We start from the raw sequence: 228377 nt of genomic DNA on the forward strand, positions 1-228377 counted from the left end.
CGCGATGTCGGGGTGGTCGAAGAGGTCCGGCATCGCGGCCAGGTCTGCTTCCGTCCAGTCGCGCAGGACGAGCCCTTCTCCCGCGAGTTCGATCCGTTCGGGAAACGACGACGTGGTGCTGCCCATGGTGAGACCCTCCCTGGCCGGTGAACGGGCAGCGTAGCCAGTCCACCGCGGGCTCGCTCCGGCACATCCGGGGTAGCCGCCCACCGTGCCCGAAAGCCCTCGCTCGCGTGGGAAGTGTGTCCGTACTGGGCGACTTGTGTCCGAGTCGTGCCCGTGCGTCTCATGATCACGTCGACTGTGTCATCACCTCGTAACCGCGCTTCCCCCGTGATCGTCTCGTGGGTCAGGATGTTGATCGACCGAGCACACAGCACAGTCCGTTCGTTGAATCGGCCGGGCTTGCGCACGACCGGGGGGAACGACTCCATGCTTCGCAGCCACCGCCGTAAGACCGTCCTGACCGCCGCCGCCCTGATGGCGACGACCGCGCTGCTCACGTCCTGTCAGGGAGGCGACTCCGGCAGCAAGAAGTCGAGCGGCTCCGGATCGTCGGCCTCCGACTCGGACGCCAAGGGGAAGTCCGACGACGACAAGGGCGGCGCCGACGGCACCGAGGCGCAGTCCGGGAACGGCTCGGGGGGCGGGTCCGGCGGCAAGGCGGGCGGCAAGGCCGTGACGGGTACGTGGTTCGGGAACGTCGCCTACCTGGCGCCGGGCAAGTACACCGTCACGGACATGAAGGACACCAAGCAGGCGTTCTTCACCTCGACGGACACCGACATCCAGGGCGCGGGCAAGATCTGCGGTGACGCGGAGGGCCAGGCGGCGACGCCGTGCACGGAGGACCAGCTCGAGGCAGCGTCCAAGAAGGGCGTGAGCGCGACCGTCAAGATCAAGAACGGCACCGCGGTCAGCATCGTCGAGGACCACTCCAGCAGCGGTGGTGGCGACGGCGGCGGCGAGAACGGGTCCGGCACCTGGTCCGGAGACCTCGGCTACATGGCCCCGGGCAAGTACAGCATCGCGGACGAGAAGGGCGCCAAGCGCGCCTTCTTCACCTCCACCAGCACGGACATCAACGGTGCCGGCTGGATCTGCGGCGACGCGAGCGACATCACGCCCTGCACCGAGGACCAGCTCGAAGCGGCCGCCAAGAAGGGCGTCGCCGTGGTCGTCAAGATCGCCAAGGGCGTCGCCGTCACCATCGACGAGGAGCACAACTGAGCCGTCGGGCCACAACCGAGTCTCGGCGGGCGACCACCGTCGACGAGCGGTGAACTGAGTTCCGCGGGCGGGCTCGGCCGACAGGGCCGAGCCCGATCTCGCACCCTCTCCCCGTGAATCAGCGCGCGGACCGTCTTCGCAGACGGTCCGCGCGCTGTTGTGCTGCGGCGGGGCCGGGCCCGCTCGCGGCGACCCGGGACGCTCAGGCCGGACGCGCTTGCAGGATGCCTTCGACGCCGTCCAGGAAGGTCCCGGAGACGAGCTCCGGATCGAAGAGGCAGCCGGCCGCCATGGCGCCGTCCCGCAGCATCACGAGATGCCGGCCGGCCGCGTCGGCGGGCTCATGGCCGGCCTGTCCGAGCAGCTCCGTGACGGTGTCGAGGAACCATTCGCGGTGGGCCAGGACCGTGCGGTGGATCGGGTGGGCGGGGTCGGGGTATTCGGCGACGGCGTTGAGGAACGCGCATCCGCGGAAGCCGGGAGACTTGATGCCGTCGACGATGGACCGGGCGACGGCCCGGACGCGGTCGGAGCCCGATTCGCCGCTCGACTCCGCGGCCGCGACCTGTGCGCGGATTCCTCGGTCGGCCTGGTCGAGATAGGCGAGGACGAGCTCCTCCTTGCCCGCAAAGTGCCGGTACAGCGTCGCCCGGGTGACCTGCGCCTCCGCGATGATCCGGTCGACGCCGACGGAGTGGATCCCCTCCGCGTAGAAGATTCTCGTCGCCGTGCTCAGCAGCCTGGCTCGCGCTTCGGACGTGCTGCCGTTTTCTGTGCCCCGACTCATGGACCCGAGCGTACCAAACCCGCGAGGGAGAACGTTCGGTCTTGACATCCGTCGAGCAGAACCTTTAGATGATGACGAGACCGAACGTTCTCCCTCGGCGAGACGACCCTCACGTCACGGTCCGCCGTCACCGGAAGGCATCCCCATGGACACCCTCATCAGCACCACCGCTCCCACCAGCGTCCCCGTGGCACTGCGCAAGCTGTACTTCTACCGCTTCGCCTTCGCCGCCGTATGGGCCGCGCTGCTGTTCGCGACCGCCGACACCCTGGGTCCGCTGACCGCCACCCTGCTGGTGATCTACCCGTTGTTCGACGTGGCGTGCGCCGTCGTCGACGTCCGCTCCGCGAACGCGAGCGGCGGACCGGCCCGCGGCCTGTACGTGAACATCGCACTCAGCACCCTGGCCGGCATCGGCCTGGCCGTCGCCGCCACGTCCGGCATCCCGGCGGTGCTGCGTGTCTGGGGGATCTGGGCCGTCACCGCCGGCATCGTGCAGCTCGTCGTCGGGGCGAGCCGGCGCCGGCTCGGTGGCCAGTGGGCGATGATCGCGAGCGGCGGCATCTCCACGCTCGCCGGAGCATCGTTCGTCGCGCAGGCCGGCGCGGAGTCCCCCACGCTGGGCAGCCTGGCCGGCTACGCCTTCCTCGGCGGCGTCTTCTTCCTCGTCTCCGCCCTGCGCATCAAGCCCTCAGGTCAGCACGCGTGACCACGCCCTTTCGCACCCCACACGGACCCGACCGGTGTTTCCCCTGCACCGGTCGGGCCCGTGGCTTTCGACAGGTCAGGGGCGGAGGCCGCTCGAATGGCGGCGCCCGTCCGACAGTCTCCCGAGGCGCGAGGACCCACTCCGGATTCTCACCCCGGCGGCCCAGCAGCCTTCCTCACCGACGGGGTACTCGACCGCCATGCACACCTACAGCTCAGCCACCGTCCTGGCCGCCTCGGGCGCCGCCTCGTTGATCATCGTCCTCGTCGGCGTCGTCGTGGTCCTCGGTCTCATCGCCATGTTCGCCGCCGGGCGACGACGTGACGCACGCCGTGCCGAGCGGAGCACCAACGCCGACGGCACCGACCCGGTCAGCGGCGAGGCCCAGCGCGGCACCACCTGGCAGACCCCCGACGACGACCCCGACCAGGGCAATCCCCATCCCTGACCTCGTTGCCCTCACCCCCGGGTCTTCGCGGCGCAGTCCGTGACCAGACTGCGCAGGCTGCCCGTGCGCTGCAGCAGGTCGCGTTGCACGCGCGCTCCGGTCCCCCGCCGCCGCAGTTCCGTCAGCGCGGCTCGGGCCGACGCGAGGTCGCCGTGGTCCCCCAACGCGTCGCGTACGTGCGCGAGCAGGGCCTGCACCACGTCCTCGGCCGGCTCGGGCCGCATCGTGTGCGGGTGCAGGAGCCGGTCCTCGAGGCCCGTTCTGCCGGCCTGCCACGCCGCCATGCGCAGGACCGCCGATCCGAAGGGTGCGGGTTCGCCTCCCGAGCGCCACTCGCGTGCCGCGGTCTCGACGAGGCCGCGTACGAGGGTGGCGAGGAGGACCGTGTCGGACGGGTCCAGGCATACGTCGGCGACTCTGATCTCGACGGTGGGATACCGGTGGGAGAGCCGGGCGTCGAAGTAGATCATCCCTCTGTCCCGCAGGACTTCGGTGTCGAGCAGGGCCTGGACCCGCTCGTGGTAGCGGTCGGCCGAGCCGTAGAGATCGGCCGGTCCCGAGGACGGCCAGCGGCCCCAGACCATGCTCCGATAGCTGCTGTAGGAGGAGTCGCGGCCCTGCCAGAACGGCGAGTTGCTGCTCAGGGCGAGGAGTACGGAGAGCCAGGGCCGCAGCCGGTCGAGTACGGCGACTCCTTCCTCGTCCGACTCCACCGATACGTGGACGTGGCAGCCGCAGGTGAGCTGCTCCTCCGTGGTCAGACCGAAGCGTTCCGCGAGCCACCGGTGCCGTTCGCCGGTCCCGATCGAGGGACTGACCGGGAGCGGGGACGTTCCGAGGGCTGCGACGGCTGCCCCGAGATCACCGGCGCTTCTGGCGGCCTCCGCTCGCCACCGGCGGATCTCGCGCGCGAGTTCTGTCATGTCGCTCTGTGGGGCGGTGGCGAACTCGAGCTGTTCACGGTGGAGTTCGGGATCGAAGGGCGAGTCGCCCGCACCCCGGCGCTCCGTCAGGGCCAGGACCGCCGTGGACAATGCCTGCGGCTCACCGCTCTCCGCGTCGACGAGCAGCAGCTCCTCCTCCACACCGACGGTGCGCATGCCCTCTCCCCCGTCGGCGCGGTCTTCGGCGGACAACGGCATCTCAGGCCTCCACCGGAGCGAACGGCAGGAACTCGTCCGCTCCCGGCTGGACCACGCCGTAACTGCTCTCCGGGACCTCGTGCCACACGCCGGGCAGATCCCCCAGCGGCTCGGACACGACCAGCCTGGTGTCCGGCGACACTCCGCGGAGGAAGTTCAGGTCGGGGTGCAGGGCGCGGATCGTGTCGGCGCGGCTGCTGTAGAAGAGCGACCGGGAGGCACGCAGGCTCGAATAGCGAAAGGTCCACAGGCGTTCGCCGTCCGAAACGGCGACCGTCATCTGGAGTGGATCCCGGACCCCTTCGCGGCGCCCGATCCGTTCCACTGTTCCGGCCATGCGCGCCACCGCTCCGGGGGCGTCCTGGTCGAGGCCGAGGGTGACCGCGAGATAGAACATCACCTCCGAGTCCGTGGACCCTTCCAACTGCGAGTACAGCGACGGGTCGATGGCCAGGGACAGGTCCCTGCGCAGGCGGTGGAAATCGGCGATCGCACCGTTGTGCATCCACATCCAGCGGCCGTGCCGGAAGGGGTGGCAGTTGGTCTGCTGCACCGCGGTGCCCGTCGAGGCGCGCACGTGGGCGAAGAACAGCGGGGAACGCACGTGTGCGGCGATCTCACGGAGGTTGCGGTTGTTCCAGGCCGGGCCGGTGTCCCTGATCACCGCGGGCTCTTGCGCCTCGGGCCCGTACCAGCCCACGCCGAACCCGTCGCCGTTCGTCGTCTCCACGCCCATGCGGGAATGCAGGCTCTGATCGATCAGTGAGTGCTCCGGCTTGTACAGCAGGTCGGCGAGCAGCACGGACGTTCCGGAGTAGGCGAGCCACCTGCACATCAGCGGGTCCTTCCCCGTACGTCACAGTGCGGGGCAGTTCGGTGGTCGGTCGGTGCGACCGCACGGGTTCGCGGCCCTTCGCTTCCACCGTACCGACTCCCTGCGGGGGCCGCTTCCTCCCGACGCCGCCTCCGCCGTCGCTGCGTTTAGACGGCAGTGCGCAGGGCAACCGGGGTGTCCTGGGACGGGGGTGGACGAGCGAGCGCTCCGAGGAGGACCGCATGACCGACTCCCGCCCTTCCTACGAAGAGTCCTACTGGATGGCGACGGCGGACACGACCGGCTACCCGACGCTCGGTGACGACACCGAGGCGGACGTCGTCGTGGTGGGCGGCGGCATCGCCGGCCTCAGCGCCGCGTGGGAACTGGTCAAGGCCGGTCATTCCGTCGCCCTGCTGGAGGCCGACCGTGTCGCCGCCGGGGTCTCCGGATACACCACCGCCAAGGTGTCCTCGCTGCACACCCTGGTCTACGACCGAATCCGCCGGATCAGGAACGAGGCCGACGCCGAGCTGTACGCGTGCTCTCAGCAAGGCGCCGTGGAACACGTCGCGGAGATTGTCGACGAACTGGACATCGCCTGCGATCTCGAACGCGTCCCGGCCTACACCTACACGACCGATCCGGCGGCTGTTCCGTCGTTGCAGGCCGAGGCGCGGGCCGCGGCCTCGGCCGGACTGCCCGCGACCTACGTGACGGACAGCGAGCTGCCGTTCGAGATCAGCGGCGCCGTCCGGGTGGAGGAACAGGCGCAGTTCCACCCTCGCGAATATCTCCTCGCCCTGGCCGAGGACATCGGGCGATCGGGCGGGCGGATCTTCGAGGGCACCCGCGTCACCGGGCTGGCGGAAGGCTCGCCGTGCCGGGTGACGACCGAGTCCGGACACTCCGTCGCAGCCCGGGACGTGGTCGTGGCCACCCACTATCCGGTGTTCGACCGGGCGTTGCTCTTCGCCCGTCTGGCGCCGCGCAGGGAACTGGTGGTGGCCGCGCCCCTCGATGCGGACCGGGCGCCGGCCGGGATGTACATCACTCAGGGGGAGGGCAAGCGATCGATCCGGTCGGCTCCGCTCGACGACGGACGACGGCTGCTCATCGTGACGGGTGAGAGCTTCACTCCCGGCGCGGGTGAGGACGTGGGCGAGAGGTTCCGGCGCCTCGATGCCTGGATGCACGAGCGCTTCCCCGTCGGCGCCACGGCCTACCGGTGGGCGGCCCAGGACGCCGACTCGGCCGACGGTGTTCCGTTCGTGGGTCTCCTCCATCCCGGCGCCCGCCACAGTTACGTGGCCACCGGTTTCGGCGGCTGGGGCATGAGTGGGGGTGTGATGGCAGGGAGCCTTCTCGCCCGGCTGATCGGCGACGAGACGCCGCCGTGGGCCGATCTCTACGACCCGCGGCGGCTGTGGAGCACTGTGCGCGAGGCGGCGACCGTACTGCGGCAACAGGGCGATGTGGCCCAGCATTTCATCGGCGGCAGGCTGCGCACCCGGCACGTGGCCTCGGTGGCCGACATCGAGCCGGGGACCGGTGCGGTGGTGCGCGTCGACGGCCGGCGTTGTGCCGTTCACCGGAGCGCGGACGGCTCCGTACAGGCCGTGTCGGCGCGGTGTACGCACCTGGGCTGCTTGGTCGCGTTCAACGAAGCCGAGACGACATGGGAGTGCCCGTGCCACGGATCCCGTTTCGACGTCGACGGGTCGGTGCTCCAGGGCCCGGCGGTGCACCCGCTGGCGCCGGTGGACCGGGCCGACGACTGAGGCGCGCAGCTGCCGCCGACGCGTACGCCTCCGTCGGCGGAGCATCACGGACCACCAGAAAGGGGTGACGCGCAGTGGTTGCACTGGATGGCTTCACCGACCGGCTGGACTATCCGATGTGCGTCGTCACCGCAGCCGCGGGCGACGAGCGGGCCGGATGTCTGGTCGGTTTCGCCTCGCAGTGTTCGCTGGACCCGCCCACCTTCGTGGTGTGGCTGTCCCGGGCGAACCACACCTATGGCGTCGCGCGCCGCGCCTCGCACCTCGGCGTCCACCTGATCGGGCGTGAACAGGTCGGTGTGGCGCGGCTGTTCGGCAGCCGATGCGGCGCTGTCGTCGACAAGTTCGCCACCCTGAGCTGGGAGCCCGGCGCGGGCCGGACACCCGTACTCACGGATGCGTGTGCCTGGTGGGTCGGCAGAGTCGACGGGCATGCCGACTGGGGTGACCATGTCGGGTTTCATCTCAGTCCGCTGGAAGCCGGGTCGGACCCGCTGCCGCGCCAGGCACCGCTGCGACTCAGCGATGTCCGCGATCTCACGCCCGGCCACTCGGGATGACGCCGCCGGTGTCCGCCAAGAGGAGACCCGGGATCGGAGGCAGGGGTGTGCGTTCCGCCGGCAACGTACTGCGAGGCCGTACGGTCGTAGTGACGGGCGCCGCCCGCGGCGTCGGGTGGGCGCTCGCCAGGGAGTTCGCGGCGCGCGGAGCCCAACTGGCCCTGATCGGGCTCGAGAAGGAGCAACTCGCGCGCGCGGCCCACGCGCTGGGGGCGCCCTCGCTCCACTGGCATGTCGACGTGACGGACCCCGAGGCGATGGCGCAGGTCGCCGGTGAGATCCGCGACCGGCAGGGCCCCGCGTCCGTGGTCGTCGCCAATGCGGGCGTCGCCGAGTGCGGCCCGTTCGCCGGCTCCGAACCGGCCAGTTGGCGACGCGTCCTCGAGGTCAACGTAGTCGGCAGCGCGAACACGGCGCGCGCCTTTCTACCCCAACTCCTGGACACCCGCGGCTACTTCATGCAGGTGGCATCTCTTGCCTCCCTCGGCGCGGCCCCGATGATGAGCGCCTACTGCGCTTCGAAGGCGGGCGCGGAGTCCCTGGCCCACTCGCTGCGCGCGGAGCTGCTGCCGCGGGGCGTAGGGGTGGGTGTCGCCTATCTGAACTGGGTCGACACGGACATGATCCGCGGATCCGATGACGGTCGCAGCGGCGGGCTGAGTGAACTGCGCGCGCAGCTGCCCCTTCCTGCGCGCAAGCTCCTCGACCCCTTCGACGTGGCATCGCGGCTGGCCGACGCGACCGAGCGCCGGGCGGCCTCGGTGTACGTACCGGGCTGGCTCCGTGGACTTCAGGCGGTGCGGGCCGCCATGCCGGGGATGGTCACCGCGTGGTCGACTCGTCGGTTGACGCACTCGGAGTTCGAGCCGACCGGGCTGCTCGGGCCCGGCGGTCGGGCCGCGGACGATTCCGGCGCTGCGAAGTGAGCCTGACCGCCGTTGTTCACCTGGTCGGGCCCTTCCAGCGCGCGACCGTCCGCCGGGCCAGTCCGCCCGGCGCCCGCAGCGCTGCCCGGGCGGCGTTGGCGCCCGGCGCTCCGTGGACGCCGCCGCCGGGATGGGCGGCCGCCGATGCCAGATACAGGCCCTTAACGGGCGTCCCTGGGCGCCCGTTACCGGGCGTCGGCCGGAACACCAACTGCTGATGGGCGGCTGCCGTACCACCGTTGATGGCTCCGCCATGCAGATTGCCGTCCATGGCCTGCAGCGTCGGAGGGGCGAGGAGTCGACGTGCCCTGATGCGGGAGCGGAAGCCGGGAGCCCAGCGTTCCACCTCCTGCTCCATGCGGTCCGCCATGGCCTCCTGCTCCCTGCGGTCCCAGCGCCCGGTCAGTCGGTCGCTCCCGGCGTCGCCCTTGATCCGGTGCGGCACGTGCGTATACGCCCAGGCGGACTCGGTCCCGGCCGGTGAACGCGAGGCGTCGGCTGTGGTCATCTGCCCGAGGACCAGGAAGGGCCGGTCGGGCACCTGTCCGGTGGCGATCTGTGCGACCCAGCGGGTGAGGCCGTCCACGCCGTCGGCCAGGTGGACGGTTCCGGCCGTCGCGGCGGGTTCTGCCGTCCAGGGCACGGGGCCGCTCAGGGCCCAGTCGACCTTGAACGTGGCGAAGTCCCACTGGAACCGACGCAGGTCTCCGAGTACCCGGTCGGGCACATGACTCTCGTCCAGCAGCTCGCCGTACAAGGCGGGAGCCGAGACATCAGCGAGTACGGCACGGTCCGCCGGCACGCCCTCGCCCCCGGCCGTACGCACCCCGACGGCTCGTCCGCCCCGCACGACAATCTCGGCCGCGCGCACACCGCACCGCACCACGCCGCCGTGCCGCTCGAGTCGCCGTACGAGCGAGCCCGTCAGTTCGCCGGCGCCCCCTTCCGGCACCGGAAAGCCGTAGGTCTGGCCGAGCATCGACATCAGCCAGCCGAACCCACCGCTGCCGGTCGCCTCCGGCCCGAGATCCGCGTGCAGGGCGTTGCCCGCCAGCAACAGGCGTCCCGGCTCCGCACGAAACTCCTCCTCACCGAAGCGTCGTACGGGCAGCAGCAGGGCCCGGGCCGACCGCAGGCCTCCCGCGTTCCGCAGTGCGGCGGCGAGCCGCAGCCCCGAGCGCACCGGCGGGAAGGGCGTGAAGAGCGCCCCGACGACGGCGGGCTCGAGCCGCGCCCAGGTGGCGCAGAGGTCCAGCCAGGCAGCCCCGTCGCCCTCGGCGAAGGCGTCGAAGCCTGCCGCGGTGTCCGCCGCGCTGCTGTGCAGCACCGCGCATCTGCCGTCCGGCAGGGGGTGCGCCAACGGGTTCGGCGCCCGGCTCCAGCGAAGTCCGTCTCGGTGCAGGTCCAGACCGGCCAGTACCGGGGACGCTGCTGCCAACGGGTAGAAGGCGCTGAACAGGTCGCTCACATAGTCGGGGTGCACGCCCCGGTCGCTGCGCACCGCGCCGCCCGGTCGGTCCTGCTCCTCGAGCACCTCGACGCTCCATCCGGCGTCGGCGAGCACATTGGCGGCGACGAGCCCGTTCGGGCCGGCCCCGATGACCACGGCATCCGGCATGGCTGCCTCCTTGCTCCGGGCCCCACGCTCGGGCCGCCCTGCTGGTCGGCGATCGGCTTCAGCCTGGTCAGGACGATCCGATGGACTGCGGCGTGGACGATTCGACGACGTCGGCCAGGCGGGCGAGCATCGTCCGGTGCCTGAGCTGGATCAGCGCATCGACCGCCTTGTTGTGCAGCTTCCTGCCGGGGCCGGTGAGCGGGTGCTCATCGACGATGACCAGAGCATCCTCACCCCAGCTGCGCACCTCGATGGCGATCCGCGCCGAGCCGAGCGGCCCGCTGTTCGCCTCCAGCTCCAAAACCTCGGGTTCCTCGCGACGCCGCACGGCGGTCCAGCCCTGCACCGACCAGCGGGCCAGGCGGATCGTGTACGTGACGCTGGAGCCCACGTCGGGCCAGCTGCCTTCACGGGGCTTCGAGTGCGCCGTCCCCACGACCCAGTCCGCAAAGCGAAAGGGGTCCGAGAGCACGGACCACACGTCGGCCACGGGCCGTTTGATCAGACGGTGTCGTACGGCCATGGGCTCGCTCCCACCTGTACCTCGTCGGCCTCGTGCGAAGGGGACTGCCTCCCAGTACCCATACGTGACGGACCCATGCCGCCGAACCAGGTCGGTGGCGGCGAGCAGCGGTCAGTGCCGGCCGTGGGCGCTGTCCGATGCGCCTGAGAAGAGTCGGGCCACGGCGCGGAAGGGCAGGGTGACGACGGTGGCGATGGCGCCACCGATGGCGCGTACGACGTCGGCGACGGCTTTCAGCATGGGTGGTTCCTCCAGGAGCCGTTAGGACGGTGCTCGTTCGGCTGGTACGTCCGGCCGATCGGCCGAGGTCGGCGGAACCTTGCTCCGCCAAGCCTTCGCCCCGTCGGCCGTCGACGTCCGGGCCCGGCGGGTACCCGCGTGGCGCGGCGCCATCCGGAAGCCCCGGCCGTTCTGACAGACGCCCGGCCGGGCCGGAGAATGTCGGTGACTGAGCAGGCCGTGTCGGTCACCTCGCGGCGTCCTCGGTCAAGTCCGCGTACCGCCTCCCGCTACCGAGGCCCCTGCAAGGAGACGTCAGATGCTGGACATCGCCGCAGAACTCCACCGATGGGTCGAGCAGGGGCGTGACTTCGCAGTCGCCACGGTCGTATCGGTGAGCGGCAGCGCTCCACGCCGGTCCGGTGCCTCGCTGGCGGTCGACTCCCGGGGCGCGGTGATCGGTTCGGTGTCGGGTGGCTGCGTGGAAGGGGCCGTGTACGAGCTGTGCGTCCAGGCGCTGGCGGAGGGCGAAGTCGTCCTGCAGTGCTTCGGGTACGGCGACGACGATGCTTTCGCGGTAGGTCTGACCTGTGGCGGAACGATCGACGTTCACGTCGCGCCGGTGCGGATGGGCGACGCGGCCCGCCCCGTCCTCGCCACCGCGCTCGCCGCCGCCTCGCAGAGGGAGGCCGTGGCGGTGGCACGGGTCGCGAGCGGGCCGGCCGAACTGCTGGACCGAGCGCTCGTGGTCCGCCCGGACGGCTCGCCCGCGGGCGGCTTCGGCGCACACCCCGACCTGGACCTGACGACCGCGGTGGAGGCCGGTTCCTTCCTGGCCATGGGCCGTACCGGCACGTGGAACGTCGGCGCGGACAGCTCGCGCTGCGGGGAGCCGCTCACTGTGCTGATCGAGTCGTCGACCCCGCCCCCGCGTCTGATCGTGTTCGGCGCGATCGACTTCGCGGCGGCTCTGGTACGCGTCGGCAAGTTCCTCGGATACCACGTGACGGTGTGCGACGCCCGCCCCGTGTTCACCACGGAGGACCGCTTCCCGGACGCGGACGAGATCGTCGTCGAATGGCCGCAGGAGTACTTGGCTCGCACCACCGTGGACGCCCGCACGGCGCTGTGCGTCCTGACGCACGACGCGAAGTTCGACGTGCCCCTGCTTGAACTGGCACTGCGCCTTCCGGTGGCGTACGTCGGCGCCATGGGGTCACGGCGCACCCACGCGGAGCGCGCCACGTGCCTGCGGGAGGCCGGCGTGACCGCCGCGGAGCTGGCGCGGCTGAGGTCCCCCATCGGCCTGGACCTGGGCGCGCGTACGCCCGAGGAGACGGCGGTGTCCATCGTCGCGGAGATGGTCGCCGCGCGTGAGGGCGGCACCGGTACCTCTCTCACGGACGTACCCACGCCGATCCACCGTGACGGGGCGAGCCGACGGACGTCCGCGACCGCATGAGGTCCGCGCGGTGACGGCGGGGACTTCACGCGGCACTCCCCCACCCGGGCTCAGTCGAGGACGAACGTGCCGCCGGCGGCGACGGCCAGGTCGGGGCCGAGCGCGGCCGCGGGGCAGGAGGCGCCGGGCTTGCCCTCGCCGCGGGCGAGACCGAGGGCCGTTTCGGCGGCGACGCGAGCGGTGTAGTCCATGCCGTCGTCGGCGCGCAGCCAGCCCTCGCGCCGGGTTCCGTCGGGCCAGGTGATCACGGCGTGCCCCCAGGAGTGCCGACGGGGGCGGGGGGCCGCCTTGACCTTGAGCCCGGCGATCCGACGGACGGCGAAGTTGCGCAGCGCGGGGAGAGACAGCAGCTTCCGGGCCAGCGGAAGGAGTGCTCGGACGACCCTGCCGGTGGGAGCCAGTCCCGAAGTGACCGTGACGTCGGGGGCGTTGCTGGCGCGCTGCGCGGCGATGAGTTCGCCCTGCGGGGCGCCGGCCGTCTTCGTCTTGTCTCCGTCGGGGAGTGTGAGGTGCTGGATGTCGCTGCCGAGTCGGGTCTCGACCAGTCGGCCGCTCGCGTAGCGCCGTCCGCCTCCGGCCAGCCCGTCCACCATGCTGGCGGCGAAGGCGGTGCCGACAGGGCCTGCCTCCATCGCCACCGATGCCACGGCGTCGACTCGGACCTGGCGGGGAGCGTCGCGGTCCTCGCAGAGTTTGACGACGAGGGCCTCTGTGGCGAGGACGCCGAATCCGGCGCCGGTCACCAGCGTGCTGCCCGCGGCTTCGGCCTCTTGGTCCAGGTCGAGCAGTCGGCTGATCGCGGCGAGGTCGGCGGCCAGGTCGACATAGTGTCCGCCCGGCATGGCGGCGCGGGCGAGGGCCCGGGCTGTCGCGGCGTACTCGCCGATGGTGTTGATCACGACGGCCGGGCGTTGCCTGCGGATCTCTTCGGCCATCGCTTCGGTGGTGGCGGCGACCACGATCTTCACGGTGCCGCTCGGGCCGAGGCGCGCCCGGACCTCGTCCAGGCGCTCGCGGTGGCGGCCGACCAGCGCGAGCGGGACCCCGCGGGCGGCCAGGTCGGCAGCGACGGTGGAGCCGATGCGGCCGGTGGCGCCCAGGATCCACACCTCACCGCTGCGCCCGCCGCCGGGCATGTTGCTCGCCATGGTTTCTCCTCCCGGAGACCGTCCGGTGAAGGCCGATCCCGCGTGATGTCTCACTGTGTCATCACTCAGGCTAGCACCGACGACACAGTGAGACATCATTTGTTAGGGTCGCCCCCATGGCGAGATGGGACCCGGGCACGCAGGATCGCCTCTTCAAGGCAGCGCTGGAGCTGTACTCCGAGCTCGGCTACGACAGCGTGACCGTGACGCAGATCGCCGAGCGCGCCGGCATCACCCGGCGCTCGTACTTCCGCTACTTCCCCGACAAACGTGAAGTGCTCTTCGTCGGCTCCGAGCGCCTTCCCGTCGCCCTACGTCAGGCCGTCCTCGACGCCACGGACACCTCGACGCCGTTGGCCACCGCTCTGCAGGCCTTCGCCGACGTCGGATCCCAGCTCACCGCCCGCCTGGATCACGCCGCCGATCGCCGCGCCGTGATCCGTACCAGCGCGGAACTCCAGGAGCGCGAGCGCACCAAACACGCCGCCGTCACCGCCGCGATCCGCGATGCACTGCGGGAACGCGGCACCGAACCCCAGCGCGCTCACCTCACGGCGCAGATCGCCGCACTCATCTTCCAGAACGCCTTCGACCAGTGGCTCGACGGGGACCGGCAGTCGGACTTCGTCACGTGCCTCGACGCGGCCACCGCATCGTTTCGAGACGCGGCGGGGGGCGAGGGACAGGCGCAAGGCTGACGTCCGCTGCGCCCCTGAGTCCCGCGCCACAGACCCGAGTTCACGGTCCGCGTTCTGACCGCAAGGCTGACGCCCGGAGGTCGGGCGCTCCGCCCCACGGGCCGGAGTGTCAGCGCCGGCGCACCTTCACCCGGTCCAGTGCGTAGACGCCCAAGCCCGCCAGAGCTATCTGAATGAGCCATTCGCCCCAGTCGAGCCCGTCGGTGTTCGCCACCCCCAGGCCGGCCGCGACGGCCGTCCCGATCAGGGCCGCCACGATGCCGACCACGATGGTCCACAGGATGCCGATGCGCTGCCGTCCCGGGATCACCAGGCGGCCCAGTACACCGATGACGATGCCGATGAGAATGGCACTGATCAAACCCGAAATCTCCATTGCTGCCCCTCGGTCGACGTGGTCCGGCAACCGAGTACCCGTACGGTCCCGCGATAGCCGGGACGGTGCCGTCAATGGCCGGATCGGTCCAGGCGTCGCAGTACGGGCGCCGCCGCGGCCCCGTGCAGGACGACCGACAGAAGCACGACGAACGTCACCACCGCCCACAACTCCTCGCCGAACGAACCGAGTTGTCTGTCGTGGCCCAGCGCATACGCCAGGTAGAAGAAGGACCCGATGCCGCGGATGCCGAACACGGCGGTCACAGCCCGCTCCTTGCGTGCAGTCTTCCCGCGCAACTGGGCGATCCAGCCCGTCGCCGGACGGATCACGAGAAGAACCAGCACTGCGGTCAGCGCGCTGCCCCAGGAGAGGCCGGAAAGCCCACCGGAGGCGATGAACCCTCCGACGAGGAAGAGCACACCGGCCGTGAGCAGCCTCTCCACCTGTTCCATGAAGGTGTGCATCACCACTTGGTACCCGTGGGCATGCTCCGCCGAGCGGATCGCGCAGGCTGTCGTGAAGACGGCGAGGAACCCGTACCCCTGCAGCACTTCGGCGAGACCGTACGAGACGAAGGTCGCGGCCAGCGCTACGAACCCTTCCCGGTGTTCGGACAACCGGAGTGCCTCCCAGCCCGCGCGGAAGAACATCCATCCGAGCAGCCGGCCCACCAGCAGGCCCACGACCACCCCGGCCGTGACGCGTAGGGCCACGTCGCTCCACAGCCAGTGGCCCACCCACGCGGCGGACCAGCCCGTCTGCGACGCGGCGAACATCGCCAGGGCCGCCAGGACCAACGGGAAGGCGAGACCGTCGTTGAGACCGGCTTCGCTGGTGAGGGCGAAGCGCACTTCGTCCTCGTCGTTCTCGGCGTCGGTCGGTTCTCCGACACGTACCTCCGCCGCGAGAACGGGGTCGGTCGGTGCCAGGACCGCGCCGAGCAGCAGAGCGACGGCCGGCGGCCAGTCGAGGAGACCCCAGGCGACGAGTCCGGCGGCCAGGACGGACAGCGGCATCGTGATGCCGAGCAGGCGCCAGGTGGTGGACCAGGTGCGCCTGCCGAAGGGTCTGTTGATGGCCAGACCGGCACCCATCAGGGCGACGATCACGCACACCTCGGTGAGGTGCTCCACCCACACCCGATCGCCGACGGGATCCAGCTCGGGCAGGCCGGTGGGGAGCACGTACACGAGGAATCCCACCGCCAGGAAGACCATCGGCATGGACATCGGCTGCCGCGCCACCAGCCTGGGCAGTACGGCGGCGAGCAGAGCGCCGACCCCCAAGCAGGCGTATCCCACGTCTGCAGCGGTCAATTCCATCGGCGGCACCACTCCTCGCGGTCGTCGTTACGCCGACGAGTTCCCCGTCCCGCCCCGCCGACTCCCCCGCAGGCGCCGAGGATCACGCCGGGGCGCGGCAGGCGGCGGTACGGTCCCGGCTGTCCGGGTCCCGGTGGGACAGCGCGGCAGAACGGCAGAACGGCAGAACGGTTCAGGAGACCGGCGGGAAGGTGCGGTGTTAGCGTCCCGGCATGGATGAGGACCGTGTGGAATTCCGGGCCGGACGTGACACCTACGGACTGGCGCGCTGGGTCGTCGGCCAGGTCCAGGAGCGTGAACAGCGCGCCGACGGGCCCTGGATCAAGGTATTGCCCGCGTACTCCGCTTCGGACGAGGACGCTCAGTGGGTGCGGCAGGACGATGTGCGCGGCGCGGCCGGTCCCGCGTGACCGAGTCACCTGAAGTGGCCGTCGGCTGCCGAGCTGTGTGGTCCGCTGGACCGGACTGACACTCTCGCCAAGTCCCGGGCGATTCGGGTGCGTTCGCGGGGGACGACCTTGCGGCCCACGTCCCGGCGCAGGGCGTCGACCGGGGCGCCGCGCATACGTGTGAGCAACAACTCGGCCGCCGACTCGCCGATCGGGGCAGCCGAGCAGGCGCCCGCCGTGTACGCGGGACGTTCCTGGCGCCCGACGAGGAACGCAAGTCCACGACCGTGTCCCGTGTCGGACGCACCGCGGAAGGAACAGCCGCGGCCTTGTCGGGGAGAGGACTCCTGCCAGGACCGTCCCCGTCCGCGGCGCCCGTTCGGCTAGCGGGCCGTGGCGAGGTCCGCAGCCGTCCAAGCCATCGCGATGGCGCCGTCGATGACGGCCCGGTCGGCGGTCGGAGTGATGCACGCCGCGGTGAACTCGGGCTGGTGGTTGGCCGCCGGTGCGCAGTCCAGTCCGAGCATGGGGTGGATGGCGGGTACGGCATGAGAGACGTTGCCCATGTCGGTGGCGGCTCCGACCGCGGGCCCGCCGTTCAGATCGGGGAAGGTCCGGCCGAGGGCTTCGGCGTTGGCCCGGTACAACGCCAACAGCCGTGCGTCGGGGCGCATATCGGCGTAGTCGGGTCCGGCCGGGACCGTGGTCAGTTCACATCCGGTCGCCAGTGCCCCCGCCTCGAAGCAGCGCAGTACCCGTGCTTTGAGCGGTTCGAGTGCCTCGACGGTGTCCGAGCGGACGATCCATCGGCCTCGGCCGGCATCCGGGATGACGTTCGCCGCGCTGCCCGCATCGGTGACGATGCCCTGGATACGGTCGGCGCTCGTGGTCTGCTGGCGCAGCAGTCCGATGGCGACCTGGGCGACGGTCAGGGCGTCCGCGGCGTTGACACCGCGTTCCGGATAGGCGCCCGCGTGCGCGGGGGTCCCCTGGTAGTGGACGTCGAACATGGCGATGGCCGATCCCGGCATCGCCGCCATCTCGACGGCTGCGGGATGCACCATCATCGCCGCGTCGACTCCCGCGAATGCTCCGCGTTCGAGCATCAGGACCTTGCCGCCGCCGCCCTCCTCCGCCGGTGTCCCGAGCACGGTGACCGTGAGGCCGAGGTCGTCGGCCAGGTCGGCGAGGCCGAGTCCGGCACCGACTGCGGCGGCGGCGATGACGTTGTGTCCGCAGGCGTGGCCGATGTCCGGCAGTGCGTCGTACTCGGCGCAGATCGCGATGTGCCGCGGCCCGGAGCCGACGGTGGCGCGGACGGCGGTGGGCAGGCCGTAGCAGCCGTGCTGGACGGCGAATCCGGCCTCGCTCAGTCGGTCGGCGACCCAGGCGCTGGCTCGTACTTCCTCGAATGCGAGCTCGGGATAGGTGTGGATGCGGTGGGAGAGGTCCACCAGAGCGCGTTCGGCCCGACGGATCCGGCGTTCGATCTGATTCTTGGGTGACATGGCGGTGGCGCTCTCAGGACGCGGGGCGGGCGGCGATGTGGACGGAGACCGGGCGGGTGGCGGCGTCGTAGGCCGCGCTCGCGCCCGTGGCGCCCATGCCGCTGTCACCGGCCGGTTCGTAGAGGCGCTCGGGACCGCCTCCCTGCCACTGGTTGACCCAGACGACGCCTGCGGGGATCCGGGCGGACGCGTCCATGTGGCCGGGGTCGTCGGTGTAGACCGTCGCGCCGAGGCCGAAGCGGGATCCTGCGGCTCGCTCGAGCCCTTCTTCGAAGGAGGCGACGACCACGACGGGGGCGAGCGGCCCGAATGTCTCCTCGGTCATGACGAGCATCGACTCGTCGACGCCGGTCAGCACGGTGGCCGGGTAGAAGTAGCCCTTTCCGTCCGGCTCGACCCCGCCCGCCCGGATCGTCGCACCGCGTGCGACCGCGTCCGCGACGTGCCGCCGGACGGTCTCGCGCTGCCCTTCGTCGACGAGCGGGCCCATCATGACGCCCTCGTCGTGACCGTCACCCAGGGCATACGTTCCCGCCGCCTCGACCAGAGCCTCGACGAACGCGTCGGCGATGTCCTGGTGGACGTAGATCCGTTCCATGGAGGTGCAGATCTGCCCGGTGTTGATGAAGGCGCCGAAGGCGACGGCCGCCGCTGTCGCCTTCGGGTCGACGTCCGCGTCGACGACCACGGGGTCCTTGCCGCCGAGCTCGAGCACCGACCGGTGCAGCAGCCGCCCGGTGGCGGCGCCGACCTTGCGGCCGGAGTCGACGGATCCGGTGAAGTGCACGAGCTGGATCTGCTCGTGCTCGGCCAGCGGCGCTCCGGCGCGCGCGTCGCCGAGTACCAGATTCGCCGCGCCGGGCGGCAGGTTCAGCAGCTCGAAGAGCCGCACGGTCGACAGCGGAGAGCGTTCCGAGGGCTTGACGACCACCGTGTTGCCGGCCGCGAGCAGCGGGCCGAGCGCGCCGAGCACCATGGGGACGGGGAAGTTCCAGGGCGTGATCACCGCGGTCGCGCCCAGCGGCCGGCGAAGGATCCTGGTCGTACCGCCGTCTCCCTGGGCGACGGTCTCCTCGAAGCCGTACGCCTGTGCCTCGGCAGCGGACGCCTTGAGTCCGGCGACTGCTCCCTCGATGAACGTGCGGCCGAGACCGACCGGCTTGCCCATCTCCCGGCACTCGAGTTCCGCCAACTCGTCGGCGTGCTCGGCGATGACGTCCGCCCAGGCGGAGATCCGCGCCACCCGCTCGGCCACGGACAGTGCAGCCCAGGCGGGCTGTGCCCGCACCGCGGCCGCGACGGCGCGGTCGACATCGTCCTCGGAGCCGGCGGGAGTCCGGGCGACGACCTCCTCGGTCGCGGGGTTGACGACGTCGAGCAGCGCGTCGCTCCGGGAGTCCTCCCAGACACCGCCGATCAGGATCTGCAAGGTCTTCATCGGGAGGCTCTCCTTCATACACGGGTGCGGGTTCCGCATCGCCCACGGCCCGTGGGGGTCGATGGACGGGTCAGCCGAGACGGTCGGCCATGAGCTCACCGGCCATGATCGTGGCCAGGTTGGTGTTCGCCCTCGGCACCGAGGGGAAGACCGAGGCGTCGACCACGCGCAGGCCGTCCACGCCGAGGACACGGCACTCGCTGTCGACGACCGTGTCAGGAGCGTCGGCCGCGCCCATGCGGCACGTACTGGTGCCGTGCTGCGCGTCCCCGACGGTGGCCAGCAGGTGGTCGTCCAGTGCGCTGTCGTTGTCCAGCGCGGAGAACAGGGCCGCGTTCTCGCGTTCCAGGGATCCCTGGGTGATATCAGCGGTTTCCGGCCGCCGCGCGAGGTCGGCCAGTGCGCGTATCCCGGTGCGCATACGGGCCAGGTCGCGGTCGTCGGAGAGCATCCGCTGGCGTACCAGCGGCTGGTCCGACGGGTCGGCGGAGGCCAGAGTCAGCACGCCCCGCGCGTAGTTGTGGTTCAGCCAGACACCGAACGCCCCGGCGCTGGTGCTGGTCGACGCGCTCGCCATGGCCAGCACGTTCTGGTTGAGCGAGACGAACATCAGGTCGTGTTCCGGGGCACCGGCTCCGCTGGTCCAGCGGACGCAGACGTTCGTGTGGCGGTCGTGCGGCGAGGTGACGGCCGCTGCTTCGGTCAACGGGATGGACACCAGCGCCATCGGATGGTCCTGCATGCCCCGGCCCACCGGAAGGTCGTGCCGTACGTCGACACCGAGCCGGCGCAGGTGTTCCGCAGGGCCGATGCCCGACCGCATGAGGATCGCCGGAGAGTGGATGACACCGGCGCTGAGCACGACGGTTTCGGCATGCTCGGTCATCGCCCGCCCGTCGACGAGGAGTTGCACTCCTACCGCCCGGTTCCCGTCGAAGAGCACGCGGTCGACCAGTGCATCGCCCTGAACGGTGAGGGTGTCGAGGCCACGGGCCTGTTCCAGGTACGCGTCGTTGACCGATACCCGGCGGCCGTCACGGGAGTTGATCGGGTAGGGCGAAACTCCGGTCGCGGTAGGGGCGTTGACGTCCTCGGCCCAGCCGAAACCGGCGGCGAGGGCCGACTTGGACAGGGCGGTGTCGACGCCACCCCAATCCGCCTGCCGCATCCGGTGGATGGGCGTGGGGCCGCCACGGCCGTGGTACGGCTCGTCGCCGAAGCGTTCGTCGTCCTCCAGCTTCGCGAAGTACGGCAGCACGTCCTTCGGCGACCATCCCGTGCAGCCGAGGGCCGCCCAGTCCTCGAAGTCCGCCATCGGTGGCCGGATCGCGATCTGTCCGTTGACCGACGAGCTGCCGCCGGCTCCGCGGCCGCGCCAGTACGGCGCCTGCTGCTGCCTGTCCGTACGGGAGGAGTTCAGTCCCGTCCAGACCATCCCCTGGGCCGCGGTCGGGTCCGTCAGGGCGACCGCCGGATTGGGTGAGCGCCACGCTTCGTGCATCTGCGCCGACCGGTAGTCGGGGCCGGCCTCGAGGAGCAGAACCCGCTTGCCCTGCTCCGCGGAGCGCACGGCGAGCGCGGCCCCCGCGGACCCTGCCCCGACGACGATGACATCCCAGCTGCTGCTCGTCATACTCGCGTCTCCCGCCATAGGGTGATCAGCCGTGGCTCGCGCTACCGACCAAAGGGCCCCCGACCGGTGCTACTGGTACTCTCAGGCCCGCCGTACGTTCAGTCAAGACTGAATATTCATTTTTCACTGACCTTCGGGAGGTTCCGTGTCCGAGGCGGAGGCGGGCGGTGACATCGGCGCGCGCGACTCGCTCGTCGAGGAGTTCGGCATTCACATCGGCCGCGCCATGGGCTGGCCTCCCCTGGCGGGCCGGGCCGCGGGCCTGCTGATGATGAGCGACGAGCCGCTCACGCTGACCCAGCTCCAGAGCGCTCTCGAGGCGAGCAAGGGATCCGCCTCGGAGACCACGCGCCTGCTCATCGCCAACGGCACGGTCGAGCGGTACAAGGCGCCGGGACAACGGCACTTCGTCTACCGCTGGCGCGACGACGCCTGGGTCGGCTGCCTCCAGCACGTCGTCGACTCGATGACCCAACTTCGCGATCTCGCCGAACGCGCGCAGGGACAGGCGGCCGCAGTGCCGCAGGTCCAGCGCGAGCGCCTCGGCGATATGCGCGAGTACTACGGCTTCATGGTCCACAGCCTCGAGTCACTCCTGGCGGAGTACGTCCGCACCCAGGAGGCGCGCCCCCGAGGACCGGTCGCGTAGAGCGCACGGCCTGAGGACCCGTCAACTCTCGTACAGCGAGCTGGAATCAGCCGATGCGCGGGGGTGGCGTGCCGAGCTCACAACCCGAGCTCGTCCAAGGTGTACCGGTGCACGCCGCGAGTACTCAGGCCGTCCTTGCTTCCGGACAGGAACCAGATTCCGCCGTAGCGGCCCTTGGCGGTGTACGGCTCGAAGACCAGGACGTCGTCGTTGCCGTCATGGTCGGCGTCCAGTACCCGCAGGTCGTCGGCGAAGCGGTCGCGCTTGCCGATGTCGGACTCGAAGACGTCACCGGGGATGCCGTCCGTGTTCATGTCGACGGTCTGCAGCGCGGTCATCGTGACGGCGGATCCCTTGCCGGTCAGGCGCACCAGTTGGAGGTGGCCCTGCTGGTCGGTCGAGCCCTGTTCGACGTCGACGACGAGGTTGCGCGCGTACGCCGAGGTGACGTTCCCCTGGATCACGTGGGTGCCGATGGTCGAGGAGTCTAGGTCGAGTGCCAGCCGCGACGTGCCGGAGCGGAAGCCGTCCGGTCCGCCGCGCAGGTACTTGCCCCCGCCCTCGTCGCTCGGGCGGGGCGGAATCAGGTCGGGAAATCCGTCGCCGTCGACGTCAACACCCGCATGGGCTGCACTGCCCTTGCCGCCGACCGCCTCACTCAACCGCCGGCTCAACTCGCCGACTTCCTCCAGGCCGTGCCCCGGCGTGCCGCGGAGATAGCGCACCGACCGCCGGTCTTCCTCGACGACGTCGGCCTCCTCGGCGTAGTCGCTGTGGACAAGGACGTCCATGCGGCCGTCCCCGTCGAAGTCGGCGACTGTGGACCTCGTGGACGCGGACAGCTCCCGATCGGACAGGCGGTGGGATGCTTTCGGCTTGCCGTGGGAGTCGAACGGCCCCCTGAGGACCGTTCCGTCCCCGTACAGGTCCGCATGACCGTCACCGTCGAAGTCCCCGGCTCCCGCGGCCACAAAGGGGTGCTCAGGATCATCGCCGGGGGCGCGCAGCCTGACGGATTTCCTGGACAGGCCGTCCTTGCCGCCGTGGAAGACGACCGTACGGGCACCCTGTTCCTGGTTGTCCTCGGTGCCGGGGACAGGCACCCGCTGGTGCAGGACCAGGTCGGTGAAGCCGTCGCCGTTCAGGTCCGCGGTCAGGTCGGACATGAACCCCTCTTCGAGGAAGCCGTTCTCCCGGTGGCCGCTGCCCGCGATCAGCGGCTTGCCCGTGGGACGCGGGCCCTGCGGGCCACCGCGGAAGACGACGACCGGCCCATAGTCCGGGTCCAGGCCGGCACCCTTGCTGCCGGTCACCACCACGGCGGCGTCCTCGTATCCGTCCCCGTCGAAATCCGGGGCACCGGCGAGACGCGCCTGACCCTTTCCCGCCGGGCGCCGGTCGTCCTCCGTGGAGTCGTCGCAGCCGACAGCCGTCGCGCACAGAACCAGCACGGCAGTCAGGATCACGGCCCCGCGTATTCGTCCATCTCGCATCGCCGCAGCCTAGCCCAGCCCCGGGACGACACCCCCGTAGCTTGTACAGTTGCGCAATCACGCAATCATTGGCGGTCACGGCGAGCTCGACGAGAGCCGCCACGCCGGCGAAGGAAAGGGGCCAACGGAATGCTCCGCAACATGGTGACGCCCTGGCATCTACTGATCCTGGCCCTGGTGGTCATCGTGGTGTTCGGATCGAAGAGGCTGCCGGACACCGCCCGTTCCCTTGGGAAGTCGCTGCGCATCCTCAAGAGCGAGACGCGCGCGATGCGCAAGGAGAGCGACGCGGACTCCGACAGCGCACGCTGACCGTGCGCGGCCCACCGCCGCCGCGACGGACGGCCCACGCACCGGCCGATGCGCTGCGACCGGACGGAACACCCGCAGGGATCCCATGACTTCAACGTTTGCGCAACTGTTAAAGTCGCCGCATGGAATCTCCTGGTTCGACCAGTTGGGAGGCCGCCGTACTGGCCGGCGGTCCGGCCGATGGATTGCAGGTACGGGTGTCCGACCGGCCGCGGACACTGCAGGTGAGCTATCCGTGCCAGGTCGCGAGCCCCGGCAGCGATGCGCAGGTGGTGGCGCTTCACGTGTACCGCCTCGACTGGACGGTGAAGCGCGAGCCACTGCGGTACGGCTTCGACGGCGTCAGCCCCTGACGCAGCAGCGAACGGACTGCCCTCCCTGCGCCCCTCAGCGTCCGCCACCGCGCTCGGCGTCCCGCTGCTCGTAACGGTCCCTGGCCACCGCAAGGCCCACCGCGTACAGGCAGAGGACGGCGGCCAGCAGCAGGTAGTACAGCGAGGGCAGGGCGACCATGCCGAGAGCCGTGCCCAGCGGCGTGAGCGGCAGCAGCACGCCGATGAGGGCCAGCACAGCGGCAGCGGCCCCGACCGGCCCCAAGCGGCGGCGGCCGAAGCCGCGGAGCCCGGTGCGCAGCAACACCATCACCAGCGCCTGCGTGAGCAGGTTCTCGGTGAACCATCCCGAGTGGAAGGTGTCCGCGCCCTGCATCCCGAGGGTGTCGGGGACGGTCAGGACGAGGACGGCGAAGGTCGCGAGGTCCGCGACGGCGTTGAGCAGTCCGAAGCCGGTGACGAAGCGCAGCAGACGACGCGGCCGCAGCACCGTCGGCCGGTGCAGTACCGATGCGTCCGGTCGGTCGTAGGCGAAGGCCAGTTGGGCCGAGTCGAAACACAGGTTCTGGATGAGGACCTGCGCCGGAAGCATCGGCAGGAACGGCAGGAGCAGGCCCGCGACGAGCATCGCGATGACGTTGCCGAGGTTGGAGGAGAGGGTGGCGCGCAGATAGCTGGCGACGTTGCCGCTCGAGTGCCTGCCCGCGCCGATCGCGTGGTCGATGGCGGTCAGGTCCTTCTCCGCGAGCACGACATCGGCGCGTTCCCGCGCCACGTCGACGGCGTCGCGGGGGCAGATCCCGACGTCAGCGGCGTGCAGGGCGGGCAGGTCGTTGACCCCGTCGCCGAGGAAGCCGGTGGTGTGCCCCACGCCGCGCAGCGCACCGACGACCCGGGCCTTGTGCTCGGGTGTGCACCGGGCGAACACGCGGGTCCGGTCGGCCAGGGCGGCGAGTTCGTCGTCGAGGAGCGTGTCGATGCGGTCGGCGGTCAGTACGTCGCCGGGCTCCAGACCCAGCTCACGGCAGACGCGCGCCGCGGTGCCCGGGTGGTCGCCGGTGAGCACCTTCACCTCGACTCCCCGACCGGCCAGCACCGCGAGAGCTTCGGCGGCGGACGGGGTCAGCGCATCACGGAAGGTGAGCAGCCCGAGGAAGGTCAGACCGCGCGGATCGGCCGGCGTGCGGTCCCGGCGGGCGACGGGGCGTTCGGCACGGGCCACGGCGAGCAGCCGCAGACCGCGGCCGGCCTCGCGGGCGGCGAGTCCGAGCAGCCGCTCGCGTTCCTCGCCGTCCAGCACACACCGTTCCAGTACGTGCTCCACGGAGCCCTTGACGATCACGGTGCGGGTGCCGAGGCGGCCCGGCTCGGCCACCACCGCGGTGGCGACCCGGCGTACGGGGTCGAAGGGGTCGGCGGACACGCCGTCGTACCGCAGCGGTGCGTCGTCGTCGGCCGCGTCCAGGACCGCCTCGTCCAGAGCGTCGGGCGCCGGGAGTTCGGCGAGTTGGAGTGTCCACCAGGCGTTGACCGCGGCCCAGTGCAGCACCTCGGGATCGTCACGGCCTGACGCGTCGAGAGCGCGGTCGAACACGGGACGGTCCTGGGTGAGCGTTCCGGTCTTGTCGAGGCACAGCACATCCACCGCGCCGATGTCGTGCAGTGCGGGCAGCCTCCGGACGATCACCCCATGGGTGCGGGCCAGGAATGCGGCCCCGCGCGCCAGACTGGTCGTGACGATGACCGGCAACGTCTCCGGAGTCAGCGCGACCGCCACGGCCACCGCGAACGGCAGCGTCTCCAGGCCGCGACCGCGCAGCGCGGCACCCGCCATCAGCACCAGCGGCGGGGTGATCAGCATGAACCGGATCAGCGCCCAGGCCACACCGTGCACCGTCCGGTCGAACGCACTGCGCTCGCGCCGTCCGGGCTCCCGGCGTACGGAGGCGAACCGGGTGCGCGCGCCCGTGGCGAGTACCACGGCCGTGCCACTGCCGGACGCCACGCTGCTGCCCTGGAAACACACCTGGGCCTGCGCGAACAGCTCGGGTCCCACCGCACGGGGCACGTCGACCGGATGCTTGGCGAGCGGAGCCGACTCGCCCGTGAAGAACGCCTGTTGCACCCTGAGCCCGCCGGCACGCAGCAGTCGCACATCGGCCGGTACGACGTCGCCGGGACCGATGCGGATCACATCGCCCGGCACCAGTTGACCGACCGGCACCTCCCGGGCCGCGGGCGGCCCCTCGGCATCGGCTCGGCGCAGCACGGTCGTGGTGGTGGCGACCAGTTCACGCAGGGCCACCATCGACCGGTCGGCGCGGTACTCGCCGGCGGCCCGCAGCGCACAGCTGACCAGCACCAGGAGTACGGTCACACAGGCCGTTCCCCAGTACGCCACCGACGCCGACGCCACACCGAGGCACAGGAGCACCGCGGTGAACGGATCACGCAGGCCGCGCACGAACAGCCGGGACCTGGACGTGCCGCGCCAGGCCGGCGCCACGTTCTCACCCCAGCGCGCGAGCCGCTCCTCGGCCTCGCTCTCCACCAGCCCCCGCGGGCCGCTATCCATCGCGCGCAGTGTCTGCAGTGTGGTGAGCCCCGCGACACCTTGATCCAGGAACGCCTCGTCCCGCATGCCGTTGTCCGCCCCTGCCCGCCGCCGGGTGTCACGACCGGGGGCACCGCGGGCAGTGTCAGGCGCCGACGTCACGGAGGCGGCCCGGCGCTGCGGGTGCAGCGCGGTCGGAGAGCTGGCCGACCATCAGGCGCACCACGGTGACCACATCGGGATCGTCGACGAAGTAGACCTGCCGTCGCCCCTCGCGCCGCGACCCGACCAGGCCTGCCAACTTCAGCTTCGTCAGGTGCTGGCTGACTGCCGGCAGTGCACCGCCGACGCGCTCCGCGAGATGCGACACGTCGCTCTCTCCCTGCGCGAGTGCCCAGAGGATGTGCAGCCGCGCGGGCGCCGCGAGCAGTCCGAACGCCGCAGCCGCCTCGGCCAGCACGTCGGCGGACGGGTCGTCGAAGCCGTCGGCGTCCGTCACCACCGCTGCCCTCCCGTTCCGCCACACCTGCGAACCCTGTCGTCGAACCGCGCCAGTCTAGGGCGCGGGCTGTGCGCCATCGAACGGGAGAGCGCGGTCGAGAGCCCGCCCGCGCAGTCCGGTGAGGTCTCGGCGCGCATATCGGCCGGCATCCGGGCGTGCGTGAGGTCGAGGGAACGCGCGGGCCGCCGTGGACGAGCGAAGAAGCGCGCGGTCGACGACCGAGCCGCACAGGGCCCGGTCCCCCACTCCGGCCACCCGGATCGCGGGGGCGTCGCCGCAGCTCCGAGCAGGGTGCCGCGGGGCCGGACGGGGCACCGACCGTAAAGTGTCAGCGAAACGACCGCACGGTGCAGCACACCGAACCATGGAGGGGGCGCTCGAGGATCATGCCTGCACCCGCGAAGGAATCCGTCATACGCACGCCCGGCATCCCGCACCTGCTGGTGACGGTGCTGTTCTGCTTCTCCGGGTTCGCCCTGCTGCTGCCCGTCACACCGGCGTGGGCGGTGAGCGGCGGCGCCGACGAGTTCGGCGCCGGTCTCGTCACCGCCGTCCTGATGTCCGCCACCGTCCTGGCGCAACTCTGCGTCAGAACGGCACTGCGCAAGCTCGGATGGACCCGCACCCTCGTCCTCGGCGCGCTCCTGCTCGGCCTGCCCGCCGTCCTGCAAGCCCTCAGTGACCACTTGTTGCCCATCCTGCTGACGACCGCGCTGCGCGGAGCGGGCTTCGGCATCATCACCGTCTGCGGTTCGATCGCCGCGGCCGCGCTGGCACCGCGCGGACGGCAGGGAGCCGCCATCGGCCTCTACGGCCTCGGCATCGCCCTGCCCCAGGTCGTCCTCACCCCGGCCGCTCCCTGGCTGATGGATTCCTTCGCGCTGCCCGCGGTCATCGCCTGCGGCGTCCTCCCCGTCCTCGCGCTGCCCTGGACACGAACCCTCGGCCGCGCCGTCGAAGCCCGCACCCTGCGACCGTCGCCCCAGGACGGCCCCGCCCAGGCGGCGGAACCGGCCACGACGGTGCTCCGACGCATCCTGCTCCCGCTGGCCGTGCTGCTCGTGGTCACGGCAGCGGGCGGAGCCGTACTCACCTTCGCCCCGCAGTTCACCGCCGGCCCCGCGCTCGCCGCCGCGGGACTGCTCACCCTCACAGCCACGGCCGCGCTGGCCCGCTGGGGCTGCGGAGAGCTGGCCGACCGCATCGCCCCGCGGCCGATCAGCGTCATCCTCGCCACGTCCGCGTGCGCCGGTCTGGCACTGATCGCGGTGGCCGTCGCCTCGCAGCGTGACACCGTTCTCGTTCTGCTGGCCGGACTGCTTCTCCTGGGAGCGGCGTACGGAGGGCTGCAGAGCCTGACTCTGGTGCAGGCGTTCACCCGTGCCGGCCCGGCGAACCAGCACATCACCTCGGTCGCGTGGAACATCGGCTACGACGCCGGCACCGGCGTCGGCTCTCTCGCGCTCGGCCTGGCGGCCCAGATCGCCACGTTCTCCGCCGGCTTCACGGCCATGTCCGCGGTGACGGCAGTCGCAGCGCTCGCCGTGCTCCTCGCCGGTGCACGGCCGGCCGGCGGCCGTACGGGCGCCGGCCGCCCGCATGTACGGAGCAGTCGCGACGACGAGTCACGCACCCGGTGCTAGACGCGTCGCCTTCCTGGGCCGGTGCGGGAGCATCACCGTCGTCACGTCGAGCACGGCCCGTCGGTCGGCCCGTCAGGTTGCGTGTTCGTGAACGCGCCTGGTTCATGGGCGGGTTGTGGGAGCACGATCGCCGTGCGGAGGAGTCCGTCGCGTATCAGCCAGCGCCCCGCGAACTCCGCCGGTGCTCCCGCGATCCCGGGGCCGAGCCAGGGTGATCCTGCTCCGTCGAAGACCCGTCCGGACGGTACGAAGCGGGCCCGGAAGCTCCCCGTGTCGCGGCACCCCCGCGCGACGCGGAACGCGACGTCGACGTCCGCGAAGCGGAGGGGCCGGCCGGTGAGCGGGAACCACGTCTTGTAGACGCTTTCCTTGGCGCTGAACAAGAGCTTGCCCCAGTGCACTTGGGGCAGTACCGCGGATGCGGACCGGATCCGCCGCCGCTCGGCCGGGAGCGCGATCCGCTCGACAGTGCGCCAGGACATCGGCACGTGCAGCTCCGCGTCGATACCGATACCCCGAACGTCGGCGGCACGACCGAGCACCGCGGCCCGGTAACCGGTGCAGTGGGTCATGCTGCCCACCAGACCTGCCGGCCAGCACGGTTCACCTCGGGGGCCGGGCAGTACGGGCGCACGCTGGGTGATCCGGCGTACGGCCTGCGCGGGTGTCGCCCGCGCCGCAGCCTCACCGCCCTGGTCGCGATCCGGCCCTGCGACAACCTCTCGGGGCACTGCGGCTCCCCCTCCTCGTCGGCGGCACTCAGCACCCATGGTCCGCGCCGCACTCACGCGGCTCAAGACGCTCCGGTACAGATCTCCGTCAGGACTCCCCCGCAGTTCACGGCAGTGTGCGCGTAGCTCCAGGGGAACGACAGCTCACGGAAAATCCCGCCCTGACAGGGAGAAGTGACGGCGTCCGAGGGGGCGTCGGCACGGCCCGTCGTCGGGCCGGTGATCCGGCCGGCGCGCCGCGGCAGTTCAGCTGCTCAGCCCGCGCCGCCGTCGAACCGGAACCCGTTGCGCACCTTGGCGAACACCGGCTTGTGGGTGTCCCAGTCCGCGCTCGGTGCAGAGAGGTAGATCGCGTACTCCGTCTTGCCCGGCTCTCCGAATCCGAGGTCCTGGGCGCGGAACTCGCGGGCTCGGCCCTGCCAGGTGAACTCCCAGATCGCGGCCGGCATGCCCCGGTAAGCCGTGCCCTGCATGCGGATCTGGCGGTAGCCGGGCAGTTTCCCCTCCTCGACCGACCTCTCCTCGTCGTCCTTCCAGCGCTGCAGCGGGTCGGTGCTCGCGAAGTCGACGGTCGCGACGCGCAGGCTGACCAGGCCGGCCGGGTCGATGTAGGCCACGCCCTCGTTGTCCTCCGGGAGGTCCTTGCGGGTCCATCCTTCGGGCACCGGGAAGGAGACGCCGAGCTGCTTCTCGTGCACGAGGCGGTAACCCGGCGGCACGGGGGACGGCTTGGGCGTGGGTGTGGGCGACTGCTTGTCGCTCGCGGACGGCTCGGCGCCGCTCTGCGGTGGTGAGCCGTCCTTGTCCCGGCTCTGCAGCGCGAACAACGTGCCGCCGAGTGCCAGGGCCGCGAGGACAGTTGCGACGGTCGCCCACAGGGCCACCCGCCGCCGTCCGCGACCACGCCCGCCCGCGGGCGCGCCGGTGGGAGGCGCACCCGTCACCGGAGCGCCTGTTGCGTTCACCAGCGGTGCTGTCGGGCCCGTACGACCGGAGGCCGGCGCCGCGCCCAGGGTGTCGGGAGGGAAGTGGAGTCCGTTCTGGACCGCGGTGGCGTCGCTCAACTCCCTCAGCCGCAGCTCGACTTCGCCCGCCGAGGGCCGATCGGCCGGGTCCTTCGCGAGCAGCTCCTCGATCAGCGGGGCCAGCGCCTGCGCCCCGGCCGGAGGCTCGAGCGCGTCGAAGACGATCGCGTACGCGGTCTCGAAGGGGGTGTTGCGGCGGAACGGCGGGTACCCCTGCACGGCTTGGTAGAGGGTCGCGCCCAGGGCCCACAGGTCCGAGGCGGGTGCGGGGTCGCGGCCCCTGAGGCGTTCCGGGGCGAGGAAGTCCATGGACCCGACCAGTTCGCCCGTGCGCGTGAGGGTGGAGGTGTCGGCGACGACGGCGATCCCGAAGTCCGTCAGGACCACGCGCCCGTCGTCGCCGAGGAGTACGTTGCCGGGCTTCACGTCGCGATGGAGGACTTCGGCGCCGTGCGCCGCTCGCAGCGCCGCGACCATCCCGAGGCCGACTCGGGCTGCCTCGTGGGCAGTCAGGGGGCCGTTCTTCTTCAGGATGTCGTCGAGCGCGGGTGCCCGGACGTGCTCCATGACGATGCAGGGCAGTCCCTGATCGTCCGCGACATCGTGCACCACCACGACATTGGGGTGCGTGATACGCGCCGCGCTCCGTGCCTCGCGCCTGGTGCGCTCGAAGAGCCGGTCACGCTCGGCGTCCTCCAGGCGGGCCGGCACGTGCAGTTTCTTGATCGCGACGTGCCGGCCGAGAACCTCGTCCTCCGCCCGCCACACGGTCCCCATGCCCCCGCGCCCGATTCTCTCCACCAGGCGATACCGCCCGGCTATCAGGCGTCCTGGCTCGTCGGGCCCCGTGCCGTCCCACACTTCGCGCTCCTCGTCGTGCACCCGTGCCGGTCATCCCGCTTTCCTTGCCCGCGAGTGACTCCTGTCGTGGTCGTGACACGATATCGGCCAGGGTGTGACGCCCTTCACCCCGTCGTACATTGGAGGGACGGACCTCGTACCCGTACTGATCGCAGGTGCTCCTGATGGCTGGTGAGATCTCGTTCTTCGAGCTCGGGGTGGGAGATGTCGGGCAGGCCCAGGCCTTCTACGGCGGGCTGTTCGGCTGGACTTTCGGCACGGCGTCGGGCGGCGGCGGGGACGGTGCAGGCGCCACGATCGAGACGCCCACGCTCCCCGGCGGCCTGCACGGCAGCGACCCGGGGGCGAGCCCCTATGTGTTCTTCCGGGTCGACGACATGGCGGCGGCCCTGGAGCAGGTGCGCGCTCTCGGTGGGTCGGTCGACCCGGTCGACCTGGGCTCGGACGAGGCCTCCGCCGCGCGCTTCGGCCGATTCCAGCTCTGCCGCGACGACCAAGGGTCACCGTTCGGACTCCACCAGCCGCCGGCGCGCTCGGGACCCTGACCCCTCACTGACGCCGCCGGCGTGGCAGGTGTTGCACCGCACGGCGGCGGCCCGCACGTACGGTGCCGGCGCTGCTGTGCATCAGTCGCCGCGTCGCCTTCGCGCACCGACCGAGAAGCGTTCCACCGCGCTCTCGCCTCCGTCGATGCGGACTCCGAAGCCGTAGTGGAACTGCCGGCGGACGTCCGGATCGTCGAGCCGTGCATAACGGCCCACATCGATGGTGAACAGGTACTGCCACCTGTCGTCGGCTGCCACCGCGTACGCCGTGAGCTCGTCGCGGTGCAGTACGCAGGCCACTCGGGAGCCCGGCCCCGGATAGTCGATCTTCTCGTCGAGCTGTGCGATGCGTTCGCCGGAGGCCTCGCCGTCGATCCTGACGTCCCAACCGGTGCGCTTGCGGCGGTGGTTGTACCAGACCATCAGGTAGTTGCCTGCGTCCTTGACCAGGCCGACGAACACGGTGTCCTGGCTCGATGCCTCGTCCCCGGCGTACGCACGCTGGCCGACGACCATCGCGGCCGACGGCTCGTCGGCCGCGCGGGGCGAGCGGAGCAGTGCGAAGGCCGGCGCCCCGTCGGCCGCCACGGTGAGCGCACCGTCGGTGGCCAGCACCGACCCGGTCCGGCCCTCCGGCTCCGGAGCCAGCACCGTGAATCCGGCCATGCCCCTGCGGAACTCCTGATCGAGGACCCGCTCCGGGAAAGCGCGCCGATCGGGCTCCGGCGGAATCACGTCGACGTCGCGCAGGTGCGCGTCGAGGGCCGCCTGCAATCGCCGTCGCCTGGCGGGCAGTCGGCCGGCGAGGTCATCGCTCTCGCTGGGGTCGGCGAGGAGGTCGTACACCTCGTCCCGCCCGTCGTGCAGATTCCGCAGCAGCTTGTAGCGGCCGCGGCGGACCGACGCGGTCGGCGTGCCCGGGTCGTGCCAGTGCGGGTACACCCAGAAAAGGTCGGAACGCCGCGGCGCCCCGCCCCCGGCCAGCAGTCCGGCGAAGCTGACGCCGTCGAGGTGCTGCTCCGGCGGCCTGGCGACGTGGGCCGTGTCGAGCAGGGTCGGCATGAAGTCGACGGTGCTGAAAGGGGTGTCGACGACACGTCCGCCGGGTGCTGCCGGGTGGTAGGAGATCATCGGCACCCGGACACCACCCTCGTACAGGGTCGCCTTGCTGCCGCGCAGTGGGCTGCTGGTGGCCACTCCGCCGTCCCCGCCGTTGTCCGAGAGCAGCAGGATGACGGTGTTGTCGGCGATCCCCAGGTCCTCGAGCGTGTCCCGGATCGAGCCGACGCCGTCGTCGATGACCTCCAGCATCGCGGCGAGCTCCGGGTTCTTGCCGGGTTCGCCGGCGCCCGGCTTGGCTGCGTACTTGTCGACCAACGGCTGCGGTGCGGCGAGCTTCGTGTGGGTGGCGTAGTGCGAGAGGTAGAGGAAGAACGGCTCCGCGTCGCCGTGGGCGCGGGTGATGAAGTCCACGGCCTCCAGGTTGAGCCGGTCGGTGAGGTACTCGTCCTCCTTGCGGGCGGGCAGGTCCGGCAGCATGAAGTACGGGTGGAAGTAGTCACCGTCGGCGATGTACTTCTGCTCCGAGGCGATGACCTCGGTGAAGCCGTGCGACCAAGGGTTTCCCGGCCGCTCGCGGACCGGCCCGGTGTAGGTCTCGCTCTGGTGCCACTTGCCGATCAGGCCCGTCCGGTAGCCGGCTCCGCGCAGTGTCTTCGGCAGGGTGTGGTGGCTGGTCGGCAGGAAGTCGTCGCCGGCGCCGCCGAGGAACTCGGTGATGCCCACGCGTGCCGGGTACTGCCCCGTCATGATGCTGGCCCGGGTCGGGGAGCAGACCGGTGCCGCTGCGTAGCCGGCGTCGAACCTGGTCCCGTCGGCGGCCAGTTGATCCATGTGCGGGGTCTCGTTGAAGGTATTGCCGTAACAGCCCAACTCCCGCCGGGCCAGGTCGTCGATGAGCACCACGATGATGTTGGGGCGCGTCGTCGCCGCCTCGGCGCCGTGGGCGCCTGCGGCCCAACTGGCCGCGCCGCCGATTCCGGCGGCGCTCAACCCTCGTAGCACTGTGCGTCGGTCCGGCCTTGCTGCAGTCATGCGGAGAGCCTCCGGGGTTTGAGCACTGGTGGTGGCGCCGGTGAACCCGAACTCACGGCCTGGCGTGATCGTTTCAACGCCTCATGCTGCCAGACGGCCCTCGCACATGTGCGCGACTCCCGTACTTCACCGTGTCAACGGCCGCCGCTCCGCGCCCTGATCAGGAGAGGACCTTGCCGGGATTGAGCACCCCGTGCGGGTCGAGGGCCTGCTTCACCGCGTGCTGCATCGCCATCACCTCCGGCGACAACTCCGCCGCGAGCCCCGGACGTTTGAGCAGGCCCACTCCGTGCTCCCCCGTGACCGTCCCGCCGAGCGCGATCGCGTCCGCGATGATCTCCTCGAACGCCTTCTGCGCACGGGACTTGGCCGCCTCGTCGCCAGGAGGAGTGATCAGCAGCGGGTGCAGATTGCCGTCGCCGGCGTGCGCGATGTTCGCGATCACGATGTCGTGCCGGACGGCGGTCTCCTCGATCCTGCTCAGCATCTGAGGGACGTGCTCCCTGGGGACGCAGACGTCCTCCGTCAGTACGGGGCCGAGCCGCTCGAGGGCCGGGTAGGCCAGGCGGCGAGCGGCGAACAGCGCGTCGGCCTCCTGCTCGTCGGTGGACCGCTCGGCCCAACCGGCACCCGCGTCACGGAAGCACGCGACCAGGCGCTCGGCCTGTGCGGTCCCGGCCTCTCCGGGCTCGTCGACCCGGGCGAGGAGGACGACCTCCGCGGCCTCGGACAGTCCCATGTTCTTCCAGTCGTCGACGGCGCGCAGACAGTGCCGGTCGATGAGTTCGAGCGCCGACGGGGTCAGACCCGCGGCGGCGACCGCGCGGACGGCTTCCCCGGCGTCGGTCAGGGACGCGAAGAATCCGGCGACCGTGATCGCCGGGCTCGGCAGGGGACGCAGCCGCACGGTCACCTCGGTGACGATGCCGAGCGTGCCCTCGGACCCCACCGCGAGGCCGACCAGGTCGTAGCCCGCGACGCCCTTCGCGGTACGCCGGCCGAGGCGCACCACCTCGCCGAGACCGTTGACCATCTCCAGGGCGAGGACGTAGTCGCGAGTGACGCCGTACTTGACGCAGCACACGCCGCCCGCGTTCGTGGCGACGTTGCCGCCGATGGTCGACCAGGGCGAGCTGGCCGGGTCCGGCGGGTACCAGAGGCCGTGCCCGGCGACCTCGGCCCGCAGGTCGTCGTTGACGACTCCCGGCTGCACGACCGCGAGCTGCTCCAGCCGGTTCACTTCCACGATCTTGTCCATGGTCTCGAGGGACACGACGACACATCCCTCGACGGCGTTGGCGCCGCCGGACAGGCCCGTGCCCGCGCCGCGTGCGACGACCGGAGTGCGATGTGCGACGCAGGCCCGGACCACCGCGGCCACGTCCTCGGTGGACCTCGCGCGCACCACGGCCGCAGGACGCCCGTACGGAGCCCACGCGGCCTGGTCGTGGCTCAGGCCCTCGACGCTCTCCGGGGCCGTGATCACCCGGTCCGCCGGTATGTGCTGCCGGATCGCTCGTACGACGGGGGCACTCATGGTCGGTCCTCTCATGCGGTTCTACGGGCCCGTCCCGGGGGCCGACGGGCAAGCGCGGCACATGTACCTGCATGGACCACGTACCTGCATGGAAACACGGCGCCGAGCCGGAGCCGAAAGGCAGGAACCTCCATGCGCTCCTGGACTTTACGGACTCGCTCCGGCTTCCCGCCCTCGAGGTACTTGACCGGACCGGCACCTCGCCGAGCGCACCGCCGCAGTGCCCCGCGGACATGGGTCATCTGTACCGCACGGGGAGCTCTTCGCACGACGTCTGTAGGGGGCCGCGGACGGTCGTGCGGTCGTATCGTCTTGGCCTCCCGACCGAGGAGCGCCATGTCAAAGCCTGATTTCATGTCGCCCGAGCACGTCCGGCAGATGAACCGGCTGCTCGGGGCGTCCGCCGATGTCGCGGCCGCCTGTGCGGCGCTCGACCGCGACTACGTGCTGACTTACGAACTGAGCGACGGGCCGCACGGCACGGAGCACTGGGTGATGCGGTTCGACCGGCGCCTGGGCGTCTCGTTCTCGCTCGAATCACCGCCGGCGTCGGACGTGACGTACGTCGGCGACTGGTCGGCGGTGGTCCGCGCCGCCGGGGCCGCCCGCGAAGGCGTCGCGCTCGACCCTGCGATACGAGTGCGCGGCGACTCCTCCGTACTGGCACACGTCGCCGACGCCTTCACCGCGGCGCAGACGGTGGCCACCGTGCCAGTCGAATTCCCCTGCTCGAGCGGCGATCCCGCGCAATAGCACACGAACCGAAAGGGAACTGCCGATGGTTACTACCGGTAATCGAATGTTCGACCTCTTCTACGACGACTTCGCCTCACTGACCACGGGCGGCGAGGTCACGCCCGCGTGGTCGCCGGACGGGAAGACGCTGGCGTTCGTCGACGGCCCGGCGGACGAGCGGCGCGGTTGGCTCGTCGATGTCGCGACGGGCGACAAGTCGCGCCTGGTGGACGTCGGGCGGGTCCGCGCGGCGATCACGGAGGCGACGGGTGAGACGCCGCCGGGGCGCGGACTTCCGTTCGCCCAAGTGGTGTTCACCGGCCCGCGGAGTGTGGAGGCACAGGTCGGCCCGCACACGGTCACCGTCGACCTGGATACGGCGGGAGTCTCCAGGAAGCCGGACGAGAGCTTGATCGACACCGTCTTCGGACTGTCGGACTCGGCGCGGCGCAGCCCGCGCGAGTACTGGCGTACCCAGCCGCTCGTCGATCCGGCGAAGGCACTCGAGTCCGGGTCTCCCGACGGCCGGTTCCTGGCGTCCACGCGGGACGGGAACATCATGCTGCGCTCGGCCTACGACGGCCGCGAGTTCGCGCTGACCACCGACGGCACGCCCGAACACGAGTGGCGCTTCGACATGAGCAACCCGGCGCTCGCCCTGATCGGCCTGCTGGCTCCGGTGACGGACTGGTCTCCGGACAGCACCAAGCTGGCCGCGTACAAGGTCGACAACGCCGGCGTCTCCCGCAAGGCGCAGGTGCACCAGCTCAAGCGCGACGACGAGGTCGTGCACCGCTACCACGCCACGGCCGGCGGCGTACTGGAGCGGTACACGCTGCACATCCTCGATGTGCACGGGCGTCCGGCCGTGGACATCGACCTGGGCGACACCACGGATACGTACCCGATGTTCGCGGGCTGGCTGCCCGGCGGCTCGGAGGTCCTGGTGGTACGGATCAGCCGGGACTGCCGGCGGGCGGACGTGCTGGCCGCCGACGCCACGACGGGGGCGGTGCGGGAGCTGTTCTCCGAGACCGGGGACACCTTCGTGCGCATCCACCACGACTTCTACTTCGGCCGCAAGGTGGGGCTGCTCCTGACGCCGGACGGTGAGCAGATTCTCTGGCTGTCCGAACGGGACGGGTTCAAGCACCTTTACGCCTACGACCTGCAGGGCACGCTGCTGCGGCAGTTGACGTCGGGTGAGTGGCCCGTGGACGCGGTGCAGCGGGTGGCCGACGGGCAGGTCTACTTCACGGCGCGGCACGACCAGGACCGGCCCTACGACCTGCATCTGTGCCAGGTCCCGCTCGACGGAGGCGAGGTGCGGCGACTCACCGAGGGCGAGGGTGTCCACAGCGCGGCCTTCTCCCCTGCCGGGGACGTGTTCGTCGACACGTACTCGACGCCGGACGAGCCGCCGGCCGCCGTGCTGCGCCGCATGGACGGCAGTGCACTGGTCGAGCTGTCCTGGGCGGACACGTCGAAGCTCGACGAGGCCGGCTGGACGGCGCCTCAGGAGTTCACCGTCACGGCCGCGGACGGGGAAACCGAGCTGTGGGGCACGATGTTCTTCCCGCACGACTTCGACCCCGATCGGCGGTACCCGCTGATCGACTACGTCTACGGCGGCCCGCAGCTCGCGGTCGGCCCGCACTCCTGGAGCGGCACCTTCGCCCGTTACGCGCGCGCGATCGCCCAACTCGGGTACATCACCGTGGTACTCGACAGTCGCGGCACTCCGGAGCGGTCCAAGGCCTTCCACGACGTGGTCCACCGGAACTTCGCGGGCGGCCATGTCGACGACCATGCCGCTGCCATGCGGCAGTTGGCCGACCGGCATCCCTTCGTCGACGGCGAGCGGGTGGGGGTGACCGGGCATTCCTGGGGCGGCTACGCGGCGTTCCGGCTGCTCGCCGACCGTCCGGACGTCTACCGGGCGGCGGTGTCGTCGGCCCCCGGCTTCGATCCGTTCTCCAGCGTGCTCTACGAGTGCTACCTCGGCCTGCCGCAGGACCACCCCGAGGCCTACGCGGCGGCCGACACGCTGCCGCTGGCGGCGAACCTGGACGGCGCCTTCATGCTGGTCTGCGGCACCTGCGACCACGCCACCTGGACCGACGCCGTGAAGTTGTCCGAAGCGCTGATCCGGGCCGACAAGGACCACGAGTTCGTCGTCCTGCCCGAGCAGGGGCACGGCTACGCCAGTAGCCACGACAGCTACTTCTGGCGCAAGGTCGCCGGCTTCTTCGAGGCGCAGCTCGGGACGCCGGAGGGCTGAGTCGCGCCGGGGACGCGCACCGCGGTGAGCGTGCGCGGCGGCCGGTTCCTCGCCGGGCGCCCCTGCGGCTTGTCGTCCGGATCGGCGTGGGGCCGCGCCGATCCGGACGGCGAGCCCTGGTTCAGCCCGTCCCCGCAGGCCGCAACCGGGCCATCTTGAGGCCGAGATGGGCGACCAGCCGGTCGTCGCCGTTGCCCAGGTCCAGGCCGGCCAACTCCTCCACTCGGCGCAGCCGGTGGTACAGGGTGGAGCGGTGGACGTGCAGTTCCGCGGCGGCGCGTTGGGCGTCTCCGGCCCGGTCGAGATACACCCGGAGCGTCTCGACGAGGTCCTGGTGCCCGGCGTCCGGACTCAGCAGGCCGCGCAGCCCCGGGTGCATGCCCTCGGCCAGCTCCTCGGGGCTGAGCTTCGCCAGGAGCGCGTAGACACCGAGGCGGGGGTACGAAGCGACCTGGCCGATCACCCCGGTGATGCGGGCGACCTCGGCGGCACGCCGGGCCTCCCGGTAGGACGCATGGGCCTCGCTCAGGCGCCGCCGCACGCTGCCCACCCCCACCCAGCACGGCGTGTGCTTGCCGACGCCGAGTTCCGCGGCCAGCTTCTCGCGCAGTACGCCGGCCAGGTCGCCGGCGTCGCGGTCGATGCTGTCGGAGCGTGCGCCCGGCCAGACGGTGAGGAGCAGTGCGTGGTCCGGCCGGGTCAGCGCGAGGCCGCGGGAGGGCGGCAGCCGTCGCCGGGTGTGGTCGACGGCCAGATCCAGGGCCAGCCGCTGCCGTTCGGTGGGCGGCTCGCCGGCAGCGTGCGCCACGGTGGCGACCAGGGCGACCACCGGGCCGGCCACGGCGTGACCGTCCTCGACGAGCGAGGCCGTCGCCTGCGTCCGGAGCGCGTCGTCGGGCGCGACCAGGTCGCGGAGCAACTCCCGTGCGTGGCTTCGGGAGACCTCGTCGGCCAGGTAGTCGCGATGCATGATCAGCGCAGCCTGCCCGGCGGCCTCTCTCAGCGCCTCGGACTCCCTGGCGCCCGCCGGGCCGTCGGAGCCGAGCAGCCACACATAGCCGAGTAGCGCACCGTCGTAGCGGATCGGTGTGCCGATCCGTTCCACCGCCATGCCGATCTCCGTACGTGGCGGGACGGTGAAGACGTCCGCGGCCTGAGCGGCGCCGTGCGCGGTGACGTGTTCGACGAGCGCGGTGGACACCTCGCGCCGCATGATCGACTCGATCCGGGCGGCGTCGACGTCGCCGGTGTGCGCGCTGTGCACGAGCAGCCGGATACGCGCGTCGTCGATGGCGATCGACCGGCCCAGCCTGGCGCCGAACGCGTCGACCAATTGCTGCAACTCCGAGACCATTCCCGCACTCTAGAGCCGTGCCTGCCGTCCGGGAACCGATCCGACATCTGACGCGCGGGTACGGCTCGATGCGCAACGGACGTCCCGGGCCGACGCAGTCCGTGCGCTCCTAGAGTGCTGCCCGGATCGCAGCAGCGAAGGAGCCCTCCATGACAGCGATTTCGGACCTTGCGGACGCCTGCTGGGCACGGCTGACCCGGAACGAACCCGTGTACGCGGTGCTGGCCGGCCTGCCGCCCGAGTCGATGGCGAGGCTCGACGCCGGCACCGTGCAGGAACGCGCGGCGGAGGCGGACAAGCTGCTGGCCGACCTCGACGCGCTGCCGGTGCCCGCCGCCGAGGCCGATCTCGCCGCGGTGCTGCGTCACGTGCTCACCACGGAGGCCGATCAGCCCCGCGTGATGTGGCACCTGCACCCGGCGGCTCCGTACCGCGCCAACTTCCAGTTCGATCAGACGGCCAGGCTGGTGCTGGCCCCGCTTTCGGGGTCGGAACGAGTGCGGCTGACGGCCGAGTTCGCCGAGCTCGTCCGCTCGTCCGCCTGGCTGCTGCGCGAGCAGCGTCAGCGCGGCATCACCGTGCCGGGGCCCGCCGTGGAAGGCGTACGGACGAGCTGGGCGGCTCTGGGAGAGGAGCTCCGTGCGCTGCTCGCGGACCGCGCGGTGGACGCGGCGGTGGCCGAGGTGGCCGGCGAGATCGAGAAGTCGGCGGCGGTCGCGGGCGATGCGGTGGGCCTGGCCCACCTGCCCGGAGGGGAGGCGGCGTATCGCGCTCTGGTGCAGCAGGAGACCACCTTGGGCCTCGAGCCGGAGGAACTGCACCGGCTCGGGCTCGACCAGTGCGCGGAGTTGAGCGAGCGCATGGCGGAGATCCGCGCCCGGCTGGGCGGGCCCGCGGACGAGGAGGAGGCCCTCGCCTGGGTGAAGGCACAGGGGCACCTGTACGCGGACGACCCGGCGGCCGTGGCGGACGTCTACCGCAGGCACATCGCCCGCGTCGAGCCCCGCATCGGCCGCCTGTTCCACACCCGGCCGCGCGCGCCTTACGACGTCCAGCGCCTGGACCCGGCGGCCGAGGCCGGGATGACCTTCGGCTACTACGCGCCGCCCTCCTCCTCGCGCCCGGTCGGCCGATACCACTTCAACGGATCGGAGCTGCAGGACCGTTCGCTGCTCACCTCGGCGGCGCTGATCCTGCACGAGCTGGTCCCGGGCCACCACTTCCACCTCGCCCTGCAGGCCGAGAACGCGAGCCTGCACCCCTTGCAGCAGCACGGCGCGCAGATCACCGCGTTCAACGAGGGCTGGGGCGAGTACGCCTCGCACCTCGGCTGGGAGCTCGGCGCGTACGCCGAGGACTGGGACGCCTACGGACGCCTCGCGCACGAGCGGTTCACCGCGCAGCGCCTCGTCGTCGACACCGCACTCAACCTCGGCTTCTGGGACCTGGACAAGGCCCGGACCTTCATGCGGGCCAACACCCTCGAGAGCGACCGCCAGATCGCCTCCGAGACGTTGCGCTACGCGACCGACCTGCCGGCGCAGGCGCTGGCCTACCGGTCGGGTTTCCTCGCGTTCCGGCACGCCCGCGAGGCGGCCGGTGCCGCCGACCCGCGGACCGTGCACGAGGCCATGCTGACCGGCGGGGCCGTGCCGATGCCGCGGATGCGGGAGCGGGTGGCGCAGTCCGTGGGCCGGTAGTCCGGCCACCTGACGCGGACGAAGACCGGGTTCGAGGAACACGACAGGTCGTCCCACGGGCTTTCGAGTCCGTCGGCGAGCGGTTCCGCCTCACCGGTGCTCGTGCCGCGGTCGCGTGCGCCCGTCGCCCCCGACGGTGCGCAGGGTGTGCCTGGTGACGTACGCGCGGCCCTGCCTGCGCCAGTCGCGCGGGCCCAACCGTGCGACTGCCTGCGTGCCGGGATTCGGTGTCGGAGTCCAGGTCGGCGCATGGACCGGTGACCTCATCGACGATCAGGTCGACGCGCCGCACCTCGGGACGGTCGCCACCAGAGGTGCGACCACCGAAAGAGCGGTGCCGATTCGCTCGGCTGTGGGGCATTCATGGTCGCCGTTCTTTCAACTGCCCAAGAAACCCTGGGTATTTACCTCGAACGGGGTTGTCGCGTACATGGCTCACTGCTTCCCTGGCCAGGCGTGAACAGCAGTGCCCCTCCCCCACACCCCACTCAGGGAGCACCGATGACCCCACAGCCCGGCTTCAACCGACGCGCGCTGATCCGCGGCGGCATGGCCGCCACCGCCGCCGGTGCCATCGGCCTCGGCGCCGCCGAGTCCGCCTCCGCGCGCCCCTTCTCCGCCCGCTCCTCGAAGGCCCGCCCCGCCGCGGCCGAGCCGCGCGTCTACACCACCGCGGAGTGGGGCGCCCAGGCGCCGACCGAGGACATCGTCGTACTCGACCGGGTGCCGACCTACATCGTCGTCCATCACACCGCGGACCCGGGCAACAGCGAGGACTACTCGCTGGAGCATGCCAAGGAGATCGCCCGCAGCATCCAGAGTGCCCACATCGCGCGAGGGTTCGGCGACAGCGGCCAGCAGTTCACCAACAGCCGCGGCGGATACGTGCTCGAGGGCAGGCACCAGAGCCTCGGCGTGGTGCAGGGCGGCACGCAGCACGTGCAGGGCGCCCACGTCGGCGATCACAACAGCGAGACGATCGGCATCGAGAACGAGGGGATCTATGTCGACGTCGACGTCCCCCAGGCCCTCTGGGACTCCCTCGTCGACCTGGTCGCCTGGATCGCCACCCAGTACAACCGCCCGGTCGCCGACATCATGGGCCACCGCGACTTCAACTCCACCGAGTGCCCGGGGACCGTCCTGTACGGCCGCCTCCAGGAACTGCGGGACGCGGTGGCGGGCGCCATGGGCGTGGCGAAGGTGTCCGCACCCGCGGTGTGGCCGCTGCTGCGGCCGAACGCCGTCGGCCCCCAGGTCCGCGCGGCCCAACACCTGCTGCGCGCCAAGGGGTTCAGCGACGTCGGCACCTCGGGCGTCCTGGACGCGGCCACCCAGCGCGCCGTCGTGAAGCTCACCGAGACGCACCGGATCGAGCAGCACACGTGCTCGGCGACCTACCACTCGACCGTCGACGAGACCGGCTACCTCGGCTCCGACATCTGGCCCCTGATCACCCCCGAGGTCCGCCCGGGTGAGAACGAGGACGTCGCGGCGGCCGTGGAGACGATGCGCCGCGCGGGCGCCCGTACGTCCGCGGGCGCGTTCACGCGCAGCGACTGGAAGCGTCTGCTCGCCTGACCGCACTCGACGGACGCCACGCCCTCCGTGGTCCGCGTCCGCCGTCCCGCCTCGCCGGTGGGACGGCGGACGCGGCGGGCCCGGCAGTGCGTAGAAGGCAGTTGAGCACTTGGCCCTCTCAGCCACCGACCGAGCGGGCACGCCGGTATTGCTGGCTTCCGTTTCGGGTGATCAGCCCCAGGTCCGCCAGGAGTCGCCTGACGGCCGCGTAGTCATCGTGAACCTGCCCGAGCAGATGGTTCACCTCGGCTTCGGTGAGTTCCCGGTCCTCCGGCAGCAGACACACCAGAATGTCGGCGACCCGCTTCTTCGCGTCGAAGTTCTCGGGAATCCTGACCAGGCGTCCGTGGCGAAAGAACCGAACAAGTTCGGGATCCTTCTCCAGGATGACGGTCACCGGAAACTCGCTGTCCATGGCCCGAGCAGTGTCCCGCAAGGGGGACAGATTCGCCGTGACCCGACCGTCGTCGAGCGAGATCAGTCCCTGCACCGAGAGCCGCATCAGTTCTTTCATGAGTGACATGCGATCCAGCCCGGTCATCTCAGAGATCGCCGTCAACGACCGCCCGTTCTCCTCGTCGGACGATTCGAGAACGGTGGCCAGCAACTTCAGGCGCCCTGGCGCCCCGACCAGGTCCAACAGCGTCGCAGCACGACTCGGAGTGACGACGTCGTTCATGCACTCGGCTCCCTCGGCCCGCGGCGTACCCGATCGGCAGAGCTGGAGCCTACGTCGGGGCCCTGGCGTGCAGCACGCCGTTTTCGCCGGCGCGTGCGACGGTCAGCGTCGCAGCGAGAGTTCGCCCTGCGGCTTGTAGCTGGAGCCGCTGAGCAGCGGCACGTTCCCGTATCCGCTGTCGGGCGCCTGTACGTACTCCAGGAACTCCCGGTCCTGGTTCTCGTTGTAGACCAACGCGCCGGATCTCAGCTTCGGTTCGATGAGTTTCAGGACGTCCAGGGAGACGATCGGCTCCCAGCCGTCGATGAGCGCGAAGTCGATGCCGTCCGGAACAGCGGCGAGCGTCTTCCGGGCATCCCCTTCGAGCACGGTGACGTAGTCGCCGAGGCCGGCCCGTGCGAGGTTCTCCCGCGCCTGCTGCACCTTCTCGGGCACCAGTTCGGCGGTGTACACCCTCCCCTTGCCGCAGTCGCGCACAGCGGCGGCGAGGAAGATCGTCGAGAAGCCGAGGGACGTCGCGAACTCGACGACATGACTCGCCCGCCCGTGACGGACCAGCAGGTACAGCTGATCGCCCTGTTCCGGACTGAGCGAGAACCCGGTCCCTGCATGCCGGAACGGGTCCGGATCGTGGGGGTACGCCTCCCAGTTGACGCGCCGCTCGCGCTCGTAGAGTTCGTCGAGCACTCCGAGCACGCGTGGATCCGTGATCAGCCGGCTGTGGAACGGCGGCCGTTCCACCATCACGGACCGTGATTCCTGACCCGTCCGGCCGTCCGGCCGAGCTTCCTCCGACACCACGTGGCCTCTCCTTCAGTCGTACGGCGCCCCATCCCGACACGGCGCAGTCAGCCTAACCGGAGCCGGCCGCCTGTCCCTCGGGGCCGACGGGGAACCGGCGCGCGGGGGCACGGGCGGCACCGGGAATAGCCCACGGGTCTGCCCGGTTCTCCGAGCCACGGACGTCACGGCCCGGTCGGGGAGGATGCGTGGCAGTACACGGCACGGTCGCCGAGGGCTTCGACGGCGTAGGCGAGGAGTTCGCCGCGTTCGTGGCGGGCGCGGAGCATCCGCCGGGCGCGCAGTTGGTGGTTCGCCGGGGAGACGAGCGGGTGGTCGACCTCTGTTCGGACGGCGTGGAAGCCGATTCGCTGCTCGGCGTCTTCTCGTCCACGAAAGGCGCCGCGTACCTGGTCACCGCGCTCCTGGTGCAGGACGGCGCCCTGGACCTGGACCGCACCGTGGCCTCGTACTGGCCGGACTTCGCCGCCGAGGGCAAGAGCGCCGTCACGCTCCGCGAACTGCTCGCGCACCGCGCCGGGTTGATCGGCCCGGATACCGGGTTCAGCCAGGAGGAACTGGCCGACGACCGTGCGATCGCGTCCCGGCTGGCCGGGCAGCGGCCGTTCTGGCAGCCGGGGCAGTACTTCGGCTACCACGCGTTCGTGATCGGGGCACTGGTCGGCGAGGTGATCGTCCGGGCCACCGGGCGGACCCTGCAGGAGTGGTTCGACGAGCGGATCCGCGTCCCGCACGGCCTCGACCTGTGGCTGGGGCTCCCCGAGACGGAGGAGCCGCGCTTCCTCAGCACACTGCCGATGCTGCCGACGCCGGACGAGGCAGCCCTCCTCGAAGCCGTCTGGACGAGCCCGCACAGCCTCGGCGGCATCGCGTTCAACAACCACTCACCCGACAGCCGCGAGCTGTACGAGTTCCCGAACTCCCGCACCGTACGCGCGGGCGGGCAGGCGTCGGCGGGCGGCGTCGGAACGGCGCGCGGCCTGGCCGACATGTACGCGGCCGCCGCCTTCGGCCTGGACGGACACGATCCGCTCCTGCGGCCGGACACCGCCGCCGACTTCGCCCGGATCCACTCCGCGGGGACCGACCTGGTGTCCGGAATGCCCCAGGCGTTCGGCCTCGGCTTCCAGAGCTTCGGCCCTCGGTTCCCCGCACTCGGCGCGGGCGCGTTCGGCCACAGCGGCGCCGCCGGCTCCCTCGCCCTGGCCGACCCCCGGCAAGGCTTCGCGTACGCCTACACCCGCCGCCGTTTCGCCTTCCCGGGCGGTGCGGCACCCGAGAACGAACGCCTTCTGCGGTCGGTGGTAAGGGCGTTGGGGTGACGAGAGCCGACAGCACCTGAGGCGAGGGCCTTCGCTCATCGACCCGCTCGAGCCGGGAAGCCGTGCTGCCGGCGGCCGGCTCGGCTGGGCCGCCGGCCTCAGGCGTCGCCCATGACCAGGCCCTCGATGGTGTGCTTCTGCGTCAGCGGGGGCAGCTCGTCCACGACCGGGCAGTCGAGGTGGCGGCGCACCCGCTCGGGCAGCGCTTCCCAGTAGGCGCGTGTGACGGCGGTGTCGTGGTGGTCGCCGTTGTCCGCCTCCGGGCCGTCGAGGCCGAGGACCAGGACGGGCCGGGACTTCGCCGACTCGTTCTTGGTTCCCCGGTGGATGGTCAGTGCCGTACGCGCCGAAATGTCGCCCCGCTGCGGGTACTTGCGCACGGCGCGCTCCGCGTAGCGCCCGTAGCGCTCCCGGGGCGGGAACATGCCGTGGTCGAAATCCGGCTCGTCGTCCCACTGCGTGCCCGGCGCTATCTCGAACGGGCCCATGTCCGGCTCCGTGTCGACGGCGGTGACGTTGAACGCCAGCGAGGTCAACCGGCCCGCACCGCGCGTCTCCTCGGGGCTGGGGAAGTCGCGGTGCCAGGGCTGGTTGACGGCACCCTCGAGAGGGACGTCGAAACCCAGCTCCACGATGCGGTAGTCCGGGCCGAGCACGGCGGTGGCCACCGAACGCACCCACGGATGGTCGGCCAGCTCGACGAAGCCGCGCAGTTGTTCGGGGTGGATCTCTACGTAGAAGCGGTTCGGGCCCCGGCCCACGGCACCGCCCGGCCGGGAACGCGCCTCGGTGAACGCCTGGTCGATGTCCTCACGGAGACGATCCGTCCACTCCGTGGTGAACGCCCCCTTCCGTGCGGTGATGCCGTCGGTGTAGAGGTTCTCGACATCATGGCCCACCGGGACATCGAGGCTCTCGAGGGCGACACCGGGATAGGCGTGCGGGGTCTGCGTTGCCATTCCTGCCTCCTTGCAAGCGTGGTCGTACCCCTAGATTGCAACGTTGCATGCAACGCGGCAAGAGATATCAACTCTTCTTTGCGTGCGGCGACATGGCGTGGTGAAAGGATGGCGACGTGAGCAGTCGTCTGAAGGATGTGGCCGCGCGGGCCGGAGTGTCCGTGCGCACGGTGTCGAACGTGGTGAGCGGTACGGCCTCGGTGGCCGCGGGCACCCGGCGACGGGTCGAGGAGGCGATCGAGGAACTCGGCTACCGGCCCAACCTCGCCGCCCGCAGTCTGCGCGCCGGCCGCACCGGCATCATCGGTCTCGCCATCCCCGAACTGCACTCGCCCTACTTCGCCGAACTGGCCGGGCGGCTGGTCCGCGAGGCGCAGCGCCGCTCCTGGACGGTGATCATCGACCAGACCGGCGGCGAGGCGGAGGCGGAAAGGCGCCTGCTGGCACAAGGCGGCGAGCGGGCCATGGACGGGCTGATCATCAGCCCGTGGGCGCTCGACTCCGCCGAACTGGCCGCTGCGGCCCCCGGGACTCCGCTGGTTCTGCTGGGCGAGCGCTCCCCGCACGGCGTCGCCGACCGCGTCGCCGTGGACAACGTGATGGCGGCGCGGGAGGCCACCGAGTTCCTCCTGGCACAGGGACGGCGTCGTATCGCAGCCATCGGCCTGCAGCCTCACCTGCGCAACGGCACTGCGGTGTTGCGCGCGGAAGGCTATCGGGGGGCACTGCGACAGGCCGGCCTGGAACCCGTCGTGGAGGCCGAGCGCGCGGTCGAGGCGCTGCACCGGGCGGACGGCGCGCGCGCCATGGCGGAGCTCCTGGACAGCGGGTCAGTACCGGACGCGGTCTTCGCCTTCAGTGACGAACTCGCCCTGGGCGCCCTGCACACGGCCCACACGCGGGGTCTACGCGTCCCTGACGACATGGCGGTCGTCGGCTTCGACGACATCGAGGACGGTCACTACAGCAACCCTGCCCTGACCACCGTATCCCCGGACAAGCAGCAGATCGCCGAGCGTTCGCTGCAGTGCCTCGCCGACCGGATATACAGCCCCGGAACTGCTGTACCGCCGCAGGACCTTGTCGTTCCGCATCGTCTGGTGCGTCGGGCCTCGGCCTGACGCACCAGACGGGTCGCCGACCCGTGCCCGTGCACCCCATCTGACGCCGACAGGCCGCTCCCACTCCCCCTGCACGCTGCCGTCCGCGCTCGCCACCGACCACCACGGCGAGAACCTCCGCGCCTGCACCAGCCCACCGGGACCTGCCGCCTGCCGCCCTCAGTATCGTGACTCGGCATGACGGACACCGACATCGAGATCACCGCAGATCTGATCCGCGACCTGCTGCGGGATCAACATCCAGACCTCGCAGACCTGGCCATCCGCGAGGTGCCGGGAGGCTGGGGCAACCAAATGTGGCGCCTCGGGGACGAGTTGGCCGTACGCGTGCAGCGCATGGACCCCACCCCCGAGCTCCAGCTCAAGGAGCGGCGGTGGCTGCCCGAGCTGGCTCCGAGCCTGCCGCTCCCGGTGCCGACCCCGGTGCGGTACGGCGAACCGTCCGAGCGCTTCCCCAAGCACTGGACCGTGATGACCTGGGTCCCCGGCACACCGCTGGACCACGGTTCGATCAGCCACGGCGACCACGCGGCCGACACCTTGGCGCGCTTCCTCCGGGCGCTCCATGTGAAGGCGCCCGACGACGCCCCGGTCAGTACGGACCGCGGCTCCCACCCCAGACACTGCACGGACGCCTTCGAGGGCTTCGCCCAGGCCGTCGCCCTCGACGGCATCGCCGCCGACGTGCGGGCCGTCTGGGGCGAAGCCGTTGCGGCCGACGCGTGGGAGGGCCCGCCGGTGTGGGTGCACGGCGACCTCCATCCCGCGAACGTCGTCGTCTCGGACGGAACGCTCGCAGGCATCGTCGACTTCGGCGACCTCTTCGCCGGCGATCCGGCGTGGGACCTCGCCGCCGCGTGGGTACTGCTTCCCGCAGGCACGGCCTCGCGCTTCTTCGACACGTACGCGCAGGCAGACGAGGCGGCGATCCGGCGCGCCCGCGGATTGGCCGCCATGAAGAGCCTCTTCCTGACGCTCATGGGGCAAAACGGAGACCGAGGCCTCCCCGGCGGCAAGCCGCATTGGGGACCAGCGGGCCGGTCAGCACTTGATCGCGTACTCAAAGGCATCTGACACCCGGCATTCGACAACCGCCTCAGAAACCGGAGGAGTTGGGTGGTTTAGGGGGGCGACGCTGCGGCAACCGGCAACCCGATCGCCGCGACGCCGAGGTGGCGCGCAGTCGGACCCTCTGCCGCAAGGGCCCGACCCCGACCTTTCGCGCCGGTCGACGCTGCCCAGGACCGGCGTCCGACATCCGGCGGCCACCGCTCCCGGGCCCACAGCCCCTCACATCAAGTGCGGCCCGCGAGCGTCGCGTCGAGGGACGCTTCGAGGATGTCGAGGCCCTCGTGCAGTTCGTCCTCGGTGGCGGTGAGCGGCGGGGCGATGCGGAAGATGCCGCCCATTCCGGGGAGTTGGACGATGTTCAGGTGCAAGCCACGCTCCAGGCAGGCGGCCGTGACGTCCTGCCCGAGCTGGTCGGCGGGTGTCTTGCTCGCCTTGTCCTGCACCAGCTCGATACCTTGCAGCAGCCCGCGCCCCCGAACATCGCCCACTACGTCGTGTGCCTCCCGTAGCGCGTGCAGGCGTTCGGTGAGCTGCTTGCCCAGGGTCGCGGCGCGGGCGACCAGATCGTCTCTGTCGATCACATCGAGGACGGTCAGTGCGACCGTCGCCGCCAGTGGGTCGGAGACATGGGTGGTGAAGAACAGGAAGCCGCGTTCGTGGCAGGCCTGTTCGATCCGGTCGCTCGTCACCACCGCGGCGACCGGCAGGCCGGCCCCGAGCGTCTTGGAGAGAGTGAGAATGTCCGGCGCGACCCCGTCACGCTCGAAGGCGTACATGTGACCGGTACGCCCGAGGCCGGTCTGGGCCTCGTCGAGGATGAGCAGCATGCCGCGTTCGGCGCACATCGCCTTGAGGCGCCCGAGGTAGCCGACCGGCAGCTCGATGATCCCGCCGGAGGACAGGATCGGCTCGATCAGGCAGGCGGCCAGTGTTCCGGTCGACTGCTGGTCCACGAGCGCGAATCCGTAGTCCAGCTCGGCCTCCCAGTCGTACGAGCCGTCGGGGCGACGGAACGGCGAGCGGTAGCTGTTGGGTGTGGGCAGGGTGAAGTTGCCCGGCTGGGCGGGTCCGTAGCCGCGCCGGCCGGCGGAGAACGTGGCTGCCGCGGCCCCGGACGTCATGCCGTGCCAGGACCGGTCGAAGGAGACGATCTCGTGCTTTCCGGTGGACAGTTTCGCCATCTTCAGCGCGGCCTCGTTGGCCTCCGCCCCGGTCGTCAGGAGCAGGGACTTGCTCAGGTCCTCCGGCAATGTCGCGGCCAGGCGTTTGGCGACGTCGACGACGGGGCGGCTGAGCATCCCGCTGAACAGGTGGTCCAGTTCGGCCACCGACCGCGAAACCGCGCGGACGATGTCCGGATGAGCGTGCCCGAGTACCGCACTCATCTGACCAGAGGTGAAGTCCAGGATGGCTGCGCCGCTGCTGTCGTAGAGGTAGCTGCCGGTGGCCTTCTCGATGATCCGAGGCGTGAAGGCGGCACCGTAGCGCACCACATGGCGGTCGGCGTCCTGCCAGAACGCGTCCGTCCCGGTGCGGGCGGTCGTGCGAGTGCTCTCTGCGGTCATGGAACTCTCCTTGGCGAGTCTCCGGGAAGCCCTGTCCGATCGGTCAGTCGGGCTGTTCGTCCATGTGCGCGAGGACGCGGTCCGAGATCCGGGCGAGGGCATCGAGCTCTTCCGGGGTGAGGGCGTCGATGAACAGTCGGCGGACGTGCTCGACGTGCGTGGGCGCGGCATCCTCGATCGCCTGGTAGCCGGCCGGGGTGGCGACGATGAAGGATCCGCGCCCGTCGTCGGGACATTCCTCCTTGGCCACCAGGCCGCGCTTGACCATCCGGCCGACCTGGTGCGACATACGGCTCTTCTCCCACTCCACCAGCTTCACCAGATCCATGAAGCGGATCCGCCCGCCGGTGGTTTCGGTGAGTTTCGCCAATACGACGTAGTCGGAGGCGGACATCCCGGAGTCGGCTTGGACACGGCGGGAAAGTCGGCCGATGAGCTTCTCCTGCATGTGGATGAAGCTGTCCCAGGCGGTCTTCTCCTCCGATGTCAGCCAGCGAGGCGTTGGGTTCATGAAGGGAGCGTATCGGCGCCGCCCGGACCGCACGCCAGGCAGAAAGTTGATGCATCAACTAGATTGGGTTAGCGTGGAGAACGTCCATGCGGAAGGCATCTGGAGGGCACATGTCGGTGGAAGTGACGGACGCTGCCGAAGCGAAGCGTTACGAAGCCCGGATCGACGGAGCGTCCGAGGTCGCGGGCATCGCGGATTACATCCGCACGCCGGAACTGATCGCCTTCGTGCACACCGAGGTCTCTCCGGAACACGAGGGCCGGGGCGTGGGGGCAGCGCTGGTCCGCACCGCTCTCGACGAGGCGCGCGCCGCGAACCTGCGGGTGCTGGCCACCTGCCCGTTCTTCGCGGGGTGGATCGCCCGGCACCCCGAGTACGAAGACCTGCTGTATCAGTCCCGCAGCAACGTCAAGGACTGAACACACCGCGGCGTACCGCGACGCACCTGCCTCCGCCGCCTGCCCCGGCCGGACACCGCCGCGCCGCGCACACAGGAACACCTTCTTCGCCCGCCACGCCCTCTCGCGATCGCCCCGACGACAGGAAAGTCCGATGGCTGAAGGATTGACCGACAAGACCGGCGCCTCCGTGACGGTCGAGCTGGATCTCACCGGCCCGATCAACGCCTACACCGTGAACCTCGCCGACGGATCCCCCGCAGGCAGGGCCGAATTCATCGACCCGCCCCGAGCGGGTGACGAGCGGATCTTTTTCCACACCGAGGTGGACGAGGAGTTCGGTGGCCGTGGTCTGGCCGGGCTGCTGGTGCGTGAGGCGCTCGATGACAGCATGCGCAGGAATCTGACCGTCGTGCCGGTGTGCCCGCTGTTCGCTCGCCATCTGGCGAAGCACGGCGACGCGTTCGTCGCGAACGGAGGCGTGTTCCGTCGGCCGACGTCGTCCGACATCGCCCTGGTCACGCGCACCGTGGAGGGCTGATATCCGCGGTCCCGCACATCCGGTGGCGATTCGGTGACGCTCCGACGGTCAACGGGAGCGTAGACGTACTACGGCGGCGGAAGCACTGGCACCGCAGCCCGAAGCTTGCCCGTCCGGTGAGAGGAACACCCATGCGGTCCGTCATTCCCGACTATCTGGCCGAGGCGCTCGAAGATGCGGAGCCCGATACGTCCGGCGAGCCGGCCGGATACATCCCCGAGCTCGCAGCAGCGGATCCCGAGCGCCTGGGCGCGGCCTTCGCCACGGTCCAGGGCGAGGTCTACGGAGTCGGTGACGTCGATGTCGAGTTCACGATCCAGTCGATCTCCAAGCCGTTCGCGTATGCCCTGGCTCTCTCCGATCGCGGATTCGACGCCGTGCTCGCCAAGGTCGGAGTCGAGCCGTCGGGAGAGGCGTTCAACCAGATCTCCCTGGAGAGCGACACCGGTCGCCCGCTCAACCCGATGATCAACGCGGGCGCGATCACCACTCACTCGCTGGCGGGCTCGCAGGATCTGAAACCGGCGGAGCGTGTGGAGCGCGTGGTGCAGGGCCTTTCGGCCTTCGCCGGACGCCGGCTGAGGACGGACGAGGCGGTGTGCGCGTCGGAGATGGAGCACGCACACCGCAATCTCGCCATTGCGCACATGCTCCGCAGCCACGACGTCCTCACCGAGGACCCGAGGTCCGTCGTCGACGGCTACGTCCGTCAATGCTCCGTCCTCGTCACCGCGCGCGATCTGGCCATGATGGCCGCGACGTTGGCCAACCGTGGGGTGCATCCGCTCTCGGGTGAGCGGGTGATCTCCGAGCGGGTGGTGCGTCAGGTGCTGAGCGTCATGTTCACCTGCGGGATGTACGACGCGGCGGGTGACTGGGCGACCCAGGTCGGCATCCCCGCGAAGAGCGGTGTGGCCGGCGGCCTGATCGGTGCGCTGCCCGGCCAGATCGGTATCGCCACGTTCTCGCCGCGCCTGGATCCTCACGGAAACAGCGTGCGCGGGGTGTCCCTGTTCGAACGGTTCTCCTCCGACATGGGGCTGCATGTGATGGGGGTACCGGCCGCCGCGCGCGCGTCCGTGCGCTCCAACCACGTGGTCGGCAGCGGCCCGGACGCACTACGGGTCCTCCAACTGCAAGGCGGGATCGGCTTCGCCGGTGCCGAGCGGGTGGTGCGCGAGGCCGTGGAATCCGCGCCCCGGGAGGTCAAGGTCGCTGTGGACCTCACGATGGTCCACTCGATCGACGACGTGGCCCGGCGCATGATCCTGGAGGTCACACGCCGACTCACACTCGACGGCCACGAGGTGTACGTCGTCGATCCGGAGTCGATCCTGCCCGATCCCGATCCCGGCGACGGAGGCCGGATCACCGTCGTCCGCACCGTGGAACAAGCCGGACGCTCGCCGCATGCCGGTGACTCAGGGTGACAACCGGCAGCGCACGAACGGGACTTGACGGATAGGCAGCGACGGCGACGGCGCCGCATCGATGGCGAATCCATGGCAGTCGAGAGCGGAGGGCGAGCAGGCGCTGTCTCCGCGGAAGAGGAAAACGATGCGTCCGTACTTGGACAAGGTCATGCCCGAGGCGTGGAAGGCCGCGAGAGCGTTCTCGGCGGCGATCCGCGAGGCGGCGTTGCAGCGCGGACTCTCGCTGCAGGAAGTCGAGTTCATCAAACTCCGTACGTCGCAGATCAACGCCTGCGCCTTCTGTATGGACCTGCATGCGCGCGAGGCGAGGAAGGCCGGGGCAGCGCAGCAGAAGCTGGACCTGCTGCCGGCATGGCGGGAGACCCAGGTGTTCGACGAGCGGCAGCGGGCTGTGCTCGCGGTCGCCGAAGCCGTCACCTCACTTCCCACCACCGAGGAGTCGGAGGCCGATCTCGCCGGGGCGCAGTCGGTGCTCGGCGAGGAGGCCTTCGTCGCGGCCGAGTGGGTGGCGGTCACCATCAACGCCTTCAACCGCATATCGATTCTCAGTCACCACCCGGTGCGTCTCCGTGACGCGGAGGGGAAGATCGCGCGATGAGCAACCTCGAGACGCATCCTCGTCCGGAAGTCCTGGAGCAGGGGGAGCCCTGCACCGCGGTGGAGGTCCTCACGCCGCGTCCGGTTCCGCTCGGCGGTGTGCGGGCGACGACCGTGCACCGGACACTGCCGCAGCGGCGGAGGTCGTTGGTGGGGTCGTGGTGTTTCCTCGATCACTTCGGTCCCGACGCGGTGTCGGAGACCGGCGGCATGCGGATGCCGCGGCATCCGCACACCGGGCTCGCGACGGTGTCCTGGCTGTTCGCCGGCCATGTCGACCATCTCGACTCCGGCGGCAACTCGGCGCCGGTCGTGCCGGGCGAGCTCAACCTGATGATCGCGGGCCGTGGCATCACGCATCAGGAGATCAGCGGCCCCGACGTGAGCACTCTGCACGGCGTACAGCTCTGGTACGCGCTGCCGGACGAGGCGCGTTTCGGTGAGAACGCGTTCGTGCATCACGTTCCGGAGCCGGTGGCGCTTCCCGGTGTCACGGCTCGTGTGTTCATCGGCGAACTCCTCGGCTCGGTCTCCCCGGTCGATACGCGGACACCCGACCTGCTCGGTGCCGAACTCGTACTGGAGCCCGGCTCCGAGGCCCGGCTCACCGTGCGGGCCGACTTCGAGCACGCCGTCCTCGCCGAGAACGCCGCCGTCACGGTGAACTCGGCCGCCGTCGACCATCGGTCACTCGCCTACGTCCCACCCGGATCCGAGACGCTGGTCATCACGGCCGGTGACACCGGAGCCCGCGTCATCCTGCTGGGCGGTGTGCCGTTGGGAGAGCAGATCGTGATGTGGTGGAACTTCATCGGGCGCAGTCACGACGAGATCGTCGAGTTCCGCCGCCGGTATCAGGCCGAGCTCGGTTTCGAGCCCGCCGATCCTGTCGACACCGGCAAGCCCGCCCTGTTCGGCGAGTTCCCGCCCGGGCAACTGCCGCCGCTGCCCGCGCCGGTGCTGCCGAACTCGAGGATGCGGCCACGTGCCTAGTGCGGCGGCGCTCGGAGCGGCATGACGGCAGTCTGTCGTGGCGCAGGTCGATGGCCGGCGGCAGGCTTGTACCGATCCGGGTGATCGGTACAAACTTGCCTCTGGTCGTTCTTCCGTATGTCAGGACGGGTTGTCGGCGTGGGTCAGTGTTTCCCAGGCGACGAAGAGGTTGTTGGAGCCGGACGGGCGCTGCTGTTCGGTGAGACGTCCGGTGCTGTCCATGGGGTGTCCGAGACGGTTGTGCAGGGCGTTGTAGGCGACCTCGGTGATGGGTCCGAGCTTGTCCTTGAGGCTGCCGCCGCAGAGGTTTCCGGGAACGGGCTCGCCCAGTTGGTACTTGGCGTGCAGGCCGAAGGCGTGCCGCAGTCGGTCGGCGATCTCCGGGTAGAGGTCCTCACCTTGGATGCGGCTGGTCTCGGCGATGTGCGAGATGGCCGAGAATCCGTAGCCGGCATGTGTGAGGTCGCGGCAGGTCTCCTGGGACAGGCCGTTCATGAACGTGGACTGCCCGTGCCAGTATTCGATGATCTCGTCGGGGGTGTCCAGTCCGCTGCCCGGGGCGGTCTTCGGCAGGGATCCGTCGGATTCGAGGTAGAGGTAGGCGGGCACGCGTCCGTGGAACTTCTCGACCGCCTTGTCGTAGACGCTCCGGTCCTCGAGGAAGACGGCGATGCCGATGGTGGCCTCGACCATCGTCAGCTCCCAATTGCCGTTGCTCTGCGAACCGTTGACCACCTCCGGGAGGTAGACGTCACGCAGCATGGTGCCGAAGCGGTCGGCGTTCGGCCAGCTGTCGTAGGTGTACTTGATGATCTCGGCGGCGCGCGGCCACGAGGAGGCGGCCCAGCCGGTCTGCAGCGGGGCGTTGGTGTTGGTGTGGTCCTTGATCACGTCGGACCAGGCGTCCATGATCTCGATCGCCTTCTCGGCGTACTGCGGATCCTCGGTGATGTACCAGGCCAGGGCGAGCGTGTACGCGGCGATCGCGTCCTCGCGCTCGTCGGTGCAGCCGATGTTCGGGTCCGAGTACGAGCCGCACTCGACGACCTCGCGAGGCTTCGCGGTGCGCGAGAGTGAGGCGTACCTGCTGTCGAGCATCTCGTCGTAGGCGCCCTTCCAGGGCTGTTCGCCGGCGTTCACCCGCTTGCGTACGAAGTCGAGTTGGGGACGGCTGACCAGTACGCCGGGGTGGGTGAACTCGGCCGGGGCGGCGGCCGCCGACGCGGGGGACGGCGCGGGCTCTTCGGGTGCGGCGGAGGCCGGCGCGAGGAGCATCGCGCCGAGCACGGCGGCCAGTGCCGCGGCGACGGCGAGGAGTAAGGCTCGGGGGCGGCGCAGGGCGCGGGACCGGAGGGCCGGAGTACCGGATCTGGTGCGGGTCGGGGGTGTGGGGTCGTTGCGCATGGGGGGTGCCTTCCAGTGGGGGGACGGCCGAAGTCACAGCAGTCGTACGGCAGTTCAGCCACATGAACGATGGCCGAGAGCGTGAACGGCTGGTGCGTCAGGAAGTTAGAGGCAACGCCAGGCCGCGTCAAGAGGTGAGTTCACGACGTGAAGGAAGCCCGGGCAGCGGCATGAAGGCGCGCCTCCACCCCTCGGCGCGTGCCGGACCGCGGGCGGGCGCCGAGGGTGCGCCGCCTGCACTCAGGACCGGACGGCGCGCGAGAATGTGAGGGTCAGTTCCAGAGCGTGAGCTTGTCGGGGTTCATCACCATCCGCACGTCGGTCACGAGATCGGCCGCGACTTCCAGGGTGACGACGCCGATGATCCGCCCCTCGTCCCAGAGCGCGAATCCGAGTCCGTCGGGAGTCTCCTGTTCCAGCACGGTGGCCCGGGGATTCTTCCTGAGCGCGCCGAAGAGGAACCGGACGATCTTGTCCGCACCCGAGACCGGGTTCAGCGCCGCCGACACCACGCCGCCCCCGTCGGAGCGCAGTACCGCTTCCGGGTCGAGGACGGCGACGAGGCCCGCGACATCGCCCGTTCTCGCCGCGGAGGCGAATGCCCTGACGATCTTGTCGTGCTCGGCGCGTGACGCGCGCCGAGCACGGCTGTGCTGCACCCGGCGGCGCGCGGATGTCGCGAGCTGCCTGCACGCGGCCGGCGTGCGTCCGACCACTTCTGCGATCTCGGCGAAGGGCATGGCGAACACGTCGTGCAGGACGAACGCGACGCGCTCGGCGGGTGTCATGGACTCGAGGACCACCAGCAGGGCGGTGCTCACCGAGTCGTCGAGGGTGACGTGCTCGAGCGGGTCCTCGGGGGCGGACGAGGGGAAGGCATAGGCGGGAACCGGCTCCGGGAGCCAGGGACCCACGTACCGCTCCCGGCGCCGCCGGGCCGACGACAGAACGCTGAGGCAGACACGGCCGGCCGCACGCGTCAGCCAGGCTCGCGGCACTTCGATCGCATCGCGCTCCTCCTGGGACAGCCGGTACCAGCGGATGTAGGTCTCCTGCACGGCGTCTTCCGCCTCGGCCACGGTCCCGAGCATCCGGAATGCGAGCGATACGAGGTGGCGTCGCTCCCCCAGTACCTCGGCCTGCAGTGCGTCGGGTTCGTCAAGTGTCATCGCGTTCTCCTCCACGTATCAGACCGCGTGGCGGGCTGAAGTGTGAGGTGGCGCCTCACATTCCGGTGGCCTGCGACGTCCTGAAAGGTATGCACACAAGATTTCGCCCCAGTTCGCCCCTGTCCACACGGGTGCACATGGAGGCCGGGGCGGTGACCCGATGAGGATCGTCGTTGCCGGCGCGACCGGGATGCTCGGACGTCACGTCGTGGACGCCGTGCACGCCGCGGGACACGAGCCCGTGTCGGTCAGCCGAGGCTCCGGAGCCGACCTGGTGACCGGCGCGGGACTCACGGAGGCGCTGCGCGGAGCATCGGCGGTGATCGATGCCTCCGCGACGAGCAGCACCTCCACCAAGGAGTCCGTCACGTTCTTCACCACCGTCACGCAGAATCTGCTTTCCGCAGAGCGTGCGGCGGGCGTGGCCCACCATGTCGCGATCTCGATCATCGGGGCCGCCGAGGTCGACGCGAACTATTACGCGGGCAAGGCTGCCCAGGAGAAGACGCTGACCGCGGTGCACCGAGGTGGCTGGTCGCTGCTGCGGACGACGCAGTTCCACGAGTTCGCGAAGCAGCTCGTCGGACACGGCAAGGCGGGTCCGCTCCAGGTGGTTCCGAAGATGCGGGCGCAGCCGATCGCGGTGACGGAGGTCGCCACAGAGCTCGTCGCGGTCGCCGCCGGCGAGCCCCGCGGGGTCGTGCCCGAGCTTGCCGGGCCGCGTGAGGAGCGGATGGCCGATCTCGTCCGGCGCTACCTCGCGGCGACCGGTCGGCGCCGGCCGGTCATCGAGGTCTCGCTCCCGGGAGCCTGGGGGCGCGGCATGCGAGACGGCACGCTGCTCCCGCGGGCCGGCACACGTCTCGGTCGACAGACCTTTGACGAATGGCTCGCGGCCCAGGCCGGCTGAACGGCCCGGTCCGTCAGGGCCTCGCGGAGTCGAGTCGTCGAGAGTTCACTGAACACATGGAAGAAGGGAATCGTTGGGCATGCGCATCTTCCTCGCCGGTGGCTCCGGCGTCATCGGAAGCAGACTCGTCCCGCAGCTCGCCGAGGCGGGACACCACGTCACCGCCACGACCCGTCGCGCGGAGAACGTCGCACACCTTCGCGAGCGAGGCGCCGCCGAAGGTGTCGTCGTCGACGTCTTCGACGCCCCGCGTCTGGCGGCTGTCGTGCACGAGGCCGCGCCCGACCTCGTACTGCACGAGCTGACCGACCTGGGTGACTTCGACACCGACGCCAACGCACGCATCCGGCGTGCGGGGACGGCGAACCTCGTCGCCGCCGCCGAGGCCGCGGGCGTGGGACGCATGATGGTCCAGAGCATCGCCTGGGCATACGTCCCCGGTGAAGCACCTGCCGTCGAGGACGACCCGATCGAGCCGGGTTCGGCCATCGAGGCGATGGAGGACCTGGTCCGCCGCATGCCTCGGGCCACTGTCCTCCGGTACGGCATGCTGTACGGCCCGGGTACCTGGTACGCACCCGGGGCTCGGATGGCCGAGGCGGTGACTGCCGGTCTGGTGCCGGCAACTCCGGCGATCACGTCCTTCGTCCATCTCGACGATGTGATCACCGCGACCGTGCAGGCGATCGACTGGCCCGCGGGCGCGTACAACATCGTGGACGACGAGCCCGCTCCGGCGACCGAGTGGCTGCCCCGCTACGCCGCCGGTCTCGCCGCACCCGCGCCGAAGGTCACCGCACTCCCGGAGGAGACGCCGAGAGGCCGTGGCGCTGCCAACGCGAAAGCCCGCGCAGCGGGCTGGAATCCGAAGTACGCGTCCTGGCGGCAGGGATTCCCACACCCGTAACCGGCCTGCCCAGTCATGGCCGAGGGGCGGCACAGCATGAATGCTGTGCCGCCCCTCGGCCACTTCATGCCGGGCGTGGATGACGCAGGTGCGCGCGCTCCGCGAGTTCGTCCGCACTCACGAACGTCAGCATTTCCTCGCCCGGCGCACAGACCATCACGGCGATGAAAACGCTCCGGGCGTCGGAGAGGTTGTTCGCAGCCTGATAGTGGATGACATCGCCACCAGGCTCCCAGAACGCCTCCCCCGCGCGGATCACGCGTTCAGGCTCCCCTTCGAGCTCGAAGACGAGCTCCCCCTCGACGAGGTAGGCGAAGACCGGTCCGGAATGACGGTGCGGCGGCGACCCCTGCGATCCGGGCTCGAGTTCGATGCGGACGGTCATGACATGCGACGGGCCGATGCCCTTTTCGAGATGGGCCTGGTCCAGCAATCGATAGTCGGCGTTATCAGCCATGTCTGATGCTCCTCTCGGGACGACGGGTTCGTCCGTTTCCCTTGATGACCGCCGCCGGACCCGGAATGTGAGGTGCGTCCACCGCGTCAATCAGTGCGCCGGGGGCGGGAACGCCGGCCGTACACGGTGACCAGGCCATAGGCCGTATAGCCGACGAACGCACCGACGACCGCGAACGCCACCATCTGGATCCAGAAAGCATCCCGGGCGGTCAGCACAGCATGGAGGGGGTTGGAGTCCGCCTTCGCGTTCCCGAGCGCGAATCTCACGACGCCGGACATCGGCGCCCCGTCGCCGGAGACGCTGCGCCAGCGCACCTCGTAGCGACCGTCGGGGATATCCGACCGCACCCCGGACGAGACGACCGCGGCGTCCACGACCGCCGATCCCGCCGCCCAGTTCTTCCCCTGTTCGTCGGCCAGGGTGACCTTCGCGCCGATGTCCTTCACCGGTTCCGCGAACCTCAGCTCGATCTGCGGAGGCATCGACGCAAGGTGCTCGCCGAGCTGCGGCGTGCTCGACTGCAGCGCGCTGTGCGCCGAAACGCCGTGGGCCGGCATCAGGACCGACAACACGACCGACAAAGCGGTCGCGACGAACAACCCTCGCCGAAGGCGCCCGTGGACCTGACTCGCTGCTGCACACATATGGCCTCGCCAGCTTCGATTCGACAGCGGTCTCACCGGTTACGACCGAACAGCGCACCCGAATGTGAGCCGAACCGCCGATCAGGAGTGCAACCTCACGAAACGACGTCCTACGTAGTCATATCCAATGGAACCGCGCGAACGGTGCCGAGCACGCGCCTGCGAAGCGAGCCGCGCACAGTGGAGGAGAAACCCCATGACCGTCTTCATCCGGATCGGGCTCGCCATCCTGTTCCTCGACGAAATCGTGGTCGGGGGGTGGAACGCGATCTCACCGGACACCTTCTACCGCAATTTCCCGACCGTCGACCTGACCCCGCCTTTCAGCGAGCACTACGCCCGCGACTTCGGCGGCGCAACCCTCGGCATCGCGCTACTGCTCGGCATCGCGTTCGTCAAACCGAAGGCGCACTTCGTCGTCCCCGCCTCGCTGGCCTATTCGCTCTTCTCCGTGCCGCACTTCTTCTACCACCTCGCCCACCTCGAAGGCGCAACGATCGGCGAGGCCATCACCCTCACCGCCGCAAACGCGATCGTGGCGCTCCTGGGAATCGCGATCATCGTCGTCACCACCTCCCGCGACCGCCGCGAACAGCGACGGGAAAACACCTCCACCCCGGCACTCGGGTGACGCCGGGGTGGATGCGGTCGCGCGGATCCTCACCCGCATTCCCCTCAGCCATCGCGAACCATCAGGCGATCCAGACGATGGGGCGCTCAACGACATCGGAGGCACCACATGCCGAGATCCATCGACTCCACCGTCCTGGAACGCGGCGGCGTACGCCTCGACGTGGACGGGCCGCGTGCGAGCATCACCCTCGACCGTCCGGCCTCTTCCAACGCACAGACACCGTCCACCTGGCAGGCGCTCAAGGCGATCGGCGAAGGCCTCGACCCCGAAGTTCTCGTGGTCGTCGTGCGTGGCTCGGGCAGCGACTTCTCCACGGGCCTGGACCGGCGCATGCTCGCCGGCGGCATCCCGGGAGAGACGGACATCGCCGGGATCGCCGGGCTCGGACCGCAGGACGGTGCGGACGTGATCGCCGAATTCCAGGCAGGCTTCCGGTGGTTGCGGGATCCGGACCGGGTGACGATCGCGGCCGTGTCCGGTTCGGCGGTCGGTGCCGGCTTCCACCTGGCCCTCGCCTGCGACATCCGTGTCGTGGCGGAGGACGCGGCGTTCGTGATGCCGGAGGCCTCGTTCGGACTGGTACCCGACTTGGGCGGCACCTTGCCGCTGGTACGAACCGTCGGCTACGCGCGGGCCGCGGAGATCTGTGTGACCGGCCGACCGGTCGCGGCCCCGGAGGCCCTGCGCATCGGATTGGCCAACTCCGTCGTACCGGTGGACGAACTGGGCTCCCATGCCGATGAACTGGCCCGATCGATCACGCAGTCCATGCCGGGCGCCGTACGCGAGACACTCGCCTTGCTCGACGCCGCGGCGGCCGGCAACGCGGCCGACGAGCAGGTGGAGTCGGAACGCTCCGCCCAGCTGCGCCGCCTCACGGAACTCGCCGCACTGGCCCGGCAGTCGAACTGACGGGTAGACGGGCTGACGGGCTGACGGGCTGACGGGCTGACGGGCTGACGGGCTGACGGGCTGACGGGCTCGATGCTCCACGTGCCGTGCCCGTCAGGGCCAGGAAGCCAGCTTCTCCGGGTTCAAGGTGAGCCACACATCAGTGATGCGGCCCCGCACGACGTGCAGTGAGACGACACCGCGCACCACGCCGTCCGCGCGGCAGACGAGCGCCGGACGGCGCCCCGCGTTCTCCAGGGTGACGGCCAGGTGGGATTCCCGCCGGAACACGCCGACCAGATATCGCGCCGTCCGGTCCGCTCCGTGGATGGGCCTGAGCGCAGCCCTGGCACGGCCGCCGCCGTCCGCACGGGAGACGACCCGCGGGTCCAACAGCTCGGCCAGACAGTCGAGTCGGCCGGTCCGGCACGCCCTCTTGAACTCCTTGACCACCCTCGCGTACTCCAGCGGATGTGCCTCGCTCCTTCGCGTCGAGCCGATGCCGCGGCGAGCCGCCACGGCCAGCGCGCGGCAGCTCTCCGTGCTCCTGCCGACGATGGTGGCGATCTCGGCGAAGGGCACCTTGAACACGTCGTGGAGGACGAACGTCACTCGCTGCGCAGGAGTGAGGGACTCCAGCATGACCAACATTCCCATGGAGATCGAGTCGTCGAGAGCGACTCGATCGGCGGGGTCCTCCGCCAGACGTGAGGGCAGAACGCTGGTCCACACCGCGCTGTCCGGCAGCGGTTCGGGCAGCCACTCACCCGGATACCGCTCCCGGCGGACCCGCGCGGAGCTGAGGTGGTCGAGTCCGATCCGCCCAGCGACCTTCACCAGCCAGGCAGTTGGGGATGTGATCTCCGTGCGGGCGGACTCGGGCATCGCGTACCACCGTGCGTACGTCTCCTGCACGACGTCCTCGGCATCGTGCGTCGAGCCGAGCAGCCGGAAGGCCAACGACATCAGCAGGTTCCGGTCTGGGAGGGCAGTGTCCGTGGCGGGGTCCGGCTGCCCCGCGTCCATTCCCAGCATGAGCGTGCACCCCTACCTGAACGATTGGTGAGTGCACCGTACTGTCTCGTCAGGCCGCATCCCCGGATCCCACTCCCGTTGCTCCTTCCCCTGGGCGATGCCGAGGGTGGCTTCCCCCGTCGGAGGTCGGGCCACGACCGCGGAGACGGCTCACGACACGTGACCGGTGGGCTCGAGCGGTACGGGGGTGAACATCTCCGGTTCGTCGTCCGGGTCCACTGCCGTCGGGCCGTAGAGCCAGTCGACGAACGTGTAGTCGTGGACATCGCGGTTCCGCAGGAGGTTGTTGCGCCGTTGTCGGTCCTGGCCGTCGAGATGCCACAGCCGACCCCATGATCGCGATGTCGTGACCACGCGTCGGCAGTGTTCCGGTCTCACTGCCTCGTACGCGGCCAGGACGGCGTCCCAGTCGACGGCGTCGCTTTTGCGCCGTTGCCTCGCGACGTGTTCGCCACGATCCGCCGCAACGGGTTCGCCCTGAACCAGGAACGTTCCGAAGGCGGCGTCGTCGCCATCGGTGTGCCCGTTCGCACCGCCGACGGCATCGCGGTCGCGGGCCTGTCCGTATCGATGCCCGGCGTCCGCTACGACCCGCACCACCTGCGTTTCACGGTGCGTACGCTCCGGGCCGCTGCCGACGACCTCGAGCATGCCCTCACTCTGGACGAGTGAGGGGCTCGGTCGGCCGACAGCCCGGAACCGGTGGGCAGTTGACCGGCTGAGGGGCAACCTCCCCCCGTCTCGGCTCGCGGCCGCGATCAGCGTCAGCGGAACGCGGGAATGCCGGTGAGGGCCCGCCCGATGCTGAGGGTGTGCATCTCTTCGGTGCCTTCGTACGTCGATACCGTCTCGAGGTTGTTCATGTGGCGCATCACGGTGTGATCCAGCGTGATGCCGGCCGCGCCGAGCATGCCTCGCGCGGTGCGCGCGACGTCGAGCGCCACCCGGACGTTGGCCAGCTTTCCGTGGCTGACCTGTTCAGGGGTGATGCGGTCGGCGTCCTTGAGCCGGCCCAGTTGCACGGCGGTGAGGCCGGCGTTGGTCACCGCGATCGACATGTCGGCCAGCTTGCGCTGGGTGAGCTGGAACGAGGCCAGTGGTTTCCCGAACTGGGAGCGGGCGAGGGTGTATTCGAGCGCCTCCTCGAAGCACGCGCGAGCGGCGCCCGCAGCACCCCAGAGGATCCCGTACCTCGCCTCGTTCAGGCAGGACAGCGGCCCCTTCAGGCCGCGGACCTCGGGAAGGGCCGCGGAAGCGGGAAGCCTGACCTCGTCGAGGGACAGCTCTGCGGTGACCGATGCGCGCAAGGAGAGCTTGCGCGGGATCTCGTGCGCGGCGAAACCCGGTGTGTCGGTGGGGACCACGAATCCGCGGACCCCGTCGTCGGTCTGCGCCCAGACGACGGCCACCTGGGCGAGAGTGCCGTTCGTGATCCACATCTTGGATCCGTTGAGCACCCAGTCCTCGCCGTCGCGCTGCGCGGACGTACGCATCGAGCCGGGGTCGCTGCCGGCGTCGGACTCGGTCAGGCCGAAGCAGCCGATCGCGTCGCCGGCGGCCATCCGGGGCAGCCACTCCTGGCGGTGTTCCTCGGTACCCCACCGGTGGAGGGCGAACATGGCCAGCGATCCCTGCACGGAGACCAGGCTCCGCAGTCCGGAGTCGACCGCTTCGAGTTCGCGGCAGGCGACGCCGTACGCCGTGGCCGAGGTGCCGGCGCAGCCGTAGCCGTCGAGATGCATCCCGAGGACGCCGAGCTCACCGAGGCCCTTGGCGACCTCGGTCGGGATGGTGCCGCGTTCGTACCAATCGGCTACGTGCGGGGCCAGTTCGGCGCGGGCGTAGTCGCGCACGGTCCGGCCGATCTCGCGTTCCTCCTCGCCGAGAAGACTCTCGGTCTCGAGGAAGTCCGCGCGGTTCGTCGGGTTCATCACTGCCCCTTCCAGACGGGTGGGCGTCCGGAGTTGAACGCCGCGTGGAACTCGGCGTGATCGTCGGTGGTCATCAGCAGTGCCTGCGTCATGGCGTCGAGTTCCATCGCCGACGACATCGACATGTCGAGCTCGCGCGTGAGCAGTGATTTGGTCTGGGACAGCGCCAGGGTCGGGCCGTCGGCCAGCCGGCCCGCGAGGGTGTCCACGGCCTCGTCCAGCGCGTCGTCGTCGACGAGTCGGGAGACGAGTCCGTACCGGTCGGCCTCCTCGGCGCCGATCGTGTCGCCCAGCATGAGCAGCGATGTGGCGCGGCTGAGCCCGACGATGCGCGGGAGCAGGTAGGCGGCGCCCATGTCGCCGCCCGAGAGCCCCACCTTCGTGAAGAGGAAGGCGAAGCGGCCGGACCGGCCGACGACGCGGAAGTCGGCGGCGAGAGCCACGACCGCGCCGGCACCGGCGGCCATTCCGTGGACCTTGACGATGATCGGGATCGGGCACTCGCGCATGGCGCGGATGACGTCCCCGGTCATCTTGGTGAACTTCATGAGGTCGTCGGCCTTCATGGCGATCAGTTCGCCGATGATCTCGTTGACGTCGCCGCCGCCGCAGAAGCCGCGTCCCTCGCCCTGGATGACCAGGACCTTGACCCCGGGGTGATGGGGCAGCTCGGCCAGCAGGTCGCGCAGGTCGGCGTAGGCCTCGAAGGTCAGCGCGTTGAGCTTGTCCGGACGGTTGAGTGTCACTGTCGCCACGGCGCCCTGCACGGCAAAGTCGAAGTGCTCCCAGTTCGTGGTCAGCGGAGCGGATGCGCGGAAGCGCGTCATTCGGGTTTCCTTTCCTTGAGCAGTTCACGGGCGATGATGGATCGCTGCACCTCGGAGGCGCCTTCGTAGATCCGTGGCGCCCGGACGTCTCGATAGAGGTGCTCGAGTACGTGCCCGCGCTGGAGCGCCCGGGCACCGTGCAGCTGCACGCACTGGTCGACGATGGTCTGGGCCGCCTCGGTGGCGAACAGCTTGGCCATCGCTGCGGATTTGGTCACCTCACCACGCGGCGCCCCGTCGTCGTAGGCGCGGGCGGCGCGGTGCACGAGAAGCCGGGACGCTTCCAGTTGAGTGGCCAGGTCGGCCAGCGTGTGGCGGATTGCCTGCTGGTCGGCGAGCGTCGCCCCGTAGGCGCGGCGCGTGGCGACGTGGTCGAGGGTGACGTCGAGTGCGCACTGGGCCATCCCCACCGCGAACGCTCCGACACTGGGCCGGAAGAGGTCGAGGGTGCGCATGGCGACCCGGAATCCCGCGTCGACCTCGCCGAGTACGTCCTGTGGTCCGACACGGACCCCGTCGAAGACGAGTCGACCGATGGGATGAGGTGAGAGCAGGTCGAGGTGCTCGCCGGTGAGGCCCTCGGCGGCTCCGTCGACCGCGAACGCGGTGACACCCCGGGCCCCGGCGCCCTGCGTGGTCCTGGCGAACACGGAGTAGACGTCTGCCTCGGGTGCGTTGGAGATCCACAGCTTCTCGCCGGTCAACCGCCAGCCGTCGCCGTCCCGTTCGGCACGCAGATCCAGACCGGCGGCGTCCGAGCCGGCCTGCGGCTCCGACAGGGCGAACGCGGCGACCGTGTCTCCCGTGACCACTCCGGGAATCCAGCGCTCGATGGTTCCGGGGCCGCCCGACTGGAGGATCGGATAGCTGCCGAGACCCTGCAGAGCCAGCGCCGTCTCGGCCTCCGACGACACACCCGCGAGGGTCTCCCGCAGCAGGCACAGCTGAAGTGCGGCGGCGTCCTTGGGAGGTTCCGGCGGCGAGCCTCCGAACAGGTCACGCAGCAGTCCGTGCCGGCCCATCGCCGCGAGCAGCGGCCGGTTCACCCTGCCTTCCGCCGCCTTGCCGACGAGCGGAAGCAGCTGATGCACCGCCAACTCGCGTACGTGATCCGTGTAAGCCCGCTGGTCGGCATCCAGTTCCTTCATCGCGATCCCTCCTCGGCCGGGCGCCACCTGGCATGTCGAGTCTCGTGCTCGCCCTCCCGGACGAGCTGCAGCCGCGGCCGGGGGCCGTCGGTGCGGCCGGTCTGCGGCTTGCGCCGGCCCGCCCGCCACGGATCCGGCCAGACGGCGCCCTGCCCTGCGTAGTCCTGTTCCAGGGCGGCGTGCAACGTCCAGTTCGGGTCGTACAGGTGGACACGGCCCAGCGCGCAGAGGTCCGCCCGGCCGGCCAGGAGGAGCGAATTCACGTCGTCGTAGGAGGAGATCACGCCGACGGCGATGGTGGGCAGACCGACCTGATTGCGGATCCTGTCGGCGAACGGTGTCTGGTACGAGCGTCCGAACGCGGGCGTCTCCTCGGGGCTGACCTGTCCGGAGGACACGTCGATCGCCGCGGCACCGGCGGCCTTGAACGCCGCGGCGACGGTGACGGCGTCCTCAGCGGTGATGCCGCCGTCGACCCAGTCGGTGGCGGAGATGCGTACCGTCATCGGCTTGTGCGCCGGCCACACCTCGCGCATCGCGGTGAACACCTCGAGCGGGTAGCGCAGCCGCCCCTGCAGATCGCCGCCGTAGCCGTCGTTGCGGCGGTTGGTCAGGGGCGAGATGAACGACGAGAGCAAGTAGCCGTGCGCGCAGTGCAGTTCGAGGAGGTCGAACCCGGCCGCGTCCGCGCGCCGCGCCGCATCGACGAAGTCCTGCTCGATCGCGCGCAGGTCGGCGGTGGTCAGCTCACGCGGCACCTGGTTGACTCCCGGCCGGTATGCCAGCGGCGAGGGGGCGACGACCTCCCAGTTCCCGTCGTCGAGGGGCTGGTCGATGCCCTCCCACATCACTCGGGTCGAGCCCTTCCGGCCGGAGTGGCCCACCTGGATGCCGACCTTGGCGGCGCTCTCGCGGTGCACGAAGTCGGTCAACCGCCGCCAGACACCGGCCTGTTCGTCCGTCCAGATTCCGGTGCAGCCGGGGGTGATCCGGCCGGTCGCACTCACGCAGACCATCTCCGTCATCACCAGGCCGGCGCCGCCCAGGGCCTTGCCGCCGAGGTGCACCAGGTGGAAGTCGTCCGGCACCCCCTCGTCGGCGCGGTACATGTCCATCGGGGACACCATGACGCGGTTGACCAGATCCAGCTCACCGAGCCGGAACGGCTGGAACATCGGCGGAGCGTCGCAGACGGGCCGGTCCAGTGCCGCGGCGTTGTCCTCGGCGAACCAGGTGGTGACGTCCTCGACGAACTCGGGATCGCGCAGCCGAAGGTTGTCGTACGTGACGCGCCGGCTGCGCGTCATGATGTTGAAGGCGAACTGCAGCGGATCCTGGTCGACGTACTGGCCGAGGTTCTCGAACCATTCCAGGCTGGCCTGTGCCGCACGCTGGGTGGACAGGACGACGGCCTTCCGCTCGGCCTCGTACTCGGTGAGCGCCGTGTCGACGGTGTCGTGTTCGTGCAGGCAGGCGGCGAGTGCCAGCGCGTCCTCCATCGCCAGCTTGGTGCCGGAACCGATGGAGAAGTGGGCCGTGTGCGCGGCGTCGCCGAGCAGGATGACGTTGCCGCGGCGCCAGTGCTCGTTGCGGACCGTGGTGAAGTCGATCCATTTGGAGTTGTTCGCCTTCACCTCGTGGCCGTCGAGTACGTCCCCGAACAGCTCTCGCACGTACGCGATCGACTTCTCGTCGGACTCACCGGGGGCGAGGTCACGCGTGGCGAGAGCGTCGAATCCGGCGGCGTGCCAGACCTTCTCGTTCATCTCCACGATGAACGTGCTGCCGCGGGCGTCGAACGGATAGCCGTGCACCTGCATCACGCCGTGCGGAGTCTCGCGGATGTAGAACTTGAAGGCGTCGAAGACCTTGTCGGTGCCGAGCCACATGTACTTGCAGGCCCTGCGCTCGAGGCTGGGCCCGAAATCGTCGGCATACGTCGAGCGAACCGTCGAGTTCAGCCCGTCCGCCGCGACAACCAGGTCATGCGTGTCCGCGAGTGTCTCGACGCTCGGCGCCTCGGTGAGGAAGTGCACGCTCACACCGAGTTCGGCGCAGCGTTGCTGGAGGATCTGCAGCAGTCGCTTGCGGCTGATCGCGGCGAACCCGTGGCCACCGCTGGTGACGGTCCGGTCCCGGAAGTGCACGTCGATGTCGTCCCAGCGCGCGAACTCCCGCTCCATGAGCCGGTATATCTCCGGGTCGGCGTGCTCGATTCCGCCCAGCGTCTCGTCGGAGAAGACCACCCCGAAGCCGAAGGTGTCGTCGGCCGCGTTGCGCTCCCAGACCGTGATGTCGTGGTGCGGCCCGAGCTGTTTGGCGAGTGCCGCGAAGTACAGCCCTCCGGGGCCGCCTCCCATGATCGCGATGCGCAAGGTTCCTCCCGATCGGATTGTCGTGAACAGTTGACGGCGGCCTGTCAGGGCGCCGGAGCCTCGTCACACCGCTGAGGGCGAAGTCCCGGATCTGTCAGGTGCGGTGGGGGAAGGAACGTCGGGGGAAGGGCCGTCCGGCGATCGGCCCTCGCGCAGCCGGAAGCGCTGGATCTTGCCGGTCGCACTCTTGGGCAGGCTGGTTCGGAAGTCGATCCTGCGCGGGTACTTGTAGGGCGCTATCCGCTGCTTCACGAACTGCTGCAGCTCGCCGGCCTTGGCGGCGTCGCCGACCACATCGTCGTGCAGGACGATCACTGCGCTGACGAGCTGTCCTCTCGCCTCGTCCGGCAGACCGACGACGGCGCACTCGCGGACGTCCGCGTGGGCGAGCAGCGCTTCCTCCACTTCGGGCCCGGCGATGTTGTAGCCGGAGGAGACGATCATGTCGTCGTTGCGGGCCTGGTAGTGGAAGTAGCCGTCGGTGTCCTCGACAAATGTGTCGCCGGTGATGTTCCACCCGTTCTGTACGTACACCTCTTGCCGGGGGTCGGTCAGGTAACGGCAGCCGGTAGGGCCTTTGACGGCCAGTCTGCCCGGTGTGCCCGGCGGTTGCGGGGCGCCGTTCTCGTCGAGGACCGCGGCGAGGTATCCCGGCACCGGGCGGCCGGTCGCGCCGGCTCTGATGTCGTCGTCGGCGGCGGAGATGAAGATGTGGAGCATCTCCGTCGCGCCGATCCCGTCGATGAGCTTGATGCCCGTGGCCTCGTGCACCGCATGCCAGGTCGCGGCGGGCAGATGCTCGCCCGCCGACACCGCCCGGCGCAGCGTGGCGAGCTGACCGGCTCGGCCCGCCGCGAGCATCGCCCGGTAGGCCGTGGGGGCGGTGAAGCAGACGGAGATCCCGTGCTCGGCGATCAGATCGGCCAGTTCCTCCGGAGTCGCCTTCTCGACCAGCAGGGTGGAGGCGCCGGCCCGGAGCGGGAAGACCACCAGACCGCCCAGGCCGAAGGTGAATGCCAGGGGTGGCGTGCCGGTGAAGACGTCCTGCGGCTCCGGGCGCAGGACGTGCGCCGAAAAGGTGTCGGCGATCGCGAGCACGTCGCGGTGGAAATGCATGGTCGCCTTGGGCCGGCCGGTGGTTCCCGAGGTGAACCCGAGCAGCACCACGTCGTCGGCCGCGGTGTCGACGGGCGTGAAGGACTCGGGCTTGCGCGCGGCGGCGGCGAGTCCGGCTTCGTCTCCGTACTCCACGACGCGGAGCCCGGGGATGTCGGCGCCGCGAAGCTCGTCGACGTAACGGAAGTCGCACAGGGCCAGATCGACGGACGCGATGTCGGCGATGACCCTGAGTTCCCCGCCCCGCAACAGCGGCATCGTGGAGACGGCCACCGCGCCGGCTTTGATCACGCCGAACCAGCAGACCACGGCCCAGGGGGTGTTCGGGCCGCGCAGCAGCACCCGGTTGCCCGGCACGATCCCGTAGTCGTCGATGAGCAGTTGGGCGACCTGGTTGGAGACTCGGCGCACGTCCCCGTACGTCCAGGGCGCTTCGCCCGGCGCGAGCAGGCACGGCCGGTCGGGGCCGAGGCGTTCGGCCATGACGTCGACCAGCTCTGCCGCGCAGTTGAGGCGCTCGGGATAGCGGAGCCCGGGGACTTCGAGGAATTCCGGCCACTCGGATTCGGGCGGGAGATTGTCGCGACAGAATGTGTCTGCGTGCGCGGACGTTGACAGCACCATCAATGTCTCCTCGCGGTATCAGTCGGGCAGAATCGCGTGCCCCTGCACTTCGACCAGGGCCTCTTGGTCCCACAGCCGTGCCACGCCGATTCCCGCCATGGCCGGATAGCCGTTGCCCATCAGCCGTTTCCACACCGCACCGATCTCACGGGAGTGTGCGCGGTAGTCGTCCATGTCGACGATGTAGACCGTCAGACTGGCCAAGTCCGCCGGCGCCCCTCCTGCCGCGGCGAGCGCGACCAGGAGATTTCCCAGCGCCTTCTCGAACTGGCCCACCACACCGTCTCCGACGATGCGGCCGGTGTCGTCGAGCGCGGTCTGCCCGGCGAGAAAGACGACCTTTCCCGACCCCACCGCGGCGTGCGAGAAACCGCTGGGACGCCCGAGCTCGGGCGGATTGACGAATTCGAGGCTCATGACTGCACTCCCCCGCCATCGATATTGATTCCTTGGCCGTTGACAGCCGCGTTGGTCACACACAACCAGACGGTTTCCGCGACCTCTTCGACGCTGACCAGCCGGGCGTTGGGCTGCTTGGCGGCCAGAGTCGCGTGGACGTCCTCGGCATTCCGTCCCGTATTCGAGACGATTTCGGCGACGGTGCGCTCCGTCATGGGTGTTTCGACGTATCCGGGGCAGACCGCGTTGACGGTTATCCCGCTCCTGGCGAGTTCGGCGGCGGCGGAGCGCACCACACCCAGCACACCGTGCTTGCTCGCCGTATAGGCGCTGATGTAGGGCTCGCCGTGTTTCGCGGCCACCGAGGCGACCACGACGACGCGTCCCCACCGCCGCTCGGACATTCCCGGAACCGCCCGGCGCAGGCATCTGAACGGCGCCGTGAGATTCAGGTCGAGCATGGCCGCCCACATCTCGTCGGTCGTCTTCGCGATCGGCGCGGAAGCACCGGCTCCGGCGTTCAGGACCAGCACACCGGCTCCGCCCCAGGCCCGTTCCACGGACTCGAACGTTCGGTCGATGCCCTCGGGGGAAGTGATGTCGGCGGGCAGCACCAGCGTCTCCCCGGGGCACAGCTCGGCGGTCTCCCGCAGTTCGTCCTCGCTCCGCGCGGTCAGGGCGACGCGGCACCCCTCGGCGCTGAGCTTCCTGGCCACAGCGCGACCGATCCCGCGCCCGGCGCCGGTCACTATCGCTACGTCCTTCAACAGATCCACACTCAAAACGTGGCACGCTTCTGTGACGGTCGTCAAGAGCGCGACATACACCGGGGTGGTCACGCGGCCCTGGCGGAGGGGAGCTGGACTCCGGATCGCTGCAACAGCGCAGGGTGATCTCGTCCACGGAGTTGTTCGGCGAGGAGGCCGCGGGAGGGTTCTACCTCCGCTCGGTCCCCGGCTTCGGCCCCGCCGAGGACGTCGAGGCGCATCGGTGGGTCGTGCTCACCGAACCCCGCGACGGGGAGGGTGACGCGACCGTGACGACGGTGCCGCGGGACAGGAAGCTGCAGAGGATCCGCAGGAAGCTCCACCCCAAGGCGGCGCGAAGAGGCGCGCGATGAGCCGGCCGAGGATCACCCCGCGACGCGCGGAGGGCCGATCATGACCGGACCGCGGAGCCAGGGTGGCGGCGGGATCGACCTCCGATGGCGCCGGCGGCTCCGCCGTCACCGACGATCCCACTCGGGCGAGCACAGTGGGCTTCAGCCACGACGGAGGAAGCAGTGTCCCTGGCCTGCACCGGATCAGCCCCGACCTCGCGTTCGTGCGCGAGGTGTTGCACATTCTCATAGCGCCGGACGGCCACACGACGTACAACGAGAAGTTCTCCCGTCGCGAGCAGGAGCGGAGCGGCAATGACCGATCAACAGGCAGCGAAGCCGAACCCCCGCATCGGTGGACGACCGTCCCTCCCCCGACGGGTCTGGAGCGCCATCGTTCGCGAGTCCGCCCCACCGCCGATACCGCGCCCCGCTCCGGGCGAGGAACAGCTCGCCGGAGGGCATCTCGCCGTCGGCGTGATCGACGACGCGATCGAGGACGGGCCGGGCAGTGACGTGCAGGGGTCCGACACGCTCGTCATCAGCGCCGAGGTACCGGGACAGGTGACCCTCCACCGCAGGGTCACCTGTCCACTGCCGATGCCCGGCAGTGGACGCCGACTTGTCGACCGAACCATCACCTTCCGTCACGCGACTCTTGATCCCTGCTTCGTGAACGACGTGCTCGTCGTCCGGTGGCCCGACGAGGTCACCAGAGCCCTGGAACCGTTCCGCCCGACAGGGCCCGGAGCACTGCGCGCACGGGCATGGAGATTCCTTTCCGGGTGCGGTGCGGTGATCGCAGTGGGCGGGATCCTGCTTACGGTGGTGACGCTCATCGGCGTGATCTTCACCGGCGGGGCGCTGTTCGCCGACCTCCCTGCATGGTTCCGGCCCGGCGTCGCGCTGACGGCGAGCATGAGTGCGGCGGTGCTGGGGCCCATCGCGTACGTCATCTGCGAGTCACGCGTCCACCGTGTGCCGTCGGAAGGTCGGCAGTGAAGAGGGTGGGACACACGGTGCCCCCATTCCCCGGGGCCGGCCGCACCTGCCGCGCTCGGCGATCGGGGCCGCGATGCTCCGGGCACCAGGGGAATTCGCCATAGCGGCCCTCCTACCGCAACAGCTGAGGCGACACCGCAACTCGATCGCCTCCCGACGGCGTTCGCCGGTGTCGAGAGCCGACCACCCGTGGAACTGGGCAAACGACTGGAGACGGGCCGACTCCGGCGTGCTGTGCCGGCCGAAGCGAACGGTCGGGGCTTTACGAACCCGGCGTTCCATGGGGCCGATCGAGCAAGCAGGGCGCGAGCCTCTGGCCGAGACGGGCCATGCGGCCCCCGAGCCATTCACCCGGACAAAGGCCGCCGACGGCACGTTGGCCACACATCGCCCAGGGAATGGCGAATCGGCGCTTCGGCCCTGGGCGCACCCCAAAAGGGCGAATGCGCACGACCGGCCATTTAGCACCTTTTGCCACCCGGGGATGCCTATGGCTTTGCCGAATGTCCACCAAGGCATGGGAAACACTTCGGAAAGAAATCTCCGATATGCGGTGTCGACTTAACCGGATCGCGACCTGACCAGCCTTGACGTGCGCATGGGCACTTGAAAGCGTCAGCAGCGGCGCTGCCGAATCAAGCGGTCGCCTTGAACTGGCTTACCCCCACGCGAGGTTGACGCTCCATGAACGGCACCCCCCACCCGCACTTCGCCCGCCCGTGCGGCTCCACCGGCCCACCTCAGGCTTGCACACGAAAACGGCTCCGCGCCAACCGTTTTCCGACCCGCACAGGGTCCCCATGTTCTGCCTGAGCGCCAGAGCCCCGGCGTCCCGTCACCACGGGCGAGCGTCCGGTCACCACCGGATGAACGGGCCGAAACGACCCTAATCACGAAAGGCCGGCTACCAGTGCTGCGTTACCTCGCCCGCAAAATAGTCGGCTGGTTTTTGATGATCGCCATCGCGACCAACCTGACGTATTTCCTCGCCAACGCATTCCTCAAGCCCGCGTCGAACTACACCGCGCTGCGACCGCCTCGAACTCCAGCCCAGATCAACCACGCCCTGGCGCTTTACAACCTCAATCCGGACAAACCCATCATGGAACGATGGTGGCACTGGATGACCCAGCTCGTCACACACTTCGACTGGGGGCAGTCGCCGACCGGCGGCAGCGTCAACGAGCAGGTCGCCTATCGGATCCTCGTCAGTGGCCAACTGGTCCTGGGTTCAACGATCCTGTCCATCATCATCGGAGTCGGACTCGGCGTCTACACCGCCTCACGCCAGTACAAGGCCGCCGACCGGGTGTGGCAGGGATTCTCCGTCCTCTCCTTCAACACACCCTCCGCGGTGGCCGCACTCGGGGTGGTCTTCGCCGCGATCGCGCTGAACCAGGCCATGGGCAGCACGCTGCTGCCGGTCGCCGGAGCACAGAGCCCGGACGCCTCCGGGTTCTGGGAAGTCCTGGGGTCCAGAGCAACCCACGCGATCCTGCCGACGATCTCCCTCACGTTCATCTCCTACGCCGCGTACCACTTGTTGCAGCGCTCTCTGCTCCTGGACAACATCAACTCCGACTACGTCCGCACCGCACGGGCCAAGGGGCTGACGCGGAAGCAGGCCATCTACCGGCACGGGCTGCGGACTTCGGTCATCCCCGTCGCCACTCAGGTCGCGTTCGCGATGCCGGCCCTCTTCACCGGCGCGGTGATCGCGGAGACCGTCTTCGCCTGGCACGGCATGGGCGAGTACTTCACCAAGACCATCGGCACGAACGACGTACACGGTGTCGTCGCCGTCGCAGCCTTCGGTGCCCTCATGACAGCCGTCGGCGCGATTCTGGCCGACCTCGTCATCGTGGCCCTCGACCCCAGGATCAGGGTGAGCTGACGTGGCCATCAACACACACGGTGCAGGCTCCAACGCCGACCCCGAGACGCCTGCCGACCTGACCGAGACGCTGGAGCCGGGAAAGGCCGTCGTCCAGGGCAAGCGCCTCTCGCCGGTCAAGCTCTACACGCGTCGATTCGCGCGCAACAAGGCGGCGCTGGGCGGCCTCATCCTCTTCACCCTCCTCCTGCTGCTCTCGGTGTTCGGTCAGTACCTGACCCGCTGGGACCACGTGGAGGCCGACTTCACCGCGCTGTCCGTCGCCCCCGGAGCCGGCGATCACCTGCTGGGCACGAACGGCGCGGGCAACGACGTCTACGCCCAGCTCATCCACGGTCTCGGCCGCTCGCTGACCATCGCCGTGACGGTGTCACTGCTGACCACAGTGATCGCCGGCCTTTTCGGCACCACTGCCGCCTACTTCGGCGGCAAGGTCGAGCGGGTGATGCTCGGCATGGTCCACTTCCTGCTGATTCTCCCCTCGTTCCTCATCATCGCCCTGGTCGGTACGCACTACCGCGGCGAGTGGCAGGTCCTGGTCGTGGTCCTCACCCTGTTCGGCTGGATGCTCACAGCCCGGGTGATCTGGTCCCTCGCCACGTCCCTGCGCGAGCGCGAGTACGTCACGGCGGCCCGCTTCATGGGGGTCAGCTCGATGCGCATCATCGTCCGCCACCTGGTGCCCAACATCGGGTCCCTGCTCATCGTGACGTTCACCCTCGGTGTCGCCTCGACCGTGCAGGCCGAAACGGCGCTCTCCTTCATCGGCTTCGGCGTCAAGCAGCCCGACGTGTCACTGGGCTCCATGCTCGCCGAAGGCCAGAGCACCCTGTCCACCGCTCCGTGGCTGTTCTACCTGCCCGCAGCCATGGTCGTGCTGCTCACCGTGGCGATGGCGTTGATCGGTGACGGTCTGCGCGACGCACTCGACCCCACCTCTCAGTCTGGAGGCCGCGCATGATCGAGCAGCGCGCTGTCACGACCAAGTCCGATGTCGCCCAACCTCTGCTGTCCGTACGCGATTTGAAGGTGGCATTCCCCTCGGAAGCGGGCCGGGTGGAGGCCGTCCGCGGCGTCTCCTTCGACCTGCACCGCGGGAAGACCCTGGGCATCGTGGGCGAGTCCGGTTCGGGCAAGTCCGTGACGTCCATGGCGATCATGGGTCTGCTGCCCGAGTACGCCTCGGTCACCGGTGAGATCACGCTCCGCGACAGGAACATCCTCGACCTCGACGACCGAGCGATGTCCAAGGTCCGCGGCCGGCACATCGGCATGATCTTCCAGGACCCGCTGTCGTCGCTCACACCGATCTTCAGCATCGGGTCCCAGATCGTCGAAGCGCTCCAGATCCACCAGGACATTTCGTCCGCGGCCGCCTGGAAACGGGCCGTCGAACTCCTCGACCTGGTCGGCATCCCCAACCCCGACCGCCGTGCCAAGGGATTCCCGCACGAGTTCTCGGGTGGCATGCGCCAGCGGGCCGTCATCGCCATGGCGATCGCCAACGACCCCGACCTGATCATCGCGGACGAACCCACCACCGCGCTCGACGTCACCGTGCAGGCCCAGATCCTCGACGTCCTCAAGACCGCCCAGCGCGAGACCGGGGCCGCGGTCATCATGATCACCCATGACCTCGGGGTGGTGGCCGGCTCGGCCGACGACGTCATGGTGATGTACGCCGGCCGCCCGGTCGAGCGCGCCGGAGTGGACACGCTGTTCTCGCGACCGCGTATGCCGTACACCATCGGTCTGATGGGTGCCATCCCCCGCCTGGACGACAGCGACAGGAACGCCCTGACCCCGGTCCCCGGCACCCCGCCGCTCCTGGTGGATCTGCCCGACGCCTGCCCGTTCGCGGCGCGTTGCCCCGTGGCGGAGGACTCGTGCCGGGCTGCCGAACCGACCCTGTTGACGGTCGACACGGACGACAGCGGCGGCGCACACACCGTCGCTTGCAGGCGTGCGCCGGAGATCGACGACGGCGCCATCGACGGTCGGCCGATCTACCCCCTCCCGCCCATCCCGGAGAACCGGGCCATCGCCGTGCCGCGCGAGGAACGATCGAAGGTACTGGAACTCTCCGGTGTCACCAAGACGTTCCCGCTCACCAAGGGCGGCCTGCTCAAGCGCAAGGTGGGCACCGTCTTCGCCGTCAACGGCATCGACTTGGACATCCGTGAGGGAGAGACGCTCGGACTCGTCGGCGAATCGGGGTGCGGAAAGACCACCACGCTCCTCGAGATCATGGGGCTGAAGCCGCCGGAGCAGGGCAGCATCGCCGTCTGCGGCCACGACACAGCGGAACTGAAGCGCAAGCAGGACATCAGCTCGGTCCGCCGGAACATCCAGATGATGTTCCAGGACCCCATGGGGGCACTGGACCCCCGCATGACGGTCTTCGACATCCTCGCGGAGCCCCTCCGCGCGGTCGGTGAACGCGACAAGCAGGTGCTCAGCACCCACGTCGCGGAGCTCATGGAACTGGTGGGGCTCGACCCCGAGCACCGCGATCGCTTCCCCGGTGCCTTCTCCGGCGGGCAGCGGCAACGCATCGGCATCGCCCGGGCCCTCGCCACCAAGCCGCAGTTGCTCGTCCTCGACGAGCCGGTCTCGGCCCTCGACGTATCGGTGCAGGCCGGTGTCATCAACCTGCTCAACGAGCTCAAGGCCGAACTGGGCCTGTCCTACCTCCTCGTCGCCCACGACCTGTCGGTGGTGCGCCACATCTCCGATCGTGTGGCGGTGATGTATCTGGGACGGATCGTCGAGATCGGTACCACCGACTCCCTCTTCGACGACCCCAGACACCCCTACACGAAGGCGCTCCTCTCCGCGATCCCGCTGCCCGATCCGGTCGCGGAACGCAGCCGGGAACGCGTCCTGCTGAAGGGCGACCTTCCCAGCCCGACCGACGATCAGCCGGGCTGCCGGTTCGTCACCAGGTGCCCGCTCCACCTGACTCTGTCGGAGCCGCAGAAGGAGCAGTGCCGCGGGGCCACTCCGGAACTCACGGCGAGGGGAGACACCGACCACCGCGACGCATGCCACTTCGCGGACACGACCGCGTCTGTAGACAAGTGAACTGAAAGGCTGTCATGAGAAAGATCAAACTGAGTGCAGTGGCTTTCGCCGCCGCGGCCTCCCTCATCCTCTCCGGGTGCGGCGGCGGTGACTCCGACGACTCCGGGCAGAAGAACTCCAAGGGTGCCACCTCGGAGAAGGACGTACTGACGTCGTACAACCCCCAGTCGGCGAGCAACCTCAAGCAGGGGGGCAAGCTGACGCTCCCCATCGTGGAGATTCCCGACCAGCTCAACCACCTGCACGGCAACGCCGTGCTGTACAGCTCCAAGCTCGCCTGGTTCTACCAGCCGCAGCTGTCCTTCAACGACCCGAAGGGCAAAGTCACTTACAACAAGGACTACCTCAGTGACGTCAAGCAGGAGGAGGTGGACGGCAACACCCAGGTCACCTACGACATCAACCCGAAGGCCAAGTGGAACGACGGCCAGGACATGGACTGGACGATGTTCCGGGACTCCTGGAAGGCGCAGAACGGCAAGGACAAGGAGTTCAGCGTCGGCTCCACCGACGGGTACTCCAACATCGCGTCGGTGAAGAAGGGCAAGAACGCCAAGCAGGCGATCATCACCTACGACGGCACGTTCGTGTACTGGAAGTCCCTGTTCGCCTGGGTCGTCAACCCGCACATCGCGAAGTCCGGCCCCTTCAACGAGGCGTACGTGAACAAGCCCCACCCGGAGTGGGGCGCCGGTCCGTACACCATCTCCAAGTTCGACTCCAAGGGCGGCACCGTCACCTTCAAGCCCAACCCCAAGTGGTGGGGCGCCAAACCGCATCTGGACGAACTCACCTTCATGCAGATGGAGGAGAGCGCCGCCGTCAACGCATTCAAGAACGGCCAGATCGACGCGGTCGAGGTGAAGAGCGGGGAGCAGGTCAACCAGGTGAAGTCGGTGAAGGGCACCGAGCTGCGCCGCGGCACGACCACCTCCAACAACCTCCTGGTCTTCAACAGCACTTCGCCGCAGTTGAAGGACCCCGCGGTGCGCAAGGCCGTGATGCAGGGCATCGACCGTTCCCAGCTCGCCAAGATCACCTTCCAGGGACTCGGCTACACCGAGCCCCTGCCCGGGTCCTTCAACCTCTACCCCTTCCAGAAGGGGTACCAGGACAACTTCGGCAAGCTGGTGAAGTTCGACGCCGAGGCCGCGAAGAAGGGCTTGGATGCCGCGGGTTGGAAGACCGGCTCGGACGGCGTGCGCGAGAAGGGCGGCAAGAAGCTGAAGCTGACCTTCCCCACCATCGGTGACAGGTCCACCACCAAGGCACGTGCCACGGCCATGGCCCAGATGCTGAAGGGAATCGGCGTCAAGCTGGACATCGATGCGCGCCCCTCCGCCGACTTCAACAAGGTGTTCAGCAAGCGTGCCTTCGACATCTTCGGCATGGGCTTCATCTCGAGCGACCCGAACGGAATGATGTACATCTGCCAGATGTACTGCTCCGACTCCACCCTCAACGTCTCCCGCTCGACCCCGAAGAGCATGGACAAGGACGTCAAGGCCGTCTCCAAGCTCCCGACCCTGGACGAGCAGCTCAAGGCGGGCAACGAGGTCGAGTTGAAGGCCATGAAGACGTACGGCATCATGCCGACGCATAACGGCCCCACCGTCTGGGCCGTCAAGAAGGGTCTGGCCAACTACGGCTCGGCCCAGTTCTACGGCCACTACGGTGTCCAGGGCCCGCCCACCACGATCGGCTGGCAGAAGAAGTAGTCCACGGCACCGGGGGCTCCGCCGCAGCAGGTACGCGGCGGAGCCCCTGCTGTCTGTCACGGGCGCGTGTGCGGCGGATCGGAACCGCGCGGCGCCGGGACGCCCTCACCGGCTCCTGACACGTCGCGTTGTGCCTGCTGCCGGCCTCAAAGTCGGCAACCCCATGGACAGTTGCACCGGACAGTTCGACGGGCCCGCTGACTCCCGCGGCCGCCGACACACATGGCCGCGGCGAACCACCCAGGTGCCGTTCCAGCGGTGCCCGCCCGCCACAGTGGGTCGCCGAGGCCCGGCTCCTTCGCGGACCCGGCAGCACCGATCGTTCGACGTTCAGCGCAGTTCGAGCGGTTGGAACCGCGGGCGACTGCACGCGCTCATCTGCTCGGACAACTGCCGTCAGCCGTCAGCCGTCAGAGCTGGATACGGCCACTCCCCTGCCCAACTGCCGTACGACATAGGCGCTGTGCCGATGACGGCCGCCGGACAGATCCCGCGCAGCGCCCATTTGTCGCGCCGCCATGAAGGTCCTCTGCTCAAGGGGCGATAGATCCCCGTCCTCACGTTCGCCCGCCCCACATAGCGATCACGCCGGACGCGTCACACAGAGCCTTGATCATCCGCCGCCACCCGTGATGCCGGTCGACCGGGCTGGTCGAGGCTGTCGGCGCGGCGGTTGTTGAGCTCGATGGCGTGCATGTGTTCTTCGGCCCATGCGCGCAGGCTCCCGAGCGGCACCTCGAGAGAGAGCCCCAGGTCCGTGAGTGCGTAATACACGCCGGGCGGCACGCTGGGTTCGACGCGGCGCGCCACCAGTCCGTCCCGGGTGAGGTTCTGCAGCGTCACGGAGAGCATCTTCTGGGAGATCCCAGGCATGCGACGCCGCAGTGCCGAGAAGCGGAGCTCATCCGGGGCGGCTTCGGACAGCGCTTTGATCGCCATCGAGGTCCACTTCGTGCCGATGCGGTCGAGCAGCATCCGGGTCGGGCACTTCGGGTCGAAGAGATCTCCCTGCCTCACCACGGTCACCTGAACCTCACCACCTGAATCGAAAGTGCCGTCTTGGGGAGCATGCACTGGTTCCCTACAGTATCCACGTCACCTTTGGTTACTGCCTGCCTGGAGCTACCCATGCCCGAATTGCGCCGCATTCCCGTCAATGGCATCGAGTTGAACGTGGCACTGACCGGCTCGGGTCCGGCCGTACTCCTCCTACACGGCTTCCCCCACACCTGGCAGCTCTGGAGCGAAGTCATCGCGGGCCTCGGTGGCGGGTACCGGATCATCGCGCCGGACCTCCGCGGGTTCGGCGCCAGTACACGGGCCGCGACGGGTTGCGACGCGAAGTCGCTGTCCGAGGACGCCGCGGCTCTCCTCGAAGCGCTCGACGTACCCTCGGCAACCGTGGTCGGTATCGACGCCGGCACCCCGCCGGCCTTCCTTCTCGCCCTGGAACGACCCGAGTTGGTGCACCGCCTCGTCGTCATGGAAGGCCTGGTCGGCCGCCTGCCCGGAGCCGAGGAGTTCCTCCGCCAGGGCGCTCCGTGGTGGTTCGGTTTCCACGCGGTACCCGGGCTGGCGGAGGAGGTACTCGTGGGGAACGAAGCCCGATACATCGACTTCTTCCTCGACGCCGGAACCCTCGGCCAGGGCCTACCCGCGCACCTGCGTGACGCCTTCGTCGAGGCCTACACCGGACGGGACGCGCTGCGCTGCGCGTTCGCCTACTACCGCGCCCTGCCCGACAGCGCGGCGCAGATCGAGCGAGCGGTCGCCGCCAAGCGGCTGACCGTGCCGACGATGAGCGTGGGAGCTCACCCGGTGGGAAGAGCGCTCGAACAGCAACTCCGGCCGATCGCCGACGATTTGGCAGGGCACCTGATCGAGGACTGCGGCCACATCATTCCCCTGCACCGCCCCGATGCCCTGCTCCAGCTACTCCACCCGTTCCTGGCGTGACCCGCACGGCAATCGGGCCCACGCTCTCGGTCGAGGCAGTGACTTCGCCACCGATGACGCCCGAGAATCACCAGTGGCGCGCCAGCCCTGAGCGCGGCGGAGAACGGAGCCGCGAGACGGGATCGCCATGCGCCCCAGGACATGGTGACGTTGTCCGCCAATAGTCCGGGCACTCACGGCGGCGTGGAGCATCCGCACACCGCTCGGCGAAGGGCCTACTACCGGCCCCCGCAGCGCACACACCCACCGACAAGCGGCGTTCCCCGACTGAATCGGCTGGATCGCCTGGTGCAGCTACCGCTGGCCCACATCGACATCACGGCCCACACCCGCCCTGGCCACCGCATCACCAGCCTCTTCGGACAACACCCCCTGGGACGCCGTGCGTTCAGGCGTCGGCATCTGTGGCCCCGAGGGCTGTCGTGCAGAAGCCGGCCTCGGCCAGGACGTCGACTGCGACTCCGCGGCCGACCTGGGTGATTCCGATCAGCAAGTCGTCGCAGTCGATGCGCTCGGAGCCGCCTTGTTCGGATCGCGCCTCGGCGAAGGCGATGGCTTTGCGGGAGTACGGCGTCCAGGCGATCCGCTCGGCGGCTCGGGAGGCGCCCATAGTCAACCGACTTCCCACGGACTTGTGGACCTCTTCGGGCGAGACCCCGGATGCCTGGAGGAGGCGCGTGGCGCTGTTTTCTTCTGCGGTGAGGCCGCGCAACAGGTGCTCGGTTCCGATGTAGTTGTTGCGGTGCTGCACCGCTGCTTGTTTGACGTGGACCATCGCTTGGCGCAGGTCCTCGGTCATCGCCTCGGGGCCGTAACGCTTGTGCGGCACACGGAATCGCTGCTGGACGGCTTGCCGGGTGACGCCAAGGGCGGTGCCGATCTCGGTCCATGACGAGCCGTGCATCCGACTGTGTTCGACATAGTCCTCGACCAAGTCGTCGGCCAAGGTCTGTAGTTGGCCTGCGAGTTGGGCGGCGACCCGCAGCAGGGAAAGCCAGTCGGGCTGCTCCTGACCGTCGGGGCGGTGCGCGGTGTCGCATCTCCGGTCGACTTCCGCGATGAGGTCATCCAGGTCCGGAAGGGTCATAAAGCAAGTACGCATTGACAGTTACGGATTGTCAATGCGTAGTTGCCTAAATATCTGATGGCGGTTGCCGACAGCGACGTGGGGGTGCGATCCGCCTCGGTCGTGGGCGCCACGTCGTCGAGCGCCCGTCGGCTGCCGCAAGCAGTGCCGCGAAGAAGCACACCCCGGGCACGAAAGGTCAGCGGCCGGTCTCCCGGAGTGTCGGGAACTCCCGTACGAGTTCTCCACCCCGGGGCCCGTAGCAGGACAAGCCGACGTTCCAGCCGAACCCGGTGAGCAGGGAGTGGAGTTCGTCCCACCGCTCCGGGTCGGCCTGTCCGGCGAAGCGGATGAGGTCGGGCCTGGAGAGCGTGCCGAGCCGGGCCCAGTCGGTGGAGAAGGCGAGCTCGCCGCGGAACTGATCGGACGCGCCCGTCTCCCAGCCCGCCCGGGACAGGGCGGCGGCGAACTCCTCCAGCGAGGGCTTGCGGACGCCGTCCCGCGCGTCGGCCTCCGGGTACACGGCCCCGTAGACATTGGGGAGCCCGTCCAGCTTCTTTCGAAGCCAATCCGGGACGTTCTCCTCCGCGCGGGGGAAGTAGGCCAGGTCACGGGCATAGTTCTCGGGCGTGAAGGACGGCGCGTCCGGCTCGTTGTCGTAGTCGTAGCGGACCGAGTACCGCTCCGGGACCAGCGTGTAGATCAGCGTGAACCAGGTGCCGCCGGTCTCCGTGTACATCCCCACCCGCAACTGCCGGCACAACTTCGTGATGCTCTGCGGGATTCCCGCCGCGGCGAGGCTGCTACCGTCCTCCGCCACGGCGGCCAGCGAGGCCGACGAACCGCCGACGGCAAGTTCCGACCACCGTAGGGTCGCCTGCGCCCAGCCGTCGGGGAGACTCTCGCCGAGTACTTGCCCGATCTCGGCGCAGATCTCGGCCTGTTCAGTGGCGTCCAGGGCGCGTCGCGACACTTCGTCACCTTTCTGGTGAGGGATGGGGTGTTTCCTGGTCGGACGCTTCGAAGGAACCGTCCGGTTGCGGCTGTGACCGCGGGCGCGTGCAGGGCGCAGACCGAGAGGGACAGCCTGAGGGACACGTGGGTCGAGGCTCTCCTGCCGGCCGGCCTCGGTCAGCCCTGCGCTCTCCCCCGCTGCCGCTCACAGATCGTTCCCGAGCGCAGATCGTTCCCGAGCGCAGATCGTTTCCGAGCGCCGGTGCCGAGCGCGCGTACCTGTCGGCACGGTGCGCTCGGCGCCGAGGCGGCCACTTCCAGGACGGCGGCCACGTGCGTCTTCAGGCGTCAGGCGCCCGATGGACACTGACGGCATACCCGCCGCCTTCGTAACGGTGGGCATCCCACGTCGCAAAGCGGTCGACGAGGGTGAGTCCGGCCTCGGCGCAGTACGCGTCGTAGTCCGACAGGGTGATCGTGGGCGGCACAGGCAGGTGGTCTGCATCCAGACCGAATCCCGCGACCAGGAGGCCGCCGGGCCGCAGGGCCGCGGCAAGACGGGCGACCGTCGCGGCCTCCGTACCTGCGGCGAGAAGCGGGAAGATGTTGCCGGCGGCCACGGCGAGGTCGAAGTCCGCGCCACCATCGAGTCCGGCCGGGTCGAACGTGGCCAGATCGGCCTGGATCCAAGGCAGTTCCGGCGCTTGCCTACGGGCCACCGCGAGCATGGACGCGTCGAGGTCGACCCCCACACAGTCGTACCCGAGCTCCGCCAACCGGATCATGACTCTGCCGGTCCCGCATCCGGCGTCCAGCACCCGTGCCCCGGGGGGTGCCAGCGCGGCACACAGGCGTGCTTCACCGTGCACGTCCTTTCCGCTGTCCGCCAGCGCCGCGAACCGGGCGGCATATCCCTCTCCGGACGTTCCGCCGGTCAGCTCTTCCCAACGACTCATGCCGGACAGGCTAGGTGAACAGTGCGGACGCTTGCCCCCACCCCCGACCGACCGAGCGCGCCCTCGCCGAACGCGCGCCGTAAGCTCACGTCGTCGGCTGCAATGCGCCGGAGCAGCGAAGCGCTGTGCGGCGGGCCGTGTGGGGTTGCTCTCCTCGAACGGGTCTCCCGATGGCCCCACCTCCGACCGCCGGATGGACCGATGGCCGCCCGCCGTCGGCGTTCCGGGGTGAGGTTTCGGTCCGCTCACGGGCACTCAGCGCTGAAGGGCTTCGGTGCGGGCCACGTAAACCGTGTTGGTCGAAGTGCCGCCCTGCAGCGGGTTGTCGAAATCGACGACGTGGGCCGACGCTGTGTCGAAGACCTGCGTGAGTACGGCGGTGAAGTGCTCGTCCGGCGGGTCGTTCGACCAGAGGGCGAAGACGCCTCCCGGGGTCAGCTGCCGGGCGAGGACGCGCAACCCTTCGGGACGGTAGAGGGCTGTGTGGCTGGGATGCAGGACGTGGCGGGGTGAGTGGTCCACGTCGAGGAGGATGGCGTCGAAGCGACGGGCTGGATCGTGCGGATCCAGCCCGATCCCTTCCCGGCCGGCCAGGGCGAAGAAGTCGCCCTGGACCAAGCGGCACCGGGGGTCGGACGTCAGAGTCGGGCCCAGCGGCACGTATCCCTGCTCATGCCATTCGATCACCTCTCCCAGCGCCTCGATCACGGTCAGCGAACGTACCCGCGGGTCCTCCAGCGCGGCCCGCGCGGTGTAGCCGAGACCGAGGCCGCCCACGACGACATCGAACTCGCCGTCACCCAGCGGTGCGAGGCCGAGTCGGGTGAGTGCGATCTCGCCCTCGGTGAAGAGGCTGGACATCAAGAACTCGTCGCCGAGTTTCACCTCATGGATATCGGCGCCCGTCGCCGGATCACGTCGCCGGCGCAGGCTGATGTCTCCCATCGGGGTGGGGCGCCAGTCGATCTCCTCGAAACGCGCGCTCAAGCCGGTTCCCTTTTCCTGTGAGGTGAGTGAACGGTCATGCGTCGATGACGACCTGGATGATCGGCGGACGACGACGGTACGTACCGTACGCCCGGTTCGCCACTGCCCGCCGGTCAGATCCGAGAGACTCCCTCGGCCCTGGCCTCGCCCGGTCGGGCAACTCCTGTCCGCGGAAGGGTGCGAGGGCCCACGAGAAGCACGCACCGCTTAGGGACATACGTGCCAAAGAGTCCGTCGCCGCGAATGGCGCCGCCTTCCGACACTTCGGCCCCGCGCGTTTCCCGCTTGTCCGAACTGCTCGGCTTCCGCGCGGGCCGAAGCCGAGTGGGGGATGTGTGGGGCGGAGCCGCGCCGAGCGGCGGTGCTCTCCGCAGGGCAGCGGCGGGCGCTGCGGGTGAGGGCCACACCGGGCGTGGCCTCGGCGACGTCATCGACGCGGAAATGGGCGCGCCTGTCGCTGCTCGGCTCCGCCGCGTCCCTGGCCCCGTACCGCAGTCACCGCGTACCGCTGCCGCCGCCGCTGCCGCTGAGGTTGCGCAGCCGGAGGGCCCCGTCCGTCACCTCGCGAGACGGCCCCGGCTCCGGCCGGCCCCAGGGGCCCTTACTGCGCCGCTGGGAAGTGCAGCGTCGCGAACTTGGGGAAATCCGCGACAGTCTTGCCCACGAGCCGATCAGGGGCATAGCCGCGGAGCAACGGTGAGCGCGTGCCCTCCAGCAGTTCGGTGCTGACGAGCCTCCCCAGCAGCGGGGCCAGCGTGATGCCGCTGTGGGTGGCCACCAGGTAGACCCGCGCGGCATCAGTGACGAATCCGACCGCGGGTAGCCCGTCAGCAGGCCGCGCGCGCTGACCGACCGCGATCCGCTCGATACGAGCCCCCGCGGTGTTGTCGAAGAGGCGGTGGAGCCGCGCCAGCATCTCCTGGCCGATCAGCGCTGTGGTGTCGGCCTGGTACGCGGGGTCTGCACGGTGGTCCAGGTCCGGGGTCTGGAGCAGCAGTCGGCCGCCTCCGTCGGGCCGGACGTTCAGCTCGGGTGTGATGAGGTTGGAACTCAACTGCACGTACTGAGGGTCGGTGTAACCGAGGAACCCGCAGGCGAACTTGTTGGGCTGGTCCGGATCGATCATGGCGAACTGCTTGCCGAGCGTCTTCATCATCGATTCGCTCCACCGGCCGACGGCGCTGACCACGCAGTCGCCCCGCCAAGTTTCTTCGGTGCTCAGTTGCAGGGTGACACCACTACCGTCTTCGATGACGTCCAGGACGTCGACGGGCGCATGCAACTCAGTCCCGTTGGCTTTGGCCTCGGACCACAACCGCGCGAGCAGAACACTCGGGGCGACGTATCCCTCACTCGGGAAATGCACGATCTCCGAGGAGCGTGGATGAATGCGCAGTTCGGGGATCCGAGCCCTCAACTCGTCGGTTGTGGCCTTCCGGACGGGATAGCCGGCGTCGGTCAGTCGCTGGACGCGCGCCTGTAGCCGCTCGGCGACCTCCGGCTTGGTCGTCCATTCATAAGTGCCGGTCTGCATGTACCACTGTGCCTCGGAGGACGACGTGTGCTGCAGCTCCTCGTGCTCCCGCATGCCGGCCAGGTTCAAGTCGTGGTAGGACTCAGGGGACTTGCCGTTCGAGTTCACCCAGGCGAACGTGCCCGAGCTGGTGCCTGATCCGATCCGGTCACGCTCGAAGATCGTTACCTGAGCGCCGGCCAGCGACAGGGATCGAGCGATGGACAGTCCGATGACACCCGCCCCGATGACGGCGATCGACGGTCGTTTCACAGTGAGCTCGCTTTCTAGGTGTGCGCGTGCACGAAGTGCCGGTGACGCGTGACGGTCGGTCAGGGAGCAGCGAGAGACGTGCCCATCGCGGTGAGCATCTGCTCCAGAATGTGGGCCGGGGTTGCGAAGTTGAGTCGCACGAAGCCTTCCCCGGCGACTCCGCAGAGCTGGCCGTCGGCGACCGAGACCCCGGCCCGCTCAAGGAAGTGAGCACCCGGGCTCGAGTCCAGGTCGAGCGCACGGCAGTCGAACCAAGCCAGGTACGTACCGGACGGTGCAGACCAGCGCACGCCGGGGAGGTACCTGTCGACCAGATCGCCGAGCAGCTCACGGTTGCTCTCGAGGTAGCACATGACCTCCGCCAACCACGGCGCCCCGCCCCGGTACGCGGCGATGGTCGCCTCTGCGCCCAGGTTCGACGCCCCGCGCGAGGCGCTGTGACGGACTTGCTGCCACGCGGCCCGGTCCTCGCTGCCGAGGATCAGCTGTGCGCACTTGAGGCCCGGGATGTTCCATGCCTTGGACGCTGAGGTGGCCGTGATCGTATGCCGATCGGTGTGTTCACCGAGCGGGGCGTAACACTGGTGGCCGGCGCCCGGGTAGATCAGGGGTGCGTGGATCTCGTCGGCGAAGACGCGCGCCCCGTAGCGGTCCACGACCTCGGCGAGTGAGCGTAGTTCGGCCTCTTCGTACACCTTGCCGATCGGGTTCTGCGGGTTGCACAGCACCACCAGTCCGGCGCCGGCAGCGAGCGCTTCGGCGATGGCCTCCAGGTCGAGTTTCCACGTGCCCTCGTCCTCCCGGAGAGCCACCTGGATCACGGGACGGTGCAGCCGGGCCGGAACCGTCAGGAAGGGCATGTAGGCCGGAGTCAGCACCACGACGGGTGATCCCGGCGGCGTGAACCGTTCGATGACGGTTTCCAGTCCCACGATGACGTCGCCCACGGCGCGCACCCGTCCGGGGTCGACGTCCCAGCCGTACGAGGTCTGCTGGTACTGCGCGGTCGCCCGATTCAGCTGATCGGCCAGCTCCGGTGGGAAGTAGCCGAAGTCGCCTCGCCGGCCGGCCTCCACCAGCGCGGTGGTGATCGGTTCGGCCAGACCGAAGTCCATCTCCGCAACAGAAGCACCGAGTGCGCCGGGGACGCGGCACCACTTGGCGCTGCCGCGGCGTGCGAGTTCCCGGGGCGTGAGCATGGCCAGCCGGTCCCGGTCCAACAGGCCGGTTGTCCCCGCCATCAGCGGCTCACACTCGTGAAGAAGCTCCGTGCCCGCTCGGTGGTGGGGTTGAGGAGAATGTCCTCCGGCGGTCCGGACTCGATGATCTTCCCGTCGTCCATCATCACGATCTCGTCCGCGATGTCGCGGGCGAAAGCGAGTTCATGGGTCACGATCAGCATCGTGAAGCCCTCCATGGCCAGTTCCTTGATGACTGCGAGCACCTCGGCCACGAGTTCGGCGTCGAGAGCACTCGTGGGTTCGTCGAACAGCAGCACACTCGGTTTCATCGCCAACGCCCGGGCGATGGCGACCCTCTGCTGCTGGCCTCCGGAGAGTTCGGCGGGATAGTGGTCGGCTCTGTCGGCCAGCCCCACTCGAGCGAGCAGCTCGCGTGCCTGCTGCTGTGCCTCGGCGCGGTCGAGGTTCAGGACTTCGACCGGCCCCAGCGCGATGTTCTGCGTGGCGGTCATCTGGGGGATGAGGTTGAAACTCTGGAACACCATGCCGAAGTTGACCGCCTGACGACGTGCCTCCTTCTTCGGCACAGGGCGACGGTGATCCCCGCTGCGAGTGAAGCCGAGCATCTCGCCACGAAGGTAGACCGCTCCGCCGTCCGGCCTCTCGAGCAGATTGACGGTACGTAGCAGCGTGCTCTTTCCCGACCCCGAGGGGCCGACGAGACAGGTCACGGTCCCGGTCCGCAGGGTGAGACTCACGCCGTCGAGCGCGACGAAATCACCGAACTTCTTCTCCACCTTGTGCAATCGCAGCAGCGGTTGCTCAGTCATGCCGCTCCTCCTGTCCAACGGCGTCCACGGTCCTGGTGGTCTTGACCACCCGCCGGTTGAAGCCACGGCCGAACCGCTTCTCCAAGCGCGACTGGCCGAGCATCGCCAGACTGGTGAGGACGAGGTACCAGATGACCGCCACCGTGAGCATCGGGATGGTCTTGAAGTTCTGCGAGTACACGAGCTGCACGGTGGTGAGCAGTTCCACGTACCCGATCACCGACACGAGCGAGGTGTTCTTGAACATCGTCACCACCTCGTTGGCCAGCGACGGTGTGATCACACGGATGATTTGCGGCCCCACGACTTTGGTGTAGGTCTGCCACGCGGAGAGTCCCAGCGAGTGCGAGGCCTCGAACTGGCCCTGGTGAACGGAGAGAACACCACCGCGGAAGATCTCGGCGGAGTAGGCACCGAGATAGGCGGAGAGCCCGATGACAGCAGCCGAGAACTGCGAGATCACCTGATTCGTCGGTACCTCGAAGAACGGGTCCGCGAACGGCAGGCCCAGGCTGAGCGTCGGCATCAGGGCGGCGAGGAAGTAGACGAACAGGATGAGCACGAGGCCTGGTGTCGCCCGGATGATCCATACGTACGCGGCGGCCATCGCACGGAACACGGCGAACTGCGACAGACGGAGCGCGGCAACGATCAGGCCGACAATCAGTCCGACGGCCGTGGACACGAGGGTGATGAGGATGGTGTTCAGCAGCCCGGACACCACGCGTCGGCTGAACAGCCAGGAACCGATCGTCGGCCAGTCCCAGTGCGGATTGAGGACGATGAACCGGAAGGCAAGGACGAGCACGGTGATGCCCAACGCGTAACTCAGCCAGTGCGCGAGCCGCTTCGGGTCGCGGATCGGCATGCTGTGCGGGGCAGGCTCCTCGCCGGCGACGGTGCCGGTTTCGAGAGTCTCATGCGTGGTCATCGGCAGGCCCCTTGTTCAGCGACATGTCCGTCAGCGCATAATCCGTCAGCCCGTAATCCTCGAGGAGCTTCTGGTAGATGCCGTTCTCCACGCATTTGCGCAGGGCGGCGCGCAGCGCGTCCCGCAGTTCGGTGTCCTGTTTGTTGACTCCGACCCCGTAGGGACCGGAGATCTCCCGGTACAGCTCCTTGTACCGGCTCGGATTCTTCTCCGCGTTGTAGGAGATCGACGGTGCGTCGCCCCAGGCCGTATCGATCTGGCCGCTCTGTACGGCGAGAATGGCCGCGTTGATGTCCTGGAAGGCAGTCCCGGTCACCGGCTTCGCGCCGGCGTCGGCGCAGCGCTTGTCCGCCGCCGCAACGAGGTCCTGCTGCACGTTGCCTCGCACGTATCCGACCGAGAGCCCGCAGAGCTTTTTCGGGGTGACCTCGTCCTGCGGCAGGGAAGCAGCACCGAGGATGGCGGTTCCGGTCTTCAGGTAGTCGATGAAGTCGGTCTTCTCCCGGCGGTCGGCCAGGTCGTTGATGGTGAGGATGACGTCGAACCGACGAGCTTCGAGACCGGGTATCAGGGCATCGAACGAAGTCTGTTTCATCACGACGTCCAGGCCCATCATCTTCCCGGCAGCCGTGACCAGTTCCGGAGTGAACCCCGTGATCTTCCCGGCGCCGTCCACGAATTTGATCGGCGGCGACGACGGGTTGACCGCGGCGGCGAACGAGCCCTGCTGCGCGATGTTCTGCGGCACCATGGCTGCGATCTTCGCGTCGCGTTTCACGCTGTCGACAAGATCCTCAGTGCCTTTCCCCGCGCCTCCCTCGGCGCCGTCGTCCGGATTCGCGCACCCTGCCAGTGCACTCACGCACGCCACGGTGAGCGCAAGACCCGTGACCGATCGCTGTCGCAGTGGTGTTCTCATAACGTGCCTCCTGCTTGGCCAGTCGTGCTGTTCGGGCTCCTGTCTTCCGCTCGCATCGAGCGGTGGTTCGTACGTGCGGGGTCATCAAAGCTTCGAGGAGGGCCGAGTATTTCGGTAGGTCGAATCCTCCTAGGTCTGGCATTAGCCTGGGGCTATGCCTTCTTCGTCGATGGAAATCATGGACCTCGAGGTGTTCTCGGCGATCGCACGCCTCGGCAGCTTCAATGCCGCGGCCGCGGAGCTGCGGCTCGCCGCCCCTTCGGTGAGCAACCGAATCGCCGGATTGGAACGCCGACTTGGCACGACCCTGTTCATACGCGGGGCACGCGGCAGCACCCTCACACCTGCAGGCCAACGGCTGATGGGGTACGCGCGGCGGTGCCTGGACCTTCTGGACGAGGCCGTACACAGCCTGGACACGGGGACGCCCGAGCGACTCGTCCTGGCCGCCCCGAACAGTTTCGCCGCGACCGTGTTCCCGCTCGCCTTCGGCGCGCTGGACGGGTTGGACATCGCAGCGCACGGACGCGTGGCTCACAGCAGGGAGGTGGTGGAGCAGGTACGCGACGGCAGCGCCCATGGCGGTTTCCTGCTCACCCAGGTGGCTACCGGATCTCTCAGGTCCGAGCGGCTGGGGACCTCGCCGATGGTCGCCGTCTGCAAGCCCGGACATGCGCTGTGCGACGCACCCGTACTCACCCCCGACGACTTGGTCGGCAGCGTCCTTGTGGTCTACCGCTGGGACGCCGAAGGTGAGCCGCTGGCGGCCACCTTCGACCACCCGGAACGACGCCGCAACACCCCCGTGCACACCACTGGTTCGCCCGAAGCCGCGATCAGATACGCCATCGACTCCGGCCACGTCGCGGTGGTCCCCCAGTTCGCCACCCGAAGTTTCCAACGCTCCGGGCTCATCCACGTACTGCCGATAAGGCTTCCCCCGTGGCGCGTAGAACTCCGTTTTGTCTACCTGGCCGCGAATGCAGAGAATCCCGGGGTGGCGACGCTCCTGGACTCACTCCCCCGGCTACGCGATGAGTTGTGCAGCTGACCGCCGCCACCGGCCACCTGCTCCGGCCACGCGGCACCAGGAGGCGTCGGCCACGGCCGCCTCGACAAGTCGCGCAGGGCAGCTACCACTTGACCTGATGGAAGTCCATCGTGCCGAAGGTCGTGATGTCCATCGCGTAGCTCCACAGCGCATACCGCCGCTGATCGGTGCGGCGATAGGTCTTGCCGAAGCCGTTGTCGAGGATCTCGGTCCAGCCGTCGCCCTGTCCGTAGTACGCGAACAGTCGGTCGTTGCGCCGTGCCGCAGCCTCTCCGGACTCGGCCGGGGTCTGGTAGGTCACCTCATGCAGTCGATCGCGCCAGAGAGTGAGAAGCAGACGGCCGCCGTCGACAACGTAGGTGTTCACGACCGCGCCGGGAGTGTTCTCGTGCGGGCCTGACGACGTGAGTTCGCCGCGGATCTGCACTTCACCGGCGGCGCACAGCAATTCCAGCAAGGGCAGATCATCGGTGAGGCAGTCCATGAGACGTCACACTAGGCGCTGTCCGGGGGTTCTGCGGCATGGCCGAGTCGACCGCCGGTCGTTCATGCTCCGCTGAATCCGGGAACTACCTGGCGTGCCTGCCTGATTGTGGCCTCGTCGCGATTTGGCCCGATGGCAGCCGCATACGTTACGAGCTCGCCTGGACGACTGCGGCGGCTGGGCAATTCAGTTCGGTGAGCCAGTCGCCGTGGGTTGCGTCCGGTCCGTGTCGTGGACGAGTACCGCCTTGGCCGGGCGGTCGCACGCTCCCCCCGGGACGGCGACGGGAACTCCCGCCCGAGCAAGGCCCTCGAGCAGGTGGGATCACTCCAAGGCGCCGAGGAGTGCCTCTTCGACAGGCAGGTGGAACCCGCCACCCACCACCTGGCCGGGGCGGTCGTGGAGCGTGCCATCCGCGCTGCGCGCACGCGATGAACGCGACGGACGGGACGGACGGGACGGACGGGACGGACGCCTGCCGCGTACGGGAACTCGGGGCACGGGGCACGGGGCACGGGGCACGCAACGACGAGAATCCGCCGGTGCGCCGCGGGCGGTGGCACCGGTCTGTGCGGGCGCACGTGATCGCGAACGAACGGGGTGCGCGCCGGGCCCACGAGTGGCCGCCGGCCACCAGGGCGGCAAGGCGCTCGGGGGCGAGGGAACTTCTGCGGCCTCGGACACCGACGACGGACGCGCGGGTCCAATGAGACCAGGGCTCCGATCTGCGGCCGAAGCACCGCCGACAGCGGGGCCATCAGGTCGGGTGATTCGCAGACCACCCTGGTCAGTTGGCCGTTTCCGGAGCGCCCGCTACGCAACGGCACACCCCGGAAGCTCACGCCTTGGCAGAGGCGTCGGCGGCCACGCGGATCCCCCGACAGTTCAGCGGCTCAGGCGTGCGCGGTGCGGCGGTCAGGCGTGAGGAGATAGGCGATCGCCATGTCACTCAGTTCGTCCGCGTACTTGCGCCTGGCCGCCTCACCTGTGGCGGGGTCGGGGCGCACGGAGTTGTGGAAGCAGGCGCCCAGGATGGCGCGGGCCGCTGTGTCCAGCGCCGTCTCCGGGTGCGAGCGCCGGATCTCGTCCGCGTAGGGGGCTGCCGCTTCGAGCAGCATGCGATGGATCTCGGTGATCGTGCGGGCCCCTCGGTCCAGGGACTTGGTTCCCCTCACACGCAGCAGCTCAGGGAAGAGACTGCTGCTGTCGGCGAAGGACTCGAGGAGTGCGTGCGCGTAGGCATCCATGACGCCCGAGAGTGAGGCGTCGGCCGTGCGCAGCTGCTCGGCCAGGAACTCCTCGCGCCGCTCCAGCATCCGCTCGGTCAGGGCGGTGATCAGCTGCTCCTTGTCCTCGAAGCGACGGTAGATGGTGCCGACCGAGACGCCGGCACGGTCCGCGACACCGGCGATCGTCATCTCTTCCAGGCCGGAGGAGGCAGCGATTTCCTCGGCAGCCCGCAGTACGCGAGCCAAGGTAGCGGCGCTGCGTGCCTGCCGGGGTTCCCGGTAATGCGCTGGACGGCTCGGCTCCTCGATCATGCCCGGCATCGTATCGGCGACGGCCCCGGCGGATCCCGTTGACAAGTGGTGCACCCTTCTGGTTAACCTCATGATGCGAATGTGAATTCACATTCGCAGTCTAGTGGAGGATCAACCATGTCCGAGAACCTGCCGTCGACGCCTGTCACCGTGACGCTGGAGTCAGGCCCCACCGGAGGCGGGAGCATCGACGACTTCGAGCTGTTCTATGCCCGCCGCGCCCTGGACCGCTTCCGGACGCTGCTGGGGCGCCAGGGCCTCCTCGACCTCCTGGCCGCGGACATGGAGGAGGGCAACGCCTTCCTTCGAGAGTGCGCGCTCACCTCCGACGGCGAGTTCCAGGCGGGCACGACCGTGCTCACGGCACGCGGTCTGACCTCCGGCGAGTTCCTGGACTGGATGGACGGCGCCTTCGCGGGTGACGACGAGCGCCCACTCCTCGCGGCACACCCCGAGCACTACGTGATGGGCCCCGATGACATCGGAGCACGTGTGGTGGAGAACATCGGCCCCCACGTCTGCTCGTTCTACATGGGCGGTTGGGGCACAGCCGCGATGGCCTGGGCGGATGACGCGGACGAGCTCCTCCCGGAGTCGGAGTATCCACGCAAGAAGTCGTCGAACCTCTTCCTGGAGGACGGCACCGTCGTCGGGCGGGCTTTGATCCAGTTCGGCGACACCGCCGGCGGGTTCACCGCGAACCTGACGGTCTACCTCCCCACGACCTGCCCGAAGAACGTCCTCGACCACCATCTCCGGCACTACGCCGTCGAGTTCAGGAACTGGATCGTCGCAGCGTCGGAGACTCAGGCCTGAGGGACTCCGGGCCATGCCCGCCCTTTCGTCGATGTCTTCAACCAGACATCCGGCCGCGCCACCCCTCCCCCGCGCACCGTATGCGGCACAGAGAACCTCACCATGTCGAGTCACCCCACTGCGCGTTCACCCGGCCGTCGATCCACAGCGGACCGCACAACATCCCCGTCGGACTGACCGGGTCCCAGCAGGTCACCGCGGCCGGGTCGTACAGGAAGGTGCCGACGCAGACGCGTGGGACGTTCACCTGTACCGGTCCCCCGCCGCACTCCGAGCCGCCGCGGTCGAGAGCCTGGAGATCGCCGGCGGTCTGGAGCTCAGCGCTGACGACATCGCCGTCTGTACCCGGCACCACCCGGCGGACCCTCCGCCACCAGTGCCCTCACCGAGCTGGGCAACGTCGTCGCCGGGCAGAACGAGATCCGGGAACCGGGAGCCTGGAATCTGGAACTGGGAGCCGGGAACCTGGAGGCGTCACGGCCCTCGCCGACTCCTCCGTGATGGACCTGCTCCAGGCCGCCGGGTTGCCGGGCTGTTGGGCTGCCGGGCTGTTGGGTTGCTGGTCTGCCGGGTGCACCCAGCCAGGGCTGACCGGGCGCAGATCGAGGCCGCGGACGCCGAGGGTTCACGGCAGCTGCTACCCGCACGCCGCGGCGAGGGCTCTACGGATCCGCACGGGTTAACAAGTGGGCGACGCCATCGACAACACGACGAGCGCGGTACGCCCCAGGCGGATTGCCGGCACGGGCGGCACCGCTCGCGTCGCGTGACTCGACCGCCTCGGCGATCGTGCGGCGCTACCCACTCGTGTCTGCCTGCCACTCCAGCCGATTCCACGAGACGAAGGACCTGCGACCGCCGGCCTGACCGGCCCCGACGACCTCGACAGCTACAACTTCTTCACCGAGCCGGGCTTGCGGCCCGACTTGCTCCTCCTCGACATGAGAGATGAGGCAGTCGGTCGCCGGCACATCCGCACTTACCGCTTCGGCACCCCGAGACGGAGGCGTGACGATGCCTCACGGGCCGCGCCACCGAAGACGCGGCAGGCAGGCATCCCGACACCCGCATCACGCAGTCTTGACGGGGAGTTGTACGTACGACGCCCGCTCCCCTCCCGTATGGACGATGTGCTGCCCCGCGTTGGCGGGGACGTACTCGCGGTTCCCGGGCATCATCGTTCCCAGGAGCGACCGGCCGCTGATGACGAGGCGGAGCTGTTCGCCCGGGTGGAAGGTGAGCCCGATCGGGAGCAGGTCGATCTCGACGTCCACGACCCCGCCGGCCGACAGCTTCTCGATCCGGTCGAAGCTGTGGGCGGGCACCTCCTCGGTCGACACGGTGGGATCCAGGTGACGCATCGAAACACGCAGGCGTCCGTCAGAGCCCTTGTACCTCAGGATCGAGGCACCACGCTCGGTGACGTCCTGGATCAGTGCCCCCTGGTTGGGCACGGTGAACTGCTGCAGCGGCGTACCGTACGCGTCGAGCTTTTGGACGAGGAGGAACAGGTCCATGTCGTCGTGACCCTTCGCTTCCACCCACAGTCGGGCCTTCGGGTACCCGACCAGCACGGTCTCCTGGTCGAAGCGCGTCACGAACGACGCCAAGTCGGGGTTGGAGTCAACGGTGTAGGCGACTGTCGCCTCGGTGGTGGGTGCTGCCGCCGCCAAGGTCCGTGAGCGGCCGTCGAGGTAGTACTTCGTCAACGTGACGTCTCCCGGCGGGAATTGCTCCGCCGGAATGTTCACGCGGTCGCCGCCTTCGAGGTCGAGGAGGGAGTAGCGCACGCGCGCCGTCCGCTCCCAGCCGTTGTCCTCGCCCTTGAGGAAGTGGTCGAAGAACCGGCGCAGGTCCTCCGTGTTCGTCTCGTCGTAGTAGTCGGGCCATTCCTGACTGTTGTGGATGCGCAGCCACTTGTCCTCGGACGCCATGCGGCGCCAGGCACGGAAGGTACCCGCGGTGTGCAGCGTGTTGGAGTAGCTGGCGACGACGTAGGCGGGCACGTCGATCTTCTCGAACTGCGGGATCTTGTTCTGCACAGGTCGTTCACCAGCGGGAACCGTTCGGCCTCCGTGACGATGTCTTCCTTCTGGCTCTTGCCGTAGAAACTGTTGTCCTGGAGCTGCGTGGCGAAGCCGGTGTCGGGCATGCCGCCGCGCATCACCAGGTCGCGGTAGACGTCACTGACGCCTTCCCACGGGTTGATCGCAGCGAGATGGGGCGGCTGTTCGGCTGCGGTGAACCACTGGGAGACCGCGAGATACGACGTTCCGCTCATGGCGACCTTCCCGGTGCACCAGTCCTGGACGCCGAGCCACTCGATCAGGTCGTAGCAGTCCCGGCCTTCCTGCCGGTCCCACACGACACTGTCGCCCTCGGAGTGGGCCACGCCCCGGATGTCCGGGTTGCAGATCGCGTACCCCCGCGCACACCAGTACGCGGGATCCGGGCCCTCGAACTTCGCCAGGCCCGAGACGATGCCGTTGTCGAGACCGACCATGCCGAAGATGCCGATCACGCTGGCGGACGTGCCCTGACCCTTGCCGTACGGGCTCCACGCCACGATGACCGGTACCTTCTCCGACCCGACGGGGCGAAAGACGTCGACATGAATGGTGACCCCGTCACGGAGGGCCACAGGCACGTCCTTCTCGAGCACGATGTCGACGGGCAGCGGCTTGAACGGCGGCGCAATCCGAAAGCCCGCCTCCAACGTCCGGGTCCCCGGCTCGAACCCACTCAGAATTCCGTACCGGTCACCGGGCTCCAGCGGGTGGGACGGCACGAAGACCTTCTGGACATCACTCATGGTGGACCCCTCGCATATCTCCGTCAGCGGACAGGCTCTGCCGACTCCTCGATCGTAGGTCTGCCGACGACAGAACTCAACAGGCGTTGATATATGTCTCAGGAGGTATTTTCAGAGCATGACCGCGCACACCAACGCCGCTGCCACCACACGCCGCGGACGCCGGCCGGGGACGAACACGACCCGCCAGGCGATCCTCGATGCGGCCCGCACCCGGTTCGCATCCGACGGCTTCGCCGCTACGACCATCCGACGGGTCGCGGCAGACGCCGGGGTCGACGCGTCACTGGTCATGCAGTTCTTCCGGTCGAAGGGCGAACTGTTCGCCGCCGTCAGATCCGTCCCGCCGGAGGCCCTGACGAGTTTCAGCGCCTCCTTCGAAGGGACCGACGACGGCCTCGGTGAACGCGTGGTCAGAGCTTTCCTTGACGCATGGGAGGGGGATGCCCCGAGCTCGGAGCCGCTCATGGCCATGCTCCGAGGCGCGATCGTCAACGACCAGGCGAACGATCAGCTGCGCGAATTCCTTCAGGAGCGGCTGCTGGTCGACAACATCGCGTCACGCGCAGTCGACGACGCGTCGCTCCGGGCCGGAATAGTGTCGTCGATGCTCGTCGGGCTGGTGGTGGGACGAGGCATCGTCGGCGTTCCGACACTCACCGGAACGGATCGTGACACGCTGATCGCCCTCGTCGGACCCGCAGTACAGAGCGTGCTGGTTCCGGCAGCGACGGCCACGGAGAGTGACGGGGGCAACGCAGCGGCGGACCACTGACGGTGTGCGACGGACGCATCGCCACCGCCGGGCGCCGCACCGAGTGCCCGCCAGACCTCCAGGACGCTGCAGTCGGCATGGACATCCGGAGGCGTCGCCTGGATCAGGCTGAGGTATCCCGGCCCAGAGCGGCTCGCGCCCGCCGACTGCTTCGGACTGCACCCGCCGACCGTTGAGGACGCACGCGAGGGGCATCAGCGAGCGAGGTCGAGCGGTACAGCGACGCGGCGTTGGTCGTATTGCGTCCGGCCACTGCGACGACCGAACCGAGCACATCGACATCGGTGAGGTGCGCCAGGTCCCCGGCCCGCACTTCGTCGTCACGCGCGCCGACAGAACGAAGTAGCCCGCGGTCATCCTGCTGAACACGTCCTTCGCGCCGGCGAGCAGGTCAAGGTCGACATCGCCTACAACGATCTGCCCGTACGCATCGCCGCCAGTCATTCCGGACTCCACCGACGGTGCGTCGTCGCACGTCGTCCGACTCGGGCGGACATCGTGGTACCGGGGGGCCCGAGGACCTGTATGTCGCCCAACTCGGCTTCCAGCGCGGGCCGTTCGTGCCGGAACTGCTTTTTCACCTCGATCTCATGGGCACACGGTCGCCAGTCGACTGACGGGGCGTCGGAGGTCGCTACGATCGTCACCCCTCAGACGTTCCATAGGAGTGTGGTGGACGAGATCGCAGTGCGGCCGGCGGCCGCCGACGACTGGTGCTCCGTCGAGAAGCTTCTCGATGCCCGAGGATCGGTCAACGGCTGCTGGTGCATGTTCTTCCGGCAGACCCCGCAAGAGCGCCGCACCGAGTGGGGGGACGGCAACCGGCGTGCTCTCGCCGCCCTCGTCCGGTCCGGCGCAAGACCGGGTCTGGTCGCCTATCGTTCGGACACTCCGGTCGGCTGGGTGTCCGTCGCCCCGCGCGAGGAGTACTCCCGCCTGGACCGTTCCCCGCTGAGCAAGCGCGTCGACGAGCGGCCGGTCTGGTCACTGGTGTGCATCTACGTGGCGCGGGAGCACCGCGGCACCGGTGTCTCCCGTGAACTGGTGCGTGCCGCCCTCGAGTTCGCCGTGCAGCAGGGCGCGGACACGGTCGAGGCCTACCCGGTGGACGACACGATGGGGCAGGTGCCGGCCGATGCCGCCTACCACGGCTTGGTGACACTGCTGCGCTCCGAGGGATTCGACGAGGTGGCACGGCGCAGCCCCAAACGCCCGGTGATGCGATGGCACAGGCCCGGGGGCCGTCCGGTGCCCGCACGGCGCCGCACAGCGACGCCAGCAGAGGAGAAGTGAGCACACGGCATGACTGGAGCCCTCGCGGACAACAGCGGCGAGCCGCACATCCACCGAGCCCGGCAACCCCTGGGCGCAGTGGTGCTGCTGCATTCCTGGTTCGGTCTGACCCACCACTTCCGCGGACTGTGCGACCGGCTCGCGGAGGTTTCCCTCAGCACGGTCGCTCCCGACCTGTACGGCGGCCCGCAGACCGACGATCTGGCGCGCGGCTGAGGAGCTGCGCAGGGCGCTGCATGACGACGAGGTGCTCGAGCGGGCCTCCACGGCCGTCGACCAGGCCCAACTCCTCGCAGGTGGCGGGCCGGTGGGCATGGTCGGTTTCAGCGTCGGGGGTGAGTTCGCCCTGCGCACCGCTGCCGCGCGCGGCAAGGACGTCGCGGCGGTCACCACGTACTACGGCCTGTACGTGCCCGCGGACCTGGCCGGCCTCGAGGCGCACGTGCAGGCGCATCTTGCGGGCGAGGACGAGTTCGTCGAGCCGGCCGAGGCGGGGGAGTTCGTCGAGCGGTCCATGGCACTCGGCAAGTCCCTGGAGCTGTACACCTACCCGGGCACCCGGCACGCCTTCAGCAACGCGACTCGGCCCGAGTCCTTCGACGCCGCGGCCGCCGGCCTCGCCTGGCGGCGGACGCGCGAGTTCCTCACCCGACACCTGGCCGGGTGAGCGCACGCGTCCGCCGGCGACTCAGGCGGCGAGGGCACTGACCCGGCCGTCGACAAGACGGCCGATCAGCGTTCCGTCCGGGTCGCGGTCCGGATTGATCTCCGTGACCACCACGGCGGACGGGCCGGGTGGCGCACGGAAGCGGCCGAGTGCCGCCATCGCGGACTGCTCGGACAGGCATTCGTTGAAGTGCGGGAAGTCGGCGAGGGGCAGTTCCGTCGAATGGCCCGCCGAAGACGGGCTCATCGCGCGATCGTCGACGGGCGCGTGACTGTCGTGCGCGACGACCACAGCGGGCGTATCGAAGAGGTCACCACGCATGCGCTCACCGCCCTGCTCGACCGGGGCATCACTCCTGTGGTGTCACCGCCGGCGCGTGCCGAGGACGGCTGCCCGGTCAACGTCGACGCGGACCGGGCGGCGGCCGCGACCGCGGGCGCGCGGGGGCGCCGATGCGCTGGTCCTGCTGACCGGCGCCCCCGAAGTTCTCACGGACGGGGCGGACGAGGAGACGCTCCTCTCCGTGTGCGCGGTGCCGGTGCGCGGAGCTCCGCCGATCACCCAGGGCGGTATGGGCACCAAGCTCATCGCAGCCCGCGACGCCCTCCTCGTCGGTGTGGAGCGTGTAACCGTCGCCGACGGAAGAATTTCCCGACCGGTGCACGCGGCCCTTGCCGGCCACGGCACCCGGATCACCATGCAGGCCCAACCTCAGGAGGCGACGGGATGAGCAGGCCTACGAACAGCGGCACGGTGTCCCGGGGACCGGTGGACGAGACCACGGCCCGCGGTCTGCTGAGGGCGCTCCTTGAGACTCCGTCACCGTCGTACCAGGAGGCGGCGATTGCGCACTACCTCGCAGTCACCCTGCCGCACCTGGGATTCGGCGCGCACATCGACCCGGTGGGCAATCTCGTCGCGGAGCTCGACTGCGGGCCGGGGCCGACGGTCATTGCTCCTCGGCCACATGGACACGGTGCCGGGCGACCTCCCGGTGCGCTCCGCCGAAGACAGGCTGTACGGTCGCGGCGCCGTGGACGCCAAGGGACCGCTGGCCACCATGATCTGCGCGGCGGCGGGCGCCCGGAAGTTCCGCGGCCGGATCGTCGTGGTGGGCGCCGTCGAGGAAGAGACGCCGGGTTCACGCGGTGCCATGGAGATCCGGGGCAGCCATGCGCAACCCGGCGCCGTCGTGATCGGGGAGCCCTGCGCTCGAGGCGCCTGAAGGTACTGCGGGATTGATGCGGGCGTCGAGGCCGCCCGCCTGGATTGCCGAGAGAGGTTCGGCAATTCCTGCTGTGATTCTGTCGGGACGGCGGGATTTGAACCCACGACCCCTTGACCCCCAGTCAAGTGCGCTACCAAGCTGCGCCACGTCCCGTCACCGTGCGCGGAGCGTCCCGCGCAGGTGCTTCGGCAACCCTACATCACGCTGCATGGGGTGATTTCCCCCCTGCGAGGGGCGCTCAGGCGGGGGCGGGCCAGGTGATGGGGCGGACCTGCGGAGTCAAGCGGGTGATCCGTTGTGCCCAACGATGTGCCGGAGGGCCTGAGTTCCGTGGCGGCGGGTGGTCTTCGTGGAGGGCCGCCCGGTCGCGCCGTAGGTGGTGCGTGTGCGGCGCGATCGTGGTGCTGGGCGGGCCCTACCGAGCTGGACCGGGCGGAGCGGTGGACAATGGGCGGGTGAACGATTCCGCTCCGCATTCCTCGTCCCAGCCGTCGCAGGAGTCCAGCCAGGAGACCACACCAGGCAGCGAAACAGAGTCCACCGGGCAGGCGTCCGGTACCGCTCGCGGTGCCGGTGGTCGGGACCGGGACGAGGAGGGCCGGGCCCGCAATGCGCGGCCCCGGGACGGGCTCGGGCGGCCGCTGCCGTACGGGGCGCCCGGCGTGGAGCGGCAGCCTGAGGGTGTGGTGCGCAGTCCGGGCGAGAGCGTCGCGGAGGCGCAGGAGTTGCTGGACCAGGGCAGGCCGTTCCATGCGCACGAGGTCTTCGAGGATGCGTGGAAGTCGGGGCCCGAGGAGGAGCGTGCGCTGTGGCGCGGGCTGGCCCAGCTCGCGGTCGGGCTCACGCACGCGGCGCGCGGCAATCGGACGGGCGGGGCGCGACTGCTGCGGCGTGGGGCCGCGGCGATCGACGAGGCAGGGGCGCGGCACGGTATCGACGTGCCGGGGCTTGTCGTGTGGGCGACGGGTCTGGCGGAGCGGGTGGAACGGGATCCGGAGCCGGTCGATGCGGCCGCCTCCGCGCCGGTTCTGGCCGGGGGGCCTTTGGGTGGATGACTCCTGGCCTGGCCGTGCGTGCGGTGCCCGGGGCGGTCCTGTCGCGTGGTGAGGGACGTTTCCTGTGCCGGCGCCGGATGCCTTGTCCTCAATCGCCGGACGGCTCGAACGAGGTCCGGGCCACCTCTCCCACGGTTGCCCGAAGGTGGCGGCGCGGGGTCCGAATCGGGTCCGAGGTTCCCAGGTGGGGCCGGGATGCGGCGGGATCTGAGAGCGTACGGGTGGGGGCACGGCCCCCGGAATGCACGCGACCCCGAGAGGACCCCAAGTGATCGTCGTAGCCGGTGAGGCGCTGATCGATCTGGTGCCCGAGACGGCCGGCCCCGCCACGGCCCCCCTGCTTCCGGCCCGTGGTGGCGGGCCGTACAACACGGCCGTCGCGCTCGCGCGTCTCGGTTCGCCCGCGGGCTTCTGCTCGCGGATCTCCGAGGATGCGTTCGGAGCGTCGCTGTACGAACGGCTCCGCGAGGAGAAGGTGGACGTGGCCCTGGTGCAGCGGGGTTCCGAGCCGACCACGCTCGCGGTCGCCTCGGTCGGCGCCGACGGCTCGGCCGCGTACAGCTTCTACTGCGAGGGCACCGCGGACCGACTGTTCGGCGTTCCGGATGAACTCCCCGCGGGTACCAGGGCGTTGTCGTTCGGAACCTGCTCGCTGGTGCTGGAGCCGGGGGCGAGTGCGTACGAGGAGTTGATGCATCGGGAGGCAGCGAACGGACGTTTCGTCGCCCTGGATCCGAACATTCGGGCCGGTCTCATCGCGGACCAGGAGGCCTACCGGGAGCGATTCCGCAGCTGGTTGCCGTCCGTGTCGTTGCTCAAGTTGAGCGAGGAGGACGCCGAATGGCTCGGGAACGACGTGGAGTCCTGGCTGGCCGCCGGGCCCGCGGCCGTGGTGGTCACCCGGGGCGGCGCGGGACTCGCCGCGTACACGAAGGACGGCGGCGAGCACCGGGTGCCCGGTGAGCGGGTCGATGTCGCGGACACCATCGGCGCCGGGGACACGGTCAACGCCGCTCTGCTGCACACCCTTTGGCAGCGGGATTTGCTCTCCGCGCAGGCGCTCGCCGGGCTTCCCGGTGACACGTGGCGCGAGGTGCTCGGTTTTGCCGCCCGGGCAGCGGCGGTCACCTGTTCACGCCCGGGCGCGGAGCCGCCGTACGCCGATGAGGTGCCGGCCGCGGCGTGATGTGACGGACGGTCGGCGCCGGCACCCGCGCGGGGTGACCGTCCACGTACTCCCCCGCCGGTGAAATGCCCCGACGTACACTCGAACCTTCCTCGCGGCCAAGGGAGTTGACACATGTCCGATACGTCCGGGAGTACTCACCGGATCGACACCAGCAAGCCCCACCCCGCCCGTGTGTACGACTGGTATCTCGGCGGAAAGGACAACTACCCGGCGGACGAGGAGCTCGGCCGGCAGATCGCGACGTTCGAGCCGACCGCCAAGTACGGGGCCCAGCACAATCGTTGGTTCATGCACCGTGCGACCCGGCACCTGGCGGGGCGGGCCGGCATAAAGCAGTTCCTGGACATCGGCACCGGGATCCCCACGGAGCCCAATCTGCATCAGGTCGCCCAGTCCATCACCCCCGACGCCCGGGTGGTCTACGGCGACAACGACCCGATCGTGCTCGCGCATGCCGCCGCCCTGCTGCGCGGCACACCCGAGGGTGCGACGGAGTATCTGCAGGTGGATGTCCGGGATCCGGACCGGATACTCGAACTGGCCGCAAAGGTACTGGACTTCGACCAGCCGATGGCCGTGTCACTCATCGCGGTTCTGCACTTCGTCACGGACGAGGACGGCGCCTACGACACGGTGCGGCGCCTGATGGACGCGGTGGCCCCGGGCAGCCATCTCGCGCTGACCCTCGTGGCCTCCGACTACGACCCGGAGCGCACGCGGGAAGCGGTGGAGATGTACAAGGCGGGTGGGGTGACTCTGGTACCGCGTTCCCGTGAGGAGTTCGGCCGGTTCTTCACGGGGCTCGAGCTGGTGGATCCCGGAATCGTGTGGCTGCCGGACTGGCGCCCCGATCTTGCCGAGGACGAGATCAGGGACGGTGCGGCGGTACCTCTGTACGCGGGAGTGGCCCGCAAGAACTGATCCCCTTCCAAGGCCCCACCGCCCTGGGGAAATCTCCCTGGGGCTATCCCCCGTGCCGCCGTCCGGCCCGCCGGATGGCCCCCGGCCCGCCCGGTCGGGGATCGTCGTCCCCCTGGGACGGATCGGGCACGACCGGGAGACGGGGACGCCTTGCAGCAGCACAGCGACGACATGACCGGGGGCGAGGCGGCCGACGGCAGCGGAGCCGGGGGCGCCGGGAGGGTGCGGGGCAAGCGCAGCTCCCGGCGCACCGCGGTCCGGGCAGCCGCCACCGCCGCCGTGGCTCTGACGCTGGCATCCGGTACGCCCGCGGCTCCGGCCGCCCGTACCGCAGCGGACACGCCCGTCGACGGGGTCTGGCGGGTGACCGGCTACGGCACGGTCCTGTCGATCGCCGACGGTCGCCTGCGGGAATTCCGGACGACTGCCGCCGGCTGTCTGCCCGGCGACTCGGCGAAGGAGACCGCTCCGGGCAAGTACCTGACCGCGGACGGCACGGTCGTGACCGTCCGCGCCGAGGGGTCGCTGCAGGTGGCCGGGGCCGCCGGCGATCGTGCACTGCGGCGCCTCCCCGGTCTCCCGTCCGACTGCGAACGCCCTTTGCCCAAGGACCCGTTGACGGCGTTCGACGTCTTCTGGCAGTCATTCGAGGCGCACTACCCCTTCTTCGCCGCGAAGGGTGTCGACTGGGATGCCGTGCGCGACGAGTACCGGCCGCGCGTCACGGCTGACATGAGCCGCACAGAACTCTTCGACGTCCTGGCCGACATGGTCCGTCCGCTGTACGACGCACATGTCACCGTCACGGACGGCGACCGGCACTTCGGTCAGGTGCGCCCCGGCGCGGTCGTTCCGAGCCCCGATCTCGACACCAAGATCAGGAACCACATCGTGCGGCGCGATCTGCACGGAGAAAAGCCCCGGGAGTTCGCGAACGGCCGGATCGGCTATGCCGATCTGCCGAACGGCCAGGGCTATCTGCGCATCACCGGCTTCACCGGCTACGACACCGAGGACCGCACGTATGCCGCTCAACTTGCAGAGCTGGACCGGGCGTTGGACGCCGTGTTCACCGCTCGGCGCACCGCGTCCCTCAAGGGCCTCGTGATCGATCTGCGGATCAACGGCGGCGGATTCGACGCCCTCGGTCTACGACTGGCGGCGCGCCTCACCGACTCTCCGTACCTCGCCTACCGGACGCGCACCCGGTACACCCACCCGCAGTCGGTCCAGGTGCGGCCGGTCCACGGAGTCCCCCGGTACACAGGTCCGGTCGCCGTCCTCGCCGGCGGGACGACGGTCAGCGCAGGTGAGACCTTCGTCCAGGCACTCATGGACCGGCCCGGCGGCGCGGTGCGGATCGGCGAGAACACGCAGGGCGTGTTCTCGGACGTCCTCGAGTTCAGGCTGCCCAACGGGATGGAGATGGGGTTGCCGAATGAGGAGTTCCTGACGCGCTCGGGACGGACCTTCGACGGTGCCGGCATCCCGCCGCACGTGCGTACTCCGGTCTTCACCGAGGACGAGTTCACCGAGAACCGCGACTCCGCGTTCGATGCGGCGGTACGGATACTCGGGCAGGCCGGGACTCCTTGACATGCTCGTCACAATGGTATGGACCTATCCGATCCAGGAGTGAGGTGTCCGTGCCCGCAACACCGCAGCGCCGACGTCGCGTCGGCCGGTTCGCCGCCCAACTGGCCGCCCTGGCAGTCACATTGGGGCTCACCTTCGCCGTGCTGCCCGCCGGCGCGAGTGCCGCGGCCGAGCATCCCGATCACCGATTCCCGGTCAGTGAGAGGCAGTTCGAGCGGATGTTCCCGGAGCGGGACGCGTTCTTCACGTACGACGGACTCGTCGAGGCGGCCGCGGAGTTCCCGGACTTCGCCCGGACGGGCAGCAAGGTGACTCGGCGTCAGGAGGCTGCGGCCTTCCTCGCCCAGGTCAGCCACGAGACCGGCGGCCTGTACTACGTCGTCGCCCAGGACGAGTCCACGTACCCGATCTTCTGCGACACCACTCAGCCCTACGGGTGCCCGGCCGGCAACGACGCGTACTACGGACGCGGCGCGATCATGCTGAGCTGGAACTTCAACTACAAGGCGGCGGGTGACGCGTTGGGCCTCGACCTGCTCAACAACCCCTGGCTGGTGGAGCAGGACCCGGAGGTGGCCTGGCTGACCGCGCTCTGGTACTGGAACACCCAGACGGGCCAGTCGACCATGACCGGCCACGAGGCGATGGTCCGCAAGGCCGGATTCGGCGAGACGATCCGCAGCCTGAACGGTCCGGAGTGCGACGGCGGAAGTCCCGAACAGGTCGCCCACCGGGTGGACTTGTACCGCCAGCACACCCGCCTGCTGCACACCCCGCCCGGACGCGGCCTGAGCTGCTGACGCCGGCGCCCGGCCGCGAGCGAAGCCCAGTCACGCGGGTGCCCGGACCTCGCCGGGCACCCGCGCCACTCACCTACACCTTCTGGAACGGATCGTGCTCCGCGAGAAGCTTGTCGATCCTCGCCTGGTCGACACGGCTGACGATCTGGCCGGCCTCCTGCCGGTCCCTGATGACCTTGGCCAGAGTGAACGCCGAGGTCGTCAGGTAGAGCACGGCGATCCCGAGGAAGCCACGGACCCAGGCGTCGGCGTCCAGTTGGACGATGCCGACCGTGACAGCCGCGAGCGCGACGCCGAAGGATGCGACGGCCTGCCCGTAGTACGCCGCGGTGTTCTGCTGCTTGACCTGTGTCTCACTCATGGCCACAGGGTGTCGTCCGGGCAGGGCCTGTCACATGGGTGCTGCTACTCAGGCGCGTACTCAAGTCGTGCCTGGGCGCGGGTGCGCCTGAGAGCCGCGCGCAGCTCGGCCGTCGGCAGCTTGGGCTTGCGCTCGGCGGTGAGCAGGCCGTTGATCTCCTGTTCCGTGTCGGTGAACTGGGTGTAGCAGAAACCGGCGAGTCCGGAGTCGACGGCGGCGTCCACCAGGGAGCGGAGCCGTTCGGCGAACTCGGCCTCGGTGGCCACGGTGTCGTAGCCGAACCAGTCGGCTCCGTCCGCGGGTTCGAAGGTCGCGCCGCCGAACTCGCTCAGTACGACGGGCTGTCCCGTGTGGCGTACGCCGTCGAGGAGGAGCCGCTTGACGCCGGGCCACTTCTCGTTGAACTCGCCGCGACGCAGGGCGTGATGGCCGTAGCGCTCGCGCAGGACCCGCGCGTCCTGGGTGTAGTCGTGCACGCCCCAGATGTCGGCGGCCGACACCTCCCAGCCGTCGTTGGAGACGGACGGCCTGGAGGGGTCGAGGGACTTGGTCAGGTGGTAGAGCGCGTCCATGAAATGCCGCTGCGCCGGGACGGTCGCCGGGTTCGGGACGGACCAGGACTCGTTGACGGGAATCCAGGCCACGATCGAGGGGTGGCTGAGGTCGCGGGAGATCGCCTCCGTCCACTCGGCGACCACGCGCTCCACCGTCTGCGTGCCGAAGGTGTAGGCGGACGGCATCTCCTCCCACAGCAGCAGGCCGATCCGGTCGGCCCAGTAGAGGAAGCGCGGATCCTCGATCTTCTGGTGGATGCGCAGGCCGTTGAGGCCGATCTCCTTGGCGAGTTCGGCCTCGCGGCGCAGTTCGTCCGCGGATGCCGACAGGTGGGATGCGGGCCAGTAGCCCTGCTGGAGTGCGAAGCGCAGGAAGTACGGCTTGTGGTTGAGCAGGAAGACGCCGTCGTCCCAGCCGATGTCGCGCAGGCCCAGGTAGGAGCTGATGCTGTCGATCGGCTCGTCCTCGGCCGGGTCACTCACCACGACCGTCGCGTCGACGAGCGTGGGGTGCTCGGGACTCCAGACCAGGTCCTCGAGGTCCTGGCCCTGGCGCATGGCCGGCACGGACACGTCGAAGGTGGTCTCCTGGCCCTCGGTGAGCGTGCGCTGCTCGGCGAGGACCCGGTCGCCGAGGGTGAGGCGGACGGTCAGGTGGAGGGGCTGCTGCGGCCACCGGTCGAGGACGACCCGGCAGCGTACGCGGGCGGCCTGGACCTCGGGCGTCCAGTGCAGTTGGGTCACGTGGTGGTCGGGGACGTCCTCGAGCCAGACCGGCTGCCAGATGCCTGAGGTCCGGTGGTACCAGATGACGTGCGGGTCGCGCCGCCAGTCCTGCTTGCCGCGCGGTTGTGTGGCGTCGAGCGGCTGGTCCTCGGTCCTGACCACGACGACCTGGTCGCCGTCCCGGTCGACGACGCCGGTGAGGTCGCAAGTGAACCCGGTGTGGCCGCCCTCGTGCCGGCCGACGAACTGCCCGTTCACCCACACCTCGGCACGGTGGTCGACCGCTCCGAAGTGCAGCAGGAGACGGCGGCCCCGGGCGGGGGCGGTCATGGAGACGGTGCGCCGGTACCAGAGCACCGGGTGGAAGTCGGTGTCACCGACGCCCGATGCCTTGCTCTCGGGCGGGTAAGGCACGGTGATGGCGCGGGTGAACGGTGCGGTGACGTCCGGGTCCATCCAGCGTCCGGCGCGCCCGCGGTCGGAGTCGTCGTGCGCGAACTGCCACGTACCGCTCAGGTCGAGCCAGTCGGGGTCGCGTACGAGCTGCGGCCGCGGGTGGCCCGCGACGTCCAGGTGGGTGGTGGTCATACAGGGAACTCCGTTTGTTTCGGGGGACGTTCAGCGAGGGGCCGGGGAGGCGTTCAGCTCTCCCGCGGGTGAGGCTGCCGGGGTCGGCTCTGCTGCGCGTCGGGCTGCCTGCGGAGGTCCACGACGGTGGCGGCGAAGGCGAGCGGCCCCGGCAGCAGCGGGATCATCAGCGGCGTCGACCAGGCGATGAGTACGGCGAGCAGTGCTGCGGCGCCCAGTAGCAGGGCACCGCGCAGGTCCCCTGCCGAGCGCACCAGCGCCTCACGTACGGAGAGTTGATGCGGCGCTTCCAGAGCCGTGGCGCGCAGGCCGACGACCGCGGCGCCGAACGTGAGCAGGGCCAGGGCGGGCGCCATGATCTGCGCTCCGGGCATCCCGCCGCGTACCAGCGCCACGTCGACGAGCAGGACGACGAACAGCACGGGCGGGAGCAGGCCCGCTGCGAGCGCGCGGGGCGTCAGCAGCTGCCTCAAGTGCCCCATGTACGTGCCGACCTTGATCTGCAGGCCGTCACCCGCGGTCTGCCGCAGAGTCGCCGATGCAGCGGCGAACGCGGCCGGCGCGGTGACGACCGGCAGACAGGCGAGGGCGGTGAGCAGGCCGATGAGGAGCATGTCGGCGAACAGGGTGAAGCCCGGCCCGAAGACCTCACCGGGTTCCCGGCGGTCCCGGGGCTGGGTTGCGGGTGCGTGCGCCATCGCTGCGTCAGCCCTTCAGTCCGGAGGCGGCCATGCCCTGCACCAGGTAGCGCTGGAACACGAAGAAGAACAGCACGATCGGCAGTACGGAGATCACGGACATCGCGAACATCGGCCCGTACGCGGAGGTGCTCGACTGGTCGACGAAGCTGCTCAGGGCGAGCGTGATGGTGAACTTGTCCGGAGAGAACAGATAGATCATCTGGGTGAAGAAGTCGTTCCAGGTCCAGATGAACGTGAAGATCGCCGTGGTGATCAGCGCGGGCCTGGCCAACGGCAGCGTGATCGACCAGTAGGTCCGGAAGGGACCGCAGCCGTCGATCCGGGCCGACTCCTCGAGTTCGCGGGGCAGTCCGCGCATGAACTGGACGATGAGGAAGACGAAGAACGCCTCGGTGGCCAGGAACTTGGGCAGGATCAGCGGCCAGTACGTGTCCACCATGCCGAGCTGGTTGAACACGATGTACTGCGGGATGAGGACGACATGGTGCGGCAGCATCAGCGTCGCCACCATGAAACCGAACATCGGCCCCCGCATACGGAAGCGGAGCCGGGCGAAGGCGTAGGCGGCCAGCGAACAGGAGATGACGTTGCCGATGACCGCGCCGATGGCGATGAACAGGGTGTTGCCGAGCAGCTTGGTGACGGAGACGCCGGAGACGCCTTCGAGTGCGGTCGTGTAGTTCGACCAGTCGATGCGGCTGGGCCACAGCTCCAGGCTGGTCAGTACCTCGTCGGCCGGCTTGAGCGAGGTGCTCAGGAGCCAGACCAGGGGGTACAGCAGGACGAGCAGTCCGAGGAGGGCCACCGCGTGCGGCACCCACCGCTTCGTGGCGATGTTCATCGTCCGCCCTCCTCGTCCGCGTAGAAGACCCAGGACCGGGACGTCCGGAACAGGATCAGGGTGACCACTCCGATGGCGATCAGGAGCATCCAGGCCATGGCCGATGCGTAGCCCATGTGAGAGGCGGTGAAGCCGCGCTCGTAGAGGTAGAGCGTGTAGAAGTTGGTCCCGTCGGCGGGCCCGCCGTCACCGCCACTGATGGCGAACGCCGGGGTGAACACCTGGAACGACTGGATGGTCTCGAGCACCAGGTTGAAGAACACGACGGGGGACAGCATGGGCACGGTGATGGAGATGAACCGGCGCCAACGACCCGCTCCGTCCAGGGCCGCGGCCTCGTAGAGGTCGGGCGAGATCTGCTGCAGACCGGCCAGGAAGATGACCATCGGGGCACCGAACTGCCACACCGTGAGCAGAACGACCGCGTAGACCGCGAGGTCCGGGTTTCCCACCCAGCCGCCGATGTCGAGGCCGAAGAAGCTCAGGGTGTTGTCGACCGAACCGCCGTCGTTGAACAGGGCCTTCCACACCAGGGCGATGGACATGCTCGCCCCGAGCAGGGACGGTGCGTAGAACGCCGAGCGGTAGAAGGCCTTACCCCGGCCGAGGTTCTTCAGGAGCATGGCGACGCCGAGCGCGAAGGCCAGCTTCAGGGGCACGGCCACCACCACGTACAGCAAGGTGGTGCCGACCGAGCGCCAGTAGCGCGGGTCCTCTGTGAGCATCTCGGTGTAGTTGCGCAGGCCGACCCACTTCGGCGGATCGAAGAGGTTGTAGTCGGTGAACGACAGGTAGAGGGACACGGCCATCGGCACCAGGGTCAGGATGCCCGCGCCGATCATCCACGGGGAGAGGAACACATAGGCGGGCCACTGCCGTTCGCGGACCGGGCGACGGCGCTTGGCCGGTGGCTTCGCCTGCTCGTTCCGGTCGGTGGGCGCCGGCGCCCTGGTGGACACGGTGCTCATGACGTCAGCTCCCGGTTGGCCTCTTCGATGAGTTCGCGTGCTGCCTGTCGCGGGCTCGCCAGCTCGTAGGCCACACGCTCGTACTGGCGGGTGAACGCGGTCTGGACGGCGACGTCTCCGCGTGGTGGTGCGGTGGGCGGTGCGTCCAGGCCGTACTTGTCCATGGATTCGCCGTACTCGTAGATCTCCCGCTCCGCGCCCTTGAGCGTCTTCGAGACGCGGCGGGCGATCGGCTGGTTGGGCGGTGTGGAGCGGGTGAAGCCGAGCGCATCGCCCGCGCGTCGGTCGTTGATCAGGAAGTCGACCAACGCACAGGCTTCCTTGGGGTGTTGGCTCTGCGAGCCGACCCCGAAGAGCATCGACGGTTTGAAGTACGTGCCCTGCCGTCCGTCCACACTGGGAACCGGCGCGAAGTGGACGTGATCACCGACGAGATCGGCCACTCCCGGGAACGTCGCGTCCCAGTTGTAATCGGCGGCCGCCAGACCACGGCCCATCGGGCTGGTCTCGGTGCTGGTGGCCTGCGAGGTGTCCCTGGCCGCCGCGATGGCGCCGTCCTTGCGCAGGTCGTTGCAGAACGTCCAGAACTCGGTGAGGTCGTCCTCGGTGAATCCGAGCTTCTGCTGGCCGGCGTAGAGGCTCTTGCCGTGGCCGCGCAGCCAGTTCTCGAAGACGTCCTCGTTGACCCCGCCGTCGTTGGATCCCGTGGTGGCGCGCCCGTCGGGCGACTTCAGACCGAGTGCCGCGATCTTCCGGTTCGCCGCCGCCCAGTCGGCCCAGGTCCAGTCGGGGCGCGGGGTGGGGATCCCGGCCTTCTTGTAGATCCGTGTGTCGTAGGCGAATCCGGTGATGCCCCGGCCGGCGGGGATGGCGTACTGCTTGCCCTCGTAGGTGCCTGTGCGCAGGAACTCGGGGTCGATGTCCCTGGTGCGCATCGACCGGTCGCGGATGACGTCGCTCAGCGGCAGCAGCGCGCCACCGCCCGCGTACTGCGAGATCTGGCGGTAGTCGAGCTGCGCGACGTCCGGGATGCCGCCGCCGGCGGCCTGGGTCGCCAGCTTCTGCATGTACGAGTTGAAGTCGGCGTTCGACGTCTGGACGGTGACGCCGGGGTTCTCCTTCTCGAAGAGCCGTACCGCCTGCTTGGTGCGCTCCGCGCGGTCGTCGTTGCCCCACCACGTCATGGTGAGGGTGATTCCTTTGGACGTACCGCCGCTCGCACTGGAACACGAGGTGAGCGACGCCGTCAGCGCCGTGCCGAGGCCGGCGCCTGCGGCGGCCAGTACGGCACGCCGGCTCGGCTGCCGGGGCCGGCCACTTCGAGGCTCGGGCATGGGGGCCTTCCGGGGATGAGAGAGGGGACAGAGACGGGAAAGATGAGGGATGGCGGGGAGCACGCTCGTGGCAAGTGACTGTGCGCGCGTGCGCGTGACGGACTGCCTGTGATCCCCGCGCACGCGCGCGTGACCGGCTCCGGAATGGACCCGCCGGGTCTCAGATGCCCTGGTACACGTCGAGGCGACCGCACATGCCGAAGCGTCCACTGGCCGTGGGCCCGGTCGCGGCGACGCCGGCCTCGGCGAGGTGGCGCACGTCCTGGTCGCGCAGTGCGCCGACCTGGGACTCGGTCGCCGTGGTGGCGGTGTGCGCGCCGTCCTTCCAGCGCCGTTCCCAGTCGTCCAGGTGAGGGCGTACGAGCTCGGCGGCCGCGCGCTGGAACTCCGCGAGCGGTTCCGGGTCGCCCGCCTCGGTCGCCGCGCGCAGCTCGAGGAAGCGACGCGTCGCCACATCGCGGCGTGCGCGGGCCACTTCGACCTGACGCTCCTCGGGGACCCCGGCCGGGATCCGCAGGGCGTCGCCGTAGGTGGCCTGGTCGACGAGGAGCGACGGCGGGAAGGTGAGTACGGCGTCGCCCGCCTCGGGCAGTCCGCTGTTCTGCATCACGACGACGATCTCCAGACCGCCTTCGTTGATCAGCCGGTGGATCGTGCCGGGCGTGAACCATGCCACGGTGCCCGGCTCCAGCGGCGTCTCGCGGAACCCGGCGGTGGTGAGCGTCTGCACCGCGCCGCGGCCGCCGGTCACCACGTACCCCTCGCTGCAGGTGAGGTGGAGGTGCGGGGTGCCGCCCCCGGGGCGGTCGTCGACCGTGGGCCAGTCGTAGACGCTCAGCCGTGATACACCGACCGCCCCGGGGAATCCGTCGTAGGTGGCGGTCACCATGTGCGGGCCTTGAGGTGTGCGGTGATCCGCTCGCGGTCCCACTGCCCGTCGGCGATGTGCACCCGGTAGCTGCGGGTGAGGGTCTCGTCGGGCTCGAGGACCAGCTCGTCGTGGAACGCCCAGGAGGGGGCGACGGCGGCGAAGGGGTCGTTGCGGACGAACCAGTGGGCCGGGTGGGTACCGCGCTCCCCCGCGTGGTCGTTGTCGGGCGCGTGCTCGAAGACGACGGTGGCGTGGCCGTCGCGTCCGTCGTGCTCGGCGGTGTACGCGAGCCAGGGCGACTGGCTGCCCATCAGGTCGCCGCCCTCGCCGTCGGCGGTGAGTACCCGGCCGCCACGGAAGGCGCGCGGGCCGCGCCAGAAGAGGCCGGTGTAGCCGGCTGCCGGGCGGCCGTGGGTGGTGGGGCTGCCGAAGCGCAGCGGCTCGGAGCGCCGGTTGGTGATCGACGACGACCAGCCGAGGGTCCAGCTGCCGGCCTCGGTGTCGACGTCGCAGACCTCGACGGCGCGCTGCTCGTCCGCCCACAGGTCGCCGTTGTGCGGATGCCAGGTCAGCCGCTCGGCGATCACCGCACGGTCACCCTCGGCGGACACCTCGTCGAACGTCACGTGGGCCATCGATCCGACCCGCTCGGGCAGTTCGAGGTAACCGTCGCCGTGTACGTAGGTGTTGCCGCCCCACAGGTTCTGGCCCGACAGGTGGGAGGCCGTGAGCTGCAGGCCCTTGTGCCAACGGTGGTCGTTGGGGCGGTAGTCGGTGACCTCGGCGCCGGACAGCGTACGCAGCGGGTGCAGGTAGGGCTTGGGCGCTTCCCAGGCCGCCTCGGGGCGGTAGACATAGGCGAAGAGTTCGGCGCCGGTCGCCTCGTGGGCCACGGTGATCCGGTCGCCGTGGGCGTGCGTCAGCGAGAGCGTCATGCGTTGTCCTCTTCCTTGCCGGTGGTGGCGGGCGCCCAGCCGGGGGCTCCGCCGTGCAGTTCGGTGTAGTAGGGGTCGCCGGGGCCGATCTCGCCCGCGCGGACGAGGGTGTCGGTGAAGGCGGACTTGTAGAGGGCGGAGATGAACTCGAGCGTGCGACGGCCGCCGGGTCCGCTGGTGGCGTGCCGGCGTCCTGCCTTGATGTCGGCGACGAGGGACCGCAGTTGGGCCAGGTGGGAGCTGGGCTCGTCGGTGCCGAAGTCGTTCCACTCGGCCACGGTCTCCTCGGGGACTCCGGAGGCCGGGGTGATGCGCCAGTCCGCGTTGCGGTAGCCGTAGAGGTGGGTCAGCTCGATCGTGGCGCGTTCGCAGTCGATGCGGATGCGGCTGACCTCGTCGGGGCTGAGCACGCTGTTGACGACCGTGGCGACGGCACCGCCCGCGAAGCGGACCTGTGCGGTGGACACGTCCTCGGTCTCCACGTCGTGCACCAGGCGGGCGGCCATGCCGCGTACCTCGGTCCACTCCCCCATCAGGTCGAGGAGCAGGTCGGTCTGGTGGATGCCGTGCCCCATGGCGGGGCCGCCGCCCTCGGTGGCCCAGCGGCCGCGCCACGGCACTGCGTAGTAGGCGCTGTCGCGGTACCAGGTGGTCTGGCAGTGCGCGACGAGCGGCCGGCCGAAGGCACCCTCGCTCAGCAGCTTGCGTACGTGGTGGGCGCCGGAGCCGAAGCGGTGCTGGAAGACGATGGAGGCGTACGGGCTCGCGTCGTCGCCCTTCTCCTCGGCAGTGACGGCGTCGTGGTCGGCGAGGGACGGGCTCGGCGGCTTCTCGCACCACACCCAGGCGCCGGCCCGCAGCGCGGCGACCGACTGTTCCCGGTGGACGGCGGGCGGGGTGCACAACACCACGAGGTCGGGGCGGACTTCCTCGAGCATGGCGTCGAGGTCGGTGCCGGAGAACGGGATGGCGGCCGACTCGGCGAACGCCCTGACCGCATCCTCGTTCACGTCGACCGCGGCAACGACTTCCACCTCGCCCTCGGTGGCCAACTCCTGGAGTGCGGGCAGGTGACTCCCGCGGGCAATACCTCCCGTGCCGACCACGGCGGTGCGCAGCGGGGCGCTCGAAGGTTGCGGAGACATGCGGACCCTCTCGTGAGACGTGCAGCCGGAGAGCAGGGAAAGCGCTCTCTATGCGACTGGTTCCAACGTTGTAACCGCCATGAGTCCGCAGGGTCAACCCTTCGTGACGAACGAGATCTTTTGGATTTCTGAGCCTCGGGATCGGATCCGGGATCGACCCTGGCTTCGAAGGCGGAACCGTGCATAATCAGGGGAAACGCAGGGATGGGAGCAAGTCAGTGGCGGCAGTGACGCTCAAGGACGTGGCCGATCGCGCGGGGGTGTCGATCAAGACCGTGTCCAACGTTGTACGCGACGCCCCGCGAGTCTCCGATGCCACCCGGAAACATGTCATGCGTGCCGTACGCGAACTCGGCTACCGGCCGAACGCCTCGGCACGCCGGCTCCGTACCGGCCGCAGCGGACTGATAGCCCTCGCGGTCCCGGATCTGTCCACGCCGTACTTCGCCGAACTGGCCCAGCACGTACGGGCCGAGGCGGCGGAGCTCGGCCTGACGGTGCTCATCGAGGAGACCCTCGGCGACGCGAAGGAGGAACTGCGTCTGGCCACCGGCGTCGGCGCGGCACTCCTGGACGGCGTGATCCTGTCGCCGCTGCACGTCTCGCTGGATGAACTCGCCCCCGTTGCCGATGAGTTCCCCCTGGTCCTGCTCGGTGAACGCAGTTACGGGCGGGAGCGGCTCACCGCCGACCACGTCCTGATCGACAATGTCGCGGCGGCCCGCGAGGCGACCGAGCACCTGGCGAGCCTCGGCCGTACCCGGATCGCCGCGATCGGCGTGGACCACAAGGCGTCCGCGACCAGCCGGCAGCGCCTGGAGGGGTTCCAACTGGCGCTGCACGAAGCCGGGTTGACCTACGATCCCCGACTGGCGCCGTCGGTGAAGGAGTTCGACCGCCGCAACGGCCTGCTCGCGATGCGCTCCCTCACCGAACTCCCCGCGGACGTACGCCCGGACGCGGCCTTCTGCTTCAGCGACATGCTGGCGGTCGGCGCGCTGCGCGCCCTGCACGAGGCGGGCCTGACTGTCCCCGGCGACGTCTCGGTGGCGGGCATCGACGGCTCCCAGGAGGCGCTGTACAGCACGCCGTCGCTGACCTCGGTGGTTCCCGACCGCTCCGCGATCGCCACTCTTGCGGTGAAGTGCCTTGCCTCCCGCATCCGTTCGGACGACCCGGTGCCCTTCGAGGTGCACACGGCCCCGCACTGGCTGGAGAAGCGGGAGTCGACACAGGGCGGCCGGCTGGCCCTGCCGTAGGCCTTCCGCACAGCGCAACTCGCCGTCCAGCAGCGTCAGTTGCCGCGAGGCGCATACATGATCACGGCCATCCCGGCGAGACAGACGAGCGCACCGATGACGTCGTAACGGTCCGGCCGGTACCCGTCGGCGACCATGCCCCAGGCGATGGACCCGGCGACGAAGACGCCACCGTACGCGGCGAGGATCCGTCCGAAGTTGTCGTCGCTCTGCAGCGTGGCGACCACGCCGTACAACCCCAGGGCGAGCACGCCCGCGCCGATCCAGATCCACCCCTTGTGCTCGCGGATGCCCTGCCAGACCAGCCAGGCACCCCCGATCTCGAACAGGGCGGCGACGACGAACAGGGAGATGGAGCGGGTGACGAGCACGGGGAGGTCTCTCTGGCGCAGGTGTGGGGTGTCGGCAGCCGGGCGCGTCCCGGCCGGGCGGTCCTGACCACCTTCGCACTACTTGTTGTTCGGCCCCCGGAAGCGGCCGAATGCCTTCGTCAGGGCGCTGCGCGGTGCGCCGTCCGCCGCACCCGGCGTGCCGGAGGCGGGAGGCTCCGGCACCACGCCGTTGCCTCGGGTCGCCTCGGCGAGTGCGGCGTGTGCCGTCTCGGCCGCCTCGCGGTAGCGGTCGCGGGACCGCGTCATGTCCTCCAGCGCCTCGGCGTACCGGGTGACCATGCCCTGGGCGTGCGCCAGTTCCTCTGCGTCGGTGAGCAGGTGCCAGCCCCGGCGGAGCCGGTTCAGCGCCTGCTCGGCCTCGGCCGGGAGCGGTCGCGGCAGGGTGTCGAACTCCCTGATCCTGTCCAGGAGTTCGGTCGGCTGCGTACCGTCGAGGAACACGCTCTGGACCGTGTACCGGGCGGCGTCGTAGCCGCTGCCCTGCTGCGACGTGGGCAGGATGACCGCACCGCCGCGCGGCATCCGTACATCCAGTTCCCGCTTCATCGCGAAGTCCGCGATACGGGCCTGGTCGGGCGTGGCACGGTGCTCGATCACCCGGTGGCGCAGGCTCGGCGGCAGGAAGGCGGCGAGGGGCCGCTGCCCCACGGCGTCCGGCGTCATGGCCTCGTGCACGACGAGGTGGATGTACCAGCTCTGGCGGGTGCAGTCCCGCAGCAGGCGGCGCACCGCGTCGTCGTCCTTCGGCAGATGGTTCGTCGTCCGCACGCGCAGTCCGGCCAGGGTGTCCTGGTCCCAGGCCACCCGGTCGCTGTCGGGCCAGAACATGGTCGCGGGTGAGGCCCACCGCGCGTCCCAGGCGTGCTCCGCCTCCGCGGCGAGCACCCACAGGACGCCGTCGCTCTCCTTACGGCGCGCGGGCGGCGGATCGAAGGTGGTCAGCTGAGCACGCACCGTGATGCCCTCGACGGGACGCCAGCGCGCCTCGAAGAGCCGGCGGGCGGACGGTCCGGGGTCCACGGACGCGTCCCGCGGGTGCAGGACCGTGGAGCGGGCCGCCTCGGACGGCTCGAGCTCGACGAAATCGTCGAGCACACCGGCCGCCTTGAGGGCGATCAGGTTGCGCCTGATGTCCAGCTCGGGCTCGGGCCCGGGGTGGCGCCCGCGCCCCAGCCACACGGTGTCGGGGACGGTGGTCGAGGGGGTGCTGTTCTTGGCCATGGAGTCTTCTGTGGACGATCGGGGGACTCGACCAGTATCGCGGACAGGCCCTTCCTCGCGAAACGCCTTCGAGAAGGACGGTGGCCATGCCTAGGGTCGTGGCATGAACGCCACACCTCTGCGGGGCGCGACCGTCCACTACGACGACCTCGGCCCTTCGTCCGGAACGCCGGTTCTGCTCATCCACGGGCACCCCTTCAACAGCACCCTGTGGTCGCCCCAGGCCGAGGCTCTGACAGCTGCCGGCTACCGGGTCGTCACCCCCGACCTGCGCGGGTACGGACGCAGCAGCGTCACGCCCGGGAAGGTGTTCCTCGCCGACTTCGCCGACGACCTCGCCGCGCTCCTCGATCACCTGGGCATCGAGCGGGCCGTGGTCGGCGGCGTGTCCATGGGCGGTCAGATCGCCATGGAGGTCCAGCTCCGGCACCCGGACCGCGTACTCGGGCTCGTCCTGTCCGACACTTCCGCGCCATCCGAGACGGAGGAGGGCAAGCAGTTCCGCAACCGGCTGGCCGACAGGCTCCTCGCCGAGGGCATGAGCGGCTATACGGACGAGGTCATCGACAAGATGCTCGCGCCGTACAACGTGACCGGGATGCCGGCCGTCGCGACCCGCGTGCAGGACATGATGCGGGCGACCGACCCGCGCGGCGCGGCGGCGGCACTGCGTGGTCGCACGGAGCGTCCCGACTACCGGGAGATCCTGGCGGGCGTACGGAAGCCCGTGCTGATCGTGGTCGGCGAGGACGATGTCTACACACCTGTCGCGAACGCCGAGGCCATCCGTGACCTGGTCCCGGATGCGGTCCTGGCCGTGGTGGAGAAGGCCGGGCACCTGCCCGGTGTCGAGCAGCCGGAGCGGTTCAATGCCGTCCTGCTGGACTTCCTCTCGGCGCGGGGCTTCGCCGCGAACTCGAGCTGAGCGGTATGCGCCCCCTCACCGGGTCGCGGTGCCGGAGCCGTCGGGTCGGCGGACTCATGGGCCGCGGGCCCCGCGCCGTCACGCGGCGGGCGGCAGCTCCATCCAGTCCGCCCAAGTGATGTCCCGTCCGAGGTAGCGGGGCTGCCCGAAGGGCCAGTCGGCGGCGATCCACCGCGGGACCAGCGCGTCCAGCGCGCGCTCCGCATCGCTGCCGACGAGCTCGTCCACCACCCACCAGGCGACCTCACCGTCGGCACCCGCACGCTCGGGCGGGTCGACGTAGACGCAGCCGAGGAGCACGGTCTCGTCCTCGTCGAGCAGTGCGTAGTTGAACGACTGGTGCGCGGCGATCTCCTTCTCGTGCCGCAGCAGGTCGACACGGTCCCCCTCGTACGTCATCGTCTCGCTCGGCCACGACCAGGCCGGGCCGAAGATCTCCCAGAGGCGTTCGCGGGAGTTCATCACGGCCGGGTAGTCGATCGCGGCGTCGGCCTCCCGGATCGGACGCAGGTGGAGCGCTGTGCCGGGCACGGGCACGTGGACCGGGTGGACGAAATCCTGCGGCAGCCAAGTCATGGCCTCACGCTACAGCGGCGCCTCACCAGGTGATCCACCGGCAGGAGCGCCCCCGCTCGACTCTCCGGCCCCCCAACCGGCCGGGCGGCCGCGGCGGTTCGTGACGGCGCCTTCGGACATCGGTGAAACTGCGTTGCCGCCGCGGACGCCCGCTGGGTAGCGTCACCGGTCATGACCCCCTCGCTGCGCACCGAGCGGCTGCTCCTGGAGCCGTACGCACCGGAGGACGAAGACGGCTTCGTCGCTCTGTTCCAGGACACCAGAGTGTCGCGGTGGATGGGTGACGGCCCGGACACCGAGGCCGCGGACCGGGCCATGTTCGGGCGGATCTTCACCAAGGTGTACGCCCAGGACCTCTTCGACGTCTGGGCCGTCCGCCTCGACGGTCGGCTGATCGGCCACGCCGAGATCAAGCGGACCGACGCCGTCGCCGGCCACGAGATCATCTACGCCCTCACCCCGGCCGCATGGGGATCGGGGCTGGGCACGGAGTTGGCCCGGGCACTCGTCTCGTACGGCTTCGGCACGCTCGGCCTCACCGAGGTGCACGCAACCGTGGCCGCGCCGAACGAAGCCTCCCTGGCCCTGCTGTCCCGCATCGGCTTCGAGCACGTCCGGGACATCCAGGAGGAGGACGGCAGCACCACACGCGTGCTGACTCGCACCGGCGCTTGAAGTCCTCTCCGCAGCGGCACACGCTGCGGCACCTCCCCGCAGATCCCCGTGCGCCCGGCCGCGCGCACATCTCGTACAACTCATTGACGCGCAGAAACCGATCACATTACGGTTTTCATCATGAGGGACCGCCCCCAGGCGCTCCCGTGCACTGCTGTGTCCTCCAACGTCCGCCGGCGACGCGCGTCCCGGCCCTCCAGACGGAGAGATCATGAAGTGGTACGCAAGGTCCGGGGCTTTCACCGCCACCGTCACGGCGGCCGCGCTCGTACTGGCGGGCTGCGCGGGCGAGGGAGCTCCGTCCGCGGGAGGGAAGGCGGAGCTGAACATCGCCACCCTGACCAGCGCCCAGAGCCTCGACCCCGCCGACGCTCTCGGAGGCAACCTGCCGTACTTCCAGGCGGTGTACGACACCCTCATCAAGCGCGCACCGGACGGCAGCCTCCGCCCGATGCTCGCCACCCGGTGGTCGTACGACAAGGCCCGGACCAGCCTGTCCCTGACCCTGCGCAAGGGTGTGAAGTTCAGTGACGGAGCCGCGTTCGACGCCGAGGCGGTGAAGGCCAATCTGCAGCACTTCAAGAAGGGCGGCGGAGGCGGCGCCAAGTATCTGAACACGCTGGAGAGCGTCGAAGTCACCGACGCCTCCCACGTCACCCTGAGACTCTCCGCCCCGGAACCCGCCCTGCTCTTCTACCTCAGCGACGGGGCCGGCCTGATGGCCTCCCCCGCGAAGCTCGACGGCGACTCGCTCCGCACGACACCGATCGGCACCGGACCGTACACCCTGGACAAGGACAAGACCGCCGTCGGCAATCGGTACGTGTACGAGCGCCGGGCCGACTACTGGGCCGACGAACTCCCCTTCAAGACACTGACGATCAGCGTGTTCGACAACGAGACAGCGCTGGTGAACGGCCTGCGGACCGGGCAGATCGACAGTGCCACCCTGCAGGATCCGAACCAGCAGACGGCGGTCGACTCGGGTGCCGCCCTCCGCACCACCGAGTACACCTTCGACTTCCAGGGACTGTTGCTCTTCGACCGCGCGGGCAAGCACACTCCGGCACTGCGCGAGGCGAAGGTGCGCCGGGCGATCAACCACGCGCTCGACCGCTCCACCATGCTGAAGCAGATCCGCCGGGGCCAGGGCAAGGCCACGGCCCAGGTCTTCGGCCCACACACCGAGGCCTACGACAAGGACCTCGACTCCGCCTACCGGCACGACCCGGCGAAGGCACGGAAGCTGCTCGCCGAGGCCGGCTACGCGAAGGGCTTCGAACTCGAGCTGCCACGGATCTCCGCGATCGTCAGTGACGCGCTCGCGTCGTCGATCAAGGCGGACCTCGGCGCCGTGGGGATCAAGGTGTCCTGGGACGAACTGGACGGTGCGAGCGCGGTGCGAAAGATCTACCGCGACCGTGCGTACTCGGCCATGGTCATGAACATGGGCCAGTCCGACACGGACTGGGTCACCGCCCAGGAGCTGGTGACACCCGGCACGTTCAACATGTTCGGCTCCACGGACGCCACGGTGAAGCGGCTTCTGGGACGGATGCAGTCCGGGTCCGCTTCCCGATCGGCCTCGGCAGCACGCGAGTTGAACCGTCATCTGGTGGAGGAGGGCTGGTTCGCGCCGTTCTACCGCATGACGTTCCTGCTGGTCTCCGGTGACGGGGTGAAGGCCGTTCCGCAGGCAGGGATGGGTGTGCCGTCGATCTACAACTACACGCCTGCCGGCACCTGACGCCGGTTCGTGGCGGAGCCCCCGGTGACGTGTCACCGGGGGCTCCGCCACAGGTCGGGTCAGTGCCAGGGGATCTCGCTGTCGGGGAAGTACGCGAGGCCGCGCTCGCGCCACCAGACCTCGTGCCGCGCCAGGCGCTCGCGGTGCTGCGGCCAGTCGGGGGCCGCTCCGGTCCAGGCTGCTTCGGCAACCGGGGCGAGCCGGGGCAGCAGGAGTGTGGTGATGTCGTCGATGCCGCGCATGCGCTCGGCGAAGAGCGTGACTTCCACCCCCGCGATCCGGTCCTCCGGGATCGCATGGCCGAGCGGGTTCCACGATGCGGCACAACGGGTGCTGCCCGGGCGGTAGTTGGGAAATCCGAGCCCGGCCTGCTCGGGCGGGCAGTCGGCGGGGGTGACCTCGGCCGCGTAGGGGCGGTCGAGGTAGAGGTGGGACTGTGGGGACAGGAGCACGCGGCCGTCTCCGGTCAGGATCCGCTCCACGTCGTGATCGGAGGGTCCGAAGAAGCGCTTGAGGGCGTGGATGCGTTCCAAGGTGTGGCCGGCAGCCAGAAGTTCGGGCCGGTCGGCGAGTTCACCGGGCGTGCTCGGCAGGTCCATCATCTCCACGTCCACCCAGTGCTGCAGCACATCTCCGGGCTCGACCCCCGCCCGCGACGCTTCCTGCCAGGCCAGCGGACGCTTCCCGAACCTGCCCACCAGGGCAAGTAGTTCACGTACGGAGGCGGCGAGGCTCTGCTCCGTGGCGCCGAACGCCTCGTCGCCACCGATGTGCACGAAGGGGCCATCGGTGGCCGCACAGACATCGGCCAGTACGACGGCCACGACCTCCCGGGTGCGGTCGTCGGTCAGGTCGAGGGGAGGGACGTAGGGGTATCGGCCGGCGAGCCCTTCGGGGGCCGGTGCGTCCGGCAGTCCGGGCACGGCCGCGCGCAGGGTGGCGCAGTGGCCAGGGAGATCGATCTCCGGGACGACCGTGATGTGGCGCCGTGCGGCGTACGCCTGGAGGTCGCGGTACTCGGCGAGCGTGTAGTAGGTGCGTTCCGCGTCGTCCGCGGCGGGTGGGGTCAGACCGGGTAGGGCGGGGATCTGCAGTCGCCAGCCCTCGTTGTCGGTCAGGTGCAGGTGGACGACGTTGAGTTTGTAGAGCGCGGCGAGGTCGATGAGGCGGCGCAGCTCCGAGCAGTCGAGGAAGGTGCGGGCGGGGTCGAGCATGAGTCCCCGCCAGGCGAAGTGCGGTGCGTCGCAAAGTCGTTGGGGCTGGAGCTCGTCCCTGGTGATCAACAGTTGGGCCGCCGTGACACCCGCGCGGAAGGCGCCCGTCGCGGTGTGTGCGCGGCAGGTGATTCCGTCGGCGCCGACGTGGACCTCGTAGGACTCGTCGACTGGCTGGTCCTCGCCGGCGGGTGGCACACCTACGGCGGGACGGCCGTGCGCAAGCGGCGCCTGACTGCTGGTCAGCCGGAGGACGTACCCCTTGGGGGTGGAGCCCGGCGGCAGGAGGCGAGAGCCGAGATGGGGTGCGAGCAGCTCGCGCAACGTGTCGGCTTCCGGTCGGAGTTCGGTGTCGGAGCGGATGTGCCAACTGCCGTCGGCGAGCGGTTCGCCGGCGCTCGCGACGGTGGTGGCGGGGACGGGGATGACGGCGTTCATGGATTCCTCCACCGGCCGCGCCGGGCCCCGGAGGCCCTCGCCGGCCGGATTGTGTGCGGCATCGAGGGACCTCGGCGCCGTGGGCGGTCGGCGCGGTCGGGCGCCGGTGACGCGGTCAGGCGCCGCTGGTGCTCCGCAGGTGCTCCGCAGGTGAGCGAAGACCCTGTCGAGGTGTTCCGAGGCGCGCTCGACCGTGCCGTCCTGGCGCGGCTGCCCGCCGGGAACGGGCAGGTCGACACGCGGATAGCGGGGGTGCGGTTCGGCGGGGATGACGTCCGAGGTGTCGGCGAGCCAGCGCAGCAGGGCCTGCTGCATGCGTGCCTCCACCGCGGCGTGCTCACCCCGCCCTGCCAGGTTGGCCCGTTCGCCCGGATCGGTGGGTCGGTGGTACAGCTCGGGCTCCTCGTACAGCCGCCAGACGTAGCACCACTGCTTGTCGCGCACCGCGACAGCTCGGCCGACCAGCTCCGGATTCTCGTGCTGGAGTGCCGACTTGAGGTCGTAGGGGAATCCGCCGTATTCGAACCGGGGCTCTTCCTCGCTGGAGAACCCGCCCTCGGTGAAGGCGTATTCGCGGTGCTCGGCCTCCGGGTCGTCGATGACGGGCAGCAGGCTGCGGCCGAAGTGGCGGTGGGTGGCTTCGAGTCCGGCGAGTTCCAGGACGGTGGGCACGATGTCGAGGAGTTCGACCATGGCGTCGGTGTGCTGCCCGCCCGGCAGGCCCCCGCCGGAGATGACGAGCGGATCGCGGGTGATGCAGGAGTGCATGGCCGACGGCCACTTCTCGACCAGTCCGTGGTCTCCGAGGTATTCGCCGTGGTCGGCGAAGAACAGGGTGACGGTCTCCTCACGTGGTCCGGCGGCGTCCACGGCGGCCATGACACGGCCCAGTTGGTCGTCCATCCGGGAGATCATCCCGTAGTAAGTCGCGGTGATCTCACGCCACATGGCGGGCGAGGTGCCCTCGATGCCGAATCGTTCGCGGATCGCCCGCATGTACGCCGGTTCCCGGTCGGGGTCGTCCGCCGCCGGGACGGGCGCGGGCATGAGGTCCCGGTCGTGCAGGGAGAACCAGGGGTCCTCGATCCCGAAGGGACAGTGCGGCGCGATCAGCGGGACGAACAGGGCCCAGGGCTGGTCGGGCGGGTTCTCAAGCCACTGAAGTGCCGTGCGGATGGTGGCTTCGTCCGAGTCGATACGGGTGTCGTCCGTGTCCTCGCGGCCCCGGTAGTAGAGGCGGGCCGATTCCTCTCCGCCGGGCCAGCTATCGATCCGCGGAAGCGTCGGCATGACGGTCGGCAGGACACCGAAACCGTGCTCGTCGACGCTGAGTTCGGTGACTCCGGGCGCGAAGGTGTCGCCTCGCAGCCCAGGCCACACCACGCGGTAGCCGCCCTCCTTGAGTGAACGCAGCAGGTTGGGTTCGTCGGGCCCGATGAGGTGGGTGAGGGTGCGATGGCCGGCCGTGTGCGGGTACCAGCCGGTCAGGAAGGACGCCCGGCTCGGCGAGCAGACGGGGTGCTGGACGTAGGCGTTGTCGAAGCGGGTCCCACGGGCGGCGAGCGCGTCCAGGTGCGGCGTCTGTACGTACGGATTGCCGAAGGCGCCGATCGCGTCCGCCCGCAGCTGGTCGGGGATGAAGAAGACGAAATTGGGTCGTCTGCCGGGCATGGGGACTCCTTGGCGTACCGGGTTGCTCGTCGTCATGCGTCCTGCTCGGCTGCGGTCGCGGCGAGGCGCGCGGCCTCCCGTCGGCGGCGCTGTTCGGCGACGTCGGCCACCGGGGAGGCGAGCAGCAGGGTGCGGGTGTACGGGTGGCTCGGGGTGGTGGTGACAGTGGCGGAGTCGCCGGTCTCGACGATCTCGCCACGGTGGATGACGGCCACTCGGTGGCTCATGAACCGGACCACCGACAGGTCGTGGGAGACGAAGAGGTAGGCGACATCCGTTGCCTGCTGGATCTCCAACAGCAGGTCGAGAACGGTTCGTTGGGTCGTCAGATCGAGCGCGGACACCGGCTCGTCGCAGATGATCAGTCGTGGGTCGAGGGCCAACGCCCGTGCGATGGCGATCCGTTGGCGTTGACCGCCGGAGAACTCCCGGGGCAGCCGGGACGCGGAATCCACCGGCAGATGGACCCGCTGGAGCAGGTCGGCGATCCGCTCGCGCGAGGCACCCGCGCCGGCCCCCTGGGCGATGAGCGGTTCGGCCAGGGTGTCGCCGATGGTGCGCGAGGGGTTCAGGGACGTGTAGGGGTCCTGGAAGATGACCTGGAGATCCCTGCCGAGTGAGCGCCGCCGGGACGGCCTCAGGTGATCGATCCGCCGGCCGTCGAAGGTGACGGTTCCGGAGGTGACCGGGGCCAGTCCGAGTACGGCGCGTCCGATGGTGGACTTGCCCGACCCCGATTCGCCGACCAGACCGAGGGTCTCGCCGGGCCTGATGGTGAGGTCGACACCCTTGAGTACTTCGGTGGCAGGTGCGCGCCAGCCCTTGCCCGGGAAGCTGACGCGTAGTCGCTCGACGGTGAGCAGCGCCTCCCCCGGGGGCTCCTGGGACTGGGTGATCGGCTGAGTGCTCATGTGGTGGCGGTCCTTGCTGCGCTGGGATGCGGCTGCCAGGCGGGTCGGGCGGGGGCGTCGTCGAGCACGGCGGACAGCAGGGTCATGGTGTACGGGTCCTGCGGGGCGTCGAGGATCTGTTCGGTGGGACCGGCCTCCACGATGCGGCCGGCATTCATCACCGCGACCCGGTCGCAGAGGTCGGCGACGACCCCGAGGTTGTGCGTGACGAGGAGGACGCCGAGTCCGCGTTCGCTGCGCAACCGGCGCAACAGGTCGAGTACTTCGGCCTGGACGCGGACGTCGAGGGCGGTGGTGGGTTCGTCGGCGATGAGGATGTCGGGTTCGCAGGACATCGCGCCGGCGATGAGTACCCGCTGGGCCATGCCGCCGGAGATTTCGTGCGGGTAGCGGCGCAGCACCTGTTCCGGGTCCGGTATCTCGACCAGGCGCAGCAGGTCGAGGGCACGTTCGGCGGCCTCGGTGCGGGACATGCCGAGGTGGTGGCGGAGCGGTTCGGCGAGCTGACTGCCGATGGTGAAGGCCGGATCCAGGTTGCTCATCGGCTCCTGCGGTACGTACGCGAGGGTCTTGCCGCGCAGGGTGCGGTGCTCACGTTCTGGCAGACCGACGATCTCCCGGCCGCCGACCGTGATACTGCCGCGGGCGATCCTGCCGCCTTCGGGCAGCGTGCCGAGCACGGCGAACGCCGTCTGGGACTTCCCGGATCCGGACTCGCCGACGAGGCCCACGATCTCGCCCGGATGTACGTCGAGGTCGACGCCCTGCACGACGCGTTTGTCGGTGCCGTCCGGCTGCGCGTAGCCGACGACCACGCCCCGAACGGAAAGGAGCGGGGAACGCTCGAGGCTGCCCTCGCTGTCCGAAGTACCGTTCGGCCTAACGGACTTGACGGGACGGCGACGACGCGTGCCGTCCTGTCCGCTCCGGTCCTCGAGGGCGTCGCGGATGGCGCTCGCCAGCAGCACGAGGGCCGCGTTCGTCAGGCCGAGGGCGAGGCCGGGCCACAGCATCAGGCGGGGTGCGCGCTGGATGTTCTGGAAGCCCTCGTTGAGCATGGCGCCCCAAGTGGCCGTGGACGTACTGCCGATGCCGAGGAACTCGAGGCCGGCCTGCAGGGCGATGGCGATGCCCGCGACCAGGGACACCTGGATGATGACCGGGCCGCGCACCACGATGAGGACGTGCCGGGCCACGATACGGGCGTCGGAGAGACCGGAGACTTTCGCCGCGTCCACGTACAGCTCGCCGCGGATGTTGGCCACGATGCCGCGTACCAGGCGGAAGAAGCTGGGGGCCACCAGTACGCCGAGCACCACCATGAGGACCCAGACCTTCGGGCCCAGGATGGCCCGGGACGCGAGCAGTACGACCATGGCCGGCAGTGCCATCACCAGGTTCACGACCCAGCCGGCTGCCGCGTCGAACCGGCCGCCGTAGTAGCCCGCGAACAGGCCGCTCGGCACCCCGAGTGCGAGGGCGATGGCCAGTGCGAGTACCGCGCCGCCGAGGGTGTTGCGGCCGCCGTACAGGATGCGCGAGAGGATGTCGCGGCCGGCGGAGTCCATGCCGAGCGGGTGGGCTGCGCTCGGCTGGGCGAAGGCCTCACCGAGCGAGGAGGTTCCCGGTCCCTGCGGCGCGATCAGCGGGGCCAGGACGACGGCGAGGACCAACAGGGCGAGCACGAGGGCGGCCAGGGCTCCGAGCGGGTTGCGCAGCACACGCCGGACCGTGCCGGTGCGGCGCACCGCGGCGGCGTCGGGCTCGGGGGCGGCGGCGGATTCGGGCGACCTGGTCGCCGGGAGGTGTGCGCTCACGCGACCCTCGCCTTCGGGTTGAGCCAGCCGATCAGTACGTCGACGGCGAGGTTGATCAGGACGACACCGACGACGGTGAGCATGACGAGCGCCATGATCACGGGGATGTCGCCGCGCGTGGTGTAGGTGACGGTCATGCTGCCGATGCCCGGGAGACCGAAGATCTGCTCGACCAGGACCGCACCGCCGAGCAGACCGACGAACTGCATGCCGAGCACCGAGAGTGCGGGTGCGGAGGCGTTGCGCAGCACGTGCTTGAACACGATGCGTCGCGTGGTCAGACCGCGTGCCTTGAGGGTGCGTACGTAGTCCTGGCGCATCACGTCGATGACGGCGCCGCGTACCTGCTGCGAGACACCCGCGACCGAGGCCACCGACAGGGCCAGTACGGGCAGGGTCACGGTGGACAGCCAGCCGCCGGGCGATTCGGCGAACGGCGTGTAGCCGATGGCCGGGAACCAGCCGAGCTGCACGGCGAAGACCAGGACGAGGATCAGCGTGACCAGGAATCCGGGCAGCGCATAACCGGCGACACCGATGACCTGTACGACCCGGTCGACGGCGCCGCGCCGCACTCCGGCCCAGACACCGAGCAGGAACGACACGACGGTGGTCACGACCGTGACCCCGAGGACGATGCTGAAGGTGACGGGCAGCCGGCCCGAGACCGCGGTCCCGACGTCCTCACTGGTGAACCAGGAGACGCCCAGATCGCCGCGTACGGCGTGGGCGAGCCAGTCAGCGTACTGCTCGATCACCGGCCGGTCGAGTCCCAGTGAGGTGTTCTTGGCGTCGACTGCGTTCTGCGCGGCGCCCTGGCCGAGGAGTTGACGTCCGACGTCGATGTCGGGCAGGGAGAGGAGGAGATAGGTGAGGCACGAGATGACGAGCAGGAGTATGGCTCCTGCCGCGATCCGGCGTGCGATGAAGTTCAGCATGAGACTGGATTTCCGTCCGGCTGTCCGCCCGGCCTGGCGGAGATGGGATTGCGTGGCGGTGACCGTCGGGGCGTCCGCTGATGTCCGGCGCGGAGGTGACCGCCGGTGTCCGGCATCGAGCCGACGCCGGTGCCCCGAGGCCGCTCGATTCGGCCGCCCGCGACGGTGTGCATCGGGTCGCACGGCACCGGGTGCGCGGGCACCTCGTCCGTGCGGACTGCCGGGTTCGGCGATGCCCGGGGCGCGTGCGCCTCCGGCCCGGTGCGGGCGAGAGGCGCGTGCGCCTCCGGCCCGGTGCGGGCGAGCCTACACACGGGACCGACCGGCCGGTAGGCGTCTCGGGTGAAAAATTAACCAGGTGGTAAGTTCCCTCGAAACGGCGCCTGGCGGGCGGGTACCGACTGAGCACCGTGATGGCCCGGCAGGCACCGTCCGAGCGCGGCGATGCCACCCTGCCGCGCACCGCGGCTCGCGGACGAGGCAGGATGTCGGGCCCCGAACCCTGCGGAAGGAAGCCGAGTTGAGTAACCCGGGAGACACCGCCGCCGCGCGCCGCCCGTCGAAGGGTGAGCGCACCAGGACGCGGATCCTCGCATCCGCGTCCGCGCTCTTCTCCCGCTCCGGCTTCCACGCCGTGTCGCTGCGGGACATCGCCGCACACGCGGGCCTCACCCACGCGGGACTGCTGCACCACTTCCCCGGCAAGGAGGCGCTGCTGCTCGAACTGCTCGGCCACCGGGACCGCGTCGACGCCGCCGACCTGTTCCCCACGGCCCTGGACGCGGGCGCCCCCGAACCCGCCCCCGAGCAGTGGCTGCGCCGACTGCTCGACGTGGTCGCGCGCAACAGCAGGACACCGGGCCTCGTCGCCCTGTACGCGAATCTGTCCGCGGAGGCCGCCGATCCCGATCACCCGGCGCACGACTACTTCGTCCGCCGCTACCGCGTGGTGCGCGAGGGCACGGCACGCGCGCTCGGCGCCCTGTTCGCCGCGGCCGACCCTCCGGTGGAGGAGGATCCGAACGCGGTGGCCGTCCAGCTCATCGCGCTGATGGACGGCCTGCAGACCCAGTGGCTCCTGGAGCCGGACACCGTCGACATGCCGGCCCAACTCCGGGCCCTGCTGCGCCGTTACGGCATCGAGCCGGCACCCGAGACCGAGGTCAGCGCCTGAGTGCACCGCCGACCCCCTCGGTCTGGCAAGACATGCGGCGCGGTGCCCTGCGGCCGCCGTTCGCCTTGGTGCGGCACACGGGCCCCCGACTCGGTAGCGGGCCTTCACTGGCGACACATCGGTTTCCGGCATAGGGCGTACCTCGATTCGCGGAAGGCGGGCGCGCGAGCCGTAGACGCACACGGAACAACGGTCCACGGCGCCACCCGAACACTAAAACCGTATGGTGATCGGTTTCTGGCCGTCAAGGGGTGAATGCTGACTCGGACCCAGTCCGGGCGGGCCAGTGGACCTCGCGTTGCGGGCACACCGCCGACTTGGTTGCGACCGAGGCGGGATGGATCTGCGGGAGGGCGTGCCCCCGCGGCTTCCCGCCCACTGCAGTGCCGGCAACTCCCTTTCCCCGTACCGCCGTTACGCGACACCGGCGCGGAAAGGGGGCCGCAGTGGTGACGGACGGCGGTGCCCGATTCGACTTCTCCCGACCCTGGAGCGGGCAGGCCGTCGACTACGCGTGCGGAGGCGTGCAGCCGCACGTGACGGCCCGCTCACAGGTGGATACGAGCCGAGGCGTCCGTACGGCCGCACGTGAGTGATCAGGAACGTACCGCCCGACCGGAGCTGCCCGTCGAGGCCTCAGCCCTCGGCCGTTTCGCCGTCCGCATCGCGCCCCGCGAGGAGTTCGAGCAACCGCATGACGTCGTCGATGGGCTGCTCCATGTCGACGGACCGGTCCGTCAGCCACTGCAGCTGAACCCCGTCGGCCAGCGCGACGAGGAGCGCAGAGACCCGCTCCGCGGGAATGACGTCCGTGATCCGCCCCGCGTCCATGTGCGCCTGCAGCGAGGCCGCGAGCCGCTCGCGAATCACCGGATAGCGCTCGGCGAAGTGCGCGTGCGCCGGATGCTCCGCGTCACTCGCGGCCGCGGCCATGGAGACGAACAGCTCGACCAGACCGGGGGTGTTGGCGCCCTCCCGCATGACCTCGCGGTAGTTGAAGGCGGCTCCACGCTCGATCTGCCGGGCGCGCGCGGTCTCGTCCCGGGCCTGGAGGACCCGGGTGAGCAGGTCCTCCTTCGAGTCGAAGTAATGCATGAGGCCCGGCAGGCTGAGGTTGCACCTCGCCGCCACCTTGCGCAGGGACGTACCCCGGTACCCCTCGGCCGCGAAGATCTCCAGGGCCACCTGGAGGATCTCCGCGCGCTTCGCCTCGCCCTTCTCGTACGGGCCCCGTTTCGCCATGCCGGCCAGCCTAGCGCGGGGAGGCGGCACGGGCTTCCGGCAGCTCGGGGCGCTCCGGGATCCTGCCGGACCGGGCGAGAGCGCCGAGCCAGCGCGCCGACTGCTTGGGGGTACGGGTGAAGGTCTCCCGGTCGACCGCGATCAGGCCGAACGTGGGCCGGTAGGTGCCCCATTCGTAGTTGTCCAGCGCGCTCCAGTGCAGATAGCCGAGCACCTCGACCCCGTCGCGCATGGCGGCGGCCAGGCTGGCCAGCGCTTCGTCGGTGTAGTCGATGCGGCGCTGGTCGTCGCCGGTCGCGATGCCGTTCTCGGTGATCATGATCGGCACCTGCGGACCGACCACCTCGGCCGTGTGCCGTACGGCCTCCCCCAGCGCCCGCGGGTAGTACTCCCAGTCAGTCAGCGTCGTCTCGGTGCCTTCCGGGAGCGGCAGCGGCCCGTCCGTGCCGATGCGGTGGCGGGTGTACACCTGCACGCCGATCCAGTCGTCCTGCCGGGACGCCTCCAGGAAGATGTCCTCCCGCAACCACGCGTAGGCGTCCGCCACTTCCTGTGCGCCCGGCTCCGCCTGGTACACCTGGTTGGCGATCGTCCAGCCCACCTTGAGGCCGGGATCGGCCGACTTGAGGACGGCGGACGCGGCCCGGTGCGCCTCGATGAGCGCGTGGACCACATCGGCGTCCGGGTCGATGGTGGCGGGGTCGATCGCGGCTGCGCCGGTGGGGGCGTTCTTCTGCTTGCCGTGCGCGATGCTCTCCCAGCCGTGCTCGGCGGCCACGTTCCGGATGGCGTGCATCACGGCCAGCATGTTCGGCTCGTTGATGGTGACGACATGCCGGACGCCGATCTCGAGGATCTCGGCGGCCGTCCGGGCGTACTCGGCGAAGAGTTCGGCCGCGTCCGGCGCGAGCCAGCCGCCGAGCTCACTGAACCAGCGCGGCGAAGTGAAGTGATGGAGCGTCACCACGGGGGTCAGGCCACGCTCGAGCGCACCGGTCACCATGGCCCGGTAGTGCGCGACCGCGGCTCGCGAGACCTTCCCGCGCTCCGGCTCGATGCGGGCCCACTCGATGCCGAACCGGTAGGAGTTGAAGCCGAGTTCACTCAGCAGGTCCATGTCCTCGGCCCAGCGGTGGAAGCTGTCGACCGCGTCCCCGCTGGGTTCCGCGACGAAGGTGCCGGGGCGGTGCTCGATCTGCCACCAGTCGCTGGAGACGTTGTTGCCCTCGACCTGATGAGGCGACGTGGATGCCCCCATGAGGAAGCCGTTCGGCAGGTCGAGGCCCGGCCCGGTCGGCGTGGTCATCAAAGTACTCCTCTCGCGCGGCGTCGGTTCGGCAACCGCACTGCGCCAAAAACGTGCATTGATCGGTTTTCACGCCAGCGTACACACACCGAGGGCGGCGACGGAAGCACTGGCGAGCCCACGAACACGACCGCCATCGCGACGAGGAAGGCCCCCGCAGTCTTCATTGCCGACGAATACCGATCGATGTACGGTTTTCGAGTCCGAGGGCCGGCCCGGGCCTTCATCGGCCTGCGCTCCGGCCGCCCCGGCATCTCGCGTGGGCGCCACCCACCCGTCCTCACACGGAGATCACCATGAGGTTTTCCGCTCGTTCCACGGCCGCGGCGATCAGCGTCGCCCTGTGCGCCGCGACGCTGTCGGGCTGCTCCGGATCGGCCGGCAACCGCGCCACCGATCGCACCACGCTCGACATCGCCACCCTCAGCGCGGCCCAGAGCCTGGACCCCGCGGAGGCGGCGGGCGGCACGGTCATGTACTTCCAGCCGGTGTACGACACCCTCGTCGAGCGGGCCCCGGACGGCACGTACAAGCCCATGCTCGCCACCCGCTGGTCCTACGACCGAGCGCGCACCGCCCTGTCACTGACCCTGCGCAAGGGCGTGAAGTTCAGTGACCGAACTCCCTTCGACGGGGAGGCCGTTCGCAAGAACCTCGACCACTTCAAGTCGGGCGGCGGTGCCAATGCCAAGACGCTCAGCACGCTCGACAAGGTGACCGTCGAATCCCCGACCCGGGTGACGCTGCACCTGTCAGCCCCCGACCCCGCCATGCTCTTCTACCTCAGCGACTCGGCCGGCCTCATGGCCAGCCCCGCCGCGCTCAAGGGCTCCTCGCTCGAGACCACTCCGGTAGGCACCGGCCCGTACACCCTCGACAAGAAGAAGACCTCGCTCGGCGTGAAGTACGTCTACGCCAGGAAAGCCGACTACTGGGGCGACCAACTCCCCTACAAGACCGTGACGATCAGCCGCTTCGACAACGAGACGGCGATCGTCAACGGGCTCAGGACCAGGCAGATCGACTTCAGTGTGCTGCAGGAGGCGGACCAGCAGATCGCCGTGGAAACGGACCCCGAACTGTCCGGCACGAAGGTCACCCCGAACTTCCAGGGCCTGCTGCTCTTCGACCGGGCGGGGCTACGCACCCCGGCCCTCAAGAACCGCAAGGTCCGCCAGGCACTCAACCACGCCCTGGACCGCCGGACCATGCTCGAGCAGATCCGCCGCGGCCGAGGCGAGTCCACCGCCCAGGTCTTCGGTCCGGAAACCAAGGGCTACGACCGTGACCTGGACACCCGCTACCCCCACGAACCCGCCACAGCACGGAAGTTGATGAAGGAGGCGGGCTACGCGAAGGGCTTCACCCTGAAGCTGCCGAAGGTCGCCGCCATCGTCGGGGACAACCTCGCCTCCTCCATCCAGTCCGACTTCAAGGCCATCGGCGTCAAGGTCGTCTGGGACACCCTGGACGGGGCGACGGCGGTCAGGAAGATCTCCAAGGACCGGGCCTATCCGGCGATGGTGATGAACATGAACCAGACATCCACCGACTGGCTCACCGTCCAGGACCTCGTCGCACCCGGCGCGTACAACCTCTTCGGAACCACCGACACCACGATCAAGAAGCTGGTGCCTCGCATCCAGCGCGGCGGCGACGGCGCCGCCCAGGCTGCACGGGAACTGAACCGGCACCTCGTCGAGGAAGCCTGGTTCGTCCCGTTCTACCGCATGGAATGGCAACAGGTCGCCCACCGCACGGTCAAGGCGGCTCCGCAGTCAGGCATGGGCTATCCGTCGCTGTACAACTACCGCCCTGTCGAAGGGAATTGACGGCAAAGCGCGCACGGGACGGCCAGGCGTTCACGGCCACAGGAGATGCCGCTCCCACGAATTCCCGGCCGCCGCACGTGCGTAACGCCGCCGCGTGTGCCGACGGCTCCCGTCCGCCTGCCGAACTCGACCGTGGCCGGAACGACGGTGTACAGCGACCACGCGTCGGCGACACGTCCGGCTCCCTCGCGATCCGGGACAGCGCCTGGCCCTCGCCTGCTCACGCTCGGAATCGCTGTCCGGCGAACACCTCGAGACCCCCAACCACGCCCGCACATCCCGCGCCCCGTCACCAACACCTACATCGACATCACTCATCTCTCATCACGCATCACCCACCCGTGCCGCCTGTGAAGTCGACCGTGTGAAGACCGAGCGTGCCCTCTCACTCATGCCGCCCGCAATCGGCGGCCGCGCACCGATGAGTTCCTGGGACAGCCCCGGTCTATCCCTGTGTACGGACTCACCCCGTAGGGAGACACTCAGCCATGTACCAGCAGATGATCTTCGTGAACCTGGCCACCGGCAATCTGGACGCGACGAAGAAGTTCTTCGGCGAGCTCGGTTACGCGATCAACCCTCAGTTCAGCGACGACACCACGGTCTCGATCCCGCTCAGCGAAGCCATCGTCGTCATGTTCCACACGCACGAGAAGTACGCCGAGTTCACGAAGAAGACGATCGTGGACTCGACCTCTTCCAGCGAGGTGCTCCTCGCCCTCAGCGCGGAGAGTCGCGACAAGGTCGACGACCTGGTGAACAAGGCGGTCGCAGCCGGCGGCGCGGTCACCGGCGAGCCCCAGGACCACGGCTTCATGTACGGCCGCGCCTTCGACGACCTGGACGGCCACACCTGGGAGGTCGTCTGGATGGACGCGTCGGCGGTCGAGGGCTGACGACCACCTCTCGGCGGGGAGCACTGCGGGGTCCAGCCCCCAAGTGCCCGGCTCGGCCAGGCGCTTGGGGGTGTTTGGCAAGTCCGCCCGTAGAGGATGGCTCAGCCCGCGGCGGCTTGCTCGGCAGCCCGTCCCGACGACGATGCGCGGCGCGGCGCCGAGGCCGCGACATGGACGACCACCGTTCCGTGGAACAGGTGCACAGCGTCGTCGACACTGCGGATAAAGCCGGATTCCGCGTTGCCACGACTGCTGCCCATGCCCTTGAAAAGAGAGAGACGGAATCCGGTGATCTGCATAGCGTTCTTCGGCACGATGTTCGCGGGTTCCGGCCGCAGACGTTCCAAAGTGCCCCGCGGGCCGCCCGCTTCGCCCTCCACCAGCGTCTCGACGTGCAGGTCCGCGGGAGCGTCAGCCAGGCGCCGGATCAGGCGTTTAACCCAAGTCAGGGGGTAACCCTGTTCGGGCGCGGGAATTTCGATGGACGTACGGATTTTCCCAGTACGCAGATCGGCGATGACGGCGAGCACGCCCGGCGAACCCTCCATCCGCAACTCGGCCTTGAGCCGTCCGTCGAGGCAGAGCTGATCGGCGAGGCGGATCCGGCGGGCGGCCGGATCGATGCCGCGCTGGGAGCGCTGGACGGGCAGGACCTTCCGTCCCAGTTCACCACCCAACCTGAGGCAAACCTGTCGGACGAGCCGTTCCCAGCTCTCCACCACCTCAAGGGCGCGCGGGTCTCCCTGGCACAGGGTCTCGTCGTCGATGCCGTTGCGTACGGGCACCCAGGCGGCACCCATGTTCTGGAAACCATGGCAACCGGAGTTCTCGTGCTGGAGGTAGTGCAGCAGCTCCTGGAGCAACCAGGCGTGTGACGCATTTCCCACGCCTTCGTGCTGGATCAACAACTGCGCCTGGTGGGCGACTTCGGCCCACGAAAGATGCCACAGCGCCACCTTGTGCTTGCGGCGACCGTCGATCCTGACGTCGACCAGCGGGCTGCCCTCCAGGGCGACATCGTTCGACAAGGTGATCACGGCCTCGTATCCGCGCCGAGCCGCGATGTCCATGTACGCCTGGACCTGATCTGCCTTCAGGGCGCTGCCGTTGGTCTTCGTCTCGACCAGTGCGGTCCACAGTTTCCCGGCGCGTTCCACTCGGATCACACCGTCGGGCCGCCGCGGAGTGTCGCCGTGCGGCAGTGACACTTCCGTGAAGGTCTCCATCCGGCCGGCGGGCGCTCCGTACGCCGCGGTGAGTCTCCTGCCGAACTCCGGGATCTGCGCCATCACGGACAGCAGCACCGACGTCGCCCGCATCTCACGGTCGCGGTCACTCTTGAGCGCCGACACGGGGAAGAGCCGCGCCTGCTTCCAGGACTCGCTCTCCGCCAAGGACTTCTTGGCGGTCTTGGGAAGGATGACCTTCTTCTTGGAGGTACGCGGACGTGCCCGCACTTTCGTCGGTGCAGATCCCGCATCCGGCCGCCGGGGCGCCGGGAGCGCCGGCGCCGGCTCCAACTCCGGCTGCCCGGCGGGACTTTCAGTCGGTTCGCCGTCGTCCGACGGTTCCCGCCCCAACTCCGCTCCCGCCGTGGCGCCCGAGTCCCGCTCGGCAGCCGCGTCGTCCTCGACGTCCACGCCGAAGTCCGTTGCCAGACCGGCCAACCCCGCGGCATAGCCCTGTCCGATGGCACGCAGCTTCCACTCGTCCCCACGACGGTAGATCTCGCCGAAGACCAGGGCGCTAACAGCTCCGGCATCGCCGACCGCGAACCTCACCACGTCTTCACCGGAACCGTCGGCCAGGGTGAGTTGGAGATCCTCCAACTCACCGAAGTGCCCGCCGTCGTACCGGCTGGCGGCCACCACGATCCGTTCGACGTCCTGTGGGATCGCCGTCAGGTCGAAGCTGATCCGGTCCCGGTTTCCGCTCCCTGTGGGCGTCTTGCCAAGCAGCTGAACGCTCCCGTCGGCAGCCACAGGGTTGTTGTAGAAGTAGAAGTCGGCGTCGCCGCGCACCTTCCCGCCTCCGTCCAGCAGTAATACGGAGACGTCCGCGTCACCCTCCCCCGTAGTGCTGGCCCATTCCAGACTCACGATCACGGAGTCGACGCTTTCACTGAGGGGCGCCAGCCCGACATTGGCGCCCTTGATCAACTCGAACACAACCCCACCCCCACTGACGCACGCCGGGACTACGGCCGTCGGCCGAGCGTCAATTGCTCCGTGTATGCCACGCCTTCACATTCAAGGCACAAGCGGAACCTTAATGCGCCAGGCGTCCTGCCGGTGTCGGCTCGAGGGAAAAGCCCGGGGCGGCCGTTGTCCGGCGCTACGACCTGGGAACGAGTCGCTGGGTCGCGCGGCGTGATCAGGCGTGCAGCGTAGGGCGGTAGATGAGTTCCTGGATGTGGTTGTCGAGGGTGCGGGACTCGAGGAGTTCGAGGTCGTAGTCGGATGCGCCGCGGAAGATGGGGTCGCGTCCCGTCTCGCCGGTGATCGCAGGGAAGAGCGTGACCTGGACACGGTCGACAAGGCCCGCGGCCATCAGCGCACGGTTCATCGACAGGCTGCCGTGCGAGCGCAGCGGCACCGCGGACTCCTCCTTGAGCCGTGCGACTACGTCCACCGCGTCGCCCCTCTCGACCGTCGCGTCCGGCCAGTCGAGGTGCTCGTCGAGCGTGTTCGACACCACGGTTGCCGGCAGGCTCCTCAGACGTGTGACCCAGCGGTCGCGCGTCTCCGGCTCCGGCGAGCTCGCGCCGAGCATCTGCGCGAACGTCCGATAGGTGTTGCCCCCGAACACCATCCGTTGCTCCTCCTCGTACAGCGCCTGACGGCGGTCGAGCAGCTCGGGCCCCTGCTTGCCCCAGTAGCCGGCCCAGTTGCCGCTGGTGGTGCCGAAGCCGTCGAGGGTGGAGAAGACGTCGACTGTGTAGGTGGTCGTCATGGTGCTCTCCTCACGTGCGGTGGGCCGCGATCTCGCGTCCCGGAGAGGTAGACCGGCGCCCGGGGCGAGACTCATCGCGCGGGCGCGCACGGGCACGTACGTGACCGGGGCGAGTGGCCCCGGCAGGCTGTGCCGGGGCCACTCGGAGCGGCGGGTCAGTGGTTCATTTCATCAGTACGAACGCTTCCGTGCGCATCTCGTCGGCCGGCTCGTCGGCGCGGTTGGCGTGGAGCCGGCGGCGGTGCTGAGCCGCTGAGCGGCGACGTAGCGGTCGCAGCGGTTGTGACCGGCAGTTTCTCGCCGGTGAACGCCGGGCGGAGGCGATGGCTGTACGCGAGGTCGAGGCCACATGCGGCGCCTCCCGGATCAGGCCTCCGCTCAGGCCCAGGATCACGCCTCCGCCCAAGTCCTGAGCGTGTCGCTGGTGAACTGGACCTCTTCCATGAGGCGAGTGGCCTCGATGACCAGGACTCCGTAGGGCCGCGTGGGATCGGCCAGCGGCAGGAGTTGCTTCTCGGCTTCGTGGACGACTTCCCGGCGCCGTGCTTCGACGTCGTGGGCCAGTTCCGACAGACGTCCCATCCCGCCGGGCAGCGTCGTCTCGTTCAGCTTGCTCAGTTCGTCCGCCACGGTGGAGACGGCTTCGAGGAAGGCGGCGTAGCGGTCCAGGAAGTGGCGGTACCGGTAGTCGTTCTCCTCCTCCCGCCACCGGTCGAGACTCCTCGTCAGGGAAGCCAGTTGGTACAGGGCTCGTTCCAGGGCGTTCAGTACGGTCTCGTAGTTCTGGAACGTCAGGTGCCCGCGGTGGCGCCTGAGCAGTCGTCGCGGGTTGTAGTGGATGCTCTCCTTGGCCGTGCTCAGACCGGCCCGGGCCTGGTCGATCAGGTTGTCCGTCCGGGCGGCGCGCTCGCGCCATCGGGCGGTGGTGTCAGCGTCCGGGGCGCCTTCGCGCAGTACGGGAGGCATGTCGGCGGTCAGGTCGCGCAGCGCTTCGGCGAGGCTGCGGATGCCGTACTCCGCGCTGCGGTAGCGCATCGGTGGGACGACCGTGACGTTGACCAGCGTGCCGATGGCGCAGCCGATGAGGACCAGCAGCACGATCTGACCCAGTTGGGTGGCCCGGGTGGTGTTGTCGGGAGCGGCGACGTAGGTCGAGAACGCGAAGAACGCGGCCGTCGCCACCTGCGGCCCTTGTACCCCCAGGATCCGTGACCGTCCGATCGACAGCGTGATGACCGCTACCAGCACGAAGGTCAGCAGGTCCGGGCCGGCGAGGAATCCGAGCACGGCCTGTACGGCCACTCCGGCCGCGACCGCACCGATGTAGCGCAGGGACTGCGTCACCGACTGGTAGACGGTCACGTACATGATCATCACTGCGGCGAACGGTGCGAACGCCGGTGACTGGGCGTCCAGAAGGTAGTACGAGACCACCCAGGCCAGGGAGGCGGCCAGGGTGCTCTTGGCGGTCAGCAGCAGGCTGTGGCGTTCGAGTCCGGCGTGACGGAACGCCCTCCCCCACCATCGCCCGACTCGCACGGTCCACCGCCGCGACTCTTCAGCGTCCGCCTCACCGGCCGTCACATCGGATCACTCTCTCCCAGGCTCGTTCCCGACTCCCGACTCGCGTTTCCTCCCTCCTGACTCCCGTTTCCGCACTCCCGAATCGGGCCGATCCGCAGTAGGACCGAGGCACCGCAGCCGACGTACGACCGCAGTACCCCTTCACAGGGTCGGACAGACGCCCGCATCGCACATTCGCTGGGCGAGGTCCTGTCAGTGGCTTGCCGCATTCGTCGCTGCATCGGCCCAACGCTTCACAGGTCATCACCGCTGGTGGAATCGGCGCCGTTCGGTCCGCCGCACCGCGTTCCCCCGGCTTCGAGTCAGAAGGACAGGCCGGGGTACGCGGGAGTCGTCGGACACGGAAAGGGTCCGGAAGAGCCGGGTCCGCGGGAAAGGAGGGACGCTCCACCTCGGAGTGCAGGCGCCAAACGGGAGCGCCAGGATGACTCCATCGAGGAGGCACTCCGCGGGGAATCGACGGCGGTTCGGCGAGAAGTGTCGGCGACGGACATTCGGCGACAGGGCCGGGAAAGCACAGAGAGGAGCGGGCGCATGACCGACAACAGAAGGCACAGGCCTGAGGACGACAAGGAGCCGCCCTCCACAGCAGCCGACGAGATCCTCCACGAGGCCGAAGAGGCCGAGACGCGTGTGCTGGACGGCGGTGAGCGGCCCGGCAAGGACGGCGAGGCGGCGGACGCGCTCACCCCGGACGAGCGCGCGCAGGAGGACGTCTCACGGCACGACGACTGACCGGCGTCCTATCGGCTCGATTTCCCGCAGTACTTCTTCGCGTATCTCTTATGCATGCGGTCATGCACGCGGTCATGTTTCCGGTCATGTATGCGGCCATGTATCTAGTCGTCGAATTCATGAGATTGTGCGCGGGTCAGAGATCCGATGACGGAGTGCAGCAGTAATCGAAAAACACCGCAGGAAAGAATGGAGCAGCTCCATGCCCTCCGACGGTCCCGACGCCGAGGTTCCGCTGCCCGCCCGTAATCGGCACCGGGCACTGTTCCGTGCGATCGAGCGGCGAAAGAACCCTCCGCTGCGGCGTACCGACATCACCGTCACCGATGAGGCCGCGGTAAAGCGCGCGGTCAAAGCAGCCTCGCTCGGTAATGGTATGGAGTGGTTCGACTTCGGCATCTACAGCTATCTCGCCTCGACGATCGGTCACGTCTTCTTCCCGTCCGGAAGTGACACGGCCCAACTCCTGTCGTCGTTCGCGACATTCGCTGTGGCCTTTCTCGTGCGTCCGCTCGGCGGCATGTTCTTCGGGCCGATGGGCGACAAGGTGGGCCGCAAGAAGGTCCTCGCCGTCACCATGATCATGATGGCGGTCGGCACCTTCGCCATCGGCCTGATCCCGTCGTACGCCAGCATCGGTTTCTGGGCCCCGGTCCTGCTGATCTTCTTCCGCCTCGTCCAGGGCTTCTCCACCGGCGGCGAGTACGGCGGCGCCTCCACGTTCCTCGCCGAGTACGCGCCCGACAAGCGCCGTGGCTTCTTCGGCAGCTTCCTGGAGCTCGGCACCCTGGGCGGTTACGTCGGCGCCGCGGGCCTGGTCACCGCGCTCACCGCCATCCTGGGCGACGCCACCATGGAGGACTGGGGCTGGCGTGTGCCGTTCCTGGTCGCCGGCCCCTTCGGCCTCATCGGTCTCTATCTGCGAATGCGCCTGGACGAGACCCCGGCGTTCAAGAAGCTCGAGGACTCCTCCACCCACAGGGCCTCCGAGGGCGCTTCCGCGGTGGAGACCACCGTGACGGGCGACTTGAAGCGCATCTTCTCCGAGCAGCTGTCCCGGCTGATCCTGTGCATCTGCCTGGTGGGCGCGTACAACATCGTCAACTACATGCTGCTGTCGTACATGCCGACCTATCTCTCCGACGAGATGGGCTACGAGGAAAGTCACGGACTGCTGCTGCTGATCGCCACCATGGTGGTCCTGATGCTGATCATCAACCAAGTAGGCCGACTCTCCGATCACTTCGGCCGCAAGCCGCTGCTGACCGTCGGCATGCTCGGCTTCCTGGTGCTGTCCGCGCCGGCGTTCCTGCTGGTGCAACAGGGCAGTGTGGTCGCCGTCCTGGGCGGCATGATGATGCTGGGTCTGTCGCTCGTGTGTCTGCTCGGCACGATGTCCGCCGCGCTGCCCGCCCTCTTCCCGACCCAGGTGCGCTACGGCGGCCTTGCGGTCGGTTACAACCTGTCCGCCTCGCTCTTCGGCGGTACAACCCCTCTCGTCGTCACCGCGATGATCAGCGTCACCGGCACCGACATGTTTCCGGCCTACTACGCGATGGGCGCCTCGCTGATCGGCCTGATCTCTGTGGCCCTGATGAAGGAGACGGCGCAGAAACCCCTCGAAGGTTCACCACCCTCTGTGGAGACACCTCAGGAGGCTGCCGAGATCGTCGAGACTCAGGTGCATCAGCCGCCGAAGTTCTGACGGCGGGCTCGGCGTCGACCGCTCGCTTCTCGTACTTCACGCAGGAGAGCCGGGTGCGGACGGCCGGGGTGCACGGTCACGGTCTGCGATGGCCTCGGCAACCTCTCGGACGGCCCGCCGAATCAGGTCGCCGTACGCGTCCTGGAGAAGCGCCGGTGTGTGCTCGCGGGCCGCCTCGATGTGTTCGGTGGCCGCTGCGAAGGATCCGAGTCGGCGGTAGTTGTCTGCGAGGTTGAGGTGGAGTGAGGGGTAGAAGCCCGCGATGTCCTGCGCGGTGACCGCGTCGGCGGCGTCCAGGGCACGGATATCCCAGGTCAGGGCCTCGGCGGGGTCTTCGTAGAGGTCCGCGAGGTAGTGGGCGAGGGAGCAGCGGTGCAGCGGGTCTCCGGTGACTCCCATGGTGGCCCACAGGCTCAGGAGCTTGCTGCGGGCGGACGCGACGTCGCCGTCGCGTCCTTGGGTGACGGCCTCGGCTATGGCTTCCGTGGTCGGGTCGGGGGTGCTGCTGGGGGCGGTGGTCATGGGGGCCTCGTCGTTCTCTCAGGTAGTTCGCTCGGTCCGTTGGCCAGGTGCATTGATCAGGCGCATTGGTTCGGTGCGCCGGTTAGGTGCGGGTGCTTGGCGCGGGTGCTTGGTGCGGGGGCTTGGTGTTCTTGCTTGGTGCGGGTGCTCAGTCCAGGTCGTCGGCCTTGACGGGCATGGTCAGGGTCGTGAGATCGCCGCGGTCGGCGGAGCGGATCGTGGCCGGTTGGTCGCTGCCCCTCAGGTCGAGCATCACGTCCGGGCCGATCGCGCTGCTCACCGCGGGATAGAGCGTGGTGGGTCGGAACGAGAGGTCGAGGGCCGGTCCCGTCGTGGCGGCCGGCAGCGTGGTGTCGGGATGGGCGTCGTGCGGTGACAGGACAGTCACTTCGTTCTCGGCGATGTGCAGTGCGATGTGTTCGGCGGAGTGTTCTTCAAGGGCTCGCAGCAGCAGGTTCTTCGAGACCGTCACGCGGGTGGTGGCGTCGCCCAGGGACGCGAGCATCAGCCGGAAGTCCGGGAACTCCTCGGTCAGCAGCCGGCAGTGCCGGTCAGTCCCGCCCGTCGCACGAAGCCAGATCCCGTACGGCACGGCGTCGAGCCGGACCAGCGGGCTGCGGCGGACTTCAGCGACCGCAGCCCGCAACTCGTCGCCGTCGACCGTGCCCGCCCAGGTCTGCAGCGGTGGTTCGACCGGCACCAGGGTGCGGGTCGAGAGCCGGTAGCGGTCCGTCGCGGTCAGGGTCACGGCCTCGCGATTCGTCTCGATGCGCAGGCCGGCGAGTACCGGCATCCCGGGCTCATGGGCGGTCGCGGTGAGGACTTGCTCGACCGCGTCGGCAAGAACGGGCCCTCGCAGCGCCGCCAACGGAAGGCCGGGCGTCTCACCGAGCGCCGACTTGACGGCTGCGGCCGTCTGTTGTGCTGCCGCCGCGTCACCGACGATCTTCGACACATGTTCGTCGAGCAGCCTCGCTGCTTCGGCGGGACCCGCCCCCAGGACGGTCTCGACCTCGGGGAGCGGCATGGCGATCTCACGGAGCTGCCGCAGTACGGTCGCCCGCTCCACCTGGTCCCCGCTGTAATAGCGGTAGCCGGAGATCGGGGCGACCTCGGCGGGCGGCAGCACTCCGGAGTCGGCGTAGAACCGCAGGGCGCTTGAGGTCAGGCCACTGCGACGGGCGAAGTCCCCGATCGGCATCAGTTCAGAATTCGGCACCCGGCCATCATCGAGCTTCAAGCGACTTGAAGGTCAACATCCGCGGGCGGCGCGAATCCTCCGCGCCCCCGCGGCAGGTGGATGTCCCGGCGCCACGGGTGGAGGATCGAGGTCGAAGCGCACAGGCGCACAGGCACACGGAGCGAAGGGGCAACAGTGGAGCTTTCCGGCGTAGGCGTGTGGAGCGCCCCCCTGCGGTACGGCGACCCTGCCGAGATCGCCGAGGCGGCGGCGGAACTCGAGGAGCTGGGGTTCAGCGCCCTGTGGTTCCCCGACGTGGGCGGGCCGATCTTCGAGGCGGCCGACCGGCTGCTCGCGGCGACCCGCGAGACGGTGGTGGCCACGGGCATCCTGAACCTGTGGCAGCACACGACGGAGGAGACCGCGGCGGGGTACGCCGGCATGACCGCCGCCCACGGGGACCGTTTCCTCCTCGGCATCGGCGTGAGCCACGCACCGCTGATCGACACGGAGGAACCGGGGCGGTACCGCCGGCCGCTGTCGGCGATGAAGACCTTCCTGGACGATCTCGACAGGTCGCAGCCCCCGGTACCGGCCGACCGGCGGGTACTCGCGGCGCTCGGCCCGAAGATGCAGGCGCTGGCCGTCGAGCGCACCCGGGGCGTCCACTCCTACCTCACCACCCCGGAGCAGACCCGCCTCACGCGTGAGGCACTCGGCGACGGCGCGGACATCCTGGCCGAACAGACGGTGATCCTCTGCTCGGACGCCGACGAGGCGCACGCCATCGGCGGCGAGTGGCTCCGCGGCTACCTCTCCCTGCCCAACTACGCCAACAACGTGCAGCGCCTCGGGTACTCCCCCGAGGACGTCGCCCAGGTCAGCGACCGGGTCTTCGACGAGATCATCGCCTGGGGCGACGAGGAGGCGATCGAGCGGCGGGTGGACGAGCACGTGGCCGCCGGCGCCGACCATGTCTGCCTGCAAGTACTCACCGCGGACGGCACCTCCGTCCCCCGCGACCAGTGGCGCCGCCTCGCGGGCATCGCACAGTGAGCGAAGTGACGCGCGCGGGCGCGCGGCCCTGGCTGCCGATCGGCGCACCTTCCCGGCGAGTCCGGGCGCCCGTACCCGCTCTCCGTTCCCATCCCTGCCCCTGATACGTTCAACGCTCCATCAACAGACATCGGGGCGTATGTTCGGCGCGGAGAAAGCACTGACGTCCGCGGGGATCACCGACCCGCTGCTGCGGGAGGCGTACAGCCTCTGCCGCAGGGTTCTGATCTCCGCGGACGGAGCGAAGTGGGACGCCGGCCTGCTGACCCTGCCGCCCGCGAAGCGGCCTGCGGTCTGGGCGCTGTACGGATTCGCGCGGTGGGCGGACGAGATCGTCGACAGCGGTGACCCGGCCACCCGCGCGACCGAGCTCGCCGTCTTCACCGCCCGCGTCGTCGAGGACCTCGAAGCGGGCTACTCCCGCGACCCGTTCTCCATGGCGCTCCTGGACACGCTGCGCACCTGGGACATCGCCCCGGAGACGGTCACCGCGTACCTGGAGAGCATGCGGCGGAGCCTGACGGTCACCGAGTACCGCACCTACGCCGAGCTGCGTGACTACACCGACGACGCGATCGTGAGCGTGGGCCGCCAGGTGCTGGCCGTCCTCGAGCCCTCGCACGACGGTGCGTACGCCCGCATGGACTCGCTCAGCACCGCGATGTACCTGACCGACATCCTCAAGGACCTCGGTGAGGACCTGAGCTGGGGCCGCCTCTACCTGCCACTGGAGGAGCTCGAGGCTTTCGGCGTGGACCGTTCCGACCTGGAGCGAGGTGTACTCACGCCGCCCGTACGGGAGTTGCTGCGCTTCCAGGTCGACCGCATCCGCCGCCTCTACGACGAGGGCATGGCGGTGGCCCGGCACGTACACCCCGGCAGCCGGGACTTCCTCCGGCTCGGCACGGAGATCTTCCGCGGCACGCTCGAGAAGATCGAGCAGCGCGGCTACGACGTGTTCACCCCGCGCCCCTGGATCAGCACCGCCCAACTGCCGGGCCTGCTCTGGCGCGTGGGCAGCTCCACGACGACCCGCCACCGTACGGCCCGTGCCTCCTCAGCCTCCTCAGCGGCAAGGAAATCGGGCGTGCGAGCCGACAGGTCGTGAACCCCGCAGCCGGGTAGTACCGGCACCTGCCGGTACCACCGACGCACCGACCGGTGCGGGCTAGTCGTTCGGGGTGAGTTCGATGGCGGCGGTCGGACATACCGTGGCGGCTTCGCGGACTGCGGCGTGGTGTTCGGGCGGGGGCGCGGCGTCCAGAAGGTCGACGACGCCGTCCTCCTCGCGTTGGTCGAACACCACGGGGGCGATCAGGACGCACTGGCCCGCGCCGCAGCACTTGTCCTCGTCGACGGTGACGTTCATGCGAGTTCTCCCTTCATGACGGGGGGGGGTGCCACGCGCCGCCGCCGAGCGGTCGCGGCGTGGAGTCGGGGGCCGGGGGCCGGGAGTCGGGGGCCGGGGGGCCGATCGGAGCGGAGTCACCAGCGCACTGGGACGGTGCGCAGGCCGCCCACGAGGAGGCCCTCGACGCGAGTCAAGTCCTCTACGGGAACGGCCAGTTCGAGGGTGGGCAGCTTGCGCAGCAGGACCTCGAGCACGACCTGGAGTTCGGTGCGGGCCAAGGCCTGGCCGAGGCAGGAGTGAGGTCCGGCGCCGAAGTTGAGGTGGGGATTGGGGCTGCGGCCGAGGTCCATCTGCTCGGCGTCGTCGAAGACGTCCGCGTCTCGGTTGGCCGCGGGCATGCTGCAGATCACGGTGGTTCCGCCCGGCAGGGTCGCGCCGCCGACCTCTGCGTCCTCGGTGAGATAGCGGCGCAGGCCGAATCCGAGGTTGGTGTCGAAGCGGAGCGCCTCCTCGACGGCGGTACGTACGAGATTCGGTTCGGCGAGCAGTCGCTCCCACCGGCCGCGGTCGGCCAGGAGCATGGCGATCATCTTGCCGATCATGTTCGCGGTGGTCTCGTGCCCGGCCACCAGCAACCCCATGGCCGTCGCCCGCAACTCCTTGTCGGAGAGCCCATGGCCGTCGGCGGAATCCCGGATCAGCGTGCTGATGAGGTCATCGGTCGGATGCTCGCGCTTGGCGTCGATGTGGCCCGACATGTACTGCACGAACTCGGTCTGGGCCCGCGCGGTCTCCTCCTCGGTGAAACGCGTGATGCTCAGCAGCGCGTCGGACCAGTGGGAGAAGCGGTCGCGGTCCTGTGCGGGTACGCCGAGCATGTCGCAGATGACGTAGACGGGCAGCAGGAAGCCGACGTGGGCCTTGAGGTCCGCGGGTGCGCCGGCGGCGATCATGTCGTCGACGAGGCCTTCGGCGGTACGGGTCATACCGGGCCGCAGTGCGGTCATGCGCTTGGCGGTGAACCACTTGCTGACCTGTCGGCGCCACTGCTGGTGAGGCTCGCCCTTCGCCGGCAGGGACAGCGCGTCCGCCTCGCCCGGGGCGACGGCTCCGCCGCCGGTGCCTCCGGGTGCGAGGCGGGCGGCGCCGTCCTGTGCGGTGGGACGGGCGAAGCGCGGGTCGGCCAGCAGTGCCCTGACGTCCTCGTGGCGGGTGAGCAGCGTCGCTTCGTCGCCACTGGGCAGTTCGACCGAGGCCACGGGGCACTGACTGCGCAGCCGCTGCCAGTCGGCAGGGGCGTCCAGGGCTCCCGACTGGGCGAGCGGGTAGCGCAGGGTCTCCTCAGCCTCACTCTCACTCCGGCTCCGGCTCTCCCTCTGGCTCTGGCTCCGGCTCTGGCTCTGACTCTGGCTCATGAATGAACTCCCTCGGAAAGGTGGGGCTTTCGTCCGGCGGGTGCCGCTGCACGGCGTACTGGGGCTGGGTTCGTGGGCGGGCTCTCCCTTCGCTCGGAGCGTCCGGTCATCGCCGCCCGACCGGGTCCGGCGGAATCACGCGGGCCGGGCGGCTTCCGGCTCGGGTTCCAGGCCGGACGCGCCGGACTGCGGGGCATCCAGGGGCGTGAGTCGCGCTGTGGCGCGGGGAATGGCCAGAGTGAGCAGGGCCGCGGTGAGGGCGGCGGCCCCGCCGACGACGGCGGCCGCCCGGAAACCGTTCTCGGTCGGGAGCGTGAAGTCACCGACGTCGTGGCTCATCTGGGCCAGGAGGACACCGATGACCGCGCTGGACACCGAGAGGCCGATGGATCGCATCAGCGCGTTGAAGCCGTTCGCCGAAGCGGTCTTGGAGGCGGGGACCGACGCCATGATGATCGCCGGCATGGCGCCGTACGCGAAGGCGACACCGACACTGACGACACAGCTGAAGGCGACGATCCCGGCCACGGATCCCATCAGCGGCAGGGCGAGTCCGTAGCCGACGGCGATGATCAGAGATCCGGTCAGAAGCGACGTACGCGGGCCGAACCGGGCGGACAGCTTCGCGCCGAGCGGTGAGAACGCCATCATCACCAGTCCGGTGGGAACCATCCACAGACCGGCGGCAAGCATCGACTGGCCCAGCCCGTAGCCGATCTCCTCGGGCAGCTGGAGCAGTTGGGGAGCTACCAGGCTCTGCGCGAACATGGCGAAGCCGATCACGACCGAGGCCAGGTTCGTCAGCAGGACCGGTCGGCGGGCCGTGGCCCGCAGGTCGACCAACGGCTCTGCGGTGCGCAGTTCGAACCAGCCCCAGGCGCAGAGGGCGATCACGGCCGCGGCGAACAACCCGAGGGTCGTCACGCTCGTCCAGCCCCACTCGGCCCCTTTGGAGACGGCAAGCAGCAGTGATACGAGACCGGCCGTGAGACCGATCGCGCCGGGGATGTCGAAGCGGCCCCGAGCGGTGTCCGCGGGCACGCCCGGTACGAAGCGCAGCACGGCGACACCGACCAGCAGACTGACGGCGGCGGAGCCCCAGAACAGTGCGTGCCAGTCGGTGTTCTGGGCGACCCCGGCCGCGAGAGGCAGACCGAACGCGCCGCCGATGCCGAGCGACGAACTCATCAGGGCCACCGACGCCCCCATCCGCTCCGGCGGCACGACGTCGCGCATGGTGCTGATCCCGAGCGGGACGATGCCCATGCCGATGCCCTGGACGGCGCGCCCGATGACCATCGGGACCAGCGAATCGGACAGGGCACTCGTCACGGAACCGGCGACGAGCAGGCCGACGCAGATCAGCAGCATCCGCCGCTTGCCGTAGAGGTCACCGAGGCGCCCGAACACCGGAGTTGCGACCGCGCCGGTCAGCAGTGGCGCCGTGACCACCCAGGACGCGTTCGCGGTGGACGTGTCGAGGAGTTCCGGAAGCCGGCCGACGAGGGGAATGACCAGTGTCCCCATCAGGGAGGCCACGATGCCGGCAGCGGACAGCGAGGCGACTGTCGCTCCCGTGCGCGCCGGAGAGGCGGAGGCATTCATGTGTTGCACCGTACACATCAATTGCATCATGCACAAAAGTTGCACGATGCTCGCCGTGAGCATGATGCATATGCGTGACATAGGGTGCCGACGTACGGATGACGGAGCCGGAGGTGCCCCAGATGGATGCCCAACAGGCGGGCGAACAGATCGAGCGGGAGCTTCTGATCCTCACGCGGCACCAGGAAATGACCTCGCCCCGCCGACTGCGCGGCAGCGAGTCCCTGGAGCGCAGCGCCTACGTACTCCTCAGCCGGATCGAGGCGCAGGGCCCGATGTCGGTGGCCGACCTCGTCGACGCCTTCGGGCTCGCCGCCTCGACCTTCAACCGGCAGACGGCGGCCCTGCTCAGGGACGGGCTCGTGGAACGGACTCTCGACCCCGAGGGCGGCGTGGCCAGGAAGTTCCGGGTCACCCAGAAGGGGACGGATGCGCTCAGGGCCGACCGCGACAAGGTGGTCGACGGGCTCGCCGAAGTCGTCACCGACTGGACCCCCGAACGTCTGGGCCGCTTCATCGACGACCTTCAGCAGTTCAACAAGGACATCGAACGGCTCACGGGGCGGCCCTGGCCGCGCTGACGAGGTGTGCGATCCGCCGGGCCCCAGCGGTCAACTCCGGCTCCCAGGCGCCCGGGGCAGCATCCCGGGTGCCCGTCGGCCCACTGCGCCGAACCCGCGTACGCCTGCGGAGCAGCCGAGGCGACGGGCCGCGGTCACCTGTCGAGTACGAATTCACTTCTCCGCAATCGGGAATTCGGGCAGGTGAAGGCGGGCGCACGCACCTCTCGTCCCTGCTGTTCGCGACCAAGTGGCAGGTAAAGTCACTTAGTCGACACAAGGCTTCCACAACCGCCCTGACCTTGGCAGACTTCGCGCGTCCCTGCTGTCCCGCGCATCTTTGTGAGGTCTCCAGTCATGCCCGAACTCAACCGGCGTCGCTTCCTTCAGATAACGGGAGCAACCGCGGGCTTTGCGACCCTGTCCAGCAGCATCGACCGGGCCGCAGCGATCCCGGCGGCGCGCCGTACCGGGTCACTCGAGGACGTCGAGCACATCGTGGTCCTGATGCAGGAAAACCGCTCCTTCGACCAGTATTTCGGAGCGATGAAGGGAGTGCGCGGCCACGGCGACCCCCGTCCCGTGACCCTGCCGAGCGGGAAGTCCGTCTTCCACCAGCCCAAGGTGCCGGGCTCCGCGACCGAGGTGCTGCCCTACCGGGCGGACGACGAGGACCTCGGCATGAAGTTCCTCGCGGGCCTCGACCACAGCTGGAACGGCAGCCACAAGGCACTCAACGACGGCGCGTACGACGGCTGGATCGCCGCCAAGTCCGAAGAGACGATGGCGTACATGACCCGGGACGACATCCCGTTCTTCTACGCCCTCGCCGACAAGTTCACCGTGTGCGACGCCTACCACTGCTCGTACATCGGCAACACCGAGCCCAACCGCTACTACATGTGGACGGGTTACCAGGGCGGCGAGGAAGACGGCATCGGCGGCCAGGTCGTCTCCGGCGACAAGCCCGGCAACACCGGCACCAGTTACCCCGAGCGCCTCGAGGAGGCAGGTGTCTCCTGGAAGTACTACCAGGACATCGGCAACGGCCTGAACGGCGAGGGCGAGTGGGGCTGGACCGAGGACGCCTACATCGGGTGCTACGGCTGCAACACGCTGCTCTACAACGAGAACTTCCGCAAGGCGCAGCCGGGCGACGCGCTGTACGAGAAGGCGCGGCGCGGCACCGAGATCAAGAAGAGCGGTGAACTCCTCGACGACCTGCGCGCCGACGTGAAGGCCGGCAAGCTGCCCCAGATCTCGTACATCACCGCACCCGAAGCCTTCGACGAACACCCCAACTGGCCGACGAACTACGGCGCTTGGTACATCGCGCAGGTGCTGGACGTGCTGACCTCCAACCCGGAGGTGTGGAGCAGGACGGCCCTGTTCATCACCTACGACGAGAACGACGGCTACTTCGACCACGTGGTCCCGCCCTACGTGCCGGCCACGACGGACCAGGGCGACGCGACGATGGAGACCGCAGCCGACTACTACAAGGGTGACGCGACGAACCAGGCCGGCCCTTACGGTCTGGGCCCGCGCGTGCCGATGCTCGTCGTCTCGCCGTGGTCGACCGGGGGGTATGTGTGCTCGGAGACCTTCGACCACACCTCGATCATCCGCTTCATGGAACAGCGCTTCGGCGTCCACGAGCCCAAGATCTCTCCGTGGCGCCGCGCCGTCTGCGGTGACCTCACCTCGGCCTTCGACTTCTCGCTCAAGGACACCGAGCGCCCCGGCCTGCCGGACGTCGACGCCTACGAGCCCCCCGACAACGACCGCCACGACTCCTACGTCCCGGTCCGCCCCGACACCCCGGGGGCACTCAAGCAGGAGCGGGGCGCACGCCCCACGCGGCCACTCCCCTACGCCCCGCTGGTCGACAGCGAACTGGACGCCGCCAAGGGCAAGTTGACGCTGACCTTCGGCGGCGGCCGGAAGGCCGGCGCGCACTTCCACGTGACCTCCGGCAACCGTAAGGACGGCCCCTGGGTGTACTCGACCGAGGCCGGCAGGACACTGTCGGCCACCTGGTCGACGGAGCAGACCGAGGACGCGTACGACCTCACGGTCCACGGACCCAACGGGTTCCTGCGCACCTTCCAGGGCAACGGGAAGCAGGCGGGACCCGAGGTCACCGCGCGGCACCTGGCCCGCAGCGGCGGCATCGAGCTGACGATCACCAACTCCGGCTCGTCCAAGGTGACTCTGCGCCTCACCAACGGATACGGCGGTCGCCGCGAGAAGCTCACCGTACGACCGGGCGCGACGCTCACCCACACCGTCAACCTCGCCCGCAGCAAGCGCTGGTACGACCTGCGGATCCTCAGCGAGGGCGACGGAACATACCTGCGCCGTCTGGCGGGACATGTCGAGACCGGCAGGCCGGGCGTGAGCGACCCGGCCATCGCCACCGACTGAGCGGAGGCTGTGGGGGTGTCGCCGATCGGGGACACTCCCACCGGCCCCAGGCCCGTCACCCGCTCACTCACAGGGCGATCAGACCGGCCGTCGTCTCCCGGAAACCGCAGGCGTCGAAGTAGAACGACCGCAGGTGTTCCTCGAAGTCGACGTGGAGCCATTCGCACCGCGCGGCACGAGCCTCCTGCGCGGCCGTGGCGACCAACTCACTTCCCACGCCTGCCCCTTGGCGTCCCTCGGCGACTACGGTGTCCAGGACGAAGGCGTGGACTCCGCCGTCCCAGAGCACGTTGACGAAGCCGATCAGACAGCCGTCTTCCCAGGCGCAGACCCAGCCGAGACTGTGGCGCTCGACTCGCGTTCGCCAGTCGGTCCGGGCGACCGGGTGGCCGAAGCCTTCGGCATGCAACGCGTCGAGGGCGGCGTTGTCGAAGTCGCCCCGCCACTCGTACTCGATCGTCATTCCACGATCGTAGGGACCGTGCCGGGACCGGCAACTGAATTGCGGAGCCGGGAGAACCGCGTGACGCACGCGGTGCTGCTACACCGGAGTGGGTGAGCGGTCCGGCGCCTTCTGGGCCGGCAGGCCGTGCGCCAGGTCCTCGGCGAGCAGTCGTTTCGCGATCGAGTCGACCGCGGCGCGCAGCTCCTTGCCGGGCGGGCTGCCCAGGTCCTGCTCGACCCGGGCGCTGAGCCAGGTGCCCCACGCACGGTTGAACACGTCCGCCTCTCTGCTCCCCGCGGCCGTGTGCGAGAAGTACGAACCGGTGCGGGTCAGGTAGCCCTCGTCGACCATCCGCTGGAACACCGGGACGAGCACCTCGGGTGGCAGCCGATGCCGGGCAGCGATCATGCCGAGGCTGGCATGGCCCACCATCCGCGTGTAGAACTCCACCTGCATCACGGCCCAGGCGCCCGCCGTGTCGAGCCGCGAGTCCGAGGAGTCGAGAATGCGCCGGGCCGTCTCACGGTCGGTGGACTTCACGATGTTTCCCACGGCCCGCTCGAGGAGGTGCGCCGGATCGCCCGTCGTCGGCTGCGCGAAACCCTCGCCCATGTCGGAGGATCCCATACGCGCGCTGTCCCGCAGCGCCACCTGCTTCAGGAACAGGGCCACCACGAATCCCAGCAGCGCCACCGGTACCGTCCACAGGAACACGGTGTGCAGCGAGTTCGCGTACGACTCGATGATCGGCTGCCGGGCCGCGGTGGGCAGCGAGTGCAGGCCCTCCGGGCTCTGCGCGGCCTTGGCCAGCGTGGCCGGATCGACTCCGCTGCCCGCCCGGGCGGCCTCGGCGACTCCGTCGTCGAGATTCTGTGTGAGGTTGTTCGCGTAGATGGTGCCGAATACGGCGGTACCGAAGGAGCTGCCGAGCGTACGGAAGAAGGTGACGCCTGAGGTCGCCGTGCCCAGGTCCGCGTAGTTCACGGTGTTCTGCACGACGATCGTGAGCACCTGCATGCACAGACCGATCCCGAGACCGAGCACCAGCATGTACAGGGACTCCAGCCAGGTGCCGGTCGAACGGCTCATGGTGGACAGCAGGTAGAGGCCGAGTGCCATGACGAGTGAGCCGACGATGGGGAAGATCCGGTACTTGCCGGTCTTGCTCACCACGTTGCCGGAGAAGATCGACGCGGCCAGCAGGCCGACCACCATCGGCAGCGTGCGCACGCCCGAGATCGTCGCCGAGTCACCGTCCACGTACTGCAGATACGTCGGCAGGAACGTCATCGCGCCCAGCATCGCGAAGCCCACGATGAAGCTCAGCACCGAGCACACCGTGAACACCGGGTTCGCGAACAGCCGCATCGGGAGCATCGGCTCCGCCGCCCGCGTCTCCACCAGGCAGAACAACCCGAGCGCCACGAACCCGCCCACCAGCAGGCCGATGATGACGGCTGAGCCCCAGGCGTATTCGTTGCCGCCCCAACTCGTCGCCAGAATCAGGGCACTTGCGCCGACCGCGACCAGGGCGATGCCCAGATAGTCGATGACCGGCCGGGCCGCCGACTTCACCACCGGGATCGTGCGTGCCGCGGCCAGGACGACGACGATCGCGATCGGTACGTTCACGTAGAACGCCCAGCGCCAGGTCAGGTGGTCCGTGAACAGGCCCCCGAGGAGCGGTCCGATGACGGTGGAGACACCGAAGACGGCACCGATCGCGCCCTGGTACTTGCCGCGCTCGCGCAGCGGGATCACGTCCGCGATCAGCGCCATCGACGTGACCATCAGCCCGCCCGCGCCGATTCCCTGCAGCGCCCGCCATGCGATGAGGAGCGACATGTTCGTGGCGAGGCCGCACAGGAACGAGCCCGTGATGAAGACGATCGCGGAGATCTGGAAGACGACCTTGCGCCCGAAGAGGTCACCGAACTTGCCGACCAGCACGGTGGCCACGGTCTCGGCGAGCAGGTACGCGGTCACGACCCACGACATGTGCGCGCCACCGCCCAGGTCCGAGACGATCGTCGGCAGTGCGGTGCCGACGATCGTCTGGTCCAGGGCGGCGAGCAGCATGCCGAGCATGATCGTGACGAAGACGACGTTGCGGCGCCGCCTGTCGAGAACCGGTGGGGCTGCCTCGGCGTCCGGCGGTGCCGTTTCAGTGGTCGTCACCTTCGCAGCGTCACATCGGAGCAGTGGCTGCACCTACGTGGAGGGGCCATCCAGGTGAGACACAGTCACCTTGCATTCCCCGCCAAACGGCGAGCTTCTGCGCGGGCCGCTTCGCCACGTGACCAGAGGGCGGCTTCGACGGCCGCGCCGGCAGGCACCCGCTCAGTCGAGCATCGCGGTGGCCTCGATCTCCACCAGGTGCTCGGGGATGTCCAGGGCCGCCACACCCAGCAGCGTCGCCGGCGGGGCCGGGGTGACACCCAGCTTCTCGGACGCCCGCCGGATCCCGTCCAGGAGCTGGGGCATCCTGTCGGGGGTCCAGTCGACGACATGGACGGTCAGTTTCGCCACGTCGTCGAAGGAACCACCGACCTCGGCCAGGGCGGTGGCGACGTTGAGGTAACACTGCTCGACCTGGGCGGCGAGGTCACCTTCGCCCACCGTCCTCCCATCGGCATCCCAAGCGACCTGCCCGGCGATGAAGACCAGCCTCGTCCCCGTCGCGACCGACACCTGTCGATAGACGTCGACCGTGGGCAGTCCACTGGGGTTCACCAGGGTGATGGCCATGTTGCCCGCCTCCTTGTAAGGGGAGCCCGTGGGCTCGCTCGCCACCGGACCAGCACATTTTGCGGTCTCTTGTGGTTACTCAGGAACCATAGGAGAGTGAAGCCTGACGTTGAAGTACGCACTTTTCAGTGACTGGAGAACCTCGCGGTGACCAAGCAGTTCACGGGCTCGCCCGACGAAGCGGACCTCAGGCGCGCGGACTCCCTGGCGCGCGAGATCTTCTCGGACGTCGCCAACAAATGGGCGCTCCTGATCATCGAGTCCCTCGGGGATCGGACGCTGCGCTTCGGCGAGGTGCGGAAGGAGATCGAGGGCATCAGCCACAAGATGCTCACCCAGAACCTGCGCATGCTCGAGCGCAACGGCCTGGTCGAGCGGACGGTGCACCCGGTCGTGCCGCCACGGGTCGAATACGCGCTCACCGAGCCGGGCCAGGCCTTGCGGGCGACGATCGACGGACTGTGCGACTGGACCCATCGGTACCTCGGCCACATCGAGACATCCCGCCGTCGATTCGACACCTGACGGCGGATCGTGGCGGTCAGGTGCGACGGGGGCGCCCGTCAGGTGCGACAGGGCGTCCGTCAGGAGCCACTCAGCCGACCGCGTGGCAGCGGATGCGTTCGATCGCCGCGGCCGGGACGGCATCGAGGGCCGCGGTGTTGCGACGGGTCCGGGGCACCAGGAGGCCGCCCTGGAGTGCGGTGCGCAGCGCGAGGGCGCGGCGATCGGGGCCGGCGACGCCGCCCAGTTTCCGGGCCCAACTCCCCGATGTACTGCGGCCCGTGTCCGGTCGTGGCGCGGGACATACTGGGCCGTGCCCGGTCCACCCGGGCGTACTCGTCCGCCCCAGGAGGATGCCGGTGAACCGCCGCCCCACCGCTCGTGACGTCGCAGAGCTGGCCGAGGTGTCGCGTGCCGCGGTGTCCTTCGTCTTCAGCGGACGGGCCGCCGGGAACCTGTCGGCCGAGACCCAGGAGCGGATCAGACGGGCGGCCGAGCAACTCGGCTACCGGCCCGACGAAGTGGCCCGCTCCCTGCGCAGACGCCGCAGCGGAGTGATCGGCCTGCTGAGCGACCAGATCGCCACCTCGCCGTTCGCGGGCCGGATGGTGCTCGGAGCGATGGAGGCCGCGAGGGAGCGCGGCTGCCAGGTGCTGCTCCTCGAGTCCCGGCACGATCCGCACGCGGAGTCCGAGGCCGTGTCCGAACTTCGCGCCCGCCGGGTGGACGGCATCGTCTACGCGGCGATGTCGATGCGCCGCACCGACGTACCGGAGGGCATCGACCCGGCCCACGCGGTGCTCGCCAACTGTGTGGCGCGGGAGCCGGGCCGCTACGCGTCGGTGGTGGCCGACGAGCCGGCCGGGGGGCGAGCCGCCGTGGACGTACTGATCGAGGCCGGCCACCGGGAGATCGCACTGTTCGGCGGGGAGGAGGGCGACATCGCGGCCCTCGACCGTGCGCGGGGTTTCCACGACGGGTTGCGAGCAGCCGGCCTCGTGGCCCGCCCCGAGTGGCTGCGTCACGCGGGCTGGCAGATCGACGAGGGATACGCGGCCGCCCTCGACGTACTGGACTCCCGGAGCCGGCCCACGGGCGTGGTCTGCGCCAACGACCGGGTGGCCACCGGTGTGCTGCTGGCCGCCGCCCGCCTCGGCATCGACGTGCCCGGCGAGCTCTCGGTGGTGGGGTACGACGACCAGGACCAGGTGGCGGGTCACCTCGTCCCGGCTCTGACGACCGTCGCCCTGCCCCATCACGCGATGGGCGCCACGGCCGTCAGGACGCTCCTGGACGCGGCCGACGCCGAGCGAAGTGTCGACACCGCGCGCACGGTCCGTCTCAACTGCCCTGTCGTCAGGCGGGATTCGGTCCGTCCACCGACCAGGCGCTGACCGTCACGGTGGCCGACCCGTGCGCCACGGCGGCGGTGAAAGTGCCGCTCGGCGCGGGGTGAACCTTCTCGGTGATCACGGCCCGTTCGTCCAGGAACGCCTCGATCAGGGGCCCGTCGACGAGTACCCGCAGCTGCGAGGTGACTCCCCCGGGCACGCTCGCCACCGCCCGGTCGCGCCGCGGGAAGCGGGCCTCGGCCGTGGCCGGTGCGCCGGAACGGTCCAGGACGAGGACGCCACGGGTCGGGTTCACCCGCAGGGATACGGTGCCGCCGAGGTCGAGTTCCACCTCGGCGTCGGGCACTTCCGCGCGGACGTCGAGCTGGATCTCGTAGGCGGGCGGCAGCGGGTCACCAGGGGCCAGTCCCGTGCCGCGCAGGCCGTCGAGTTCCCGGGCGGGAGCCATCCGTACGGTGCCGTCGGAGTGCAGGCCGACCTCGCGCGGGTATGTGAGGCAGCCGGCGTGACCCGCCTCGACCGAGGCGTTCTCGCTGCGCGACTCCCAACTCCAGCCCCAGACCAGGGTGCGGTCGTCCTCGATCAGGGCGGCGGGGGCGTAGAAGTCGCGGCCGTGGTCGAGCATGCCGCCGCTGGTGGGCACGAAGCGCAAGCCGTCACCGTCGGTGCGCAGGTCTCCGATGAGGCGGACGGTGCTGCTGGTGATGCCGTCGATCCACAGGGACAGGATCAGGATCCAGCGCCCGTCTCCCGCCGGCAGCAGGGCCGGGCACTCCCACACGGTGGCCGGGGCGGCCACCCGGGCGGCGACGGGGTCGGCGGCGTCGAGCAGTGAACCCGCGTAGGCCCAGTCGGTCAGCGAGTGGACCCGGTACAGGAGGACGTCAGCGGCTCCGGTCACGCGGTGGCCCGCGCCGATCAGGGCCCAGCGGCGGCCCTCGTGGGTGAAGAGGTACGGGTCGCGGAACGCGTTCAGGTCGAGTCCGGGCGGCGGACCCGGCACCACCGGTGCGGGCTCGGCCCTGAAACTGCTGATCACATCGTCGGTGGCGGGCGCGAGCATCACCGATCCGATGCCGTCGTCGCGGTCCATGCCGGTGTAGACGGCCGTGGGCACGCCGCCCTCGACGACCGCGCAGCCGGACCAGGCACCCCGCTCGTCGCGCGTGCCGGGCGTCGGCGCGAGGGCGATCCCGTGGTCGGTCCAGGTGACCAGATCGGGGCTCGAGGCGTGGCCCCAGTGGATGTCCCCCCAGACCGGTGCACCCGGGTTGTGCTGGAAGAAGAGGTGGTAGCGGCCGTCGTGGAACAGCGGACCGTTGGGGTCGTTGCACCACTGCCCAGCGGCAGGGCGGACGTGGTGGCGGGTGATGTTCCGGTCGTCCATGCGCTGCTGTCCCCTTGCCGTCCCACCGCTCACCAACTGACACCTGACACGTGATAGGTGCCGCACGCTAACACGTGCCAGGAGCCGATCGGAATGCGTCCGGCATCATTGACAGGCGCCTCGGGAGCAGCGGTACGCGGCCCGGCGCTTATCCGGACCACCGACGTATAACCAGGTATTTCCGCAGGAGGACTTTTTCCATGACCTACCACCGGCCTTTGACGCTCATGGCGGTGCACGCCCACCCCGACGACGAGGCAACCAGCACGGGAGGTGTCCTCGCGCGGTATGCGGCGGAAGGCATCCGCACGGTACTCGTGACCTGTACCGACGGCGGTTGCGGTGACGGACCGGGAGGTGTGAAGCCGGGCGAGCCCGGGCACGACCCGGCCGCCGTGGCCCGGATGCGGCGCCAAGAACTCCAGGCGAGCAGCGACGTCCTGAAGATCAGCGATCTGGAGACGCTGGACTACGCCGACTCCGGGATGATCGGCTGGCCGAGCAACGACGCCCCCGAATCCTTCTGGCAGACCCCAGTGGAGGAAGGCGCCGCCCGACTCGCCGAACTCATGCGGCACTACCGGCCCGACGTGGTCGTCACTTACGACGAGAACGGCTTCTACGGTCACCCCGACCACATCCAGGCCCACCGCATCACCATGGCGGCGCTGGAGATGATCGCGCTCACACCGAAGGTGTACTGGACGACGATGCCCCACTCGATGATGCAGCGGTTCGCGGAGACGATGAGCGAGGCCCAGGAGGGGACGCCGGAGCCCGATCCTGCCGAGACCGCCGCGATGGCCGAGATCGGCCTTCCCGACGACGAGATCAGCACCTGGGTGGACACCACAGCGTTCAGCGACCAGAAGTTCGATTCACTGGCCGCCCACTCCAGTCAAGGCGACAACATCTTCTTCCTCAGGATGGGCAAGGAGATGTTCGGCAAGTTGATGGGCGTGGAGACGTTCGTACGCGTCAAGGACTCCACCGGCGCGGCCGTACCCGAGAACGATCTCTTCGCCGGACTGCGCTGATCCGCCCACCCGGCCCGGCGCCGACCCGAGCCCCAACTTGGTCCGCTCTCTTGTGAGTTGAGGCATGCGTTCGGGGAGGAGTCCGTCCCCGCCATGCCTCAGCCCGAGCAGGCGCCGGACTCAAGTGCCGTACGGCGACGGGCCGGCCCAGGACGCTGCGTGCAAGTGGCCGGGTCCGGAACCGGGATTGACCGAACGAGGGACGAGTTGCCGGTGGGCCGGTTCCCCCTGACGGGAGTTGTCGTTGGACAGATCATTCACCGGACCAACGCGGAGGTCTCGTCCCCTTGCTCACCGAACATGTGCGCCGACTGTCTTTCCGAGGGCTCGAATACGGCTGCCGGATCATCGAGAATCCGGTTCCGTCGACGGAGCCGATCATCATGGTCGGCGGCGCCTTCCAGGACATGTACGCCTTCCGGCGCCTGGAGAGGCCGTGGACCGAGGTGGCCACCGTCGTCACCGTCGACCTGCCGGGCTCGGGTTCCGCCGATCATCTGCCCGGCCACTACGGGTTCGACTTCCTCACCGGAGCCCTCGACGATCTGCTCGGGCAGCTGGACCTGGGGCCGGTCAACCTGTTCGGCGCCTCGTACGGTGTGCCGGTCGTCTACCCCTTGGCCCAGCAGCGCCCCGAACTCGTCAGGCGCCTCTTGCTGGTCGGCGCCAGCATGCGGTACCCGGCCGAAGGCCTCGGCCGAGTCCAGGAGATGGCTGACCACCTCGCCGCCGGACAGGACATGAGCACGTACGGCCGCGCCTGCGTCGACGCGATGATGGCGCACCCCGACCGTCCCGTCCGCAACCGGACCGTCGCCGCCCGCATGGTCTCGTGTGCCATGAGTTCCATCAGCGGTCCCGAGATCCCACGCCATCTCGCGTCGACACAGCGGCTGCTCTCCTGGGAGGGCCTGCCCGGCGGCGGGATCAAGGACGTGCCGGCGCTCTGCTTCACCGGCGAGTACGACGAGTTCGCCCTCCCCGAACTCGGTCGGGAGGTCGCCGCGACGATCGAAGACGGAACGTTCACGCTGATGCGCGAGACCGACCACCTCCCCAACCTCGAACGAGGCAAGGAATTCGCCCGCCTCGTCACCGACTACTTCACGGACCGGCCGCTCGAGCGCCTCGACTTCCTCACCCCACTCGAGTGCCCGTCCCGCGACCTGAGCCCGGTCCCCTAGATCCCGTGGTCCGCGACGACTCCGTCGGAACCGGCGACTTCGTCGGAACCACGGAGTGGATGGTGTCGGTCGACTCCACGATCAGCCGAGCCCATCAGCACGCCGCCGGCGCCCGCAAAAGTGGGCTGCGGCGGGGGACGAACTGGAAGATCCGGCATGCACGACGGCCGGCCAGGCGCTCGGCCGGCCCCGCAGCGGGCTGACCAGCAAGGTTCATCTCGCCTGCGATGGCCGTGGTCTGCCCCTGGCCGTCGTCGTCACGCCCGGCAACGTCAACGATTCCACCGTCTTCGGCGAGGTCATGGACGCCTTGAGGGTGCCCCGGGCCGGTTCGGGACGGTCTCGCCGCAGGCCCGACGCGGTCATCGCGGACAAGGCGTACTCGTCCTGGGCGACCGCCATTCCCTGCGGCGCAGGGGCATCCGTGCGGTGATCCCGGAGCGGACGGATCAGAAGGCCAACCGTGTGCGGCGCGGACAGGCCGGCGGCAGGCCGCCGGCCTTCAACCGCGAGCTCTACAAGGCCCCCCTGGCCTCACTGATCCTCTGGCTTCGCGAACCCACCCAAGATGGTTTGTCGGACAGGACCTGGCGCGACGACCGAGGACCGGGACGATGTGCGGGCCAGCGCGCCTCGGGCCGGGCAGGTCCAACTCCTGCCCGGCCGGGGTGAGTCAGGCAGACGTCAGACCGGAGCCGGCTCGGACGCGGCGTGCTGCGCGATCTGCCGGGTGGCCCGGAGGAACTGCTCGGCCTCCTCGATGGTGTGGCAGTGCAGCGGGGACACCCGCACCACTTCCTCCAGGCCGACCGCGCGCAGGATGCGTTCGGAGTAGGCGCTGCTCGCCACCCGCTCGTAGACAATGACTCCGGCCTCCTCGTAGGCGCGGGTGGCGTCCGCGCACGATAGGCCGTCGAAGGTCAACGGCACGATCAGGTCCCGCGCCACGAGCGCGGCCCGATCGGCGAAATGAACGTGTACGCCCGGCAGTTCACGCAGGCCGGTCGCCCCGGGGGTCCCCTCGAGCAGAGTGCGCAGGATCGCCTGTTCGTGCCCCTGGATGGCGCGCTGCCCGGCGACGAGTGCGGTGCGGCGATCAGTACCCGGCGCGGTGGCGCCCACGGCGACCAAGTAGTCGACGATCGCGGAGAACCCTGCGAACACGGCAGGCGCGGCGCTGCCGATGGCCCAACTGCGCGGACCGGCACTGGCCGGCCTGTCGTGGTCGAGTCCGGCCAGCCGCCCCGAGAGGTAGGTGAAGGCGTTGCCGCGTTCGCCGAACATCTTGTACGGCGCGATGTTGGCCGCGTCCACTCCCCACTCCTGGACGTCGACGACACCGTGCGGGGCGTACTGCACGGCGTCGACGACGACGTAGGTCTCGGGGTTCCTCGCACGGACCGCCCGGACCACCGCTGCGACATCGGTGATGGCGCCGGTGATGTTCGAGGTGGCGATGACCGACACCAAGGATGTTCCGGAATCAACAAGTTGGGCGATCGCCTCCGGGTCGACTCCACCGGTCGTCGAATCGGCCGCGGCGATCCGCAGTTCCTGCCCCGTGCGCCGGGCATGGCGAGTGCATGCGTCGTACGAGGAGGGGTGCTCGATCGCCGTGGTCACGATGTTCGTGCCCGGGATGTTGTCGGCGATCGTGCGGATGACCGTGAACATGCCCTGGGAAGCCGTGGCGGTGGGCAACAGTGCGCCGGACGCGTCGCCGCCGAAGAAGGCGAGGACGTCCGCCTCTCCCTGCTCCTGGATCCGGGCAAGTTCGCGGGCGACACGACCGGGCCGGGACGCGCTCTCCGGGCTCAGGGACACCTCTTGAGCCCGTTCGCCCACCGCCCTCAGCCGCAGTGAGCCGCCGGAGTTCTCGAAGTAGAGACGGTGCGTGCCGTGGACATCACGCTCCAGGTGCGCGAATTGCTCGCGTACATAGCGCATGGTGGCGTCCGCGAAAGGCACGGCGTCGCTGGTGGTGAGGGACATGAACTTCTCCAAGACGGTTCGGAACGGGGTACGAGCACGGGCCGTGGTGCAGCGCGGGCGTCATCGCCCTGCGCCGGGTGGCCGGTTCAGCCGGGGCGGCATGCGGGTGTGAGAGCGCTACGGATGTCGGTATCAGCGCCGTTTCGGCTCAGGCCGCGACGCGGGCGAGGAAGCTGCGGGTGCGTTCGGCCTGCGGGTTGTCGATCACGTCCCCCGGCGGGCCCTGCTCCACGATCACTCCGCCGTCCATGAACAGGACACGGTCGGCCACCTCACGGGCGAAGCCCATCTCATGGGTGACCACGATCATGGTCATGCCCTCCCGGGCGAGGTCCTTCATCACGGCGAGCACCTCACCGACGAGTTCCGGATCGAGAGCGGAGGTGGGCTCATCGAACAGCATCAGTTTGGGCCGCATGGCCAGGGCCCGCGCAATGGCGACCCGCTGCTGCTGTCCCCCGGAGAGGTGGTTGGGGTACGCGTCGACCTTGTCGGCGAGGCCGACCCGGTCGAGGAGGGCCCGGGCATGTTCGGCGGCCTTCTCACGCGTCTCCTTCTTGACGACGCGGGCGCCCTCGGCGACGTTCTCGAGGATCGTGCGGTGAGGGAACAGGTTGAACCGCTGGAACACCATGCCGATGTGGCTGCGCTGACCTGCCAGCTCCTTCCGGGAGAGTTCCTGGAGCTGGTCGCCTGCCCGGCGGTAGCCGACGAGCTCACCGTCCACGCTGATCACCCCCTCGTCCGGGTTCTCGAGGCGGTTGACGCAGCGCAGCAAGGTGCTCTTCCCCGATCCGGACGGGCCGAGCAGGCACACCACTTCACCGCGTTCGACATCGAAGTCGAGCCCGTCCAGGACGGTCAGCGGGCCGAACGCCTTCTTGATCCCGCGGGCCTGCAGCATGGCGGCCATCACTTGGCTCCCTTCGACGTGGCGGCCGTGTGCCCGTAGCCCTGGTTGAGCCGCCGCTCCAGGAAGTGCTGCCCCAGGGTGGCGAGCGAGACGAGCACCAGGTACCAGAGGCTCGCGACGATGAGCAGGGGGATGACCTCGTAGTTGTTGGCGTAGACGTGCTGGACCGAGGAGAGCAGGTCCTGGCCCGAGACGAAGGCGACGAGCGAGGTGGCCTTGAAGAGGTTGACGAACTGGTTCATCGACGGCGGAACGATGACCCGCAGGGCTTGCGGAAGGACCACGCGCCGCAGGGCCTGAGTGCCCGTCATGCCGAGGGAGTCGGCGGCTTCGGACTGGCCCCGGTCCACGGCCAGGAAGCCGCCGCGCACGATCTCGGACATGTACGCCGCCTCGTGCAGGCCGAAGGCGAGGAGTGCGGCCACGAACCAGTTGATCGCCTGGTTGGTGTCGATGCCGCCGGCGCTCTCGCCGAGGAACACGGCAGGTCCCAGCAGGGGGAACACCAGGGCCAGGTTGAACCAGAAGATCAACTGGACGAGGAGCGGCGTACCGCGGAAGAACCACAGATACAGCGAGGCCGCCGCGGACAGGACCCGGTTGTCGGCGGTGCGCATGACCGCGATCACGACACCGAGAACGGTGGCCAGCACCATGCACAGCACGGTCAGCACGATGGTCCAACCGACGCCCTGGAGGATCTCGGCGCCGAAAAGGTACTCCCCGACCACCGGCCAGCCCAGGTTCTCGTTGGTCGCGACCGAGAAGAGCAGCAGCGCGAGCAGCACCAGTACGACCGCGGTCGAACCCCACTGCCAGGGCTTGCGGACCGGCGCGACAGGCAGTCGGGCGAGAGCTTCGATGCTGTTGCCGGGCCGTGTGTCGTCCTCGGAAGCGGCCGCCGGGGCCGCGTCGGCCGTCATGACGTCGCCGCGTTCACACGCGGTGCGGGCATCGCCATCTTCTGCATACCCCAGTCCTTGAGAATCCTGTCGTACGTTCCGTTCCGGATGAGCTCTTCGAAGGCGGCGACGAGCGCCTCGCGCAGCCGGACGTTGTCCTTGTCCACGGCCGCGCCGTGGAACTGCCGGTAGAAGGGCTCGCCGGCCACATCTCCCTTGCCGTTGTTCTCGGCCGCATGTCGGGCGATGACCAGATCGGTGACCAAGGCGTCGGCGCGCTTGGTCAGCACCTGCATCATGGCGGCGGTCGACGTGTCCATCCCGAGCACCGTCACGCCGGGCCTGCCGGACTTCCTGCACTTGACGTTCTGCTGCTCGGAGACCGTGGCGGACAGGCTGCCGACCGCGGCGGAAACCGTCGTGCCGCACAGGTCGTCGGGGCTGGCCAGCCGCTTCGGGTTCCCCTTCTGCGTGAACAAGGTCTGGTACGAGGTCGTGTAGTCGACGTAGGTCACCACGCGCTGGCGTTCCAAGGTGTCGGTGAAGTCGCCCATCGCCACATCGAGCTTTCCCGACTGCAGCCCCGGCACAAGGGCGGCGAATCCGGTGTCGAAGAACTGGACCTTGACGCCGAGTGCCGTGCCGAGTGCATCCATCAGGTCCTTCTCGAACCCACTGACCTCCGCCCCGTCCCGGTACAGGTACGGGGCCACGTTGGTGCTCCCGCCGATCTTGAGCTCGCCCGCGTCCTGGACGCTCTTCGGCAGTTTCGCGTGCAAGGGGCCCGAGGACGCGGCGCTCTTCGCCGCAGGCCCGGTTCCACAGCCAGCGACGGTGAGGGCAGCGGCCGTACAGACCGCAGCGACGAGCCGAGCTCTCTTCATCGAGGTCCTCCGAGTGAGCTGACGGCACGTCCGCAACAGATGAGCGCGGTCACGGTTCCGCCCTCATCTGCCACCCGACGACCGCCCAATGTGAGAGAGGCGTATCAGTTCCCGATAGATTCAACGTCGGACGGCACATCCGTCAAGACCCGTTCACGGACGAGTTCCGTCACCTGGCCGGCATCCAACTCCCGACTCACGGGCCAGAGATCGCGCCGCCGGACGCTTGGCTTCACCACGCGGCGGGAGGTGGGCTACCCTTGCCAAAAAGTAAGAAGCCCTTCTCGATCACGGGAAGGAGACTCGAGGAGGCAGCCCTGAAGGCGACGCGCCAGTTGAGCCGAACCGGCCGCAGCCCACGCCATGACACGGTCCGCAACCGGGGCAAAATCCTCGAGGCCGTCGGCGAGATGCTGACATCGGAGCCGGGTGCCGTCTCCATGCCGCTCATCGCGAAGCGGGCAGGTCTGTCGGTGGCAACGGTCTACCGGTACTTCGCGTCGGCCGAGGACGCGATCGGCGCATACGTCTTCAGCACCATCCTCGAACTGCGGAACTACAGCCACGACTGCCCCCTGACCGGTACCGCACTCTTCGAAGCAGTGGTCGCAGAACGAGTGCGGCTGGTCCCCACCTACGGTGCCGCCACCGTCCAAGTCCGTTCACGGCAGGGGTTCCTGGCCCGGCTCGACGACCAGGACGAGCTGATCACCGCGGTCCGCGACATCTGGGAGCGGCCGATCCGCGGCGTACTGCGGCACTTCGCCATCCCCGACGCACACTTCGATCACGCCCTGTTCCTGTACAACATGATGTTCGACCCCCGCGAGATCCTCGACCTCATCCGCTCGGGCCTGACCGAAGCGGACACGGCACTGCGGCTGACGAGGGCGTACTACGGAGCTCTCAACGGCTGGGCGGACGCCGACAAGGCCTGACGGGACGAGGCCGGCGCGGTCTGGAGGGACCCGCCGGTCACCCGTACGGCCCGGCTCGTCTCGCGCCGCCCTCGCATCGGCGGTGCGCTGGTCACCCATGAAGTGACGAGGACGCCCCGACCGACGCGACGGCGTCCTCGGGGTCCGCCGCCGCTTCGTCTGCCCGCACGACCTCGGTTGTGCGGCTCGCGAGGCGGGACGCAGCGCGGCCGGAACCAGAGAAGGGCACAGGCGCCATGGCCTCCGTGGACACGGCAGCAGTCCGACGGATGGCGGACGCCCTCTTCATCGAACGTTCCCTCCGGAGTCCGAGTTCGACCCGGTTCTGGGGACTGCTCGTACTGGCGTCGGTCATCGCGAGCGCGGGCGTCGTCGGGGATTCGACCGCGACGGTCATCGGCGCGATGATCGTCGCCCCGCTGATGACGCCGATCCTCGGCAGCGCACTGGCCCTGGTCCTGGCGGACCGTCCCCAAGTGGTGCGCTGCGCACTGCTGGTGGTCGGTGGAGCCCTCGCCGTGGTCGCGGTGGGCATGCTGCTCGGCTGGGTGGCGGCGCCGCCCGACTCCTTCGCCTCGAACAGCCAGGTCTCCTCCCGGATCAGCCCGCGACTGATCGACCTGCTGGCCGCGCTCGCCACGGGAACGGTGGGCGCGTTCGCTCTCGTACGCACCGACATCTCCGACACCCTGCCCGGCGTGGCGATCGCGATCTCCCTCGTGCCGCCGCTTGCCGTGACGGGCCTGCTGCTGACCGTCGGCCGGTACCACGACGCATCGGAGTCGGCGCCACGAGCCTCTCGCGGACGGAGTCGAGCAGTCCCATGCGCTCGACGGCCTCGATGCCCTGCCCTCTGAGGTCGACCTGTGCACCGGTGGCCCGGAGGGCCGGGAAGCGTTCGACGACGGTGACCCGGTGGCCGCCACGCGTGAGCCAGTAGGCAAGGGCCTGCCCGGCTATCCCGCCTCCGGCGACGAGGACCCGCAAGGACCGCGCTGCCAGCTCCTCAGCCATACCGAGCCCTCCAAAATCTATCAGTGAATGATTTCTTTCCAGAGTCATCTATCAGCGATAGATTGTCAACGTGACCAAGATGAACCGCGAAACCGTCATCGCCGAGGCGCTCGACCTGCTCGACGAGGTCGGCCTGGACGGCGTCAGCACGCGGCGCCTCGCCAAGCGACTCGGCGTCGAACAGCCGTCGCTCTACTGGTACTTCCGCACCAAGAAGGACCTCCTCGCCGCCATGGCAGGCGCCGCCATGGCACCCCACACGACACAACCGCTGCCGACACCCGACGACGACTGGCGTGACTGGTTCATCGAGAACAACCGCAGCTTCCGGCGCACCCTGCTCGCCCGCCGGGACGGCGCACGGCTCCACGCGGGCAGCACTCCCACCGGCGACCTCGACCGGATCCGCCACAAGATGGGCTTCCTCGTCGCATCCGGCGTACCCGAGCGCGACGCACAGATGGCGATGCTGGCCGCCGGCCGCTTCACGGTCGGCAGCGTCCTGGAAGAGCAGGCGGACCCAGGCCCCGACACGGCGGCCCTGCCGGCCGATATGCCACCGATCGATCACGATGCGGCGTTCGAGGCGGGCCTGGCCCTCATCCTGGCCGGCCTGGTGCACAGCGCGGGCCGGCCTGGATGAAGTTCGGGCCCCTTCGCCGCCGGACTCGCACTCCTCGCCGTTAAGACGAGGGGCGGTACTCGGAGGCAGTCAGGCACCCAGGGAGGCGGCGGTGGGCGCCCCGACCGCGGCGTACGGTTCTTGAGGCCGAAGAGGCCAGCGCCCTGCGGAGAGGCCGAGGGGCCAATGCCCTGCGGAGAGGCCGAGGGACCAGTGCCCTGCGGCCGCGCAACGTACCTGACAGCCCGAGGCTGGGATCGGAGCCATGGATGAAGGCCGCTCGCTTCAGTGAGTTCGGGGGCCCGGAGGTCCTCGAGATCGTGGAACTCCCCGAACCGCACCCGGGTCCCGGCCAGGTCAGGATCGCGGTGCGCGCGGCCGGCGTCAGCGTGAGCGACTGGAAGAAGCGCAAGGGCCTGATGGACGAGGAGCTTCCGCAGACTCTGGGCTACGAGGCGGCCGGCGTCGTCGACGAGATCGGCGAAGGCGCCGCAGAGGTCGCCGTCGGTGAGCGCGTGTTCGGCTTCTGCCTCGACGGAGCGGCGCAGGCCGAGCTGGCAGTGCTGTCCTCCTACGCACCCATCCCCCGGTCGCTCGACTTCGCCGGCGCCGCCGCACTGCCGGCCACCGTCGAGACGGCCATGCGCGCGCTCGACCAGCTCGGCGTCGAGCGCGGCAGCACAGTACTCATCAACGGCGCCTCCGGAAGCGTCGGCAGCGCCGCGGTTCAGTTCGCGGTGGCGCGTGGCGCGCGCGTGATCGGCACCGCCGGTCCGGCGAACCACGACTACCTGAGCTCACTGGGCTCCGAACCCGTCGCGTACGGCGAGGGTCTGGTCGACCGGGTTCGCGAACTCGCCCCCGATGGTGTCGACTTGGCGCTCGATATCGCCGGAAGTGGCGTGCTGCCCGAGCTCATCGCACTCACCGGTGGCGCCGAACACGTCCTGACGGTGGCCGACTTCAGCGGCGCGGCGGAGCATGGAGTGAGGTTCAGCCGCAGCGACGACGGACGCGCGCTCCATGTCCTCGCCGAAATCGGCGAGTTGACCGAAGCCGGACGCTTCTCCCTCCCCGTCGCGCAGACCTTCCCTCTCGCCGACATCGCTCAGGCACACCGCGTCAGCGAGGACGGTCACGTACGAGGGAAGCTCGTGCTCCTGATCGACTGACCCTGACGCCCGATGAGGGCAGCAACGCCGACCACGTCCCACCCCGGCCCCAGTGGTCGGTAATGTTCGAGTGCGTTGACGGGTGGCTCGTGCGCGATACCGCCCCCGCAACGCCACCGATCGCTCCTCACGGCGCAGCCGACCCGAGTCCCGCCTGCGACCTGTTGCCCGGCGTACCGTCCGATTGATCGGAGCGGCCAACCTCCTTGCTCCTTCTGCTGGTTGAGGCTCCGAAGCCAGTACAGGTCTTGATCGCACCTCCGGCTGGGCGGCCAGTCGGCATCCCGCCCCACCGATCACACCCACCCCGCCCATGACGTGACGTCACCCCTCTTGCCACCACGCCGACGGCGGGGTCACTCTTTTGTAAATGTTCGTAGTTGGTGAGTAGTTGGTGACCAGCGAGGAGATCCGATGCGTACTCGAGCTCCCGCACTATCAGCTGTAGCCCTGTCCGTGGTCCTGGCCGGGGCTCTGCTCGCGCCCTCCGCCTCGGCTGACGATTCCTGGCACGTTCGCTTGGACGACGGCCCCACCGCAACCCTCCGCCTCGACGACGACGGCGCCCTCACGCTCGGCGTCGAGAACAAGGGCCGCACCGTACTGGAACCGGGTGCCGTCGGAATCACCACCGACGAGGGCGAGTTGACATCCGGCCTGGAATTGCTGGACCGAAACGACCGGACGTTCGGCGAGAAGTACACGACGACCGTCGGCAAGGAGCGTGAGCGTACGGTACGGATGGCCGAGTCACGTTTCACCTTCGAGAACGGGGACGGCCGGCGCCTGGCACTGACCGTGCGGGCCGCAGACGACGGCGTCGCCTACCGATACGAGCTGCCCGACGAGGCCGGCGACGGCGTGACGGTCACCGGCGAGTCCTCCGCGTTCCAGGTACCGGACAGCTCGAAGGCATGGCTGCTTCCGTACACCCCCAACTACGAGGCGGCGCACATCGAGTCCACGGCGGCCGACGCGAAGAGCGGGGAGTACGGCTATCCCACGCTCTTCCGGGGCGACGGCGCTGACGGGGCTGGGCACGGCGACTACACGCTGCTCAGCGAGTCGGACGTCGACGGGCGCTACGACGCGAGCCGGCTCACGCACGAGGTCGGCAGCGGAGGCTACGACGTGGAGCTGGCCGACGACTCGGTCAGCTCCCCCGGCCCGCTGAACACCCCTTGGCGGACCGTGATCACCGGCGATCTGGCGACCGTCACCGAGTCCACTCTGGTCGACGACCTCGCGCCCGCCTCCAGGATCGAGGACACCTCCTGGATCCGTCCGGGCAAGGTCGCCTGGTCCTGGATGGACGGCGGCCAGGACACCCAGCGCGACCTGAAACGGCAGAAGGAGTATGTCGACTACGCGGCGGAGCACGGCTGGGAGTACGCACTGGTCGACGAAGGCTGGAAGGACGTCGACTGGGTGCCGGAGCTGATCGAGTACGCCGACGAACGTGGCGTGAAGATCATGCTCTGGATGCACTACAGCGATCTGGACACGGCCGACGAACGCAAGGCCAACCTCGACCGGATGACCGAGTGGGGCGTGGCCGGCATGAAGATCGACTTCATGGACTCGGACTCGCAGGCCCGATTCCGGTGGTACGACGAGATCCTCCAGGACACCGCCGACCGAAAGCTGACGGTCAACTTCCACGGCTCGACCATCCCGCACGGCATTCAGCGCACCTGGCCGCACGTCATGTCGATGGAAGCCGTGCACGGAGCGGAACAACTGGACGTCACAGCGGCCAACTTGTCGACCCTCCCCTACACCCGAAACGTGGTCGGCTCGATGGACTTCACCCCGATGGGGTTCCAGACCGGCGATCGCCCCGTCACCGACGCCGGGGAACTGGCTCTTTCGGTGGTCTTCGAATCCGGCTTCCAGAATTTCGCCGGGGCACCCGAGGAGTACGCCGAGCGCCCTGAACTCGAACACTTCCTCTCGGAGGTGCCGACCGTCTGGGACGAGACGAAACTGCTGGCGGGCGAACCGGGCAAGGAGACGACCGTTGCCCGACGCGACGGCGAACGCTGGTTCCTGGGCAGCGTCACCAGCGGTGACGGCCGTACCCAGCAGGTGTCGACGGACTTCCTCGGTGAGGGCAGTTGGACGATCGACGTGGTGACGGACGGTCCCGATGGACTCGTCCGGAAGAGCCACGACGTGGAAGCCGGCGACACCTTGGAGGTGACGACTCCGGAGAACGGCGGCTTCGTCGCCATCGCCCAGCCGGCCTGACGCTACGTCACCTAGCTGACCACATACGGCAGGCTGCGCAATCCACGACCGGCGAGTGCCGCCCGGACATGGCGTCCGGGCGGCATGCCGCACCGTCCGCCGAGCGCGCGGCTCACGTCCCGATCCGTCAAAGCCGACCGCGAGTGGATACTCTCCCGGGAAACGAGTGCCAGACACAGGCGAAGGGCGCGGTCGCGATCGTCCACCGGCACAACGTCCCTTCCGCGCACGCGACTTGTGACCTGTGACCTGTGACCTGTGACCTGTGACCTGGTGCTACCACGTCATCGCGTCACCACGTCATCGCGTTCCCAGCTCGCGGCTTCCCGCCCGGTTCTTCGCGATGTTCCGGATCTTCTTGCTGCTGCCCGACTCGGCAAGCAGGGTGAGCAGCCTCCGTGACGTCGACTCCTCCGCCAGGCGGCGCTGCATCCACCTCGTGACCCTCGCCAACTCGGCCGAGGACGCAACGTGGCCTTCCTTCACGGCCAGGTAGAACTGCCAGTCGTACACGCGTCGGCGAACGAACTCACGATGCGATTCCACTTTGAACCGGTCTATCTCTGACCGCAGTTGGACCGACCACTGCCGAAACACCCCGGAGTCGGACGCCTTCTCCGCAACCCTGTCCACGAGCTCGACCACCGCCGACTTGGATACCATCTCGACGGGATCGCGCAGGATCGCGGCCACAAGCGCGCGATCACGCTCGCGGCTGCACGAGGACGCGGCCACTGCCACGACAGACCGGTACACGGCCCATCGGACGTGCTCGTCCTCCACGGCATCGTCGATGTCCACGTCGACGATGCCGGCCCCCGCAAGCAACTCGGCCAGATCGGAACGCAACGTCATCGCAGCAACTCCCCCTGTCGCACGACCGGTTCACATCCGACCAACCGCGCCGCTCCCCTCAGCCCGGGCCGGCCTACCGTCAGCTACCCGACCCACCGCACGTGAGCGCCGACCCAGGCGTACGTGGTGCTACGGCGGTCGGGCTCCAGCAAATCCGACTCGTTGGCGCCGACGGATCCCACAACAGAGCCCCAGATCACGGACGCGAGGCCGCCGACAAGTCAATCACGCAGACCCCTTCCACCTCCCCGCCGGCGAACAACTCGCGCAATCGCCTGCAGCGAGGCGACCACGACTTCGACGCAGGCGACAGAGCCCGGGAGGACACGAAAGGATCCTGGAGTGGCCGGCATGACCACCGAGGTGCCCTACCAGCCGCTTCCTGCCGACCAGTCGGATGTGCGCTACGCCCACGGTCCCGATTCGGCTCTCCAACCGGGCGTGCCCGCTGGTGAAACCCTTGAGTTCAGTTGGAACGACAGCGCGATCTACCCCGGCACGTCACGGAAGTTCTGGGTTCACGTCCCCGCACGGTACGACCCCTCGGAGCCGGCGTCGCTGATGGTGTTCCAGGACGGCCAGTGGTACCTGGACCCCGATGGGGAGGTCCGCGGCGCGATGGTCCTGGACAACCTCGTCCACCGTGGTGACATCCCGGTCACCATCGGCCTGTTCGTCGACCCCGGCACCTTCCCCGACGCCGACGATCCGAAGAACCGCAATGCCGAGTACGACGCATTCGACGATCGGTACGTCACCTTCCTTCTCACCGAGATCATCCCCGAGGTCACCAAGCGCTACTCGATCGCGCATGACCCTGATCGGTGGGGCATTTGCGGTGGCAGTAGCGGCGGCAACTGCGCCTTCACCGCAGCGTGGCTCCGCCCCGACAAGTTCCGCCACGTCATCGGGTACCTGTCCAGCTTCACGCAGATGCCAGGAGGCGACCCCTACCCGGAGCTCATTCCCGCTGTGCCCCGCAAGCCGCTGCGCATTTTCATGCAGGCCGGCCATCGCGATCTACGCTGGGACGAGCCCGAGCGGAATTGGCTCGCCCACAACCTGCGCGTCGCCGCGGCTCTGGCGGAATCCGGCTACGACTTCCGCCTCGTCCTGGGCGACGGCGGCCACAACCCCAACCACGGTGGCGTCCTCCTCCCCGATGCCCTTCGCTGGTTGTGGCGGTCGGGCGTTCACTGAGGTCCGTAGGCTGAACAGTGGCAACCGTTCGTCACCGGTGAACCCCATCCGCATCGCACCTACCGCCGCCGACAGACATCGCACCCGTACCGGGAAGACCGGACTGGTCGCGGTCTTCCCGGACGCGGCACCCCGAGGAAGCGCCGCGCCGGAGCGTGCGGCCGCCTTACGGGGTGTAGACGGCATCGCTGCCGTACAACTCCCTGGTGAATGCGGAGACATCGGCGCTGCGGTCGGTCCCGTCGAGGTTGTATGTCAGGTAGACGCCGTAGCCCTCGCCGACGGTGCGGCGGGCGAGGTCGGCGGCCGTGCTCTGCGAGGTCCCGCCGATCTCGACGGCGGCCGGCGACAGCTTCTCCTTGGGCAGTGCGATGTCGGGCACCTGCCACGTGCCGTAGTACGGGTTCCAGGCGTAGTCGAACTCGGAGGAGACATCGACCCCGCCATCGGAAAGGCGCGATGCGGCCGGACCGATGTTGTAGAGACTGATGATCTTGTCCGGCATGTTCGCGCGCAACGCCGTCACCAGGTGCACGAACGAGCTGTCGTTGGGCTGGCCCGTGCCGTTGTTCCCGTAGTCGGCGTACTCGTCGTCGAAGTCGATGCCGTCGAGACCGTACTCGGCCACGGTGTCCGACATCTCTTTCGCGAAGCCCGAAGCGGCTTGCTGGGACGGGAAGTTGGCGAAGCCCGCGCCCTGGTGGTTGCCGAGCACCGAGAGGACGACCTTGATGCCCTTCTCCTGCAACGGCCGGATTTCCGTGTCGGCGTTGTCGAGGACGCGCTGCACGTTCTCGTTGAAGTGCAGATACGCCTCCTTCTTCTCCGTGTCGTAGTTGATGTTCGCCGCGAAGATCACCGCGACGTCGAAAACGTTGTCGCCGCCGTCGGCGAGGGTGTATTTGCCGACGTTCAGCATGCTGTTGTTGTTCACTTCGACGTACGCCACCGAGGTCGGCCCCTGCTTCGCGGGAGCGGGAGCGGGAGCGGGAGCGGGAGCGGGAGCGGGAGCGGGAGCCGCTGCCGCGCCTGACGGGGCGGTCGCGCCGAAGGCCAGCGCCACGACGGCCGTGAGCGCGAGAGCCGCCGTCCGCACTCTGCTCCGTACGGAAGTCACCATCGTTCGATCTCCCCTCGCATGGACCGACGCCCGGACCGTTCGAAAGCGTCGAGTGAGCCGCTCCGGATCATCCCCTCCCGTCACCGAATCCCGAGAATCAAGCGCAGATCCTTCACGACTCCCACGCATCTGGCACGTCAACTCAGCGCCTGGTCAACGGAGTTGGTGCGACGAAACAGCAACGGCGACCGCCACCGACGCCGGGAACACCGCACGGCCATGAGCCGCGCGACAGTGCGACGGCCGGGCGGCGCACACACTCCCGGGCCGTCGCACTGGCACGGCACGTTGCTGCTACGACTTGCCGGACACCGTCAGCCCACGGATCCGGCCGGCGTTGTCGAACGAACCGAAGCCGATCCGCCCGTCGCCGGGCCGCGCGCTCACCGCAGTCATCAAGGGGTACGACGAGCCGTCCAGGTACACAGCGGTCTCCCCGGTGTCTCCGCAGCGCACCACACTGACCTGGTGCCAGGCGGCGTCGCTGATCGCGGGCGGGGCGCCGGTGGTGCCGTCCCACTGGTCCTCCACACGCAGCCGGTCGGCGTCGTCGACCGTGAAGACGCCGTTGTGCGGATAGATGGAGTTGTCCTGCGAGAGATGCGCGTAGCCGAACCTGGTATCGGACTCATGGCCGAAGAGGACGACCACGTCCCGGTTGTCGATGTCGGTCGGCGTGTCGATGCGGACTTCGGCATCGACGCGGACATTGCGGTACGTGGGGCCGGCGGTGAGCACGGCGTACTCGTAGGGGCGGCGAGGTCCCGGCCGCTCGACGCCCGCCTCGGTCATCACCGCCTGGCCGTCCTCGAACCGCCACTTGGACGGGGTGACCGGCGCCCAGTTCTCGGCGCCCATCACGTCGGTGAGGGTGGTCCCGTCGGTGTCGCAGCTCGCGAACGTGCGCGTCCCCGTCACCTTCCAGATCTTGCCGTTGGCCTTGGAGAGGATGTACAGCTCGCCGTCCGCGTCCTGCCCGAATCGCAGGTCGACCCGCTTGTCACCGGCCAGTTCCTGCATGGAGACGCGCTTGCCGGACTTCGCGTCATAGACCATGAGGCTGTACATCCGCGCCAGGCGCTGTTCGGCGCCCGGCTTCGCGCGGCTCATGTCGGCGGTATCCGTGTAGAGGAGACGGCCGTCGACGATGTCACCGAGAATGTACTTGCCCTGCAGTTCCTGCAGGTCGTCGCCGCGGTAGACGTAGCCGCCGGAGATGCCGCGGCCCACGTCGGACTCACAGTCCCAGTCGGCCGGCGGATCGTGGTCGTAGGCGGCGACCGGATAGGTGTAGCCGTACTTCGCGTCGTCGGCGGGGAGTGGAAGGATCTTGGCGCACGGGTCGGTGGCCTTCTTGTCGAAGACGAAGGCGCCCTCGCGTTCGCTCCACCCGTAGTTGTCGCCGGCCTGCACCTCGTAGACGGCCTCGATGGCGTGCTCGCCGACGTGGGAGAGGAACATGCGGTGGCTGCCGCGCGGGTCCCAGCTGAAGCGGTGCGGGTCGCGCATCCCGATCGCGTAGGTCTCGCCGAGGGTGCCGGGCTCGTCGACGAACGGATTGGCGGACGGGATGCCGTACTCACCGTTCGCGCTGTCGTGGCCGCGTGGATCGATGCGCAGGAGCTTGCCGTGCGGCAGGGCCCGGTCCTGGGGGTCACCGGTGGTGGCACCCTTGCCGCCGTCACCGACCGCGATGTAGAGGAGCCCGTGGTCCGTGTCGCCGGGCTTGGCAGTCGGGTTGAAGTCGATCTGCTGGATGCCGTGGACCTGGCCGTTGAAGCCGATGCGGAGCAGCTCCCGGTGGGTGCCGGAGAAGCTGGAGGCGTTCGGGTCGTCGGCCGTCCACTCGGTGACGACGCCGTGGAACCCGTTGCCGCTGGGCTGATTGAAGTCCGGCTCGGCATCGGTCAGTTCGGGCTTCTCGGTGTGGACCGTGTAGAAGCGTCCGTTGTTCCGGAAATCCGGGTCGAAGGTGACGTAGCCGAAGCCGGTGCCCAGGCCCCGGCTCGCGTAATAGGCGGTGGAGAACTCCTTGTACAGGTCCAGGTAGGGGTGCTGCCCGGAGCCGTCCTTCTCCAGCGAGTACATCGTGCCGTTCTGGTCCGCGACGGCCAGGCGGCCGGAATCGCCCGGGAAGGGGGTCAGGTAGTTGATCCGGTTGTGCCGGATGAGACGGTCGTCCTCGACCGGGCCCGGCCGCGGCTCGGACTTCGGGAGCTGGGCGAACTCCTGGACCTCGAGGCCGAGACCGGAGGTGACCGGCTTGTCGGGGATGGGGTCGGTGACAGCGGCCGCCGCGGCACCGGCGGGCGCTTCGGCCGCGCCCGCCGGTGCCGCGGTGAGTACTGCGCCGAACAGGGCGCAGGTGAGGAGTTGGACCAGGAGGGATGTCTTACGGGGTCGGACGTGCGGGACCGACGGGGACAAGGGAGCTCCCTTCATGTGGCGTGCCCAGGAGGTGCGTTCGGGCGGCGTGCACAGGACAGGTGTTCATGACGTGGGTTCTGGACACTGGTCCCGCAGACACGCCGGTCCGGGAAGCACGTCCAGCACGCGGACTCAGGACGCCGGTCGCCCACCGGTGCGGCGGTACTCGGCCCTCACCTGACCCGGGGTGGCGGCCCGGTCCAGAAAGAGCAGATCGTCCATACGGCAGTTGCAGGGGTTGGCTTCGCGGGTGTTCTGCGGGAAACTCCCGCCGATCTTGAGGCCTCGCGGGTCGGTCGGCGAGGCGAGGTCGGGCTCCGGCTCTCCGGCAAGAGCCCACGGATCGTCGTCGCGTACGTAACTGCCGGAAAGTGCACGGCCGTTGCGGTACAGCGCCATGTCACCCGTGTCGAAGTCGAAGGTCGCGGCCAGGTGGACCCACTTGCCGTCCGGCAGATGGGTACGCCAGTCCCCGTCCGCGGCGAAGGTCTGGGACTCGGAGCCGTCCAGCCGGCGTCCAAGTGCGACGAGGCGCAACTCGCCGTCCACATCGATCAGTTCGAGGAGGGCCCGTACATCGTGCCCGTTCGAGTCCCCGGTCAGGACGCCCGCCAGACCGATGGCGTTGTAGAGGTCGGAGGGGTCGGCCGTACTCGAATCCGGGCTCGGATTCTGCCCGGTGGTACGGAACCAGCCCATCACCGTGGCCTGGCGGGCTCCGTTGAACGCATGCAGCGAGGCCGCACCGTCCGGCTCGTACACGCCCGCCTTCCAGTCGTCGTTCCCCGCCGCGTCCGGACTCACCTGCCGGGTCTGCAGGACGTGCCCACGCCGCGGATCGGCGTCGTCGCGCACGCGCATCGCAGCACCGCCGTTGACGAGCGACAGACTGGTGCCGGACGGCCCCACGTCACGCTCACGCCCGGCGTCCGCGGGGTCCGGATGCTCGAAGTCGTAGCCCGCGACCAGACTTCCGCGGATGCCTGCCCCAGCGGCCGCGGACGGGTCGTCAGGCGAGGACGCACCGCCGGACGGAGTGACGAACGCGGCGGTGAGCAGAGCGGCCCCGACCGCCATCACAGCAGGCCACAGCCTCGACCGTGCAGTATTGCGCCGATACGACGGCACGGCGGCGCCAGGCGTCATGTCCCCTCCAGAGGGCGAGCAGAGAAAGCGCTTCCTATCGTGTCTGCTGCAACGTACAAACATCGAGCGGAGGCGACAAGAGCTCGTACAACGATTACCGTCCGGCTCCTGCGGAGAGCGACCCCACCACACGGGATGACGCCAGGGGCCACACCTCTCCGGCAGGTCCAGCCATCCCCGCTGTCCCCGCCACCCCCGCCATAACGGCCATTCCGGTCGGATGCTGCCGGTGAACAACAGGGGCTCGTGGGTCCGCGACTCGCGCCACCAGGGCAACGTCCTGGATCGGCAGAGCTGGGATCGGTACGGGAAAACTCACCCCGGGACACGATCCGGCGACCGAGGTCATGCACGCGTCGATGCCGCTTCCCGATCACGCCGCACTGAAAGCGGGTGGCTTCGGGACACCGGCAGGCGGCACTCGTAGACAGCGAGGCCGATGTTCCTGGCAGGTCCGTTGATCCTCTTCGTGCACACGTCGAGCCAACGGCCTCCAGCGCCCAGTCAGTTCCGTTTGCGGTGTGATCGGAAAGCGTCCATCGGGCAGTTTGCGCAGCCGGCCCCGCCCGGCGAGCTTGCTCAACTTGCTGCGCAGGGGCTCCAGCCGACCCGTCACCTCGACGTCAAGGCCCAACTCGACACCGACGTCCTCGCCCCGACCGGACCAACGCATTCCGCACGATCTTCATCGGCCGCAATCCGGCGGCAGGACGTCCTCCCCGGCCCGCCTCGCGGTGTGGCACCAGTAGCACTCTGCCAGCCCACCTGCGCCGTCTTCGCCTGCGACGAGGGCTTCTCCGCGTCCAGTTGGGCGTGATCCACCCCCACACGCGCATGGCCACCGCGAGTTCCTCGCGCTCGGTGCGGACCGCATCGAGTCGCTCGGCCAGGAGCTTCTGCTCGTCGGCGAGTTCAACCCGACGAGCCGCGACGCATTCGGTGTTCTCGTCGGTCTCCGTCACCCCTCGGACCTACGAACCCGTACACCTCCGCGACTACGCCTCCGCGACCTGGAAACGGCCAGACCGGCCTCGACCGCCGCCCGGCGATCGAGGCGCCAGGCTGCCCACAACCAGCACGAGCACCCGCCCTCCCGAACGATCACGCCACCCCGATGACCTGCGACTTCAAGATGTCGGGACTTCAATCGCACCTCCCCGCCCTGGACCAGCTCGCCCTCCTTCCGCACCCCGGCTGACCGACGAATCCACCCGCCCCTGAGCAAGACCCCCTCCAGTCGAAGCAGTGGAACCCGGCACCCACCCGAGACGACACCCGGCCCCCGGCCTACCCCACCTCGGCCCACCGCACGAAGACGAGCCACCGACTCCGTCGGCGGCTCGTCATGAGACTTCGCGGTCAGAGATCATTCTCTTTCCGAACCCCATGTGCGGTTTCTGCTGCTCAGGTATGCGTTAGCGACTGGCGTCGAAGTCTCGCTCCGTCACGGACCGAGCTGTCGTCCGATGTCATACGGGCCGGGAGCCCCAGAATCGGTTGAGTACCTCCGCGCCCCGATCCGGGTCCTGGAGCATCCAATAGTGGGTGAGGTCGTCCAGTTCCACTGCCTGTGCTCCGGTTCGCGCGGCCACGTCCCGGTCCATCGCGGGCTGTGCCATCGGATCGCCGGTCGGGATCAGGACGAGCCCCGGCGCCTGCGCGGGGCGGTCGAAGTCCTTGCCCCAGTCGGCGTGGAAGTTGGGCCAGGCCGAGCGGTAGAGCGTCAGGATGGCCTTGCTCATCTCCTCGTCATGGACGGTGTCGACTTCTGCCGCCAGTTCGGCGCTCATCCCCCGGGGGCGGAGGAAGTCGCCGAAACCAGGGCTGCCGGGGGCCTGGGTGCGCAGCGACGCGAGCAGCTCCTCGCCCTCCGGGTTCCTCTGGAAGAGGGTGGCCGCCTCGTGCCACTGATAGTCGGGATGCCAGCCGTGTGCGACGTCGGACACCCAGCTGCGTACCGGAACGTCGTAGGCGGAGACGATCCGCATCACCAGGTGCGCGCCCCAGTCGTGGCCCACGAGATCGACGGGCTCACCGAGGGCACGCAGCTCCCTCGCCAGCCAGCCGGCGTATGCCTCCTTGCCGTCCAGGCGAGTCGGGCGAGGGCTGCCGAATCCGGGCAGCCGCAGGGTCGTGGCGGGGCGGTCGATCCGCTCCCGGAGGTCGTTCCAGAGGGAAGGCGTCTCGGGTACTCCGTGGATGAACACAACGGTCATGACCGCTCCTGCCGAGGCGAAGTGGATTAGCTATCCATTTCACCGTAACAGCAGCCTGATAGGTTATCCACATCGGCTTCTGCGGAGGAGGGATCATGAGGTCGGATGCCGCACGCAACAGGCAGAGGATCTTCGATGAGGCTCGCGACGCCGTCATCGGCGGGGAGACTGCGCTCACCCTCAACGAGCTCGCGCGCCGGGCGGGCGTAGGGGTCGGGACGGTTTATCGGGTCTATCCCACGCAGCGGACCATGCGGGAGTCCGTCCTGGAGGAAGCGGTCCGAGAGCTCATCGATGCGGCGGTCGCAGCGGGCGCACATCCCGATCCCGCCAACGCCCTCGTCGACTTCCTGCGCACAGCGCTGCTGACCGCTTTGGCACGACCGGGCCTCACCGACGTTCTGATCACCGGGTCCGACGAGACAGAGTCTCTGCACCGGGCCAAGGGAGAGCTGGTCGAGGTCACCTCCGGCCTGCTCGCACGCATCCGCCCTGCCCCTGCCCTCACCGGCGAAAACCTGCTCAAGCTCCTGTGCGGCCTGATCCACGCCGTCAGCGAGCACCCGGCGGAGCGGCAGGGGACCGCAATAGACAACTACCTCGACATCCTCCGGGCCGGCCTCACACCCGCCCCCTGACGACCGGGCCCTCGGTGCGGGCGAGGCCCGGACTCGGATGCTGCGCCGGAGGTGCATCGTGCCGCTCGTCATGCAGCCCTCCTTGGCCGGCCCGCTGCGATGTCGCGTACGCCGCCCGTCGGAGCAGGCCGACGCTGGGCCGGGGCCGGGCGTCAAGATGATTCGATCGGCCGAGGCCGAACCGGCCCTGTACACGACCTGGCTGATGGACTGCGAACAGGTGGAACACGGACTGCCCGCGGTCATCGCGACTCGCCTCGGACACAGCCCGAAGGCCGTTAGGCGCGTCCGCACGCCACGGCGGCCCTTCGAGTCATCAACGAGTACGTCGGAGCCGGCCTTCACGACGGCACCGATCCGCGGAAGCTCGGGGACGAGGGTTTCGCCTTCATCGCGGACGCCTTCCGCACGGCCACCGGGGGCGCCGTGGGCGACCACCAATGTCAACCTGTCCGCCGCCGACAGCCGTTGCCGGCCATTGGCCATCCAGCTCACAGCCGGCCAGGCCGGCACCGGTCATGAGCCGTTTCCGGGTTCCCTGGCCAGTCGGACGGCCCGCATCACGCCGCCCTCGCGGACAAGGCGTATTCCTCCCGCGCTATCCGCGAACATGTGCGCCGACGAGGTATCCAGTGATTCCACACCCTGCGGATCAGGCTGCCACCGCAAGCGCCGCGGTCACCTCTGGGGAAAACCGCCCGCCTTCGACTGCGACGCCGACAAGCAGCACAACACCCTCGAGCGCTGTTCAACCGGCGCGGACGACGGCGCGGCCTGGCCACGCGATCCGACAAGACCGCAGCCGTCTACCTCGCCGCACTCCACACCGCAGGCATCCTCATCTGGTCCGCGAGATGATCCAGAAGGAGCGCCCGAGGGTGTGTCCGGAAAGTCGTGTGCGGTGCTCGCGGTGTCCGGTGCGTGCTCTCGGTGCGACGGCCGGAAGTCCTCGTACCGGACGTACTTGGACTTTCGGGCGGTGCGCCGACAGTGCGTGCCAGGCGCCGTGAGTCCCGTGCAGGACTTTCCGGACATGCCCTAGGACGGTCGGCATGGAGCCGGAGACGCTCCGGACGATGCGCGGGCGAATCGCGCCCATCCGCGCGGGTGGGAACATGGCATCCGTCGCGGCCGACGCTGCGGACCCGGGGGCGATCCAACCTCGGCCAGCACGGGTGTACCGAGTCCGGCCAGGGCACGCACCGGCCCGTTCCCGGCGCCCCGACGTCGATGTCCCTCGACCGGCTCCGCGCGACGTACACCGTCGGCTTCCCGTTCGGGCCGGGAAGGAACCCGGCATGGAGCAGGAGACCGGCGCGGTCAACGAAGTTCGGCGGCGTTCCGCCCCGGTCGGAGCTGTGTGGACTCGTCCACGATCACGTGGGCCCGGTGCAGAACATCGAGCTGCGCCGGGTTGTACAGCTCACGCAGGATCGTCGCCATGGTCTCTCGAACGAATTTCTTCCCCTTCGAGGCTTCGGCGTACAGATCGGGCAGGTCCGGGTGGTCCTGCCGCAGCCGGCGCAGGTAGGGCACCATCCGCTCCACGAGGTCTTGGCGGATGTGCTCGCCTGCGTCGGCGGCGAGTTCGTCGAACTCCCGGTTGATCGGGTGAGCAGGCAGATTGCGCACCAGTGCACCGTAGGCTTGCAGCTGCTCCCCGTGCATCAACCGGGTCATGACCAGCAGGAGCGAGCGGTCGGTCTCGGACAGCACCGTCGCTTCGCCGGGAGTGAGTTCCGCAGGCAGGTCGGCCGGGGCGCGCTGCTCGATCAGTGTCGCGAGTTCGAGCCGGGCTCGCTGCAGCCGCTCGATGGTCGCGGCCAGCTCCGCGTCGAGCGTGCGCAGTGCCCGCCCGGGGTGCTCAGCCTCGTCCACCGTCTCCGCGATCTGGTTCAGCGAGAACCCGAGATCGACCAGGCGCTTGACCCGCAGCAGGCGGACCAGGTGCGGCACGCCGTACTGCTTGTAGCCGTTGGCGCGGCGCCCGGGCTCCTCCAACAGTCCGACCTCGTGGTAGTACCGCACCGCCCGCAGGCTGGTGCCGGCAAGCTCTGCGATCTCCCGAGTACTCCAGCTCATGGTCCTCAGCCAACACTGTGCCGCTACGGCACAGTCAAGTCCTCCCCCTGCCGCTCATGATCGGCATCACGATCGGGACCGGGCTGGTGCTGATCGGCTTCCGGCTCGCGGCAGCTGAGCCTGTGCGCGGTCGCGCGAGTTCCGGTTCACACTCCGGGGCCAACGTCCAGTGCCTGTTCATAATCGAGTTCCAGCAGCGCGGTACGGAGCTTCGCTGCTGCTTCAGCCAAAGCTGACTGGTCCTCCTCCTGCTTGGCTTTACTGAAGTCAAAGTCGGACATATCCCAGACCGGCGCGACATGTATATGCAAATGCGGTACCTCAAAGCCTGCGATGACGAGGCCGGCGCGCGGAGCGTTCCAAGCCCGCTGCACCCCTTGCCCCACGGCCTGGGCCACCTCGAAGCAGCGCGTCAGAAGGGCCCCGTCAGCGTCCGTCCACCGGTCGACCTCACGCCGCGGCACGACAAGAGTGTGACCGGGCCGCAAGGGAGCGATGGACAGAAAAGCGACGATTTCCGGATCCTGCCAGACGAAGCGTCCGGGCAGCTCGCCAGCGATAATGCGTGAGAATACGGTAGTCATAGGTGAAATTGTCCCCACAGACGTCAGGCCGCGGACGGCGAATCGGGCAACGACGGTCAGAGATGCGCCCACGGCCGCGCCCGCTCCAGTTGCGCGGCCAGTGCCAGCAGCTCGGGCTCCGAACCCGGACGCCCGACGAACTGGATGCCGAGCGGCATCCCACTCGACGTCCGATAGAGCGGCACCGACGACGCCGGGCGTCCGGTCACGTTCGCCAGCTGAGTGAAGGGCGCGGGCTCGAGGTTCGCGACGGCCAGTTTCTCGACGAGGTTCATCCGCCCCAGCACACCGCCGATCCGGGCAGCCAGCAGCCCCCGTGCGGCGAGCCGGACCGGCAAGGCGAGATCGAACTCGCCGATCGGCCACGCCGGCCGGGCGGTGGTCGGGGTGAGCAGCATGTCGTAGCGCTCGTGGAACCGGGCCAGCGCTCGGGTGTGCTGGTGCCAGCGGGACTGCGTGGCCAGATATCTCGGCGCCGAAAGGTTGCGGCCGATCGCAGCCATCATCCGGGTTTCGATCTCGAAGTCGTCCTCGGCGCAGCCGGTGAACTCCCGTGCGGCCGTGACCTCGGCGGCGACCATCGCGAACCAGGTCGTGAGGAAGTCGGTTGCCAGGCGCTTCCCGTCGATGGCCGGGGCAGATTCCTCCACGACGTGTCCGAGCCCGGTGAGTAGATCCCCCGCCTCCCTGACTGCGGCGGCGACCTGCGGATCAACCGGTCCGCCAAGCGGGGACACCGTGCTCAGCCCGATCCGCAGCGGGCGCGGGTCGTCCACGACGGTCGCGGCGTAGGGGCGCTGCGCCGGCGCCACCCGGTACGGGCCCTCCGGTGCGGGCCCGGCCAGCACGTCGAGCATCGCGGCGGAGTCACGGACCGTGCGCGACAGCACGCCCTGCACGGCGGTGCCGTGGAAGACCTCGTCGACCTCCGGCCCGGACGGGACGACGCCACGCCCCGGCTTGAGCCCGAACAGTCCACAGGCCGCCGCCGGAATCCGGATGGATCCCCCGCCGTCGTTCCCGCCCGCGACCGGGACGACTCCGGCCGCGACCGCCGCCGCGGACCCGCCGGAGCTGCCACCGGGCGTCCGCGACGGGTCCCAGGGGTTGCGGGTCGGGCCACCCACGACGGGTTCAGTTATCGCGCGGGCGCCGAATTCGGGGGTCGCGGTCCGGCCGAACACGACCAGCCCGTCGTCGAGCCAACGCTGTACCACCGTGGACGTCTCCGGGCGCGGGAAGCGTGCCAGCGATCGATTCCCACTGCCGGTGGGGATTCCGGCGAGGTGCTGACTCAAGTCTTTGATCAAGAATGGGACGCCGGCGAACAGCCCGGACAGCGGGCTGCGAGCGCGGGCGAGGGCAACGTCGTCGAGTCGGTGGCTGATCGCATTGATCGTCGGCTCGACGGCGTCGGCACGCGCAATCGCCGCCTCGAGCAGTTCACCCGGGCTCACCGCCCCCGACTTCACCAACTCGGCCAGCCCGACAGCGTCGTGCTCCCGGTACTCATCCCAAGTGATACCCATACGAGTGCTCCCATCAGAGCGATAAGGGCTTGGTCCGAGGCACGTCCAACGTCACGACGCCTCGGCCATCGGCGTCCCGGCCACGACCTCGCGCAGGTCTCGGTCGGCCGGTCACGACAGCGCCCGACACTGCGTAGCGATGTTGATCAGCCATGGTCTGAGTCAACACTGTGCCGCGACGGCACACTCAAGCTCATGGACAGCGGGATCACACCACGCCGAGTTCTGGGCACAGCACCCGACGCGGGCACGCGGCGAAGGTCGGACTGACCGGAGGCAGACGCGCTCCGGCCGGCGCCTGACCCTGACCGTCGGCTGGCGCTCCGGGCCCACAGATCTGCGTCGCCGGCGGTAGCTGTCCACCTCGTCGGTTCCTTTCGCCCGCCATTCGCTCTGCGCGCAGATCCGGCCCGACGACTGCTCACGGAGCGGGGATCGCCGGGAGCAGCAGGGACAACTTCGCATCGGGACCGAAGTGCAGGGTGACCGTGCCGCCGAAGATCTCCGCCGGACGATCCTCCGGGTCGGTGTGGATGAAAGGGCCGACGCCCGTCGTCGGGTACATCGCGTTCTCGGTCGCCGTGCCTTGGTTGCTGTAGTCGCGACCACCAATGCCCAGCTCGAGGACATAGCCGGCCGGGACCACGATGCTCGTCGGCCAGATCTCGATGTCGACGTCGACGTGCTAGCCGGGGACGAGCGGCTCGATGGCGTCGTGGCTGTGCACCGGTCGATAGGGTTCGGAGCTGTCGATGTCGAGTCGCCGGTGGGAGGCACGCAGCCATCCCAACGCGATCGGCACCTTCGGATCGTTGGACCCGATGAACGTAACCTCGGCGCCCTGCGGGTCGTAGAGCCTCAGGCTCGAGAAGAGATCAGCGTCGGTCGTGGCGGACGAGATGCGCAGTTTCGCTGCGGCTGGACCGGTGAACTCTCGATCGTCACCGGCAGGCGGGAGCTTGAAGCGCAGGTCTTCGTGCTCCGGCTGGTAGCTCAATGTGCCCGAGGCGCCCGGCGAATGGGCCACCCGAAGATGACCCATCAGCTGCGAAAGTATCCGACGTAACCGTCGGGACGACAGGATTTGAACCTGCGACCCATTGACCCCCAGCGATGCGGTCGTTGCCAATCCCGAGAGATGAAGAGACGCTGCGGGCGGTGCGCAGCGGCTGAGACCTGTTGCGATGGCTCCGCGCGCTTGGGTCCAGTATGCGCTGTTCGCACTCCCCGATGCGTCGTGCATCCCGGCCGGCTAGTCCCTCTTTCCGGCGGTGATCGCCGAATCTTCAGTCAGGAGTGGGGCGGTGGCCTCCCGCCGCACTACTGACCATGACGAAGCGCAGTTCATTCCCCTGAACCGAACGCCGGCACCCGCCCTGGCAGCTCTAGCCAGTCCACCGCAGCCCCCTCGATGAGCTTCTTGATCTGCTCCGGGCCCTCAGACTTCAGGACATCCCGCAGGCACGCGCATACCGCCGGTTCACGGTTACCAGTCAGGCAGATGACGATGCCGGCGATCTGCAACCCACGGGCCGCTGCCGTCAGCTGCGCGTCCACCGGGAGGGGCATCCTGGAGGCAAGTTCCTGAGCGAAGATACGGCTGATCGGTGGACTTCCGAGCCATCCGAGCAGCCCCCCGGCCGCGCGTCCGACCGCTGCGTGCAACAGGTCCTTCCCCTTGAGGATGTTCCTGGCCAGGCGGGCGAGGTCGCGGCAACCTCGCCCCCGGTGTCTTCTTACCAGTGCGTTCCAGGTCTCGTTTGACACGTATGCGGCGGCCCTGGCCTCGATCGCCGCGGCTCCGCCGTCCTCGAGGGCATCCACGCAGAAGGCTGCGAGCTCTTCCGCCTGGCTCTGCCGCGGCGAGGGCTCGGGAGGTAGCCGCGGTGCCTGCGGCCTGGCGGGCGCACGACTGGTCCGAGATGTCGACCCGACGACCGTGCGGCGCTGGGGCGGAACGCGACGCCGGGGCGCGGATCCGCGTGCGGTCTTCCGCCTGCCGCCGCCTGCCCCTTCCGGGAGCCCCCTATGTCGGTGACAGCGCAGACCCGACGCCTTGACTCGGTTCTTGCAGAGGGTTCCGTCGCCGGTCGCCGCCCGGCACCTGTTCACCATGTCCGGAGCTTCTCCGTGACCATCCAACGACGACAACAACGCCAAATCAGCCAACGTCGCCAGAGGGAATGCCGCCGCAGTACAGGCTAACTGCCGTACGACATAGGCGATGTGATGTGGCCGGACCGGATCCATTGCTCAGGGCCCCAGCTCGGGCATGCGACCGCATTGCGACCACCGCGCCACCGACCACGCGAAGGGCCGCCCTCTCGTGGATGAGAGAACGGCCTCCGACCTGCGTTGCCTAATCGTCGGTACGGCAGAGTTTGAACCTGCGCCCCTTTGCCCCCAGCGCGCCCCAACTTGGCTTATTACACGGGGTATTCATCCACGGCGACCACTGCCAACATCTTCGGTCTACGTTCCTACGCATCGGGGTGCTGCATGTCTGTCCAGAACAACGATCAGCGGTTGCTCGACCGAATCCTGGAGGACCAGCATCGCAAGCTCGCGCCCGACAAGAGCAGGGACGACTTCTTCACGTTCTTCGCCGCTGACAAGGCCCTGCAGGACTGGGATCTGGACAACGACGAGATCACAGACGGGATCGTCGACGGCGCCCACGACTGTGGTATCGACGGCATCTGGGCCTTTGTCGACGAGCGTTACATCAGTGCCGATGCTCATCAGTATCTGCCGTCCCGTGCCAGCAAGATTGAGCTAGTGATCCTCCAGGCAAAGAACACCTCCGGATACCAGGAAACGGTGATCGAGAAGCTCCACTTTCACTTGCCCACACTGCTCGACATGGGACGAGAAGAAGATGACCTGGTCGACCACACCAACGCCAAACTGATGGACCGCTCCCGTCGGTTCCTGCACGTGCTGGAGGAGCTGGCCTCCTCGTTTCCACAGGTCCGCATCAAGGTCATCTACGCCAGCAAGGCGGCGGAGAGCCCACACCCCAACGTCAAATCCAAGGGTGATCGACTCCGCAGGGAGCTCGCAAAGATCACCTCGGACGCCATCGCCGAGATCGAATACCTCAACGCACCGGTTCTTCGTGAGCGCACAGCGCGTGGGGCGAAAGCCGTCGCCCAACTCGTCTTCACCGAAACACCCATGAGCACCTCGCTCGGCGAAGGGTACGTGTGCCTGGCACGACTGGACGAGTACTACCGGTTCATCACCTCGGACAACGAGGCCCTGCGGCTGGAGCTGTTCGAGTCCAACGTACGCGACTACGCGGGATCGACCGTGGTCAACAATGCCATCGGAGAAACCCTCAAGTCCGGGACTGGCGAGGACTTCTGGTGGTTCAATAACGGCGTCACCGTAGTCGCCGACGCCGCTCAGATCGCAGGCAAGCGAATCGTGATCAAAGAGCCGCAGATCGTCAATGGCCTGCAGACGAGTCACGAGATCTTCAGTTACGTCCAGAGCGGCGGACAGCACCGTGACCGCTCCCTGCTCGTGAAAATCGTCGTCGCGCCGGAGTCCGGAACCGCCCGCGACCGCATCATCCGAGCCACCAACAGCCAGACCCAACTCCCCGCTGGAGCCTTGCGTGCCACCGAGTCCATCCAAAAGGACATCGAGGAAATCCTCCACCAAGCCGGCGGTTACTACTACGAACGCCGCGCCAGCTACTACCGCAACCTCGGCTTTCCGCTGGCCCGCGTCGTCAGCATGGCTCGGCTGGCGCGAGAGTTCACAGCCTTCGCCCTCCGCGAGCCCCACGTGGCGCTCCGACACTCTGACGCCCTGCTCCTGGATGACCAGCATTACGCCCAGATCTTCTCCACTCGGCACGACCTGGACATCTACCGCCTTTGCCTCGACGTCCACAGCCGACTTCGCACTTTCCTCACCCAGTACACCGAAGACCGCCCGCTCCTCGGGGAAACCTTGGAGAACTGGCTCTACCCGCTGGCCTCGATGTCCGCCTACACACTCACGCGCCTGCGCCAGCCATCCACACGCGACCTGATGAACATCGACTTGGACCACCTCAACGATGCCCTTATGAACCGCATGGCAGGCACCTTGGAGATCAACTTCAAGACAGCCCTGCGCCACAGCAAGGCCGGTGGCGTCGACCGCATCGCCCGCACCCCCGACTTCACCATCAAGATCCGCCAGGCCGTCATCACCCAGAGCCGCTACCGCATCGACAAATGACTCGGCTCCGACTCAAGGCTTCGAGGGCCGGCCCTCCGCGAAAGTACGGACGGCGGCCCTTCATATGGCGCGAGCGGAGCCAGCATCCTGCACCGAGCCCACCGGGGCCACGAAGCCATCCGCGACATCACCTGCGGTGGCCTCGGATACCAGCTACCGCCTCGCGTACACGAACCACCCACCTTCGCGATGCTGGACCAGTACCTCCCTGAGCGAGAATGCCGCGCCTGTTACGGCGCCTTGTAGGGAGCAGCGCAGGGTGCCGAAGGCCCACTCCGTATCGAAGCCATGCTCATCAACGCGATGACAGAGGGCTGAACGTCGTCCCTCCGGTCCCAGGAGTGAGCTCGTCAGAGGTCTCGTTAGCCCGCCACACGGAACTCGGCGCCTCCGATCTACACGATGACCGAAATAGGTTCTCCGAGTGGCCATGTCATGTCTCAGCGTCCCCACGACGTCTGGCGGCCCCTGGGCTCGTACGCGATCACACTCGGGTCGACAGCCCGCGTCCACCTCTACGAGGCACGCTCACTCACCCTCGGCCCACAGCACCTCACCGACACCGAGCAGGACTTCAAACTCTCCTGGTGGCCACTCGACGACGCCATCACGGCAGCTACCGACGGTCGGTTCCTCCTGCCCGCGGGCCCCCTCGCCCTGTTCCTGGCGGGACGCCATTGACCAGCCATCTGACAGGTCCACGGAGCACCGCCCTGACCTGGTCCGCAAGCGAACGCTCCCTCCAATTCCGTACCACAGAACCGCTGGGACGACCGTGACTCCCTGGCACCAAAGGCTCACCACCGGAACGAAATCCCTGCCCCCAATTGGAACGGGCTCGTTGATGGAGGTGCTCCACGCAGTCGAGAACGACAGTGCGGCGGTGCCACTCCAGCCAGGCTCCCGCTTTCTCGGCAAGTTCTCCCAAACCCGCCAACTGGGCCGCCGGCAAGGCCTCGTGAGCCGATTCGGATAGTGCACGATTCCTCCCACTTGATGTTGGGTCGGTCCGGGTAGGCCCAGGGGAGTGTCACGTAGACCGGATCGAACTTCGCCGTGTGGGCTTTGACGGCCTCGGCGAGATCCGGCGGGCACGGGCGTCGCGCCCCTTGCCGCCTATAGGTGACGCGAACGCCGACTTTCCGCCGACTCTGATGATTTGGCGCGTGCAGTCGGGCATGTCTTTGCTCGCCCCTCTCCCGCGTCCGCCGCAAGCCCCCGGCGGTCGTGCCGCGGCTGACCGTGCGGCCACTCGTCACGACGCAGCGCACGAGCGGCATCAGTGGCCGCGTCCTCAACCCCAGCATCTTCGACGAGGAGCAGTTGAAGCGGGCGCTCGTCACGGCCAAATTGATCCCGACGCCCAAAGTCACCGTCAAGCAGGGCAAGGGCACCCGAACCTCAAAGAGCATCGATTGGGACAACCCGCGCGAGCACAGGTTCCACGTGCTACTGCACACGTTCGCCTCGATCGTCCTTCAGGCCGGCAAGACGATCGCGAAGCTCACGGCTTGGCTCGGCCGCAGCGACCCGGCGTTTACGCTGCGGGCATACATCCACTTCCTGCCCGAGGCCGGGCAGCGCGGCCTCGCCACGCTGGGACGGTGGATCAGTCGAGCGGGCGCCGAGCCCCAGGCGGCCGCCGAAGCCGATGCGGAGGACGGCTTACCCCCGACGGCTCCCCAGGAGCGCATGTCGCCGCCGATTTTCCCCCCCCACAGCCTTATGGATCATGAAAACGGGGATGTAATGCCTGCTCAGAGATGGAGAGGGCAGACGATTCGGCCTGCACGCCGGGTCCCGTTCCTGTCGGAAGGGGCGTAAACATCCCACACCAAACAGCCGGGAATCACCCCATCGTCACACCAGCAGAATCCGTCAGCAACGCCCAACTGCCTCAACAGGCCGCTCCCCACCGTCGAGTTCACCCACAGGACGCCGCCCCCTCCCCCGACTCAGACCCGATCCCACCTCCCCGAACGCCTTCCGCCGTGTTCAAGATCTGGAGGGGCTGTGCGACGAGATCGTGCACGATCGCGGTCAAGGGGTCGTCCAGGCCTCGTCGAATGGGGCGACCCCTTGACGAAGAATCGGACAAGGGGTCGTCCCACCGACCACGTGCCCACCGCTGCGGCCCCGACCGGGATCGATTCGTCGACGGGACCCACACGTTCCGACGACCCAGGTCAAGCACGCATTGACGCCGCTCCCAGACCAGCCCCAAAACGCCGACAGGGCCATCCGAAGATGGCCCTGTGCTGCGGAAATATCCGACGTAACCGTCGGGACGACAGGATTTGAACCTGCGACCCCTTGACCCCCAGTCAAGTGCGCTACCAAGCTGCGCCACGTCCCGGTGCCCGCATGACCTGGGGTTTCCCCCGGCCGAGCGCGCACCGAAACAATACCGCACTCGGGGCGGTGGTCGTGAACTCGTTTCCCGCGTGCCAGGGGCACCCGCGAAGGAGCGGTTCCGGACGCGGACGGCGGACGAGCCGTGACCGGCGGCCTGATCACCTCACCCCGGTCAGCACCCTGTGCGCCACCGTCCGCACTCACTGTGCACGGACGCGCCCCCCCTCCACGGCGCCGTGCCGCCGTCGAGCTACCACCCGGATCTCACCCCGCGGCCGGCAATCCCAGGCTCGGATGCTCCTCGATGAGGCGGGACGGGGCGGCCTGGCGCCAGGAGTCGGCCAGGATGTCGCGCAGCTCGTCCCGGTCGTCCAGGGCGGCGAGGCGGACTCTGACCCAGGCGAACATCGCCTCGTGGTCCGCGATCCAGAACTTGTCCGGCTCGGAGAGTGCGAGCTCGTCCCGCTCCTCCTTCGGGCAGCGCACCGCTATCGACGTCTCGTCCTCGGGCAGCGTGGCGAACATCTTGCCGGCGACGCGGAACGTGGGCATCGACCAGGCGATCTTCTCGGTGGTGGCGGGGAAGGAGAGCGCGAGCTCACGGACGTCGTCGGAGGTGACCATGGTTCGACGGTAGAACACGGCACTGACAGCGGCGCCGGAACGCCGCTTCCCTCCGCCCCTGCCCCAACACCGCACCGGGGCCGGGAGTTGCACCGGACCCGATCCAGCGAGAAGCCCTCTCACACCCGCGCATCCAGCCAGGCCGTCAGGTCGTTCTGCACCTCGTCGCGGTTGGTCTCGTTGAGGATCTCGTGGCGGGCGCCCTCGTACCCCTTCCAGGTCAGGTCCGTGACGCCCGCGTAGCGCAGGTCCTCGAGGAGTTCGTGGACGAGGGTCATGCGCTGATTGCACGGGTCTTCCGTGCCGACGGCGATGTGGAACGGGAGGTCGCCGGGGATCTTGGCCAGGTTCGCGGGGTCGTTGATCCGGCGCACCGCGCGGACCCAGTCGAGGGAAAGGCCCGTGGAGAAGGGGAAGCCGCAGCGTTCGTCGGCGACGTAGGCGTCGACCTCCGCGTCGTCGCGAGAGAGCCATTCGAAGCCGGTGCGGTGCGGGTAGGGGTCGTTGAACGTGCCGAAGAGGTTCGGGACGAAGTCCGAGAGGGCGGCGCGGCCGCGTTCGGCGATCTCGTTCTCGAGTCGGGCCAGGGACTGCTCGGTCTCGACGGACGGCAGTGAGCGGAAGGTGCCGGAGAGGATGACGCCGGAGAGCTCGTCGGAGTGCTGCTGCGCGTAGTCACGGGCGAGCATGGATCCGAGGCTGTGGCCGAGGAGGACCAGGGGAACGCCGGGGTGCAGGGCGCGCGCCCGCTCGCCGATCAGGCGCAGGTCCGCCACGATCGCGAGCCAGCTGTCCCGGTCCTCGTCGCCGGTGACGCCGTAGCCGCCGGTGGAGGGGGCCGTAGCGCCGTGGCCGCGGTGGTCACTGGCCACGACTCCGTAGCCGTGCGCGGTGAGGTGGCGGGCGAACCGGTCGTAGCGCAGGCCGTGTTCGGCCGCGCCGTGGGCGATCTGCACGAGGGCGCGTGGGCGGCCGCTCTCCGGCAGCCAGGTGTACGTGACGATCCCCGCGCCGTCGCCGGGCGTCACCTGTCCGACGGTGTACGTCATCGGATTGCTCTCCTCCGTGTGTGGGGCCGGGCGGTGCCGGGAGAGCCCGGGGCCGGGGTGGCAGGGCCGGTCGCCGGCCCGGGCGTCCCGTGGCCCAGTGTCTCCCCCGCTGCGGCCGGGACATGCGTGCACGGAGTGACCGCGGTCGCGCACTCGGCGCCGCGCGCACGGGCCGACCGCGGTCCCGCACTCGCCCGACACGCGCTCGAGCCGGCATGCCAACTCCCGTACCACGCACCGACCTTGCGTGCACCGCACGCTTCCGACCCATTGACCCCTCTCGGGCCGGAAACCTACGCTGAACGACGCACTGCAGAAAGCGCTTTCTAGCTTGTCTTCCACAGCCACCCCCTAACCAGGGAGCGCCCATGGGACGTCCCGCACGTGGCACGCGCACTGCACGAAGAGCCCCGAGATCCGGGCCAACGACCAGTGCGAGACCCGTAATTGTGCTGGTGGCACTGTTAGGGCTACTGCTGAGTCTCGGACTCTCCTCGCCCCCGAAGGCCGCCGCAGCGCCGTTCAAGGTGCTGGTCTTCTCCAAGACCACGAACTCCGAGCACCCCTCGATCCCGGCGGGCATCGCGGCCATCGAGAAGCTCGGGAAAGAAAACGGTTTCGAGGTGGAGGCCACGGACGACGCCTCCGCGTTCACCGACGAGAACCTCGGCCGTTTCCAGACCATCGTCTTCAACAACACCAACTCCACCCCGGAGTCCGGCGACCTGCTCAATGCCGATCAGCGCGCGGCACTGCAGGGTTACGTCCAGGGGGGCGGAGGCTGGGTCGGCCTGCACTCGGCCGCCGCCAGTGAGCGCGACTGGGAATGGTACGAGGGCCTGGTCGGCGCGATCTTCGACAAGCATCCGGAACCCCAGACCGGTCGGATCAAGGTCCTCGACCAGACGCACCCCTCCACCAAGGGCCTGCCCCAGCTCTGGGAGCGGAACGAGGAGTGGTACAACTGGCGCACCAATCCGACGGGCAAGGTGCACACCCTCGCGCAGATCAAGGTCCGCGACGGCGTCGAAGGACTCGACGAGGGTGTCGACCACCCGTGGTCCTGGTGCCAGAACTACGACGGTGGCCGCTCCTGGTACACGGCCGGCGGGCACGACGAGGCCGCCTTCGCCGAGGAGGCGTTCCTCCAGCACATTCTCGGCGGCATCGAGTGGGCGGCCGGCGCCAAGACGGGCGACTGCACCGCCTCCAAGACCGGCTCGTTCCAGCGCACTCCGCTGGCGACCGAGGATCTCGCCGACCCCTTCGAGCTGGCGATCGCTCCCGACCGGCGGGTGTTCTTCATCCAGCGGACCGGCAAACTGAAGATCATCGACCAGGAGACGCTCCAGGTCACCACCGCCTTGGACCTGGCGTACACCCCGGAGATGACGGACCAGTCGGACGGTCTGCTCGGGCTGGCACTTGATCCGAAGTTCAAGGAGAACCACCGGCTGTATCTGCTGCATTCGGACAAGGAGAAGAGCCAACTCAATCTCTCGCGGTTCACCGAGAAGGACGGCAAGGTCGACCCGGACAGCGCGAAGCAGCTGATGGCGGTGCCGACGTTCCGCGGCGAGGGGCGCGCCAATTCGCACATGGCGGGCTCGATCGCCTTCGACAAGGACGGCGATCTCTACATCGCGACCGGTGACAACACCGACCCCTTCGCCTCCGACGGCTTCGCCCCGATCGACGAGCGCGAGGGCCGTCGCGCCTGGGACGCGCAGGCCACCGCGGGCAACACCAACGACCTGCGCGGCAAGGTGCTGCGCATCACGCCGAAGGACGATGGCACGTACAGCGTTCCGGAGGGCAACCTCTTCGCTCCGGGCACCGACAAGACCCGTCCCGAGATCTACGCGATGGGCCTGCGCAATCCGTTCCGCATCACCACCGACCCACAGTCCGGCGCGCTGCTTCTGGGGGACTACGGCCCTGACGCCCGGGAGGGCAAGGAGGACCGCGGCCCCGAGGGGACGGTCGAGTACAACCGCATCACCGAGCCGGGCAACTACGGCTGGCCGTACTGCATCGGCGACAACACCCCGTTCAACGACTACGACTTCGCGACCGGCACATCGGGCGAGAAGTTCAAGTGCGACGCGTTGAAGAACGATTCGCCGAACAACACCGGGCTCACCGACCTGCCCGCGGCCAAGCCGGCCCTGGTCTGGTACGCCTACTCCGCCTCGAAGGAGTTCCCCGAACTCGGCACCGGCGGTGGCGGTCCGATGGGCGGCCCGGTCTACGACTACGACGCGGAGAACGACTACCGCACCAAGTTCCCCGAGGCGTACGACGGCAAGTGGCTCAACTACGAGCTGACGCGGCAGAACTTCAAGTCGTTCTCGATCCAGCAGAAGGACCAGTCGTTCACCGACCCGCGCTTCCCGGACGCCAAGGCGGGCGATCTGCACTCCATCAACCCGCTGTTCGCGGACATGGAGTGGAACCAGCCCTTCGACGCGGACTTCGGCCCCGACGGCGCGCTCTACGTCATCGACTTCGGGCTCGGCAGCGGCACCGGCCGCGGCGGCAGCAACGAAGGGGCCGGCATCTACCGCATCGACTACGTCGGTGACGACCGTCTGCCGGATGCCCGGATCACCGCGACTCCGGACAACGGCACGGGTCCGCTGGACGTGGAGTTCTCCAGCAAGGGCTCCGGCCTGCCGGACGGCACCGAGGTGACGTACGAGTGGGACCTCGACGGGGACGGCGAGACCGACTCCACCGAGGCGAACCCGAAGCACACCTACGAGGAGGACGGGCAGTTCACGGCCCGTCTCAAGGTCACGGCCCCGGGTGATCTGTCGGCGCTCGCGGTACGGGAGATCACCGTCGGCAACACCAGACCGGAGGTGAAGGTGACGACGCCGGCGAACGGCGGCATGTTCAGCTTCGGTGACACCGTTCCGTTCAAGGTCGAGGTGACCGACAAGGAGGACGGCGGCCCGGACAAGATCGACTGCACGAAGGTCGTGGTCCAGTCGCAGCTCGGGCACGACTCGCACCTGCACCCGCTCGACAACTACGAGGGCTGCGAGGGCGAGATCGTCACGGATGCCGGCGACAGCCACGGCCCGGGACAGAACCTGTACTACGGGATCACGGCGCAGTACGAGGACGAGGGCGGCCCCGACGGCGTGCCCGCGCTGACGGGTTCTGCCTCGCTCACGCTGCGGACCTCGTTCCGGGAGGCGGAGCACTTCACCCAGACGGGAGGCGCGCACGACGGCGTCGAGGTGGGTTCACGTGACGACGCCTCGGCCGGCAAGCGGCTGATCGAGATCGAGGACGGCGACTGGGTGTCGTTCGACCCGGTGAACCTGAAGGGCGTGGATTCGGTCACCGTGGGGGCCTCCTCGGGCGGTCTCGGCGGCGACGTCGAGTTCCGTTCGGGCGCTCCGGACGGGCCACTGGTCGGCAAGGTGTCCGTGCCGAGCACCGGAGGCTGGGGCAACTTCGTCTCACCGACCACGGACCTCGAAGACCCGGGCGGCAGCGGCAAGTTGTACGCCGTCTTCACCAACTCCGAGTGGTCGGAGGACAAGGAGGATCTGCTCTCCCTGGACTGGCTGCACTTCAATGGCCCGGGCGTGGAGAAGAGTCCGTCCACCGAGGTGACGGTCAAGGCGGAGCCGGCCGACGGGACTGCCCCGCTGACCGTCGCGCTGACCGGCACGGTGAAGCCCGTCGAGGGGCGCGAAGTGGCCTCGTACCACTGGGACTTCGGCGACAACAAGAAGCCCGACGGCGAGGAGGGCGCCACTGCCGAGCACACCTATGACCGCAAGGGCGACTACACCGCCCGGCTGACCGTGACGGACGACAAGGGCGACACGACGGCCGGGTCGGTCCGGGTCAAGGTGGAGTGACGGCCTTGGTCGCAGTGACTACTCCCGTAGCACGGGCGAATGCTGACGCAGCGTCACAAGCACTCGCGTGCGGCGTACTTGCTGGACTGGCGGCTCCAAGTGGGCCGAAAAGGAGGACGAGTTGAGTTCACGTAGAACCAGACGCGCGTTCCTCCGTACGGCCGCGGGCCTCGCGGTCGCGGCGGGCCTGAGCCCGGCGGCGTACGCCCAAGTGGGCGCGCAGGACACGCCGGCGGGCCATGGCCGGCGGCGGCGCATCCCGCGCGACGCCATCGGCATGCATCTGTTCACGATGCGTGATCCGCTCGCGGAGGACTTCCGCGGCACCGTGGAGCAGCTGGCCGAGATCGGTTACGCGACGGTCGGGGTGAGTGGCCGGCACGGGCACGACGCCCCGGCCATCCGCGGCATGCTCGACGCCACCGGCCTGCGGGCGGTGCTCGAGCATGTGGGGTACGACATCCTGACCGGTTCCGGTCTGCCGGGGGCGCTGGAGGATCTGCACACCCTCGGCGCCGAGTGGCCGGTCGTGCCGAGCCTGCCGGAAGCGATGCACACACCGGCCGGATTCCGGGAGGCGGCACGGGAGTTCAACCGGATCGGGCTCGCCTCGCGCGAGGCCGGTCTCGGCCCGGTCCTGTTCCACAACCACGGATCGGACCATGCGGAGGTCGAGGGCGAGGTGCTCTACGACATTCTGCTGCGGGAGACCGACCCGGAACTGGTGGGCTTCGAACTCGACGTGTACTGGGCGGCGAAGGGCGACACCGACGCCGGTCAGTACTTCGTCCGTGAGCCCGGCCGGTTCCCGGCACTGCACGTGAAGGACATGGCTCCGGACGGCGGCTTCGCCGACGTCGGTTCCGGGGTGCTGGACTTCTCGGCGATGTTCCGCTGCGCCCATGTGGGCGGCGTGCGGCAGTGGTTGGTCGAGCACGACAGTCCGGCGGACCCGTTCGCCACGGCGCGCAACAGCTATGCGCATCTGGCGGCGCTGCGGTACTGAGCGATCCTGGATGAAACGGGCAGCCGGTCCCTGTCATGGCGGGGGCCGGCCGTTCGTCATGCGTCGGCGGGCCCGGTGCCCGTTGCCGTGCCTGACGTACGGGCCAGGTGCTCGACGGCCGCCCCGTCGGATCGACGGTGGGTGTGCCGGTGAGGGCGCGGCGCGGGCCTGGGCCGGGTACGTGGCGATGCCCGTACGGGAGGCGTCGCTCTCGGCGGGTGACGCACTCGATGACCCTGTCGCGTACGGGCCGGGCAATGTCCGTACTCCCGAAGCGGCCTGGGAACGACAGGGCCGTCGGGCACACGCCGAGTTGGCCGACTTCCAGAACACCTACCGGACCAGGATTATGCAGCTCGACGCGACGTGCGGGCCGGGCCGGCATCGGTTCGATCAGCGGCGAACTCGCTTCGGTCGAGGGCGGGATGGTGGCCGTCAAGCAGTTCCCGACACGTTCCACGGCACGGTCCGCAGGAGGCCCTGCGGGCGCAGAGACCGGCGGCGACCTGATCACCGCCGGCTTCGTGAGACACCTGTGCGTACCGTTCACCGCGGGCAGGGCGCTTTCCGACTCACCGCGCATGGCGCTTCCGACTCACCGCGCACGCCGCCTTCGCCCTCGGCCGCCTGCCGGACGTCCTCTCCGATGCCACCGCACCCGGCCACTCACCTCGGCGGACGGCGCCGTACTGACGTTGGCGATGCTGCAGGCCGTGAGCCTGAACACGACCCCGGCCTGTTCGGCACTGTCATGGGAGGCGTCGACGAGACCGTGGACGTCACAGGCCGGGGTCCGGACCGAGGGCGAGACCGAGTCAGTCCACGGCCGCCGCGGCCCCGAGCAGGTCTCGGATCCGGGTCGTCGCCTCGCCGAACTCGGGGCGGGACATCGTCTCCGAGTAACCGCGCTCGGCGGGCAGACCGGCATCGATGATCTCGGCGACGGTGCCGGGCCGCGCGCTCATCACCACCACCCGGTCCGCGAGATACACGGCCTCGGAGATGGAGTGCGTCACCAGGATCACGGTGGTCCCCGTCTCCTGCCAGATGCGGCGCAGTTCGACGTTCATCTGCTCCCGGGTGAGCGCGTCCAGGGCGCCGAACGGCTCGTCCATCAAAAGCACCGGCGGCCGGTGCAGCAGAGCGCGGCACAGCGCCACGCGCTGCTGCATGCCACCGGACAGCTCGTGCGGCAGGGCGTCCTCGAAGCCCTCGAGCCCAGTCATCCGGATCAACTCCCCCGCACGTGCCCGGGATTCGGCCGCCGGCAGCTTGCGGATCTCGGCCTGCAGCAGGATGTTGCGCAGGGCCGAGCGCCACTCGAGCAGTGCTGCGCGCTGGAAGACGTAACCGATGTCGTGGCGCGGGCCGCCGACCCGCTCGTCGCCGAGGCGCACTTCACCGGCGGAGGGGTCGAGCAGGCCTGCCACCAACTTGAGGAGGGTGGACTTCCCGCAGCCCGAGGGGCCCACGATCGCCACGAACTCGCCGCTGGCGATGTCGAGGGAGACGTCGGTCAGGGCGGTGACGTCCCGCTTCTTCGAGCGGAAACGTACGGCGACGTCGTCGATGCGCACGGCGGCGGCCTCGGTGCGGTCCCCGGGTGTCACGGACTTGGTCACGTCGGCCTTCTCGAGGGTCGCGCCGGCCTGGCTGTGGGTCACGTCGTTCGGCATGGTGTGCCCTTCGATGTCGCGGGGGGCGGTGTCGCGGTCCGGTCTCACGGGTCCGGCATCGCGGGTGACGGCAACCCGTCAGTGGGCAGCCGGGGGCGGACGGGCCGGGTGCCCCGGGCCGGACCCCGGGGCACCCGCCCGGTCAGTCCTTGGGGGCCACGTCCGAGGCCCAGTACTCCTCGACCGGCTTGGGGTTCTTGACCATGCCGGCCTCGGCGAAGACGTCGATCGTCTGCTGCCAGTCCTTCTCCGTGTTCACTCCGGGCGCCTTGCCTTCGGTGGCATCGGTGTGGAGGAGGGTGAGCGTGGTCTTGAACTGCTCGTCGAGCACCGCCTTCGGCGGGAGTTGGTCGGAGGCGCCCTCCATCGAGGCGATCGCCGGGTCGGGGGCCTTCTCGGCCGCCGCCCAGGACTCGTTGACCGCCTCGGTCATGCGCTTCACGAGGTCCTTCTTGCCGGTCAGGATCTTCTGTCCGGCGATGAGGCCGTTGGAGTAGAAGTTCAGTCCGTGCTCGGAGAAGCGGAGGTACGAGACGTCCTTCTTCGCCTTGTTCTGCATCGACGGGCCCTGGTCACTGGCGTAGCCGAGCAGTCCGTCGGTCTTGCCGGAGATCACCGCCGCGATCTTCCCCGCGGGGTCGGTGTTCTGGATCTTGACGTCCTTCTCGGAGAGACCGTTCTCCTTGAGGAACGTCGGGAACGTCTTGGACAGTGCGTCACCCGCGGTTCCGGCGATGGTCTTGCCCTTGAGATCCGACGGGTCCTTGATGCCCTGCTCGTCGAAGTACTGCACCGAGGCGGGTGTGGTCTGCAGCATCACGCCGAGGCTGCGCACCTTGACCCCGGACTCCACACCGGCGAGCACAGCGGGTGTGTCGGCCCAGCCGAAGTCGGTCTGTCCGGCACCGGTGGCCTGGACGGTCTTCTGGGAGCCCTGGCCGGCCTGGATGTTGAGGTCGATGCCGTGCTTCTCGAAGATCTTCTTCTGCTTGCCGTAATAGAACGGGGCGTGTTCGCCGTAGGGGTACCAGTTGAGGGTCAGCGTGACCTTGTCGAGCTTCTTGCCCGAGTCACTGGTGCTCGTGTCCGAGTCACCCCCGCCGCAGGCCGTGGCGACGACCAGGGTCAGAGGGACGAGGCCGATGAGTGTTCTGCGCGGGTGCATGCGGGCCGGCCCTTTCGCGAGCGGACATCGGTGGGTTGTGCGGTGTGTCCGGCGAGGTGCGCGGGTGCGCAATTCGCCGTAATACGTGGGTGCTTGACGACACGTCAGTACATGACGTTGCGTCACCGGGCGGTGGTGCGTCAGTACGTGGTGGTGACCGCGCCGTCCCGGCGGCTCGCGTGCCAGGGCAGCAGGAGCTGTTCCGCGATCTCCACGGCGACGAAGAGGACCACGCCGATCAGGGACATCACGAGCAGTCCGGCGAACAGCATCGGGGTGTCGAGGTTGCCGTTGGCCTGCAGGATCACATAGCCGAGCCCCTCGTTGGCCCCGACGAACTCACCGACCACGGCGCCGGTGACCGCGAGCGTCACGGCGACCTTGAGGCCGGAGAAGAGATGCGGGAGCGAGGCCGGGAAACGGATCTTCAGGAAGGTCTGCCAAGGACTCGCACCCATGGTCGCCGAGAGCTGGAGCATCTCCGGGTCGACGGCCTTGAGTCCGGTCACCATCGAGATGACGATCGGGAAGAAGGCGATCAGGACGGCGATCAGGATCTTCGGCGTGATCCCGAAACCGAGCCAGACGACGAACAGCGGCGCGATGGCGATCTTCGGCACCACCTGCGCGAACAGCAGGATCGGATAGAGCGTCTTCTCGACCGTGGACGAATAGACCATCACCACGGCCGCGACCACTCCGACGACCACGGCGATCACGAAGCCGAGCAACGTCTCGTACGTCGTCACCCAACTGTGCTGCCAGAGATAGTCGGGCTTGTCGAGCAGGACGTCGAGGGTGGCGCCCGGCGAGGGCACCAGGTACGCCTCGACCAGTTCCGCGGCCGAGATCACCCACCAGGCGATGAAGCAGGCCAACAGCAGCGCCACCGGGCGCCAGCTCTTCTCGGCCGCCGCCAACGCGCGCTGCTGCAGGCCCGGCCGGGCCCGTTCGGCGACCCCGGCGGGCTGCACGGGTGCGGTGGACACTGCACTCTGACTCACTACGAACTCCCCTTGTCAATGTGGCTGTTGCGGAGAGCGGGTCGGATCGGTAGACCAGTGGGACGGGTACGGGAAACCGCTTTCAGAAAGCGCTTTCTGGTACGATGCGGCCACGCTAATGACCGCCCCTCCGCACGGTCAAGAGGTCGTCATGCGGAAAGTTTCAAGACCCGCGCCGTACCGGTACCCGCCGCGGGCCGGCACCGCCCGACCGCACGTAACCGACTCGTTCACTGCCTGAGCCCGAGGGGGCGCCGTGGGAGAACTGGGAGCGACGAACCGGACCCTGCCGTCCACCGATCCACCGGGCCGACCGCCGGGCCCTGTCGGCCCGACCGGGTCGCCGGTCACCCTGGACGCCGTGGCCCGCACCGCCGGAGTCTCCCCGGCCACCGCGTCCCGCGCACTGAACGGCACCACCCGCGTACGCGAGGACCTGCGCACCCGGGTACTCGCCGCGGCCGACGAACTCGGCTACATCCCCAACGCACACGCACAGGCGCTCGCCAGCTCCTCCAACAACACCGTCGGGGTCATCTGCCACGACGTCAGCGACCCCTATTTCGCGGCGATTTCCAGCGGAGTCATGCGTGCGGCGGCCGAGCACGAACTGCTCGTCATGCTGGCGTCCACCTTCCGCGAGCCCGACCGCGAGATCGCCTATGTCTCGATGCTGCGCGCCCAACGCGCCCGCGCCATCCTGCTGATCGCCTCCGGCATCGAGGACCGGGCCTGGGAGCGGTCGCTCGACACCGAACTCGCCGCGTACCAGAACGGTGGCGGCCGGGTCGCGGTGGTCAGCCGCCACCGCAGCCTGCGCGTCGACACGGTGCTGCCCGAGAACCGGGCCGGCGCCACCGCACTCGCCCGGGCCCTACTCGGCCTTGGACACCGGGAGTTCGCCATCCTGACCGGGCCCGCGCGACTGACGACGGTCAGCGACCGGCTCGCCGGCTTCCGGGACGGGCTCGCCGAGGCAGGGGTACGACTCCCCCGGGAACGGGTGATCACCGGGGCGTTCACCCGCGACGGCGGACACGACGCGGCCGTCGAACTACTGCGCCGCGGCGACCGGCCCAGCTGCGTCTTCGCCGTCACCGACGTGATGGCCGTCGGTGCGCTAGCCGCCTTCCGGGAGCACGGACTTCGCGTGCCCGAGGACATCTCGCTGGCCGGGTTCGACGACATCCCGCTCGTCCGCGAACTCACGCCGCCGCTCACCACGGTGGCCCTGCCGCTCACCGCCATGGGACACAGCGCGATCGCACTCGCGCTGCGCGAGCAGCGTGGTCAGCGCTCACGGGTCGAGCGGGTGGCCGGTGAGGTCGTACTGCGCGCCAGCACGGCAGCGCCACCGGCGCACGGCGGGCGGTGACTGCGTTCCGGACGTCACAGTCGAGGACGTCTCGGCGCCGTTGCCGCGTGCCGTCCGGCCCGCCCCGCCGCGGACCTTCGACGACGCGTCGAACTCTTCCTGATCGGGCCGGCAGCCGACGACAGGTCTTCCTCCGAGATCGGATCAAGGGAATGAGGGCCCGAAGGCCCGGCCCGGCTCCGGACCGCTCAGAGGCGACCGTCCTCGCGACGGTGGATCTGCTCGACGAGTTCGTCCGCCATCGACTTGATCGTCTCGAGCCCCGCCCTCCCCCAGGGGCGCGGCCGGGTGTCCACCGCGCAGACGGTGCCGAGCACCGTCCCCGTACGGTCGATGAGCGGGGCACCGAGGTAGGAGCGGACGCCGGTCTCGTCGACCATCGGATTGCCCGCGAACCTCGGATAGTCACGGACGTCCTCGAGGACGAGGGCCTTGCGCCGGACCACGACGTGCGGGCAGTAGCCGTGGTCGCGGGCCAGGTGGCGGCTGTTCCCTTCGGCCGCGACCGCACCCAGTTCGCCACCGGACCGGCTGCCGGACGGAGTGTGCAGTCCGGCGAAGAACTGCCGGTACTCATCGATGAAGTTGACCATCGCGTACGGCGCGTCGATGATCTCGGCGAGCCGGTCGGCGAACGTGTCGAAGGCCTGCTCGGGATGCTCGCCGAGACCGAGCCGGCGCAGCCGCCGCACGCGATCCGGTGCCTCCTTGTCGACGGGGGTCAGCAACTGGCGGCCGGTCGGGTCGTACGTCACGTGGTGGCTCCGTAGCTCGATGCCGGGGCGGTGGTGAGCAGATGCTGGACCAGAGTCACCAGGGCCTGTATGCCCGAGCTCGAGATCCGGGCGTCGCAGAGCAGGACCGGGACCTCCGGCTTGAGGTCTATGGCGGCTCTCACCTCCTCGGGCTCGTAACGGAAGGACCCGTCGAACTCGTTCACCGCGACGACGAAGCCGATCCCTCTCCGTTCGAAGAAGTCGACCGCGGCGAAGCACTCCTCGAGCCGGCGGGTGTCGGCCAGGACGATCGCACCGAGCGCTCCGTCGGAGAGCTCGTCCCACATGAACCAGAAGCGTTCCTGACCGGGGGTGCCGAAGAGGTAGAGGACATGGTCCTTGTCGAGGGTCATACGCCCGAAGTCCATGGCCACGGTGGTGGTGGACTTCCGCTCGACGCCGACCAGGCTGTCGGTGCCGGCGCTCACGGCGGTCAGCAGTTCCTCGGTGTTGAGCGGCTCGATCTCGCTGACCGCGCCGACGAAGGTGGTCTTGCCGACGCCGAATCCGCCGGCGACCAGGATCTTGAGCGCCTGCGGGAAGGGGTCAGAGCCGTCGTCGTAGGCCATCGAGCACTGCCTCCAGTAGTGACCGGTCGGTGGGGGTGTGGTGGAACGCCGGGGCCTTGGTGGTGAGGGCTCCGCAGTCCACCAGGTCGGACAGCAGGACCTTGGCCACCACGGCGGGCAGCCGCAGCTGCGCCGCCACCTCGGCGACCGAGGTGGGGCCGCCGCCGCACAGGCCCAGTGCCTGGCTGTGCTCGGGGCCGAGATGTCCGAGGTGCGCCGACCCCGTGGGCATCAGCAGGGACAACAGGTCGAGCGGAGCCGTGGGTTGAGTACGGCCGTTGCTCACCGTGTACGGGCGGACGAGCCTGCCTGCCGCGTCGTCGAGCCACGGCCCGTCCTGCGGGGCGGCCACGTTCAAGGCCTCATGGCGGTGGGTTCCGCAGCGTGCCGGGACGGGGTGACGAGGTAGGGCCGGACGCTCTTGACGAGCATCGCCATCTCGTAACCGAGTACGGCCGCGTCCGCGTCCCGTCCGGCGACCACGGCGAGGCAGGTGCCGGAGCCGGCGGTGGACACGAAGAGCAGCGTCGTGGCCAGTTCGACGACGACCTGGCGTACTTCACCACCGTCGCCGAACTTGATGCCCGCGCTGCGGCCGAGCGAGTAGAGACCCGAGGCGAGCGCCGCCATGTGGTCGGCGCCGTCCGGGTCGAGCCCGTGGACGGACTTGACCAGCCCGTCGGAGGAGAGCAGAACCGCGCTGCGGGTGTGCGGCACCCGCTGCACCAGGCCGCTCAACAGCCAGTCCAGATCGTTGACATGGCCGGTCGGCACATCGCTCACCATGATGGATCGACTCCTTGCGATACAGCGTAGATACGTAACGAGGGAAAACGCGGGGAGGGAGGAGGGGACGCGGGTCAGTCGCTGCTCGTCCGGCCGGACCGCTCCTCTCCGGCCGAGTGGCCCTCGTCCGATTCCTGGCCGGACAGTTCCGCGGATTCGGCGAGGCCGATGCCGCGCTGGAAGGCCGCCATCAGGCCGGGGTCGTGGCCGGCGGGGTCGCCGGCTTCCTCGGGTGGCGGAGCAGGGGCCTCGCGCAGTTGGGGCGCCAGATGCTCCTGGGCGCGGCGGCGGGGCAGCGACGGGCGGCCCATGGTGCCGCGTACGGCGCCTTGGCCGGGGACGGGCGTGGCCGGGGTGTTCTGCTGCCCGGGGACGGCTACCGCGGGGGCGGGCCGGCCGGTGACCGAGGGCGGCGCAGCGTGCTGGCCGCCGCCGGTGCGGGCGCCGGGTACTGCGGCGGCCGGGTTCGGGCGGGGCTCGCGCTGAGCCCTGACGGGCAGGGGGATTCCGGTGGTCGGCAGATGGACGGCGGGCCGACGGTCCCCGGACGGCGAACCGCCCGCGGGGGCAGCGTCGTCGGCCGCTGCGTGCGAGCCGTGGGCCGGACCTGCCGCCTGAGGTCCTGCGGCCTGGGGTCGTGCGGCATCGGAGCCGGGGTACGACGCGGCGGTGTGCACGGTCCGGTCGCCGGGGGCCCTGGCACCGGGGGTCCGGTCGGCGGCGGTCCGCGTCCGTAGCGGCGGTCGGGTGCCGGACGGCGTGTGCAGCGAGAGGGCGGAGCCGGTCGCGGTGGGGGTCGGTTGGGGAGCCGGGCGGTCGACGAGCTGCGGGAGGAGCTTGGGCGATGAGGGGGTGGGTGCCGAAGCCGGTGCCGGAGTGGGTGCCGGTGGCGGAGTGGGTGCCGGTGCCGGAGTGGGTGCCGGCGCGGGTGCCGCAGTGGGTGCCGGCGCCGGCATCGGCGCGGCCGCGGTCAGTTGGGCGGGCTCCGCGGGCCGGGCCGGAGCGGCGGCCGAAGCCGGGGCGCCCGGCGCCGGAGCCTGCGGCCCGTTCGGATACGGGGCACGTGCCGGTGCGCCCGACCGGTGCGCCCCCTGCGGCTGTTCGGCGCCGAGGAGGCCTTGCGGCAGGACGATGACCGCCTGGACGCCGCCGTAGATGTTGCTCTGCAGACGGACGGCGACACCGTGCCGTCGGGCCAGGGCGGAGACTACGAACAGACCGATGCGCCCGTCGGACAGCAGGCTGGCCACGTTGACCTGGTCGGGGTCGGCGAGCAGGGCGTTCATCTTGTCCTGTTCAGCGACCGGCATGCCGAGCCCGCGGTCCTCCACCTCGACGGCCAGACCGGCGGCGACGGGGTTCGCGCGCAGCAGCACCTGCGTGTGGGGCGCCGAGAACACGGTGGCGTTCTCGACGAGTTCGGCCAGCAGGTGGATGACGTCGGCGACGGCATGGCCGTGCAGGGTGCCCTCGATCGGGGGCACCAGCTTGATGCGGGAGTACTGCTCGACCTCGGCGATCGCCGAACGCAGCACCTCGGACACGGTGACCGGGTGCGACCACTGCCGGCGGGAGATGGCGCCACCGAGCACGGCGAGATTCTCCGCGTGCCGGCGGATACGGGTGGCGAGCTGGTCGACCTGGAAGAGGCCCTTGAGGAGTTCCGGGTCCTCGGCCTGGTTCTCGAGTTCGTCGAGGAGCTGGATCTCGCGGTGCACCAGGGACTGGAGGCGGCGGGCGAGGTTCACGAACACCTCGACCTTCTGGTCGCTGCCGGTCTGGCTGGAGAGCTGGGCCGCCTGCACCACGGAGGTGACGGCCGACTCGTGGGCACGGCTCAGCTCGTCCGCGAGCAGGTCGAACTCGTCGCCGGCGGTGCGGCGTTCGGGGGTGCGCTGCTCGGGCGGGGGCTCGCCGTTGCGCAGTCGGTCGACGAGGGCGCGCAGTTCGGTCTGGCTCCGGGCGCTGCTGCGGCGCAGCTCGGTCACCCGGTCGGCGAGGGAACGGGCCGCACGGTCCGCGGACTTGGCGCCGGCGACGATTCCGGCGACGGCCACGGCGGCCGCTGCGGCGAGTACGGCCCACAGCGCCGTCGACGCCTCCGCGCCGGTGGAACGCAGGGTGAAAAGGACTGCGGCGATCCCGCCGAGTGCCACCGCGACCGCGGGCAGGACCGCGGTCCGCAGCAGCTGCCGGCGGATCTGGGCCTCGGCCACCGGCTGGGCGGTACGGGGTCCCGGCCTGCCGTGCCGTCCGCCCTCACGGCGGTCTGCGCGTGCGGCCGGTTCACGAAGGTGAGACATCAGTGTCCTCGTGTGTGCTTCTCCGGCCGGTGCCGGGGAAGGTGCGTGGGCTGTGTCTGGCGCGTCGTGGCTCCCCATGCGGAATGGCTGCACCGCTCGGGGGGATTCATCGGCCGCGCCAGCCTACGTTGATCCTCGGGCACTCACGGTAGTCGTCAAGTCATCATGTGCAACGGGCAGTTGCCAAACTCGCGCGAAAGTGGGGGCTGCTCTGGCATGATGTCTCGCACAATCGACCGAATTGGCGACGGGCATCCGTGCCCGCGGCCGGCCGAGGCCCCCTTCGGCCGCCCTTCTTCGAGGTCAGCGCGCTCGCCGCACGGATCGTGCGGGATACACCGCGCTCGCGTTCCCGGCCGCGGAAGCGGAATGCACCCCCTGGCACGGCACGCATGTGTGGGCGCACGGCACGCATGTGTGGGCGCACGGCACGCATGTGTGGGCCGCGCCCGCCGGGACGGTCGCGGCCCACGGATGCCGTGCGGCGCCGGAGGGAACGTACGTTCAGTGCCCGGCGACCACCCCGGAGAGTTCCGTCGTCGTCTTCGGCAGGGTCACCGATGCCTTCTTCTCGCCGGACTCGATGTCGATGGCGTGCAGCTTCTTCTCGCCCGGCTCGGACACGTACGCGGTGTGGTCGCGGACGAAGAGGACAGGCATGGGCTGCTGCCAGTCGAGCGGCTCCTTCCACTCCCCGATGGCGGGCACGGTACGGACGACCTTGCCCTTCTCCGGGTCGATGACGCGGATGTCGCCGTCCGTGCCCAGGACCAGGGCTTCGCCGTGCGGTCCACGGGCGAGCGAGCGGAAGGAGTAGCTGGTGCCGAGGTCGAGCAGGCGCAGTTTGCCGGTCCGGGTGTCGATGAGCGACACCTGCTCGGGACGCTCGAGCTCGGCCTCCGGGTCGGTCTTGTAGTCGCCGAGCAGAACCGGGGAGGCGTCGCTGCCCGCCTGGTTGCCTATCCGGGCGTACTCGTCCGGGGCGTCGATCTTCTTGAACTTGCCGTCCTTGTACATCAGTGCGCCGTTCTCGCAGCCGACCACCACGGCCTCACCCTTCGCGGCGGCCTCGCCGTGCACTCCGGGGCAGTCCTCGTTGCGGGCGATCTCCTTGCCGTCCTTGTCGAGTACGCGGGCGCCGGTGCGCTTCTCCTCGTTGCCGAGAGTGGTGAGGAGTTCGCCGTTCTTCAGCTCGATGGCCACACCGTGGTGCGGTTCGTCGGAGGTGTGCTTGCGGCCCTTCGGCTTCTTGCCGTCGGCGAGGTCCGCGGGATCGAAGACGTTGACCTCTCCGGTGCCGTCCGTGAAGAGCACGGTCTTTCCCGCGTGCCGGACGACGTGGCCGGGCTTCGCGCCCTTGTACTCGATGTCGGTGAGCGTCTGCTCGACGGCGTTCACGACGCGGAAGCCGTTGTCGGTGGAGAGCATCACATGGGTGTCGTCGCCGACCGGGTTGACGCGGTTGAAGCCGGGGACCTTCACGGTCTTTGCGAGCTTCAGGGTCTTGCCGTCGAGGAAGTAGAGGCCGCCGTCGTAGGTGGCGACCACGGGGTCCTCGAGGGGCTTGGAGGCGCTCGGGCTGCTGTCGTCCGCGGCCTTCGAGGAGCCCGCGTCCTCGTCCTTGCCGCAGGCGGTGAGGGTGACGGTGAGGGCCAGGGCCAGCGCGGCGCCCTGGGCGGCGTGACTGCGTACGGGGATGTTCATGTCCGGTGTTCCTTTACGTCGGGGACGAACGGGTTTCAGGCATGCCGGACGTGGCGCCCGGCACGGGTCGGATCACGGGGGTCGGGAGCAGGGTCAGGCGGTCAATCCCTCCGCCATGGCGCGGGTGTTGGCGCGCATCATGGCCAGATAGGTGTCCGCTCCCCCGCCCTTTCCGGTCAGGGATTCGGAGTACAGCTCCACGACACGTACGTCGCCGCCCATCTCCTTGCGCAGTACGTCGGCCAGCTTCTGGGGCCTGGACGAGTCGGCGAAGATGGTCCGTACTCCGGCCTTGTCCATGGCGCGGGTGAGTGAGCGCAGGTCGGACGAGCTCGGCGAGGCGAGTGTGGTGCCGCTCGGGATGACCGCGCCGACCACGCGGAAGCCGAACCGTTCGGCGAGGTAGCCGAAGACGTGATGGTTGGTCACCAACGCCCGGCGCCCGGGCGGGATGCGTGCGAAGGACTCGGTCATCCAGGTGGTGAGCGTGCTCAGTTCCTTGCGGTACCGCTCCGCGTTCCTGCGTACGGTCCGGTCGTCGGCTCCGTCGACGTGCGCGGTGACCTCGTCGGCGATCAGGCCGGTGGCCTTGCGTACGCGGTCGGGGTCGGTCCAGAAGTGCGGGTCCTGCTGCCCCGATTCGCCCTGGCCCGCGCCGTACGCCAACGGATCCACGCCCGCGCCGACTTCGAGGGTGGGCACGCCTGATTCGCGGGCGTTGTCGACGTGCCGCAGGACGTTCTCCTCGAGGCCGAGGCCGTTGAACACCACGAGGTCCGCCTGTTCGAGGGAGGCTGCGTCGGTGGCGGAGAGTCCGAAGGAGTGCGGGTCGGCGTTGGGCTTCATCAGGACCTGCACCCGCGCCTCGTCACCGACGATCCGCCGGGTGATGTCTCCGAGGATGTTCGTGGTCACCACGACGTGCGGGCGGTCCGGCTCGTTCGAGCAGCCCGGCAGGGCCACGACGGCGAGCAACGCGGCGAGTACGGGAAGCACGGCGCGGCGGAGCCGAGGGCGCGGTGCGGCGCGGAGGTTCATCGGCCGGTCTCCACCATCAGGCCCGGGCTGATGTCCAGGTCGAAGGAGCGGGCCAGCCGCAGGTCGTCGTTGTAGTCGATCTCGTCGACGCGCTTTCCCGCCGGGTCGCTGACGTAGGCACGGGTCGTGTCGACGGCGATGTCGGGGGCTCCCGGCGTGCCCGCGTCCTTGCCCTTTCCTCGGCCGGTGGCCTTGGCCTTGAGTTCGATCTCCGCCGTGCGGCGCCCGTTGTCGATGTCGTAGCCGCGCAGGGTGCCGTCCGGGCCGAGAGCGAGCAACGGCGCACCCTCACCTGCGGTGTTGGCGGCGACCACGGGCCCGGTGTCGATCCGCTTCCACTTGCGGTCCGTGACATCCAGGACCCACACGGCCGCGTCGCCTGCGAGGGAGGTGAGGGTGTCGCTGCCGGGCCGCAGGCGGAAGTCGTCCGCCCGCTCCTCCTCGGGCGTGTCCTCGGGGTACGGGATCTCCACCGCCTCGAACTTGCCGTCCTCTTCCCGTACGAGCACGGCTCCGTCCGCGCAACTGAGGACGACACCGCGGCGGGTGACGGCGTCGCCGCGCGGGTCGCGGCAGCCGGCCTTCGGCGCGGCAACCTGCTTGCCGGCGCGGGTACGTACGGTGACCCGGCCGCTCTCGCCGTCGTCGGAGACGACCACCAGGTGCTCGTCGAAGGGGATCACCGATACGGGCTTGTCGATCGCGGCATCCCGGCCCTTTCCGATCCGTCCGTCCTCGAGGTCGGCACGTCGGTGGAGGCGGGCGCCGCCGTCCTTGCCGGTCACCGCGGTGACGGCCGCGTCGCTGCGTATCGCGAGGTCGTCGGCGGCGGATATCCGCCCTACGGGCCGGATGTCGGCCCGGTAGTAGTGCACATGGTCGCCGTGGTCGACCATCCAGGCGCCGGTGTCGAGCACGGTGGCTCCGGTCGCGGTGTGGAAGTGGGCGAAGCGGCCGTCGGTGGTGAGAGCGGTCGGCTTCTTCACCGACGGGGTCCTGTGCGTCTTCTCGTCGATGAGGTCGAGTACCCGGGTCCTGCCGGTGGCCGGGTCACCGAGGACGAGCCGCGACTGCTGCTCGGCGGACTCCTCGGCGCCCTCGACGTATCCGTGCGGCGCGGAGGCCGACGACTTGGACTCGGCGGGCTGCTGCTCGGTGCCGTCGCCGGAGGCGCATCCCGCGCACAGGGCGAGAGTGAGCGCGGCGACGGCCGGGAGCCGGCGGGCCGTGGTGCTGCGGGTGGTCACGATTCCTTGACTCCCATGTCTGCTGCGGTACGTGCGGTGCTTGCGGTACGGAGAGGTGGCGCGACGACTGGCCCGTCGAACGCCGGAGTGGGCGTGGGCGGTGCGGCCTCGGCGCGGTCGCGGCCGACCAGGCCGGCGACCAACCGGGAGAGGAAGAACTGGGCGACGGCGAAGGCCGCGATCGTCGCCCCGGCGGCGGTGCCGAGATGCCAGGACAGGAGCAGACCGCAGAAGGTGGCGCTCCCTCCCAGGACCGCGGCACCGGCCATCACCCCCGGCACACTCCGCGCCCACGGCAGCGCCGAGGCCGGCGGCGCGATGAGCAGACCGAGTACGAGCAGGGTCCCCACGATGTGGAAGGACGCGACGATCGCGAGCGTCAGCAGTCCGAGGAGCACTGCATGGGCGGCCCGCGGACGCAGTCCGAGCGTGTGCGCCTTGCGTGCGTCGAAGGCCAGCGCGAGGAAGGCCCGATGACCCGACGCCGCGACCACTGCCGCAAGGAGGAGCGCGGCCGCGAGAGCGACCAGGTCGTCCTCCCCGACAGCCAGCACGTCACCGAAGAGGAAGCCCGTCAGGTCGACGGCGAACGACTGCGACCGGGACACGATGATCACGCCGAGCGAAAGCATCCCGACGAAGAGCAGCCCGATCCCGGTGTCCTGCGACAGCCTCGGCGTACGGCCGAGCACACTCACACCGGCCGCCATGACCACGGCGCTCGCCGCCGCTCCGATCAGGAGGCTTCCCCCGAGCAGCGAGGCGACCGCCACCCCGGGAAGCAGTCCGTGCGACATCGCGTCGCCGAGGAACGCCATCCCCCGAAGGACCACCCAGGTACCCGCGAGTGCGGCGATCGCGGACACCAGCAGCCCTCCGATCAGGGCTCTTTGCACAAAGGTCACCTCGAAGGGACCGGTCAACCACTCCATGCCCGCAGACTATACTGAAAATGATTGTCACTACAGACTGGACCCCGAATGAGTACTTCCCCTCCGGCATCCCGCCGGCCCTGCCGCACTCGTCTCGACGCCGTGAGTGCCGGCTACGACGGGCGCACGGTTCTGCATCAAGTCACCGCGGACATACCCGAGTCGGCGGTCACGTCGCTGGTGGGAGCGAACGGCAGCGGGAAGTCCACGCTGCTCTCCGCCGTCGCCGGTGTGATCAAGCCGACGTCGGGGGCGGTGATCCATCGCGGGGGCCCGGCGGCCTTCGTGCCGCAGCGCGGCGCGGTGAGCGACGCGCTGCCGCTCACCGTGCGGCAAGCCGTCGCGATGGCACGCTGGCGGGAGCGCGGACCGTGGCGGCGACTGACGAAGGGCGATCACTCGATCATCGGCGAGGCTCTCGAGCGGCTCGGCATCGCGGATCTGGCAGGGCGGCAGCTGGGCGAACTGTCCGGCGGGCAACGCCAACGTGCCTTCATCGCCCAGGGCGTGGCACAGCGGTCCGATCTGCTGCTGCTCGACGAGCCGTGCACGGGCCTCGACCCAGAGGCGCGGCAGAGCATCGGGCTGCTCCTCACCGACCTGGTCGCGGACGGCACGACGGTGGTGCAGGCGACCCATGATCTCGACTCGGCCCGTTCCGGCGATCACTGCCTGCTGCTGCACGCGGGCCGCCTCGATGCGGCGGGCGAACCCGGTGTCGTGCTCGCCGGAGCCCCGGCCCTGCTGTCATGAAGCGCGAAGAGGCCTGCCCCGCGGACGGGACAGGCCTCTCGGTCGGGCAGGTGGGTCAGCCGGTGAAGAGCGGCAGGCTCGACCTGATCGCCTGCACCACTCCGTAGATCAGCGGCACGCCGACGATCAGCCAGGAGAGGGCGATACGCGGGGTCTGGCCCCCGGATGCGACGGGACGTTCCGACATGGTCTGTTTCCTCCTTCGCCAGTGGGCGGGAATGTGCGGGGGTGGCACCGACTGCGGTGCGCTCCGCGCTAGTTGGAGCCGACCTGGCTCGGCTCGGTGGTCTCGGCCACCGGTTCGCCGGCCGGCTGCTCGTGGCGGTGTGCGGCGACCGGGCGTACCAGGAGGTTGGCCACGAAGCCGACCGCGAGGACGCCCACCATGGTGAACAGTGCGGGGCGGTAGTCCGCAGCGACGAGCTCGCCGGGTGTGCCGCGCGCGTCCAGGATGCCGTTCACGATGAGCGGCCCGACGACCCCCGCCGTGGACCAGGCGGTGAGCAGACGGCCGTGGATGGCGCCGACCTGGAACGTGCCGAACAGGTCCCGCAAGTAGGCGGGCACAGTGGCGAATCCACCACCGTAGAAGGAGATGATCACGGCGGCGAGCAGCACGAAGAGGGCCGTCGACTCGCCGCCGACCAGGGCGAGCAGGGTGTAGAGGCCCATGCCCACGCCGAGGTAGACCACGTAGACGGGCTTGCGGCCGATGAAGTCCGAGGTGGAGGACCACACGAACCGGCCCGCCATGTTGAACACCGAGAGCAGACCGACGAAGCCGGCCGCCGCCGCGGCTGTCACGGTGGAGGTGCCGTTCTCGCGGAAGAAGTCCGTGATCATCGGGCTGGCCTGTTCCAGAATGCCGATGCCGGCGGTGACGTTGCAGAACAGCACGGTCCACAGGAGCCAGAACTGGGGCGTCTTGATCGCGTTGTTGGCGGACACCTGGGCGGTGGTCACCATCGGCTTGGCCTTCAGACGGGACGGGTCGAAGCCCTCCGGCTTCCAGCCCGGCGCCGGTACGCGCACGGTGAAGACGCCGAGCATCATCACGGCGAAGTACACGACGCCGAGGGTGAGGAAGAGTTTGGCCACGGACGCGCCGTCCGCACCGTCGGGTGCGTAGAGCGACATCAGGTCCTTGGAGAGCGGGGAGGCGATCAGTGCGCCGCCGCCGAAGCCCATGATGGCCATGCCGGTGGCCAGGCCCGGCCGGTCCGGGAACCACTTGATCAGGGTGGAGACGGGCGAGATGTAGCCGATACCGAGGCCGATCCCGCCGAGCGCTCCGTATCCGAGGTAGACGAGCCACAGTTGACCGGTGGCGATACCAAGGGCGCCCACCAGGAAGCCGGCCGACCAGCAGCAGGCCGAGGTGAACATGGCCTTGCGCGGACCGACCCGGTCCACCCAGGTGCCCATCACGGCCGCCGAGACGCCGAGCATCACGATGGCTATGGAGAAGATGACGCCGATCGCGGTCAGAGATGTGTCGAAGTGCTCGACCAGGACGGTCTTGTACACGCTCGTCGCGTAGACCTGACCGATACAGAGATGAATGGCGAGCGCGGCGGGCGGAATGAGCCAACGGCTGTATCCGGGTGGAGCCACCGTGTGCTCGCGGTCGAGAAAGGACAGTACGGCCACTGTCCACCTCCTTGTGCGAAGCCGTGATCGGCTGTGCGGAGAGCGAGGGATGCGTGGGGGCACCTCGCGGCACGAACGGCCCATCGTTGCGGAATTGCGGACATGCCCGACGGCCGGACGGTCGCCGAACTGCCGGTGAGCACTGAAAAGTTAGAGCTGGACGTGATCCACGTCAAAGTCCCGCTGCAAATCTTTCGATAGCCCGGATTTATCAACTCGCCGGATTCTCCGCGGTACTCGCGTCCGGTCCGTTCTGTCCGGCCTCCGCAACGGGCCCGTTCCGGAGGCCGGCGGCCGGCAGTCTGCGTCGCACCACATCGTCCAGGGCACTGCCCATGTCCACCTGGCGTGCAGTATCGACGAGGGCACGGGCGAGCATCGAACCGGGGCCTCGATCGGCCAGCACGAGCCCCACCTGGTGCGTACGGGCCGGGCGCGGAAGCGTGATGACCGTCATGCCCTCCGGCACCCCGAAACTGTGCAGCCAGGCATGCGGAATGACACTGGACAGGCGCATGGCCGAGATGTGCGCGTACACCGCGGAAACTGTGTCGGTCTCGACGACCGGGTTCACCGTCGCCCCGTCCTCGGCGAAATGGCCGTCCAGAATTCGGCGGTTCTGCATCACCGGGGCGAGCAGACAGAGTCGGGCCGTGGCAGCCTCTGCCCAGCGGATCGAGTCCAGTCCGGCGAATTCTCCGTCGCTGGGCGTGAGAAAGAGATAACGCTCCCGGTACAGCGGAACGACGCGGACCTTGCCGAGCGGCTCGCCGTCGATGTATGTCATCCCGGCGTCGATGTCGAATTCGTTGAGTCTGCTCACGATCTCGCGCGACGACATGGAGTCGAGAGAGAACTGCATCGTCGGATGCTGTGCGTGCAGCGGCGCCGTGAGCAACGAGGCGACCGTGAGGGCCGTGGGCACCGCCCCGATCCGCAGTACGCCCGTCAGCCCGCCCCGCATGCTCGCCAGCGCGCTGCGCATGGCGTCCTTCTCGGCGATCATGCGGTGCGCCCACTGCAGCACCTGCCTGCCCTCGGGCGTGAATCCCTCGAAACGGTGCCCGCGCTGGACGATCTGCACGCCGAGTTCGTCCTCGAGTTTGCGGATACCGGCGGAGAGGGCGGGCTGGGACACATGGCATGCTTCCGCCGCCCGGCCGAAGTGACCCTCGCGCGCGAGAGCATTGAGGTATTCCAGTTGGCGCAGCAGCATGCTGCAAGACATACCCCGTGCGGGAGCGGAAGGTAAAGGTGACCAGCGATCGGGCCCCTGGGTGGTGCCTCGCAGTCACCCCACGGGTACCGGCTGCAGACGTTCCGCTCCGGTGTAGACGTTCATCGAGGCGCCGCGGAGGAAGCCGACCAGGGTCAGTCCGTTCTCGTCCGCCAGGTCCACCGCGAGGGAGGACGGGGCGGAGACCGCGGCGAGCATCGGGATGCCTGCCATCACGGCCTTCTGGACGAGTTCGAAGGAGGCGCGGCCGCTCACCATCAGGACGGTGCCGCTCAGCGGCAGCATGCCCGAGCGCAGGGCATGCCCGACGACCTTGTCGACGGCGTTGTGGCGGCCCACGTCCTCGCGCAGGCACAGGAGTTCGCCGTCCGCGGTGAAGAGGCCGGCCGCGTGCAGTCCGCCCGTGGTGTCGAAGACCTTCTGTGCCGCGCGCAGCCGGTCGGGCAGGGCGGTCAGCTGTTCCGGGCCGATGCGCAGCGGGTCGTCGGCCACGGACCAGCGGGCGATCGTACGCACCGCGTCGAGGCCGGCCTTTCCGCACAGGCCGCACGACGAGGTGGTGTAGAAGTTGCGCTCGAGGGAGGCGTCCGGGGCGGCCACACCAGGCGCCAGGCCGACATCCACGACGTTGTACGTGTTGCTTCCGTCCTCCGTCGCGCCGGCGCAGTAGCGGATCCCGGCGATCTCGTCGGCGGCGTGCAGGACGCCCTCACCGGCCAGGAAGCCGGCGGCCAGGTCGAAGTCGTTGCCCGGGGTGCGCATGGTCACGCTGAGGGCACGTCCACCGACGCGGATCTCCATGGGTTCCTCGGCCGCCAGGGTGTCGGGGCGGTACGTCTGCACCCCGTCCCTGATGCGCAGCACCCGTCGGCGCGCGGTCACCCGGCCCATGCGACCGCTGCCTCGCTCTCGGACCGCCGTACGGGCTCCAGGCGGACCACCACGCCCTTGGAGGTGGGGCAGTTGCTGATGTCGGCCACGCTGTCCAGCGGGACGAGGACGTTGGTCTCGGGGTAGTACGCGGCCGCCGAGCCTCGGCTCGCGGGGTAGGCGACGGTGGTGAAGCCCTCGGCGCGGCGCTCGCGCCGGTCGTGCCACACACTCACCAGATCCACCGACTGACCGTCCTCCAGGCCGAGTTCGGCCAGGTCTGCGGGGTTGACGAGGACGACGCGGCGGGCGTTGTGGATACCGCGGTAGCGGTCGTTCGGCGCGTACCAGACGGTGTTCCACTGGTCGTGCGACCGCAGCGTCTGCAGCAGCAGGTGCCCCTCGGGTACGTCCGGCATGGTGAAGTCATTGCTGGTGAAGACGGCCTTCCCGCTCGGGGTGGCGAAGGCCCGCTCCTTCGCCGCGTTGGGCAGGGTGAAACCGCCGGGCTCGGCGACGCGTTCGTTGAAGTTCTCGAAGCCGGGTACGACGCGGGAGATCCGGTCACGGACTGTGCCGTAGTCGGCCTCGAAGTCCTCCCAGGGGATGTCGGGTGACGTCCCGAGGGTCCGGCGGGCGAGGCGGCCGATGATCGCCACCTCGCTCAGCAGATGCGGGGAGGCGGGAGGCAACTTCCCCCGGGATGCGTGGACTTCACTCATGGAGTCCTCGACGGTGACGAACTGCTCGCCCGAGGCCTGGATGTCCCGGTCGCTGCGGCCGAGCGTGGGAAGAATCAGTGCCGTCTGGCCGCACACCGTGTGCGAACGGTTGAGTTTGGTGGAGACGTGTGCGGTGAGCCGGCAGCCGCGCATCGCCGCCTCGGTGACGTCGCTGTCGGGAGTGGCCCGTACGAAATTGCCCGCGACGCCGAGGAACAGCTTGGCGCGACCCTCGGACATGGCGCGGATCCCGTCGACCGAATCCAGCCCGTGCCGGGTGGGCGGGGTGAAGTGGAACTCCCGCTCCAGGGCGTCGAGGAAAGACTGCGGCACCCGCTCCCAGACGCCCATGGTGCGGTCGCCCTGGACGTTGCTGTGACCGCGCACCGGGCAGGCGCCCGCACCCGGCCGGCCCATGTTGCCGCGTATCAGAAGGAAGTTGACGATCTCGCGGATGGTGGGCACGCCGTGCTTGTGCTGGGTGAGGCCCATCGCCCAGCACACGATGATCTTCCCTGCGGCCAGGACGCGCTCGTGGACCTGCTCGATCTCCTCGCGGCTGAGACCGGTGGCCTCGAGCACGTGGTCCCAGGACACCTTCCGGGTGTGCTCGGCGAACTCCTCGAAGCCGGTGGTGTACCGGTCGACGAACTCATGGTCCACGACCGTGCCCGGGGCGGCGTCCTCCGCCTCGAGCAGCAGCAGGTTGAGCGCCTGGAAGAGGGCGAGGTCGCCGCCGGCCTTGATGTGCAGGAACTGGTCGGCGATGGCGGTGCCCCGGCCCACGACACCACGCGCCCGCTGCGGGTTCTTGAAGCGCTTCAGGCCCGCTTCGGGCAGCGTGTTGACCGCCACGACCTGGCCGCCGTTGCTCTTGGTCTCCTCGAGGGCGGAGAGCATGCGCGGGTGGTTGGTGCCGGGGTTCTGGCCCACGACGAACACCAGGTCGGCCTGGTGGATGTCGTCCAGGGAGACGGTCCCCTTGCCCACGCCCAGGGTCTGCGTCATCGCCGAACCACTGGACTCGTGGCACATGTTGGAGCAGTCGGGCAGGTTGTTGGTGCCGTACGCGCGGACGAAGAGCTGGAGCAGGAAGGCGGCTTCGTTGCTGAGGCGTCCCGAGACGTAGAAGAGGGCCTCGTCGGGTGAGGCGAGTGCGCGCAGTTCGCCGGCGAGCAGGTCGAGTGCCTCGTCCCAGGCGATGGGCTCGTAGTGGGTCGCGCCGGGGCGCTTGACCATCGGCTCGGTGAGCCGGCCCTGCTGGTTCAGCCAGTAGTCGGACTTCGCGCCCAGTTCGGCGACGGAGTGCTCGCGGAAGAATTCGCGGGTGACGCGGCGCGTGGTGGCCTCGTCGCTGATGTGCTTGGCGCCGTTCTCGCAGTACTCGTTCCGGTGCCGCTTGCCCGGCTCGGGCCAGGCACAGCCCGGACAGTCGATGCCCTTGGCCTGGTTGACGTTCAGGAGAGTCAGAGCGGTGCGGCGCACGGATGTCTGCCCGAGCGAGTACTCGAGGGCGTGGGCCACTCCGGGGACGCCCGCCGCCCACTCCTTCGGCGGGGTCACTCTCAGGTCGTCGACCGGGTCCTCGATGCCGCTCATCTTCTGTTCTGCCTCTTTCCCCGACTGCTTCCGCTGATGCGGTCGCGGATTCCGAAATCCGTCGCGGGATTACCTTCCTCCCGCGTTCCGCGGCAAGTCAAAGCAACCTTTTCGATGGGTCGATAGATGGCGTTTATCCAGCTGTTCCGGCAGCGGCCCACGGCCTGTCCAGATGCGTTCTGACCTGGTACCGAGGGGTGCATCCGCTGATGGCGGACCGCTTCGGGAACCGACGTCGACGATGCGTGGGAGCGGTGCATGTCACCATTACCGAGGCGCCCGTGCGGGTTTGCCGTCCGCATCAGGGAACGTGCCGGGAATATCCGGCCGCAGAAAACCCGGCGCGGAAATTGCCCGCCGAGTGTCAGGAGCGGTTCGGGCCGCTGCCCCGGCACCTCACGCCGGTGTGTGGCCGCGCACGTACTCCCGTACGGCCGGGGGCAGTTCGATGTCGTCGAGTTCGGTGAACAGGACCCAGCGGAGCCGCTCGGACGGCAGGCTGCCGCTTCCCGACGGATCCTCGGTCAGCGGGTGGCAGACGACGGCCGTACTGCCCTTGCTCCGCGGCTCCAGTGGCGGTGAGCCGTCGACCAGATAGGCGGTGAGCTCGTAGACGATACGGGCGGCTGCCGCCTCGGCGCTCTCGGCCGGCTCGGTGCCTCCCGTGGGCAGGCCCCAGGCGTCCGCCTCTGCCACGAGCAGGAGCTGCCCGTCGTAGACGACCACCGCCTGCACCACGTCCGTCGGGGGCTGGTCCAGCGTCACGGTGATTCCTCTCCTCGCGCGGTCGCGGCGGCCTCGCGGGGGCGGCCGGGTCCTCGACGCCTACCCAGGGTGCCAGGGCCGGAACACCGGTGCCACGCGGGGGTTGGGCGCCTTGCGGTCTCAACTCTCCCCGGGCGGGCCCGATCGGGTCGTGGTGACCTCGACGGGGACGGCAAGGCTGTTGGCGATGTAGCACTCGCGGTGTGCCTGGGCCCCGAGGCGTTCGATCTCGGCCGGATCGGTGCCGGGGGCCGTCCGTACCGTCACGTTCAAGTGGATCGACGTGAGGCGGGCGGGCTCGGCGGTGAGGTCGAGGCGGCTGGTGGCCTCGTCGTCGTAGGCGAGTACGTCCACACCGGCGCGGGCGGCGACGGCGAGGAACGACAGCAGTTGGCAGGACGACGCGGCCATCACCACGAGTTGCTCGGGATTGAGCAGCTCCGGATGCCCGCGGAAGGCGGGATCCGCACTCAGGCGCAGCTCCTGCGCGGCGGGCGGGGCGTGTGCGGTGTGCTCGCGCGCGTAGGTGCGGATGCCGTCGGCGGTGGATCCTGCCCAGTGCAGCAGGGCCCGGTAGGTGTGTGCGCTCATGCTCCGAAGCTAGCTCCGGACTGCTTCGGCGGCGGCCGAAAGGTCGCCGGTGCCGGGCCGCCCGTCGGGGCAGGCCCCCGAGCACCGGATGCTCGGGGGCCTGCGGCGGGACGTCCGCAGTCAGTAGGCGACGGCTCCGCTGTTGTTGCGGTTGTGGGAGGCGGCGCTCAGGCGGCCCGTCACCGGGTCACGTTCCACCGCCACCCACAGGCCCTCGCCGCCGAGCCGGGCGTCCTCGCCCTCCACCTCGCGCCAGTCGATCCCGATGCCGTCCAGTACGTCGTGGTCGAAGCGGCCGCCCGGGACGATGACGGTCGCCCGGCCGGTCTCGGTGTCGACCTGCGGCGCGTAGAAGTCGGCCGAGTCGACGGTCTCCTGGACGGTCGTGCCGAAGGCGGTGTAGTTCAACAGCGCCTGCAGCGTGCGGTGGTGAAGTCCCGCGCCCATCGACGCGAAGCCGAGTACCGCGTCGTCGCCCTTGAAGAGCACGCCCGTCTCGGTCGGTGCGGGCAGCCGGCGACCGGGACCGGTGCGCGCGATCAACTCCTGCTGGTACGAGGCCGGGTCGCCGATCGAGATGCCGTCGATGTTGAGGGCCGTCTTGCCCCACAGCGCGCTGTTGATGGTGTGGGTGACGGCGGTGATGTTGCCGTCCGCGTCGACGGCGACCACGTCGTCGGAGTGCTTGGGAGGAGAGGGCTGCCAGGCCGGGAAGGGCGCCCCTGCCTCGACGCGGGACCACAACTCCTCAGCGTGTTGCAGGGTCACGCGCGCCTCGGGAGAGAAGTCGATCCCGGGGAAGAGCGCCTCCAGGGTCTCGGACGGGAGGTAGCTGAGCTGCACCAGTTGGGAGACGTCGAGCGCGGTGCGCAGGGACTGCGACGACCGGGTCCAGTGCTCGCGCTCGGGCAGTCCGGCCACGCGGGCGAGGTTCTGCGCCTCGATGAGGGCCACTCCGCCGGCGTTCGGCCAGGGTGCGGTGGCGACCGTGTACCCGCCGCCGATCTCGGCCGTGAGCGCGTCCGCCCAGGTGACTTCGTAGTCCGTCAGGTCCTGGAGCGTCATCTTGCCGCCCTCGGCCTGCACGGCCCGGATGAGCTTCTCGCCCCACGGGCCGCCGTACATGTGGTCGGCGCCTTCCGCCGCGATGCGGCGCAGCGTCTCGGCAAGCCGCGGTTGCCGCAGGGTGTCGCCCTCGACGTAGCCGGAGCCGTCCGGCTTGAGCAGCGTGCTTCTCGTCTCCGGCAGCCTGGCCAGGTCGTCCCGGCGCAGCCGGTAGCACCAGGCGAGATCCGAGGTGACCGGTACGCCGTCGTCCGCCAGCTCGACGGCCGGCTGGAACAGTGCCTCGAACGGCAGCGTGCCGAACCGGCCGTGGGCGGACTCGACTCCCTTCATGAAGCCGCCGACCAGGGCTGTGCGCCCGCTGGGTTCGGTGCCGAGCGGGCCCACGCCGGGGCCGAGTGAGATCTTGCCCGGGATGCTGCGGGGGTCTTTCTCGCCGGCGACGGTGTTCCACTCGGCGTTCATGGTGTGGACCCGGCCGGTGGCGGCCTCGTAGTGGACGAGCGACATCATGCCGAAGTAGCTGATCGGGGCGCCGGCCTTGAGGGCGACCTGCGCGAGGGCCGTGGTCAGCGCCGCGTCGACGGAGCTGCCGCCCTGCTTGAGCGCTTCGAGGCCGGCGCGTGCGGCGTAGGCGCTGTAGGCCACGGTGACCGCGCCGTTGTCGCCGCTCGCGGTGCCCGCGGTGGTGCGGATGGTGCGTTGCTCGGCCAGGTAGCGGTCCCGGTCGCCCGGTGTCCAGTGGGCGGAGGTGAGGTCTACGGCTGCGTCGTGGGTGGCCACGGTGGTTGCCCCCTTCTGGGTGGCTGTGCAGGTGGTTGGGGCTTCGAATCCAGCGGGCCGGATGCCCTGCAGCTGGTCGACGGGAACCGAGCGTCGCGGTGGCCGGGCACTGCGGATGCCCACCGGCGCCGCGAGACCGTATGCCGGTGCTCAGCCCATGACGCCGGAGGCCGCGCCGTCCCCGTCGACCGGTCGCATCCGGCTGTACTGGGAGAGGTCGATCTTGTGGCCGGTCCGCGGCAGGGCGACGTGGACCGGGTCCTGGTCGTGGTCGTGGCCGTTCTCGCAGGCCCTGATGATCGCGGTGAGGAACTGGCCGACGACGGGGGCGTTCTTGAACTGATTGCCGCTGGTGCCGATCGCGACGTAGTAGCCCGGCAGTTCGGTCCGGTCGTAGATCGGGGTCCAGTCGTCGGCGACGTCGTAGACGCCGGCGACACCTCGTGGGGCGCCGGGCACCTGCAAGGTGGGCAGCCGCCGGGCGGCCCGGTAGACCTGGGCGGCGTACAGGGCCTGCGTCGGGTGCATGTGATACGCGTCGGGGTCCTCCAGCCACTGCAACTCGTCGCATTCGGGCTCGGTTCCGCCGACGATCAGTCCGCCGCTGGGAGTGCCGCGGAAGTACGTGCCCAGATCGGTGTCCGCGACCAGCGGGCCGGGCCCGTCGGGGCTGTAGCCCTCGGGGGCGCGCACCTCGTGCACCTCCTGCCGCAGCGGGCGGGTGTGCACCGTGAACGACTCCCCCACGCCCGCCAGTTCGTTGACGGCGCCGGAGTGCGGTCCCGCCACGTTGACCACGACCGGGGCGGACAGTTCGCTGCCGTCGGCGAGGGTGACGCCGGTGATGCGGCCGGAGCTGTGCACCGCGGTGACGCGGCTGCGGAACTTGAAGGTCGCCCCGTGCCGGCGGGCCGCCGTCATCAGGTTGTGCGCGGCCAGTTGCGGATCGTCGATGAATCCGCTGTCGGGCGTCCAGTAGCCGGTGAGTTCGCCGTCGGGTCCCGCGTCCCAGAAGTCGTCGTCGGAGAGGGCCTTGGGCGGGTAGTAGCGGCCGGTCTCGAGCAGCGGCAGTCGTTCCCGGATGGTGGCCGCGTCCCAGTCCTCGTACTCCACGCCGACCTCGTCGAACAGGGACAGCACCCGGGTGCGGTCCTGTCGCGGTGTGTCCAGGGTCAGTCCGCCGGTGGTGAAGAAGCCTGCCAGGCCGGCGTCGTCACTGCCGCCGAGGTGGCCGGCCCAGTCCTGCCAGGCGTGCCTGGACTCCCACGCTGCGGCCACCCCGGCGAAGGTGGAGTAGTTGAACCGTACGACCGCGGACGAGGCGCTGGTGGATCCGCTGCCCGCGGTGGGACCGCCGTCGACGGCACACACCCGCCATCCGTCGGCGGCGAGCGCATGGGTGACGGAGCTGCCGATGACCCCGGCCCCGATGACGATGGCGTCGAACGATTCGCGCATGACCTGCCTCCTGTGATCGGAGGTCGAGCCTAGGATCGGGGCGCCCCTGCGGGTATCTACTGCTGCTGACTGTTCGACCGGCTGTGACTGACAGCTGTAGACCGGGCCGCGGTCAGGCCAGACCGATCCTGTCGAACGACCCGGTGAGCCTGGCCATCTTCAGGCCGAGGTGCAGGGTCAGCCGGTCGAGGCCGTCGCGGAGATCGAGTCCCGACACCTCTTCGATCCGACCGATGCGCTGGTAGAGCGTGGTGCGGTGGATGTGCAGGGTGTCCGCTGCCCGCTGCGCGTCACCGGCGTAGTCGAGATAGACCTCCGCGGTGGACATCAGTACCTCGGCGTTCTTGCTGCGCGCGAGACGCAGCAGCGGCACCGGATAGGCGGCGGACTGTGCCTCGTGCGGCGGGATCTGGGCCAGCAGTGCGTAGACGCCCAGGGATTCCCACTGCAGTACGGAGCCGAGCCCCGGGAGGAACTCCGCGGCGCGTGCCGCGACGAGTGCCTGGTCGTAGGAGACGGCGGCCTTTCCGAGGCCTTCCTGGGCCAGGCCGATGCCGGCGACCGCTCGCCGCCGGGTGACTCGGCCGACGGAGTCCACGACGCGGCGGCACACCTCGGTGAGGAGCTGCCCGTTGCGGCTGTGCCGGCCGGTGACGAGGAGTACGGCCCGGCGTCGCTGCAGCGACGTGAGGCAGTCCATGTCGGGGTACGCGCCGACGGTCTGCCGTACGGCCTGGGCGAGCGCCAGCTCCGCCGCGTCGTGCGAGGAGGCACCGCCGCCGGCTCCGTCGGCTCCCGTGTCGCTGCGCGCCAGTTGGACGGCGACGACGGTGGCGGATGACGGATCCCCCACCACCCCTTCGTCCTCGATGTCGGCTTCGGCCCGCAGCCGGGCCGCCGGATCGGCCGCGAGGAGCTCGCGCAGCAGGCCGTCGTGCAGCGACTGCCGGCGCTCGGAGTCGAGGTTGTGGCGGTACATCAGCAGCGCGATGGTCTCCAGCGCCGCCGCCGTCTCGGTGATCTCCTCGTCGGTGAGGCTCTCGTCCTTGTCGATGAGCCAGAGATAGCCGAGGAGCACCTTCGCGTAGCGGACCGGGAAGCAGACCCGGGCCGTCGAGTCGAACTGCGGCATGGCCGGCAGCCGGGTGTGTCCCTCTGCCTGGTCGATCCCGGACAGTACGGTCTGCGCGATCTCGTCGGTGACCTCGCGGCCGAGCACCGACTGGACGCGGACGGGGTCCTCGTCTCCGTAGTGCTTGCTGGCCACGATCAGATGGATGGCGGGATCGTCCACGGCGACGGAGCGCTGAAGCCGGTCGGCCAGGCCGTCGACGATCTCCTGCAGCCCGTCCGTCCGCATGCCACTTCCTTGCTGTCGCCACCTCTGCCCGTTCAGGGTACGTCCGGTTCCGGGACCGCAGGAGCGCCGGGAACGGCCTCGATCAGCTGCCGGGTGTAGTCGTGCCGTGGATCGCCCAGGACCGTGTCGGTGGCCCCGTACTCGACGACCTCGCCGTGCAGGAGCACCACCAGCCGGTCGGCCATCTGCCGTACGACGGACAGGTCGTGGGTGATGAACAGCATGCTCATGCCCGTGCTGCGGCGGATGTCCCTGAGCAGTTCGAGGATCTGCGCCTGGGCGGAGACATCGAGGGCGGCGACGGGTTCGTCGCAGATGAGCAGCCTGGGCTGGACGGCGAGCGCGCGGGCGATCGCCACCCTCTGCCGCTCGCCGCCGGAGAGCGCGGCCGGTCTGCGCGCCGCGTACGAGGCGGGCAGGCCCACTCGGGTCAGCAGCTCGGCCGGGTCACCGCTGTTCCCGGGACCCTGGCCCGCGGCCTCGCGCAGGGCGGTGCCGATGGTCAGGCTGGGGTTGAGCGAGGAGTACGGGTCCTGGAAAACGGCCTGGACCAGGGTGTGGGCGTGCTTCGGCCGCCGTCGTCCGGTG

Annotated in this window: 205 protein-coding genes, 2 tRNA genes and 4 pseudogenes (2 of these 211 only partly in view); 84 read left to right on the plus strand and 127 right to left on the minus strand. The window is 69.4% G+C overall.

The features are described 5' to 3' along the window. On the minus strand, window positions 1-126 hold the beginning of the coding sequence (locus DSC45_RS04395) for a GNAT family N-acetyltransferase (RefSeq protein ID WP_119287269.1). The gene continues 444 nt to the left of window position 1, outside the view; 126 of the gene's 570 nt are visible here — the first part of the coding sequence; it begins with the start codon at window positions 124-126; the stop codon falls past the left edge of the window. A 306-nt stretch (window positions 127-432) separates the two neighbouring features. Between DSC45_RS04395 and DSC45_RS04400 the strand changes: the two genes are divergently transcribed. Further along, window positions 433-1230, plus strand: coding sequence for a hypothetical protein (locus DSC45_RS04400; protein ID WP_162929126.1), 798 nt, complete (start codon window positions 433-435; stop codon window positions 1228-1230). A gap of 202 nt (window positions 1231-1432) precedes the next feature. Here the strand turns inward: DSC45_RS04400 and DSC45_RS04405 are convergent, their stop codons facing one another. Next, window positions 1433-2017: a TetR/AcrR family transcriptional regulator gene (locus DSC45_RS04405; RefSeq protein WP_119287270.1), complete on the minus strand. Its 585-nt coding sequence runs from the start codon at window positions 2015-2017 to the stop codon at window positions 1433-1435. A gap of 145 nt (window positions 2018-2162) precedes the next feature. On the opposite strand from DSC45_RS04405, the gene DSC45_RS04410 reads away from it, so the two are divergent. Together DSC45_RS04410 and DSC45_RS04415 are read left to right on the plus strand one after the other, a co-directional pair. Continuing rightward, entirely contained in the window at window positions 2163-2726 is a 564-nt protein-coding gene (locus tag DSC45_RS04410) for a hypothetical protein (protein ID WP_119287272.1), read from the plus strand. A 199-nt stretch (window positions 2727-2925) separates the two neighbouring features. Further along, entirely contained in the window at window positions 2926-3174 is a 249-nt protein-coding gene (locus DSC45_RS04415) for a DUF6479 family protein (protein ID WP_119287273.1), read from the plus strand. A gap of 11 nt (window positions 3175-3185) precedes the next feature. Here the strand turns inward: DSC45_RS04415 and DSC45_RS04420 are convergent, their stop codons facing one another. Further along, the gene (locus DSC45_RS04420; protein ID WP_119287689.1) at window positions 3186-4274 is read right to left on the minus strand and encodes a glutamate--cysteine ligase; all 1089 of its coding nucleotides are present in this window, start codon (window positions 4272-4274) and stop codon (window positions 3186-3188) included. Between the two features lie 43 nt (window positions 4275-4317). Continuing rightward, on the minus strand, window positions 4318-5151 hold the full coding sequence (locus tag DSC45_RS04425; protein ID WP_119287275.1) for a class II glutamine amidotransferase: 834 nt from the start codon (window positions 5149-5151) through the stop codon (window positions 4318-4320). Between the two features lie 221 nt (window positions 5152-5372). On the opposite strand from DSC45_RS04425, the gene DSC45_RS04430 reads away from it, so the two are divergent. From DSC45_RS04430 to DSC45_RS04440, 3 genes are all read left to right on the plus strand, one after another. Further along, window positions 5373-6911: an FAD-dependent oxidoreductase gene (locus DSC45_RS04430; RefSeq protein WP_119287277.1), complete on the plus strand. Its 1539-nt coding sequence runs from the start codon at window positions 5373-5375 to the stop codon at window positions 6909-6911. Between the two features lie 74 nt (window positions 6912-6985). After that, a complete protein-coding gene (locus tag DSC45_RS04435; protein ID WP_240434454.1) occupies window positions 6986-7471 on the plus strand; it encodes a flavin reductase family protein in 486 nt (161 codons plus the stop codon). Window positions 7472-7560: 89 nt separating this feature from the next. Continuing rightward, entirely contained in the window at window positions 7561-8397 is an 837-nt protein-coding gene (locus tag DSC45_RS04440; RefSeq protein ID WP_240434455.1) for an SDR family oxidoreductase, read from the plus strand. Between the two features lie 16 nt (window positions 8398-8413). On the opposite strand, the gene DSC45_RS04445 is transcribed toward DSC45_RS04440, so the two are convergent. The 3 genes from DSC45_RS04445 to DSC45_RS36775 all read right to left on the minus strand — a co-directional run bounded on the left by DSC45_RS04445 (window position 8414) and on the right by DSC45_RS36775 (window position 10778). Beyond that, entirely contained in the window at window positions 8414-10015 is a 1602-nt protein-coding gene (locus tag DSC45_RS04445) for a phytoene desaturase family protein (RefSeq protein WP_119287281.1), read from the minus strand. A 67-nt stretch (window positions 10016-10082) separates the two neighbouring features. Then, window positions 10083-10538, minus strand: a complete 456-nt coding sequence (locus tag DSC45_RS04450) for an SRPBCC family protein (RefSeq protein WP_119287283.1) — start codon at window positions 10536-10538, stop codon at window positions 10083-10085. 111 nt (window positions 10539-10649) lie between these two features. After that, window positions 10650-10778 (minus strand): LPFR motif small protein, encoded by a 129-nt coding sequence (locus DSC45_RS36775; protein ID WP_276145440.1) that lies wholly within the window; start codon window positions 10776-10778, stop codon window positions 10650-10652. A 298-nt stretch (window positions 10779-11076) separates the two neighbouring features. Between DSC45_RS36775 and DSC45_RS04455 the strand changes: the two genes are divergently transcribed. Continuing rightward, a complete protein-coding gene (locus DSC45_RS04455) occupies window positions 11077-12219 on the plus strand; it encodes an XdhC family protein (protein ID WP_119287284.1) in 1143 nt (380 codons plus the stop codon). Between the two features lie 50 nt (window positions 12220-12269). Here DSC45_RS04455 and DSC45_RS04460 read toward each other — a convergent pair whose 3' ends face one another. Then, the gene (locus tag DSC45_RS04460) at window positions 12270-13367 is read right to left on the minus strand and encodes a saccharopine dehydrogenase NADP-binding domain-containing protein (protein WP_240434456.1); all 1098 of its coding nucleotides are present in this window, start codon (window positions 13365-13367) and stop codon (window positions 12270-12272) included. Window positions 13368-13483: 116 nt separating this feature from the next. Here DSC45_RS04460 and DSC45_RS04465 point away from each other — a divergent pair, with 116 nt between their 5' ends. Next, on the plus strand, window positions 13484-14065 hold the full coding sequence (locus tag DSC45_RS04465; RefSeq protein WP_119287286.1) for a TetR/AcrR family transcriptional regulator: 582 nt from the start codon (window positions 13484-13486) through the stop codon (window positions 14063-14065). 109 nt (window positions 14066-14174) lie between these two features. On the opposite strand, the gene DSC45_RS04470 is transcribed toward DSC45_RS04465, so the two are convergent. Both DSC45_RS04470 and DSC45_RS04475 read right to left on the minus strand, forming a co-directional pair. Beyond that, window positions 14175-14441 carry a GlsB/YeaQ/YmgE family stress response membrane protein gene (locus DSC45_RS04470; protein ID WP_119287288.1) on the minus strand — a complete coding sequence of 89 codons (267 nt, stop codon included), beginning with the start codon at window positions 14439-14441 and terminating at the stop codon, window positions 14175-14177. 71 nt (window positions 14442-14512) lie between these two features. Next, window positions 14513-15766, minus strand: coding sequence for a cation:proton antiporter (locus DSC45_RS04475; RefSeq protein ID WP_240434457.1), 1254 nt, complete (start codon window positions 15764-15766; stop codon window positions 14513-14515). Between the two features lie 212 nt (window positions 15767-15978). Between DSC45_RS04475 and DSC45_RS04480 the strand changes: the two genes are divergently transcribed. Then, a complete protein-coding gene (locus tag DSC45_RS04480) occupies window positions 15979-16176 on the plus strand; it encodes a hypothetical protein (RefSeq protein WP_119287290.1) in 198 nt (65 codons plus the stop codon). A gap of 362 nt (window positions 16177-16538) precedes the next feature. Here DSC45_RS04480 and DSC45_RS04485 read toward each other — a convergent pair whose 3' ends face one another. From DSC45_RS04485 to DSC45_RS04495, 3 genes are all read right to left on the minus strand, one after another. Continuing rightward, entirely contained in the window at window positions 16539-17663 is a 1125-nt protein-coding gene (locus DSC45_RS04485) for a M20 family metallopeptidase (RefSeq protein ID WP_119287292.1), read from the minus strand. 13 nt (window positions 17664-17676) lie between these two features. Continuing rightward, a complete protein-coding gene (locus DSC45_RS04490; RefSeq protein WP_119287294.1) occupies window positions 17677-19101 on the minus strand; it encodes an aldehyde dehydrogenase family protein in 1425 nt (474 codons plus the stop codon). A gap of 70 nt (window positions 19102-19171) precedes the next feature. After that, window positions 19172-20734 (minus strand): GMC family oxidoreductase, encoded by a 1563-nt coding sequence (locus tag DSC45_RS04495; protein ID WP_119287296.1) that lies wholly within the window; start codon window positions 20732-20734, stop codon window positions 19172-19174. A gap of 145 nt (window positions 20735-20879) precedes the next feature. Here DSC45_RS04495 and DSC45_RS04500 point away from each other — a divergent pair, with 145 nt between their 5' ends. Continuing rightward, complete coding sequence (locus tag DSC45_RS04500; RefSeq protein WP_119287298.1) at window positions 20880-21383, plus strand: GbsR/MarR family transcriptional regulator; 504 nt, start codon at window positions 20880-20882, stop codon at window positions 21381-21383. Between the two features lie 77 nt (window positions 21384-21460). Here DSC45_RS04500 and DSC45_RS04505 read toward each other — a convergent pair whose 3' ends face one another. Beyond that, window positions 21461-22876 carry an FG-GAP repeat domain-containing protein gene (locus tag DSC45_RS04505; RefSeq protein WP_119287300.1) on the minus strand — a complete coding sequence of 472 codons (1416 nt, stop codon included), beginning with the start codon at window positions 22874-22876 and terminating at the stop codon, window positions 21461-21463. Window positions 22877-23005: 129 nt separating this feature from the next. Between DSC45_RS04505 and tatA the strand changes: the two genes are divergently transcribed. Then, window positions 23006-23188, plus strand: coding sequence for a Sec-independent protein translocase subunit TatA (tatA, locus tag DSC45_RS04510; protein ID WP_119287302.1), 183 nt, complete (start codon window positions 23006-23008; stop codon window positions 23186-23188). A gap of 122 nt (window positions 23189-23310) precedes the next feature. Then, entirely contained in the window at window positions 23311-23541 is a 231-nt protein-coding gene (locus tag DSC45_RS04515; RefSeq protein ID WP_119287303.1) for a hypothetical protein, read from the plus strand. A gap of 34 nt (window positions 23542-23575) precedes the next feature. On the opposite strand, the gene mgtA is transcribed toward DSC45_RS04515, so the two are convergent. Continuing rightward, a complete protein-coding gene (gene mgtA, locus DSC45_RS04520; RefSeq protein ID WP_119287305.1) occupies window positions 23576-26161 on the minus strand; it encodes a magnesium-translocating P-type ATPase in 2586 nt (861 codons plus the stop codon). Window positions 26162-26219: 58 nt separating this feature from the next. Further along, on the minus strand, window positions 26220-26576 hold the full coding sequence (locus DSC45_RS04525) for an ArsR/SmtB family transcription factor (protein WP_119287307.1): 357 nt from the start codon (window positions 26574-26576) through the stop codon (window positions 26220-26222). Window positions 26577-26962: 386 nt separating this feature from the next. On the opposite strand from DSC45_RS04525, the gene DSC45_RS04530 reads away from it, so the two are divergent. Then, window positions 26963-28219 carry an MFS transporter gene (locus DSC45_RS04530; protein ID WP_119287309.1) on the plus strand — a complete coding sequence of 419 codons (1257 nt, stop codon included), beginning with the start codon at window positions 26963-26965 and terminating at the stop codon, window positions 28217-28219. Between the two features lie 41 nt (window positions 28220-28260). Here DSC45_RS04530 and DSC45_RS04535 read toward each other — a convergent pair whose 3' ends face one another. Beyond that, on the minus strand, window positions 28261-28950 hold the full coding sequence (locus tag DSC45_RS04535; protein ID WP_162929127.1) for a 4'-phosphopantetheinyl transferase family protein: 690 nt from the start codon (window positions 28948-28950) through the stop codon (window positions 28261-28263). A 254-nt stretch (window positions 28951-29204) separates the two neighbouring features. Further along, window positions 29205-30857, minus strand: a complete 1653-nt coding sequence (locus DSC45_RS04540; protein ID WP_346426644.1) for a serine/threonine-protein kinase — start codon at window positions 30855-30857, stop codon at window positions 29205-29207. Window positions 30858-31000: 143 nt separating this feature from the next. Between DSC45_RS04540 and DSC45_RS04545 the strand changes: the two genes are divergently transcribed. Then, complete coding sequence (locus DSC45_RS04545; protein ID WP_119287696.1) at window positions 31001-31381, plus strand: VOC family protein; 381 nt, start codon at window positions 31001-31003, stop codon at window positions 31379-31381. Between the two features lie 81 nt (window positions 31382-31462). On the opposite strand, the gene DSC45_RS04550 is transcribed toward DSC45_RS04545, so the two are convergent. Beyond that, window positions 31463-33475, minus strand: coding sequence for a sulfatase (locus tag DSC45_RS04550; protein ID WP_119287315.1), 2013 nt, complete (start codon window positions 33473-33475; stop codon window positions 31463-31465). Window positions 33476-33635: 160 nt separating this feature from the next. Next, window positions 33636-35012 (minus strand): FAD-binding oxidoreductase, encoded by a 1377-nt coding sequence (locus DSC45_RS04555; protein WP_119287317.1) that lies wholly within the window; start codon window positions 35010-35012, stop codon window positions 33636-33638. Window positions 35013-35348: 336 nt separating this feature from the next. On the opposite strand from DSC45_RS04555, the gene DSC45_RS04560 reads away from it, so the two are divergent. Further along, window positions 35349-35765: a hypothetical protein gene (locus tag DSC45_RS04560; protein WP_162929128.1), complete on the plus strand. Its 417-nt coding sequence runs from the start codon at window positions 35349-35351 to the stop codon at window positions 35763-35765. A 46-nt stretch (window positions 35766-35811) separates the two neighbouring features. After that, window positions 35812-38028: an alpha/beta fold hydrolase gene (locus DSC45_RS04565; protein ID WP_205571240.1), complete on the plus strand. Its 2217-nt coding sequence runs from the start codon at window positions 35812-35814 to the stop codon at window positions 38026-38028. 121 nt (window positions 38029-38149) lie between these two features. Here the strand turns inward: DSC45_RS04565 and DSC45_RS04570 are convergent, their stop codons facing one another. Then, a complete protein-coding gene (locus DSC45_RS04570) occupies window positions 38150-39382 on the minus strand; it encodes a PucR family transcriptional regulator (RefSeq protein WP_119287323.1) in 1233 nt (410 codons plus the stop codon). A gap of 149 nt (window positions 39383-39531) precedes the next feature. Between DSC45_RS04570 and DSC45_RS04575 the strand changes: the two genes are divergently transcribed. Together DSC45_RS04575 and DSC45_RS04585 are read left to right on the plus strand one after the other, a co-directional pair. After that, a complete protein-coding gene (locus tag DSC45_RS04575; RefSeq protein ID WP_119287325.1) occupies window positions 39532-41082 on the plus strand; it encodes a DUF885 domain-containing protein in 1551 nt (516 codons plus the stop codon). A gap of 501 nt (window positions 41083-41583) precedes the next feature. Next, window positions 41584-42663: a peptidoglycan recognition protein family protein gene (locus tag DSC45_RS04585; RefSeq protein WP_119287326.1), complete on the plus strand. Its 1080-nt coding sequence runs from the start codon at window positions 41584-41586 to the stop codon at window positions 42661-42663. 118 nt (window positions 42664-42781) lie between these two features. Here the strand turns inward: DSC45_RS04585 and DSC45_RS04590 are convergent, their stop codons facing one another. Next, complete coding sequence (locus DSC45_RS04590; RefSeq protein ID WP_119287328.1) at window positions 42782-43342, minus strand: DUF2087 domain-containing protein; 561 nt, start codon at window positions 43340-43342, stop codon at window positions 42782-42784. A gap of 102 nt (window positions 43343-43444) precedes the next feature. Then, window positions 43445-44140 (minus strand): O-methyltransferase, encoded by a 696-nt coding sequence (locus tag DSC45_RS04595; RefSeq protein ID WP_240434458.1) that lies wholly within the window; start codon window positions 44138-44140, stop codon window positions 43445-43447. Window positions 44141-44331: 191 nt separating this feature from the next. Here DSC45_RS04595 and DSC45_RS04600 point away from each other — a divergent pair, with 191 nt between their 5' ends. Next, window positions 44332-45465, plus strand: coding sequence for a serine hydrolase domain-containing protein (locus DSC45_RS04600; RefSeq protein ID WP_119287330.1), 1134 nt, complete (start codon window positions 44332-44334; stop codon window positions 45463-45465). Window positions 45466-45563: 98 nt separating this feature from the next. Here the strand turns inward: DSC45_RS04600 and DSC45_RS04605 are convergent, their stop codons facing one another. Further along, window positions 45564-46424: a phytanoyl-CoA dioxygenase family protein gene (locus DSC45_RS04605; protein ID WP_119287331.1), complete on the minus strand. Its 861-nt coding sequence runs from the start codon at window positions 46422-46424 to the stop codon at window positions 45564-45566. Between the two features lie 116 nt (window positions 46425-46540). Here DSC45_RS04605 and DSC45_RS04610 point away from each other — a divergent pair, with 116 nt between their 5' ends. Together DSC45_RS04610 and DSC45_RS04615 are read left to right on the plus strand one after the other, a co-directional pair. After that, window positions 46541-47545 carry a LacI family DNA-binding transcriptional regulator gene (locus DSC45_RS04610; RefSeq protein ID WP_119287333.1) on the plus strand — a complete coding sequence of 335 codons (1005 nt, stop codon included), beginning with the start codon at window positions 46541-46543 and terminating at the stop codon, window positions 47543-47545. 177 nt (window positions 47546-47722) lie between these two features. After that, a complete protein-coding gene (locus DSC45_RS04615) occupies window positions 47723-48619 on the plus strand; it encodes an aminoglycoside phosphotransferase family protein (RefSeq protein WP_119287335.1) in 897 nt (298 codons plus the stop codon). Between the two features lie 221 nt (window positions 48620-48840). Here DSC45_RS04615 and DSC45_RS04620 read toward each other — a convergent pair whose 3' ends face one another. After that, window positions 48841-50181, minus strand: coding sequence for an aspartate aminotransferase family protein (locus tag DSC45_RS04620; RefSeq protein WP_119287336.1), 1341 nt, complete (start codon window positions 50179-50181; stop codon window positions 48841-48843). 43 nt (window positions 50182-50224) lie between these two features. Further along, window positions 50225-50692 (minus strand): MarR family winged helix-turn-helix transcriptional regulator, encoded by a 468-nt coding sequence (locus tag DSC45_RS04625; protein WP_119287338.1) that lies wholly within the window; start codon window positions 50690-50692, stop codon window positions 50225-50227. Between the two features lie 110 nt (window positions 50693-50802). Here DSC45_RS04625 and DSC45_RS04630 point away from each other — a divergent pair, with 110 nt between their 5' ends. The 5 genes from DSC45_RS04630 to DSC45_RS04650 all read left to right on the plus strand — a co-directional run bounded on the left by DSC45_RS04630 (window position 50803) and on the right by DSC45_RS04650 (window position 54654). After that, window positions 50803-51111: a GNAT family N-acetyltransferase gene (locus DSC45_RS04630; protein WP_119287340.1), complete on the plus strand. Its 309-nt coding sequence runs from the start codon at window positions 50803-50805 to the stop codon at window positions 51109-51111. A gap of 133 nt (window positions 51112-51244) precedes the next feature. After that, the gene (locus DSC45_RS04635; RefSeq protein WP_119287342.1) at window positions 51245-51631 is read left to right on the plus strand and encodes a GNAT family N-acetyltransferase; all 387 of its coding nucleotides are present in this window, start codon (window positions 51245-51247) and stop codon (window positions 51629-51631) included. A gap of 131 nt (window positions 51632-51762) precedes the next feature. After that, complete coding sequence (locus DSC45_RS04640) at window positions 51763-53061, plus strand: glutaminase (protein WP_119287344.1); 1299 nt, start codon at window positions 51763-51765, stop codon at window positions 53059-53061. Between the two features lie 127 nt (window positions 53062-53188). Further along, window positions 53189-53662 (plus strand): carboxymuconolactone decarboxylase family protein, encoded by a 474-nt coding sequence (locus tag DSC45_RS04645; RefSeq protein WP_119287345.1) that lies wholly within the window; start codon window positions 53189-53191, stop codon window positions 53660-53662. Continuing rightward, window positions 53659-54654, plus strand: coding sequence for a pirin family protein (locus tag DSC45_RS04650; protein ID WP_119287347.1), 996 nt, complete (start codon window positions 53659-53661; stop codon window positions 54652-54654). The genes DSC45_RS04645 and DSC45_RS04650 overlap by 4 nt, the downstream gene beginning before the upstream one ends. Window positions 54655-54774: 120 nt before the next feature. On the opposite strand, the gene DSC45_RS04655 is transcribed toward DSC45_RS04650, so the two are convergent. Further along, window positions 54775-55929, minus strand: coding sequence for an alginate lyase family protein (locus DSC45_RS04655; protein ID WP_240434481.1), 1155 nt, complete (start codon window positions 55927-55929; stop codon window positions 54775-54777). 401 nt (window positions 55930-56330) lie between these two features. Then, a complete protein-coding gene (gene sigJ, locus DSC45_RS04660) occupies window positions 56331-57227 on the minus strand; it encodes an RNA polymerase sigma factor SigJ (protein WP_119287350.1) in 897 nt (298 codons plus the stop codon). Between the two features lie 160 nt (window positions 57228-57387). On the opposite strand from sigJ, the gene DSC45_RS04665 reads away from it, so the two are divergent. Continuing rightward, window positions 57388-58137, plus strand: coding sequence for an SDR family oxidoreductase (locus tag DSC45_RS04665; protein WP_119287352.1), 750 nt, complete (start codon window positions 57388-57390; stop codon window positions 58135-58137). A 79-nt stretch (window positions 58138-58216) separates the two neighbouring features. Next, window positions 58217-59044: an NAD-dependent epimerase/dehydratase family protein gene (locus tag DSC45_RS04670; RefSeq protein WP_119287354.1), complete on the plus strand. Its 828-nt coding sequence runs from the start codon at window positions 58217-58219 to the stop codon at window positions 59042-59044. A gap of 64 nt (window positions 59045-59108) precedes the next feature. Here DSC45_RS04670 and DSC45_RS04675 read toward each other — a convergent pair whose 3' ends face one another. Then, window positions 59109-59501 carry a cupin domain-containing protein gene (locus DSC45_RS04675; RefSeq protein ID WP_119287355.1) on the minus strand — a complete coding sequence of 131 codons (393 nt, stop codon included), beginning with the start codon at window positions 59499-59501 and terminating at the stop codon, window positions 59109-59111. Between the two features lie 86 nt (window positions 59502-59587). Next, entirely contained in the window at window positions 59588-60103 is a 516-nt protein-coding gene (locus DSC45_RS04680; protein WP_162929129.1) for a copper resistance CopC family protein, read from the minus strand. 241 nt (window positions 60104-60344) lie between these two features. Here DSC45_RS04680 and DSC45_RS04685 point away from each other — a divergent pair, with 241 nt between their 5' ends. Next, a complete protein-coding gene (locus tag DSC45_RS04685; protein ID WP_119287359.1) occupies window positions 60345-60779 on the plus strand; it encodes a hypothetical protein in 435 nt (144 codons plus the stop codon). A 108-nt stretch (window positions 60780-60887) separates the two neighbouring features. Next, entirely contained in the window at window positions 60888-61694 is an 807-nt protein-coding gene (locus DSC45_RS04690) for an enoyl-CoA hydratase/isomerase family protein (protein ID WP_119287361.1), read from the plus strand. A 93-nt stretch (window positions 61695-61787) separates the two neighbouring features. Here DSC45_RS04690 and DSC45_RS04695 read toward each other — a convergent pair whose 3' ends face one another. Then, complete coding sequence (locus tag DSC45_RS04695; protein ID WP_240434459.1) at window positions 61788-62708, minus strand: sigma-70 family RNA polymerase sigma factor; 921 nt, start codon at window positions 62706-62708, stop codon at window positions 61788-61790. 150 nt (window positions 62709-62858) lie between these two features. After that, complete coding sequence (locus DSC45_RS04700) at window positions 62859-63062, minus strand: hypothetical protein (RefSeq protein WP_346426645.1); 204 nt, start codon at window positions 63060-63062, stop codon at window positions 62859-62861. Between the two features lie 90 nt (window positions 63063-63152). On the opposite strand from DSC45_RS04700, the gene DSC45_RS04705 reads away from it, so the two are divergent. Then, window positions 63153-63380: an IclR family transcriptional regulator domain-containing protein gene (locus tag DSC45_RS04705; protein WP_240434460.1), complete on the plus strand. Its 228-nt coding sequence runs from the start codon at window positions 63153-63155 to the stop codon at window positions 63378-63380. 92 nt (window positions 63381-63472) lie between these two features. Here the strand turns inward: DSC45_RS04705 and DSC45_RS04710 are convergent, their stop codons facing one another. The 7 genes from DSC45_RS04710 to DSC45_RS04740 form a co-directional block, all read right to left on the minus strand. Beyond that, window positions 63473-64639 (minus strand): acyl-CoA dehydrogenase family protein, encoded by a 1167-nt coding sequence (locus DSC45_RS04710; protein WP_119287365.1) that lies wholly within the window; start codon window positions 64637-64639, stop codon window positions 63473-63475. After that, window positions 64639-65466: an enoyl-CoA hydratase family protein gene (locus tag DSC45_RS04715; protein ID WP_119287366.1), complete on the minus strand. Its 828-nt coding sequence runs from the start codon at window positions 65464-65466 to the stop codon at window positions 64639-64641. Before DSC45_RS04715 ends, DSC45_RS04710 begins: the two co-directional genes overlap by 1 nt. Then, window positions 65463-66614: an acyl-CoA dehydrogenase family protein gene (locus DSC45_RS04720; RefSeq protein WP_119287368.1), complete on the minus strand. Its 1152-nt coding sequence runs from the start codon at window positions 66612-66614 to the stop codon at window positions 65463-65465. Before DSC45_RS04720 ends, DSC45_RS04715 begins: the two co-directional genes overlap by 4 nt. After that, window positions 66611-68989, minus strand: coding sequence for a bifunctional salicylyl-CoA 5-hydroxylase/oxidoreductase (locus DSC45_RS04725; protein ID WP_119287369.1), 2379 nt, complete (start codon window positions 68987-68989; stop codon window positions 66611-66613). The genes DSC45_RS04720 and DSC45_RS04725 overlap by 4 nt, the downstream gene beginning before the upstream one ends. A 63-nt stretch (window positions 68990-69052) precedes the next feature. Next, the gene (locus DSC45_RS04730; protein ID WP_119287371.1) at window positions 69053-70729 is read right to left on the minus strand and encodes an AMP-binding protein; all 1677 of its coding nucleotides are present in this window, start codon (window positions 70727-70729) and stop codon (window positions 69053-69055) included. A gap of 18 nt (window positions 70730-70747) precedes the next feature. Beyond that, the gene (locus tag DSC45_RS04735) at window positions 70748-71146 is read right to left on the minus strand and encodes a RidA family protein (protein ID WP_119287373.1); all 399 of its coding nucleotides are present in this window, start codon (window positions 71144-71146) and stop codon (window positions 70748-70750) included. After that, entirely contained in the window at window positions 71143-71967 is an 825-nt protein-coding gene (locus tag DSC45_RS04740; protein ID WP_205571241.1) for an SDR family NAD(P)-dependent oxidoreductase, read from the minus strand. The genes DSC45_RS04735 and DSC45_RS04740 overlap by 4 nt, the downstream gene beginning before the upstream one ends. Window positions 71968-72017: 50 nt before the next feature. On the opposite strand from DSC45_RS04740, the gene DSC45_RS04745 reads away from it, so the two are divergent. The 6 genes from DSC45_RS04745 to DSC45_RS04770 all read left to right on the plus strand — a co-directional run bounded on the left by DSC45_RS04745 (window position 72018) and on the right by DSC45_RS04770 (window position 79925). Continuing rightward, window positions 72018-72248 carry a hypothetical protein gene (locus DSC45_RS04745; RefSeq protein ID WP_119287377.1) on the plus strand — a complete coding sequence of 77 codons (231 nt, stop codon included), beginning with the start codon at window positions 72018-72020 and terminating at the stop codon, window positions 72246-72248. Window positions 72249-72542: 294 nt separating this feature from the next. Next, window positions 72543-73229 carry a hypothetical protein gene (locus tag DSC45_RS04750; RefSeq protein ID WP_240434461.1) on the plus strand — a complete coding sequence of 229 codons (687 nt, stop codon included), beginning with the start codon at window positions 72543-72545 and terminating at the stop codon, window positions 73227-73229. 910 nt (window positions 73230-74139) lie between these two features. After that, complete coding sequence (locus DSC45_RS04755; protein ID WP_119287379.1) at window positions 74140-75123, plus strand: ABC transporter permease; 984 nt, start codon at window positions 74140-74142, stop codon at window positions 75121-75123. 58 nt (window positions 75124-75181) lie between these two features. Beyond that, window positions 75182-76084, plus strand: a complete 903-nt coding sequence (locus tag DSC45_RS04760) for an ABC transporter permease (RefSeq protein WP_240434482.1) — start codon at window positions 75182-75184, stop codon at window positions 76082-76084. After that, window positions 76081-78207 carry an ABC transporter ATP-binding protein gene (locus tag DSC45_RS04765; RefSeq protein WP_119287382.1) on the plus strand — a complete coding sequence of 709 codons (2127 nt, stop codon included), beginning with the start codon at window positions 76081-76083 and terminating at the stop codon, window positions 78205-78207. Before DSC45_RS04760 ends, DSC45_RS04765 begins: the two co-directional genes overlap by 4 nt. Window positions 78208-78221: 14 nt before the next feature. Continuing rightward, entirely contained in the window at window positions 78222-79925 is a 1704-nt protein-coding gene (locus DSC45_RS04770) for an ABC transporter family substrate-binding protein (RefSeq protein ID WP_240434463.1), read from the plus strand. Between the two features lie 597 nt (window positions 79926-80522). Here the strand turns inward: DSC45_RS04770 and DSC45_RS04775 are convergent. Further along, complete coding sequence (locus DSC45_RS04775) at window positions 80523-80900, minus strand: winged helix-turn-helix transcriptional regulator (protein WP_119287705.1); 378 nt, start codon at window positions 80898-80900, stop codon at window positions 80523-80525. Window positions 80901-81053: 153 nt separating this feature from the next. Between DSC45_RS04775 and DSC45_RS04780 the strand changes: the two genes are divergently transcribed. Further along, complete coding sequence (locus tag DSC45_RS04780) at window positions 81054-81881, plus strand: alpha/beta fold hydrolase (RefSeq protein WP_119287383.1); 828 nt, start codon at window positions 81054-81056, stop codon at window positions 81879-81881. 388 nt (window positions 81882-82269) lie between these two features. Here the strand turns inward: DSC45_RS04780 and DSC45_RS04785 are convergent, their stop codons facing one another. From DSC45_RS04785 to DSC45_RS04825, 9 genes are all read right to left on the minus strand, one after another. Next, on the minus strand, window positions 82270-82968 hold the full coding sequence (locus DSC45_RS04785) for a Clp protease N-terminal domain-containing protein (protein WP_240434464.1): 699 nt from the start codon (window positions 82966-82968) through the stop codon (window positions 82270-82272). A gap of 178 nt (window positions 82969-83146) precedes the next feature. After that, window positions 83147-83920, minus strand: a complete 774-nt coding sequence (locus DSC45_RS04790; protein ID WP_119287385.1) for a hypothetical protein — start codon at window positions 83918-83920, stop codon at window positions 83147-83149. Window positions 83921-84242: 322 nt separating this feature from the next. Continuing rightward, entirely contained in the window at window positions 84243-84857 is a 615-nt protein-coding gene (locus DSC45_RS04795) for a class I SAM-dependent methyltransferase (protein ID WP_119287387.1), read from the minus strand. Between the two features lie 255 nt (window positions 84858-85112). Next, window positions 85113-85844 (minus strand): polyamine aminopropyltransferase, encoded by a 732-nt coding sequence (locus tag DSC45_RS04800; protein ID WP_119287389.1) that lies wholly within the window; start codon window positions 85842-85844, stop codon window positions 85113-85115. A gap of 601 nt (window positions 85845-86445) precedes the next feature. Further along, a complete protein-coding gene (locus DSC45_RS04805) occupies window positions 86446-87630 on the minus strand; it encodes an NAD(P)/FAD-dependent oxidoreductase (RefSeq protein WP_205571242.1) in 1185 nt (394 codons plus the stop codon). 59 nt (window positions 87631-87689) lie between these two features. Further along, the gene (locus DSC45_RS04810; protein ID WP_205571243.1) at window positions 87690-88871 is read right to left on the minus strand and encodes a MalY/PatB family protein; all 1182 of its coding nucleotides are present in this window, start codon (window positions 88869-88871) and stop codon (window positions 87690-87692) included. Then, window positions 88871-89641, minus strand: coding sequence for an amino acid ABC transporter ATP-binding protein (locus DSC45_RS04815; protein WP_119287393.1), 771 nt, complete (start codon window positions 89639-89641; stop codon window positions 88871-88873). The genes DSC45_RS04810 and DSC45_RS04815 overlap by 1 nt, the downstream gene beginning before the upstream one ends. Beyond that, the gene (locus tag DSC45_RS04820; protein WP_119287395.1) at window positions 89634-90572 is read right to left on the minus strand and encodes an amino acid ABC transporter permease; all 939 of its coding nucleotides are present in this window, start codon (window positions 90570-90572) and stop codon (window positions 89634-89636) included. Before DSC45_RS04820 ends, DSC45_RS04815 begins: the two co-directional genes overlap by 8 nt. Continuing rightward, on the minus strand, window positions 90559-91350 hold the full coding sequence (locus tag DSC45_RS04825) for an ABC transporter substrate-binding protein (protein WP_162929130.1): 792 nt from the start codon (window positions 91348-91350) through the stop codon (window positions 90559-90561). The genes DSC45_RS04820 and DSC45_RS04825 overlap by 14 nt, the downstream gene beginning before the upstream one ends. 295 nt (window positions 91351-91645) lie before the next feature. Here DSC45_RS04825 and DSC45_RS04830 point away from each other — a divergent pair, with 295 nt between their 5' ends. Further along, window positions 91646-92542 (plus strand): LysR family transcriptional regulator, encoded by an 897-nt coding sequence (locus tag DSC45_RS04830; protein WP_119287398.1) that lies wholly within the window; start codon window positions 91646-91648, stop codon window positions 92540-92542. Between the two features lie 82 nt (window positions 92543-92624). Here the strand turns inward: DSC45_RS04830 and DSC45_RS04835 are convergent, their stop codons facing one another. Next, a complete protein-coding gene (locus DSC45_RS04835) occupies window positions 92625-93026 on the minus strand; it encodes a hypothetical protein (RefSeq protein ID WP_119287400.1) in 402 nt (133 codons plus the stop codon). A gap of 231 nt (window positions 93027-93257) precedes the next feature. Between DSC45_RS04835 and DSC45_RS35635 the strand changes: the two genes are divergently transcribed. Then, window positions 93258-93461 carry a hypothetical protein gene (locus tag DSC45_RS35635; RefSeq protein ID WP_162929108.1) on the plus strand — a complete coding sequence of 68 codons (204 nt, stop codon included), beginning with the start codon at window positions 93258-93260 and terminating at the stop codon, window positions 93459-93461. A 458-nt stretch (window positions 93462-93919) separates the two neighbouring features. Here the strand turns inward: DSC45_RS35635 and DSC45_RS04845 are convergent, their stop codons facing one another. Next, entirely contained in the window at window positions 93920-94567 is a 648-nt protein-coding gene (locus DSC45_RS04845) for a TetR/AcrR family transcriptional regulator (protein ID WP_240434465.1), read from the minus strand. A 117-nt stretch (window positions 94568-94684) separates the two neighbouring features. Between DSC45_RS04845 and DSC45_RS04850 the strand changes: the two genes are divergently transcribed. Further along, entirely contained in the window at window positions 94685-95383 is a 699-nt protein-coding gene (locus DSC45_RS04850; protein ID WP_119287403.1) for a hypothetical protein, read from the plus strand. 97 nt (window positions 95384-95480) lie between these two features. Here DSC45_RS04850 and DSC45_RS04855 read toward each other — a convergent pair whose 3' ends face one another. Both DSC45_RS04855 and DSC45_RS36235 read right to left on the minus strand, forming a co-directional pair. Then, complete coding sequence (locus DSC45_RS04855; RefSeq protein ID WP_162929131.1) at window positions 95481-95735, minus strand: hypothetical protein; 255 nt, start codon at window positions 95733-95735, stop codon at window positions 95481-95483. Between the two features lie 718 nt (window positions 95736-96453). Further along, window positions 96454-97425 carry a CocE/NonD family hydrolase gene (locus DSC45_RS36235; RefSeq protein WP_240434466.1) on the minus strand — a complete coding sequence of 324 codons (972 nt, stop codon included), beginning with the start codon at window positions 97423-97425 and terminating at the stop codon, window positions 96454-96456. Window positions 97426-98313: 888 nt separating this feature from the next. Here DSC45_RS36235 and DSC45_RS04865 point away from each other — a divergent pair. The 3 genes and pseudogenes from DSC45_RS04865 to DSC45_RS04880 all read left to right on the plus strand — a co-directional run bounded on the left by DSC45_RS04865 (window position 98314) and on the right by DSC45_RS04880 (window position 100930). Further along, window positions 98314-98970, plus strand: a complete 657-nt coding sequence (locus tag DSC45_RS04865; RefSeq protein ID WP_119287407.1) for a TetR/AcrR family transcriptional regulator — start codon at window positions 98314-98316, stop codon at window positions 98968-98970. A 672-nt stretch (window positions 98971-99642) separates the two neighbouring features. Beyond that, a complete protein-coding gene (locus tag DSC45_RS04870; protein ID WP_162929132.1) occupies window positions 99643-100263 on the plus strand; it encodes a GNAT family N-acetyltransferase in 621 nt (206 codons plus the stop codon). Between the two features lie 9 nt (window positions 100264-100272). After that, window positions 100273-100930: pseudogene (locus DSC45_RS04880) on the plus strand (dienelactone hydrolase family protein). 21 nt (window positions 100931-100951) lie between these two features. On the opposite strand, the gene DSC45_RS04885 reads toward DSC45_RS04880, so the two are convergent. Then, window positions 100952-101251, minus strand: coding sequence for a hypothetical protein (locus DSC45_RS04885; protein WP_119287415.1), 300 nt, complete (start codon window positions 101249-101251; stop codon window positions 100952-100954). Window positions 101252-101306: 55 nt separating this feature from the next. Between DSC45_RS04885 and DSC45_RS35640 the strand changes: the two genes are divergently transcribed. Both DSC45_RS35640 and DSC45_RS36240 read left to right on the plus strand, forming a co-directional pair. Further along, a complete protein-coding gene (locus tag DSC45_RS35640; RefSeq protein WP_162929133.1) occupies window positions 101307-101660 on the plus strand; it encodes an amino acid kinase family protein in 354 nt (117 codons plus the stop codon). Between the two features lie 237 nt (window positions 101661-101897). After that, the gene (locus DSC45_RS36240) at window positions 101898-102155 is read left to right on the plus strand and encodes a M20/M25/M40 family metallo-hydrolase (RefSeq protein WP_240434467.1); all 258 of its coding nucleotides are present in this window, start codon (window positions 101898-101900) and stop codon (window positions 102153-102155) included. 82 nt (window positions 102156-102237) lie between these two features. On the opposite strand, the gene DSC45_RS04900 is transcribed toward DSC45_RS36240, so the two are convergent. Further along, window positions 102238-102311, minus strand: a tRNA-Pro gene (locus DSC45_RS04900). A gap of 302 nt (window positions 102312-102613) precedes the next feature. Here DSC45_RS04900 and DSC45_RS04905 point away from each other — a divergent pair. The 5 genes from DSC45_RS04905 to DSC45_RS04925 all read left to right on the plus strand — a co-directional run bounded on the left by DSC45_RS04905 (window position 102614) and on the right by DSC45_RS04925 (window position 107719). After that, the gene (locus DSC45_RS04905) at window positions 102614-103213 is read left to right on the plus strand and encodes a DUF309 domain-containing protein (protein ID WP_119287419.1); all 600 of its coding nucleotides are present in this window, start codon (window positions 102614-102616) and stop codon (window positions 103211-103213) included. Window positions 103214-103481: 268 nt separating this feature from the next. After that, the gene (locus DSC45_RS04910; RefSeq protein ID WP_119287421.1) at window positions 103482-104399 is read left to right on the plus strand and encodes a carbohydrate kinase family protein; all 918 of its coding nucleotides are present in this window, start codon (window positions 103482-103484) and stop codon (window positions 104397-104399) included. A gap of 114 nt (window positions 104400-104513) precedes the next feature. Continuing rightward, window positions 104514-105323: an SAM-dependent methyltransferase gene (locus DSC45_RS04915; protein ID WP_119287423.1), complete on the plus strand. Its 810-nt coding sequence runs from the start codon at window positions 104514-104516 to the stop codon at window positions 105321-105323. A gap of 150 nt (window positions 105324-105473) precedes the next feature. Further along, entirely contained in the window at window positions 105474-106919 is a 1446-nt protein-coding gene (locus tag DSC45_RS04920; RefSeq protein WP_240434468.1) for a S41 family peptidase, read from the plus strand. Window positions 106920-107059: 140 nt separating this feature from the next. Further along, window positions 107060-107719: a chitinase gene (locus DSC45_RS04925; RefSeq protein WP_240434483.1), complete on the plus strand. Its 660-nt coding sequence runs from the start codon at window positions 107060-107062 to the stop codon at window positions 107717-107719. 73 nt (window positions 107720-107792) lie between these two features. On the opposite strand, the gene DSC45_RS04930 is transcribed toward DSC45_RS04925, so the two are convergent. The 9 genes from DSC45_RS04930 to DSC45_RS04970 form a co-directional block, all read right to left on the minus strand. Continuing rightward, entirely contained in the window at window positions 107793-108080 is a 288-nt protein-coding gene (locus DSC45_RS04930) for a YiaA/YiaB family inner membrane protein (protein ID WP_119287424.1), read from the minus strand. 44 nt (window positions 108081-108124) lie between these two features. After that, window positions 108125-109948: a sugar-binding domain-containing protein gene (locus DSC45_RS04935; protein ID WP_119287426.1), complete on the minus strand. Its 1824-nt coding sequence runs from the start codon at window positions 109946-109948 to the stop codon at window positions 108125-108127. A gap of 53 nt (window positions 109949-110001) precedes the next feature. Beyond that, a complete protein-coding gene (locus DSC45_RS04940; RefSeq protein ID WP_119287428.1) occupies window positions 110002-110646 on the minus strand; it encodes a hypothetical protein in 645 nt (214 codons plus the stop codon). Between the two features lie 7 nt (window positions 110647-110653). Further along, window positions 110654-111490 (minus strand): carbohydrate ABC transporter permease, encoded by an 837-nt coding sequence (locus DSC45_RS04945; RefSeq protein WP_119287429.1) that lies wholly within the window; start codon window positions 111488-111490, stop codon window positions 110654-110656. After that, window positions 111487-112458 (minus strand): carbohydrate ABC transporter permease, encoded by a 972-nt coding sequence (locus DSC45_RS04950; RefSeq protein ID WP_119287431.1) that lies wholly within the window; start codon window positions 112456-112458, stop codon window positions 111487-111489. The genes DSC45_RS04945 and DSC45_RS04950 overlap by 4 nt, the downstream gene beginning before the upstream one ends. Continuing rightward, window positions 112455-113792 (minus strand): ABC transporter substrate-binding protein, encoded by a 1338-nt coding sequence (locus tag DSC45_RS04955; protein ID WP_119287433.1) that lies wholly within the window; start codon window positions 113790-113792, stop codon window positions 112455-112457. The genes DSC45_RS04950 and DSC45_RS04955 overlap by 4 nt, the downstream gene beginning before the upstream one ends. A 160-nt stretch (window positions 113793-113952) precedes the next feature. After that, a complete protein-coding gene (locus DSC45_RS04960) occupies window positions 113953-114681 on the minus strand; it encodes a cupin domain-containing protein (protein WP_119287435.1) in 729 nt (242 codons plus the stop codon). Then, window positions 114675-115598: a DUF6807 domain-containing protein gene (locus DSC45_RS04965; protein ID WP_119287437.1), complete on the minus strand. Its 924-nt coding sequence runs from the start codon at window positions 115596-115598 to the stop codon at window positions 114675-114677. Before DSC45_RS04965 ends, DSC45_RS04960 begins: the two co-directional genes overlap by 7 nt. Then, window positions 115595-116743, minus strand: coding sequence for a Gfo/Idh/MocA family protein (locus DSC45_RS04970; protein ID WP_119287439.1), 1149 nt, complete (start codon window positions 116741-116743; stop codon window positions 115595-115597). The genes DSC45_RS04965 and DSC45_RS04970 overlap by 4 nt, the downstream gene beginning before the upstream one ends. Window positions 116744-116961: 218 nt before the next feature. On the opposite strand from DSC45_RS04970, the gene DSC45_RS04975 reads away from it, so the two are divergent. After that, complete coding sequence (locus tag DSC45_RS04975; protein WP_119287441.1) at window positions 116962-118002, plus strand: LacI family DNA-binding transcriptional regulator; 1041 nt, start codon at window positions 116962-116964, stop codon at window positions 118000-118002. Between the two features lie 35 nt (window positions 118003-118037). On the opposite strand, the gene DSC45_RS04980 is transcribed toward DSC45_RS04975, so the two are convergent. Together DSC45_RS04980 and DSC45_RS04985 are read right to left on the minus strand one after the other, a co-directional pair. Beyond that, entirely contained in the window at window positions 118038-118373 is a 336-nt protein-coding gene (locus DSC45_RS04980; RefSeq protein ID WP_119287442.1) for a YnfA family protein, read from the minus strand. 78 nt (window positions 118374-118451) lie between these two features. Beyond that, complete coding sequence (locus DSC45_RS04985) at window positions 118452-119615, minus strand: hypothetical protein (protein WP_119287444.1); 1164 nt, start codon at window positions 119613-119615, stop codon at window positions 118452-118454. 103 nt (window positions 119616-119718) lie between these two features. On the opposite strand from DSC45_RS04985, the gene DSC45_RS04990 reads away from it, so the two are divergent. Beyond that, a complete protein-coding gene (locus tag DSC45_RS04990; protein WP_119287445.1) occupies window positions 119719-120540 on the plus strand; it encodes an alpha/beta fold hydrolase in 822 nt (273 codons plus the stop codon). A 78-nt stretch (window positions 120541-120618) separates the two neighbouring features. Here DSC45_RS04990 and DSC45_RS04995 read toward each other — a convergent pair whose 3' ends face one another. Beyond that, window positions 120619-121116 (minus strand): GNAT family N-acetyltransferase, encoded by a 498-nt coding sequence (locus DSC45_RS04995; RefSeq protein ID WP_119287447.1) that lies wholly within the window; start codon window positions 121114-121116, stop codon window positions 120619-120621. Window positions 121117-121287: 171 nt separating this feature from the next. On the opposite strand from DSC45_RS04995, the gene DSC45_RS05000 reads away from it, so the two are divergent. Then, window positions 121288-121791, plus strand: a complete 504-nt coding sequence (locus tag DSC45_RS05000) for a GNAT family N-acetyltransferase (RefSeq protein ID WP_119287449.1) — start codon at window positions 121288-121290, stop codon at window positions 121789-121791. 211 nt (window positions 121792-122002) lie between these two features. Further along, window positions 122003-123538, plus strand: a complete 1536-nt coding sequence (locus tag DSC45_RS05005) for an ABC transporter substrate-binding protein (RefSeq protein WP_119287451.1) — start codon at window positions 122003-122005, stop codon at window positions 123536-123538. A gap of 59 nt (window positions 123539-123597) precedes the next feature. On the opposite strand, the gene DSC45_RS36060 is transcribed toward DSC45_RS05005, so the two are convergent. From DSC45_RS36060 to DSC45_RS05030, 4 genes are all read right to left on the minus strand, one after another. Beyond that, window positions 123598-126861: a family 20 glycosylhydrolase gene (locus tag DSC45_RS36060; protein WP_205571245.1), complete on the minus strand. Its 3264-nt coding sequence runs from the start codon at window positions 126859-126861 to the stop codon at window positions 123598-123600. A 32-nt stretch (window positions 126862-126893) separates the two neighbouring features. Then, window positions 126894-127772: an ATP-binding cassette domain-containing protein gene (locus tag DSC45_RS05020; protein WP_119287453.1), complete on the minus strand. Its 879-nt coding sequence runs from the start codon at window positions 127770-127772 to the stop codon at window positions 126894-126896. After that, the gene (locus DSC45_RS05025; protein ID WP_119287716.1) at window positions 127769-129520 is read right to left on the minus strand and encodes a dipeptide/oligopeptide/nickel ABC transporter permease/ATP-binding protein; all 1752 of its coding nucleotides are present in this window, start codon (window positions 129518-129520) and stop codon (window positions 127769-127771) included. The genes DSC45_RS05020 and DSC45_RS05025 overlap by 4 nt, the downstream gene beginning before the upstream one ends. Window positions 129521-129585: 65 nt before the next feature. After that, on the minus strand, window positions 129586-130527 hold the full coding sequence (locus DSC45_RS05030; protein WP_119287454.1) for an ABC transporter permease: 942 nt from the start codon (window positions 130525-130527) through the stop codon (window positions 129586-129588). A 520-nt stretch (window positions 130528-131047) separates the two neighbouring features. Between DSC45_RS05030 and DSC45_RS05035 the strand changes: the two genes are divergently transcribed. Beyond that, window positions 131048-131701 carry a TetR/AcrR family transcriptional regulator gene (locus DSC45_RS05035; protein ID WP_119287456.1) on the plus strand — a complete coding sequence of 218 codons (654 nt, stop codon included), beginning with the start codon at window positions 131048-131050 and terminating at the stop codon, window positions 131699-131701. A gap of 636 nt (window positions 131702-132337) precedes the next feature. On the opposite strand, the gene DSC45_RS05040 is transcribed toward DSC45_RS05035, so the two are convergent. Both DSC45_RS05040 and DSC45_RS05045 read right to left on the minus strand, forming a co-directional pair. After that, window positions 132338-132943 (minus strand): TetR/AcrR family transcriptional regulator, encoded by a 606-nt coding sequence (locus DSC45_RS05040; protein ID WP_119287457.1) that lies wholly within the window; start codon window positions 132941-132943, stop codon window positions 132338-132340. A 10-nt stretch (window positions 132944-132953) separates the two neighbouring features. After that, a complete protein-coding gene (locus tag DSC45_RS05045; RefSeq protein ID WP_119287459.1) occupies window positions 132954-134249 on the minus strand; it encodes a glycoside hydrolase family 1 protein in 1296 nt (431 codons plus the stop codon). Between the two features lie 296 nt (window positions 134250-134545). Between DSC45_RS05045 and DSC45_RS05050 the strand changes: the two genes are divergently transcribed. Both DSC45_RS05050 and DSC45_RS05060 read left to right on the plus strand, forming a co-directional pair. After that, window positions 134546-136081 carry an ABC transporter substrate-binding protein gene (locus DSC45_RS05050; protein WP_119287461.1) on the plus strand — a complete coding sequence of 512 codons (1536 nt, stop codon included), beginning with the start codon at window positions 134546-134548 and terminating at the stop codon, window positions 136079-136081. 488 nt (window positions 136082-136569) lie between these two features. Beyond that, a complete protein-coding gene (locus tag DSC45_RS05060) occupies window positions 136570-136977 on the plus strand; it encodes a VOC family protein (protein WP_119287463.1) in 408 nt (135 codons plus the stop codon). A 101-nt stretch (window positions 136978-137078) separates the two neighbouring features. Here the strand turns inward: DSC45_RS05060 and DSC45_RS05065 are convergent, their stop codons facing one another. From DSC45_RS05065 to DSC45_RS05075, 3 genes are all read right to left on the minus strand, one after another. After that, window positions 137079-139145: a TerD family protein gene (locus DSC45_RS05065; protein WP_119287465.1), complete on the minus strand. Its 2067-nt coding sequence runs from the start codon at window positions 139143-139145 to the stop codon at window positions 137079-137081. Between the two features lie 205 nt (window positions 139146-139350). Then, window positions 139351-139929, minus strand: coding sequence for a dihydrofolate reductase family protein (locus DSC45_RS05070; protein WP_119287466.1), 579 nt, complete (start codon window positions 139927-139929; stop codon window positions 139351-139353). A gap of 390 nt (window positions 139930-140319) precedes the next feature. Further along, entirely contained in the window at window positions 140320-141468 is a 1149-nt protein-coding gene (locus DSC45_RS05075) for an FUSC family protein (RefSeq protein WP_240434469.1), read from the minus strand. 579 nt (window positions 141469-142047) lie between these two features. On the opposite strand from DSC45_RS05075, the gene DSC45_RS05080 reads away from it, so the two are divergent. Both DSC45_RS05080 and proP read left to right on the plus strand, forming a co-directional pair. Next, window positions 142048-142248, plus strand: a complete 201-nt coding sequence (locus tag DSC45_RS05080; protein WP_119287468.1) for a hypothetical protein — start codon at window positions 142048-142050, stop codon at window positions 142246-142248. Window positions 142249-142450: 202 nt separating this feature from the next. Beyond that, a complete protein-coding gene (gene proP, locus DSC45_RS05085) occupies window positions 142451-143953 on the plus strand; it encodes a glycine betaine/L-proline transporter ProP (protein ID WP_119287469.1) in 1503 nt (500 codons plus the stop codon). Between the two features lie 36 nt (window positions 143954-143989). On the opposite strand, the gene DSC45_RS05090 is transcribed toward proP, so the two are convergent. After that, window positions 143990-144475: a hypothetical protein gene (locus DSC45_RS05090; RefSeq protein WP_119287471.1), complete on the minus strand. Its 486-nt coding sequence runs from the start codon at window positions 144473-144475 to the stop codon at window positions 143990-143992. Window positions 144476-144623: 148 nt separating this feature from the next. After that, window positions 144624-145694: a DNA polymerase III subunit beta family protein gene (locus DSC45_RS05095; RefSeq protein ID WP_119287473.1), complete on the minus strand. Its 1071-nt coding sequence runs from the start codon at window positions 145692-145694 to the stop codon at window positions 144624-144626. A 156-nt stretch (window positions 145695-145850) separates the two neighbouring features. Here DSC45_RS05095 and DSC45_RS05100 point away from each other — a divergent pair, with 156 nt between their 5' ends. Next, window positions 145851-146711: a TIGR03620 family F420-dependent LLM class oxidoreductase gene (locus DSC45_RS05100; RefSeq protein ID WP_119287475.1), complete on the plus strand. Its 861-nt coding sequence runs from the start codon at window positions 145851-145853 to the stop codon at window positions 146709-146711. A gap of 139 nt (window positions 146712-146850) precedes the next feature. Beyond that, a complete protein-coding gene (locus DSC45_RS05105; RefSeq protein ID WP_162929134.1) occupies window positions 146851-147819 on the plus strand; it encodes a phytoene/squalene synthase family protein in 969 nt (322 codons plus the stop codon). 60 nt (window positions 147820-147879) lie between these two features. Here the strand turns inward: DSC45_RS05105 and DSC45_RS05110 are convergent, their stop codons facing one another. The 3 genes from DSC45_RS05110 to DSC45_RS05120 all read right to left on the minus strand — a co-directional run bounded on the left by DSC45_RS05110 (window position 147880) and on the right by DSC45_RS05120 (window position 151082). Further along, on the minus strand, window positions 147880-148080 hold the full coding sequence (locus DSC45_RS05110; protein WP_119287478.1) for a ferredoxin: 201 nt from the start codon (window positions 148078-148080) through the stop codon (window positions 147880-147882). 116 nt (window positions 148081-148196) lie between these two features. Next, a complete protein-coding gene (locus DSC45_RS05115) occupies window positions 148197-149477 on the minus strand; it encodes a cytochrome P450 (RefSeq protein WP_119287480.1) in 1281 nt (426 codons plus the stop codon). 135 nt (window positions 149478-149612) lie between these two features. After that, window positions 149613-151082: an MFS transporter gene (locus DSC45_RS05120; protein WP_119287481.1), complete on the minus strand. Its 1470-nt coding sequence runs from the start codon at window positions 151080-151082 to the stop codon at window positions 149613-149615. Window positions 151083-151204: 122 nt separating this feature from the next. On the opposite strand from DSC45_RS05120, the gene DSC45_RS05125 reads away from it, so the two are divergent. Both DSC45_RS05125 and DSC45_RS05130 read left to right on the plus strand, forming a co-directional pair. Continuing rightward, a complete protein-coding gene (locus DSC45_RS05125) occupies window positions 151205-151663 on the plus strand; it encodes a MarR family winged helix-turn-helix transcriptional regulator (RefSeq protein ID WP_119287720.1) in 459 nt (152 codons plus the stop codon). A gap of 336 nt (window positions 151664-151999) precedes the next feature. Next, the gene (locus tag DSC45_RS05130) at window positions 152000-154069 is read left to right on the plus strand and encodes a phosphocholine-specific phospholipase C (RefSeq protein WP_119287483.1); all 2070 of its coding nucleotides are present in this window, start codon (window positions 152000-152002) and stop codon (window positions 154067-154069) included. Window positions 154070-154136: 67 nt separating this feature from the next. Here DSC45_RS05130 and DSC45_RS05135 read toward each other — a convergent pair whose 3' ends face one another. The 3 genes from DSC45_RS05135 to DSC45_RS05145 form a co-directional block, all read right to left on the minus strand. Further along, window positions 154137-154532 carry a GNAT family N-acetyltransferase gene (locus DSC45_RS05135; protein WP_119287485.1) on the minus strand — a complete coding sequence of 132 codons (396 nt, stop codon included), beginning with the start codon at window positions 154530-154532 and terminating at the stop codon, window positions 154137-154139. A gap of 78 nt (window positions 154533-154610) precedes the next feature. Continuing rightward, window positions 154611-156692: an MDR family MFS transporter gene (locus tag DSC45_RS05140; protein WP_276145442.1), complete on the minus strand. Its 2082-nt coding sequence runs from the start codon at window positions 156690-156692 to the stop codon at window positions 154611-154613. A gap of 162 nt (window positions 156693-156854) precedes the next feature. Then, entirely contained in the window at window positions 156855-157262 is a 408-nt protein-coding gene (locus DSC45_RS05145; protein ID WP_119287486.1) for a RidA family protein, read from the minus strand. A 147-nt stretch (window positions 157263-157409) separates the two neighbouring features. Between DSC45_RS05145 and DSC45_RS05150 the strand changes: the two genes are divergently transcribed. Together DSC45_RS05150 and DSC45_RS05155 are read left to right on the plus strand one after the other, a co-directional pair. Further along, window positions 157410-157787 carry a winged helix-turn-helix transcriptional regulator gene (locus DSC45_RS05150; RefSeq protein ID WP_119287488.1) on the plus strand — a complete coding sequence of 126 codons (378 nt, stop codon included), beginning with the start codon at window positions 157410-157412 and terminating at the stop codon, window positions 157785-157787. A gap of 332 nt (window positions 157788-158119) precedes the next feature. Then, entirely contained in the window at window positions 158120-159160 is a 1041-nt protein-coding gene (locus DSC45_RS05155) for a LacI family DNA-binding transcriptional regulator (protein WP_119287489.1), read from the plus strand. On the opposite strand, the gene DSC45_RS05160 is transcribed toward DSC45_RS05155, so the two are convergent. Next, window positions 159123-160505 (minus strand): glycoside hydrolase family 32 protein, encoded by a 1383-nt coding sequence (locus DSC45_RS05160; protein WP_119287491.1) that lies wholly within the window; start codon window positions 160503-160505, stop codon window positions 159123-159125. The genes DSC45_RS05155 and DSC45_RS05160 overlap by 38 nt on opposite strands. A 200-nt stretch (window positions 160506-160705) precedes the next feature. On the opposite strand from DSC45_RS05160, the gene DSC45_RS05165 reads away from it, so the two are divergent. The 3 genes and pseudogenes from DSC45_RS05165 to DSC45_RS05175 all read left to right on the plus strand — a co-directional run. Next, window positions 160706-161542 (plus strand): PIG-L family deacetylase, encoded by an 837-nt coding sequence (locus DSC45_RS05165; protein WP_119287492.1) that lies wholly within the window; start codon window positions 160706-160708, stop codon window positions 161540-161542. A 287-nt stretch (window positions 161543-161829) separates the two neighbouring features. Beyond that, window positions 161830-162726, plus strand: coding sequence for an alpha/beta fold hydrolase (locus tag DSC45_RS05170; RefSeq protein ID WP_119287494.1), 897 nt, complete (start codon window positions 161830-161832; stop codon window positions 162724-162726). 41 nt (window positions 162727-162767) lie between these two features. Further along, a pseudogene (locus DSC45_RS05175) lies at window positions 162768-163398 on the plus strand (transposase); the annotation flags it as partial. Between the two features lie 12 nt (window positions 163399-163410). Here DSC45_RS05175 and DSC45_RS05180 read toward each other — a convergent pair. From DSC45_RS05180 to DSC45_RS05195, 4 genes are all read right to left on the minus strand, one after another. Further along, window positions 163411-164718, minus strand: coding sequence for an aminotransferase class V-fold PLP-dependent enzyme (locus DSC45_RS05180; RefSeq protein WP_119287496.1), 1308 nt, complete (start codon window positions 164716-164718; stop codon window positions 163411-163413). A gap of 148 nt (window positions 164719-164866) precedes the next feature. Then, a complete protein-coding gene (locus DSC45_RS05185; RefSeq protein ID WP_119287498.1) occupies window positions 164867-165631 on the minus strand; it encodes an amino acid ABC transporter ATP-binding protein in 765 nt (254 codons plus the stop codon). Beyond that, window positions 165631-166554, minus strand: a complete 924-nt coding sequence (locus DSC45_RS05190) for an amino acid ABC transporter permease (RefSeq protein WP_119287500.1) — start codon at window positions 166552-166554, stop codon at window positions 165631-165633. The genes DSC45_RS05185 and DSC45_RS05190 overlap by 1 nt, the downstream gene beginning before the upstream one ends. Next, window positions 166551-167417 carry an ABC transporter substrate-binding protein gene (locus DSC45_RS05195; RefSeq protein WP_119287502.1) on the minus strand — a complete coding sequence of 289 codons (867 nt, stop codon included), beginning with the start codon at window positions 167415-167417 and terminating at the stop codon, window positions 166551-166553. Before DSC45_RS05195 ends, DSC45_RS05190 begins: the two co-directional genes overlap by 4 nt. Before the next feature lie 260 nt (window positions 167418-167677). Between DSC45_RS05195 and DSC45_RS05200 the strand changes: the two genes are divergently transcribed. Both DSC45_RS05200 and DSC45_RS05205 read left to right on the plus strand, forming a co-directional pair. Next, a complete protein-coding gene (locus DSC45_RS05200) occupies window positions 167678-168355 on the plus strand; it encodes a TetR/AcrR family transcriptional regulator (RefSeq protein WP_205571247.1) in 678 nt (225 codons plus the stop codon). 236 nt (window positions 168356-168591) lie between these two features. Next, complete coding sequence (locus DSC45_RS05205; RefSeq protein ID WP_346426646.1) at window positions 168592-169212, plus strand: DUF389 domain-containing protein; 621 nt, start codon at window positions 168592-168594, stop codon at window positions 169210-169212. Between the two features lie 10 nt (window positions 169213-169222). Here the strand turns inward: DSC45_RS05205 and DSC45_RS05210 are convergent. Beyond that, a pseudogene (locus DSC45_RS05210) lies at window positions 169223-169417 on the minus strand (FAD-dependent oxidoreductase); the annotation flags it as partial. 31 nt (window positions 169418-169448) lie between these two features. Here DSC45_RS05210 and DSC45_RS05215 point away from each other — a divergent pair. The 3 genes from DSC45_RS05215 to DSC45_RS05225 all read left to right on the plus strand — a co-directional run bounded on the left by DSC45_RS05215 (window position 169449) and on the right by DSC45_RS05225 (window position 173413). After that, window positions 169449-170012 carry a TetR/AcrR family transcriptional regulator C-terminal domain-containing protein gene (locus DSC45_RS05215; RefSeq protein ID WP_276145445.1) on the plus strand — a complete coding sequence of 188 codons (564 nt, stop codon included), beginning with the start codon at window positions 169449-169451 and terminating at the stop codon, window positions 170010-170012. Between the two features lie 248 nt (window positions 170013-170260). Further along, window positions 170261-171163: an NADP-dependent oxidoreductase gene (locus DSC45_RS05220; RefSeq protein ID WP_119287506.1), complete on the plus strand. Its 903-nt coding sequence runs from the start codon at window positions 170261-170263 to the stop codon at window positions 171161-171163. Between the two features lie 519 nt (window positions 171164-171682). Beyond that, a complete protein-coding gene (locus DSC45_RS05225; protein WP_240434470.1) occupies window positions 171683-173413 on the plus strand; it encodes a glycoside hydrolase family 97 protein in 1731 nt (576 codons plus the stop codon). A 300-nt stretch (window positions 173414-173713) separates the two neighbouring features. Here DSC45_RS05225 and DSC45_RS05230 read toward each other — a convergent pair whose 3' ends face one another. Beyond that, window positions 173714-174268 carry a hypothetical protein gene (locus DSC45_RS05230; RefSeq protein WP_119287509.1) on the minus strand — a complete coding sequence of 185 codons (555 nt, stop codon included), beginning with the start codon at window positions 174266-174268 and terminating at the stop codon, window positions 173714-173716. 351 nt (window positions 174269-174619) lie between these two features. Here DSC45_RS05230 and DSC45_RS05235 point away from each other — a divergent pair, with 351 nt between their 5' ends. Then, window positions 174620-175468, plus strand: a complete 849-nt coding sequence (locus DSC45_RS05235; protein ID WP_119287726.1) for an alpha/beta hydrolase — start codon at window positions 174620-174622, stop codon at window positions 175466-175468. A gap of 166 nt (window positions 175469-175634) precedes the next feature. Here the strand turns inward: DSC45_RS05235 and DSC45_RS05240 are convergent, their stop codons facing one another. From DSC45_RS05240 to DSC45_RS05260, 4 genes are all read right to left on the minus strand, one after another. After that, window positions 175635-176588 carry an endo-beta-N-acetylglucosaminidase H gene (locus DSC45_RS05240; protein ID WP_119287511.1) on the minus strand — a complete coding sequence of 318 codons (954 nt, stop codon included), beginning with the start codon at window positions 176586-176588 and terminating at the stop codon, window positions 175635-175637. Window positions 176589-176882: 294 nt separating this feature from the next. Further along, the gene (locus DSC45_RS05245) at window positions 176883-179015 is read right to left on the minus strand and encodes a PQQ-dependent sugar dehydrogenase (RefSeq protein WP_240434471.1); all 2133 of its coding nucleotides are present in this window, start codon (window positions 179013-179015) and stop codon (window positions 176883-176885) included. A gap of 132 nt (window positions 179016-179147) precedes the next feature. Continuing rightward, window positions 179148-180092 carry a LamG domain-containing protein gene (locus DSC45_RS05250; protein ID WP_119287515.1) on the minus strand — a complete coding sequence of 315 codons (945 nt, stop codon included), beginning with the start codon at window positions 180090-180092 and terminating at the stop codon, window positions 179148-179150. Window positions 180093-181630: 1538 nt separating this feature from the next. Next, a complete protein-coding gene (locus tag DSC45_RS05260) occupies window positions 181631-182377 on the minus strand; it encodes an alpha/beta fold hydrolase (RefSeq protein ID WP_119287519.1) in 747 nt (248 codons plus the stop codon). A 95-nt stretch (window positions 182378-182472) separates the two neighbouring features. Here DSC45_RS05260 and DSC45_RS05265 point away from each other — a divergent pair, with 95 nt between their 5' ends. Together DSC45_RS05265 and DSC45_RS36245 are read left to right on the plus strand one after the other, a co-directional pair. Continuing rightward, complete coding sequence (locus DSC45_RS05265) at window positions 182473-183015, plus strand: TetR/AcrR family transcriptional regulator (RefSeq protein WP_119287520.1); 543 nt, start codon at window positions 182473-182475, stop codon at window positions 183013-183015. 433 nt (window positions 183016-183448) lie between these two features. Continuing rightward, a pseudogene (locus tag DSC45_RS36245) lies at window positions 183449-183873 on the plus strand (IS5/IS1182 family transposase); the annotation flags it as partial. A 462-nt stretch (window positions 183874-184335) separates the two neighbouring features. Here the strand turns inward: DSC45_RS36245 and DSC45_RS05280 are convergent. The 6 genes from DSC45_RS05280 to DSC45_RS35650 all read right to left on the minus strand — a co-directional run bounded on the left by DSC45_RS05280 (window position 184336) and on the right by DSC45_RS35650 (window position 188767). Further along, window positions 184336-185097 (minus strand): helix-turn-helix domain-containing protein, encoded by a 762-nt coding sequence (locus tag DSC45_RS05280; RefSeq protein ID WP_119287522.1) that lies wholly within the window; start codon window positions 185095-185097, stop codon window positions 184336-184338. 146 nt (window positions 185098-185243) lie between these two features. Next, entirely contained in the window at window positions 185244-185681 is a 438-nt protein-coding gene (locus DSC45_RS05285) for an HIT family protein (protein WP_119287524.1), read from the minus strand. Window positions 185682-185737: 56 nt separating this feature from the next. Further along, on the minus strand, window positions 185738-187210 hold the full coding sequence (locus DSC45_RS05290) for an amidase (RefSeq protein WP_240434472.1): 1473 nt from the start codon (window positions 187208-187210) through the stop codon (window positions 185738-185740). A gap of 421 nt (window positions 187211-187631) precedes the next feature. After that, a complete protein-coding gene (locus DSC45_RS05295) occupies window positions 187632-187856 on the minus strand; it encodes a hypothetical protein (RefSeq protein WP_119287526.1) in 225 nt (74 codons plus the stop codon). A gap of 39 nt (window positions 187857-187895) precedes the next feature. After that, entirely contained in the window at window positions 187896-188252 is a 357-nt protein-coding gene (locus DSC45_RS35645) for a CocE/NonD family hydrolase C-terminal non-catalytic domain-containing protein (RefSeq protein WP_162929135.1), read from the minus strand. 302 nt (window positions 188253-188554) lie between these two features. Then, window positions 188555-188767, minus strand: a complete 213-nt coding sequence (locus DSC45_RS35650; RefSeq protein WP_162929136.1) for a hypothetical protein — start codon at window positions 188765-188767, stop codon at window positions 188555-188557. A gap of 942 nt (window positions 188768-189709) precedes the next feature. Between DSC45_RS35650 and DSC45_RS05310 the strand changes: the two genes are divergently transcribed. The 3 genes from DSC45_RS05310 (at window position 189710) to DSC45_RS05320 (ending at window position 193270) form a co-directional block, all read left to right on the plus strand. Further along, window positions 189710-191446 carry an AIPR family protein gene (locus DSC45_RS05310; protein WP_119287532.1) on the plus strand — a complete coding sequence of 579 codons (1737 nt, stop codon included), beginning with the start codon at window positions 189710-189712 and terminating at the stop codon, window positions 191444-191446. A 435-nt stretch (window positions 191447-191881) separates the two neighbouring features. Further along, complete coding sequence (locus DSC45_RS05315; protein ID WP_119287534.1) at window positions 191882-192127, plus strand: NUDIX hydrolase; 246 nt, start codon at window positions 191882-191884, stop codon at window positions 192125-192127. Window positions 192128-192673: 546 nt separating this feature from the next. Further along, on the plus strand, window positions 192674-193270 hold the full coding sequence (locus DSC45_RS05320; RefSeq protein WP_119287536.1) for a site-specific integrase: 597 nt from the start codon (window positions 192674-192676) through the stop codon (window positions 193268-193270). Between the two features lie 458 nt (window positions 193271-193728). Here the strand turns inward: DSC45_RS05320 and DSC45_RS05325 are convergent. The 3 genes from DSC45_RS05325 to DSC45_RS05335 form a co-directional block, all read right to left on the minus strand. Continuing rightward, a tRNA-Pro gene (locus DSC45_RS05325) sits at window positions 193729-193802 on the minus strand. 263 nt (window positions 193803-194065) lie between these two features. Further along, entirely contained in the window at window positions 194066-194425 is a 360-nt protein-coding gene (locus DSC45_RS05330; RefSeq protein ID WP_119287538.1) for an MmcQ/YjbR family DNA-binding protein, read from the minus strand. Between the two features lie 119 nt (window positions 194426-194544). Next, entirely contained in the window at window positions 194545-195474 is a 930-nt protein-coding gene (locus DSC45_RS05335; RefSeq protein WP_119287539.1) for an alpha/beta fold hydrolase, read from the minus strand. 368 nt (window positions 195475-195842) lie between these two features. Here DSC45_RS05335 and DSC45_RS05340 point away from each other — a divergent pair, with 368 nt between their 5' ends. Together DSC45_RS05340 and DSC45_RS05345 are read left to right on the plus strand one after the other, a co-directional pair. Then, the gene (locus tag DSC45_RS05340) at window positions 195843-199355 is read left to right on the plus strand and encodes a ThuA domain-containing protein (protein WP_119287541.1); all 3513 of its coding nucleotides are present in this window, start codon (window positions 195843-195845) and stop codon (window positions 199353-199355) included. Between the two features lie 211 nt (window positions 199356-199566). Next, window positions 199567-200361, plus strand: coding sequence for a sugar phosphate isomerase/epimerase family protein (locus DSC45_RS05345; RefSeq protein WP_240434485.1), 795 nt, complete (start codon window positions 199567-199569; stop codon window positions 200359-200361). Between the two features lie 815 nt (window positions 200362-201176). On the opposite strand, the gene DSC45_RS05350 is transcribed toward DSC45_RS05345, so the two are convergent. The 3 genes from DSC45_RS05350 to DSC45_RS05360 form a co-directional block, all read right to left on the minus strand. Beyond that, window positions 201177-202037 (minus strand): ABC transporter ATP-binding protein, encoded by an 861-nt coding sequence (locus DSC45_RS05350; protein ID WP_119287729.1) that lies wholly within the window; start codon window positions 202035-202037, stop codon window positions 201177-201179. A 142-nt stretch (window positions 202038-202179) separates the two neighbouring features. After that, the gene (locus DSC45_RS05355; protein WP_119287545.1) at window positions 202180-203202 is read right to left on the minus strand and encodes an ABC transporter substrate-binding protein; all 1023 of its coding nucleotides are present in this window, start codon (window positions 203200-203202) and stop codon (window positions 202180-202182) included. Window positions 203203-203342: 140 nt separating this feature from the next. Further along, window positions 203343-204206 carry an ABC transporter permease gene (locus tag DSC45_RS05360; protein WP_119287547.1) on the minus strand — a complete coding sequence of 288 codons (864 nt, stop codon included), beginning with the start codon at window positions 204204-204206 and terminating at the stop codon, window positions 203343-203345. 286 nt (window positions 204207-204492) lie between these two features. Here DSC45_RS05360 and DSC45_RS05365 point away from each other — a divergent pair, with 286 nt between their 5' ends. Next, complete coding sequence (locus DSC45_RS05365; protein ID WP_119287731.1) at window positions 204493-205581, plus strand: substrate-binding domain-containing protein; 1089 nt, start codon at window positions 204493-204495, stop codon at window positions 205579-205581. Window positions 205582-205769: 188 nt separating this feature from the next. On the opposite strand, the gene DSC45_RS05370 is transcribed toward DSC45_RS05365, so the two are convergent. The 9 genes from DSC45_RS05370 to aztB all read right to left on the minus strand — a co-directional run bounded on the left by DSC45_RS05370 (window position 205770) and on the right by aztB (window position 214936). Beyond that, on the minus strand, window positions 205770-206336 hold the full coding sequence (locus DSC45_RS05370) for a GAF domain-containing protein (RefSeq protein WP_119287548.1): 567 nt from the start codon (window positions 206334-206336) through the stop codon (window positions 205770-205772). Next, window positions 206333-206926, minus strand: a complete 594-nt coding sequence (locus tag DSC45_RS05375; RefSeq protein WP_119287550.1) for a GTP-binding protein — start codon at window positions 206924-206926, stop codon at window positions 206333-206335. The genes DSC45_RS05370 and DSC45_RS05375 overlap by 4 nt, the downstream gene beginning before the upstream one ends. Next, entirely contained in the window at window positions 206904-207278 is a 375-nt protein-coding gene (locus DSC45_RS05380; RefSeq protein WP_119287552.1) for a DUF742 domain-containing protein, read from the minus strand. Before DSC45_RS05380 ends, DSC45_RS05375 begins: the two co-directional genes overlap by 23 nt. 2 nt (window positions 207279-207280) lie before the next feature. Continuing rightward, complete coding sequence (locus DSC45_RS05385) at window positions 207281-207712, minus strand: roadblock/LC7 domain-containing protein (RefSeq protein ID WP_119287554.1); 432 nt, start codon at window positions 207710-207712, stop codon at window positions 207281-207283. 74 nt (window positions 207713-207786) lie between these two features. Beyond that, complete coding sequence (locus DSC45_RS05390; protein WP_119287555.1) at window positions 207787-210015, minus strand: sensor histidine kinase; 2229 nt, start codon at window positions 210013-210015, stop codon at window positions 207787-207789. A gap of 504 nt (window positions 210016-210519) precedes the next feature. Continuing rightward, entirely contained in the window at window positions 210520-211719 is a 1200-nt protein-coding gene (aztD, locus tag DSC45_RS05395; protein ID WP_119287557.1) for a zinc metallochaperone AztD, read from the minus strand. Between the two features lie 93 nt (window positions 211720-211812). Next, complete coding sequence (aztC, locus tag DSC45_RS05400; RefSeq protein WP_119287559.1) at window positions 211813-212757, minus strand: zinc ABC transporter substrate-binding protein AztC; 945 nt, start codon at window positions 212755-212757, stop codon at window positions 211813-211815. After that, window positions 212754-214004 carry a hypothetical protein gene (locus DSC45_RS05405; RefSeq protein WP_119287561.1) on the minus strand — a complete coding sequence of 417 codons (1251 nt, stop codon included), beginning with the start codon at window positions 214002-214004 and terminating at the stop codon, window positions 212754-212756. The genes aztC and DSC45_RS05405 overlap by 4 nt, the downstream gene beginning before the upstream one ends. Beyond that, window positions 214001-214936 carry a zinc ABC transporter permease AztB gene (gene aztB / locus DSC45_RS05410; RefSeq protein WP_119287562.1) on the minus strand — a complete coding sequence of 312 codons (936 nt, stop codon included), beginning with the start codon at window positions 214934-214936 and terminating at the stop codon, window positions 214001-214003. The genes DSC45_RS05405 and aztB overlap by 4 nt, the downstream gene beginning before the upstream one ends. Before the next feature lie 48 nt (window positions 214937-214984). On the opposite strand from aztB, the gene aztA reads away from it, so the two are divergent. Then, entirely contained in the window at window positions 214985-215689 is a 705-nt protein-coding gene (gene aztA, locus DSC45_RS05415; protein WP_119287564.1) for a zinc ABC transporter ATP-binding protein AztA, read from the plus strand. Window positions 215690-215744: 55 nt separating this feature from the next. On the opposite strand, the gene DSC45_RS36780 is transcribed toward aztA, so the two are convergent. From DSC45_RS36780 to DSC45_RS05465, 11 genes are all read right to left on the minus strand, one after another. Next, window positions 215745-215876, minus strand: a complete 132-nt coding sequence (locus DSC45_RS36780) for an MFS transporter small subunit (protein WP_276145443.1) — start codon at window positions 215874-215876, stop codon at window positions 215745-215747. Window positions 215877-215944: 68 nt separating this feature from the next. After that, window positions 215945-217330, minus strand: a complete 1386-nt coding sequence (locus DSC45_RS05420) for an OFA family MFS transporter (RefSeq protein ID WP_240434486.1) — start codon at window positions 217328-217330, stop codon at window positions 215945-215947. A 220-nt stretch (window positions 217331-217550) separates the two neighbouring features. Beyond that, window positions 217551-218555, minus strand: coding sequence for a LysR family transcriptional regulator (locus DSC45_RS05425; protein ID WP_119287567.1), 1005 nt, complete (start codon window positions 218553-218555; stop codon window positions 217551-217553). Window positions 218556-218630: 75 nt separating this feature from the next. Continuing rightward, window positions 218631-219467 carry a formate dehydrogenase accessory sulfurtransferase FdhD gene (gene fdhD / locus DSC45_RS05430; RefSeq protein WP_119287569.1) on the minus strand — a complete coding sequence of 279 codons (837 nt, stop codon included), beginning with the start codon at window positions 219465-219467 and terminating at the stop codon, window positions 218631-218633. Then, complete coding sequence (locus DSC45_RS05435; RefSeq protein ID WP_119287571.1) at window positions 219455-221767, minus strand: FdhF/YdeP family oxidoreductase; 2313 nt, start codon at window positions 221765-221767, stop codon at window positions 219455-219457. The genes fdhD and DSC45_RS05435 overlap by 13 nt, the downstream gene beginning before the upstream one ends. Before the next feature lie 396 nt (window positions 221768-222163). Beyond that, entirely contained in the window at window positions 222164-222532 is a 369-nt protein-coding gene (locus tag DSC45_RS05440) for an NUDIX domain-containing protein (RefSeq protein WP_119287573.1), read from the minus strand. Between the two features lie 120 nt (window positions 222533-222652). After that, on the minus strand, window positions 222653-223123 hold the full coding sequence (locus tag DSC45_RS05445; RefSeq protein WP_119287574.1) for an OsmC family protein: 471 nt from the start codon (window positions 223121-223123) through the stop codon (window positions 222653-222655). Between the two features lie 120 nt (window positions 223124-223243). Further along, window positions 223244-224971 carry a gamma-glutamyltransferase gene (locus DSC45_RS05450; protein ID WP_162929137.1) on the minus strand — a complete coding sequence of 576 codons (1728 nt, stop codon included), beginning with the start codon at window positions 224969-224971 and terminating at the stop codon, window positions 223244-223246. A gap of 150 nt (window positions 224972-225121) precedes the next feature. Continuing rightward, entirely contained in the window at window positions 225122-226429 is a 1308-nt protein-coding gene (locus DSC45_RS05455; RefSeq protein ID WP_119287578.1) for an NAD(P)/FAD-dependent oxidoreductase, read from the minus strand. 112 nt (window positions 226430-226541) lie between these two features. Next, on the minus strand, window positions 226542-227789 hold the full coding sequence (locus tag DSC45_RS05460) for a PucR family transcriptional regulator (RefSeq protein WP_119287580.1): 1248 nt from the start codon (window positions 227787-227789) through the stop codon (window positions 226542-226544). A gap of 32 nt (window positions 227790-227821) precedes the next feature. After that, window positions 227822-228377, minus strand: partial view of an ABC transporter ATP-binding protein gene (locus tag DSC45_RS05465; protein WP_119287581.1) — the 3' end only. 1247 nt of this gene lie beyond the right edge of the window; 556 of the gene's 1803 nt are visible here — the last part of the coding sequence; its start codon lies beyond the right edge, outside the window — the gene reads right to left on this strand; the stop codon is at window positions 227822-227824.

This window comes from Streptomyces sp. YIM 130001, assembly GCF_003574445.1.
Taxonomy (GTDB): domain Bacteria; phylum Actinomycetota; class Actinomycetes; order Streptomycetales; family Streptomycetaceae; genus Streptomyces.

What these genes read in the sequence shown, in the direction of transcription:
- DSC45_RS04515 (WP_119287303.1), top strand. Translation starts at nt 23,311, where the DNA reads ATGGAATCTCCTGGTTCGACCAGTTGGGAGGCCGCCGTACTGGCCGGC.
- DSC45_RS04415 (WP_119287273.1), top strand. Translation starts at nt 2,926, where the DNA reads ATGCACACCTACAGCTCAGCCACCGTCCTGGCCGCCTCGGGCGCCGCC.
- DSC45_RS04835 (WP_119287400.1), bottom strand. Translation starts at nt 93,026, where the DNA reads ATGGACTGCCTCACCGATGATCTGCCCTTGCTGGAATTGCTGTGCGCC.
- DSC45_RS04750 (WP_240434461.1), top strand. Translation starts at nt 72,543, where the DNA reads ATGACCGATCAACAGGCAGCGAAGCCGAACCCCCGCATCGGTGGACGA.
- DSC45_RS04885 (WP_119287415.1), bottom strand. Translation starts at nt 101,251, where the DNA reads ATGCGTGGTGACCTCTTCGATACGCCCGCTGTGGTCGTCGCGCACGAC.
- aztC (WP_119287559.1), bottom strand. Translation starts at nt 212,757, where the DNA reads ATGAACCTCCGCGCCGCACCGCGCCCTCGGCTCCGCCGCGCCGTGCTT.
- DSC45_RS04970 (WP_119287439.1), bottom strand. Translation starts at nt 116,743, where the DNA reads ATGTCTCCGCAACCTTCGAGCGCCCCGCTGCGCACCGCCGTGGTCGGC.
- DSC45_RS04965 (WP_119287437.1), bottom strand. Translation starts at nt 115,598, where the DNA reads ATGACGCTCTCGCTGACGCACGCCCACGGCGACCGGATCACCGTGGCC.
- DSC45_RS05425 (WP_119287567.1), bottom strand. Translation starts at nt 218,555, where the DNA reads ATGCTGCTGCGCCAACTGGAATACCTCAATGCTCTCGCGCGCGAGGGT.
- DSC45_RS05290 (WP_240434472.1), bottom strand. Translation starts at nt 187,210, where the DNA reads ATGGGTATCACTTGGGATGAGTACCGGGAGCACGACGCTGTCGGGCTG.
- DSC45_RS05285 (WP_119287524.1), bottom strand. Translation starts at nt 185,681, where the DNA reads ATGACTACCGTATTCTCACGCATTATCGCTGGCGAGCTGCCCGGACGC.
- DSC45_RS04575 (WP_119287325.1), top strand. Translation starts at nt 39,532, where the DNA reads ATGACAGCGATTTCGGACCTTGCGGACGCCTGCTGGGCACGGCTGACC.
- DSC45_RS05090 (WP_119287471.1), bottom strand. Translation starts at nt 144,475, where the DNA reads ATGACCACCGCCCCCAGCAGCACCCCCGACCCGACCACGGAAGCCATA.
- DSC45_RS04420 (WP_119287689.1), bottom strand. Translation starts at nt 4,274, where the DNA reads ATGCGCACCGTCGGTGTGGAGGAGGAGCTGCTGCTCGTCGACGCGGAG.
- proP (WP_119287469.1), top strand. Translation starts at nt 142,451, where the DNA reads ATGCCCTCCGACGGTCCCGACGCCGAGGTTCCGCTGCCCGCCCGTAAT.
- DSC45_RS05385 (WP_119287554.1), bottom strand. Translation starts at nt 207,712, where the DNA reads ATGGTGAGCGATGTGCCGACCGGCCATGTCAACGATCTGGACTGGCTG.
- DSC45_RS05260 (WP_119287519.1), bottom strand. Translation starts at nt 182,377, where the DNA reads ATGACCGTTGTGTTCATCCACGGAGTACCCGAGACGCCTTCCCTCTGG.
- DSC45_RS04505 (WP_119287300.1), bottom strand. Translation starts at nt 22,876, where the DNA reads ATGCGAGATGGACGAATACGCGGGGCCGTGATCCTGACTGCCGTGCTG.
- DSC45_RS04950 (WP_119287431.1), bottom strand. Translation starts at nt 112,458, where the DNA reads ATGAGCACCGTGTCCACCAGGGCGCCGGCGCCCACCGACCGGAACGAG.
- DSC45_RS04730 (WP_119287371.1), bottom strand. Translation starts at nt 70,729, where the DNA reads ATGGTGCTGTCAACGTCCGCGCACGCAGACACATTCTGTCGCGACAAT.
- DSC45_RS05220 (WP_119287506.1), top strand. Translation starts at nt 170,261, where the DNA reads ATGAAGGCCGCTCGCTTCAGTGAGTTCGGGGGCCCGGAGGTCCTCGAG.
- DSC45_RS04990 (WP_119287445.1), top strand. Translation starts at nt 119,719, where the DNA reads ATGAACGCCACACCTCTGCGGGGCGCGACCGTCCACTACGACGACCTC.
- DSC45_RS05020 (WP_119287453.1), bottom strand. Translation starts at nt 127,772, where the DNA reads ATGAGCACTCAGCCGATCACCCAGTCCCAGGAGCCCCCGGGGGAGGCG.
- DSC45_RS04585 (WP_119287326.1), top strand. Translation starts at nt 41,584, where the DNA reads ATGACCCCACAGCCCGGCTTCAACCGACGCGCGCTGATCCGCGGCGGC.
- DSC45_RS04625 (WP_119287338.1), bottom strand. Translation starts at nt 50,692, where the DNA reads ATGAACCCAACGCCTCGCTGGCTGACATCGGAGGAGAAGACCGCCTGG.
- DSC45_RS04770 (WP_240434463.1), top strand. Translation starts at nt 78,222, where the DNA reads ATGAGAAAGATCAAACTGAGTGCAGTGGCTTTCGCCGCCGCGGCCTCC.
- DSC45_RS05235 (WP_119287726.1), top strand. Translation starts at nt 174,620, where the DNA reads ATGACCACCGAGGTGCCCTACCAGCCGCTTCCTGCCGACCAGTCGGAT.
- DSC45_RS05165 (WP_119287492.1), top strand. Translation starts at nt 160,706, where the DNA reads ATGACCTACCACCGGCCTTTGACGCTCATGGCGGTGCACGCCCACCCC.
- DSC45_RS05125 (WP_119287720.1), top strand. Translation starts at nt 151,205, where the DNA reads ATGGATGCCCAACAGGCGGGCGAACAGATCGAGCGGGAGCTTCTGATC.
- DSC45_RS05045 (WP_119287459.1), bottom strand. Translation starts at nt 134,249, where the DNA reads ATGACCACGCCGACCGGGCCGGGCCTCGACCTGCCGAACGGCTTCCTC.
- DSC45_RS04945 (WP_119287429.1), bottom strand. Translation starts at nt 111,490, where the DNA reads ATGAACATCGCCACGAAGCGGTGGGTGCCGCACGCGGTGGCCCTCCTC.
- DSC45_RS05070 (WP_119287466.1), bottom strand. Translation starts at nt 139,929, where the DNA reads ATGACGACCACCTACACAGTCGACGTCTTCTCCACCCTCGACGGCTTC.
- DSC45_RS35645 (WP_162929135.1), bottom strand. Translation starts at nt 188,252, where the DNA reads ATGGGTCATCTTCGGGTGGCCCATTCGCCGGGCGCCTCGGGCACATTG.
- DSC45_RS04570 (WP_119287323.1), bottom strand. Translation starts at nt 39,382, where the DNA reads ATGGTCTCGGAGTTGCAGCAATTGGTCGACGCGTTCGGCGCCAGGCTG.
- DSC45_RS04915 (WP_119287423.1), top strand. Translation starts at nt 104,514, where the DNA reads ATGTCCGATACGTCCGGGAGTACTCACCGGATCGACACCAGCAAGCCC.
- mgtA (WP_119287305.1), bottom strand. Translation starts at nt 26,161, where the DNA reads ATGCGGGACGAGGCGTTCCTGGATCAAGGTGTCGCGGGGCTCACCACA.
- DSC45_RS04715 (WP_119287366.1), bottom strand. Translation starts at nt 65,466, where the DNA reads ATGACGCGCTTCCGCGCATCCGCTCCGCTGACCACGAACTGGGAGCAC.
- DSC45_RS04785 (WP_240434464.1), bottom strand. Translation starts at nt 82,968, where the DNA reads ATGACCCTTCCGGACCTGGATGACCTCATCGCGGAAGTCGACCGGAGA.
- DSC45_RS04810 (WP_205571243.1), bottom strand. Translation starts at nt 88,871, where the DNA reads ATGGCGGGGACAACCGGCCTGTTGGACCGGGACCGGCTGGCCATGCTC.
- DSC45_RS04675 (WP_119287355.1), bottom strand. Translation starts at nt 59,501, where the DNA reads ATGGCTGATAACGCCGACTATCGATTGCTGGACCAGGCCCATCTCGAA.
- DSC45_RS05455 (WP_119287578.1), bottom strand. Translation starts at nt 226,429, where the DNA reads ATGCGCGAATCGTTCGACGCCATCGTCATCGGGGCCGGGGTCATCGGC.
- DSC45_RS04430 (WP_119287277.1), top strand. Translation starts at nt 5,373, where the DNA reads ATGACCGACTCCCGCCCTTCCTACGAAGAGTCCTACTGGATGGCGACG.
- aztB (WP_119287562.1), bottom strand. Translation starts at nt 214,936, where the DNA reads ATGGAGTGGTTGACCGGTCCCTTCGAGGTGACCTTTGTGCAAAGAGCC.
- fdhD (WP_119287569.1), bottom strand. Translation starts at nt 219,467, where the DNA reads ATGGGCCGGGTGACCGCGCGCCGACGGGTGCTGCGCATCAGGGACGGG.
- DSC45_RS04635 (WP_119287342.1), top strand. Translation starts at nt 51,245, where the DNA reads ATGGCTGAAGGATTGACCGACAAGACCGGCGCCTCCGTGACGGTCGAG.
- DSC45_RS05240 (WP_119287511.1), bottom strand. Translation starts at nt 176,588, where the DNA reads ATGGTGACTTCCGTACGGAGCAGAGTGCGGACGGCGGCTCTCGCGCTC.
- DSC45_RS04830 (WP_119287398.1), top strand. Translation starts at nt 91,646, where the DNA reads ATGCCTTCTTCGTCGATGGAAATCATGGACCTCGAGGTGTTCTCGGCG.
- DSC45_RS05355 (WP_119287545.1), bottom strand. Translation starts at nt 203,202, where the DNA reads ATGCACCCGCGCAGAACACTCATCGGCCTCGTCCCTCTGACCCTGGTC.
- DSC45_RS04590 (WP_119287328.1), bottom strand. Translation starts at nt 43,342, where the DNA reads ATGAACGACGTCGTCACTCCGAGTCGTGCTGCGACGCTGTTGGACCTG.
- DSC45_RS04560 (WP_162929128.1), top strand. Translation starts at nt 35,349, where the DNA reads ATGTCAAAGCCTGATTTCATGTCGCCCGAGCACGTCCGGCAGATGAAC.
- DSC45_RS05195 (WP_119287502.1), bottom strand. Translation starts at nt 167,417, where the DNA reads ATGAAGAGAGCTCGGCTCGTCGCTGCGGTCTGTACGGCCGCTGCCCTC.
- DSC45_RS04940 (WP_119287428.1), bottom strand. Translation starts at nt 110,646, where the DNA reads ATGGCGCACGCACCCGCAACCCAGCCCCGGGACCGCCGGGAACCCGGT.
- DSC45_RS05280 (WP_119287522.1), bottom strand. Translation starts at nt 185,097, where the DNA reads ATGAGCTGGAGTACTCGGGAGATCGCAGAGCTTGCCGGCACCAGCCTG.
- DSC45_RS04995 (WP_119287447.1), bottom strand. Translation starts at nt 121,116, where the DNA reads ATGACTTGGCTGCCGCAGGATTTCGTCCACCCGGTCCACGTGCCCGTG.
- DSC45_RS05105 (WP_162929134.1), top strand. Translation starts at nt 146,851, where the DNA reads ATGTTCGGCGCGGAGAAAGCACTGACGTCCGCGGGGATCACCGACCCG.
- DSC45_RS04765 (WP_119287382.1), top strand. Translation starts at nt 76,081, where the DNA reads ATGATCGAGCAGCGCGCTGTCACGACCAAGTCCGATGTCGCCCAACCT.
- DSC45_RS04445 (WP_119287281.1), bottom strand. Translation starts at nt 10,015, where the DNA reads ATGCCGGATGCCGTGGTCATCGGGGCCGGCCCGAACGGGCTCGTCGCC.
- DSC45_RS04780 (WP_119287383.1), top strand. Translation starts at nt 81,054, where the DNA reads ATGCCCGAATTGCGCCGCATTCCCGTCAATGGCATCGAGTTGAACGTG.
- DSC45_RS04710 (WP_119287365.1), bottom strand. Translation starts at nt 64,639, where the DNA reads ATGAACCCGACGAACCGCGCGGACTTCCTCGAGACCGAGAGTCTTCTC.
- DSC45_RS05215 (WP_276145445.1), top strand. Translation starts at nt 169,449, where the DNA reads ATGAACCGCGAAACCGTCATCGCCGAGGCGCTCGACCTGCTCGACGAG.
- DSC45_RS05230 (WP_119287509.1), bottom strand. Translation starts at nt 174,268, where the DNA reads ATGACGTTGCGTTCCGATCTGGCCGAGTTGCTTGCGGGGGCCGGCATC.
- DSC45_RS04530 (WP_119287309.1), top strand. Translation starts at nt 26,963, where the DNA reads ATGCCTGCACCCGCGAAGGAATCCGTCATACGCACGCCCGGCATCCCG.
- DSC45_RS04795 (WP_119287387.1), bottom strand. Translation starts at nt 84,857, where the DNA reads ATGAGTCGTTGGGAAGAGCTGACCGGCGGAACGTCCGGAGAGGGATAT.
- DSC45_RS04550 (WP_119287315.1), bottom strand. Translation starts at nt 33,475, where the DNA reads ATGACTGCAGCAAGGCCGGACCGACGCACAGTGCTACGAGGGTTGAGC.
- DSC45_RS05340 (WP_119287541.1), top strand. Translation starts at nt 195,843, where the DNA reads ATGGGACGTCCCGCACGTGGCACGCGCACTGCACGAAGAGCCCCGAGA.
- DSC45_RS04775 (WP_119287705.1), bottom strand. Translation starts at nt 80,900, where the DNA reads ATGCTGCTCGACCGCATCGGCACGAAGTGGACCTCGATGGCGATCAAA.
- DSC45_RS05160 (WP_119287491.1), bottom strand. Translation starts at nt 160,505, where the DNA reads ATGGACGACCGGAACATCACCCGCCACCACGTCCGCCCTGCCGCTGGG.
- DSC45_RS05050 (WP_119287461.1), top strand. Translation starts at nt 134,546, where the DNA reads ATGAGGTTTTCCGCTCGTTCCACGGCCGCGGCGATCAGCGTCGCCCTG.
- DSC45_RS04460 (WP_240434456.1), bottom strand. Translation starts at nt 13,367, where the DNA reads ATGGCGAGCAACATGCCCGGCGGCGGGCGCAGCGGTGAGGTGTGGATC.
- DSC45_RS04985 (WP_119287444.1), bottom strand. Translation starts at nt 119,615, where the DNA reads ATGGCCAAGAACAGCACCCCCTCGACCACCGTCCCCGACACCGTGTGG.
- DSC45_RS04495 (WP_119287296.1), bottom strand. Translation starts at nt 20,734, where the DNA reads ATGACGAGCAGCAGCTGGGATGTCATCGTCGTCGGGGCAGGGTCCGCG.
- DSC45_RS05390 (WP_119287555.1), bottom strand. Translation starts at nt 210,015, where the DNA reads ATGTCTCACCTTCGTGAACCGGCCGCACGCGCAGACCGCCGTGAGGGC.
- DSC45_RS04545 (WP_119287696.1), top strand. Translation starts at nt 31,001, where the DNA reads ATGGCTGGTGAGATCTCGTTCTTCGAGCTCGGGGTGGGAGATGTCGGG.
- DSC45_RS04935 (WP_119287426.1), bottom strand. Translation starts at nt 109,948, where the DNA reads ATGACCACCACCCACCTGGACGTCGCGGGCCACCCGCGGCCGCAGCTC.
- DSC45_RS36060 (WP_205571245.1), bottom strand. Translation starts at nt 126,861, where the DNA reads ATGCCCGGCAGACGACCCAATTTCGTCTTCTTCATCCCCGACCAGCTG.
- DSC45_RS05265 (WP_119287520.1), top strand. Translation starts at nt 182,473, where the DNA reads ATGAGGTCGGATGCCGCACGCAACAGGCAGAGGATCTTCGATGAGGCT.
- DSC45_RS04850 (WP_119287403.1), top strand. Translation starts at nt 94,685, where the DNA reads ATGTCCGAGAACCTGCCGTCGACGCCTGTCACCGTGACGCTGGAGTCA.
- DSC45_RS04695 (WP_240434459.1), bottom strand. Translation starts at nt 62,708, where the DNA reads ATGCTGGGAATGGACGCGGGGCAGCCGGACCCCGCCACGGACACTGCC.
- DSC45_RS04690 (WP_119287361.1), top strand. Translation starts at nt 60,888, where the DNA reads ATGCCGAGATCCATCGACTCCACCGTCCTGGAACGCGGCGGCGTACGC.
- DSC45_RS04865 (WP_119287407.1), top strand. Translation starts at nt 98,314, where the DNA reads ATGACCGCGCACACCAACGCCGCTGCCACCACACGCCGCGGACGCCGG.
- DSC45_RS04955 (WP_119287433.1), bottom strand. Translation starts at nt 113,792, where the DNA reads ATGCCCGAGCCTCGAAGTGGCCGGCCCCGGCAGCCGAGCCGGCGTGCC.
- DSC45_RS04620 (WP_119287336.1), bottom strand. Translation starts at nt 50,181, where the DNA reads ATGACCGCAGAGAGCACTCGCACGACCGCCCGCACCGGGACGGACGCG.
- DSC45_RS04480 (WP_119287290.1), top strand. Translation starts at nt 15,979, where the DNA reads ATGGATGAGGACCGTGTGGAATTCCGGGCCGGACGTGACACCTACGGA.
- DSC45_RS05460 (WP_119287580.1), bottom strand. Translation starts at nt 227,789, where the DNA reads ATGCGGACGGACGGGCTGCAGGAGATCGTCGACGGCCTGGCCGACCGG.
- DSC45_RS36240 (WP_240434467.1), top strand. Translation starts at nt 101,898, where the DNA reads ATGGACACGGTGCCGGGCGACCTCCCGGTGCGCTCCGCCGAAGACAGG.
- DSC45_RS04720 (WP_119287368.1), bottom strand. Translation starts at nt 66,614, where the DNA reads ATGAAGGAACTGGATGCCGACCAGCGGGCTTACACGGATCACGTACGC.
- DSC45_RS04485 (WP_119287292.1), bottom strand. Translation starts at nt 17,663, where the DNA reads ATGTCACCCAAGAATCAGATCGAACGCCGGATCCGTCGGGCCGAACGC.
- tatA (WP_119287302.1), top strand. Translation starts at nt 23,006, where the DNA reads ATGCTCCGCAACATGGTGACGCCCTGGCATCTACTGATCCTGGCCCTG.
- DSC45_RS04565 (WP_205571240.1), top strand. Translation starts at nt 35,812, where the DNA reads ATGTTCGACCTCTTCTACGACGACTTCGCCTCACTGACCACGGGCGGC.
- DSC45_RS05435 (WP_119287571.1), bottom strand. Translation starts at nt 221,767, where the DNA reads ATGAGCGGCATCGAGGACCCGGTCGACGACCTGAGAGTGACCCCGCCG.
- DSC45_RS04405 (WP_119287270.1), bottom strand. Translation starts at nt 2,017, where the DNA reads ATGAGTCGGGGCACAGAAAACGGCAGCACGTCCGAAGCGCGAGCCAGG.
- DSC45_RS05130 (WP_119287483.1), top strand. Translation starts at nt 152,000, where the DNA reads ATGCCCGAACTCAACCGGCGTCGCTTCCTTCAGATAACGGGAGCAACC.
- DSC45_RS04655 (WP_240434481.1), bottom strand. Translation starts at nt 55,929, where the DNA reads ATGCTCCTCGCGCCGGCCTCCGCCGCACCCGAAGAGCCCGCGCCGTCC.
- sigJ (WP_119287350.1), bottom strand. Translation starts at nt 57,227, where the DNA reads ATGACACTTGACGAACCCGACGCACTGCAGGCCGAGGTACTGGGGGAG.
- DSC45_RS04820 (WP_119287395.1), bottom strand. Translation starts at nt 90,572, where the DNA reads ATGACCACGCATGAGACTCTCGAAACCGGCACCGTCGCCGGCGAGGAG.
- DSC45_RS04960 (WP_119287435.1), bottom strand. Translation starts at nt 114,681, where the DNA reads ATGGTGACCGCCACCTACGACGGATTCCCCGGGGCGGTCGGTGTATCA.
- DSC45_RS05205 (WP_346426646.1), top strand. Translation starts at nt 168,592, where the DNA reads ATGGCCTCCGTGGACACGGCAGCAGTCCGACGGATGGCGGACGCCCTC.
- DSC45_RS04845 (WP_240434465.1), bottom strand. Translation starts at nt 94,567, where the DNA reads ATGATCGAGGAGCCGAGCCGTCCAGCGCATTACCGGGAACCCCGGCAG.
- DSC45_RS04450 (WP_119287283.1), bottom strand. Translation starts at nt 10,538, where the DNA reads ATGGCCGTACGACACCGTCTGATCAAACGGCCCGTGGCCGACGTGTGG.
- DSC45_RS04410 (WP_119287272.1), top strand. Translation starts at nt 2,163, where the DNA reads ATGGACACCCTCATCAGCACCACCGCTCCCACCAGCGTCCCCGTGGCA.
- DSC45_RS05190 (WP_119287500.1), bottom strand. Translation starts at nt 166,554, where the DNA reads ATGACGGCCGACGCGGCCCCGGCGGCCGCTTCCGAGGACGACACACGG.
- DSC45_RS05335 (WP_119287539.1), bottom strand. Translation starts at nt 195,474, where the DNA reads ATGACGTACACCGTCGGACAGGTGACGCCCGGCGACGGCGCGGGGATC.
- DSC45_RS04650 (WP_119287347.1), top strand. Translation starts at nt 53,659, where the DNA reads ATGAGCAACCTCGAGACGCATCCTCGTCCGGAAGTCCTGGAGCAGGGG.
- DSC45_RS05445 (WP_119287574.1), bottom strand. Translation starts at nt 223,123, where the DNA reads ATGAGCGCACACACCTACCGGGCCCTGCTGCACTGGGCAGGATCCACC.
- DSC45_RS04665 (WP_119287352.1), top strand. Translation starts at nt 57,388, where the DNA reads ATGAGGATCGTCGTTGCCGGCGCGACCGGGATGCTCGGACGTCACGTC.
- DSC45_RS05120 (WP_119287481.1), bottom strand. Translation starts at nt 151,082, where the DNA reads ATGAATGCCTCCGCCTCTCCGGCGCGCACGGGAGCGACAGTCGCCTCG.
- DSC45_RS04640 (WP_119287344.1), top strand. Translation starts at nt 51,763, where the DNA reads ATGCGGTCCGTCATTCCCGACTATCTGGCCGAGGCGCTCGAAGATGCG.
- DSC45_RS05135 (WP_119287485.1), bottom strand. Translation starts at nt 154,532, where the DNA reads ATGACGATCGAGTACGAGTGGCGGGGCGACTTCGACAACGCCGCCCTC.
- DSC45_RS05080 (WP_119287468.1), top strand. Translation starts at nt 142,048, where the DNA reads ATGACCGACAACAGAAGGCACAGGCCTGAGGACGACAAGGAGCCGCCC.
- aztA (WP_119287564.1), top strand. Translation starts at nt 214,985, where the DNA reads ATGAGTACTTCCCCTCCGGCATCCCGCCGGCCCTGCCGCACTCGTCTC.
- DSC45_RS05180 (WP_119287496.1), bottom strand. Translation starts at nt 164,718, where the DNA reads ATGTCCCTCACCACCAGCGACGCCGTGCCTTTCGCGGACGCCACCATG.
- DSC45_RS05115 (WP_119287480.1), bottom strand. Translation starts at nt 149,477, where the DNA reads ATGAGCCAGAGTCAGAGCCAGAGCCGGAGCCAGAGCCAGAGGGAGAGC.
- DSC45_RS04425 (WP_119287275.1), bottom strand. Translation starts at nt 5,151, where the DNA reads ATGTGCAGGTGGCTCGCCTACTCCGGAACGTCCGTGCTGCTCGCCGAC.
- DSC45_RS05145 (WP_119287486.1), bottom strand. Translation starts at nt 157,262, where the DNA reads ATGGCCATCACCCTGGTGAACCCCAGTGGACTGCCCACGGTCGACGTC.
- DSC45_RS05030 (WP_119287454.1), bottom strand. Translation starts at nt 130,527, where the DNA reads ATGCTGAACTTCATCGCACGCCGGATCGCGGCAGGAGCCATACTCCTG.
- DSC45_RS04930 (WP_119287424.1), bottom strand. Translation starts at nt 108,080, where the DNA reads ATGAGTGAGACACAGGTCAAGCAGCAGAACACCGCGGCGTACTACGGG.
- DSC45_RS05375 (WP_119287550.1), bottom strand. Translation starts at nt 206,926, where the DNA reads ATGGCCTACGACGACGGCTCTGACCCCTTCCCGCAGGCGCTCAAGATC.
- DSC45_RS36780 (WP_276145443.1), bottom strand. Translation starts at nt 215,876, where the DNA reads ATGTCGGAACGTCCCGTCGCATCCGGGGGCCAGACCCCGCGTATCGCC.
- DSC45_RS04735 (WP_119287373.1), bottom strand. Translation starts at nt 71,146, where the DNA reads ATGAGCCTCGAATTCGTCAATCCGCCCGAGCTCGGGCGTCCCAGCGGT.
- DSC45_RS04815 (WP_119287393.1), bottom strand. Translation starts at nt 89,641, where the DNA reads ATGACTGAGCAACCGCTGCTGCGATTGCACAAGGTGGAGAAGAAGTTC.
- aztD (WP_119287557.1), bottom strand. Translation starts at nt 211,719, where the DNA reads ATGAACATCCCCGTACGCAGTCACGCCGCCCAGGGCGCCGCGCTGGCC.
- DSC45_RS04630 (WP_119287340.1), top strand. Translation starts at nt 50,803, where the DNA reads ATGTCGGTGGAAGTGACGGACGCTGCCGAAGCGAAGCGTTACGAAGCC.
- DSC45_RS05185 (WP_119287498.1), bottom strand. Translation starts at nt 165,631, where the DNA reads ATGGCCGCCATGCTGCAGGCCCGCGGGATCAAGAAGGCGTTCGGCCCG.
- DSC45_RS36775 (WP_276145440.1), bottom strand. Translation starts at nt 10,778, where the DNA reads ATGCTGAAAGCCGTCGCCGACGTCGTACGCGCCATCGGTGGCGCCATC.
- DSC45_RS05000 (WP_119287449.1), top strand. Translation starts at nt 121,288, where the DNA reads ATGACCCCCTCGCTGCGCACCGAGCGGCTGCTCCTGGAGCCGTACGCA.
- DSC45_RS04615 (WP_119287335.1), top strand. Translation starts at nt 47,723, where the DNA reads ATGACGGACACCGACATCGAGATCACCGCAGATCTGATCCGCGACCTG.
- DSC45_RS04645 (WP_119287345.1), top strand. Translation starts at nt 53,189, where the DNA reads ATGCGTCCGTACTTGGACAAGGTCATGCCCGAGGCGTGGAAGGCCGCG.
- DSC45_RS04470 (WP_119287288.1), bottom strand. Translation starts at nt 14,441, where the DNA reads ATGGAGATTTCGGGTTTGATCAGTGCCATTCTCATCGGCATCGTCATC.
- DSC45_RS05250 (WP_119287515.1), bottom strand. Translation starts at nt 180,092, where the DNA reads ATGGCGGTCGGGGCCGCTCTGCTCACCGCCGCGTTCGTCACTCCGTCC.
- DSC45_RS05040 (WP_119287457.1), bottom strand. Translation starts at nt 132,943, where the DNA reads ATGGCGAAACGGGGCCCGTACGAGAAGGGCGAGGCGAAGCGCGCGGAG.
- DSC45_RS04555 (WP_119287317.1), bottom strand. Translation starts at nt 35,012, where the DNA reads ATGAGTGCCCCCGTCGTACGAGCGATCCGGCAGCACATACCGGCGGAC.
- DSC45_RS04685 (WP_119287359.1), top strand. Translation starts at nt 60,345, where the DNA reads ATGACCGTCTTCATCCGGATCGGGCTCGCCATCCTGTTCCTCGACGAA.
- DSC45_RS05350 (WP_119287729.1), bottom strand. Translation starts at nt 202,037, where the DNA reads ATGCCGAACGACGTGACCCACAGCCAGGCCGGCGCGACCCTCGAGAAG.
- DSC45_RS05110 (WP_119287478.1), bottom strand. Translation starts at nt 148,080, where the DNA reads ATGAACGTCACCGTCGACGAGGACAAGTGCTGCGGCGCGGGCCAGTGC.
- DSC45_RS04605 (WP_119287331.1), bottom strand. Translation starts at nt 46,424, where the DNA reads ATGGCAACGCAGACCCCGCACGCCTATCCCGGTGTCGCCCTCGAGAGC.
- DSC45_RS05060 (WP_119287463.1), top strand. Translation starts at nt 136,570, where the DNA reads ATGTACCAGCAGATGATCTTCGTGAACCTGGCCACCGGCAATCTGGAC.
- DSC45_RS04455 (WP_119287284.1), top strand. Translation starts at nt 11,077, where the DNA reads ATGCTGGACATCGCCGCAGAACTCCACCGATGGGTCGAGCAGGGGCGT.
- DSC45_RS04670 (WP_119287354.1), top strand. Translation starts at nt 58,217, where the DNA reads ATGCGCATCTTCCTCGCCGGTGGCTCCGGCGTCATCGGAAGCAGACTC.
- DSC45_RS05315 (WP_119287534.1), top strand. Translation starts at nt 191,882, where the DNA reads ATGTCTCAGCGTCCCCACGACGTCTGGCGGCCCCTGGGCTCGTACGCG.
- DSC45_RS04490 (WP_119287294.1), bottom strand. Translation starts at nt 19,101, where the DNA reads ATGAAGACCTTGCAGATCCTGATCGGCGGTGTCTGGGAGGACTCCCGG.
- DSC45_RS05310 (WP_119287532.1), top strand. Translation starts at nt 189,710, where the DNA reads ATGTCTGTCCAGAACAACGATCAGCGGTTGCTCGACCGAATCCTGGAG.
- DSC45_RS04475 (WP_240434457.1), bottom strand. Translation starts at nt 15,766, where the DNA reads ATGGAATTGACCGCTGCAGACGTGGGATACGCCTGCTTGGGGGTCGGC.
- DSC45_RS05330 (WP_119287538.1), bottom strand. Translation starts at nt 194,425, where the DNA reads ATGGTCACCTCCGACGACGTCCGTGAGCTCGCGCTCTCCTTCCCCGCC.
- DSC45_RS05005 (WP_119287451.1), top strand. Translation starts at nt 122,003, where the DNA reads ATGAAGTGGTACGCAAGGTCCGGGGCTTTCACCGCCACCGTCACGGCG.
- DSC45_RS04400 (WP_162929126.1), top strand. Translation starts at nt 433, where the DNA reads ATGCTTCGCAGCCACCGCCGTAAGACCGTCCTGACCGCCGCCGCCCTG.
- DSC45_RS04465 (WP_119287286.1), top strand. Translation starts at nt 13,484, where the DNA reads ATGGCGAGATGGGACCCGGGCACGCAGGATCGCCTCTTCAAGGCAGCG.
- DSC45_RS05155 (WP_119287489.1), top strand. Translation starts at nt 158,120, where the DNA reads ATGCCGGTGAACCGCCGCCCCACCGCTCGTGACGTCGCAGAGCTGGCC.